Annotated in this window: 244 protein-coding genes and 6 pseudogenes (2 of these 250 cut by a window edge); 89 read left to right on the top strand and 161 right to left on the bottom strand. The window is 59.0% G+C overall.

Features of this window, described 5'->3' with window-relative positions:
• Positions 1–64, top strand: partial view of an SEC-C metal-binding domain-containing protein gene (locus tag A7J50_RS07280; protein WP_034137262.1) — the 3' end only. It extends 143 nt beyond the left edge of the window; 64 of the gene's 207 nt are visible here — the last part of the coding sequence; its start codon lies beyond the left edge, outside the window; the stop codon is at positions 62–64.
• 126 nt (positions 65–190) lie between these two features.
• Here A7J50_RS07280 and A7J50_RS31860 read toward each other — a convergent pair.
• Positions 191–338: pseudogene (locus A7J50_RS31860) on the bottom strand (ATP-binding protein); the annotation flags it as partial.
• 160 nt (positions 339–498) lie between these two features.
• Between A7J50_RS31860 and A7J50_RS07275 the strand changes: the two are divergent.
• The 11 genes from A7J50_RS07275 to pdeM all read left to right on the top strand — a co-directional run bounded on the left by A7J50_RS07275 (position 499) and on the right by pdeM (position 14,339).
• Positions 499–1,143, top strand: a complete 645-nt coding sequence (locus A7J50_RS07275; RefSeq protein ID WP_064451182.1) for a glutathione binding-like protein — start codon at positions 499–501, stop codon at positions 1,141–1,143.
• Positions 1,144–1,352: 209 nt separating this feature from the next.
• Positions 1,353–3,794, top strand: coding sequence for a penicillin acylase family protein (locus A7J50_RS07270; protein WP_064451181.1), 2,442 nt, complete (start codon positions 1,353–1,355; stop codon positions 3,792–3,794).
• Positions 3,795–3,995: 201 nt separating this feature from the next.
• Positions 3,996–5,000, top strand: a complete 1,005-nt coding sequence (locus A7J50_RS07265) for a ligase-associated DNA damage response exonuclease (protein WP_064451180.1) — start codon at positions 3,996–3,998, stop codon at positions 4,998–5,000.
• Complete coding sequence (locus tag A7J50_RS07260) at positions 4,997–6,631, top strand: ATP-dependent DNA ligase (RefSeq protein ID WP_064451179.1); 1,635 nt, start codon at positions 4,997–4,999, stop codon at positions 6,629–6,631. The genes A7J50_RS07265 and A7J50_RS07260 overlap by 4 nt, the downstream gene beginning before the upstream one ends.
• Positions 6,632–6,970: 339 nt before the next feature.
• Entirely contained in the window at positions 6,971–7,750 is a 780-nt protein-coding gene (locus tag A7J50_RS07255; RefSeq protein ID WP_017254762.1) for a transporter substrate-binding domain-containing protein, read from the top strand.
• Between the two features lie 59 nt (positions 7,751–7,809).
• The gene (locus A7J50_RS07250; protein ID WP_064451178.1) at positions 7,810–8,538 is read left to right on the top strand and encodes an ABC transporter permease; all 729 of its coding nucleotides are present in this window, start codon (positions 7,810–7,812) and stop codon (positions 8,536–8,538) included.
• A complete protein-coding gene (locus tag A7J50_RS07245) occupies positions 8,535–9,245 on the top strand; it encodes an ABC transporter permease (RefSeq protein ID WP_064451177.1) in 711 nt (236 codons plus the stop codon). Before A7J50_RS07250 ends, A7J50_RS07245 begins: the two co-directional genes overlap by 4 nt.
• A gap of 9 nt (positions 9,246–9,254) precedes the next feature.
• On the top strand, positions 9,255–10,373 hold the full coding sequence (locus tag A7J50_RS07240) for a succinylglutamate desuccinylase/aspartoacylase family protein (protein ID WP_064451176.1): 1,119 nt from the start codon (positions 9,255–9,257) through the stop codon (positions 10,371–10,373).
• Positions 10,374–10,386: 13 nt separating this feature from the next.
• Positions 10,387–11,151 carry an ABC transporter ATP-binding protein gene (locus tag A7J50_RS07235; protein ID WP_064451175.1) on the top strand — a complete coding sequence of 255 codons (765 nt, stop codon included), beginning with the start codon at positions 10,387–10,389 and terminating at the stop codon, positions 11,149–11,151.
• Positions 11,152–11,208: 57 nt separating this feature from the next.
• Positions 11,209–13,689 (top strand): ligase-associated DNA damage response DEXH box helicase, encoded by a 2,481-nt coding sequence (locus tag A7J50_RS07230; RefSeq protein ID WP_064451174.1) that lies wholly within the window; start codon positions 11,209–11,211, stop codon positions 13,687–13,689.
• Between the two features lie 14 nt (positions 13,690–13,703).
• Complete coding sequence (gene pdeM, locus A7J50_RS07225) at positions 13,704–14,339, top strand: ligase-associated DNA damage response endonuclease PdeM (RefSeq protein ID WP_064454871.1); 636 nt, start codon at positions 13,704–13,706, stop codon at positions 14,337–14,339.
• Positions 14,340–14,369: 30 nt separating this feature from the next.
• Here the strand turns inward: pdeM and A7J50_RS07220 are convergent, their stop codons facing one another.
• Together A7J50_RS07220 and dcd are read right to left on the bottom strand one after the other, a co-directional pair.
• Positions 14,370–14,570, bottom strand: coding sequence for a hypothetical protein (locus A7J50_RS07220; protein WP_027604457.1), 201 nt, complete (start codon positions 14,568–14,570; stop codon positions 14,370–14,372).
• A 107-nt stretch (positions 14,571–14,677) separates the two neighbouring features.
• A complete protein-coding gene (gene dcd, locus A7J50_RS07215) occupies positions 14,678–15,244 on the bottom strand; it encodes a dCTP deaminase (RefSeq protein WP_017137166.1) in 567 nt (188 codons plus the stop codon).
• Positions 15,245–15,633: 389 nt separating this feature from the next.
• Between dcd and A7J50_RS07210 the strand changes: the two genes are divergently transcribed.
• Positions 15,634–15,843 (top strand): cold-shock protein, encoded by a 210-nt coding sequence (locus A7J50_RS07210; RefSeq protein ID WP_002554837.1) that lies wholly within the window; start codon positions 15,634–15,636, stop codon positions 15,841–15,843.
• Positions 15,844–16,077: 234 nt separating this feature from the next.
• Here A7J50_RS07210 and rpoS read toward each other — a convergent pair whose 3' ends face one another.
• The 8 genes from rpoS to A7J50_RS07175 all read right to left on the bottom strand — a co-directional run bounded on the left by rpoS (position 16,078) and on the right by A7J50_RS07175 (position 23,285).
• Positions 16,078–17,088, bottom strand: coding sequence for an RNA polymerase sigma factor RpoS (gene rpoS, locus A7J50_RS07205; RefSeq protein ID WP_064451173.1), 1,011 nt, complete (start codon positions 17,086–17,088; stop codon positions 16,078–16,080).
• A gap of 106 nt (positions 17,089–17,194) precedes the next feature.
• Entirely contained in the window at positions 17,195–18,031 is an 837-nt protein-coding gene (locus A7J50_RS30465) for a peptidoglycan DD-metalloendopeptidase family protein (protein ID WP_082895841.1), read from the bottom strand.
• Positions 18,032–18,240: 209 nt separating this feature from the next.
• Entirely contained in the window at positions 18,241–18,876 is a 636-nt protein-coding gene (locus A7J50_RS07200; RefSeq protein ID WP_010176736.1) for a protein-L-isoaspartate(D-aspartate) O-methyltransferase, read from the bottom strand.
• A 41-nt stretch (positions 18,877–18,917) separates the two neighbouring features.
• Complete coding sequence (surE, locus tag A7J50_RS07195) at positions 18,918–19,667, bottom strand: 5'/3'-nucleotidase SurE (protein WP_064451172.1); 750 nt, start codon at positions 19,665–19,667, stop codon at positions 18,918–18,920.
• Entirely contained in the window at positions 19,655–20,713 is a 1,059-nt protein-coding gene (truD, locus tag A7J50_RS07190; protein ID WP_064451171.1) for a tRNA pseudouridine(13) synthase TruD, read from the bottom strand. Before truD ends, surE begins: the two co-directional genes overlap by 13 nt.
• A complete protein-coding gene (gene ispF, locus A7J50_RS07185) occupies positions 20,710–21,183 on the bottom strand; it encodes a 2-C-methyl-D-erythritol 2,4-cyclodiphosphate synthase (protein ID WP_064451170.1) in 474 nt (157 codons plus the stop codon). Before ispF ends, truD begins: the two co-directional genes overlap by 4 nt.
• A 54-nt stretch (positions 21,184–21,237) precedes the next feature.
• Positions 21,238–22,083 carry an S-formylglutathione hydrolase gene (fghA, locus tag A7J50_RS07180; protein ID WP_064454870.1) on the bottom strand — a complete coding sequence of 282 codons (846 nt, stop codon included), beginning with the start codon at positions 22,081–22,083 and terminating at the stop codon, positions 21,238–21,240.
• A gap of 89 nt (positions 22,084–22,172) precedes the next feature.
• The gene (locus A7J50_RS07175) at positions 22,173–23,285 is read right to left on the bottom strand and encodes an S-(hydroxymethyl)glutathione dehydrogenase/class III alcohol dehydrogenase (RefSeq protein ID WP_064451169.1); all 1,113 of its coding nucleotides are present in this window, start codon (positions 23,283–23,285) and stop codon (positions 22,173–22,175) included.
• Positions 23,286–23,394: 109 nt separating this feature from the next.
• On the opposite strand from A7J50_RS07175, the gene A7J50_RS07170 reads away from it, so the two are divergent.
• Positions 23,395–24,291 (top strand): LysR substrate-binding domain-containing protein, encoded by an 897-nt coding sequence (locus A7J50_RS07170; RefSeq protein WP_064451168.1) that lies wholly within the window; start codon positions 23,395–23,397, stop codon positions 24,289–24,291.
• A gap of 111 nt (positions 24,292–24,402) precedes the next feature.
• Here A7J50_RS07170 and ispD read toward each other — a convergent pair whose 3' ends face one another.
• From ispD to rpsB, 23 genes are all read right to left on the bottom strand, one after another.
• The gene (ispD, locus tag A7J50_RS07165) at positions 24,403–25,110 is read right to left on the bottom strand and encodes a 2-C-methyl-D-erythritol 4-phosphate cytidylyltransferase (protein ID WP_064451167.1); all 708 of its coding nucleotides are present in this window, start codon (positions 25,108–25,110) and stop codon (positions 24,403–24,405) included.
• Positions 25,107–25,385: a cell division protein FtsB gene (ftsB, locus tag A7J50_RS07160; protein ID WP_058412406.1), complete on the bottom strand. Its 279-nt coding sequence runs from the start codon at positions 25,383–25,385 to the stop codon at positions 25,107–25,109. Before ftsB ends, ispD begins: the two co-directional genes overlap by 4 nt.
• Before the next feature lie 171 nt (positions 25,386–25,556).
• Positions 25,557–26,846 carry a phosphopyruvate hydratase gene (gene eno / locus A7J50_RS07155; RefSeq protein ID WP_064451166.1) on the bottom strand — a complete coding sequence of 430 codons (1,290 nt, stop codon included), beginning with the start codon at positions 26,844–26,846 and terminating at the stop codon, positions 25,557–25,559.
• Positions 26,847–27,003: 157 nt separating this feature from the next.
• The gene (gene kdsA, locus A7J50_RS07150; protein WP_064451165.1) at positions 27,004–27,849 is read right to left on the bottom strand and encodes a 3-deoxy-8-phosphooctulonate synthase; all 846 of its coding nucleotides are present in this window, start codon (positions 27,847–27,849) and stop codon (positions 27,004–27,006) included.
• A 5-nt stretch (positions 27,850–27,854) separates the two neighbouring features.
• Positions 27,855–29,486: a CTP synthase gene (locus A7J50_RS07145; protein ID WP_064451164.1), complete on the bottom strand. Its 1,632-nt coding sequence runs from the start codon at positions 29,484–29,486 to the stop codon at positions 27,855–27,857.
• A gap of 273 nt (positions 29,487–29,759) precedes the next feature.
• Positions 29,760–31,079, bottom strand: coding sequence for a tRNA lysidine(34) synthetase TilS (gene tilS / locus A7J50_RS07140; protein ID WP_064451163.1), 1,320 nt, complete (start codon positions 31,077–31,079; stop codon positions 29,760–29,762).
• A gap of 207 nt (positions 31,080–31,286) precedes the next feature.
• Positions 31,287–32,234, bottom strand: coding sequence for an acetyl-CoA carboxylase carboxyltransferase subunit alpha (locus A7J50_RS07135; protein WP_064451162.1), 948 nt, complete (start codon positions 32,232–32,234; stop codon positions 31,287–31,289).
• 129 nt (positions 32,235–32,363) lie between these two features.
• A complete protein-coding gene (dnaE, locus tag A7J50_RS07130; protein WP_064451161.1) occupies positions 32,364–35,885 on the bottom strand; it encodes a DNA polymerase III subunit alpha in 3,522 nt (1,173 codons plus the stop codon).
• Between the two features lie 113 nt (positions 35,886–35,998).
• Positions 35,999–36,631 carry a ribonuclease HII gene (gene rnhB / locus A7J50_RS07125; protein ID WP_064451160.1) on the bottom strand — a complete coding sequence of 211 codons (633 nt, stop codon included), beginning with the start codon at positions 36,629–36,631 and terminating at the stop codon, positions 35,999–36,001.
• Positions 36,628–37,767: a lipid-A-disaccharide synthase gene (lpxB, locus tag A7J50_RS07120; protein WP_064451159.1), complete on the bottom strand. Its 1,140-nt coding sequence runs from the start codon at positions 37,765–37,767 to the stop codon at positions 36,628–36,630. Before lpxB ends, rnhB begins: the two co-directional genes overlap by 4 nt.
• Before the next feature lie 2 nt (positions 37,768–37,769).
• Entirely contained in the window at positions 37,770–38,546 is a 777-nt protein-coding gene (gene lpxA / locus A7J50_RS07115) for an acyl-ACP--UDP-N-acetylglucosamine O-acyltransferase (RefSeq protein ID WP_053254744.1), read from the bottom strand.
• Entirely contained in the window at positions 38,543–38,983 is a 441-nt protein-coding gene (gene fabZ, locus A7J50_RS07110; protein ID WP_003172281.1) for a 3-hydroxyacyl-ACP dehydratase FabZ, read from the bottom strand. Before fabZ ends, lpxA begins: the two co-directional genes overlap by 4 nt.
• A 111-nt stretch (positions 38,984–39,094) precedes the next feature.
• Positions 39,095–40,150, bottom strand: coding sequence for a UDP-3-O-(3-hydroxymyristoyl)glucosamine N-acyltransferase (lpxD, locus tag A7J50_RS07105; protein WP_064451158.1), 1,056 nt, complete (start codon positions 40,148–40,150; stop codon positions 39,095–39,097).
• Between the two features lie 3 nt (positions 40,151–40,153).
• Entirely contained in the window at positions 40,154–40,657 is a 504-nt protein-coding gene (locus A7J50_RS07100; RefSeq protein WP_003189173.1) for an OmpH family outer membrane protein, read from the bottom strand.
• A gap of 45 nt (positions 40,658–40,702) precedes the next feature.
• Positions 40,703–43,090 carry an outer membrane protein assembly factor BamA gene (bamA, locus tag A7J50_RS07095; RefSeq protein WP_064451157.1) on the bottom strand — a complete coding sequence of 796 codons (2,388 nt, stop codon included), beginning with the start codon at positions 43,088–43,090 and terminating at the stop codon, positions 40,703–40,705.
• Positions 43,091–43,164: 74 nt separating this feature from the next.
• Positions 43,165–44,517 (bottom strand): sigma E protease regulator RseP, encoded by a 1,353-nt coding sequence (rseP, locus tag A7J50_RS07090; protein WP_064451156.1) that lies wholly within the window; start codon positions 44,515–44,517, stop codon positions 43,165–43,167.
• A gap of 53 nt (positions 44,518–44,570) precedes the next feature.
• On the bottom strand, positions 44,571–45,761 hold the full coding sequence (gene ispC / locus A7J50_RS07085; RefSeq protein WP_064451155.1) for a 1-deoxy-D-xylulose-5-phosphate reductoisomerase: 1,191 nt from the start codon (positions 45,759–45,761) through the stop codon (positions 44,571–44,573).
• On the bottom strand, positions 45,758–46,567 hold the full coding sequence (locus A7J50_RS07080; RefSeq protein WP_064451154.1) for a phosphatidate cytidylyltransferase: 810 nt from the start codon (positions 46,565–46,567) through the stop codon (positions 45,758–45,760). The genes ispC and A7J50_RS07080 overlap by 4 nt, the downstream gene beginning before the upstream one ends.
• On the bottom strand, positions 46,568–47,323 hold the full coding sequence (uppS, locus tag A7J50_RS07075; protein WP_064451153.1) for a polyprenyl diphosphate synthase: 756 nt from the start codon (positions 47,321–47,323) through the stop codon (positions 46,568–46,570).
• A gap of 17 nt (positions 47,324–47,340) precedes the next feature.
• Complete coding sequence (gene frr / locus A7J50_RS07070; RefSeq protein WP_064451152.1) at positions 47,341–47,898, bottom strand: ribosome recycling factor; 558 nt, start codon at positions 47,896–47,898, stop codon at positions 47,341–47,343.
• A complete protein-coding gene (gene pyrH, locus A7J50_RS07065; RefSeq protein ID WP_003172271.1) occupies positions 47,895–48,638 on the bottom strand; it encodes a UMP kinase in 744 nt (247 codons plus the stop codon). Before pyrH ends, frr begins: the two co-directional genes overlap by 4 nt.
• Positions 48,639–48,849: 211 nt before the next feature.
• Positions 48,850–49,713: a translation elongation factor Ts gene (gene tsf / locus A7J50_RS07060; protein ID WP_058412423.1), complete on the bottom strand. Its 864-nt coding sequence runs from the start codon at positions 49,711–49,713 to the stop codon at positions 48,850–48,852.
• A gap of 202 nt (positions 49,714–49,915) precedes the next feature.
• The gene (gene rpsB, locus A7J50_RS07055) at positions 49,916–50,653 is read right to left on the bottom strand and encodes a 30S ribosomal protein S2 (RefSeq protein WP_003219330.1); all 738 of its coding nucleotides are present in this window, start codon (positions 50,651–50,653) and stop codon (positions 49,916–49,918) included.
• A 385-nt stretch (positions 50,654–51,038) separates the two neighbouring features.
• Between rpsB and map the strand changes: the two genes are divergently transcribed.
• The 4 genes from map (at position 51,039) to A7J50_RS07035 (ending at position 56,858) form a co-directional block, all read left to right on the top strand.
• The gene (map, locus tag A7J50_RS07050) at positions 51,039–51,821 is read left to right on the top strand and encodes a type I methionyl aminopeptidase (protein WP_053254735.1); all 783 of its coding nucleotides are present in this window, start codon (positions 51,039–51,041) and stop codon (positions 51,819–51,821) included.
• Between the two features lie 65 nt (positions 51,822–51,886).
• Complete coding sequence (locus A7J50_RS07045; protein WP_064451151.1) at positions 51,887–54,589, top strand: [protein-PII] uridylyltransferase; 2,703 nt, start codon at positions 51,887–51,889, stop codon at positions 54,587–54,589.
• A gap of 178 nt (positions 54,590–54,767) precedes the next feature.
• On the top strand, positions 54,768–55,967 hold the full coding sequence (gene dapC, locus A7J50_RS07040; protein WP_064451150.1) for a succinyldiaminopimelate transaminase: 1,200 nt from the start codon (positions 54,768–54,770) through the stop codon (positions 55,965–55,967).
• 126 nt (positions 55,968–56,093) lie between these two features.
• Positions 56,094–56,858, top strand: coding sequence for a M12 family metallopeptidase (locus tag A7J50_RS07035; protein ID WP_064451149.1), 765 nt, complete (start codon positions 56,094–56,096; stop codon positions 56,856–56,858).
• 1 nt (position 56,859) lies between these two features.
• On the opposite strand, the pseudogene A7J50_RS31855 reads toward A7J50_RS07035, so the two are convergent.
• Positions 56,860–57,075 (bottom strand): annotated as a pseudogene (locus tag A7J50_RS31855) (Na+/H+ antiporter); the annotation flags it as partial.
• On the opposite strand from A7J50_RS31855, the pseudogene A7J50_RS07030 reads away from it, so the two are divergent.
• A pseudogene (locus A7J50_RS07030) lies at positions 57,055–57,300 on the top strand (succinyldiaminopimelate transaminase); the annotation flags it as partial. The pseudogenes A7J50_RS31855 and A7J50_RS07030 overlap by 21 nt on opposite strands.
• A gap of 158 nt (positions 57,301–57,458) precedes the next feature.
• Positions 57,459–58,169, top strand: coding sequence for a M12 family metallopeptidase (locus A7J50_RS07025; RefSeq protein WP_167353679.1), 711 nt, complete (start codon positions 57,459–57,461; stop codon positions 58,167–58,169).
• A 71-nt stretch (positions 58,170–58,240) separates the two neighbouring features.
• On the opposite strand, the gene A7J50_RS07020 is transcribed toward A7J50_RS07025, so the two are convergent.
• On the bottom strand, positions 58,241–59,884 hold the full coding sequence (locus A7J50_RS07020) for a Na+/H+ antiporter (protein ID WP_064451147.1): 1,644 nt from the start codon (positions 59,882–59,884) through the stop codon (positions 58,241–58,243).
• 502 nt (positions 59,885–60,386) lie between these two features.
• Between A7J50_RS07020 and A7J50_RS07015 the strand changes: the two genes are divergently transcribed.
• The gene (locus tag A7J50_RS07015) at positions 60,387–60,743 is read left to right on the top strand and encodes a hypothetical protein (RefSeq protein WP_064451146.1); all 357 of its coding nucleotides are present in this window, start codon (positions 60,387–60,389) and stop codon (positions 60,741–60,743) included.
• Here A7J50_RS07015 and A7J50_RS07010 read toward each other — a convergent pair.
• The 9 genes from A7J50_RS07010 to A7J50_RS06970 form a co-directional block, all read right to left on the bottom strand.
• Positions 60,724–61,230 carry a lysis system i-spanin subunit Rz gene (locus tag A7J50_RS07010; RefSeq protein ID WP_064451145.1) on the bottom strand — a complete coding sequence of 169 codons (507 nt, stop codon included), beginning with the start codon at positions 61,228–61,230 and terminating at the stop codon, positions 60,724–60,726. The two genes, A7J50_RS07015 and A7J50_RS07010, sit on opposite strands and share 20 nt — an antisense overlap.
• Complete coding sequence (locus A7J50_RS07005; protein WP_082895839.1) at positions 61,227–61,655, bottom strand: structural protein; 429 nt, start codon at positions 61,653–61,655, stop codon at positions 61,227–61,229. The genes A7J50_RS07010 and A7J50_RS07005 overlap by 4 nt, the downstream gene beginning before the upstream one ends.
• 57 nt (positions 61,656–61,712) lie before the next feature.
• Positions 61,713–62,081, bottom strand: a complete 369-nt coding sequence (locus A7J50_RS07000) for a hypothetical protein (RefSeq protein ID WP_064451144.1) — start codon at positions 62,079–62,081, stop codon at positions 61,713–61,715.
• Between the two features lie 2 nt (positions 62,082–62,083).
• Positions 62,084–62,569 carry a pyocin knob domain-containing protein gene (locus A7J50_RS06995; RefSeq protein WP_064451143.1) on the bottom strand — a complete coding sequence of 162 codons (486 nt, stop codon included), beginning with the start codon at positions 62,567–62,569 and terminating at the stop codon, positions 62,084–62,086.
• A gap of 79 nt (positions 62,570–62,648) precedes the next feature.
• Positions 62,649–63,287: a hypothetical protein gene (locus tag A7J50_RS06990; RefSeq protein WP_064451142.1), complete on the bottom strand. Its 639-nt coding sequence runs from the start codon at positions 63,285–63,287 to the stop codon at positions 62,649–62,651.
• 346 nt (positions 63,288–63,633) lie between these two features.
• The gene (gene gpJ / locus A7J50_RS06985; protein WP_064451141.1) at positions 63,634–67,563 is read right to left on the bottom strand and encodes a TipJ family phage tail tip protein; all 3,930 of its coding nucleotides are present in this window, start codon (positions 67,561–67,563) and stop codon (positions 63,634–63,636) included.
• Between the two features lie 59 nt (positions 67,564–67,622).
• Complete coding sequence (locus A7J50_RS06980; protein ID WP_064451140.1) at positions 67,623–68,210, bottom strand: tail assembly protein; 588 nt, start codon at positions 68,208–68,210, stop codon at positions 67,623–67,625.
• 416 nt (positions 68,211–68,626) lie between these two features.
• Positions 68,627–69,217, bottom strand: a complete 591-nt coding sequence (locus tag A7J50_RS06975; protein ID WP_064451139.1) for a hypothetical protein — start codon at positions 69,215–69,217, stop codon at positions 68,627–68,629.
• A 146-nt stretch (positions 69,218–69,363) separates the two neighbouring features.
• A complete protein-coding gene (locus A7J50_RS06970) occupies positions 69,364–69,600 on the bottom strand; it encodes a hypothetical protein (RefSeq protein ID WP_064451138.1) in 237 nt (78 codons plus the stop codon).
• A 334-nt stretch (positions 69,601–69,934) separates the two neighbouring features.
• Here A7J50_RS06970 and A7J50_RS06965 point away from each other — a divergent pair, with 334 nt between their 5' ends.
• Together A7J50_RS06965 and A7J50_RS31850 are read left to right on the top strand one after the other, a co-directional pair.
• Positions 69,935–70,495: a fasciclin domain-containing protein gene (locus A7J50_RS06965; RefSeq protein WP_064451137.1), complete on the top strand. Its 561-nt coding sequence runs from the start codon at positions 69,935–69,937 to the stop codon at positions 70,493–70,495.
• Between the two features lie 197 nt (positions 70,496–70,692).
• Positions 70,693–70,923, top strand: a pseudogene (locus A7J50_RS31850) (hypothetical protein); the annotation flags it as partial.
• Here A7J50_RS31850 and A7J50_RS06960 read toward each other — a convergent pair.
• On the bottom strand, positions 70,913–71,176 hold the full coding sequence (locus A7J50_RS06960; protein WP_064451136.1) for a hypothetical protein: 264 nt from the start codon (positions 71,174–71,176) through the stop codon (positions 70,913–70,915). The pseudogene A7J50_RS31850 and the gene A7J50_RS06960 sit on opposite strands and share 11 nt — an antisense overlap.
• A 122-nt stretch (positions 71,177–71,298) precedes the next feature.
• Here A7J50_RS06960 and A7J50_RS06955 point away from each other — a divergent pair, with 122 nt between their 5' ends.
• On the top strand, positions 71,299–71,574 hold the full coding sequence (locus A7J50_RS06955) for a hypothetical protein (RefSeq protein ID WP_064451135.1): 276 nt from the start codon (positions 71,299–71,301) through the stop codon (positions 71,572–71,574).
• Positions 71,575–71,775: 201 nt separating this feature from the next.
• Here the strand turns inward: A7J50_RS06955 and A7J50_RS06950 are convergent, their stop codons facing one another.
• From A7J50_RS06950 to A7J50_RS06885, 14 genes are all read right to left on the bottom strand, one after another.
• Positions 71,776–72,540 (bottom strand): C40 family peptidase, encoded by a 765-nt coding sequence (locus A7J50_RS06950; RefSeq protein ID WP_064451134.1) that lies wholly within the window; start codon positions 72,538–72,540, stop codon positions 71,776–71,778.
• Between the two features lie 2 nt (positions 72,541–72,542).
• Positions 72,543–73,295 (bottom strand): phage minor tail protein L, encoded by a 753-nt coding sequence (locus A7J50_RS06945; protein ID WP_064451133.1) that lies wholly within the window; start codon positions 73,293–73,295, stop codon positions 72,543–72,545.
• A 9-nt stretch (positions 73,296–73,304) separates the two neighbouring features.
• The gene (locus tag A7J50_RS06940) at positions 73,305–73,643 is read right to left on the bottom strand and encodes a phage tail protein (protein ID WP_010567892.1); all 339 of its coding nucleotides are present in this window, start codon (positions 73,641–73,643) and stop codon (positions 73,305–73,307) included.
• On the bottom strand, positions 73,643–76,717 hold the full coding sequence (locus tag A7J50_RS06935) for a phage tail tape measure protein (protein ID WP_064451132.1): 3,075 nt from the start codon (positions 76,715–76,717) through the stop codon (positions 73,643–73,645). The genes A7J50_RS06940 and A7J50_RS06935 overlap by 1 nt, the downstream gene beginning before the upstream one ends.
• A gap of 27 nt (positions 76,718–76,744) precedes the next feature.
• The gene (locus A7J50_RS06930; RefSeq protein ID WP_064451131.1) at positions 76,745–77,017 is read right to left on the bottom strand and encodes a DUF1799 domain-containing protein; all 273 of its coding nucleotides are present in this window, start codon (positions 77,015–77,017) and stop codon (positions 76,745–76,747) included.
• A gap of 47 nt (positions 77,018–77,064) precedes the next feature.
• Positions 77,065–77,445 (bottom strand): phage tail assembly chaperone, encoded by a 381-nt coding sequence (locus A7J50_RS06925; RefSeq protein WP_064451130.1) that lies wholly within the window; start codon positions 77,443–77,445, stop codon positions 77,065–77,067.
• 3 nt (positions 77,446–77,448) lie between these two features.
• Positions 77,449–78,105 carry a phage tail protein gene (locus tag A7J50_RS06920; protein WP_064451129.1) on the bottom strand — a complete coding sequence of 219 codons (657 nt, stop codon included), beginning with the start codon at positions 78,103–78,105 and terminating at the stop codon, positions 77,449–77,451.
• 72 nt (positions 78,106–78,177) lie between these two features.
• Positions 78,178–78,594: a phage tail terminator-like protein gene (locus A7J50_RS06915; protein WP_064451128.1), complete on the bottom strand. Its 417-nt coding sequence runs from the start codon at positions 78,592–78,594 to the stop codon at positions 78,178–78,180.
• Positions 78,591–79,187 carry a hypothetical protein gene (locus tag A7J50_RS06910; protein WP_064451127.1) on the bottom strand — a complete coding sequence of 199 codons (597 nt, stop codon included), beginning with the start codon at positions 79,185–79,187 and terminating at the stop codon, positions 78,591–78,593. Before A7J50_RS06910 ends, A7J50_RS06915 begins: the two co-directional genes overlap by 4 nt.
• Before the next feature lies 1 nt (position 79,188).
• A complete protein-coding gene (locus tag A7J50_RS06905; protein WP_064451126.1) occupies positions 79,189–79,581 on the bottom strand; it encodes a hypothetical protein in 393 nt (130 codons plus the stop codon).
• Positions 79,582–79,583: 2 nt separating this feature from the next.
• Entirely contained in the window at positions 79,584–79,961 is a 378-nt protein-coding gene (locus A7J50_RS06900) for a hypothetical protein (protein ID WP_064451125.1), read from the bottom strand.
• A gap of 10 nt (positions 79,962–79,971) precedes the next feature.
• Positions 79,972–80,277 (bottom strand): HeH/LEM domain-containing protein, encoded by a 306-nt coding sequence (locus tag A7J50_RS06895; RefSeq protein ID WP_064451124.1) that lies wholly within the window; start codon positions 80,275–80,277, stop codon positions 79,972–79,974.
• Between the two features lie 55 nt (positions 80,278–80,332).
• The gene (locus tag A7J50_RS06890) at positions 80,333–81,310 is read right to left on the bottom strand and encodes a major capsid protein (protein WP_064451123.1); all 978 of its coding nucleotides are present in this window, start codon (positions 81,308–81,310) and stop codon (positions 80,333–80,335) included.
• Positions 81,311–81,313: 3 nt separating this feature from the next.
• Positions 81,314–82,051 (bottom strand): hypothetical protein, encoded by a 738-nt coding sequence (locus tag A7J50_RS06885; protein ID WP_064454867.1) that lies wholly within the window; start codon positions 82,049–82,051, stop codon positions 81,314–81,316.
• A gap of 127 nt (positions 82,052–82,178) precedes the next feature.
• On the opposite strand from A7J50_RS06885, the gene A7J50_RS06880 reads away from it, so the two are divergent.
• On the top strand, positions 82,179–82,670 hold the full coding sequence (locus tag A7J50_RS06880; protein WP_064451122.1) for a hypothetical protein: 492 nt from the start codon (positions 82,179–82,181) through the stop codon (positions 82,668–82,670).
• Here A7J50_RS06880 and A7J50_RS06875 read toward each other — a convergent pair.
• The 26 genes from A7J50_RS06875 to A7J50_RS06750 form a co-directional block, all read right to left on the bottom strand.
• Complete coding sequence (locus tag A7J50_RS06875; RefSeq protein WP_064451121.1) at positions 82,642–83,139, bottom strand: DnaT-like ssDNA-binding protein; 498 nt, start codon at positions 83,137–83,139, stop codon at positions 82,642–82,644. The two genes, A7J50_RS06880 and A7J50_RS06875, sit on opposite strands and share 29 nt — an antisense overlap.
• Positions 83,140–83,147: 8 nt before the next feature.
• Positions 83,148–84,242 carry a minor capsid protein gene (locus tag A7J50_RS06870; RefSeq protein ID WP_064451120.1) on the bottom strand — a complete coding sequence of 365 codons (1,095 nt, stop codon included), beginning with the start codon at positions 84,240–84,242 and terminating at the stop codon, positions 83,148–83,150.
• The gene (locus tag A7J50_RS06865; RefSeq protein ID WP_064451119.1) at positions 84,178–85,638 is read right to left on the bottom strand and encodes a DUF4055 domain-containing protein; all 1,461 of its coding nucleotides are present in this window, start codon (positions 85,636–85,638) and stop codon (positions 84,178–84,180) included. Before A7J50_RS06865 ends, A7J50_RS06870 begins: the two co-directional genes overlap by 65 nt.
• Complete coding sequence (locus A7J50_RS06860) at positions 85,638–86,975, bottom strand: terminase large subunit domain-containing protein (protein ID WP_064451118.1); 1,338 nt, start codon at positions 86,973–86,975, stop codon at positions 85,638–85,640. Before A7J50_RS06860 ends, A7J50_RS06865 begins: the two co-directional genes overlap by 1 nt.
• Positions 86,972–87,715 (bottom strand): terminase small subunit, encoded by a 744-nt coding sequence (locus A7J50_RS06855; RefSeq protein ID WP_064451117.1) that lies wholly within the window; start codon positions 87,713–87,715, stop codon positions 86,972–86,974. The genes A7J50_RS06860 and A7J50_RS06855 overlap by 4 nt, the downstream gene beginning before the upstream one ends.
• Before the next feature lie 41 nt (positions 87,716–87,756).
• Positions 87,757–88,008, bottom strand: coding sequence for a hypothetical protein (locus tag A7J50_RS06850; protein WP_064451116.1), 252 nt, complete (start codon positions 88,006–88,008; stop codon positions 87,757–87,759).
• Positions 88,005–88,193: a hypothetical protein gene (locus A7J50_RS06845; protein ID WP_064451115.1), complete on the bottom strand. Its 189-nt coding sequence runs from the start codon at positions 88,191–88,193 to the stop codon at positions 88,005–88,007. The genes A7J50_RS06850 and A7J50_RS06845 overlap by 4 nt, the downstream gene beginning before the upstream one ends.
• On the bottom strand, positions 88,190–88,381 hold the full coding sequence (locus A7J50_RS06840) for a hypothetical protein (RefSeq protein WP_064451114.1): 192 nt from the start codon (positions 88,379–88,381) through the stop codon (positions 88,190–88,192). Before A7J50_RS06840 ends, A7J50_RS06845 begins: the two co-directional genes overlap by 4 nt.
• Positions 88,378–88,593 (bottom strand): hypothetical protein, encoded by a 216-nt coding sequence (locus A7J50_RS06835; RefSeq protein ID WP_064451113.1) that lies wholly within the window; start codon positions 88,591–88,593, stop codon positions 88,378–88,380. Before A7J50_RS06835 ends, A7J50_RS06840 begins: the two co-directional genes overlap by 4 nt.
• Before the next feature lie 368 nt (positions 88,594–88,961).
• Positions 88,962–89,147: a hypothetical protein gene (locus tag A7J50_RS06830; protein WP_064451112.1), complete on the bottom strand. Its 186-nt coding sequence runs from the start codon at positions 89,145–89,147 to the stop codon at positions 88,962–88,964.
• The gene (locus A7J50_RS06825) at positions 89,119–89,496 is read right to left on the bottom strand and encodes a hypothetical protein (RefSeq protein ID WP_064451111.1); all 378 of its coding nucleotides are present in this window, start codon (positions 89,494–89,496) and stop codon (positions 89,119–89,121) included. Before A7J50_RS06825 ends, A7J50_RS06830 begins: the two co-directional genes overlap by 29 nt.
• The gene (locus A7J50_RS06820; protein WP_064451110.1) at positions 89,493–89,816 is read right to left on the bottom strand and encodes a phage holin, lambda family; all 324 of its coding nucleotides are present in this window, start codon (positions 89,814–89,816) and stop codon (positions 89,493–89,495) included. Before A7J50_RS06820 ends, A7J50_RS06825 begins: the two co-directional genes overlap by 4 nt.
• Positions 89,817–90,012: 196 nt before the next feature.
• Positions 90,013–90,306 (bottom strand): hypothetical protein, encoded by a 294-nt coding sequence (locus A7J50_RS06815; protein ID WP_064451109.1) that lies wholly within the window; start codon positions 90,304–90,306, stop codon positions 90,013–90,015.
• A gap of 147 nt (positions 90,307–90,453) precedes the next feature.
• A complete protein-coding gene (locus tag A7J50_RS06810) occupies positions 90,454–91,035 on the bottom strand; it encodes a hypothetical protein (RefSeq protein WP_064451108.1) in 582 nt (193 codons plus the stop codon).
• On the bottom strand, positions 91,032–91,352 hold the full coding sequence (locus A7J50_RS06805) for a hypothetical protein (RefSeq protein WP_064451107.1): 321 nt from the start codon (positions 91,350–91,352) through the stop codon (positions 91,032–91,034). Before A7J50_RS06805 ends, A7J50_RS06810 begins: the two co-directional genes overlap by 4 nt.
• Complete coding sequence (locus A7J50_RS06800) at positions 91,349–91,963, bottom strand: recombination protein NinG (RefSeq protein WP_064451106.1); 615 nt, start codon at positions 91,961–91,963, stop codon at positions 91,349–91,351. The genes A7J50_RS06805 and A7J50_RS06800 overlap by 4 nt, the downstream gene beginning before the upstream one ends.
• Entirely contained in the window at positions 91,960–92,202 is a 243-nt protein-coding gene (locus A7J50_RS06795; RefSeq protein ID WP_064451105.1) for a hypothetical protein, read from the bottom strand. Before A7J50_RS06795 ends, A7J50_RS06800 begins: the two co-directional genes overlap by 4 nt.
• Positions 92,186–92,506, bottom strand: a complete 321-nt coding sequence (locus tag A7J50_RS06790) for a hypothetical protein (RefSeq protein WP_064451104.1) — start codon at positions 92,504–92,506, stop codon at positions 92,186–92,188. The genes A7J50_RS06795 and A7J50_RS06790 overlap by 17 nt, the downstream gene beginning before the upstream one ends.
• Positions 92,503–93,018 (bottom strand): hypothetical protein, encoded by a 516-nt coding sequence (locus A7J50_RS06785; protein WP_064451103.1) that lies wholly within the window; start codon positions 93,016–93,018, stop codon positions 92,503–92,505. The genes A7J50_RS06790 and A7J50_RS06785 overlap by 4 nt, the downstream gene beginning before the upstream one ends.
• Complete coding sequence (locus A7J50_RS06780) at positions 93,011–93,256, bottom strand: hypothetical protein (protein ID WP_064451102.1); 246 nt, start codon at positions 93,254–93,256, stop codon at positions 93,011–93,013. Before A7J50_RS06780 ends, A7J50_RS06785 begins: the two co-directional genes overlap by 8 nt.
• Positions 93,253–93,726, bottom strand: a complete 474-nt coding sequence (locus A7J50_RS31355) for a hypothetical protein (RefSeq protein ID WP_156526260.1) — start codon at positions 93,724–93,726, stop codon at positions 93,253–93,255. The genes A7J50_RS06780 and A7J50_RS31355 overlap by 4 nt, the downstream gene beginning before the upstream one ends.
• Entirely contained in the window at positions 93,723–93,995 is a 273-nt protein-coding gene (locus tag A7J50_RS06770; protein WP_064451101.1) for a hypothetical protein, read from the bottom strand. Before A7J50_RS06770 ends, A7J50_RS31355 begins: the two co-directional genes overlap by 4 nt.
• Position 93,996: 1 nt before the next feature.
• A complete protein-coding gene (locus A7J50_RS06765) occupies positions 93,997–94,803 on the bottom strand; it encodes an ATP-binding protein (RefSeq protein ID WP_064451100.1) in 807 nt (268 codons plus the stop codon).
• Positions 94,793–95,650 (bottom strand): replication protein, encoded by an 858-nt coding sequence (locus A7J50_RS06760; protein WP_082895835.1) that lies wholly within the window; start codon positions 95,648–95,650, stop codon positions 94,793–94,795. Before A7J50_RS06760 ends, A7J50_RS06765 begins: the two co-directional genes overlap by 11 nt.
• 66 nt (positions 95,651–95,716) lie before the next feature.
• The gene (locus tag A7J50_RS06755) at positions 95,717–96,334 is read right to left on the bottom strand and encodes a hypothetical protein (RefSeq protein ID WP_064451098.1); all 618 of its coding nucleotides are present in this window, start codon (positions 96,332–96,334) and stop codon (positions 95,717–95,719) included.
• Between the two features lie 50 nt (positions 96,335–96,384).
• Positions 96,385–96,639 (bottom strand): transcriptional regulator, encoded by a 255-nt coding sequence (locus tag A7J50_RS06750; protein ID WP_064451097.1) that lies wholly within the window; start codon positions 96,637–96,639, stop codon positions 96,385–96,387.
• Positions 96,640–96,734: 95 nt separating this feature from the next.
• Here A7J50_RS06750 and A7J50_RS06745 point away from each other — a divergent pair, with 95 nt between their 5' ends.
• The 7 genes from A7J50_RS06745 to A7J50_RS06715 all read left to right on the top strand — a co-directional run bounded on the left by A7J50_RS06745 (position 96,735) and on the right by A7J50_RS06715 (position 100,717).
• Positions 96,735–97,589 (top strand): S24 family peptidase, encoded by an 855-nt coding sequence (locus A7J50_RS06745; RefSeq protein WP_064451096.1) that lies wholly within the window; start codon positions 96,735–96,737, stop codon positions 97,587–97,589.
• Between the two features lie 94 nt (positions 97,590–97,683).
• Entirely contained in the window at positions 97,684–97,872 is a 189-nt protein-coding gene (locus A7J50_RS06740; RefSeq protein WP_064451095.1) for a hypothetical protein, read from the top strand.
• 2 nt (positions 97,873–97,874) lie between these two features.
• Entirely contained in the window at positions 97,875–98,111 is a 237-nt protein-coding gene (locus A7J50_RS06735) for a hypothetical protein (RefSeq protein ID WP_064451094.1), read from the top strand.
• Positions 98,112–98,198: 87 nt separating this feature from the next.
• Positions 98,199–98,495 (top strand): type II toxin-antitoxin system RelE/ParE family toxin, encoded by a 297-nt coding sequence (locus A7J50_RS06730; RefSeq protein ID WP_064451093.1) that lies wholly within the window; start codon positions 98,199–98,201, stop codon positions 98,493–98,495.
• A 16-nt stretch (positions 98,496–98,511) separates the two neighbouring features.
• Complete coding sequence (locus A7J50_RS06725; RefSeq protein WP_064451092.1) at positions 98,512–99,630, top strand: HigA family addiction module antitoxin; 1,119 nt, start codon at positions 98,512–98,514, stop codon at positions 99,628–99,630.
• Positions 99,631–99,640: 10 nt separating this feature from the next.
• Entirely contained in the window at positions 99,641–100,126 is a 486-nt protein-coding gene (locus tag A7J50_RS06720; protein ID WP_064451091.1) for a hypothetical protein, read from the top strand.
• Positions 100,127–100,246: 120 nt separating this feature from the next.
• Positions 100,247–100,717, top strand: a complete 471-nt coding sequence (locus A7J50_RS06715) for a hypothetical protein (RefSeq protein WP_064451090.1) — start codon at positions 100,247–100,249, stop codon at positions 100,715–100,717.
• Between the two features lie 52 nt (positions 100,718–100,769).
• Here A7J50_RS06715 and A7J50_RS06710 read toward each other — a convergent pair whose 3' ends face one another.
• Positions 100,770–101,081 carry a DUF1654 domain-containing protein gene (locus A7J50_RS06710; protein ID WP_064451089.1) on the bottom strand — a complete coding sequence of 104 codons (312 nt, stop codon included), beginning with the start codon at positions 101,079–101,081 and terminating at the stop codon, positions 100,770–100,772.
• A gap of 410 nt (positions 101,082–101,491) precedes the next feature.
• Here A7J50_RS06710 and A7J50_RS06705 point away from each other — a divergent pair, with 410 nt between their 5' ends.
• From A7J50_RS06705 to A7J50_RS06645, 15 genes are all read left to right on the top strand, one after another.
• Positions 101,492–101,764: a hypothetical protein gene (locus A7J50_RS06705; RefSeq protein ID WP_064451088.1), complete on the top strand. Its 273-nt coding sequence runs from the start codon at positions 101,492–101,494 to the stop codon at positions 101,762–101,764.
• A gap of 63 nt (positions 101,765–101,827) precedes the next feature.
• Positions 101,828–101,998: a hypothetical protein gene (locus A7J50_RS31350; RefSeq protein WP_156526259.1), complete on the top strand. Its 171-nt coding sequence runs from the start codon at positions 101,828–101,830 to the stop codon at positions 101,996–101,998.
• A gap of 67 nt (positions 101,999–102,065) precedes the next feature.
• Positions 102,066–102,329, top strand: a complete 264-nt coding sequence (locus A7J50_RS06700) for a hypothetical protein (RefSeq protein WP_003175055.1) — start codon at positions 102,066–102,068, stop codon at positions 102,327–102,329.
• A 463-nt stretch (positions 102,330–102,792) separates the two neighbouring features.
• Positions 102,793–103,152: a hypothetical protein gene (locus tag A7J50_RS06695; RefSeq protein ID WP_064451087.1), complete on the top strand. Its 360-nt coding sequence runs from the start codon at positions 102,793–102,795 to the stop codon at positions 103,150–103,152.
• 103 nt (positions 103,153–103,255) lie between these two features.
• A complete protein-coding gene (locus tag A7J50_RS06690) occupies positions 103,256–103,507 on the top strand; it encodes a hypothetical protein (RefSeq protein ID WP_156526258.1) in 252 nt (83 codons plus the stop codon).
• Between the two features lie 28 nt (positions 103,508–103,535).
• Entirely contained in the window at positions 103,536–103,847 is a 312-nt protein-coding gene (locus A7J50_RS06685; RefSeq protein ID WP_064451085.1) for a hypothetical protein, read from the top strand.
• Positions 103,848–103,868: 21 nt separating this feature from the next.
• Complete coding sequence (locus A7J50_RS06680; protein WP_064451084.1) at positions 103,869–104,111, top strand: DUF551 domain-containing protein; 243 nt, start codon at positions 103,869–103,871, stop codon at positions 104,109–104,111.
• A 19-nt stretch (positions 104,112–104,130) separates the two neighbouring features.
• Positions 104,131–104,379: a hypothetical protein gene (locus tag A7J50_RS06675; RefSeq protein ID WP_064451083.1), complete on the top strand. Its 249-nt coding sequence runs from the start codon at positions 104,131–104,133 to the stop codon at positions 104,377–104,379.
• Entirely contained in the window at positions 104,376–104,594 is a 219-nt protein-coding gene (locus A7J50_RS06670) for a hypothetical protein (protein WP_064451082.1), read from the top strand. The genes A7J50_RS06675 and A7J50_RS06670 overlap by 4 nt, the downstream gene beginning before the upstream one ends.
• 53 nt (positions 104,595–104,647) lie before the next feature.
• Positions 104,648–105,142, top strand: a complete 495-nt coding sequence (locus A7J50_RS06665; protein WP_064451081.1) for a hypothetical protein — start codon at positions 104,648–104,650, stop codon at positions 105,140–105,142.
• Complete coding sequence (locus A7J50_RS31345) at positions 105,139–105,279, top strand: hypothetical protein (RefSeq protein WP_156526257.1); 141 nt, start codon at positions 105,139–105,141, stop codon at positions 105,277–105,279. Before A7J50_RS06665 ends, A7J50_RS31345 begins: the two co-directional genes overlap by 4 nt.
• Positions 105,280–105,289: 10 nt before the next feature.
• Complete coding sequence (locus tag A7J50_RS06660) at positions 105,290–106,156, top strand: ATP-binding protein (protein WP_064451080.1); 867 nt, start codon at positions 105,290–105,292, stop codon at positions 106,154–106,156.
• Positions 106,153–106,824 carry a 3'-5' exonuclease gene (locus tag A7J50_RS06655; RefSeq protein ID WP_064451079.1) on the top strand — a complete coding sequence of 224 codons (672 nt, stop codon included), beginning with the start codon at positions 106,153–106,155 and terminating at the stop codon, positions 106,822–106,824. The genes A7J50_RS06660 and A7J50_RS06655 overlap by 4 nt, the downstream gene beginning before the upstream one ends.
• A gap of 63 nt (positions 106,825–106,887) precedes the next feature.
• Positions 106,888–107,076: a hypothetical protein gene (locus tag A7J50_RS31845; RefSeq protein WP_237140912.1), complete on the top strand. Its 189-nt coding sequence runs from the start codon at positions 106,888–106,890 to the stop codon at positions 107,074–107,076.
• Positions 107,073–107,543, top strand: a complete 471-nt coding sequence (locus tag A7J50_RS06645; protein ID WP_064451078.1) for a hypothetical protein — start codon at positions 107,073–107,075, stop codon at positions 107,541–107,543. The genes A7J50_RS31845 and A7J50_RS06645 overlap by 4 nt, the downstream gene beginning before the upstream one ends.
• A gap of 24 nt (positions 107,544–107,567) precedes the next feature.
• Here the strand turns inward: A7J50_RS06645 and A7J50_RS06640 are convergent, their stop codons facing one another.
• A complete protein-coding gene (locus tag A7J50_RS06640) occupies positions 107,568–108,200 on the bottom strand; it encodes a hypothetical protein (protein ID WP_064451077.1) in 633 nt (210 codons plus the stop codon).
• 164 nt (positions 108,201–108,364) lie between these two features.
• Between A7J50_RS06640 and A7J50_RS06635 the strand changes: the two genes are divergently transcribed.
• From A7J50_RS06635 to A7J50_RS06590, 9 genes are all read left to right on the top strand, one after another.
• The gene (locus A7J50_RS06635) at positions 108,365–108,688 is read left to right on the top strand and encodes a hypothetical protein (protein ID WP_064451076.1); all 324 of its coding nucleotides are present in this window, start codon (positions 108,365–108,367) and stop codon (positions 108,686–108,688) included.
• Between the two features lie 57 nt (positions 108,689–108,745).
• A complete protein-coding gene (locus A7J50_RS06630) occupies positions 108,746–109,357 on the top strand; it encodes a DUF1566 domain-containing protein (protein ID WP_064451075.1) in 612 nt (203 codons plus the stop codon).
• A gap of 79 nt (positions 109,358–109,436) precedes the next feature.
• Positions 109,437–110,057 carry a DUF1566 domain-containing protein gene (locus tag A7J50_RS06625; RefSeq protein WP_064451074.1) on the top strand — a complete coding sequence of 207 codons (621 nt, stop codon included), beginning with the start codon at positions 109,437–109,439 and terminating at the stop codon, positions 110,055–110,057.
• Between the two features lie 59 nt (positions 110,058–110,116).
• Positions 110,117–110,473, top strand: a complete 357-nt coding sequence (locus A7J50_RS06620) for a four helix bundle protein (RefSeq protein WP_032903920.1) — start codon at positions 110,117–110,119, stop codon at positions 110,471–110,473.
• Between the two features lie 212 nt (positions 110,474–110,685).
• Positions 110,686–111,846, top strand: a complete 1,161-nt coding sequence (locus tag A7J50_RS06615; protein ID WP_064451073.1) for an RNA-directed DNA polymerase — start codon at positions 110,686–110,688, stop codon at positions 111,844–111,846.
• 44 nt (positions 111,847–111,890) lie between these two features.
• Positions 111,891–112,562 carry a hypothetical protein gene (locus tag A7J50_RS06610; protein ID WP_064451072.1) on the top strand — a complete coding sequence of 224 codons (672 nt, stop codon included), beginning with the start codon at positions 111,891–111,893 and terminating at the stop codon, positions 112,560–112,562.
• Positions 112,559–113,197, top strand: a complete 639-nt coding sequence (locus A7J50_RS06605) for a hypothetical protein (protein WP_064451071.1) — start codon at positions 112,559–112,561, stop codon at positions 113,195–113,197. The genes A7J50_RS06610 and A7J50_RS06605 overlap by 4 nt, the downstream gene beginning before the upstream one ends.
• 525 nt (positions 113,198–113,722) lie before the next feature.
• Positions 113,723–114,037: a hypothetical protein gene (locus tag A7J50_RS06595; protein WP_064451069.1), complete on the top strand. Its 315-nt coding sequence runs from the start codon at positions 113,723–113,725 to the stop codon at positions 114,035–114,037.
• Complete coding sequence (locus A7J50_RS06590; RefSeq protein WP_064451068.1) at positions 114,034–114,744, top strand: hypothetical protein; 711 nt, start codon at positions 114,034–114,036, stop codon at positions 114,742–114,744. Before A7J50_RS06595 ends, A7J50_RS06590 begins: the two co-directional genes overlap by 4 nt.
• A gap of 64 nt (positions 114,745–114,808) precedes the next feature.
• On the opposite strand, the gene A7J50_RS31835 is transcribed toward A7J50_RS06590, so the two are convergent.
• The gene (locus tag A7J50_RS31835) at positions 114,809–115,129 is read right to left on the bottom strand and encodes a hypothetical protein (protein WP_064454866.1); all 321 of its coding nucleotides are present in this window, start codon (positions 115,127–115,129) and stop codon (positions 114,809–114,811) included.
• A gap of 161 nt (positions 115,130–115,290) precedes the next feature.
• On the opposite strand from A7J50_RS31835, the gene A7J50_RS06580 reads away from it, so the two are divergent.
• The 7 genes from A7J50_RS06580 (at position 115,291) to A7J50_RS06550 (ending at position 120,068) form a co-directional block, all read left to right on the top strand.
• Positions 115,291–115,539 carry a hypothetical protein gene (locus A7J50_RS06580; protein WP_064451067.1) on the top strand — a complete coding sequence of 83 codons (249 nt, stop codon included), beginning with the start codon at positions 115,291–115,293 and terminating at the stop codon, positions 115,537–115,539.
• Between the two features lie 38 nt (positions 115,540–115,577).
• Complete coding sequence (locus tag A7J50_RS06575) at positions 115,578–115,820, top strand: excisionase (protein ID WP_064451066.1); 243 nt, start codon at positions 115,578–115,580, stop codon at positions 115,818–115,820.
• Entirely contained in the window at positions 115,801–116,904 is a 1,104-nt protein-coding gene (locus A7J50_RS06570; protein ID WP_064451065.1) for a phage integrase Arm DNA-binding domain-containing protein, read from the top strand. Before A7J50_RS06575 ends, A7J50_RS06570 begins: the two co-directional genes overlap by 20 nt.
• Positions 116,905–116,954: 50 nt before the next feature.
• Positions 116,955–117,317, top strand: a complete 363-nt coding sequence (locus A7J50_RS06565) for an ArsC family reductase (protein WP_064451064.1) — start codon at positions 116,955–116,957, stop codon at positions 117,315–117,317.
• 31 nt (positions 117,318–117,348) lie between these two features.
• Positions 117,349–118,383 carry a 2,3,4,5-tetrahydropyridine-2,6-dicarboxylate N-succinyltransferase gene (dapD, locus tag A7J50_RS06560; protein WP_064451063.1) on the top strand — a complete coding sequence of 345 codons (1,035 nt, stop codon included), beginning with the start codon at positions 117,349–117,351 and terminating at the stop codon, positions 118,381–118,383.
• 69 nt (positions 118,384–118,452) lie between these two features.
• On the top strand, positions 118,453–119,658 hold the full coding sequence (locus A7J50_RS06555; RefSeq protein ID WP_064451062.1) for an aminotransferase class V-fold PLP-dependent enzyme: 1,206 nt from the start codon (positions 118,453–118,455) through the stop codon (positions 119,656–119,658).
• Complete coding sequence (locus A7J50_RS06550) at positions 119,655–120,068, top strand: SufE family protein (protein ID WP_064451061.1); 414 nt, start codon at positions 119,655–119,657, stop codon at positions 120,066–120,068. Before A7J50_RS06555 ends, A7J50_RS06550 begins: the two co-directional genes overlap by 4 nt.
• A 117-nt stretch (positions 120,069–120,185) precedes the next feature.
• Here A7J50_RS06550 and tcdA read toward each other — a convergent pair whose 3' ends face one another.
• Positions 120,186–120,995: a tRNA cyclic N6-threonylcarbamoyladenosine(37) synthase TcdA gene (gene tcdA / locus A7J50_RS06545; protein WP_053254726.1), complete on the bottom strand. Its 810-nt coding sequence runs from the start codon at positions 120,993–120,995 to the stop codon at positions 120,186–120,188.
• A gap of 217 nt (positions 120,996–121,212) precedes the next feature.
• On the opposite strand from tcdA, the gene A7J50_RS06540 reads away from it, so the two are divergent.
• The 4 genes from A7J50_RS06540 (at position 121,213) to A7J50_RS06525 (ending at position 126,452) form a co-directional block, all read left to right on the top strand.
• Positions 121,213–123,804 (top strand): glycosyltransferase, encoded by a 2,592-nt coding sequence (locus A7J50_RS06540; RefSeq protein ID WP_064451059.1) that lies wholly within the window; start codon positions 121,213–121,215, stop codon positions 123,802–123,804.
• Positions 123,805–124,059: 255 nt separating this feature from the next.
• Complete coding sequence (dapE, locus tag A7J50_RS06535; RefSeq protein WP_064451058.1) at positions 124,060–125,211, top strand: succinyl-diaminopimelate desuccinylase; 1,152 nt, start codon at positions 124,060–124,062, stop codon at positions 125,209–125,211.
• Positions 125,211–126,020, top strand: a complete 810-nt coding sequence (locus A7J50_RS06530; protein ID WP_064451057.1) for a putative RNA methyltransferase — start codon at positions 125,211–125,213, stop codon at positions 126,018–126,020. The genes dapE and A7J50_RS06530 overlap by 1 nt, the downstream gene beginning before the upstream one ends.
• Positions 126,021–126,074: 54 nt before the next feature.
• Positions 126,075–126,452, top strand: a complete 378-nt coding sequence (locus A7J50_RS06525; protein WP_064451056.1) for a hypothetical protein — start codon at positions 126,075–126,077, stop codon at positions 126,450–126,452.
• Positions 126,453–126,522: 70 nt separating this feature from the next.
• On the opposite strand, the gene A7J50_RS06520 is transcribed toward A7J50_RS06525, so the two are convergent.
• Positions 126,523–126,732 carry a cold-shock protein gene (locus A7J50_RS06520; RefSeq protein WP_032891681.1) on the bottom strand — a complete coding sequence of 70 codons (210 nt, stop codon included), beginning with the start codon at positions 126,730–126,732 and terminating at the stop codon, positions 126,523–126,525.
• Positions 126,733–126,914: 182 nt separating this feature from the next.
• On the opposite strand from A7J50_RS06520, the gene plsB reads away from it, so the two are divergent.
• From plsB to A7J50_RS06505, 3 genes are read left to right on the top strand one after another with little or no spacing between them, the layout of a single operon-like run.
• The gene (plsB, locus tag A7J50_RS06515; protein ID WP_064451055.1) at positions 126,915–129,434 is read left to right on the top strand and encodes a glycerol-3-phosphate 1-O-acyltransferase PlsB; all 2,520 of its coding nucleotides are present in this window, start codon (positions 126,915–126,917) and stop codon (positions 129,432–129,434) included.
• A 51-nt stretch (positions 129,435–129,485) separates the two neighbouring features.
• Entirely contained in the window at positions 129,486–129,887 is a 402-nt protein-coding gene (locus tag A7J50_RS06510; protein ID WP_064451054.1) for a YbaY family lipoprotein, read from the top strand.
• A gap of 39 nt (positions 129,888–129,926) precedes the next feature.
• Entirely contained in the window at positions 129,927–130,616 is a 690-nt protein-coding gene (locus A7J50_RS06505; protein WP_064451053.1) for a DUF4197 domain-containing protein, read from the top strand.
• 482 nt (positions 130,617–131,098) lie between these two features.
• On the opposite strand, the gene A7J50_RS06500 is transcribed toward A7J50_RS06505, so the two are convergent.
• Genes A7J50_RS06500 through A7J50_RS06490 form a run of 3 tightly spaced genes read right to left on the bottom strand, consistent with a single transcriptional unit; the run spans position 131,099 to position 135,867 of the window.
• Positions 131,099–131,692 carry a LysE family translocator gene (locus A7J50_RS06500; RefSeq protein ID WP_064451052.1) on the bottom strand — a complete coding sequence of 198 codons (594 nt, stop codon included), beginning with the start codon at positions 131,690–131,692 and terminating at the stop codon, positions 131,099–131,101.
• Between the two features lie 2 nt (positions 131,693–131,694).
• Positions 131,695–134,760 carry an efflux RND transporter permease subunit gene (locus A7J50_RS06495; RefSeq protein ID WP_064451051.1) on the bottom strand — a complete coding sequence of 1,022 codons (3,066 nt, stop codon included), beginning with the start codon at positions 134,758–134,760 and terminating at the stop codon, positions 131,695–131,697.
• A gap of 6 nt (positions 134,761–134,766) precedes the next feature.
• Complete coding sequence (locus A7J50_RS06490) at positions 134,767–135,867, bottom strand: efflux RND transporter periplasmic adaptor subunit (RefSeq protein WP_064451050.1); 1,101 nt, start codon at positions 135,865–135,867, stop codon at positions 134,767–134,769.
• 93 nt (positions 135,868–135,960) lie between these two features.
• Between A7J50_RS06490 and A7J50_RS06485 the strand changes: the two genes are divergently transcribed.
• Positions 135,961–136,596, top strand: a complete 636-nt coding sequence (locus A7J50_RS06485; protein ID WP_064451049.1) for a TetR/AcrR family transcriptional regulator — start codon at positions 135,961–135,963, stop codon at positions 136,594–136,596.
• Positions 136,597–137,096: 500 nt separating this feature from the next.
• On the opposite strand, the gene A7J50_RS06480 is transcribed toward A7J50_RS06485, so the two are convergent.
• Positions 137,097–137,879: a class I SAM-dependent methyltransferase gene (locus tag A7J50_RS06480; protein ID WP_064451048.1), complete on the bottom strand. Its 783-nt coding sequence runs from the start codon at positions 137,877–137,879 to the stop codon at positions 137,097–137,099.
• Positions 137,880–137,975: 96 nt separating this feature from the next.
• Here A7J50_RS06480 and A7J50_RS06475 point away from each other — a divergent pair, with 96 nt between their 5' ends.
• The gene (locus A7J50_RS06475) at positions 137,976–138,596 is read left to right on the top strand and encodes a hypothetical protein (RefSeq protein WP_064451047.1); all 621 of its coding nucleotides are present in this window, start codon (positions 137,976–137,978) and stop codon (positions 138,594–138,596) included.
• Positions 138,597–138,599: 3 nt separating this feature from the next.
• Here A7J50_RS06475 and A7J50_RS06470 read toward each other — a convergent pair whose 3' ends face one another.
• The 7 genes from A7J50_RS06470 to ppc form a co-directional block, all read right to left on the bottom strand.
• Entirely contained in the window at positions 138,600–139,298 is a 699-nt protein-coding gene (locus A7J50_RS06470; RefSeq protein WP_064451046.1) for an extensin family protein, read from the bottom strand.
• Between the two features lie 3 nt (positions 139,299–139,301).
• Entirely contained in the window at positions 139,302–140,129 is an 828-nt protein-coding gene (locus A7J50_RS06465) for an isocitrate lyase/PEP mutase family protein (protein ID WP_064451045.1), read from the bottom strand.
• Between the two features lie 27 nt (positions 140,130–140,156).
• Positions 140,157–141,017, bottom strand: coding sequence for a DUF72 domain-containing protein (locus tag A7J50_RS06460; RefSeq protein ID WP_064451044.1), 861 nt, complete (start codon positions 141,015–141,017; stop codon positions 140,157–140,159).
• Positions 141,017–141,319, bottom strand: a complete 303-nt coding sequence (locus A7J50_RS06455; RefSeq protein WP_064451043.1) for a hypothetical protein — start codon at positions 141,317–141,319, stop codon at positions 141,017–141,019. The genes A7J50_RS06460 and A7J50_RS06455 overlap by 1 nt, the downstream gene beginning before the upstream one ends.
• A gap of 160 nt (positions 141,320–141,479) precedes the next feature.
• The gene (gene tsaB / locus A7J50_RS06450) at positions 141,480–142,166 is read right to left on the bottom strand and encodes a tRNA (adenosine(37)-N6)-threonylcarbamoyltransferase complex dimerization subunit type 1 TsaB (RefSeq protein ID WP_064451042.1); all 687 of its coding nucleotides are present in this window, start codon (positions 142,164–142,166) and stop codon (positions 141,480–141,482) included.
• Positions 142,167–142,256: 90 nt separating this feature from the next.
• On the bottom strand, positions 142,257–142,904 hold the full coding sequence (adk, locus tag A7J50_RS06445; protein ID WP_034118422.1) for an adenylate kinase: 648 nt from the start codon (positions 142,902–142,904) through the stop codon (positions 142,257–142,259).
• Positions 142,905–143,199: 295 nt separating this feature from the next.
• Positions 143,200–145,845 (bottom strand): phosphoenolpyruvate carboxylase, encoded by a 2,646-nt coding sequence (ppc, locus tag A7J50_RS06440; RefSeq protein WP_064451041.1) that lies wholly within the window; start codon positions 145,843–145,845, stop codon positions 143,200–143,202.
• Positions 145,846–146,030: 185 nt separating this feature from the next.
• Here ppc and A7J50_RS06435 point away from each other — a divergent pair, with 185 nt between their 5' ends.
• From A7J50_RS06435 to A7J50_RS06425, 3 genes are all read left to right on the top strand, one after another.
• Positions 146,031–146,375, top strand: a complete 345-nt coding sequence (locus A7J50_RS06435; protein WP_064451040.1) for a hypothetical protein — start codon at positions 146,031–146,033, stop codon at positions 146,373–146,375.
• A 283-nt stretch (positions 146,376–146,658) separates the two neighbouring features.
• Positions 146,659–147,084, top strand: a complete 426-nt coding sequence (locus tag A7J50_RS06430) for a DUF4398 domain-containing protein (protein ID WP_064451039.1) — start codon at positions 146,659–146,661, stop codon at positions 147,082–147,084.
• Positions 147,085–147,139: 55 nt separating this feature from the next.
• Positions 147,140–147,925, top strand: a complete 786-nt coding sequence (locus A7J50_RS06425) for an OmpA family protein (protein ID WP_053254704.1) — start codon at positions 147,140–147,142, stop codon at positions 147,923–147,925.
• A 317-nt stretch (positions 147,926–148,242) separates the two neighbouring features.
• Here A7J50_RS06425 and A7J50_RS06420 read toward each other — a convergent pair whose 3' ends face one another.
• From A7J50_RS06420 to A7J50_RS06345, 15 genes are all read right to left on the bottom strand, one after another.
• Positions 148,243–148,569: a hypothetical protein gene (locus A7J50_RS06420; RefSeq protein WP_064451038.1), complete on the bottom strand. Its 327-nt coding sequence runs from the start codon at positions 148,567–148,569 to the stop codon at positions 148,243–148,245.
• Positions 148,566–149,471, bottom strand: coding sequence for an alpha/beta hydrolase (locus A7J50_RS06415; RefSeq protein WP_064451037.1), 906 nt, complete (start codon positions 149,469–149,471; stop codon positions 148,566–148,568). The genes A7J50_RS06420 and A7J50_RS06415 overlap by 4 nt, the downstream gene beginning before the upstream one ends.
• A gap of 82 nt (positions 149,472–149,553) precedes the next feature.
• Positions 149,554–150,831 carry a flavohemoglobin expression-modulating QEGLA motif protein gene (locus A7J50_RS06410; RefSeq protein WP_064451036.1) on the bottom strand — a complete coding sequence of 426 codons (1,278 nt, stop codon included), beginning with the start codon at positions 150,829–150,831 and terminating at the stop codon, positions 149,554–149,556.
• A gap of 21 nt (positions 150,832–150,852) precedes the next feature.
• Positions 150,853–151,413, bottom strand: a complete 561-nt coding sequence (locus A7J50_RS06405) for a hypothetical protein (RefSeq protein ID WP_064451035.1) — start codon at positions 151,411–151,413, stop codon at positions 150,853–150,855.
• A gap of 148 nt (positions 151,414–151,561) precedes the next feature.
• The gene (locus tag A7J50_RS06400; protein WP_064451034.1) at positions 151,562–152,278 is read right to left on the bottom strand and encodes a TetR/AcrR family transcriptional regulator; all 717 of its coding nucleotides are present in this window, start codon (positions 152,276–152,278) and stop codon (positions 151,562–151,564) included.
• A 159-nt stretch (positions 152,279–152,437) separates the two neighbouring features.
• Positions 152,438–153,940: a lysine--tRNA ligase gene (gene lysS / locus A7J50_RS06395; protein WP_064451033.1), complete on the bottom strand. Its 1,503-nt coding sequence runs from the start codon at positions 153,938–153,940 to the stop codon at positions 152,438–152,440.
• Positions 153,941–154,035: 95 nt separating this feature from the next.
• Positions 154,036–155,131 (bottom strand): peptide chain release factor 2 gene (prfB, locus tag A7J50_RS06390; RefSeq protein WP_096236834.1). Its coding sequence is split into 2 segments (ribosomal slippage): positions 154,036–155,058 and positions 155,060–155,131, totalling 1,095 coding nucleotides; the frame shifts between segments, so codons are not numbered across the junction.
• 235 nt (positions 155,132–155,366) lie between these two features.
• Entirely contained in the window at positions 155,367–156,368 is a 1,002-nt protein-coding gene (locus A7J50_RS06380; RefSeq protein WP_064451032.1) for a diguanylate cyclase, read from the bottom strand.
• A gap of 49 nt (positions 156,369–156,417) precedes the next feature.
• Positions 156,418–157,428 carry a chemotaxis response regulator protein-glutamate methylesterase gene (locus tag A7J50_RS06375; protein ID WP_064451031.1) on the bottom strand — a complete coding sequence of 337 codons (1,011 nt, stop codon included), beginning with the start codon at positions 157,426–157,428 and terminating at the stop codon, positions 156,418–156,420.
• Positions 157,425–159,704, bottom strand: a complete 2,280-nt coding sequence (locus A7J50_RS06370) for a hybrid sensor histidine kinase/response regulator (RefSeq protein WP_064451030.1) — start codon at positions 159,702–159,704, stop codon at positions 157,425–157,427. The genes A7J50_RS06375 and A7J50_RS06370 overlap by 4 nt, the downstream gene beginning before the upstream one ends.
• Positions 159,701–160,402: a chemotaxis protein CheW gene (locus A7J50_RS06365; protein WP_064451029.1), complete on the bottom strand. Its 702-nt coding sequence runs from the start codon at positions 160,400–160,402 to the stop codon at positions 159,701–159,703. The genes A7J50_RS06370 and A7J50_RS06365 overlap by 4 nt, the downstream gene beginning before the upstream one ends.
• A complete protein-coding gene (locus A7J50_RS06360; protein ID WP_064451028.1) occupies positions 160,399–161,658 on the bottom strand; it encodes a CheR family methyltransferase in 1,260 nt (419 codons plus the stop codon). The genes A7J50_RS06365 and A7J50_RS06360 overlap by 4 nt, the downstream gene beginning before the upstream one ends.
• Complete coding sequence (locus tag A7J50_RS06355; protein WP_064451027.1) at positions 161,655–162,167, bottom strand: chemotaxis protein CheW; 513 nt, start codon at positions 162,165–162,167, stop codon at positions 161,655–161,657. Before A7J50_RS06355 ends, A7J50_RS06360 begins: the two co-directional genes overlap by 4 nt.
• On the bottom strand, positions 162,167–163,789 hold the full coding sequence (locus A7J50_RS06350) for a methyl-accepting chemotaxis protein (protein WP_064451026.1): 1,623 nt from the start codon (positions 163,787–163,789) through the stop codon (positions 162,167–162,169). The genes A7J50_RS06355 and A7J50_RS06350 overlap by 1 nt, the downstream gene beginning before the upstream one ends.
• A gap of 149 nt (positions 163,790–163,938) precedes the next feature.
• The gene (locus A7J50_RS06345; protein WP_064451025.1) at positions 163,939–164,649 is read right to left on the bottom strand and encodes a tellurite resistance TerB family protein; all 711 of its coding nucleotides are present in this window, start codon (positions 164,647–164,649) and stop codon (positions 163,939–163,941) included.
• 332 nt (positions 164,650–164,981) lie between these two features.
• Here A7J50_RS06345 and A7J50_RS06340 point away from each other — a divergent pair, with 332 nt between their 5' ends.
• Positions 164,982–166,607, top strand: a complete 1,626-nt coding sequence (locus tag A7J50_RS06340; RefSeq protein ID WP_064451024.1) for a glucan biosynthesis protein D — start codon at positions 164,982–164,984, stop codon at positions 166,605–166,607.
• Between the two features lie 46 nt (positions 166,608–166,653).
• On the opposite strand, the gene A7J50_RS06335 is transcribed toward A7J50_RS06340, so the two are convergent.
• The 3 genes from A7J50_RS06335 to A7J50_RS06325 form a co-directional block, all read right to left on the bottom strand.
• Positions 166,654–166,839 carry a hypothetical protein gene (locus tag A7J50_RS06335; RefSeq protein WP_064451023.1) on the bottom strand — a complete coding sequence of 62 codons (186 nt, stop codon included), beginning with the start codon at positions 166,837–166,839 and terminating at the stop codon, positions 166,654–166,656.
• 436 nt (positions 166,840–167,275) lie between these two features.
• Positions 167,276–168,382: an NADH:flavin oxidoreductase/NADH oxidase gene (locus A7J50_RS06330; RefSeq protein WP_064451022.1), complete on the bottom strand. Its 1,107-nt coding sequence runs from the start codon at positions 168,380–168,382 to the stop codon at positions 167,276–167,278.
• A gap of 126 nt (positions 168,383–168,508) precedes the next feature.
• Entirely contained in the window at positions 168,509–170,410 is a 1,902-nt protein-coding gene (locus A7J50_RS06325; protein ID WP_064451021.1) for a potassium transporter Kup, read from the bottom strand.
• A gap of 421 nt (positions 170,411–170,831) precedes the next feature.
• Between A7J50_RS06325 and A7J50_RS30435 the strand changes: the two genes are divergently transcribed.
• The 4 genes from A7J50_RS30435 to A7J50_RS06305 all read left to right on the top strand — a co-directional run bounded on the left by A7J50_RS30435 (position 170,832) and on the right by A7J50_RS06305 (position 174,358).
• Complete coding sequence (locus A7J50_RS30435; protein ID WP_237140892.1) at positions 170,832–171,146, top strand: type II toxin-antitoxin system RelE/ParE family toxin; 315 nt, start codon at positions 170,832–170,834, stop codon at positions 171,144–171,146.
• Positions 171,143–171,478 carry an addiction module antidote protein gene (locus A7J50_RS06315; RefSeq protein ID WP_064451019.1) on the top strand — a complete coding sequence of 112 codons (336 nt, stop codon included), beginning with the start codon at positions 171,143–171,145 and terminating at the stop codon, positions 171,476–171,478. Before A7J50_RS30435 ends, A7J50_RS06315 begins: the two co-directional genes overlap by 4 nt.
• 479 nt (positions 171,479–171,957) lie before the next feature.
• Positions 171,958–172,749 (top strand): DUF3800 domain-containing protein, encoded by a 792-nt coding sequence (locus tag A7J50_RS06310; RefSeq protein ID WP_064451018.1) that lies wholly within the window; start codon positions 171,958–171,960, stop codon positions 172,747–172,749.
• 538 nt (positions 172,750–173,287) lie between these two features.
• Positions 173,288–174,358 (top strand): PIN domain-containing protein, encoded by a 1,071-nt coding sequence (locus tag A7J50_RS06305; protein ID WP_064451017.1) that lies wholly within the window; start codon positions 173,288–173,290, stop codon positions 174,356–174,358.
• 884 nt (positions 174,359–175,242) lie between these two features.
• Here A7J50_RS06305 and A7J50_RS06300 read toward each other — a convergent pair.
• Together A7J50_RS06300 and A7J50_RS06295 are read right to left on the bottom strand one after the other, a co-directional pair.
• A complete protein-coding gene (locus A7J50_RS06300; RefSeq protein WP_064451016.1) occupies positions 175,243–176,214 on the bottom strand; it encodes a hypothetical protein in 972 nt (323 codons plus the stop codon).
• A pseudogene (locus A7J50_RS06295) lies at positions 176,187–176,662 on the bottom strand (hypothetical protein); the annotation flags it as partial. The pseudogene A7J50_RS06295 and the gene A7J50_RS06300, both read right to left, overlap by 28 nt.
• A gap of 172 nt (positions 176,663–176,834) precedes the next feature.
• Between A7J50_RS06295 and rimO the strand changes: the two are divergent.
• From rimO to tsaA, 5 genes are all read left to right on the top strand, one after another.
• The gene (gene rimO, locus A7J50_RS06290; RefSeq protein ID WP_064451015.1) at positions 176,835–178,175 is read left to right on the top strand and encodes a 30S ribosomal protein S12 methylthiotransferase RimO; all 1,341 of its coding nucleotides are present in this window, start codon (positions 176,835–176,837) and stop codon (positions 178,173–178,175) included.
• Positions 178,176–178,278: 103 nt separating this feature from the next.
• Entirely contained in the window at positions 178,279–178,746 is a 468-nt protein-coding gene (locus tag A7J50_RS06285) for a GNAT family N-acetyltransferase (RefSeq protein ID WP_064451014.1), read from the top strand.
• A 211-nt stretch (positions 178,747–178,957) separates the two neighbouring features.
• Positions 178,958–179,668, top strand: coding sequence for an rRNA pseudouridine synthase (locus A7J50_RS06280; protein WP_064451013.1), 711 nt, complete (start codon positions 178,958–178,960; stop codon positions 179,666–179,668).
• A 67-nt stretch (positions 179,669–179,735) separates the two neighbouring features.
• On the top strand, positions 179,736–180,197 hold the full coding sequence (locus A7J50_RS06275; protein ID WP_053254682.1) for a DUF1456 family protein: 462 nt from the start codon (positions 179,736–179,738) through the stop codon (positions 180,195–180,197).
• A 3-nt stretch (positions 180,198–180,200) separates the two neighbouring features.
• Positions 180,201–180,896 carry a tRNA (N6-threonylcarbamoyladenosine(37)-N6)-methyltransferase TrmO gene (gene tsaA / locus A7J50_RS06270; protein WP_064451012.1) on the top strand — a complete coding sequence of 232 codons (696 nt, stop codon included), beginning with the start codon at positions 180,201–180,203 and terminating at the stop codon, positions 180,894–180,896.
• 149 nt (positions 180,897–181,045) lie between these two features.
• Here the strand turns inward: tsaA and fpr are convergent, their stop codons facing one another.
• Positions 181,046–181,825: a ferredoxin-NADP reductase gene (gene fpr / locus A7J50_RS06265; RefSeq protein WP_017529767.1), complete on the bottom strand. Its 780-nt coding sequence runs from the start codon at positions 181,823–181,825 to the stop codon at positions 181,046–181,048.
• Positions 181,826–181,949: 124 nt separating this feature from the next.
• On the opposite strand from fpr, the gene A7J50_RS06260 reads away from it, so the two are divergent.
• On the top strand, positions 181,950–182,876 hold the full coding sequence (locus A7J50_RS06260) for a LysR family transcriptional regulator (RefSeq protein WP_042944277.1): 927 nt from the start codon (positions 181,950–181,952) through the stop codon (positions 182,874–182,876).
• 3 nt (positions 182,877–182,879) lie between these two features.
• Here A7J50_RS06260 and A7J50_RS06255 read toward each other — a convergent pair whose 3' ends face one another.
• The 3 genes from A7J50_RS06255 to A7J50_RS06245 all read right to left on the bottom strand — a co-directional run bounded on the left by A7J50_RS06255 (position 182,880) and on the right by A7J50_RS06245 (position 184,940).
• Positions 182,880–183,242, bottom strand: coding sequence for a diacylglycerol kinase (locus tag A7J50_RS06255; protein WP_053254680.1), 363 nt, complete (start codon positions 183,240–183,242; stop codon positions 182,880–182,882).
• A gap of 75 nt (positions 183,243–183,317) precedes the next feature.
• Positions 183,318–183,968, bottom strand: a complete 651-nt coding sequence (gene erdR, locus A7J50_RS06250; protein WP_053137423.1) for a response regulator transcription factor ErdR — start codon at positions 183,966–183,968, stop codon at positions 183,318–183,320.
• Between the two features lie 252 nt (positions 183,969–184,220).
• Complete coding sequence (locus A7J50_RS06245) at positions 184,221–184,940, bottom strand: tRNA-uridine aminocarboxypropyltransferase (protein WP_064451011.1); 720 nt, start codon at positions 184,938–184,940, stop codon at positions 184,221–184,223.
• Between the two features lie 199 nt (positions 184,941–185,139).
• Here A7J50_RS06245 and A7J50_RS06240 point away from each other — a divergent pair, with 199 nt between their 5' ends.
• Positions 185,140–185,580, top strand: a complete 441-nt coding sequence (locus A7J50_RS06240) for a PA3611 family quorum-sensing-regulated virulence factor (protein WP_053254678.1) — start codon at positions 185,140–185,142, stop codon at positions 185,578–185,580.
• Between the two features lie 378 nt (positions 185,581–185,958).
• Positions 185,959–187,071, top strand: coding sequence for a TIGR00730 family Rossman fold protein (locus A7J50_RS06235; RefSeq protein WP_064451010.1), 1,113 nt, complete (start codon positions 185,959–185,961; stop codon positions 187,069–187,071).
• 193 nt (positions 187,072–187,264) lie between these two features.
• Here the strand turns inward: A7J50_RS06235 and recX are convergent, their stop codons facing one another.
• The 23 genes and pseudogenes from recX to A7J50_RS06135 all read right to left on the bottom strand — a co-directional run bounded on the left by recX (position 187,265) and on the right by A7J50_RS06135 (position 203,287).
• Entirely contained in the window at positions 187,265–187,732 is a 468-nt protein-coding gene (gene recX / locus A7J50_RS06230; RefSeq protein WP_064451009.1) for a recombination regulator RecX, read from the bottom strand.
• An 8-nt stretch (positions 187,733–187,740) separates the two neighbouring features.
• Complete coding sequence (gene recA / locus A7J50_RS06225; RefSeq protein WP_048720087.1) at positions 187,741–188,799, bottom strand: recombinase RecA; 1,059 nt, start codon at positions 188,797–188,799, stop codon at positions 187,741–187,743.
• 83 nt (positions 188,800–188,882) lie between these two features.
• Positions 188,883–189,383, bottom strand: a complete 501-nt coding sequence (locus A7J50_RS06220) for a CinA family protein (protein WP_064451008.1) — start codon at positions 189,381–189,383, stop codon at positions 188,883–188,885.
• A gap of 30 nt (positions 189,384–189,413) precedes the next feature.
• A pseudogene (locus tag A7J50_RS31830) lies at positions 189,414–189,635 on the bottom strand (hypothetical protein); the annotation flags it as partial.
• A 76-nt stretch (positions 189,636–189,711) separates the two neighbouring features.
• Positions 189,712–190,284: a glycoside hydrolase family 19 protein gene (locus A7J50_RS06215; protein WP_064451007.1), complete on the bottom strand. Its 573-nt coding sequence runs from the start codon at positions 190,282–190,284 to the stop codon at positions 189,712–189,714.
• Between the two features lie 22 nt (positions 190,285–190,306).
• Positions 190,307–191,317 (bottom strand): contractile injection system protein, VgrG/Pvc8 family, encoded by a 1,011-nt coding sequence (locus A7J50_RS06210; protein WP_064451006.1) that lies wholly within the window; start codon positions 191,315–191,317, stop codon positions 190,307–190,309.
• A gap of 9 nt (positions 191,318–191,326) precedes the next feature.
• Positions 191,327–191,539, bottom strand: a complete 213-nt coding sequence (locus A7J50_RS06205) for a tail protein X (protein WP_064451005.1) — start codon at positions 191,537–191,539, stop codon at positions 191,327–191,329.
• The gene (locus A7J50_RS06200; RefSeq protein WP_064451004.1) at positions 191,532–191,915 is read right to left on the bottom strand and encodes a phage tail protein; all 384 of its coding nucleotides are present in this window, start codon (positions 191,913–191,915) and stop codon (positions 191,532–191,534) included. The genes A7J50_RS06205 and A7J50_RS06200 overlap by 8 nt, the downstream gene beginning before the upstream one ends.
• Entirely contained in the window at positions 191,915–193,774 is a 1,860-nt protein-coding gene (locus A7J50_RS31555) for a hypothetical protein (protein ID WP_064451003.1), read from the bottom strand. Before A7J50_RS31555 ends, A7J50_RS06200 begins: the two co-directional genes overlap by 1 nt.
• Before the next feature lie 127 nt (positions 193,775–193,901).
• The gene (locus A7J50_RS06190) at positions 193,902–194,474 is read right to left on the bottom strand and encodes a phage tail assembly protein (protein WP_064451002.1); all 573 of its coding nucleotides are present in this window, start codon (positions 194,472–194,474) and stop codon (positions 193,902–193,904) included.
• A 182-nt stretch (positions 194,475–194,656) separates the two neighbouring features.
• Entirely contained in the window at positions 194,657–195,163 is a 507-nt protein-coding gene (locus A7J50_RS06185; protein ID WP_064451001.1) for a phage major tail tube protein, read from the bottom strand.
• Entirely contained in the window at positions 195,163–196,329 is a 1,167-nt protein-coding gene (locus A7J50_RS06180; RefSeq protein WP_064451000.1) for a hypothetical protein, read from the bottom strand. Before A7J50_RS06180 ends, A7J50_RS06185 begins: the two co-directional genes overlap by 1 nt.
• Positions 196,330–196,331: 2 nt before the next feature.
• Entirely contained in the window at positions 196,332–196,505 is a 174-nt protein-coding gene (locus A7J50_RS31550) for a hypothetical protein (RefSeq protein WP_167353678.1), read from the bottom strand.
• 86 nt (positions 196,506–196,591) lie between these two features.
• Positions 196,592–197,026: a tail fiber assembly protein gene (locus A7J50_RS06175; RefSeq protein ID WP_064450999.1), complete on the bottom strand. Its 435-nt coding sequence runs from the start codon at positions 197,024–197,026 to the stop codon at positions 196,592–196,594.
• 1 nt (position 197,027) lies between these two features.
• Complete coding sequence (locus tag A7J50_RS30425) at positions 197,028–198,485, bottom strand: phage tail protein (protein WP_082895834.1); 1,458 nt, start codon at positions 198,483–198,485, stop codon at positions 197,028–197,030.
• Positions 198,486–199,115: a phage tail protein I gene (locus A7J50_RS06165; RefSeq protein ID WP_064450998.1), complete on the bottom strand. Its 630-nt coding sequence runs from the start codon at positions 199,113–199,115 to the stop codon at positions 198,486–198,488.
• Positions 199,112–200,107, bottom strand: coding sequence for a baseplate J/gp47 family protein (locus A7J50_RS06160; RefSeq protein WP_064450997.1), 996 nt, complete (start codon positions 200,105–200,107; stop codon positions 199,112–199,114). Before A7J50_RS06160 ends, A7J50_RS06165 begins: the two co-directional genes overlap by 4 nt.
• On the bottom strand, positions 200,104–200,436 hold the full coding sequence (locus A7J50_RS06155) for a hypothetical protein (RefSeq protein WP_064450996.1): 333 nt from the start codon (positions 200,434–200,436) through the stop codon (positions 200,104–200,106). The genes A7J50_RS06160 and A7J50_RS06155 overlap by 4 nt, the downstream gene beginning before the upstream one ends.
• 9 nt (positions 200,437–200,445) lie before the next feature.
• Complete coding sequence (locus A7J50_RS06150) at positions 200,446–201,057, bottom strand: phage baseplate assembly protein V (protein WP_064450995.1); 612 nt, start codon at positions 201,055–201,057, stop codon at positions 200,446–200,448.
• Between the two features lie 3 nt (positions 201,058–201,060).
• Positions 201,061–201,576, bottom strand: a complete 516-nt coding sequence (locus A7J50_RS06145) for a hypothetical protein (RefSeq protein ID WP_064450994.1) — start codon at positions 201,574–201,576, stop codon at positions 201,061–201,063.
• A gap of 23 nt (positions 201,577–201,599) precedes the next feature.
• A complete protein-coding gene (locus A7J50_RS06140; protein ID WP_064450993.1) occupies positions 201,600–201,938 on the bottom strand; it encodes a phage holin family protein in 339 nt (112 codons plus the stop codon).
• Between the two features lie 309 nt (positions 201,939–202,247).
• Positions 202,248–202,403: a hypothetical protein gene (locus tag A7J50_RS31335; RefSeq protein ID WP_156526256.1), complete on the bottom strand. Its 156-nt coding sequence runs from the start codon at positions 202,401–202,403 to the stop codon at positions 202,248–202,250.
• 149 nt (positions 202,404–202,552) lie between these two features.
• Positions 202,553–203,287, bottom strand: a complete 735-nt coding sequence (locus A7J50_RS06135; RefSeq protein ID WP_082895833.1) for a LexA family transcriptional regulator — start codon at positions 203,285–203,287, stop codon at positions 202,553–202,555.
• 459 nt (positions 203,288–203,746) lie between these two features.
• Between A7J50_RS06135 and A7J50_RS06130 the strand changes: the two genes are divergently transcribed.
• Positions 203,747–204,841 (top strand): acyltransferase family protein, encoded by a 1,095-nt coding sequence (locus tag A7J50_RS06130; protein ID WP_064450991.1) that lies wholly within the window; start codon positions 203,747–203,749, stop codon positions 204,839–204,841.
• A 528-nt stretch (positions 204,842–205,369) separates the two neighbouring features.
• Here the strand turns inward: A7J50_RS06130 and A7J50_RS06125 are convergent.
• The 12 genes from A7J50_RS06125 to A7J50_RS06075 all read right to left on the bottom strand — a co-directional run.
• On the bottom strand, positions 205,370–206,137 hold the full coding sequence (locus tag A7J50_RS06125) for a DNA adenine methylase (RefSeq protein WP_064450990.1): 768 nt from the start codon (positions 206,135–206,137) through the stop codon (positions 205,370–205,372).
• Positions 206,138–206,200: 63 nt separating this feature from the next.
• Positions 206,201–206,719: a lysis system i-spanin subunit Rz gene (locus A7J50_RS06120; RefSeq protein ID WP_064450989.1), complete on the bottom strand. Its 519-nt coding sequence runs from the start codon at positions 206,717–206,719 to the stop codon at positions 206,201–206,203.
• Complete coding sequence (locus tag A7J50_RS06115) at positions 206,716–207,249, bottom strand: glycoside hydrolase family 19 protein (protein WP_064450988.1); 534 nt, start codon at positions 207,247–207,249, stop codon at positions 206,716–206,718. Before A7J50_RS06115 ends, A7J50_RS06120 begins: the two co-directional genes overlap by 4 nt.
• 59 nt (positions 207,250–207,308) lie before the next feature.
• Entirely contained in the window at positions 207,309–207,695 is a 387-nt protein-coding gene (locus tag A7J50_RS06110; protein ID WP_064450987.1) for a hypothetical protein, read from the bottom strand.
• Between the two features lie 2 nt (positions 207,696–207,697).
• The gene (locus A7J50_RS06105; RefSeq protein ID WP_064450986.1) at positions 207,698–208,183 is read right to left on the bottom strand and encodes a pyocin knob domain-containing protein; all 486 of its coding nucleotides are present in this window, start codon (positions 208,181–208,183) and stop codon (positions 207,698–207,700) included.
• Positions 208,184–208,261: 78 nt separating this feature from the next.
• Positions 208,262–208,900, bottom strand: coding sequence for a hypothetical protein (locus A7J50_RS31330; RefSeq protein ID WP_156526255.1), 639 nt, complete (start codon positions 208,898–208,900; stop codon positions 208,262–208,264).
• 349 nt (positions 208,901–209,249) lie between these two features.
• A complete protein-coding gene (gpJ, locus tag A7J50_RS06100; protein ID WP_064450985.1) occupies positions 209,250–213,242 on the bottom strand; it encodes a TipJ family phage tail tip protein in 3,993 nt (1,330 codons plus the stop codon).
• A 53-nt stretch (positions 213,243–213,295) separates the two neighbouring features.
• A complete protein-coding gene (locus A7J50_RS06095; protein ID WP_064450984.1) occupies positions 213,296–213,883 on the bottom strand; it encodes a tail assembly protein in 588 nt (195 codons plus the stop codon).
• On the bottom strand, positions 213,880–214,662 hold the full coding sequence (locus A7J50_RS06090) for a C40 family peptidase (protein WP_064450983.1): 783 nt from the start codon (positions 214,660–214,662) through the stop codon (positions 213,880–213,882). Before A7J50_RS06090 ends, A7J50_RS06095 begins: the two co-directional genes overlap by 4 nt.
• A gap of 2 nt (positions 214,663–214,664) precedes the next feature.
• Entirely contained in the window at positions 214,665–215,369 is a 705-nt protein-coding gene (locus tag A7J50_RS06085; RefSeq protein WP_010564202.1) for a phage minor tail protein L, read from the bottom strand.
• 54 nt (positions 215,370–215,423) lie between these two features.
• Entirely contained in the window at positions 215,424–215,768 is a 345-nt protein-coding gene (locus A7J50_RS06080) for a phage tail protein (RefSeq protein WP_064450982.1), read from the bottom strand.
• Positions 215,768–218,400: the 3' portion of a phage tail tape measure protein gene (locus tag A7J50_RS06075; protein ID WP_064450981.1), read on the bottom strand. 379 nt of this gene lie beyond the right edge of the window; 2,633 of the gene's 3,012 nt are visible here — the last part of the coding sequence; its start codon lies beyond the right edge, outside the window — the gene reads right to left on this strand; its stop codon occupies positions 215,768–215,770. The genes A7J50_RS06080 and A7J50_RS06075 overlap by 1 nt, the downstream gene beginning before the upstream one ends.

Genomic DNA, 218,400 nt, shown 5'->3' with positions numbered 1-218,400 from the left:
TGGTCGCAACGATCCTTGCCCATGCGGCAGCGAGAAGAAATTCAAGAAGTGCCACGGCGCCTGATGCCCTGATTGCAGTCAGTGGGGGAGCTGGCTTGCCTGCGATGGCGATCTGACAGATAACGATGTGTCAGCTGAACCACCGCTATCGCAGGCAAGCCAGCGCCCACATTTGTCCTGTGTTGCCAACTCAGGATTTGCGCCACAACCGCAACACCACCTCTAATCCCCCGCCTTCGCGAACTCAACCGCCCTTCATGCGCCCGAGCAATGGCGTGCGCAATGCTCAACCCCAGCCCATACCCGCCCGTCTCGGCATTGCGTGAGCCTTCCACTTGCCGAGGTGTATGGCGTGCAGGGTGCTCACAACAGTCGTTGCAGATGCTGGTGGACGGCGCGGTGTGAAATGCTTCTAACGGTAGACCTAAATGTTTCATTGAATTTTTGCGCCTCGAACATCACCTATACCTACAGGCATTCGCTCATTTGGAGAGCTTCATGATCGACCTGTATTACTGGACTACCCCCAACGGTCACAAAGTATCGCTGTTCCTGGAAGAAGCCGGCCTGCCCTACAAGGTGCACCCGATCAACATTGGCCAGGGCGACCAGTTCAAGCCGGACTTCCTGAAGATTGCTCCCAACAACCGCATTCCGGCCATCGTCGATCAGAACCCGACCGACGGCGGCGCGCCGATTTCGCTGTTTGAATCCGGCGCTATCCTGCTGTACCTCGCGGAAAAAACCGGCCAGTTCATTCCAAAAGACCTGCGCGGTCGCCAGGAAGCGCTGCAATGGCTGTTCTGGCAAATGGGTGGGCTGGGGCCGATGGCCGGGCAGAACCATCACTTCAGCCAGTTCGCGCCAGAGAAAATCCCCTACGCGATTAAACGCTATGTAGATGAAACCGCGCGTCTGTACGGCGTGCTGGACCGGCGTCTGGCGGACCGTCCGTTCGTGGCGGGCGAGGCGTACAGCATTGCTGACATGGCGATTTACCCGTGGATTGTTTCCCACAAATGGCAGAGCCAGCGTCTGGAGGATTTCCCCCATGTTCATCGCTGGTTCAACCGCATCAAAGAGCGGCCGGCGACGGTTCGGGCGTATGAACTGGTACAGAAAGTGAATCCGCCGAAATCCTGATTCAAAGTCTTGCTCGGTCAAAATGTGGGAGCAGGCTTGCTCGCGAATGCGGTGGTTCAGTCAGACCTTCATAGACTGACACACCGCATTCGCGAGCAAGCCCGCTCCCACATTTGATTTGCGCAAGACCCAAACTCCTGCTTGCGTCGTTTCGCCGCGCTCACTAACGTAGCGCCTTTAATGACGCTACCCCCCGCAGGAGCTTTGCCATGGCCTCGCCAGCCCTCTCACATTTTCTTCCCCGGTTCGGCGTTGCCGCGGCAGTAGCCAGTGCATTAAGCCTGGCCGGTTGCCAGATCCAGAGCACCCAGGACACCCTGCCTCCCGTTGCCGGCGTGCAGCCGATCAAAGGCCTGGCACAGAATGTTTCGGTGCGCCGCAATGCCCAGGGCATGCCGCTGATCGAAAGCAACACCTTCCATGACGCGCTGTTCAGCCTTGGTTATGTGCACGCCAGCGATCGGATCACGCAGATGGTCACCTTGCGCCTGCTGGCTCAGGGCCGTCTGGCGGAAATGTCCGGGCCAGAGGTGCTGGATGTCGACCGCTTCATGCGCGCCGTTAACCTGAAAAAAAGCGCCGGCGAGCTGTATAACGCCTCGTCACCGCGCCTCAAGCGCTTCTTTGAAGTGTATGCCCGTGGCGTCAACGCCTACCTGTTCCGCTACCGCGACAAGCTGCCGCCGGACCTGGCCCAGACGGGCTACAAGCCTGAGTACTGGAAGCCGGAAGATTCGGCGCTGCTGTTCTGCCTGCTGAATTTCAGCGAGTCGAGCAACCTGCAGGAGGAGTTGTCATCGCTGGTGCTCGCGCAAAAAGTCGGTGTCGACAAACTCGCCTGGCTCACCCCAAGCGCGCCGGATGAACCGATCCCACTGGCCGAAACCGACAAGCTCAAAGGCGTGAACCTCAGCCAGATCACCGGCCTGGCCGGGTTGGAAAGCGTCGGTCAGCAACTGAGCAGCTTGAATGCTCTGGCCGTCACCACGTCAAGCAACTGGGCCATTGGCCCGCAACGCAGCCGCAGCGGCAAAAGCTTGCTGGCCAGCGACCTCGCGGCCCAGCCACAAGCACCGTCGCCGTGGAACTACGTGCAGATTCGCGCGCCGAAATACCAGGCGGTCGGCGCCTCGATTGCCGGGCTGCCGACCCTGCTGTCGGGCTTCAACGGCAAAGTGGCGTGGAGCATGAGTGCGGTCAAAGGCGATACCCAGGACCTGTTCCTGGAGAAGGTCAAGCGCCAGGGCAGCGCGTTGTACTACGAGAACAACGGCAAATGGCTGCCGGCCGCCGTGCGTAATGAAACCTACCTCGCCAAGGGCCAGCGGCCGATTCGCGAAGTGGTGTACGAAACCCGCCACGGCGCCCTGCTCAACAGCAGCCAGGCCCTGACCAGCGGTTTCGGCCTGGCCCTGCAAACCGCCGATTTCAAGGATGACAAGAGCCTGGATGCGTTCTTCGACCTGTCCCGCGCACAAAGTGCCGGCAAGGCTTCGGATGCGACCCGGGAAATCCGCGCCATCGCACTGAACATGATTTTCGCCGACGCCAGCAGCATTGGCTGGCAAGTCACCGGCCGCTTCCCCAACCGCCGCGAAGGCGAAGGCCTGCTGCCCTCGCCGGGCTGGGACGCGCGTTTTGACTGGGACGGTTACGCCGACGCGATGCTGCACCCGTACGATCAAGACCCGGCCCAAGGCTGGATCGGCACCGCCAACCAACGCACCGCGCCACGCGGCTATGGCATGCAGCTATCCAACTCTTGGGATGCACCGGAGCGCAGCGAGCGTCTGGCGCAACTGGCCAACGCCGGCAAGCATGATACCCGCAGCATGATCGCCATGCAGTACGACCAGACCACCTTATTCGCCGCCAAGCTCAAGACCATGTTCCAGGCGCCGGGTATGGCCCAGCCGCTGAAACAGGCAATCGATGCATTGCCGGCGGCCGAAGCGGCCAAGGCACGCGAGGCGCTGAATCGCCTGATGGCCTTTGATGGCCGTCTGGCGCCGACTTCCGCCGACGCGGCGATCTACGAGCTGTTCCTGCAGGAAAGCACCAAACAGATCTTCCTCGACGAACTTGGCCCGGAAAACAGCGCCAGCTGGAAAGCCTTTATCAGCAACGCCAACGTGTCCTACTCCGCCAACGCAGACCACCTGCTGGGCCGCGAAGACAGCCCGTTCTGGGATGACGTGCGCACCGCGCAAAAAGAAGACAAGCCGGCGATCCTTGCCCGCAGCCTCGCCGCCGCAATCAGCGCCGGCGACAGCCAACTCGGTGGCGATCACAAGGCCTGGCAGTGGGGCAAGTTGCACAGCACCACCTGGAAAAACACCAGCGGCCAAGTGATTCGTGGCCCATTCGCCAGTGGCGGCGACCACAACACCTTGAACCCGGCGCCTTACAGCTGGGGCCAAGACTTCGCGACGACCCAAGTGCCGGCGCTGCGCATGATCATCGACTTCGGCCAGGCCGAACCGATGATGGGCCAGGGCGGCATCGGCCAGTCCGGCAACCCGGCCAGCCCGAACTATGCGAACGGCATCGACCCGTCGCTCAAGGCGCAATACCTGAGCTTCCCGATGCAGCCGCAGAACTTTGACAAGGTGTATGGGAAGACCCGGTTGACCCTGACGCCTGGCAAGTAACCCGGTTTCTTACTGAAGAAACCGGATCAAAAATGTGGGAGCGGGCTTGCTCGCGAATGCGGTCGATCAGTCACTGAATAGTTGGCTGAACCACCGCATTCGCGAGCAAGCCCGCTCCCACATTGACCTTATGCATTCCGATAGAACTTCTCGCCCCACCGTCCCCTCATACCTGATAAGCCCATCGCCCCCGGCACGCCCATGGACCTTGTCATCGCCCGGCCCGAAGGCCTCTACTGCCCCGCCGGAGATTTTTACATCGACCCCTGGCGGCCGGTGGAGCGCTCGGTCATCACTCACGCCCACGGCGATCACGCCCGCACGGGCAACCAGCACTATCTGGCGGCCGCGCCCGGCGAAGGCATTCTGCGCTCGCGGTTGGGCCAGGACATCAACCTGCAAACCCTGGCCTATGGTGAAAAACTCGTACACCACGGCGTCACGTTGAGCTTTCACCCCGCCGGGCATGTGCTCGGTTCAGCCCAGGTGCGCCTGGAATACCAGGGCGAAGTCTGGGTGGCATCCGGTGACTACAAGGTCGAACCCGACGGCACGTGTGCCCCCTTCGAGCCGGTGCGTTGCCACACCTTTATCACCGAATCCACGTTTGGCCTGCCGATCTACCGTTGGCAGCCCCAGGCGCAGATTTTCGCCGGGATCAATGCCTGGTGGCAGGCCAATATCGCCGCCGGCAAGGCCAGCGTGCTGTTCTGTTATTCCTTCGGCAAAGCCCAGCGCATCCTGCATGGCATCGATGCCAGCATCGGCCCGATCCTCAGCCACGGTGCGGTCGAACCGTTGAACCGCGTGTACCGCGAGGCCGGGGTCTACATCCCCGAAACCCTTTACGCCGGCGACTTTAAAAAAACCGACCCGCTGCTGCGCCAAGCCTTGATCATTGCGCCACCTTCCGCCGGAGGCAGCAGCTGGATACGCCGCTTCGGCGACTACAGTGACGCGTTCGCCAGTGGCTGGATGCGCCTGCGCGGCACCCGGCGACGGCGCGGTGTGGACCGGGGCTTTGTGCTGTCGGACCACGCCGATTGGCCCGGCCTGTTGTGGGCCATCGAACAAACCGGCGCCGAACGGGTGATGGTCACCCACGGCTCCGTAGGCGTATTGGTGCGCCACCTGCGCGAAAAAGGCCTGGACGCCCAGGGCTTCACCACCGAATACGGTGATGATGAAGAAGAGGCCACGGCATGAAAGCGTTCGCCGAGTTGTACGCCAACCTCGACGCCACCACTTCCAGCAACGCCAAGCTCGCCGCGCTGCAAACCTACTTCCGCCAAGCACCGCCACAGGATGCTGCGTGGGCGGTGTACTTCCTGTCCGGCGGGCGGCCTCGTCAACTGGTCCCCACGCGCCTGCTGCGGGACATGGCCACCGAAGCGTCGGGCATCGAACCCTGGTTATTCGAGGAGAGTTACCAGTCAGTCGGCGACCTGGCGGAGACCATTTCCCTGCTGTTACCGGAATCGACCTACACCTCGGAAGACGGTCTGGCGGTATGGCTGGAAGAAAAGCTCCTGCCCCTGCGCGGTCTGCCACCACTGGAACTGGCCGAACGCCTGCCCGCGTTGTGGGCGCAGCTGGATCAACCCAGCCTGATGGTGTGCATCAAATTAATCACCGGCAGTTTTCGCGTGGGCGTGTCTAAATTGCTGGTCACCCGCGCCCTTGCCGCCATGGCCGACCTCGACAGCAAACGGGTGGCCCAGCGCTTGGTGGGCTACACCGACCTGTCTAACCGTCCGACAGCCGAAGGTTACCTTAAGCTGATCGCCGCCGAATCGTGCGACGAACATGCGCAACGCGGCGGACAGCCTTATCCCTTTTTCCTCGCCCATGGGTTGGCACAACCGGTGGAGCAATTCGACGCCCTGCTCGGCCCGCCCGCCGACTGGCAGGTGGAATGGAAATGGGATGGCATCCGCGCGCAGCTGGTCAAGCGTGAGGGTCGCCTATGGGTCTGGTCTCGGGGTGAAGAGCTGGTCACCGAGCGATTCCCTGAACTGCACAGCCTGGTGAGTGGCCTGCCGGATGGCACCGTGATCGACGGCGAAATCGTGGTGTGGAAGGACGCAGTGCAACCTTTCGCACTGCTGCAACAGCGCATTGGCCGTAAAACCTTGAGCAAGAAAATCCTCGAGGAGGCACCGGTCGCTGTATTGGCCTACGACCTGCTGGAGTATCAGGGCGAAGATTGGCGCAGCCACACCCAGGCCGAGCGCCGCGCCCAGCTTGAGCACGTTATTGCCCAGTGCAACCAACCGGTACTGCTGCCATCGCCGCTGCTGACCGGTAACAGCTGGGCGGACCTCGCCCGACAACGTGAGAGCTCTCGCCGCCTCGGCGTGGAAGGCATGATGCTCAAGGCGCGTGATGGCCTCTACGGCGTAGGCCGCACCAAGGACATGGGCGTGTGGTGGAAATGGAAAGTCGACCCGTTCAGCGTCGACGCCGTGTTGATTTACGCCCAGCGCGGCCATGGCCGACGTGCCAGCCTGTATAGCGACTACACCTTTGCGGTGTGGGACGGACCGCCCGGAACTGAACGCACGCTGGTGCCCTTCGCCAAGGCGTATTCAGGCCTGACCGACGAAGAAATGCGCAAGGTCGACGCCATCGTGCGCAAAACCACGGTGGAAAAATTCGGCCCGGTCAGCAGTGTGACGCCGAGCATGGTGTTTGAGCTGGGGTTCGAAGGGATCGCCCTGTCCAAGCGGCACAAAAGCGGGATTGCAGTGCGGTTTCCCAGGATGCTGCGCTGGCGCCAGGATAAGGCGGTGGATGAGGCCGACAATCTGGGAACGCTGCAGGACTTACTGGCCTGACTCTTCTTCACCAACACCATCAATCATCGTGGGAGCCGGGCTTGCCTGCGATGGCAGTGGGTCAACTGAAGAGGATTTAGCTGACCCACCGCCATCGCAGGCAAGCCTGCTCCGACATTTTTATCCTCGGACGCCTCGAAATGGTGCACTGAAAAATCAATGCCCGTTTTCGGGCATCTCCTACACTCAGAACTCCCTCGTCCTTCCTTTTAAAACGATCATTCGGAACGACATTCGGAACTATGGTGCAGAAATTGCTACTTGTGATCCGTCTGACACCGTTCAGTAACAGTCATAAACGCGCCACAAGCGCTTATCTTGGTTTCCAGGGATTACATAATGAAAAAAGCATTGCTGACCCTTTCTGCACTGGCTCTGTGCATGGCTGCTGGTGTTGCTACAGCCAAGGAATACAAGGAATTGCGTTTTGGTGTCGATCCTTCCTATGCGCCGTTCGAATCCAAGGCCGCTGACGGCAGCCTGGTAGGCTTCGATATCGACCTAGGCAATGCGATCTGCGCCGAGCTGAAGGTCAAGTGCAAGTGGGTCGAAAGTGACTTTGACGGCATGATTCCAGGCCTCAACGCCAACAAGTTCGACGGCGTGATTTCCTCGATGACCGTGACCGAAGCCCGTGAAAAGGCGATCGACTTCTCCAGCGAGCTGTTCTCCGGCCCGACTTCGTTGGTGTTCAAGAAAGGCGCGAACTACTCCACCCCTGAGTCGCTCAAGGGCAAATCCGTGGGTTACGAGCAAGGCACCATCCAGGAAGCCTACGCCAAGGCCGTACTGGATAAAGCCGGTGTAACCACCAAGGCTTACGCCAACCAGGACCAGGTGTACGCCGACCTGACTTCCGGCCGTCTCGACGCTTCGGTGCAGGACATGCTGCAAGCCGAACTGGGCTTTTTGAAGTCGCCAGCGGGCGCTGACTACGAAGTCAGCAAGGCCATCGACGACCCACTGCTGCCAGCCAAAACTGCGGTCGGTATCAAAAAAGGTAACAAAGACCTCAAGGCCCTGCTCGATAAAGGTATCAAAGCGTTACACGATGATGGCACCTACGCCACCATCCAGAAGAAACACTTCGGCGATCTGAACCTGTACAGCGGTAAATAACACCCCGGCGCCCACCTGTTTCAGGTGGGCGCTTTTTTATCGCCATAGGTCCTGAATTCATGTTTGAAGATCTTTTGCAAACCCTGGGGCTGAGTGCCTTCAGTTTGAAGGGGTTCGGCCCGCTGTTGCTGCAAGGTACGTGGATGACCGTGAAACTGTCGGTCGCCTCCCTGGCCGTCAGCGTCCTGCTGGGCCTGATCGGCGCCAGCGCGAAACTGTCCAGCGTCAGCCTGATCCGCATCCCCGCCCAGCTCTACACCACCTTGATTCGCGGCGTGCCCGACCTGGTGCTGATGTTGCTGATTTTCTACAGCCTGCAAATCTGGCTGACCGGTTTTACTGACTTCATGGAATGGGACTACATCGAAATTGACCCATTCAGCGCCGGGGTTATCACCCTGGGCTTCATCTACGGTGCCTATTTCACCGAGACCTTTCGCGGCGCAATCCTCGCGGTGCCACGTGGCCAGCTCGAAGCGGCGACTGCCTATGGGCTTACTCGCGGGCAGCGGTTCCGCTTCGTGACCTTCCCGCAGATGATGCGCTTTGCCTTGCCGGGCATTAACAACAACTGGTGCGTGATGCTCAAGGCCACGGCGCTGGTGTCGATCATCGGCCTGGCGGACCTGGTCAAGGCCGCCCAGGATGCGGGCAAGAGCACCTATCAACTGTTCTATTTCCTGGTGCTCGCCGCGCTGATTTATCTGTTGATCACCAGCGCATCCAACGTCGTCCTTCGCTGGCTTGAGCGCCGCTACTCCGCTGGGTCCCGGGAGGCCGTGCGATGATCGAACTTCTGCAGCAATACTGGCGCCCTTTCCTTTATAGCGACGGCCAGCACATCACCGGGCTGGCGATGACCATGTGGCTGCTCAGCGCATCGCTGGTCTTTGGTTTTCTGGTGTCGATCCCGCTGTCCATCGCCCGCGTGTCGCGCAAACGCTCTATTCGCTGGCCGGTGCAGTTCTACACCTACCTGTTTCGTGGCACGCCGCTCTATATCCAACTGCTGATCTGCTACACCGGGATCTACAGCATTGCCGCAGTGCGGGCACAGCCGGTGCTGGATGCGTTCTTTCGCGATGCGATGAACTGCACCATCCTGGCGTTCGCACTCAACACCTGCGCCTACACCACCGAGATTTTCGCCGGGTCGATCCGCAGCATGGCCCACGGTGAAGTCGAAGCGGCCAAGGCCTATGGCCTGAGCGGCTGGAAGCTGTATGCCTATGTGATCATGCCGTCGGCCCTGCGCCGCTCATTGCCGTACTACAGCAATGAAGTGATCCTGATGCTGCACTCGACCACGGTGGCCTTTACCGCGACGGTGCCGGACATTCTCAAGGTTGCCCGGGACGCAAACTCGGCCACCTACATGACCTTTCAATCATTCGGTATCGCTGCGCTGATCTACCTGACCGTAACCTTCGCCCTGGTCGGTCTGTTTCGTTTGGCAGAGCGCCGCTGGCTGGCCTTCCTCGGGCCGAGCGACTAAGGAGCATTCATGCGTCATCAGGTACACGAACTGATCGCGCCGGTGCCAGGTACGGCGCGGCAGATTCACAGTTTCCACTTCGGCCCGGAACAGGCTGAAGGCAAGGTCTACATCCAGTCATCGCTGCATGCCGATGAACTGCCGGGCATGCTGGTGGCCTGGCACCTCAAGGCGTGCCTGGCGAAACTGGCGGCGGCCGGGCGTTTGCGCAGCGAAATCGTGCTGGTGCCCATCGCTAACCCGGTGGGCCTGGAACAGGTGTTGATGGACATTCCACTGGGTCGCTACGAGCTGGAAAGCGGGCAGAACTTCAATCGCCTGTTTGTCGACCTCAGCGACGAGGTTGGTAATCAGGTCGAAGACCTGCTGGGAGAGGATCCCAAGCACAACGTCGAACTCATTCGCGACGCACTGAGCCTGGCCCTTGCGGCGCACACCGCCGAAACCCAGTTGCAATCCCAACGCCTGGTGCTGCAACGCCTGGCCTGCGACGCTGACATGGTGCTGGACCTGCATTGCGACTTCGAAGCCGTGGCGCACCTGTACACCACACCCGACGCCTGGCCGCAGGTGGAGCCATTGGCACGCTATATCGGCTCGGAAGCCAACTTGCTCGCCACCGATTCCGGCGGACAGTCTTTTGATGAGTGTTTCACCCTGGTGTGGTGGCAGTTGCAGCAGCGCTTCGGCGAGCGCTTCCCGATCCCCATGGGCAGCTTTTCGGTGACCGTCGAACTGCGCGGCCAAGGCGACGTCAACCACGGCCTGGCCAGCCTCGATTGCCAGGCGATCATCGACTATTTGATTCACTTCGGCGCCATTGCCGGCGAAGCAGCGCCATTGCCCGACCTGCCCTACCCGGCCACCCCGCTGGCGGGTGTCGAGCCGGTTACTACGCCTGTCGGCGGCTTGCTGGTGTTCTGCGCCCTGCCCGGTGAATACCTGGAGGCTGGGCAACTGATCGCTGAAATCATCGACCCTATTACTGACCGCGTAACGCCCGTGCACTGCAAAAACGCCGGCCTGCTTTACGCCCGTTCGCTGCGGCGCATGGCCACTGCCGGGATGGTGATCAGCCATGTCGCAGGCCATGAGGCCTACCGCAGCGGCTACCTACTTTCGCCTTGAGGATGCACGCCCCATGTACAAATTGACCGTTGAAGGCCTGCATAAAAGCTATGGCGACAATGAAGTGCTCAAAGGTGTTTCGCTCAAGGCCAAGACCGGTGACGTGATCAGCCTGATCGGCGCCAGTGGCTCGGGCAAAAGCACCTTTTTGCGCTGCATCAACTTTCTGGAAACCCCCAACGACGGCGCGATGACCCTCGACGGCCAGCAGATCCGCATGGTCAGCGACCGCCACGGCATGCGCGTGGCCGACGACGCCGAACTGCAACGCCTGCGCACACGGCTGGCGATGGTGTTCCAGCATTTCAACTTGTGGAGCCACATGAGCGTGCTGGAAAACATCACCATGGCCCCGCGCCGGGTGCTGGGTTGCAGCAAGAAGGACGCCGAAGACCGCGCCCGTCGCTACCTGGACAAGGTGGGTTTGCCGGCGCGCGTGGCCGATCAATACCCGGCGTTCCTGTCCGGTGGCCAGCAGCAACGTGTGGCCATCGCCCGCGCTCTGGCCATGGAACCTGAGGTGATGCTGTTCGACGAACCCACCTCGGCCCTCGACCCGGAGCTCGTGGGTGAAGTGCTTAAAGTGATTCAGGGGCTGGCCGAGGAAGGCCGCACCATGATCATGGTCACCCACGAAATGAGCTTTGCCCGCAAGGTGTCGAGCCAGGTGCTGTTCCTGCACAAGGGCCTGGTGGAAGAGCAAGGCACGCCCGAGGATGTGCTGGGCAACCCGAAGAGTGAGCGCCTGCAGCAGTTTTTGAGCGGTAATTTGAAGTAAACCTTTGCGGCGCCTGGAGGGTCTTTGAAAGAGAACCTCCAGAGCGTCAGCCGCCCTATGGCAAAACCCGTCGACTTCGCAAAACAATGGTTTGCCGCCAAGGGCTGGAAGCCGTTCGCCTTTCAAAAGGCCGTATGGGCAGCGGTCAAAGAGGGCCAATCGGGGTTGCTGCATGCCAGCACCGGCGCGGGTAAAACCTATGCACTGTGGTTTGCCGCCCTCAATCGTTTCGCCATCACTCGCCCGCCCACCACCGGCAAACGCAAAGCGCCTGCTGAGCCGCTCACGGTGTTGTGGATCACGCCCATGCGCGCATTGGCCGCCGACACTGCACGCGCCCTGGAAGCGCCGCTTGCGGCCTTGCAGATTCCCTGGAGCGTCGGCCTGCGCACCGGCGACACCAGCAGCAGCGAACGCGCACGTCAGACTCGTCGCCAGCCCACCGCGCTGGTCACCACACCGGAAAGCCTTACGTTGATGCTGGCCCGTGCCGACAGTGAGACGAGCCTGGCGCACCTGCGCATGGTGATCGTGGATGAGTGGCATGAACTGATCGGCAATAAACGCGGCGTACAACTGCAACTGGCGTTGGCGCGTTTGCGGCGCTGGCATCCGGAACTCGTGGTGTGGGGGATTTCGGCAACGCTGGGTAATCAGGCCCACGCATTGGAGGTCCTGGTCCCACAAGGCGGCGGCATCAATGTGCAGGGGCAAACGGCGAAAGAGCTGAAGGTCGACACCCTCTTGCCGCCCATCGCTGAGCGTTTCCCCTGGGCCGGGCATATCGGTTTGAAAATGTTGCCGCAGGTCGTGGCCGAAGTGGATACCAGCAGCAGTTGCCTGGTGTTTACCAATACGCGGGCGCAGTCGGAGATTTGGTACCAGGCGTTGCTGGAAGCGCGTCCGGATTGGGCCGGCGTGATTGCCCTGCACCATGGCTCGCTGTCCCGGGAGACGCGTGACTGGGTGGAACGGGCCTTGAAGGACGGCCAGCTCAAAGCGGTGGTGTGTACTTCCAGCCTGGACCTGGGCGTGGATTTCCTGCCGGTTGAGCGGGTGCTGCAGATCGGCTCGGCCAAAGGTGTGGCGCGCTTGATGCAGCGCGCCGGGCGCTCGGGGCATGCGCCGGGACGGCCGTCACGGGTGACGCTGGTGCCAACCCACAGCCTCGAACTGGTGGAAGCCGCCGCCGCCCAGGATGCGATTGCCCAGCGGCGCATCGAAGCCCGAGAATCGCCTTACAAACCTTTGGATGTGCTCGTACAACACTTGGTGAGCATGGCCCTAGGCGGTGGTTTTACCCCCCAGGCGCTGCTGGCGGAGGTGCGCGGTGCCTGGGCGTATCGCGACCTCACAGACGCTGATTGGGCCTGGGCGCTGGGGTTTGTGCGCCATGGTGGCCTGTCACTGACTGCCTACCCGGATTATCGCCGTGTGGAGCCCGACGAACAGGGTATCTGGCGTGTCCCGGATGCCCGCCTGGCGCGCCGTCACCGCATGAGCGTGGGCACTATCGTCAGCGACGCGAGTATTCAGCTGAAATTCTGGAGCAAGGGCGGTGGCGGCAAGAACCTGGGCAGTGTCGAGGAAGGCTTTATCGCCCGGCTCAAACCCGGTGATGGTTTTCTGTTTGCCGGGCGTTTGCTGGAGCTGGTGCGGGTGGAAAACATGACCGCCTATGTGCGACGCAGCACCGCGAAAAAAGCTGCCGTGCCGCGCTGGAATGGCGGGCGCATGCCGCTCTCCAATGAGTTGGCCCAAGCGGTGGTTGAGCGTTTTGATGCCGCCGCGCACGGGCGTTATGACGGCCCGGAGATGCGGGCGGTGCAACCGTTACTGCAAACCCAGTTGCGCTGGTCGGGCCTGCCAACGCGCGAGCACTTACTGGCCGAAGCCCTGAAATCGCGGGAGGGCTGGCACCTGTTTCTCTACCCGTTTGCGGGGCGCCAGGTGCATCTGGGGGTGGCGAGTTTGTTGGCGTGGCGGGTCAGCCAACTGCAGCCGGTGACCTTTTCGATTGCCGTGAATGATTACGGGCTGGAACTGTTGAGTGCCACGCCGGTGGATTGGCCTCGTTTACTGAACGAGGCGCTGCTGAGTCCGGCGAACTTGTTGTTGGATGTAGCGGCCAGCCTAAACGCGGGTGAACTGGCCCTGCGCCGCTTTCGCGAAATCGCACGCATCGCCGGGCTGGTGTTTGCCGGCTACCCCGGCGCGCCGAAAAGCACCCGTCAGGTGCAGGCGTCCAGCGGCTTGTTCTATGAAGTGTTCAAGCAATATGACCCGCAGAATCTGCTGCTGGCCCAGGCCGGGGAAGAAGTCCTGCGGGACGAGTTGGATATTCGTCGCCTGGAAGACACTCTGCGCCATCTGGTGGCGCTGAAGCTGGACCTGCATGTGATCGAACGGCCTACACCGTTGGCCTTCCCACTGCTGGTTGAGCGGATGCGCGAAAGTATGAGTTCGGAAAAGCTGTCCGAGCGCATTGCGCGGATGGTCAGGGACCTGGAAAAAGTCGCGGATAACGGGGAGCGCTAAGGGTGTACTCAGTGATGCTTGAGGGTGAGGACGTGTGGTTGCTGGCTGAGAAGGCGCTGTACTGGCCTGCTCGCCAGTGCCTGCTGATTGCCGATGCGCATTTTGGCAAAGCGTCGGCCTATCGCAGCCTGGGGCAGCCGGTGCCACAGGGCACCACCTCGGAAAACCTTCAACGCCTGGACCGGCTGTTGTCGGCCTTGCCCTGCGAGCAAGTGATCTTTCTCGGGGACTTCCTGCACGGCCCCGGCTCTCACGCCAGCGGCACCCTGAGCGCCTTGAGAGCCTGGCGAGCGTGCAATCGCGACCTGAGCCTGACCTTGATTCGTGGCAATCACGATAAACGCGCAGGCGACCCGCCTGCCGACTTGAGGATTGAGGTGGTTCCCGAGCCGCTGCTGATGGGGCCGTTTGCGTTGCAGCATGAGCCGGACGCCCACGCCAGCCACCATGTACTGGCGGGGCATGTGCATCCGATGTATCGGTTGCGTGGCAAAGGCCGCCAGAGTCTACGGCTGCCGTGCTTTCAGATCGGCTCGCGTATCAGCTTGCTGCCGGCGTTTGGCGCCTTTACAGGTGGCTTTGCAGTGGAACAGAGCATGGATCAACAGATCTTTGTGATCGGCGATGAGGACGTCTGGCCGGTGCGCTGACGTGCCGGCCATGTCCCTTGCCCTGACGAATCAGGCGACAGGCGCGGGTGGCGGCTCATCCGGAAGCGTCGGCTCACCGGGCTCGGTGGGCTGCTGGGGCCAATCTTCGTCTGGTTGACCAGGGATGCCGCCCGCATACGCAGGGTCGGCCATCAGGGACCAGGCCAAAACACCAATCTGGTTGGGTTCAAGCCGGGCGAGTTCAGCGCTGATACGCGGGTCAATCTTCATAAAGTACTCCTCAAGCGTGGCTCGGTGCGTTTTGCACGCACCGAGGCAGTACACCCAATAGAGTCAATTCCCGCGGACTAATTCCCTTTACGTGTAAGACCTTTCGATCAAGCGCGTGGGAGAGTAACGCCACGCTGGCCCTGATACTTGCCGGCGCGGTCTTTATAGGACACTTCACAGGCTTCGTCGGACTGCAGGAACAGCATCTGCGCCACGCCTTCGTTGGCGTAGATCTTGGCTGGCAACGTGGTGGTATTGGAAAACTCCAGGGTCACATGGCCTTCCCACTCTGGCTCAAGCGGCGTCACGTTAACGATGATGCCGCAGCGCGCGTAGGTGCTTTTACCCAGGCAGATGGTGAGCACGTCACGGGGAATACGGAAGAATTCCACGGTGCGCGCCAGGGCAAAGGAGTTTGGCGGAATGATGCACACGTCACTCTTGACGTCGACGAAGCTCTTTTCGTCGAAGTTTTTCGGATCGACGATGGCGGAGTTGATGTTGGTGAACACCTTGAATTCATCGGCGCAGCGTACGTCGTAGCCGTAGCTGGATACACCGTAGGAAATCACGGGAGCCGCGCCTTCGCCACGGATCTGGCGTTCAACGAAGGGTTCGATCATGCCGTGCTCTTGCGCCATGCGGCGAATCCACTTGTCCGATTTGATGCTCATGGCGGGTGTCCTGAATAGCGAGGTGGAAAAATTCTGTTGGGCATCTTACCGGGGCCAGCCGTGGGGTTCAAAGGGCGTGGGTTTTTTCTTGATGAATGCACTGCCTGCTATAGGGCACAGCCCGTCGGGCCGGGGCCCGCGCTGCAGCGATTGATGACTGTAAATACCACCGCCAGTCACGAAAATAGAGAAACCTTCGGAAATACCATTGGCACGTTCCTGAAAAAGGGTTAAGGTGGCGCCACTGTGCTGCTTGTGTCACTGAGAATCTCTACACGATATGTTGAATTTCGATCCAACCATCTCCAAGAATTTTTCCTGCTCTTTGCACTCAGTCTCGGCCAGGGCTTTTCCTGAGTCGCAGTTAACTTTGTCCAAGGAGATACACCATGTCTAATCGCCAAACTGGTACCGTTAAGTGGTTCAACGATGAAAAAGGCTTCGGCTTCATCACTCCACAATCCGGTGACGACCTGTTCGTTCACTTCAAAGCTATCCAATCCGACGGCTTCAAAAGCCTGAAAGAAGGCCAACAGGTTTCTTTCATCGCTACCCGCGGTCAGAAAGGCATGCAAGCTGAAGAAGTTCAAGTTATCTAACTTGTACTGACTTAGTCGAAAAAACCCCGCCCTTAAAAGCGGGGTTTTTTTATGCCTGGAATTTGGCTCTAGGCCAATAGAATTCCGGGCACAAAAAAATGTGGGAGTGAGCTTTATGTGGGAGCTGGCTTGCCTGCGATAGCATCTACTCGGTGTAACTGATGAACCGAGGTGATGCTATCGCAGGCAAGCCAGCTCCCACACAAGCCTACTCCCACATTTCGTATGGCGTCGTTATTGGAACAGCGACTCACTCGACAAGCCATTCTTCTCGAGGATCTCACGCAAGCGCTTGAGGCCCTCTACCTGGATCTGCCGCACCCGCTCACGGGTCAGGCCAATTTCCAGGCCTACATCCTCCAAGGTGCTGCTCTCATGGCCACGCAGGCCGAAGCGGCGAATCACCACTTCACGCTGCTTATCCGTGAGTTCAGACAGCCATTGGTCAATGCTTTGGGAAAGATCATCGTCCTGCAACAGCTCGCAAGGATCCGTCGGGCGATCATCCGTCAGGGTGTCCAGCAGGGTTTTATCCGAATCCGGACCCAGCGAGACGTCGACCGAAGATACACGCTCATTCAAGCCAAGCATGCGCTTGACCTCCCCCACCGGTTTTTCCAGCAGGTTGGCGATTTCTTCAGGCGAAGGTTCATGATCGAGTTTTTGTGTGAGCTCACGCGCCGCCCGCAGGTAGACGTTGAGCTCTTTGACCACATGGATCGGCAACCGAATCGTACGGGTCTGATTCATGATCGCCCGTTCGATGGTCTGGCGGATCCACCAGGTGGCATAAGTTGAAAAGCGGAAGCCCCGCTCAGGGTCGAACTTCTCCACCGCCCGGATCAAGCCCAGGTTGCCCTCTTCGATCAGGTCCAACAGGGACAGACCACGATTGACATAACGCCGGGCGATTTTCACCACCAGCCGCAGGTTACTTTCAATCATGCGCTTGCGCCCAGCCGGATCACCCTTTTGCGACAAGCGCGCAAAATGGACTTCTTCTTCGGGAGTCAGCAGAGGGGAAAAGCCGATCTCATTGAGGTACAACTGCGTTGCGTCGAGCGCCCGCGTGTAGTCAATGTACTTGTGTTGCTTTAACGCGGTGGCGTTCTTGGATTTGGTGCGAACTGAAGGTGTAGCAGACCCTTCATCATTCGACATCGATTCCTTATCGGTGAGTATCTCCATTTCAAGGAGAACCTCATCGTCGATGTCAAACTCCGGCGCTTCTTTACTGAGAGCCATTGTTATAGTCCTTTGGTGAGTTCGACCTCAAGCTCGAGCGACGCCTATATCCTTGGCAACGCTGGAGCCTGTTCCTTCTACGCGAGGGAACAGGCTGTGCAACACATCAACGACGGGGTAGGAATTGCAGCGGATCTACAGGTTTCCCTTGGCGGCGAATCTCAAAGTGCAGTTTCACCCGGTCTGTACCAGTTGACCCCATTTCGGCAATTGTCTGTCCGACTTTGACCTGCTGCCCCTCCCGAACCAACAGCCTACGGTTGTGACCGTAAGCACTGACGTAGGTATCGCTGTGTTTGATGATGACCAGTTCGCCGTAGCCCCGTAAACCACTCCCGGCGTAAACCACTGTCCCATCAGACGCAGCTAAAACAGGCTGTCCCAAATCCCCGGCGATATCAATGCCTTTATTCAAACTACCGTTTGAAGAGAATTTTCCAATCAATACACCGTTTGAAGGCCATCCCCAACCGGTCGGAGCAGGCCCTGCAGGCGGCAACGGCGCGGGTGCCGGCTTGCTCGCAACCGTAGACGTGGCGGCGCCTGCAGGCCGTGTGATGATGGTCGTCCTGCTCGAAGACGACGGCGAAGATCCGGAATTTGTCACAACTGCCGTAGGCGTTGAACCCGTGCGCCCATCGAAGCGGATGGTTTGCCCCGGATGTATCGTATAGGGCACAGGAATATTGTTACGCGCTGCGAGCGCCTTGTAATCCCACCCATAACGGAAGGCGATCGAGAACATCGTGTCCCCCTTTCGCACTACATATTGCCCGGTGGTGACCGTCGGCTTTTGCGGCACGGCACTGTTTCGGTCGACAACCCGAGCGCTGCTGGATGGGGAGCTTGAGCAACCCGCCAACAAGGAACTCAAGACAAGGCCAAGCACCAGTCGCTGAAAGCTTGTTTTACTCATACGCTGCGCAAGACCTGTGAGACTCACCCGCCGCTCCCTTTGTGGTGGCTGAACATGAACGCCTGTATCAGGCTTGAAATATGACGCAAGTATAACTGGGCATTGGCTTTTTACCGGCACACGACTGAAACGAAAAATTCATCATGTTTAATCACGGTTTCCAATCATGTTGACTCTATAAGCCCCGCTGTAAGACACATCCCCACCCACAGAATTCACTGTTTGCGAATAAATGATCAGGCCAGCGGGCCATTGAGCAACGGTACGAAGCGCACAGCGCCCAGCACATGCCGGGAAAAGCCTTCTTCCTCCCGGATAATGAGCATCAATTGTTGCACTTCGCCGGAGCCCACCGGGATGACCAACCGCCCGCCAGGCGCCAGTTGATCGAGCAACGCTTGCGGTACGTCAGTCGCGACGGCCGTGACGATAATGCCGTTATAAGGCGCCAGCGCAGGCCAACCTTCCCAACCATCGCCCCAACGGAACACCACGTTGCGCAGGTTGAGCTCCACCAGGCGCTCCTTGGCGCGATCCTGCAGGACCTTGATGCGCTCCACCGAGAACACCCGTTCCACCAGTTGCGACAGCACCGCAGTCTGGTAACCCGAACCGGTGCCGATCTCCAGCACCTTGTCCAACGGCCCAGCCGCCAGCAGCAGTTCACTCATGCGCGCGACCATATAAGGCTGCGAGATGGTCTGGTTGTGGCCAATCGGCAACGCGGTGTCTTCATAGGCGCGATGGGCCAGGGCCTCATCGACAAACAGGTGCCGCGGCGTGCGCCGGATGACTTCCAGCACCTGGGCGTTGGACAGGCCTTCTTCGTACAGGCGCTGGATCAAACGCTCGCGGGTACGCTGGGAGGTCATCCCGATGCCACGACGCAACAGGTCGTCTTGTTCACGCGCCATCAACGCAGCCCCTCGAGCCAGCCATCCAGACTACTGAAGGCATCACTGAAGGTGCGATCAAGCTGCAACGGGGTAATCGAAACATAACCTTGCATCACCGCATGAAAGTCCGTGCCCGGCCCACCGTCCTCGGCGTCACCCGCTGCGGCGATCCAATAGCCTTCCTTGCCACGCGGATCGACCACTTTCAACGGCGCCGCCGCCCGGGCGCGATGGCCCAGGCGCGTCAGCTGGATGCCGCGAATATGGTCGAGGGGCAAATTGGGAATATTGACGTTGAGCACCGTACGCGGCGGCAAGTCCAGCGAACAGTGGGCTTCCACCAGCTTGCGCGCGAAGTACGCCGCCGTCGCCAGGTTATCCAATTGCCGTGAGGCAAACGAAAAGGCGAACGAGGTGCGGCCCAGGAATCGCCCCTCAAGGGCTGCCGCCACGGTACCGGAATACAACACGTCATCGCCCAGGTTGGCGCCGAGGTTGATGCCCGATACCACCAGGTCGGGCTCCTGCTCCAACAAACTGTTGATTGCCAGGTGCACGCAATCGGTGGGAGTGCCGTTCACACTGATAAAGCCATTAGCCAGAACGTGCGGGTGCAACGGACGGTCGAGCGTCAGCGAACTGCTGGCGCCGCTCTTGTCCTGGTCCGGGGCAACCACCACGCACTCGGCGTAATCTTCCAGCGCTGCATAAAGCGCGGCAAGACCGGGTGCGGTGGCACCGTCATCGTTTGATATCAGAATACGCATGGGTTGTCCGTCGGCCCCACCGACACCAGATCAACAAGCTCGCGCACCAACACAGTGGCGAAGCATCCGGCCGGCAGGACGAATTCCAATTGCAGAATGTCAGGTCCGGGATAATGCCACGTCAACCCGCCAATGGGCAGTCGAAGAATGCGACGTTCCTGGCTCATACCGGCATTCACCAGCCAATCGCGCAGCTCGGCTTCGCTGGCGGCGACCGCCTGTTCCAGCGCATGGGTTGCACCGGTCGCCGGCGAATCACCCTCGCCCCACTGCGGCCCGGTCGGGTGCAGGTCCAGAATCGCCAGGCGTGGGTCGCTGCATTCAGCCTCCCCCGCCGGGAAAAAACTGCGGCTGTCGGTAAACGCCAACAGGTCGCCCACCTGGGCACGCTGCCAGGAGCCGTCGGCGACACGCGCGGCCAACACTTTGTTGAACAGAAAGCTACGCGCGGTGGACAGCAACCGCGAACGCACATTGCGCTGTTCAGGCAAGGCCTTGCGCGCCGCCCATGCACGGGCGTCCACCACGTTGCCACCGTTGTGGCCAAAGCGCTGGGTGCCGAAATAATTAGGAATGCCGTGCTGGGCAATCAGCTGCAAACGCGCGTCGATAGCGGCGGTGTCCCCGACCAACTGGGTGAGGCGCAGGGTAAAGCCGTTGGCCGCATGCGCACCGCGTTGCAGCTTGCGCTTGTGGCGGGCGCTTTTAAGGATCTTGAGGGTGTCGTTTTCCGCACCGCTCATGTCCGGGTCGGCCTTGCCTGGCAGTTGCACGCTGAACCACTGGCGGGTCAACGCCTGGCGGTCCTTGAGCCCGGCATAGCTGACGGTGCGCAACGGCACGCCAGCGGCCTTGGCGATTCGCCGTGCAGCTTCTTCGGTATTCAGGCCACGCTTTTCAACCCACAGCCACAGGTGCTCACCGTCGCAGGTCAGCGGGATATCGAGCACTTCGTCGACCTGGAAATCTTCCGCCGTAGCCTTCAGGACCGCGCTGCCCAGCGCCTCGCCATAGGCCCGCGGGCCCAACAGTTCCAAGTCATTCATGCGCGCAGCAACAAGGCGACGGAGTGCACCGCGATGCCCTCTTCACGACCGGTAAACCCGAGCTTTTCGGTGGTGGTGGCTTTCACGTTCACTTGATCCAATTCAATTTGCAGGTCCGCGGCAATCAGTGCGCGCATCGACTCAATGTGGGGCGCCATTTTCGGCGCCTGGGCCACGATGGTGTTATCGACGTTGCCGACTTTCCAACCCTTGGCGTGGATCAGGCCGACCACATGGCGCAGCAACACACGGCTGTCCGCGCCCTTGAAGGAAGGGTCGGTGTCCGGAAAGTGTTTGCCGATATCACCCAACGCGGCCGCGCCGAGCAAAGCATCGCTCAAGGCATGCAGCACAACGTCGCCGTCGGAATGAGCCAGCAACCCATGGTGGTGTGCAATGCGCACGCCGCCCAGGGTGATGAAATCGCCTTCAGCGAAACGGTGCACATCGTAGCCGTGGCCAATACGCATAAAAAAACGCCCCGATTTAATTCAGGGCGTGATTCTACCTACTTTTGCCTCACATTAACCGAGCAAAGCACGACCATGGTGTCGCAAATGGTCTTCGATGAAGCTGGCGATAAAGAAGTAGCTGTGGTCATAACCCGGCTGCAGGCGCAGTTCGAGTGGATGGTTGGCCGCCTTGGCCGCCTGTTGCAAAGCTTCAGGCTTGAGTTGCACAGCCAGGAAATCATCGCGATCACCCTGGTCGACCAACAGTGGCAGCTTTTCCGAGGCTTCGCTGATCAGTACGCAGGCATCCCACTCGCGCCATTTCGAGCGTTCTTCGCCCAAATAACGGGAAAAGGCTTTCTGGCCCCATGGGCAGTCCATCGGGTTGTTGATCGGCGAAAATGCCGACACCGATTGGTAACGTCCAGGGTTGCGCAGGGCACACACCAACGCACCATGGCCGCCCATTGAATGACCGCTGATGCCGCGCTTATCCGACGCAGGGAAATGCGCTTCAACCAACGCCGGCAATTCCTGCACCACGTAGTCATGCATCCGATAGTGCTTGGCCCAAGGTTCCTGGGTGGCATTCAGGTAGAAACCCGCACCCAGGCCGAAATCCCACGCGTTATCCGGGTCGCCCGGTACACCTGGCCCGCGGGGGCTGGTGTCCGGCGCGACGATGATCAACCCCAGTTCGGCGGCCATCCGATGGGCGCCGGCCTTCTGCATGAAGTTCTCGTCGGTGCAGGTCAACCCGGACAGCCAATACAGCACCGGTAACGTGCCACCCTGCTCCGCTTGCGGCGGCAGGTAGACGGCAAACGTCATATCGCAACCGAGCACGTGGGAGCTGTGTTTGTAGCGTTTATGCCAGCCGCCAAAACTCTTCTGGCAGGAGATATTTTCCAGGGTCATGGGAATGCTCCCAGCGGCAAGCGGCAAGCTATAAGCTGCAAGTGGGCGTACGCCTTCTTGCAGCGTGAAGCTTGCAACTTGCAGCTGCATCAAAAGTGGATGACGGTACGAATGCTCTTGCCTTCATGCATCAGATCAAACGCTTTGTTGATGTCTTCCAGGCCCATGGTGTGGGTGATGAACGTTTCCAGCGGGATCTCGCCGGTCTGGGCCATTTCCACGTAGCTTGGCAATTCAGTACGACCGCGCACGCCGCCGAACGCCGAACCGCGCCAGACGCGACCGGTCACCAGTTGGAATGGGCGAGTGGCGATTTCCTGGCCGGCACCCGCAACGCCGATGATCACCGACTCGCCCCAACCCTTGTGGCAGCACTCCAGAGCGGCACGCATCAGTTGCACATTGCCGATGCACTCGAAGGAAAAGTCCACGCCGCCGTCGGTCAAGTCGACAATCACGTCCTGAATTGGGCGGTCGTAGTCTTTCGGGTTGATGCAATCGGTGGCGCCGAGTTGCTTGGCGATTTCGAACTTGGCCGGGTTGATGTCGATGGCGATGATGCGACCCGCCTTGGCTTTGACCGCACCGATGACCGCCGACAGGCCGATGCCGCCCAGACCGAAGATCGCCACGGTGTCACCCGGCTTGACCTTGGCCGTGTTGATCACCGCACCGATGCCGGTGGTGACGCCGCAGCCCAGCAGGCAGACTTTTTCCAGCGGCGCTTCTTTAGGGATTTTGGCGACGGAAATTTCCGGCAGCACGGTGTACTCGGAGAACGTCGAGGTACCCATGTAGTGGAAAATCGGCTGACCCTTGTAGGAGAAGCGCGTGGTGCCATCGGGCATCAGGCCTTTGCCTTGGGTGGAGCGGATGGCCTGGCACAAGTTGGTCTTGCCCGACAGGCAGAATTTGCACTTCCCGCACTCCGGGGTGTAAAGCGGGATCACGTGGTCGCCGACAGCGACCGAGGTCACGCCCTCGCCGATCGCTTCAACCACCGCACCGCCTTCATGGCCAAGGATCGACGGGAAGATGCCTTCCGGGTCGGCGCCCGACAAGGTGTAGGCATCGGTATGGCACACGCCGGACGCGACCACCCGCAGCAGCACCTCGCCAGCCTTGGGCATGGCGACATCCACTTCAACGATCTCAAGGGGCTTTTTCGCTTCGAAGGCTACGGCAGCGCGGGACTTGATCATCCGGGTTTCTCCAGGGAGTTAAAAACTGAGGCAGTGAGTGTAAAACATGGCTGAGTGATTAATAATCCAGGCAAAAGCAAAACTTTATTGCTGTACAGGGATAATCAACATGCTGGAAAACCGCTGGGAAGGCATCGATGAGTTCGTCGCCGTGGCCGAATGCAGCCAATTCACAGCGGCGGCCGAGCGGCTGGGGGTTTCGTCGTCGCACATCAGCCGGCAAGTGGCGCGCCTGGAAGAACGGCTGCAAACGCGGTTGCTGTATCGAAGCACGCGCAAGGTGACCCTGACCGAAGCCGGCCAGACCTTCCTGCAGCACTGCCAGCGCTTGCAGGACGGTCGCGAAGAAGCCTTGCGCGCCGTGGGCGACCTCACCAGCGAACCCAAGGGCATGTTGCGCATGACCTGTGCGGTGGCGTACGGCGAGCGCTTTATCGTGCCGTTGGTCACTCGATTCATGGGGCTCTATCCGCAATTGCGCGTGGACATCGAGCTGAGCAATCGCCAGTTGGATTTGGTGCATGAAGGCCTGGACCTGGCGATCCGGCTGGGTCGCCTGCAAGACTCGCGCATGGTAGCCAGTCGCCTGGCCCCTCGACGTATGTACCTGTGCGCGTCGCCGTCCTACCTGGCTCGGTATGGTCGGCCACATAGTTTGTCGGAATTAAGTCGGCATAACTGCCTGATTGGTAGCTCGGACATTTGGCAACTGGCGCAGGACGGGCGCGAATTTTCCCAGCGGGTGCAAGGCAACTGGCGCTGCAACAGTGGGCAAGCGGTACTGGATGCCGCATTGCAAGGCGTAGGGTTATGCCAGTTGCCGGACTATTACGTGCTGGAGCATCTGCACAGTGGTGCGCTGGTGTCGTTACTGGAAGCGAATCAGCCGCCGAACACGGCGGTGTGGGCGTTGTATCCGCAGCAACGGCATTTGTCGCCGAAGGTCAGGAAGCTGGTGGATTTTTTGAAGGAGGGGTTGGCTGAACGGCCGGAGTACAGCGCGTAATTTAGGGCGACTGTTCGGGCCTCATCGCGGGCAAGCCCGACTCCCACAGGGAATTGCATTTCAACTGTGGGAGCTGGCTTGCCTGCGATGAAGTCGACGCGGTGTCACTGACTATCTGCGGTTTGCCCACCGCAACCTGAGCCACTCCAGGTCTTCGGGACGAGTGACCTTGATGTTGTCCGCGCGCCCTTCGATCAGGCGTGGTGCCTGGCCCGACCATTCCATGGCCGAGGCTTCGTCGGTGATCACTGCATCTGCGACCAGGCTGTCGGCCAAGGCACGGTGCAAGGCGCCCAGGCGGAACATCTGCGGCGTGTACGCCTGCCAGATCAGGCTGCGATCCACGGTTTCCACCACGCGGCCGTGCTTGTCGACACGCTTGAGGGTGTCGCGCGCCGGTACGGCGAGCAAGCCGCCGACCGGATCATCCGCGAGTTCCGCCAACAGCTTGTCGAGGTCATCACGGCTCAGGTTAGGGCGCGCGGCATCGTGCACCAGCACCCAGTCGTCATCGCTGGCGCCGAGTGCATTGAGTTGCAACAACGCATTGAGTACTGAACCCGAGCGCTCGTCGCCGCCGTCCGCGCGCACAATGCGAGAGTCGTTGGCACTCGACAGGCTTGGCCAATAGGGGTCATCTACCGCAAGACTGATCACCAGCCCCTTGAGGCCAGGATGATCGAGAAAACAGCCGAGGCTGTGTTCGAGAATAGTGCGCCCGCCCAGTTGCAAGTACTGCTTGGGACGGTCCGCGGCCATACGGGCACCGACGCCCGCGGCAGGAATCACGGCCCAGAAGGCCGGTAAAGACTGATTCATTGGGCCAACTGGTAGAGGGTTTCGCCCTCCTTGACCATGCCCAATTCATGACGAGCCCGCTCTTCAACGGTCTCCGTACCTTTTTTCAGCTCAAGCACTTCGGCATCGAGGACGCGATTGCGCTCCAGCAGGATTTCGTTTTCGGCGTGCTGATCGGCAATTTGCTGGGTCAGCTCTTTCACCTGCGCAAAGCTGCCATTACCGACCCATAGGCGGTACTGCAGGCCAGCCAGCAATAAGAGCAAGACGAGGAACAACCAATTGGGACTGCGCATCGAAATCCGGGTATCCAGTAAAAAAAGACAGCCATGCAAAACTTTTGAAGCAACTGATAGCACGAAGCCTGGATGAACCAGGCTTGTGCTTGATAGCCATCAGATTAGCGTCGAAATTCACTCTATCGAGATTTTTCCGACGCAACCCGTCGACTTTTTACCATTTAACACTCAGCCGCGAAACTCGCTGCGACCGTTGTACTTGGCTTTACCTGCCAGTTGCTCTTCGATACGCAGCAATTGGTTGTACTTGGAAACGCGGTCGGAACGGCACAGGGAACCGGTCTTGATCTGGCCGGCCGAGGTGCCCACTGCCAGGTCGGCAATGGTCGAATCTTCGGTTTCGCCGGAGCGGTGCGAGATCACGGCGGTGTAGCCCGCGGCCTTGGCCATCTGGATGGCTTCCAGGGTTTCGGTCAGGGTGCCGATCTGGTTGAACTTGATCAGGATCGAGTTGGCGATCTTCTTGTCGATGCCTTCTTTCAGGATCTTGGTGTTGGTCACGAACAGGTCATCGCCGACCAGTTGGATTTTCTCGCCGATCTTGTCGGTGAGGACTTTCCAGCCCGCCCAGTCAGACTCGTCCAGGCCATCTTCGATCGAGATGATCGGGTAGCGCTCGGTCAGGCCTTTGAGGTAGTCAGCAAACCCTTCGGAGGTGAACACATGGCCTTCGCCGGCCAGGTTGTATTTACCGTCCTCGTAGAACTCGCTCGCGGCGCAGTCCAGGGCCAGGGTCACGTCGGTGCCCAGCTTGTAGCCAGCGTTGGCCACGGCTTCGGAGATCACTTTCAGTGCATCTTCGTTGGACGCCAGGTTCGGTGCGAAACCCCCTTCGTCACCCACGGCGGTGCTCAGGCCACGGGCCTTCAACACAGCTTTGAGGTGATGGAAAATCTCGGTGCCCATGCGCAAGCCTTCGGAGAAGGTCTTGGCGCCAACCGGCTGCACCATGAATTCCTGGATGTCGACGTTGTTATCAGCGTGCTCGCCACCGTTGATGATGTTCATCATCGGCACCGGCATCGAGTACACACCCGGAGTGCCGTTCAAGTTGGCGATGTGGGCGTACAGCGGCAGGTCCTGATCCTGTGCGGCGGCCTTGGCAGCGGCCAGGGACACGGCGAGGATGGCGTTGGCGCCCAGGCTGCCTTTGTTTTCGGTGCCGTCGAGCTTGATCATCGCGTGGTCCAGGGCTTTCTGGTCCAGCGGGTCCTTGCCCAGCAACAGGTCACGGATCGGGCCGTTGATGTTGGCTACAGCCTTGAGTACACCTTTGCCCAGGTAACGGCTCTTGTCGCCATCACGCAGTTCCAGCGCTTCGCGCGAACCGGTAGAAGCACCGGACGGCGCGCAGGCGCTGCCGATGATGCCGTTATCGAGAAGCACGTCGGCTTCGACGGTGGGGTTGCCACGGGAGTCGAGAACTTCACGACCTTTGATGTCGACGATTTTTGCCATTGTTGTAAACACTCCAAAGTTGACGAAAACGACGCAGCTGAAGGAAATCTTTTGACCGACCGCAAGGGTGGAACAACGGGGCAGGCTTGCAGGCGACAAGGCTCAGGCCCGCAGGCCTGAGCGTAAAGCGAGGGAAAGTCTACCGGAGAAATGGCGCTTACGCGGTCTCTACCGTCGGAAAACTCTTGACCAGTTCGTCCAACTGCTTGAGCTGGGCCAGGAATGGCTCCAGCTTGTCCAGGCGCAGGGCGCAGGGACCGTCGCATTTGGCGTTGTCCGGGTCCGGGTGGGCTTCCAGGAACAGGCCCGCCAAAGACTGGCTGATGCCGGCCTTGGCCAGGTCCAGTACCTGGGCACGCCGCCCGCCAGCGGAATCGGCACGACCACCGGGCATTTGCAGCGCGTGGGTCACGTCGAAGAACACCGGGTATTCGAACTGCTTCATGATGCCGAAACCGAGCATATCCACCACGAGGTTGTTGTAGCCGAAGCTCGAACCACGCTCGCAGAGGATCAACTGGTCGTTACCCGCTTCCACGCACTTGCTCAGGATATGTTTCATTTCCTGAGGCGCGAGGAACTGGGCTTTCTTGATATTGATCACAGCGCCGGTCTTGGCCATGGCGACCACGAGGTCGGTCTGGCGCGACAGGAAGGCCGGCAGCTGGATGATGTCGCACACCTCGGCGACCACGGCAGCCTGTTCAGGCTCGTGGACGTCGGTGATGATCGGCACGCCGAAGGCTTGCTTGATGTCCTGGAAGATCCGCATGCCTTCTTCAAGGCCTGGGCCGCGATAGGAGGTCACGGACGAACGGTTGGCCTTGTCGAAGCTGGCCTTGAACACGTAAGGGATACCGAGTTTCTCGGTCACCTTGACGTACTCTTCACAGACCTGCATCGCCATGTCGCGGCTTTCCAGCACGTTCATGCCGCCGAACAGCACCATGGGCTTGTCGTTGGCAATCTCGATGTCGCCTACGCGAATGATCTTCTGGGCCATCAGGTTTACGCCTTCTTCTGATGTTGCGTCAGTGCTGCTTTAACGAAACCGGTGAACAACGGGTGACCGTCGCGCGGGGTCGAGGTGAACTCAGGGTGGAACTGGCACGCCACGAACCACGGATGATCCGGCGCCTCGACCACTTCAACCAGCTTGCCATCGCCGGAGCGACCAGAGACTTTCAGGCCGGCTTCTTTGATCTGCGGCAGCAGGTTGTTGTTCACTTCGTAGCGGTGACGGTGACGCTCGACGATCACATCCTTGCCGTAGCAATCGTGAACCAGCGAGCCCGGCTCGAGCAGGCAGTCTTGCGCGCCAAGGCGCATGGTGCCGCCCAGGTCGGAGCTTTCAGTACGGGTCTCAACGGCGCCGGTGGCATCTTCCCACTCGGTGATCAGACCTACGACCGGGTGGCCGCTGGCGTGATCGAACTCGGTGGAGTTGGCGTCTTTCCAGCCCAGCACGTTGCGGGCAAACTCGATAACGGCCACTTGCATGCCCAGGCAGATACCCAGGTACGGCACCTTGTTTTCACGCGCGTACTGCACAGCGGTGATCTTGCCTTCCACACCACGCAGGCCGAAACCGCCGGGAACGAGGATCGCGTCAACGCCTTCGAGCAGGGCGGTGCCCTGGTTCTCGATGTCTTCGGAATCGATGTAGCGCAGGTTGACCTTGGTACGGTTGCTGATACCGGCGTGGCTCATCGCTTCGATCAGCGACTTGTACGCGTCCAGCAGCTCCATGTACTTGCCGACCATGGCGATGGTGACTTCGTGCTCAGGGTTGAGCTTGGCATCAACCACAGCTTCCCACTCGGACAGGTCCGCGCCGTTGCACTGCAGGCCGAAACGCTCGACCACAAAATCATCCAGGCCTTGCGAATGCAGGATGCCCGGGATCTTGTAGATAGTGTCGGCGTCTTCCAGGGCAATCACCGCACGCTCTTCAACGTTGGTGAACTGCGCGATCTTGCGACGCGAGGAAATATCGATCGGGTGATCGGAGCGGCACACCAGCACGTCCGGCTGCAGGCCGATGGAACGCAGTTCCTTGACCGAGTGCTGGGTTGGCTTGGTTTTGGTTTCACCGGCGGTAGCGATGTACGGCACCAGCGTCAGGTGCATCAGCATCGCGCGCTTGGCGCCGACTTCGAAACGCAACTGGCGGATGGCTTCGAGGAACGGCTGGGATTCGATGTCACCTACGGTGCCACCGATCTCGACCATCGCCACGTCGGCATCGCCTGCACCCTTGATGATGCGGCGCTTGATTTCGTCGGTGATGTGCGGGATCACCTGGATGGTTGCACCCAGGTAGTCACCACGGCGCTCCTTGCGCAGCACGTGCTCGTAGACACGGCCGGTGGTGAAGTTGTTGTTCTGGGTCATGGTCGTGCGGATGAACCGCTCGTAGTGGCCCAGGTCCAGGTCGGTCTCGGCGCCGTCGTGTGTGACGAACACTTCACCGTGCTGGAACGGGCTCATGGTGCCCGGGTCAACGTTAATGTACGGGTCCAGCTTGAGCATGGTGACCTTAAGTCCCCGCGCCTCCAGGATGGCCGCCAATGAAGCGGAGGCAATGCCTTTCCCCAATGAAGAAACAACACCGCCCGTGACGAATATGTAGCGCGTCATGAAAAACCCTAGAAGTCTGCGTTAAAGCGGTCCGAGCCGCCGGGGAAAGCGAAGGAAGGCCGAAGCCCCCGATCACCTGCATTAATCACAGTGCACCTTTCAAAAAAACCGCCGCGTTGTGACAGACCAGCAATGAAACACCGGTACGTTGATCGCTACACATTTTTTGGAATCGCCCAGCAAAGACTGCTTGGTAATCGGCAACTGCTGCGATTCAGTCGAATCCACAGAAGTTGTATCAAGAAGGGAGCGTAGTCTACCGGAAAGGCTCTATCAGCTCAAACCTTGATCGCATCTCTGTGGCATCCAATGTAATTGCCAGTCGCCAGGCGATGTCACCCATAACCCCGCAAGGCTGGGGACGGCCAGCAATTGCTCGCCCTGATAGAGCAGCGGCAATCTGCCACGCATGAAGCCCGGCAGCCCGCATTCGTTAAGCAAACGCTTAAGGTCACGCCGGCCTCGGCCTGGCACGTCAATGATTTCGCCGCCCTGACGATAACGGATCACCAATGGGCCTGTTGGGGCCTTGCCGGCAAATCTCAGCTGGCCATTGCCAGGTAACTCTAGAGGGTTTTGCGGCTGCGACCAGCTCACTGACGTGTCGGAAAATTCCGACCACGCGGAAGGCAGCCACCAAATGCGCTCGCCACAACGATGCAGCTGGCCGTCGGCCAGGCACCACTGCGGTTGCGCGTCGCCCTTGGCGTCGCGCAGGGAATACCAGCTGGCCCAGTGATCGCTGTCGGGTAAACGAGTAAGAGGGTTCAGCCAGTGGCGCAGGGCATTGCGCTGACGGGCATCGGAAAGCTCGCGTAACGGCGCAAGGGCCAACGACGGCAAGGACAACCAGGGAAATGACGAGGGTTGGTCGGCGGCTTGCAGGTCCATCAATGCCAATTCGTCCAGCAGGCCTTGGGCTTCGCTGAGGTGTTCGGCGGTGCGGGCCAGGCTTGCGACCGCTTGAGGCCAACGCTCCGCCAGCACCGGGACAACACGATGGCGCAGGTAATTGCGGGAAAACCGGGAATCGGCGTTGGAAGGGTCTTCGATCCACGTCAACTGGTGTTGCTGGGCGTAGGCCTCCAACTCAGCACGCGAGGCATCCAGCAAGGGTCGCACCAAGTGTCCATCCGCCAACGGGCGATGCACGGGCATTGCGGCCAACCCTCGCACGCCGGCCCCGCGCAGCAGACGAAACAAGAGGGTTTCAGCCTGATCGTCGCGGTGCTGGCCGGTGAGCAACACTTCCCCCGCCCCGGCTACCTCGGTAAACGCCTGATAACGCGCATCACGCGCCGCTCGCTCAAGGCTGGCGCCCGATTGCACTTGCACGCGCATTACCCGCAAGGGCACGCCCAAGCCGTCACATACCGTTTGGCAATGGCCGGGCCAGGCGTCGGCGGCAGCTTGCAAGCCATGGTGGACATGGATGGCGTTGAGCGGTGGAAGGGTTTCGGTGTTTGCCAGGGTGGCGAGAAGGTGCAGCAGGACGGTGGAGTCGAGTCCACCGGAGAACGCGATATGCCAGGCCGGGGCGTTGCGCCACGGGGCCAGGGTTTGCAGGAGTTTGGCGGGTAGAGTTGGGGTCATCAAAAATACCGGCGCAGAACTGGAATACGGTAGCCAAGCATACACAAAGCAAATGTGGGAGCGGGCTTGTGTGGGAGCCGGGCTTGCCCGCGATGCAGGCAACTCGGGTTATTTGTTACACCGAGTTGATGCTATCGCAGGCAAGCCAGCCCCCACACAAGCCCGCTCCCACATTAGTACTGCATTGTCTGCCAGATCAGTGTTTGATCAGAGACCGTAGCTCATCAGGCGCTCATAACGACGGGCCAGCAGCGCCTCGTTATCGAACTTCTTGAGCATCGCCAGTTGCGAGCCCAGTTCAGCGCGGATGGTCGCCGCAGCCGCAGCCGGGTCACGGTGAGCGCCGCCCAATGGCTCGGCGATGACTTTATCAACGATGCCCAAGCCTTTCAGGCGATCGGCAGTGATACCCATGGCTTCGGCAGCGTCCGGCGCTTTTTCGGCGGTTTTCCACAGGATCGAAGCGCAACCTTCCGGCGAGATCACCGCGTAGGTCGAATATTGCAGCATGTTCAACTGGTCGCAAACACCGATGGCCAGTGCACCGCCGGAACCACCTTCACCAATCACGGTGGCGATGATCGGGGTTTTCAGGCGGGCCATCACGCGCAGGTTCCAGGCGATCGCTTCGCTCTGGTTGCGCTCCTCGGCGTCGATACCTGGGTAGGCACCCGGGGTGTCGATGAAGGTCAGGATCGGCATTTTGAAACGCTCGGCCATTTCCATCAGGCGGCAGGCCTTGCGGTAGCCCTCAGGGCGCGGCATGCCGAAGTTGCGGCGTACCTTCTCGCGCACTTCGCGGCCTTTCTGGTGACCAATGACCATTACCGGCTGGTCGTCCAGGCGAGCAATACCGCCCACGATGGCCGCGTCGTCGGAGAAGTGGCGGTCGCCGTGCAGCTCGTCGAACTCGGTGAAGATGTGCTGAATGTAGTCCAGGGTGTAGGGACGGCGCGGGTGGCGAGCCAGACGCGCGATCTGCCAGCTGGTCAGCTTGCCGAAGATATCTTCGGTGAGCGTGCTGCTCTTGTCTTGCAGGCGAGCGATCTCATCGCCGATGTTCAGCGAATTGTCATTGCCGACCAGGCGCAGTTCTTCGATCTTGGCTTGCAGGTCAGCGATCGGCTGTTCGAAATCAAGAAAATTCGGGTTCATAAGCGTCCGTCTTGGGTCGACGGCCAAGGGGTGCCTGGCCAGCCGGTTGTCTATTCGCGCCCTACCTTAAGGGAGAGGCGCGTTTAGGTCGAGATTAAATGTTCAGTCGAGATCAGACGTATCTGACCGTCAACGGTATTGGAGGAAGACGTTGTCTCGCCCGAACTGGTCACGCAAAGCTTGAATCAAGCCATCAGCGGGATCAATTCGCCACGTCTCCCCAAACTGCAGCATGGCCTTGGCATCATTGCCGGTGTACTCCATGGTCACCGGGCACGCGCCGCGGTGGCGTTTGAGCAGGTCACCCAACCAGCGTAGCTGATCGCCTTTGAGGGCTTCGGTCTTGACCTTCAAACGCAGGCTTTCCGCCAAATTGGTACGCGCATCTTCCATGCTCATCACCCTTTTGATCCGCAGGCGCAGGCCACCGGAGAAGTCATCGTTGCTGACCTCCCCTTCCACCACCACCATGGCGTCGGTCTGCAGCAACGACTGGGCGGAGTGGAAGGCATCGGCAAACAGCGACGCCTCGATCCGGCCCGAGCGGTCATCAAGGGTGATAAAGCCCATCTTGTCGCCCTTCTTATTTTTCATCACCCGCAGGGCGATGATCATGCCGGCGACGGTCTGGGTGTCCCGTGCCGGTTTCAGGTCGATGATGCGCTGACGGGCGAAACGGCGGATTTCGCCTTCGTACTCGTCAATCGGGTGACCGGTGAGGTACAGGCCCAGGGTGTCTTTCTCGCCCTTGAGCCGTTCCTTGAGGGTCAGCTCCTTGGCCTTGCGGTGGTTGGCGTACACGTCCGCGTCTGCTTCGACGAACAACCCGCCAAACAGGTCGGCGTGGCCGCTGTCGTGAGTGCGGGCAGTCTGTTCGGCGGCCTTGATCGCTTCTTCCATGGCGGTCAGCAGCACCGCACGGTTGCGGTCGATGTTGGCCTGATAAGCCTTCGGCTCATCATGGAAGTACGGGCCGAGACGATCGAGTGCGCCGCTGCGGATCAAGCCATCGAGGGTGCGCTTGTTGATGCGTTTGAGGTCGACCCGCGCACAGAAATCGAACAGGTCCTTGAACGGCCCATCCTGGCGCGCCTCGGTGATTGCCTCCACCGGGCCTTCGCCCACACCTTTGATCGCGCCCAGGCCGTAGATGATGCGGCCTTCGTCGTTCACCGTGAACTTGAACTCCGAGGCGTTCACGTCCGGTGCGTCGAGGCGCAGCTTCATCGTGCGCACTTCCTCGATCAAGGTCACGACCTTGTCGGTGTTGTGCATATCCGCCGAGAGTACCGCGGCCATGAACGGCGCCGGGTAGTGGGCTTTCAGCCACGCGGTCTGGTACGAGACCAGGCCGTAGGCGGCGGAGTGGGATTTGTTGAAGCCATAACCGGCGAATTTTTCCACCAGGTCGAAAATGTTACCGGCGAGGTCGGCGTCGATATTGTTCGTGGCGCAACCTTCAATGAAACCGCCACGCTGCTTGGCCATTTCCTCGGGTTTTTTCTTACCCATGGCGCGACGCAGCATGTCCGCACCACCGAGGGTGTAACCGGCCATGACCTGGGCAATCTGCATCACCTGTTCCTGATACAGGATGATGCCGTAGGTCGGCGCCAGTACCGGCTTGAGGCCTTCGTACTGATAGTCGGAGTGCGGATACGCCAGCTCGGCGCGGCCGTGCTTACGGTTGATGAAGTCGTCCACCATGCCCGATTGCAGTGGGCCTGGACGGAACAGCGCCACCAGTGCGATCAAGTCTTCCAGGCAGTCGGGCTTGAGCTTTTTGATCAGCTCTTTCATGCCGCGCGACTCAAGCTGGAACACCGCCGTGGTTTCGGCTTTTTGCAGCAACTGGTAGGTAGGCTTGTCGTCCAGCGGGATAAACGCGATATCCAGCGGTTCTTCGTTAACCTTCGCGCGCTCGCGGTTAATCGTCTTGAGCGCCCAGTCGATGATGGTCAGGGTCCGCAGGCCAAGGAAGTCGAACTTCACCAGGCCGGCCGCCTCCACGTCATCCTTGTCGAACTGGGTTACCAGGCCGCCGCCTTCTTCATCGCAATAGATCGGCGAAAAGTCGGTCAGCTTGGTCGGCGCGATGACCACACCACCGGCGTGTTTCCCGACGTTACGCACCACGCCTTCGAGTTTGCGTGCCATGTCCCAGATTTCAGCGGCTTCTTCATCGACCTTGATGAAGTCACGCAGGATTTCTTCCTGCTCGTAGGCTTTTTCCAGGGTCATGCCGACTTCGAACGGGATCATCTTCGACAGGCGATCCGCCAGGCCGTAGGACTTGCCCTGCACTCGAGCCACGTCTCGGATTACCGCTTTCGCCGCCATCGAACCGAAGGTGATGATCTGGCTTACAGCGTTGCGGCCGTATTTCTCAGCCACGTACTCAATGACACGGTCGCGACCGTCCATGCAGAAGTCGACGTCGAAGTCGGGCATGGAAACCCGCTCCGGGTTCAGGAACCGTTCGAACAGAAGGTCATATTCCAGCGGGTCGAGGTCGGTAATCTTTTGCACATAGGCCACCAGCGAACCAGCACCCGACCCCCGGCCTGGGCCAACCGGCACGCCGTTGCTTTTGGCCCACTGGATAAAGTCCATAACGATCAGGAAGTAACCGGGGAAGCCCATCTGGATGATGATATCCAGCTCGAAATTCAGCCGATCAACATAGACCTGGCGCTTGGCGTCGTAGTCTTCGGTGGTGTCCTTGGGCAACAGAACGGATAGACGTTCCTCCAGGCCATCGAACGACACCTTGCGGAAGTACTCATCGATGGTCATGCCATCGGGAATCGGAAAGTTGGGCAGGAAGTGCTTGCCCAGCTTCACTTCGATGTTGCAGCGCTTGGCGATCTCGACGGAGTTTTCCAGGGCTTCGGGCAGGTCGCTGAACAACTCGGCCATCTCGTCGGCGCTTTTGAGGTATTGCTCCTCGCTGTAGTTCTTCGAACGACGCGGGTCATCCAGAGCCCGGCCTTCGCCGATGCACACGCGGGTTTCGTGGGCCTCGAAATCTTCTTTCTTGATAAAACGCACATCGTTGGTTGCGACCAGCGGCGCGCCCAGCTTGTCAGCCAGGGCCACGGCAGCGTGCAGGTGCTCTTCATCATTGGGGCGATTGGTGCGCTGGACTTCCAGATAGAAGCGGTCCGGGAACACCTGCATCCACTCGCGGGCCAGCACCTCGGCTTCCTGCGGGTTGCCGCCCAGCAACGCGATACCGATCTCACCCTCTTTGGCTGCCGAGAGCATGATCACGCCCTCGCTCGCTTCGGCCACCCACTCGCGCTCGATAATGATCGAGCCGTTACGTTGGCCGTCGATAAAGCCGCGGGAAATCAGTTCAGTGAGGTTGCGATAACCCACGCCGTTCATCGCCAGCAGGCTGATGCGGCTCAGGGGGTTATCCGGGTCTTTGTTGGACAGCCACAGGTCGGCGCCGCAAATGGGCTTGATGCCGGCGCCCATGGCGTTCTTGTAGAACTTGACCAGGGAACACATGTTGTTCTGATCGGTAACCGCGACCGCAGGCATATTCATGCCCACCAGGGTTTTGACCAGGGGTTTGATCCGTACCAGGCCGTCGACCAGGGAGTATTCAGTGTGCAGGCGTAGGTGAACGAATGAAGCCGGCATAGTGATCCTGTCTTAAACGTAGAAACAACAAAGCCCGGAAATCCGGCATTTAAAGCTACTGCGCTTTAAAGGCCGGATTGTACCGGGCCTTGGCAAAAACATCAGCCTCGCGACTAAACCTCGCTGAGGCTTTCCCGCGCCTCGTAAGCCAGGCGAACCGGGGCGAACGAGCGCCGATGGATCGGCGTCGGGCCCAGACGAGCCAGGGCTTCCAGATGAACGGGGGTCGGGTAGCCTTTATGGCCTCCGATACCGTAGCCGGGGTAGATCAATTCGAAAGCAGCCATTTCACGGTCACGGCTGACCTTGGCCAGGATCGACGCGGCGGCGATGGCCGGCACCTTGCTGTCACCCTTGACCACGGCTTCTGACGGCATCGTCAATTTAGGGCAGCGGTTGCCATCGATCATCGCCAGTTTAGGGGTGATGTGCAGGCCTTCCACCGCGCGCTGCATGGCCAGCATGGTCGCATGGAGAATATTCAACTCGTCGATCTCTTCGACTTCGGCACGGGCGATATGCCAGCTCAGGGCTTTTTCGCAAATCTCGTCGTAGAGCTTTTCACGGCGCGCCTCGGTGAGTTTTTTCGAGTCGTTGAGGCCGAGGATCGGGCGGTTCGGGTCGAGAATCACCGCTGCCGTCACGACGGCGCCACACAGCGGGCCGCGCCCTACTTCGTCAACACCGGCGACCAGCGCGTGAGCTTCGGCGACCAGGCTGAAGTCCAGGCCCATTTGCGTTGTCATAAAGCGTCCTGTTTTTGGCCGATCAAGGTCAATACGGCGTCAGCCGCCTGGTTCGACGCGTCACGGCGCAAAGTGCGGTGGATATCGTCAAACCCACGGGTCTGCTCTTCACCGCCGTCGATCAACGGCAGTAGCGTTTGCGCCAGCGCTTCAGGCGTTGCATCGTCCTGCAACAACTCAGGCACCAGCAAGCGCTGGGCCAGCAAGTTGGGCAAGGAAATGTAAGGGCTTTTGACCATGCGCTTCAGAATCCAGAACGTCAGCGGCGCCAGACGATAGGCCACGACCATTGGGCGCTTGTACAGCAGCGCCTCCAGGGTCGCTGTGCCCGAGGCGATCAGTACCGCATCACAGGCTGCGAGGGCCAGGTGCGACTTGCCGTCGAGCAAGGTCAACGGCAGATTGCGCCCCTCAAGCAGCGTCTCGATTTGTGCACGCCGTTGCGGGCTCGCGCACGGCAAGACGAAGCGAATACCAGGCTTCATGGATTGAAGGCGTTCGGCCGCATCGAAAAACACGCTGGCCAGGCGACCGACTTCGCCACCTCGACTGCCCGGCATCAGCGCTACGAGCGGGCCGTCGGGCAAGCCCAGTTCGGCACGCGCGGCAGCGCGGTCCGCTTGCAACGGAATGGTGTCGGCCAGCGTGTGCCCGACAAACCGCACCGGCACGCCCTTCTCTTCGTAGAACCTGGCCTCGAATGGCAACAAGGTCAGCATCAAGTCGCAGCCTTCACGGATCTTCAGCACGCGCTTCTGACGCCACGCCCACACGGACGGGCTGACGTAATGCACGGTCTTGATACCGGCCTGACGCAACTTGAGTTCGATATTGAGGGTGAAGTCCGGCGCGTCGATTCCGATAAAAACGTCAGGCCTTTCTTCGATCAGTGTCTGAATCAGTAGCTTACGCCGCGCCAACAGCTCACGCAGACGGCCTAATACTTCCACCAGCCCCATGACCGAGAGGCGCTCCATGGGAAAGTAGGAAGTCAGACCTTCGGCCTGCATGAGTGGGCCACCCACGCCAATGAACTCCACCGCAGGATGCTGGGCCTTGAGGGCCCGCATCAGGCCTGCGCCCAGAATATCGCCGGAAGCTTCACCGGCCACCAGCGCGATACGCAGATTAGCCATGATCAGCGGGTGATGCCGCGGGTCGATGCCTGGATAGAGTCGCGGAACACCGCGACTTCCGGGAACAACGCTGCCGGCTCGGTCAGTTCGGTCAGAGCCTGCTCGACCGTCAACCCTTGGCGGTAAACCACCTTGTAGGCACGGCGCAGGGCGTGAATAGCGTCCTCGCTGAAACCGCGACGGCGCATGCCTTCGAAGTTCATGCTGCGGGCTTCGGCAGGGTTGCCGAAGACCGTGACGAATGCAGGAACGTCCTTGCCGATCGCCGTCCCCATGCCGGAAAAGCTGTGGGCGCCGATATGGCAATACTGATGCACCAGGGTGAAACCGGACAGGATCGCCCAATCGTCAACGTGCACATGGCCAGCCAGTGCAGTGTTGTTAACCAGGATGCAATGGTTGCCGATCACACTGTCATGGCCGATGTGCGCATAGGCCATGATCAGGTTGTGGTCACCCAAGGTGGTTTCGGCACGATCCTGCACGGTGCCACGGTGAATGGTCACGCCTTCACGGATGATGTTGTGATCACCGATTACCAGGCGTGTTTCTTCACCCTTGTACTTCATGTCCGGGGTGTCTTCGCCTACCGAGGAAAACTGGTAGATGCGATTGTGTTTGCCAATGCGGGTCGGACCTTTGAGGATCACGTGTGGCCCGATGACAGTCCCCTCGCCGATTTCAACACCTGCGCCGACGATCGACCAGGGGCCGACCTCAACGTCGGCGGCCAGAACGGCCGACGGATCGATGATTGCGCGAGGGTCAATCAAACTCATAGTTTGCGTTCCGCACAGATGATCTCAGCGGAGCACACCGGCTTGCCGTCCACCGAGGCCTGGCACTCGAACTTCCAGATCTGGCGTTTGCAACTGATGAACTTGGCTTCCAGGATCAACTGGTCACCCGGCGTGACCGGGTTACGGAAGCGCAGCTTGTCGGAGCCCACGAAATAGTAAAGCGTGCCATCGGCAGGCTTGAGGTCGAGCATTTTGAAACCAAGGATACCGGCAGCCTGGGCCATCGCTTCGATGATCAGCACGCCCGGCATAATTGGATGCGCAGGGAAGTGACCATTGAAGAACGGTTCGTTGATGCTGACATTCTTGTAGGCACGAATGCGCTTTTCCTCGACATTGAGGTCCACTACACGATCCACCAGCAGGAACGGGTAACGGTGAGGCAGGTATTCGCGAATCTCGTTGATGTCCATCATTTCGGGGGGAAGCCTGTAATAAAGATTGGGGGCGGGCGGACTAAACGCACGCCCCGCTAGCAAATCAAGGAGGCAGTCTAGCGGCTGTGCACACTTGATATGGAAATGGTATCAGCCTTCTGATGAAGCATTACCGCCAGGGGTCACGTCCCCAACACGCTTTTCCAGCTGTTTGAGGCGGCGAGCCATGTCGTCAAGTTGCCTCAAGCGCGCTGCACTCTTGCGCCATTCAGCCGCAGGCTGCATGGCCGTACCGGAAGAGTAGGCGCCAGGCTCGGTAATCGAGTGGGTCACCATGGTCATGCCGGTAATGAAGACGTTGTCGCAAATATCGATATGCCCCACCAGCCCAACGCCACCGGCGAGCATGCAATGCTTGCCGATCTTGGTGCTGCCGGAAATCCCGACGCATGCCGCCATGGCGGTGTGATCGCCAATCTGCACGTTGTGGGCGATCTGGATCTGGTTATCGAGCTTCACGCCGTTACCTATCACGGTATCGGCCAAGGCCCCACGGTCCACCGCGGTGTTGACGCCAATTTCCACGTCATCGCCGATCAGTACGCCGCCGACCTGGGCAATCTTGTGCCAGACACCTTTGGAATTGGCAAAACCAAACCCTTCACCACCGATCACTGCACCCGACTGAATCACCACCCGCTCACCAATACGCACGTCGTGGTAAAGCGTAACGCGAGGGGCCAGCCAACCATCGGCACCAATTTCACAGCGCGCGCCGATAAAGCAATGAGCGCCCACCGTGACACCCGCAGCAATACGCGCACCGCTCTCAATCACTGCAAAGGCGCCAATGCTGGCCGCAGGATCGACCTGGGCATCGTCAGCAATCACCGCTGAAGGATGAACACCGACGGCAGCTTTAGGCTTTGGATCGAACAGGTGCGATGCCCGGGCATACGCCAGGTAAGGGTCGGGAACCACCAGCGCATCCCCGGCAAACCCCTCGGCATCGGCAGCCTTCAGCAGCACGGCTGCTGCTTGGCTGTCGACCAGGTATTTACGGTATTGGGGATTTGCGAGGAAGCTCAACTGAGCTGGGCCAGCCTCCTGCAAGGTGGCTAGCCCAGTGATTTCTTTCTCCTTGGAGCCACGCAAGGTGGCCCCAAGGAACTCGGCCAACTCGCCGAGTTTGATAGTCGCGGTCATGGCTTACTTCAGCTGGTTCATGCGCTCGATCACCTGACGGGTGATGTCGTATTGAGGCTTGACGTCAATCACGGCGCCGCGCTCGAACACCAGGTCAAAGGCACCTTTCTTGATGACTTCTTCCACTGCGCTGTCGAGCTTCGGCTTGAGCTGCTTGAGCATTTCACGGTCAGCAACGGCTTTGGCTTCGTTCAGCTCCTTGGACTGGAACTGGTAGTCACGGGCCTTTTGCTTGAACTCAAGCTCCAGACGCTCACGCTCGCCTTGCTGCATCTTGTCGCCACCCGCTACCAAACGGTCCTGGATGCCCTTGGCGCTGCTTTCCAGAGTCTTGAGCTTGGTCAGTTGCGGACCGAACTTTTTCTCGGCATCCACGGCGTATCGCTTGGCGGCGTCGGATTCCAGCAGAGCCATCTGATAGTTCAGAACGGCGATTTTCATTTCGGCGAAGGCCGGTGTGGTTACCAGCACAGTGGCCAGCAGAACCAATTGAGTCAACTTACGCACGATGTACTCCTACAGAATCCGTTGTCGTTATCTTGGGTCAGACGCTTAAAACGTCTGGCCGAGGGAGAATTGGAAAATCTGGGTTTCAGCGTTATCCGGCTTCTTGATCGGCATGGCCAGAGCAAAGCTCAATGGGCCAAGCGCGGTCACCCAAGTGACACCCACACCTACGGAGCTGGCGAGGTTGCTCAGGCTGATGTCGTTGCACTCAGTCTGCGACTTCACGCCACTCGGGTTGGTGATCTGCTGGCACTTGGAGTCGAACACGTTACCCACGTCCCAGAAGAGCGAGGTCCGCAACGAACGCTGATCCTTGACGAACGGCAGCGGGAACAGAAGCTCCGCACCACCCTGGATCAGCACGTTACCACCGAATGCCAGAGGGTCGTTGTTGGAGTCAACGGTAGTGCCTTGGTTACCGGTTACCGATTGACCACGGCTCGGCGTACCACGTGGGCCCAGGGTACTGTCCTTGAAACCACGAACCGAGTTGAAACCGCCCGCATAGTAGTTCTCGTAGAACGGCAACCCACTGGTCGAACCATAACCATCGCCATAACCCAGCTCAGTGTGCAGGCGCATGGTGTAGTTATCGCTCAGCGGCTGGAACAACTGGCCACGGTAGTCGAGCTTGAAGAACGACAGGTCGCTGCCCGGCGTGGTGGCTTCTGCAGTCAGGCTTTGAGAATGACCACGGGTCGCCAGCACACCTTTGTTCAGGGTGGATTCCGACCAACCAACCGAAGCCTTGAAGTTCAGGAACTGATCACCTTCTCGGCGCACGAAGTCGAAGATCTCATCCGTGGTGTACACACCCGTCTTGATCTTGTCCTGCTGCGCGGTAAAGCCGAAGGTCAAGCGCGAAGTCTCGCTGATCGGGTAACCGATATTGACACCGGCACCGAGGCTGTCGATCGCATAGCTTGCAACGTCAACGTTGAGGTCTTTGTAGTCGGTGGTGCGGTAGAAGGCGTTGTAGCCCAGGCTCACACCATCAGCTGTCCAGTAGGGGTCGACATAACCGAAGTTATAGCGGCTCTGGTATTCGCTTCGGGTCAGGCCAATGGAGACCTTGTTACCGGTACCGAGGAAGTTGTTCTGGGTAATCGAACCACCGAGGATAAGGCCGGCACTCTGTGCGAAACCTACGCTGGCGGTGATCGAGCCCGACGCCTGCTCTTCAACGGCGTAGTTCACGTCAACCTGGTCATCCACACCCGGTACTGCCGGGGTTTCGACGTTGACTTCCTTGAAGAAGCCCAGGCGTTCAAGACGGGTCTTGGACTGGTCGATCAGGTAAGTCGACGCCCAGCCACCTTCCATCTGGCGCATTTCACGACGCAGCACTTCGTCCGCAGACTTGGTGTTGCCACGGAAGTTGATGCGGTTCACGTAGGCACGCTTGCCCGGGTCGACAACGAAGGTGATGTCCACTGTGTGGTCATCATCGTGCGGGGTAGGCACGCCGTTGACGTTGGCGAAGGTGTAGCCTTCGTTACCCAGACGACGGGTGATCAGCTCGGAGGTCGTGGTCATCAGCTTGCGCGAGAAAACCTGGTCTTTCTGCACCAGCAACAGGGACTTGACCTGGTCTTCCGGTACTTTCAGGTCGCCGCTGAGCTTCACGTCACGAACGGTGTACTTCTCACCTTCGTTGACGTTGACGGTGATGTAGACGTGCTTTTTATCCGGGGTGATGGACACCTGGGTCGAAGCGATATCCATGTTGATATAGCCACGGTCCAGATAGTAGGAACGCAGACGCTCCAGGTCACCGGATAGCTTTTCACGGGCATACTTGTCATCGTTCTTGAAGAACGACAACCAGTTGGTGGTCTTGAGCTCGAACAGGTCAATCAGGTCGTCGTCAGCGAACTTGGTGTTGCCCACCACGTTGATGTGCTGAATCGCCGCCACAGTGCCTTCGTTGATGTTGACCTTGAGGCCGACACGGTTACGAGGCTGCGGGATCACTTCAGTTTCCACGGTCGCTGAATAGCGGCCCTGGGCAACGTACTGGCGTTGAAGTTCGTTACGCACACCCTCAAGGGTGGCGCGCTGGAAGATCTCGCCCTCGGCCAGGCCGGATTGCTTGAGGCCCTTCATCAAGTCTTCAGTAGAGATCGCCTTGTTACCCTCGATCTGGATACTGGCGACGGAAGGTCGCTCAACGACAGTGATGACCAGGACGTTGCCTTCGCGACCCAGTTGGATATCTTGAAAGAACCCGGTTTTGAACAGCGCACGAGTGGATTCCACCAGGCGACGATCATCCGCCTGTTCCCCGACGTTCAACGGCAAGGCACCAAAGACGCTACCTGCGGAAACCCGCTGGAGGCCGTTGACGCGAATATCGGAGATAGTGAAGGACTCGGCGTGAACTTCGGCGATCATCAATACGGTGAGAACCGCAGTTAGCAGCAGACGTTTCATGAAGTCCTTTCTTATTCCAACTGGCAATAAACAAACTGCCGCAAAATGCGGCAGATTCGCAATTCAGCGAAGCGTTACAGTCGTCCCAGATCGTTGACCAGAGCTAACAACATCACCCCGACCACCAAACTGATACCGATCTGTATCCCCCAACCCTGCACCCGATCCGACAAGGGGCGACCACGCACCCACTCGACCAGATAAAACAACAGATGCCCCCCATCCAGTACTGGAATGGGCAGCAAATTCAGAACTCCAAGGCTAATACTCAGATAAGCCAGGAAATTCAGGAAATCCGCGACACCCGACTGGGCAGAAGCGCCCGCCACTTTAGCAATGGTTATCGGCCCACTCAAGTTTTTTACCGAGAGCTCGCCGAACAACATCTTCTTGAGCGATTCCAGGGTCAGCACACTCATGGTCCAAGTGCGTTTCGCACCCTCGCCAATCGCGGCCAACGGCCCGAAGCTGACCTCCCGTACCATCGAGGGCGGCCATTCGACACCTTTCACCCCAGCACCCAGATAACCCCCGGCTGCCTTGGCCTCCCCGCGAACCGACAAGGTCACAGGGACGTCGATTTGAGCACCATCGCGCTCAACTTTCAGCACAATTTTGGTATCAGGGCGTACACGCACCAGATCGACCACTTGCTGCCAGTCGCCCAGCGCCTGACCATCAAGCGCCAGCAGACGGTCGCCGGTTTTCAGACCTGCGGCTTGAGCCGGGCCTTTCGAATCGAGCTCGGCAAGCACCGGCGGCAACGCCGGACGCCATGGGCGAATCCCCAGGGACTTGATCGGGTCAGGCTCATCCGCACCCTTGAGCCAGTGGTCCAGCGCCAATTCACGGGGCGTTTCGGTGGTGGAATCCTGCTCGCGCACCACCACATTGATGGTGCCGCTTTCACCCATGCGGCGCACCAATTGCAAATTAACGGCGCCCCAGCCCGTGGTCGGCTCGCCATCAATGGAAACAATTTCCTGCCCAGCAACCAGGCCGGCCTTGGCCGCCATGCTGTCCGCCTCGACCGCACCAATCACCGGGCGTACCTGTTGGCTGCCCAACATGGCCAAGATCCAGAAGAACACCATCGCCAACAGAAAGTTGGCGATCGGGCCGGCTGCAACAATAGCGATACGCTGACGAACGGTCTTTCGATTGAAGGACTGGTCCACTTGATCTGCAGGCACTTCACCTTCGCGCTCGTCGAGCATCTTGACGTAGCCGCCAAGCGGAATGGCTGCAATCACGAACTCGGTGCCACGACGGTCGTGCCAACGCAGCAACGGCATGCCGAAACCGACGGAAAAGCGCAGTACCTTGACGCCGCAACGACGCGCCACCCAAAAGTGGCCGAATTCGTGGAAGGTAACCAGCACACCCAGAGCAACCAGGGTGCCGACAATCATGTAGAGCGCACTCATCTAATTTCTCCGCATTCCAATCCAGTACCTGAAGGCTAAAACCTGCCCACAGACTAACGCGCGTTGCGGTTCAACCATTGTCCGGCCAGGGTACGGGCCTTTGTATCCGCCTCGAACACTGCCCCTAAATCATTCACAGCCACTACCGGCTCAAGACTCAAAACGTCCTCGATGATACTCGCGATCTGCGGAAAACGGATGCGCCGGTCGAGAAACGCCGCCACAGCCACTTCGTTGGCCGCATTGAGCATGGCCGGCGCGCTGTTACCCGCCTCCGCCGCTTGCCGGGCCAAACGCAGGCATGGGAAGCGCTGCTCGTCCGGCGCTTCGAAGTCCAGGCGAGCAATGGCGAACAGATCCAACGGTGCAACACCGGAGTCAATCCGTTCCGGCCAGGCCAAAGCGTTGGCAATCGGCGTACGCATGTCGGGATTACCCAACTGCGCCAACACGGAACCGTCGACGTAGTCGACCAGGGAATGAATCACACTTTGCGGGTGGATTACCACCTCGACCTGATCAGGCTGCGCATCGAACAACCAGCAAGCCTCGATCAACTCCAGGCCTTTGTTCATCATGCTCGCCGAATCCACGGAGATCTTGCGCCCCATGGACCAGTTCGGGTGGGCGCAGGCCTGGTCAGGCGACACATGTTCAAGATCAGCCAGCGGAGTTTGACGGAACGGACCACCGGAAGCCGTAAGAAGAATCCGCCGCACGCCTACCTGGCTCAAGCCACGGGCAAAATCACCGGGCATGCACTGGAAAATCGCGTTGTGCTCACTGTCGAGAGGCAGCAACACCGCGCCGCTCTTGCGTACCGCCTGCATAAAGAGTGTGCCGGACATGACCAGCGCTTCTTTATTGGCCAGCAAAATCTTCTTGCCAGCATCCACTGCCGCCAGTGTCGGACGCAAACCCGCCGCCCCGACAATGGCTGCCACTACCGTATCCACCTCGGCGTCGGACGACACCTGGCACAAGCCCTCCTCGCCCACCAACACTTGTGTGGCAAGGCCGGCGGCCCGCAGATCGTCCTGCAAGCCTCGCGCGGCAGTTGCTTCAGGCACTACCGCGAAACGCGGCGCATGGCGCACACACAGGGCCAGCAACTCGCTCAACCGCGTAAAGCCGGTCAGGGCAAAGACTTGATAGCGGTCAGGATGTCGCGCGATCACATCCAGCGTACTCAGCCCGACCGAACCGGTCGCGCCAAGCACGGTCACCTGCTGCAGGCGGCTCACGAAGCAGTCATCCACAACAGCACGGCAAAAATCGGAATCGCCGCGGTGAGACTGTCAATACGGTCCAGCACGCCGCCATGGCCCGGCAGCAGATTGCTGCTGTCCTTGATCCCGGCCTGACGCTTGAACATGCTTTCCGTAAGGTCGCCGACCACCGAAATAAACACCACGATTGCTGTACCCAACAACGCCAGGAATATCTCGCTCAGCGACCAGTCACGTACAACACCGACTACCAGCGTGATCAGCAACGTCAACGCCAAGCCGCCGTAAACGCCTTCCCAGCTCTTGCCTGGGCTGACGGCGGGCGCCAGCTTGCGTTTGCCGAAGGCACGGCCGGAGAAATAGGCACCAATATCGGCACCCCACACCAACACCATCACCGCCATGATCAACCAGTTGCCCATCGGCGAATTCTTGATTTCCACCAACCCTTGCCAGGCCGGCAGCAGAATCAACAAGCCAATCACCAGCTTGCTGGCAACACTGGACCACTGCCCACTGGTGCGCGGATAGGTCAACACAAGGAAGGTCGCAAGCGCCCACCACAATACCGCCGCCCCCAATACCCAAGGCACGACGATGCTCGACAGGGTATGCATCAGGAACAGCAGCAGCGCCACAACCGCGGCGTATGCCACACGCGGCAACTGTGCGTTGAAGCCCGCCAGGCGCGCCCATTCCCAGGCACCCAGGGTCACCACCAGGCCGATAAACAGCGCAAAGCTGGAACCGTCGAGCAGGAAAAAACCGCACAGGGCAATCGGCAGCAGGATCAATGCTGTGATGATTCGTTGTTTAAGCATTTAAACCCGGGCTCCAGCTTCGATCTGCTCGCTCGTTTTACCGAAGCGACGCTGACGGGAAGCGAAATCGGCCAGCGCATTACGCATGGCATCGTGTTTGAAGTCCGGCCAGAACAGGTCGGAGAAGTACAGCTCGGTATAGGCCAGCTGCCACAGCAGGAAATTGCTGATGCGGTGCTCGCCGCCGGTACGGATGCACAAGTCTGGCAGCGGCAAGTCGCCGGTTACCAGGCAGGTTTGCAACAGTTCGGGCGTAATGTCGTCAGGCCGCAGATGCCCGGCCTGCACTTCGCGGGCAAGGCGCTGTGCAGCCTGAGCGATATCCCACTGGCCACCGTAGTTGGCTGCAATCTGCAATACAAAACGGTTGCTGCCCGCGGTGATGGCCTCGGCTTCGCGCATGGCCGCTTGCAGTTCCGGATGGAACCGCGAGCGATCACCAATGATGCGCAGGCTGATGTTGTTGTCGTTGAGGCGCTTGGCCTCACGACGCAAGGCCTTGAAGAACAGGTCCATCAAGGCGCTGACTTCTTCGGCCGGCCGCTGCCAGTTCTCACTGGAGAAAGCAAACAGAGTCAACACTTCGACCTTGGCCTCGGCACACACCTCAATCACGGCGCGCACCGCATCGACACCCGCTTTATGCCCGGCAACACCCGGCATAAAGCGTTTTTTCGCCCAGCGATTATTCCCATCCATGATGATCGCGACATGGCGCGGCACCGCGGAGGGCACAGTCTGCTTGGTCTTTTCCATGAAGGCGTCCTGACCCCTTATACGGCCATCAGGTCCTTTTCTTTTTCTTCCGTGGCCTTGGTGATCTGGGCCTCGGCATCTTTGGTCAGCTTATCGATATCGGCGACGGCACGACGCTCTTCGTCTTCGCTGATTTCCTTGTCCTTGACCAGCTTCTTCAGGTCGCCCAAAGCATCACGACGGATGTTACGCACTGCAACCCGCGCATCTTCAGCCGCACTGCGTGCCTGCTTGGTGAAGCCCTTGCGGGTTTCTTCGGTCAGGGCAGGCATGGAGATCAGCAACAACTCGCCCAGGTTGGTCGGGTTGAGGTTCAGGCCAGCGCTCTGAATCGCTTTGTCGACAGCGCCGAGCATGTTGCGCTCGAAGGCCACGACTTGCAGGGTGCGCGAGTCTTTAACGGTGATGTTGGCCACCTGGGTGATAGAGGTGTCAGTACCGTAGTACGGCACCATCACACTACCCAAGATGCTTGGGTGGGCCTTGCCGGTACGAATCTGACCAAATGCATGGGCCAGAGACTCCAGGGATTTGTGCATACGCTCTTGAGCGTCTTTCTTGATTTCGTTGATCATTGTTGGCCTTCCTCGATCAGAGTCCCTTCCGCGCCGCCGTGTACGATGTTCAGCAGGGCGCCGGGCTTGTTCATGTTAAATACGCGCAGCGGCATCTTGTGGTCGCGGCACAGGCAAATAGCCGTCAGGTCCATCACGCCCAGCTTGCGATCCAGCACTTCATCGTAGGTCAGATGATCGAACTTCTCGGCATGCGGGTCTTTGAATGGGTCTGCGGTGTATACGCCATCCACCTTGGTGGCCTTGAGCACTACGTCAGCATCGATTTCGATGGCGCGCAGGCAAGCAGCCGAATCCGTGGTGAAGAACGGGTTGCCGGTACCGGCAGCAAAGATCACTACTTCTTTAGCGTTCAGGTGGCGCATGGCTTTGCGGCGATCATAGTGATCGGTCACGCCGACCATGGAAATAGCCGACATCACGATTGCCGAGATATTGGCACGCTCCAGGGCGTCACGCATGGCCAGGGCGTTCATCACAGTGGCCAGCATGCCCATGTGGTCGCCGGTAACCCGATCCATACCCGCGGCACTCAGTGCCGCGCCGCGGAACAAGTTACCGCCGCCGATCACCAGGCCGACCTGGACACCGATGCCCACCAGCTGGCCGACTTCCAGTGCCATGCGGTCGAGTACCTTGGGATCGATCCCGAACTCTTCCGAGCCCATCAGGGCCTCGCCGCTAAGCTTGAGTAGAATGCGTTTATAGCGAGCCTGATAACCACTGCCCTGCTGAGCCATTGCGAATCTCTCCTGCGGCGTATTTTTTAAAAATTCTTGGCGAGCCGTTTACGGCTTGCGTTCACTCTAGCTGGACGCTATCACAGCGCCATCGGAACACGGCTTTGTAAGCCAGTTCCGATGGGAAACCAAATAAAATTGGCCTTCCCATTTGAAAAGAGGCTGCGCGCGTGAGCGGGCAGCCTCTTTCGGGCGACAGTTAAAAACTGTCTTATTGCTTGGCGGCAGCCAGCTGGGCAGCAACTTCTTCAGCGAAGTTGTCGACCGGCTTCTCGATGCCGTCGCCTACTTTGTAGTAGGTGAAGGAAACGATTTCAGCACCGGCTTTCTTGGCCAGTTCGCCAACCTTGATCTCAGGGTTCTTGACGAACGCCTGCTCAACCAGGCTCGCTTCAGCCAGGAACTTGCTGATACGGCCTTTGATCATGTTTTCAACGATGTTTTCCGGCTTGCCGGCGATCTTGTCAGCGTTGAGGCTCAGGAACACGGCTTTTTCGCGTTCGATTGCGTCAGCGGAGACTTCCGATGGCAGCAGGAATTCAGGATTGCTGGCCGCTACGTGCATAGCGATGTCTTTAGCCAGCTCAACGTCGCCGCCTTTCAGGGCAACCACAACGCCGATTTTGTTGCCGTGCAGGTAGCCACCAACCACATCACCTTCGATGCGAGCCAGGCGACGGATGTTGACGTTTTCGCCAACTTTACCAACCAGTACCAGGCGATCAGCTTCTTGAGCTTCGATCAACGGCTCGACGGTGGTCAGCTTGTCGTCGAATGCTTTCTTGACGCTGGCAGCAACGAATGCCTTGAAGTCGTCCTGCAGAGCCAGGAAGTCGGTCTGCGAGTTCACTTCCAGCAGAACTGCGGCTTTACCGTCTTCAACCAGAGCGATAGCGCCTTCAGCAGCGACGTTGCCTGCTTTCTTGGCAGCCTTGATGGCGCCGGAAGCACGCATGTCATCAATGGCTTTTTCGATGTCGCCGCCGGCCTTGGTCAAGGCCTTTTTGCAATCCATCATGCCTTCGCCGGTACGCTCACGCAGTTCTTTAACCAACGCTGCAGTAATCTCTGCCATTTCAAAATCCTCTTGGATAGGTTTTCAACCATTCCACCCGATCAAACGGGCGATCAATTCTTCCCGAATCTCCGTTGTAGGCCGCTGCACGTTACAGAGCAATGATGCGCTGCCACAAGTGGGCGCCAACAAATGGTTTTCGAGGTGGCAAAAAGGGGGCCAAGCCCCCTTTTTGCTTACTGAGTCAACGCCAGGGCGTCAATTACTCAGCTGCGGCTACCGGAGCTTCTTCAACGAACTGCTCGGTACCACCAGCAACGTGGTTGCGACCACGGATTACAGCGTCAGCCATCGAACCCATGTACAGCTGGATAGCGCGGATTGCGTCATCGTTGCCTGGGATGATGTAGTCAACGCCTTCCGGGCTGCTGTTGGTATCGACTACGCCGATAACAGGGATGCCCAGCTTGTTGGCTTCGGTGATCGCGATGCGCTCGTGATCAACGTCGATAACGAACAGTGCGTCAGGCAGACCGCCCATGTCCTTGATACCACCCAGGGAACGATCGAGCTTTTCCAGGTCGCGAGTGCGCATCAGCGCCTCTTTCTTGGTCAGCTTGGCGAAAGTACCGTCTTCGGCTTGCACTTCAAGGTCACGCAGACGCTTGATGGAAGCACGGATGGTTTTGAAGTTGGTCAGCATGCCGCCCAACCAGCGGTGATCGACGTACGGCGAACCGCAACGTGCTGCTTCTTCAGCAACGATCTTGCCAGCGGAACGCTTGGTGCCGACGAACAGAATCTTGTTTTTGCCCTGGGCCAGGCGCTCTACGAAAGTCAGAGCTTCGTTGAACATTGGCAGGGTTTTTTCAAGGTTGATGATGTGGATCTTGTTACGCGCGCCGAAAATGTACTTACCCATTTTCGGGTTCCAGTAACGGGTCTGGTGACCGAAGTGCACACCGGCCTTCAGCATATCGCGCATATTGACTTGGGACATGATAGTTCCTTAATAAGTCGGGTTTGGCCTCCACGTATCCCAATGACCAACCAGCGGCATTCGCCTCCGGCACCCAGGTCATCGTGTCGACACGTGTGTGGATTTAAGCTTTGCGGGGTATCCCCGGAAAGCGGCGCATTTTATACCACACGAAGGACGAAAACGAAACCCGCAATCACATTTGCCGTCTTCCGCTTTTGCGTAAGCCTTTGAATAGAGCCAATATGCCCCCACCTTATAGAGAGAAGCGATCGTCAGACGCTCATGATTTGCCGCGCGCGTCTGTTAGAATCACGTTTTTTGGGGCTTGTGCGAATTCTGTAACCTTTTGTCGCACGCCCGTAAACCGTATTGATTTCAGCGCGTCGCGCTAGAGAGAGCCTGTATGACCGTTACCTTGAAAACCGCCGAAGACATCGCCGGCATGCGCGTTGCCGGCAAACTGGCTGCCGACGTGCTGGAAATGATTGCCGAACACGTCAAGCCTGGCGTCACCACCGAAGCCCTGGACCGCATCTGCCACGACTATATAGTCGATGTGCAAAAAGCCATTCCTGCCCCGCTCAACTACAAGGGCTTTCCCAAGTCGATCTGCACCTCGATCAACCACGTGGTCTGCCATGGCATTCCGGGTGACAAGCCGTTGAAGGACGGCGACACCCTGAACATTGACGTCACCGTGATCAAGGATGGCTATCACGGCGACACCAGCCGCATGTTCCACGTAGGTACCGTGCCGGTCTGGGCCGAACGCCTGTCCCAGGTCACCCAGGAATGCATGTACAAGGCTATCGAGATCGTGAAACCCGGCTGCCGCCTGGGCGATATCGGTGAAGTGATCCAGAAGCACGCTGAAAAGAACGGTTTCTCGGTCGTCCGCGAATTCTGTGGCCACGGCATCGGCAAGGTGTTCCATGAAGAACCGCAGATCCTGCACTACGGCCGCGCCGGTACCGGCATGGAACTGAAAGCGGGCATGACCTTCACCATCGAGCCGATGATCAACCAGGGCAAGGCCGACACCAAGGTGCTGGGCGACGGCTGGACCGCTATCACCAAGGACCGCAAGCTCTCGGCCCAGTGGGAACACACCCTGCTGGTCACCGACACCGGCTACGAGATCTTCACCTTGCGCGCAGACGACACGATCCCACGCGTTTCGGCTTGAATTGTTGCCTCGGTTTTCCCCAGCAACCCTGTGACTGACTGATAGATAGAAAGGAAAGCCGATCGATGCCCCAGGTGGATCCCGAACTCTTCGACCGTGGCCAGTTCCAGGCCGAACTGGCACTGAAGGCAAGCCCCATTGCCGCCTTCAAGAAGGCTATCCGCCAGGCCCGCGAGGTGCTCGATGAGCGCTTTCGCAGCGGCCGGGACATTCGTCGGCTGATCGAGGACCGCGCCTGGTTCGTCGACAACATCCTGCAAAAAGCCTGGGAGCAGTTCAGCTGGAGTGAAGACGCCGATATCGCCCTGGTGGCGGTCGGCGGCTATGGTCGCGGCGAACTGCACCCCTACTCCGACATCGACCTGCTGATCCTGCTGGACAGCGCCGATCATGAGATCTTTCGCGATTCCATCGAGCGTTTTCTGACGCTGCTGTGGGATATCGGCCTGGAAGTCGGCCAAAGCGTACGCTCGGTGGACGAATGCGCCGAAGAGGCTCGCGCCGACCTGACGGTTATCACCAACCTGATGGAAAGCCGCACCGTCGCAGGCCCCGAGCGCCTGCGCCAGCGCATGCTGGAAGTTACCAGCACCGCCCACATGTGGCCGAGCAAGGACTTCTTCCTGGCCAAGCGTGCCGAGCAGAAAGCCCGGCACCACAAATACAACGACACCGAATACAACCTGGAGCCCAACGTCAAAGGCTCACCGGGCGGGCTGCGGGATATCCAGACGATCCTGTGGGTTGCGCGTCGCCAATACGGCACCCTGAACCTGCGCGCGCTCGCCGGTGAAGGCTTCCTGGTAGAAAGCGAAAACGCACTGCTGGCGTCGTCCCAGGAGTTCCTGTGGAAGGTGCGCTACGCCCTGCACATGCTCGCCGGGCGCTCCGAAGACCGCTTGCTGTTCGACCATCAGCGCTCCATCGCTACCCTGCTCGGGTTTGAAGGCGAAGATGCAAAAACCAGCATCGAAAGCTTCATGCAGCAGTATTACCGGGTGGTCATGAGCATTGCCCAGCTTAGCGACCTGATCATCCAGCACTTCGAAGAGGTGATCCTGGCCCCCGAAGACGAAGCACCGCCGCAGCCGATCAACTCTCGCTTCCAGTTGCACGACGGCTACATCGAGGCGCGCAACGACAACGTGTTCCGTCGCACGCCGTTCGCCATGCTGGAAATCTTCGTGCTGATGGCCCAGCAGCCAGAAATCAAAGGCGTACGTGCCGATACCATCCGCCTGCTGCGGGAAAACCGTCACCTGATCGACGACGACTTTCGCAACGACATTCGCAACACCAGCCTGTTTATCGAGCTGTTCAAATGCAAGATCGGCATCCACCGCAACCTGCGGCGGATGAACCGTTACGGCATCCTCGGGCGTTACCTGCCGGAGTTCGGCTTTATCGTCGGGCAGATGCAGCACGACCTGTTCCACATCTACACCGTGGATGCTCACACCCTGAACCTGATCAAACACCTGCGTAAGTTGCAGTACACCCAGGTGTCAGAGAAATTCCCGCTGGCCAGTAAGCTGATGGCCAAGCTACCCAAGCCCGAGCTGATTTACCTGGCCGGCCTGTACCACGACATCGGCAAAGGCCGTCATGGTGACCACTCGGAGATCGGCGCGGTGGATGCCGAGGCGTTCTGCCAGCGCCATCAACTGCCACTGTGGGACAGCCGCCTGATCGTCTGGCTGGTGCAGAACCACTTGGTGATGTCGACGACCGCGCAACGCAAGGACTTGTCCGACCCGCAGGTGATCCACGATTTCGCCGGAATCGTCGGCGATGAAACCCGTCTCGACTATCTCTATGTGCTGACCGTCTCCGACATCAACGCCACCAACCCGACCCTGTGGAACTCCTGGCGCGCCAGCCTGCTGCGCCAGCTCTACACCGAGACCAAGCGCGCACTGCGCCGTGGCCTGGAAAACCCGGTGGACCGCGAAGAGCAGATCCGCCGCACCCAAAGCGCGGCCCTGGATATCCTCGTGCGCGGCGGCAATGACCCGGATGATGTCGAGCAGCTGTGGTCGCAGCTGGGTGACGATTACTTCCTGCGTCATACCGCAGGTGATGTGGCCTGGCACAGTGACGCAATCCTGCAGCAGCCGGCCGATGGCGGCCCGCTGGTGCTGATCAAGGAAACCACCCAGCGCGAATTCGAGGGCGGCACGCAGATCTTCATCTACGCGCCCGACCAGCACGACTTCTTCGCCGTGACGGTGGCCGCCATGGACCAGCTCAACTTGAACATCCATGACGCTCGGGTCATCACCTCGAGCAGCCAGTTCACCCTCGACACCTACATCGTGCTTGATACCGAAGGCGACTCGATCGGCGACAACCCGGTGCGCGTGAAAAAGATCCGCGAAGGCCTCACCGAAGCCCTGCGCAACCCGGACGACTACCCGACCATCATCCAGCGCCGGGTGCCGCGCCAGCTCAAGCACTTCGCCTTTGCGCCCCAGGTGACCATTTCCAACGACGCCCAGCGCCCAGTGACGGTGCTGGAACTCAGCGCACCGGATCGCCCAGGCTTGCTGGCGCGAATCGGGGGGATCTTCCTGGAGTTCGACCTGTCGTTGCAAAACGCCAAGATCGCGACCCTCGGCGAGCGCGTGGAAGACGTGTTCTTCATTACCGATGCCGACAACCAGCCATTGTCCGACCCGGAGCTGTGCCGGCGTTTACAGGAAGCTATCGTGCAGCAATTGAGCGTGACCCAGGAACCCGGTGTCGAGCTGTCCAGACTGACAATATGAACACTCAATTTCACTGTATGGGCGGGCTTGTGTGGGAGCGGGCTTGCTCGCGAATGCGGTGGTTCAGTCGACATCTACAGTGACTGACATCCCGCTTTCGCGAGCAAGCCCGCTCCCACATTTGAATTGCTTTGCCTGACAGACCGCATGCTTTCAACCGAATTTGACGAGATTTGCGATGAACAACGCCCTGAACCAACTGCAGCCCTACCCGTTCGAGAAACTGCGCGCCCTGCTCGGTAGCGTCACGCCGAACCCGAGCAAACGTCCGATCGCACTGTCCATCGGCGAACCTAAGCACAAATCCCCGGCATTCGTGGCCGAAGCGCTGAGCAACAACCTCGACCAGATGGCCGTATACCCGACCACCCTGGGCATCCCGGCGCTGCGCGAGGCCATCGGCGCCTGGTGCGAACGCCGCTTCAACGTGCCCAACGGCTGGCTGGACCCGGCGCGCAATATCCTGCCGGTCAACGGCACCCGCGAGGCACTGTTTGCCTTCACCCAAACCGTGGTCAATCGCGGTGAAGATGCGCTGGTGGTGAGCCCGAACCCTTTCTATCAGATCTACGAAGGCGCGGCGTTCCTGGCCGGGGCCAAGCCGCACTACCTGCCGTGCCTTGACGCCAACGGCTTCAACCCGGATTTCGACGCCGTGTCGCCGGACGTCTGGAAACGCTGCCAGATCCTGTTCCTGTGCTCCCCGGGCAACCCGACCGGCGCGCTGATCCCGGTAGAAACACTGAAAAAACTCATCGCCCTGGCCGACGAGTACGACTTCGTGATCGCCGCCGACGAGTGCTACAGCGAGCTGTACTTCGACGAACAAACCCCGCCGCCGGGCCTGCTGAGCGCCTGCGTCGAACTGGGCCGCCAGGACTTCAAGCGCTGCGTGGTGTTCCACAGCCTGTCCAAGCGCTCCAACCTGCCGGGCCTGCGCTCCGGTTTTGTCGCCGGCGACGCCGACATCCTCAAGGCTTTCCTGCTGTACCGCACCTACCACGGCTGCGCGATGCCAGTGCAAACGCAGCTGGCAAGCATTGCCGCCTGGCAGGACGAAGCGCACGTGCAGGCCAACCGTGACCTGTACCGGGAAAAGTTCGACGCTGTACTGGCGATTCTCAAGCCGGTAATGGATGTACAAAACCCGGACGGCGGTTTCTACCTGTGGCCGAATATCGAAGGTGATGACGCGGCGTTTTGCCGGGACTTGTTCGTGGAAGAACACGTGACCGTCGTGCCGGGCTCGTACCTGTCGCGTGAAGTCGATGGTTTCAACCCAGGCGCAGGGCGCGTGCGCATGGCACTGGTTGCGCCACTGGCCGAGTGTGTAGAAGCCGCCGAACGGATTCGCGACTTTATCCAGCGCCGCGGTTGATACACGTGCCGCCTCCGCACCGTGGAGGCGGCCACTACAGACTCATCCGGTAAACCAAAATCTGGAACAGAAACCCGTAAAAGCCCCACCCAAGCTGATCTGACTTAAACGCTTCGGTGAAAACCCATGACGCTTCCTATCCTGCCCCATTTCGCCCCTGCCTATGCGCTGCACGACACTGCTGCCGACCCCATCGAAACCCCGCACCCCGCCCTCATCAGAAATAAACGCGGCGTAGCCGACCCCGACAAAACATGGCCTCAACATTCAGTCTTGAACATTTCTTTGTTGAACATGACGCAAGAACAAAAGAAGTGGGTAAAGCACAACATTAATCAGTGGGCTCCCCACACCAATCTCTATTTCAAATTTGTTGATACCCCCAACGGCGACATCAGAATCATCGCGAACAATGACACCAGCAACGCATGGTCAAAGATTGGTACCGATGCCAAAAAGGTAGCGCAGCCGACGCCCACGATGAGCATTGGCTTTAAAGGGGCGCCGGCGAATATCGCGGCCAGGGTCCAGCATGAGTTCGGCCACGCCCTGGGTTTGAAACATGAACACCAGCACCCTGATCAACCATTGGAATTCAATAATCAAACCATTTACGACGATTATGAATCGTGGGGGAAATTCCAATGGCAAGCCGATCACAACATCATCCAGAAACTCCCGCACGATAAAGTAAAGGTCTCGCCCTATGATAAGACCTCCATCATGCACTACGGATTTCCTGCCTCATGGCTCAGCAACGGCAACCCCATCCCTTCCAGCACACACCTGTCTGAAGGCGATAAGCGCTTCATACAGTCACTCTACCCAACGGATAATTCATTTTTCGGAAAGCTCCTCAACACCTCGATACGGGCGATGATCAACGCCTGAATTATTTAATACTGCCCAAGTTCGCCTCACTCATATCCAAGTCCGCCAACACCTCACGCAGTACATCATCACCAATCTGGTGATGACGGCTCAAGCTGTACAACTCCAAGCGCTGCGCGCGCAGGGCCTTGAGCCGCAATTTGCGCTCCAACTGGTCCATCTGCTGCGCCAGCGCCTGGGCTTCGGCGGAGTCGTTGAACAGTTCGACGCCGTGCTGGCGATTCTAAAGCCGGTACTGGATGTGCAAAACCCGGACGGAGGCTACCTGTGGCCGAAAGTGAATGGCGACGATGCAGCGTTCTGCCTGGACTTGTTCGTTGAAGAACACGTGACCGTGGTGCCAGGTTCATACCTGTCGCGAGAAGTGGACGGTTTTAACTCAGGCGCCGGGCGCGTGGAGGCGGCCGAGCGGATTTGCGCGTTTATCACACGCAACCGATAACGCAGCACACGCCTGCACTCTGCAATGGGGTGCAGCCAGACAACCACCTTGGCGAGGGCTTTCAGTCGCTGCCAATGGAACTAAATATTTTGAATCAACCAACAAGGAAAGCCGTAATTGAATTGACCCTTTTACTGACTACGCCCCAGGTGAAATTGATGATCAACAAGCCCGTGCTCACTGCATACACACCCTCCGCATTTCCGATTTCCGACATAGAACCACCGGCATCAATCAGGCATACACGCGGCATCGCAAGCACGCGAGACTTATGGCCACAGCACTCGACCATTACCATCTCACTGTTCGACATGCCGGAAAAAGCAAAAGACTACGTAAAGAAAAATATAAACCTTTGGCAGCCGCATACAAATCTGAAATTCAAGTTCATTGAAACCAATGACGGTGATATTAGAATATCCGGAAAAAAAGATGGGACTGACAGTCATTCAGCCGTGGGCACGCAAGCACAACGACTTCCAAAAGACTCACCCACGATGCACATTGACCTAGAACAAACGGCCGACATGTTGAACCAAACAATACGCCATGAATTTGGTCATGCACTGGGGCTGGAGCATGAACACCAACATCCGGACCACACTATAAACTGGGACAAAGACAGGTGGTACGAAGAGGGTGTGAAACTTGGACTTTCAAAAGCAGAAATTGATCATAACGTTCTAAACCCCTTTGACCCCGACCTCACGACCCGTTCCGCGTACGACCCAAAATCAATCATGCACTATAAAACGCCAGCATGGGTCACCACGGATGGATATGAAGTCCCCTTTAACGAAGAACTATCAGAAGGCGATAAAGCATTCATGATGTCTATTTACCCACCTGAAAAGTCGGCAACAGCCTAATCCGTAATTCGCTGCTCCCCACTTGCAAGGCGGCGCCCTCCGGTCTGCTTCGGCAACGGCGCAGCCCTCCGCTACTTCTGCATACCAAGACTCGCTTCGCTCATATCCAGGTCCGCCAACACCTCACGCAGTACATCATCACCAATCTGGTGATGACGGCTCAAGCTGTACAACTCCAAGCGCTGCGCGCGCAGGGCCTTGAGCCGCAATTTGCGCTCCAACTGGTCCATCTGCTGCGCCAGCGCCTGGGCTTCGGCGGAGTCGTTGAACACTTCCAATTGATGGCGATATTCCGACATTAGCCGCGCCTTGAGCTCAGCGGCCAGCGCGGCCTGGGCGGCGTCCGGGGTTTCGGTTTCTGCAGGCTCCTCGGCTTCAAGGGCATGGATTGCGGCCACGGCGGTCTTTTTCCACGCCTCGCGCACTTCGTTGTGGCGCTTTTCATCGGGGCTCTGTTCGATGCCGCGCAACAGCAACGGCAAGGCGATACAGGCGGCGACCAGCGATAGCAGAATCACGCCGGCAGCGATGAAAATCAGCAGGTCACGCTCGGGAAAGTCCTGCCCCGGCGCCAGCAGCAAAGGCACCGACATCACACCCGCCAGGGTCACCGCCCCGCGCACACCACCGACGGTCAGCAGCCAGCAGGAACGGGCGGTAGGCACCAGGGTCAGCTCGCTTTTCCCACGTAATCGACGCAGCAGGCCTGACAGTCGCCAGATGCTCTGCACCCAGATAAAACGCAGCACCACCAGCACCAGGAAGATCGCCACGACCTCCATGCAACGATACAACAAGGCGGGCCACAGCGTCGGCTCATGGCTGACCACGGCCTTGATGATGTCCGGCAGTTGCAGGCCCAACAGCAGGAAAATCAGCCCATTGAACGCAAACTCCAGCAGCGACCAGACGCTGCGATTGAGCAAGCGCGTGCTGGTCTGGCGTGGCAACAGATCGAGCCAGCTTTGCATCATGCCCGCCGCCACTGCGGAGAGAATGCCCGAGGCGCCCAGGCGCTCAGCCAATACATACGCGGCAAACGGCAGCAGCAACATGAACACCACGTGAGTGGCCGGGTCGTCCCAGCCACGCGCGATCATCCATGTACGTAGCCGGCCGACCAGCCAGCTCAGCGCTACACCCACCGCCAGGCCACCCACGGCAACCAGCACGAAGGTCAGGCTGGCATCCGCCAGGGAGAACACGCCGGTCAATGCCGCCGCGAGGGCGAACTTGAAGGTCACCAGGCCCGAGGCATCATTCATCAACGCTTCGCCCTGAAGCATGTGCATCAGCGGCTTGGGCAAACGATTTTGGGCAATGGCCGACACCGCCACAGCATCCGTCGGTGATAAAACAGCTGCGAGGGCGAAGGCCACTGGCAACGGGATCGTAGGCAAAATCCAATGAATGAAGTAGCCAGCGCCGACCACGGTGAACAGCACCAACCCCACCGCCAACGTCAGAATCGGGCCGCGCAATCGCCACAACTCGCGCTTGGGCATGCGCCAGCCATCGGAGAACAACAAGGGCGGCAAGAAAAGAAACAGGAACAGTTCGGGGTCCAGCGCCACATGCAGCCCCAACGTAGGCCAGGCCAACAAGGCGCCCGCAGCGATCTGCACCAAGGGTAAAGGCAGAGGGATCACACGCCCGACAAGACGCGAAACACTGACCAGCATCAGTAGGATAAGAACGGTATAAGCGGTTTGCATCACGCGGGTTTCCCGGACAATCGACTTGCAACGACACACATCAGGCAACAACTGGCCGTTGAAGTGCCATATTACCCGGCTATGTTACCTGCCTGTGCTGCGCGCTGGCCTTTGCACAAAAGTCGCACGATGCTGACCAGCGGCACCCAAATGCTCCAGGCATGGCATAATCCGTGACCTTTCGTTTTCCATTGGCCCAAAGGGGGGCAATTCCTTGACCGTTTCAAGCAAAACGTTGCACCTTTTCGGCATCAAAGCCTGGGATGCGGCATAAGAAACGCTCAAGGCCTTTAATATCAAGGCCTTGACCCATAAAACGACATCAAAAAATACCCACTTTTGCGACTCTTCTGAACCCAATAAACATTGGTCCAAACGGTTGCGTTTTGGGGAAGATTTTCCCAAGACAAATACCGCCGCGGCGTCCTGCCGACGAACACCACTCCCAAATCTAAAGCGCCTCGATTACTGTATGCGCATACAGCATTCGGATTTACCCACCATGCACATCGACGAAGACACCTCTGCGTGGCTTGGCTGCCCTACGCCCCTGGAAATGTACAAACACCAGTGCGCCTTGCTCGAGGACGAACTCATCCAGACCCAGGCGATGCTGAGAAAGGCGCGGGCAAACGTCGCCGGCCTGGTTCAGATGAACGACCTGCTCGCCACCGGCAAGGCATCAGCCGAGGCCGCACTCAGGCAAGCACTTGAGCGCGCCTCAGATATGAATGATGAATCCCCTGACAATGTGAGCTTCCGACCCATCGATCTGGTTGCCGGTCAGCGCGACCACCTGCTTAGGGAGAATCAGCGGCTACACGACGAACTCAGGAAAGTTACCGAGCCACAGCCCTGACGTACGCCTGGCACGCCCGCAGCGCGATTACGGCGTTATCCCCGTCGTCGGTGATGGCGATAATTCTTTGAGCATGCGCTGGGTCAAGTTGGGCTCGGCGGGCTGCATGAACCACGCTGGCGGCGCCGGGGGCGGCAGGCACGTTGCAGCCACTAGCTGAATCGGTCGCGTCGAGAAGGACTGACAGCCGCACATCAGCAGTGGCAAGGCGATCGCGCAAAACGGCCTGATTACGTTGGGCATCGGAGAGTTCTCGAGTGTGTTGTTGGTCCTGGGCTGCGAGCAGATGCTCGGTGGCCAGGCGCTTGTCCTGCTCGGCCGTCTGCTGACGCCAGGCCTCAACGGTGATTGAGTCCAGGGCTTTCTGGTGTGCGGCGCCTTGTTCGGCGAGCCGCTCCCCCATGCGCCAGTCCTGAACCTGCCAGGTGCCGGCGGCGCTCATTGCCATGGCCAGCAGGATCGCGGCCAGGATCTGCCCGGGCGTCATGTCAGCGCCCGCCGCACGCCTTCCGCAAGCACTGCGTCAGGGTATGAATAACCAGCGTTTTCGTGGTGAATGATCGCCTTGACGAAGCCAGCCATCACCGCCTGCTGGGTCAGGTCGACCTCGGCACCTGGCTTGGTGCCGGTGTTCGCCTCAACGGCGCGCACATAGGCGGCGGTGTCGTTCTCCACCGAGGGTGCCCAGCGGCCGATGATGGACTTCACCGTCTTCAGGCCATGCTTGCGCTGGTAGGTAAGCAGCACCTTGCCCAGTGCACGGATGCCGTTCTCAGGCGTATCGAAACGGGCGAAGCGTGGTCTCGGTACGCCGACCTCCATACCAAGCTGACCTTCCCACTGGTTGGCCGGGCTGTAATCGATGTTGCCGGGGTTTCGGTTGCGCACCCCGCGGGGTTCGGTGATCGGCATACTTTTCTCCAGGCGAAAAAAAACCGCTCAATGGCGGCCGTGGTTTTCGGGCGTCTATCAGGTTTCAGGAGTGACGGGGTCTTCCTCCGCTTGAGTTATCTGCGGCATCTCCACTACCGGCGTGTCGGGCACCAGGATGTGCAGCGTGATCATGTGCTTCAGGTCGTACGGTTTGTCGTCCCTGGTCACCGTCACCGTTAGCACGCCCTCCTCAAACTGAATATCCACGTCTGCGCGGCTGTCGATCTGGTTCACCGTGTAGCCCCATCCATCATCGGCCGGCGGGAACGGAACCATGCCCATGCATCCAGTGACCTGGTATACCCCCGCTGATTTTCGCGAAGAAGCCACCACGCCCGCGCCGGCGGTCACAAAGTCATAGGTCGCGCCAGTAGCGCCGAGTACGTTGATTGCTGCTCTTGCCATGGTCAGATCGCCTTCAAGGTGCCATCAGCGGCACGAGTGGTGTTGCCGGTGTTGTAGGTCATCCGCCAGGCCTGCCACGTCCCGGAAAGTTTGGCTCTGGTATGCAAAGAGCCATCTGTTTGCGACCTAAACTCCTGGATGGTGTAACCGTCACTGACAGGTAGCGAGAAAAGCCAACCAAAACGGTGACCTGTTGGTGCGTTGTAACCATTGTTGATGTAGCAGTACCCAAACGATGTGAGTACGTCCAACCCGTAATCATTGAAAACTGGCATAACGCCAAATCCGTAGTCTCCAACCTTGAGTACTCTGCCTGATGTTATGTCAGAGATGCCCACGGTCAAAGTTGCGTTAGACGCAGTTCCAAGCAGAGCCTGGCGCGCATACAGTTCCGCCGAATTGTCGTTGTTCTTTTGGCTAGCGGTGCGAAATGTATCACCCCCTTGGCCGGTAGGCGCTACGCCTAGGTTAATAATCGATCTTGCCATAAATCCCTCCGCAACATAAAAGCTGACCCTTGCGAATTCAGCTACCTAAAAACTCAAATACCGAAACCAAACCCCAACTTCAAGTTATTGGTTTAGCGAACAATAAGGTCAGAAATAACCCATTAGTCCTAAAGTCGCCAATATTCTGGAGTGATATGACCATCCTGCTATTTTGGTAGTCCCAGCCACATGTAAGCTTTGACCACGTATCACCGCCTGGGATATCCATGGCAACGTTATTGATCATCATGTAATCGCCGGACCTAAAGTCAACCGGCGTTGTAAATATGTAGGTGTACCGCCCTGGCGACGGATTGGTAAGAGATAGCAGCGTCCAGTTCGCAGCTACTAGGGTGAACTGCGCGCACGGCGTACCGCTATCAAACAGAAGCTTTGATCCGCCATCCCACAGCCGCATTCCGTAGGTTTCCGTTTCCTTTGATGCGTAGGCTGCCAGAAAGTATGTCCCTGGCGAGTTTGCCGGGTGAGAGTTTGAGAACCCAGTCCAGTTGCCAGGTGTCCCTATAAGCCTCACATACTGGAATGATGCGGTGTTGTCGGGCCGCACAAAGATGAGTGGGGGCTCGTCAGACGTGATCGGGTACGGAAAGAATGCCCCGGCGTTATACCTTGCTGAATAAAGAATAACCAGCCTGGAAAACTCCGAGTCCAAAGTAACCACGTCGGATGTGTTTGTGAACTTTAGACCGTATGTCATCTGTATCTCATTACCAAGAGTCGCTGAGTCCCTACGCCGAAAGCGGCTGACGCTGGGATGGCCCTGTTTGTAAACCAGACGATAACCCCGCCCTGCACAACCTGCGCGTCGAACATTGAGTTCCTTGCATCCTGCCCACTCGGGTCTCCCGTGAACGATATGTTTGGTACGCATACCGCCGTGTATCTTTCCGGGGTTACCTCCGGGATTGATATAGAGACGTTCCGTGTCGAGTTCGGGCGTTCAGGGTTTCTTGTCACCAGGGTCGAATAAACAACCCTAACCGTGAAAGAGTTTTCATCAAGCTGGAGGGCTCCATTAGCCCCCCAAATCCTAATTCCTGTCGTCATTCGCTTAGGTCCCCTATCTGAACTCTCTTAACTCCATTCACATCCCAGAAACGTAGAGACCTATTTGTCATCATTGAGCGGCCTTGCCCAGGAACTACGCCATTCATTTCGAACGTGCCATCAAAGAACAGCTTCCACCCGCTGACTCCAGCAACGTAGTTGTTCGACTGTATGTAGTTACCGATCTTGGCGTTTGTAATCGTGCCGTCCTGAATAAAAGCAGACTTGATGTAGGTCTCCGTACCGTTCACGGCGAATGGCACGCTGGACCCTGCCGCGCCTAGTGCACCGTTGTATATTGCAAATTGATCAGCCTGGATAACGAAGCGCGAGATAGCACTGCCGTTCACACCTGACTCGATACCAAAACCGATACCAGCCGAGTACGGAATGCCGTTTACATCCAGCTTGTAACGGAGCGAGTACGTGCCGCTGACCTTCCCGTCAACGCTCTGATTGATACTTGCCTGCTGCTGGAACTGCTGTGTATGGCCACCTACAGTTGTTTGCAGGTTCTGCGTTGCTGTCGCGTTTGCTTCATTCGAATCGGTCAGCGTTTTAAGCGATGTCTGAACGGCAGAGCTGTTGCTGTTGAAGTCAGTGCGCAGAGTGCCAATGGACTGGGCATTGGTTTTCGTGGCATCTGATACAACAGCGATCTGCTGATTGACTGTCGCCTTGTTGCCCTCAAAATCTGTACGCAAAACCGAGGTCTGTGCAGCTTGAGCAGTCTGGCCGTTCACTAACGCTGTAGTGGTCTGCTCGTAGGTCGCGTAGTTTTTGTTTACCTGAGCCTCCACTGTGTCTGTGCGCTTGGCCTGGGCATAGTCGCCATCGGTAACAGCGGACTGGATAGACCATACGCCTGCATAGCCCTGAGTGCTGCCAGCCAGGTCATTATCAGAACCAGCCATCGGGGCGTTAATTTCAGCGTAAACGCCGTCAATCCGCTCAGTCTGCGCGGTCAGCTTGTTATCAACGTTGGTTACTCGCTGATTCACCTGGGTGACGTTATTTGCCGTAGCCGCCAGGCCAGTTGCCGGGTCATTTACCTTTGTCTGGAGCTGGGTGAGCTGGTCCTGGGTGGCAATCACCTCCCCGTCGACTACCGTGATTTTCTGGTCAAGGTTATTAACCCGTATTGCCAAAGCGTTTGCATCAGTGAGGATGTCGCCCACGTCTTTCCAGTTTGCACTGGGCGGCTGGGAGCCAGTGTTAGCGGCTAGGGCCTGATACAGCTTGTTTCCCTGACGAACGATGTCACCCTTCGCGTAGGCCTTCGCGGCGTCCCACAAGAGCGCGTCCACATAAGGCTTGATTTGCGCCTCAAGATCCTTTCTTAACTGCGCATTTCGAGCGTTTACGGACCCCGGCCCATTGCCGTCGATCAGGTTGATGCGTCCGTTTAGAGCTGGAGCCAGCGATGATTCGTCGATCTGCCCCTTGATCTGCTCAAGGATCGGCCCAGCGTCCGAAATGGACTGGCCCATCACACCATTCACGACAGGGAAGAACGGCCCGATGTTGCCGGTTCGATCCACCAGGCGCGCCCAGAAGAACAGAGTTGCGCCTGACTTCAACTGCTGCATGCGGTAGTCGGCCTGCGGATACGCCAGGTCGGCCAGCTTGCTTGCGGCCGGCAGACTGTTCGCCGGGCCATACCACAGCTCGGTGCGTTGGGTGTCCTCGGCGCCAGCAGGGAAGCCCCACTTGATGCTGATCCCGAAGAGCTCGCCGGTGGCGCGCAGGAACGCCACTGCCGGCGGCAGGCCGGTTTTGCCTTGCAGATTGGTCAGGTTGGAGCTCTTCCAGATCGACGATATCTCGAAGGCGCTCACCGAGCGCACCCGCGCAAGGTAGGCACCCGAGTAGATGCCAGTGACGTCGACGCTGGTCGATCCGGTGCGTTGCACCTTGATCCAGTTGCCGCTGTCCTTGCGCCACTCCACGTCGTACGCGACGGCGCCGGTGACGGCGGGCCACGAGATGTTCATGGTGCTGATCGCGATACCCTGATTTACGGCGTAGCTCGATGTCAGGGTGACGCTGGCCGGCGCCGGAACCACGGTGATTGGGATAACGCTGATCGGCCGCTCTTCCAGCCGAGCGCCGGTGTCGATGTGCGCGAACTTGCTCGGGTCGTACTGCACGGCCGAGATTTCAAACACGCCAGGCTCTGGCCGGGAAACGCTGGTCACCCGGTACAGCGGGATAGCCAGGTCGTCAGCGTCGAGAGCCCACACCAGTTCCCGCTCAGGTGCCACGGAGTACGCCGTGGTGACCGTGACCTGGCGACCACTGACCAGTTGCACGGTGCGCCCCTCGCACTTGCCGTCGGGCAGGTTGAGGATCAGACGGTCACCGGGCTTGGCCTGGGTGTCACGGTCCAGGGTGATGACTTTGCCGTTCACCGCCGAAATACGCCCGCCCACCGGCCGGCCAGCGAGCAGTTCGTCAGCAATCGGGATTACGTAGCCCGGCAACGGAATACGCCCATCGAGGCCGACCTTGAAGGTGACGGCCCGGTCCTTGGAGTTGGTGAGCAGAGCCCACTTACCGCGGCGCTGGGCCTCGGATTCACGCGTGCAGCCAATCGCGCTGATCTCCAGCGGGTTGTCGCCGTAACGCCGCTGCAGCTTCTGGTCGGTCACCGCCGTGACGTCGGTGTCGTAGTTGTTCAGCGGGTTGTCGTAACTGATCAGCGCCCGCGTATAGCGGGTACGCTCCGACGCACTGGAATAGGTGAATTTGCCATCGAGCACGTTTGCCCGGGTATAGGCGAAGTCGAAGTCCGTGGCGCGCGGCATATCCGAAAGGGTGAACACCTGGCCCTGAGCCCAGTAGGTCATGCCCCGGTAGATCGCCGAGATGTCACGCAGCAGAGACCAAGCGTCAGCCTTGCTCTGCAGGTTCATGTTGCAGATGAAACGCGGCTCCTGGCCACCCTTTCCATCCGGCACCAGTTGGTCGCAATACTGCGAGATGCGGTAAAGCTCCCACTTGTCGACCATCCACGGTTTGATGCGACGCCCAAGGCCGAAGCGGTCGGCGGTGGTGATGTCGTAGGTCATCCAGACCGCGTTGTCGGTCCAGGCCTGCTTAAACGTGCCATCCCAAACGCCCGAGTAGGTGCGCGATACCGGGTCATAGTTGCTGGGCACCTGCATCTTCTTCAGCTTGGTCTCGACGGTAACGGCAGGGATACTGCGGAACTGCTCGGCTGAAAACTCAATGTAGAGCAGCGCCGTGTTCGGGTAGCGGATCTTGGCGTCGATCACCTCTGTGAAGCCGGCGATCTGCATCGTGTCGGAGATTTTGTTGTTGTTCTGGTTGGGTGTCAGCCGCGTGATACGCATCAGCCAACCAGTGGCTGCCTTGGGTAAATCGATCCGGCGGGTGCGCTCGTAAAGGCTGGTGGTCTTTCCCGACACGGCCTCATTCAGAACCTCCCGATAAGCGCCGCCATCAGTAGCCAACTCGACCTTGTAGCCGATCGCGTAACCGTTGATGTTGCCACTGGCATCCACCGACTGGAGCGCCGGCCAGGCGAAGCGAATGCGCACAGCGGAGAGTTGGGTGTTGCTGATTGCCCGAACCCACGGAGTGCCGCTGCGCAGTTCGGTGCTGATGGTGGTTTCGTTCTCGACCGATGGAATTCCCTGGATATACGACTGATCCACAGCCCCGGTGCGCCACTCCCACTTCACGTTCGGGAAGTTCATGTTGCCCTGAGGGTCTTGCAGCGGCGTGTTGTCGAGGTAGATGTCCTTTGCGGTCGGCACACCTTCGAACTCGCCTTCGCCCACCGCGATGAGAATTTTGGCGATGGCAACGGAGCGAAGGCTATCCGGGGCTTCCGTTGGCGTCTTTGGTTTCTCTTCGCCGCCCTTGGCGCCGTGGATATCGATAATGCGTGCTGCGCCCATACTTTTCTCCAGGCAATAAAAAACCGCCTCTTGGGCGGCGGCGGTGTTGCGGATGACAGCTACATTTGGTCTTCGGCGTAGATAGCGGCGCTGATAATCGCCCCGCCCACCCGCCGCTTGCCGTAGCACAGCGGTACAGGATTGCCGGAGGCCGTGGTGTTCTTGGCGCTGCCGAAAGCATAGCCGGGTGTGTTTTCTGGCGCGGCGCTTGTCTTGAGGCCCCCGGCCTGGGGGCTGAGCATTTGAATTACGCCGCCGGCAACAAGACCTATGCCGGCCGGCGCCAGATACGGCGCGGTAACCGGGAATACATACGAAATAGCGAGCAGGACTACACCAACAATCGTCTGGAGAATCCCCGCTCGCTTGCTACCGGTAATCACTGGGGCAATGCGGATGTCTCCTTCTCCGCCAAAAGATAGCTCGCCCTCTCCAATATTCTTTTTCCCCCTGAACACAGCAAACTCAATACCTCGCGACTTCGCATTCGACAAGAAACGCTCAAAGCCAGGAATCTGCACGCAAAGAGCCTTGATCGCCTCCGCTGTCGTTCTTACCGACAGCCTGAATGAGCGACCGAACTGGCGTAGTTGGCCGAAAAGCAGGATGGTTGTGAGTGGCTGGTATTCGATTGCGAGCGCTGCCATAGTTTTCTCCGGACATGAAAAAGCCGCCCTTGGGCGGCTTAATTTGGTTGTTCCTTACAGGCAGTCGCGAACCGCCTTTTCAATTGCTGATCGACCGTAACCAGGAGCCCAGGACAATCGCTGATACAACGCAACACTGCTTCCACTTGAGGATCGGTTAACCTCAAGAAGCTCCTCAGCGGTCGAGTCGGTAGCAACGATTAGTCTATAGCCAGTCGCGGTTTCCGTCATCGTGGCGCCTGAGCGAGCATCCTGCCATTTCGGCATTACGCAGAGGGCATATTGCTTCGGCGCTTTACTCGATGAAGCGGTGATGGTCGCCTTTCCCGACTTGAGATCGCCTGGTGTTGTGCATCCTGCCAGCACAGCCAGGGCAAGTGCCCCTACGAATAATCTCATGTCCCCCCCTCGCCGGCTCACTGGTAAGCGCCGTAGACATAGCGATTATTTGATGGCTCATGCTTTTCGTAAACGTCCTTCCAGTCATTCGCGTAAGAAGGAAAGCTCGCTATTTTCGTGATTCGCCAGCCACTCTGCGCATCTTTTCTCTCAAGCAGATATTGAAAAGGCTCTCCCGCCTCCTTGGCTTTTTTATCATCGGAATCAAGCACCGCTCCATCCTCGGGAGGGGTTGAGTTCTTTATGCGAGCAGTCACCAGCGCGCGGGTCTCCGATTGGACCTCGACCTTAGTGATTTGCCGATCAAAACTCATAGGCTTCTCGCCGCAATCGCCCCGGCCAATCAGCTCGCCAGTAGACAACTGAGAGAGCTTGTCGAAGTAAGCCGTAGCTAACTTCTGATTGTTTTTGCAAATTTCCACTCGAACCTGAGCTGCAGCATCCTTAACCATCCACCACGATTTTACCGTCGCGTCAGGCGAGTTGCTGGCTGTTTCGATTCCGCTTACCGCGCTAATAGATTTTGCAAGCCCGTCATCGGAAGCTCCTTTCTCAAAGCAGCCCGACAACGCCAAAGAAATCACACCCAGAACCATCAAACGCTTCATGCGCACCCTCCTTGTTAGTGGAGGCAATCTAGCATTATCTGACGGAAGCGCCAAAGCCCCGTATGGGCGGGGTTCTTCGGGTTCGCGTGGGGCTGGCAGCTGTCCGGGCATCCAGCGTGGATGGAATGCGATCGACTGAGCTTTTCTCACTCCCAGCCAAGATCCTTATATGAGGTCTTGTCATGCTCAGGAAATTCGGTCGTGTAATCTCCCCAGTCCATGTACGAATAGTATTTGCTCATTGCTTCAAAGTAACTGGAGGCTTCGACCTGCCAAGTGAGTATTGATTCGGGTTCAAGAAGGTCCCGTGCACCTTCGCCGTGAGGGCCAGCAAGACAAAATGTCTGACACCCGTCGGGCTCAAGCCAGAGTTCATGATTCATTGAACGCTTGTTTCCCTCTTTGGTTTGTCGGGACTGTAGCACTGACGGGATAGATGCAAAAAGCACAGAGGGAGGTCTGGGCTTCTTCACACTGCACTTTGTGGCAACGCAGACGGTCTATTCCGAAGGACTGTTTCAACCAACAGCAGGCCTTCAGCACCCACGAAATTACGCACGATGTAGGCGTAGGACCACTACGCATAGCCACCCTTGGAATTAAGCGTGAAGCCTACCTACATAAACTCACAAATGTGTCTACGCTCTCAGAGGCGCTTCATAGCCCCGCATGTTCAGGACCCTCATTCAGAGGGAATTAATGCCAAGGAGATACATCATGCATGCCTTTTACAAAAATATTGCTGCAGCAACCTGCTTCGCGATTCTGTCTGTAACAGCAACGCTCAGTTTTGCCGATGACACGGTCATGGTTGGCGGAGCAGCAATGTATCCCAGCAAAACCATTGTGGAAAACGCGGCCAACTCAAAGGATCACACCACACTCGTTGCAGCAGTTAAGGCGGCGGGACTAGTTGATACTCTCAACAGCAAAGGTCCGTTCACCGTCTTCGCACCTACCAACGAAGCCTTCGCCAAGCTGCCAGCGGGCACCGTTGATACTCTCGTGAAACCTGAGCATAAAGCCGATCTGACGAAAATCCTCACCTATCACGTGGTACCTGGCACCCATACTTCTAAAGAGCTGATGGCCGAAGCCAAGAAGAACGACGGCACCGTTGTATTGAAAACCGTCCAGGGCGAATCGCTGAATATCAAGCTGCATGATGGCAAGCTTTGGGTCGTAGATGCCAAAGGCGGTAAAGCTAGTATCAGCATTGCAGACGTGATGCAGTCCAACGGCGTGATCCACGTTGTGGACTCGGTCTTGATGCCTTAACGCTCTTCAAGCCCGGCACGCGCAAAGCTTGCCGGGTATTGGAGTCAGCATAGACACTTCGGATACCGCAATTTCAAGGTACAGAAATGTCGTAGCCACTGCTCCACGCGAACGTAAAACCGGCTGTACGAATCCTCAGTAACGCCCCTCATCCTTCTGATAGTAGCCTCAGGCCTTCACGCAACCAAGGATCGGCCATGTCAATCAGAAGCCTCGCGAAAAACCTTCCAGCAGACCCGGACAACAAAGGGTGCGTACTCGGCTGGGCAGTGCTCAGTGATGCCCTTGAGCCTTGGCACCTGGTAGACGTCTACGCCAGCAAGGCAATTGCCCAGGCTGAGGCTGCACGGCTGAATAACGGATACATCGTCGAGTACGGCTCTCATAGGCTTGGCACGGACGAGTTCATTGGCGGGCTTACACCGCCGAGGTGGCCGGAGGCCTTTCGGCCGCAAACTGGATCTGCCCGGGGCCCGATTCAAGCTTTGCAATGAGCCCAGGCTTTCCAGTGTAGGCACGGCGGTAACCATCCTTGCTCTGGCACTTGCCGGAGAATTTCACGCGGTCGATCTCGACACCGCCATCCAGAATGGCGACTTCGGCTTCAGCACCGCAGACACCACCGTCGGTAACGCCGAAGAGGTCGTAAATGGTCAGCATGTAGCGCTGGCTTGGCTGCATACAGCCCTCCTGCTGCCGGGTGGGCAGCGAGAAATGAATTAAAGGATTTCCCAGTCCTTCGCCTGCAAGCCCAAGGACTGGGATAGCGCCAATTTCGGCGCGGACAACGCAAGGAAAGTGAAATGCATCCAGGACAAACCATATTCCCGTACGTGCTGATTACCAACGATCCTGCGGTCATCGCTAAGGCAGCGGACATTTCTGTGAACGGTGTCGCTGAGGCGAGAGGCATAGTCACCTTCATGACGACTCTAGGCTTCGAGGACACAATGTCCGCACTAAACGCTGATGGCGGTGAAGTAGGCTTGATCCAGGCTTATGACTCGCAGTTCAAAGGCGCTGCCGGCGATATCGTTCGTCTTTTTACCGGCTTAACTCGGGCGACTCCGCCCGCTTGACCATAAAATTTTCCCGCCAATAATTTCTATTTTGGCGCCCTCTGCCATCCTGTACGGGCCGCTGAGTGCATATTCAGCGCGCCCATCCTGCACATCTACTTCGACCGGCTCGCGTTCAGGGTTAGTGAAACCTTGGCGCCAAGCGATTACCGGGCTGAACTGATCACTCTTTTGCATACCCACTCCTACGGCCATGCCGCGTCATGTTGGTTGTTTTGCATCTTTGTGCCTGAGGATCAGGCGCGTTCTGTCATACCAAGGGCCGCCGTAGACGATAATCTCGGATGGTCTGCCGTACAGGTGGTGCAACAGGAACGGGCCTGGACCGAACGCGCCCGACTCTTCTCCTGGTAGCGCCGGATCAGCGCCCAGGTAAATCCCGGCATGGTTGGGGTGAACCGTCCGGCCAACCTGCATAACGATCATGTCGCCGCGCTGCGGCCGGTCGACGCGCACAAAGCCAGCGGCCTCGTAGTTCGCCTCGTATAGGCTCGCGCTTTCAGCACTCTCCCACCAGCCGTCAGTGCGCTGGAAGGCCTGGAACTCAATCTCCCACTCCCGTTGATACCAATCAGCGCAAACCTGCCAGCAGTCCCAGGCGCCGTGAACAAACGGTCGCTTGAGCAGCGGCGTGCTGCCGGTTGGTGTGATCGTGCGCAAGTCGCTCTCGGGCCACGACAGGATATGCCAGGGCAAGGCCGTGGCCTCGCACATGGCCAGGTCGTGCGGTGACGGCCTGCTGGTGGCGTCCGGATGCGAGTGAACGATCCCGATCACCTCGCCCAAATCTTCCGCAGTGGCGTAATCCTCGGGATCAAGCCGAAACTCTTCGTTCGGCTCCGTGGCGATATTTCGGCACGGGAAGTACTTCTGCGCCCGCCCGACGATCAGCAGCAGACCGCAGCACTCTTTCGGGTACTGGGCTGCGGCGTGCGCCTGGATCGCGGCGATGATGTGTTTGCGCATGGTCAGCTCCTCGCGATCAAGCTGACGGCGGGGAATCCACCGAAACTGAGCTCGTTGTTCTCGCCAAAGCGCAACTTGCAGGACGACAGGCAGCCTTTGCACTGATCCTTGGCAGGGTCATCCGTGGGGTTGTCCTCGTCATCGAACATCGCTGTCCCCGTATAGTTACAGTCAGGGCCTCTGTACCCCCCCGTCATGGCCCAGTGACAGAAGGTAGTCATCTGGCGCCCAGGCAGTCCGTGGTTATCGATCTCGCCCGGAGAGGAGAGGTCCCAGACCACAGCTTCACTGTCCTCGCTGGTTTTCTGGTCGATGTACCAGATCTCCAGCACTTCCTGGGTCGGGTCTGCGGTCGGGTTGCCGTCGGGGAAGTTGGCCGCATCCAGGTACTGGGCCAGGGTCTCGCGAACCGTCAGCTTGAACTTGAGCATGTCCTCGAAGGCCAGGCACAGCGCCGTGACTCGCCCGTTCACGTTACCGGCGGCGAATGTCGGCCGTGAGGCAGTGCCGTCGCTACTCGAGGAAATCCCCTCAATCTGCACCGGCCAGGCCGCGTACTCCTCTCCCTGCCACCAGATCGACTTCGCCGGCAGATCCTCTTCCAAATGCTCGTAGGCCAGCAGCTCTTCAGGTGTGTGCGGAATGGCATGCCCGTGGAAGCGCAGGTAATCCGCGCCGTACTCAGTCCCGTCAATTTCAAACAGGCGAATCTCGCCACCGGGCTCCAGCTTCTGGATGTCCGTGATCAGTGCCATTGATAGGCCTCAGGGATGAAAGGTTTGCTTGAAGGTCGCGGTGATGGCGTAGACCTGACCGCCACGGTGAACCGGTTTGTAGCCGTTGCACTTGTAAAGGCCAAGCTCGCCCAAGGGCGGCTCCCATAGAAAACCCTTGGCGCCCTTGTGCCGATCGAGGAAGGCCTTGATTTCCAGAACGCGAGCTTTGGCGCCGGTGAACGTGAGCGGCCAGGATTGGGACTGGTTATTGAGGCCGTCTTCGACCGACTGCTCGTATCCATCGCCGAACTGCTTGGTCCGGACGCGCTGGGTCACATCACCCTCCGCGCCCTTCTCCGTTGCCCAGGTGAATCGTTCGATTGCCATCAGCGCCCCTTGATTGCTTTGTTGATGACGCCGCCCTGGCCCATGTCCTTGTTGCGTAGCTGCTGATACTTCTGCTCAACAAAAGCCGCCAGCTCCTTGCCAAACATGTCGTAGCCAGGCGCGTCGGCGGAGGACGATGCGTTGCCATCCCCGTCGATATGAACCTCGACATTGATCTGTGTTGCTCCGGCCCCGCCACCGCCCATGGCCATAACGCCGAGCTTGCCGCTGGACGTTCGGGTCAGCGGCATGATCGCCTCCGGACCGGCCTCACCAGCGATACCCATGTTGCCGTTTGCCATGCCAAACGAGGTTGGCTTGCTGACGATGGTGTTGGTGAACGCGCCGCCGTCGGCGAACATCTGCACGCCGCCCGACCAGGCGCCGCCCATGGCTTGCGGGAAGTAGCTGCCGGAGTAGCCCCCCGCTGAAGCGCCAAGGTTGGAAGATGCAGCGCCAGCAGATCCGGCCGCCAGTCCGTTGCCGCCGGCGGCACTGCCGCCGAAGTAACTCGCCGCCGCACCCACCAGGCTGCCCAGTAAAGCGGAACTGGCCTGACGTGTCGCAATGCGCGCCATGTCCGCCAAAATCGACTTGGTGAAGTCCGCGAACGACGCTTTGCCTGTAACGGCGAAGTTGACCAGCGAATCCTCCATGGAGCTGAAGGCGTTGCCGAACAGGCTTTTCGTCTGGCCGGCAATGTTCCGCGCCGAATCCAAGTAATTGTCCCAAGCTGCCGTCGCGCCCTTCGTCCAATCGCCCTGGGCGGCTTCCACATCCGCGTAGTTCTGCCGGATCTGGTCAGTCGCCGCCTTGTTCGCATCGGCGAGCGCCTGGGATTTACGCTTGAACTCTTCCTCCGACATGTTCCGCGACGGGTCGGACTTCTGGTTGGCCAACTCCAGGGACTGCTGAGCAAACCGGTCTTGCTGGCTGTTCAGTTCGCCGCTGAGCGCGTTTTGGCGATCACCCTGACCCACGCCGAGAACCGCGCGCTGGCCGGCAAGCTCCAGAGCTCGCTGTTGCTGCCCCAGCGCCTGCACGTAAGTGCTGATCGCGCGTTCTTGTTTGGCCAGGCGCCCGGTCTCGTTGGTCGCCAGAACTTCAAGCTGGCTATCAGTGTCCTTCTGCGCTTTGACCATCCCTGCACGCGCGTCAGCGATCTTCTGGTCGAGCTGGATACTTTGCGCGGCAGTGGTGGACTTCTTGCCCTTGGCGGCCTCCAGAGCGGATATCTCGGCCTCGTAGGCTGCCGTTACCTGGTCGCGCTCATTACCGATCAGGGCTTGGCGCCGCAACAGGTAGTCTGCCTCTGAAATAAGCCCAGCCTTTTGCGCTGCGTCCAACTGCTTTTGGTAGTTTTTGTAGTCGGTAGCGATGGCCGCGAGGTTGTTCTTCGCGTCATTGAAGCCGGTCAGATCCACGCTGCCGGCAGCAACCGCGGGGTCTTTGTTCTTGTCTTTAATGTTTTGGATCGTCTTAGCCACATAATCTGGCTGGACGAGCGGACTGTCCGGGTTTGCTTTGCGGAGATTCTCGACTGATCGCTGGTAATCTTTGATCAGCTTATTGCGCTTCTCGGCATTGGTCAGGTTTGAATCGCTGATTGCCTTGAGCTTCTGCTCGGCCTCAATCCCTTCCTGCTGAACACGCACCTGATCCTCTTGGGCTTTGGTTCGCTGACCGCCAACAAAGACCATAAGCTGGAGCTGATACAGCTCCTTCTCAGAAGCGGCGAGTTTCTTTTTGGCGTCAGTGTCATCCGGGTCAGCTTTGAGCACGCTTCGAGCATAAGCCGCGCTTTGGGTAAGTTCAGCGATCCTTTTGGCCGGCCCTTCATCGCGACCAATATTTTTTATCGCGTCGAGGGACTTCTTGGCCTCATCCGTGATGCCTTTCCACGCCCTTTCGATAGTGCCGAGATTCTGAGTGATCTCCCCAGCCCTGCCCTTTACGGTGTCGGCGTAAGTGTCGGTCAAGAGCTTCGCTGCACCAATGGTGTCGCCCTGCTCCTTAAGCGCAACAATCTGTGAATAAACCGAGGCGGTCAGGAAGTGATACTGATCATTCAGAGACTTCGCAGCAGCAACTGGGTCCTCAGCAATCTTGACGAACTCCGCTACCGTCGCGTCTACAGACTTCCCCGTCGCTTTCTCCATCGCCAAGGCGGCTTCTGAAATTTCAACGAAGCTCGCGCCCGCAATCTTTCCGTTACCCGCCAGAGTCGCCAGCACTTCTGCAGCTTGGCCAGTAGTGCCCACCGTCGCACTGATCTGCCGCGCCATATCGCTCAGTTGACCGGCACTCACCCCTGCGTAGTTGCCCGTAAGGATCAGTGATTTGTTGTAATTGTCCTGCTCTTCGCTGCCTTTGTAGTACGCATATGCAAGTCCGCCAACAGCGGCTGTCGCCAAAGCAATCGGACCCAGAATGGCGAGCAATCCAGCGGCGCCTGCTCCAGCTCCAGCACCCAGCTGAGCAACAGCACGCACGCCGCTACCCCAGTCGCCCGAGGACAGCGCATTACCCAACTGAACAACGTTTTCCTGAGCTTGCCGGGTGCCAAGGCGAAGCTTGTCGAAACCGGTATTGGTTTTTTCGAGCTTTGCGTAATCCTTATCGATATTGCTCAGAGCCTTGTTGTAATCCTCTTGGCTTAGGCGCCCAGCATCCAGATGTTTACCGAGCTGCTCAACCTGGGTGTCCAGCTTTGCCAGCGCTGCACGGGCCGGGTCAACCGCTCCAAGCAGGCTATTCAGCGCCTTCTGCTCGTCCATCGCAGACCTGGCCAAGGCCACCTGCTGCTTGTCGAGCTGAGCGGAGATTTTCGCTGCCTCGGCCTCGCCATAGGCGCCGGTCTTGGTCAGCTTGGCGAGAGCGTCACGCTGCTTTGCCAGGTCCTGGGTGGTTTTAGCGCTGGTAGACAGCGACTTTTCCAGCGCCTGCATTTCGTTCATCAGCGAAACGGCAGACTGCTCGGCACGGCCGCCAGCCTTCGCCATCTCATCGAAACTTGTTTTCGCCTCGATTGCATCGGCCGAGTCGATCTTGACGCCGAGTTCTGCAATGTTCATCGACTCACCTTGAATAAGTGCCCGTGGTTACGGGCTGTTTTCCCTTTCCTCCGCCATGACGCGCAGGGCTTCGCCTTCCAGCACCTGAAGGTCAGGGAAGATTTCAGCGAGTTTCTTTTTCTTGATTCCGAGGAGCCCGGCCACGTCGCGGATGCAGTTGTAATCGAGGCCGATCGCGCCGCCGGCGCCCGCCCTCCACTGAGTCGACATCCGGTTGAACAGGAAGAACGCCGGCCAGTTGCAGGGCCATACCTCGGTCACCTCTTCAAGGTCACCCGGGGAAAGCCCAAACAGCCCCATCAGTTCAGCAGGTGCCGCCGGCGCATAGAGTGCACGGGCGGCGTCTGTCAGTTTCCCAGGCGGGCCTGGCTGAATGCGTTCTGGTAGGCGTTCACAACTGCCTCAGCAGCGCCCTGGCAGGACTTCACCAATGCCAGGATGCTCTTATCGTCGAACTTGTCATCGAAGCCCCAGCCGACCACCAGGTCCTTGATCTGCTGCGCTTGCTGCTCAGTGTCAGCGGCTACGATTTCGGAAAGCGTAGGCTTATCGCCGAGGGCGGTCTGTGCCTCGTCGCGCTTCAGGGTCCATTCATCGAACAAGGCGGCAAGCCCTGGACGATCCCGATACTTAAAGGTGAACTCGATTTTCTCGGGCTCGCCCCCAACGATGGGGATCGACACGAAGGCCTTGAACGTCGGGTTTTGGGCGATTCTGATCTTTGCCATGGGTTATGCCACCGCAGTCAGGTAACGGGTCGGTTCGCCCTGCAGCGCCAGGTTCACGGTCCGGGTCAGCAAGTTGCTGCGAGACACAGTCGGCTGGTTGGAGAACGAGGTGAAGGCGCCGTAGAACAGCGTGTCGTTGCCCGGCAGGTTCAGGCGCGCGGCCTGAATGGTCTGACTGGCATCCGCCGCACGCAGAATGGCGTTGAACGCCTGGCCCGGGTCGTCAGCAATGGTAAGTGCCAAGCTCGCGGCAGCCTTGTCAGTCGGCATCTGGCGACCCTGTTTGTCTTCCAGAAACACCACATCCAGGTAGTTCTGGGTTCCGCCTGCGAAAGCCACATCGGTGATTTGCGGAATCTGTACCCAGGTCAGAACCTTTTTCAACGACCCGATGCCAGAGCCTGTCGGGTAAACCTGCAGGTCCGTGGTGTCGATACCTTCAAGGGTGATGGCGGCGGCAGTGGCAGCTTTCACGCGCACAACGCGGTTGCCCAGGCGAGTCCAGCCAGAGGTGACAATCACGATATCGCCAGCAGCCAGCGTACCGCCAGTTACGGTGGCCACGGCCTCGGCCGCATTGCTCAGCGCCGTAAATGGGATGTCCGGGCCATAGGTGGCACCGTGCTGGAAGGTGCCGCCGTCCGGAATTTTGTAGCCCATGGGTATTTCCTCTTTGCAGATGTGAAAAAACCCGCTCAATGGCGGGTTCGTGGGTTTGCCCAATGGGCGGGATCAGTTGGTGTCGGCTCGGTACAAAAACGAGACCGGGACGGTGTAGGTGGAGTCGCCGGTGATGCCGGGGCCCTGGTCGACCGGCGACATCGTCACCGCGGTGACCGGGCCCTTCGTGTCCCTGGCGTACAGCGGGAACAGATCGGTCAGCTCAGTTGCTATAGGGTTCGTCTTGGTCTTTCCCGTGCCCGCCGGTGCGATGATGCTTGCCTGGAATACGCCGGTGAACAGTCGGTGATCGCCACCGAGCGTATTGCTCGCGGTATCGCCCGGGATAGTGAAGGCTCGCAGGTAGGTCTCGCCCTCCGCCGGCGTGTAGGCCGTGTTCTCGAACACGATCTTCAGCTTCTCCGACCTGGCAGCGCTCCAGGCGATCAGCTTTGCCTCGTAGATCGAAGCGATGATTGCGTGACTCATACCTGGTTGTTCCTGATGGCCTCCAACACAATCTGCTGGAAGCGAGCCACGGTTACCCGGACCATTCCAGATGGCGCTTGGCTTGAGTGTCCAAATTCCAATGGAATTGCATAGGGCAAGTTGTTGATGATGTAGGCCATCTGGCCGGCGGTGAAATCGCTCATCGCGGCCACCAGTGCGGCAGTGGTTTCGGCGCCGCTCGGGTCTACCTCGTCGAAGGTGACGCTCTCGACCACGCCCAGCGAAATGTGCCAGTTCGCACGGAACCGGCCGCCGATGTAGCCTTCGGGCGCCTTGATGTCCATGCCGTCGTTGAGCTTGCGGCCCTTCTTGAGCCTGCCACCCTTCGTGAGGTTTTCCGGGTCACTGCGCAGCGCGCTATTGTGGTCGTCGACGGCCTTGTTGTACTGGTTCGCCGCTGCGTTCTGCGCCCAAATCTCCGGGTTACCCACGGGAGACATGCGGATCAGGCTGCTGCCGACTTCGATGATGATCTCGCGCACACTGGCGTCGATGGCTTCACTGGTCTGCGCGGCGAACTCAGCCAGGCTCAGGGCGAAGCTACCGGACTGTCCGGCGCTTTTACTTGCCATGTCACTTCCTCAACTGAGCTGTCCACGTTGCATCAGCGGGGTCCGCAGACACGTTCATCACCCGCAATCCATTGACGATATCGCCAATGGCCGGGGCAGCCGGTACCACCGTCGGAACGCCGGCCTCCGACATGAAAAGCTCGTTTTGCAGCACCAGCAGCTTCTTGTCGGTCGTCTGGATGAGGGAGCCGTCGATTTCCTTGGACAGGTAGCTGCCCAGAACACCGCGCCCCGTGTAAGTGACGGTGGTATCCGGCGTTTCGCCACCCAGGTCGGGGTCATATTCGCCCGCAATCTTGCGCACGCCCGTCACGGGCTTAACCGCGTCGGCCAGCCCATCAGGGTCGTCGAACGACTCGGCTAATTCAGCCTGGATCTCTTCGCGCATGCCCACGGTCAGATCCTCTTCAGCATCATCACGCCGGAGCGCTTGATCCACGGCTCCAGCAAGGACAGGGCGAAGTTCACGCCAGCCGACTGATCGATAGAGCCTGCCACGTAGGTTTTGCTCACCGATGTGCCGGACTGAGCCGAGACCGTCTTGCTCTGCACTTCCTTCTGCGTTGCCGTGTACAGCTTGCCCGCCGCCGCCTCTTTGGCGACCTGGGCGCCGGCTGTTTTGATCTCGGCAGGAACCGGATCGGGAACAGCCCGCTTAATCTTGGCTGTGAGCCAGGCGTTGGCCATGGTCACAGCAAGGACCGGATCACCGGTGCCGGCCCAGTCAGGACCGAGCTGGGCGTCAACATCGGCGACGGTGATGAAATCGGTCATGTGCTTGTCCTTATTCCGCTGGCACCAGGCCCTGCAGGTCTTCTTTCTTGGCGGACGGGTCGAAGGCAATGCCCTTCTCGGTCAGCCATTCTTTCAGCTCGGGGACCTTCATTTTCAGAGGGTCGGTTTCTTTGCTCTCTGGCTCCTTGCCGTCGGAAACCTTGATGCCGGCGGCCTGGTAAGCATCGAAGATATCCGGTACATCGCCATCGACCACCACCTCGGTAGCGGACCCGATGACACCGAAGAATTCGCTCAGCAGCCGGTAGCACACGCCGCGCTCTTTGCCCGGCTTGTCCGTGTAGATCACTTTCATAAATCACCTCAAAAGCATCCCGGCGCCATACGGGCGCCAGGCTGTGTGGGCCGAATTACGGCGTGGTGGTACCGCTGATGACAGCGGCGAACGGAACCTGCTTGCGGCTGAACACGCGCTTCCAGTTCGCAGCGGCGGCGTATTGCGTGGAGGTCGGGCTGAGGTTCTGAGCCTCGGAACCCTTCCAGCTGAAGCCGGCAGGCTGGAGGATGTAGGTCTTCCGCTCCCACAGCACTTCGGCACCACCACCGTTACCACCGCCTGGTTTACGCTCCAGTTCTACCGGCACCTTCGGCGTGCCTTCGCCGTAGCCGAAAGCGCCCTGGCCGAAGAACACAGACAGGTACTTGCCCGCGCCATACACCAGGGCATCATCCATGAACACTGGCTTGCCGAGGTAGGTGGCCAGGATGATCTTGCCGTCAGAGTCACGCAGGTACTCGATGAGGTCTTGCTTGACCATCTGGTTCATCACCACCGAGTGCACGCCGATCGCGCCGAACTGGTCGGCCGCATCACCAGCGGTGAACGCAGCGTCCTGGAAGGCGTTCGCACTGATGGTTGCGCCCGCGTCAATGACCATGTCACCACCGTTGTTCGCGATGTTCGAGGCGATGATGCCGCGAGACGCGCCCAGGGTGTAACGCTGCCACTGGCGGGTCCAGTAGGTGCCGAAGCGGTTGCGGATCTGCTGCTGAGGCTCGCTGTTCGCCAGTTCAGCGGTCAGGTCAGCCACTCCGTAGCCTTTGTTGAGGTACAGAACCCGGGCACGCATGCTGTCCTGGGTAACCTTGCCGACTTCGCCCTGGTCGTTCGGGTCGTCGTTGCTGATGTTCGGCGCTTCATCAGCATTCAGGTCCTGCCAGTAGCTGATCTCGGCGGTGCCTTGGCTGCCGGAGGCGATCGCGTCCAGTACCGGGGAGCGAGTCACGATGCCCGACTCGTACACAGCGGTCTTTTCCGGGCTATTAACCGGTGCCAGGGAGGCGTAGTAATCGCCGACGAAGATGTCGGTCAGTTGGGTAGTTGCCATGGATTAGGTTCCTTTGGTGGCCTGGATTTTCTTGAAGAGCTCAGGGTTGTCACGGGCGATCGCAGCGCGCTCGGTTTCCGTGTACTCGCCCCACTTTTTCGTGGCCTTGCCACCTTGATCGCCGGTCGGACCGGCACCCTGAGCCCTTGGCCACAGGTGTGTTGCTGTTTCACGCAGAGATTCCGCCCATTCGAACGGCGACAGCGGGGTTTTCCCGTCCTTCCCGTAAACGACCTCGCCGTCACGGTCGGTGGCAATCGCCTCGCCGTCTTCACTGAGTTTGAAAGTGCCCCGGGCGCGCAGGATGATGTCCTCGGCGGCCTCGGGGAGCGCGCCGGCCTTGATGGCAGCAGCACGGATGGAATCGGCCAGCACCTTGTCGCTGTACTTGTCAGCAAAGGCCTCAGCCTTGTCGGCGCGAGCCTTCTCGGCGGCCAACTTGGTGTCGTAGTCGGTGCGCAGGCGCTCGGTACGGCGGGTGATGACTTCGTCCAGCTTGCCCTCGGCAATCAGCTTGGTTTCCTCATCCTGGCCAACCTTAGTCAGCAGGCCCTTAACAGCTGCGATGTCCAGGCCTTCGAACTGGGTCTTGAAGCCGTCCAGTTCCGTTTTAGTGGTCCGTAGCGAGCCAAGCAGCTCGGTGTTTTTGTTCTTGAGGCCCAGGGTCGCAGCCTCGACATCTGCAGCAATGGCGGTCTGAACTGCCGGGTCTTCAAGATCAATCTGGTTTTCGTCTGCCACTTGGTGCACCCCTTGGGTTTGGTCGGCCCGCTTTGCAGGCATAAAAAAACCCCGGCATGGCCGAGGCTTGGAATTTGCTAATGTTCTATCCTGATGGATAAACACTCACATGAATAAAGGATCAAAAATGAGCGAAGGAAAATTCACTCTACCTCAGGAAGACTTCGCCAGATGCTTCATCAATGGTTGGATTGTCGACGGTCGTGACGGTGGACTTATCGTCGGAAGGCGGCACCTTGAGGGCCACATCCTTATGTTTCAGCCCGCTGGGGAGCTTGGTGAGTTTGAGCAGTTCGGCTTTGTTGAGGGTGGAGAGTATTTGATGAGCAAAGACGCTACTGAACTCCACTTCGACCGGCTCCTAGAAATCAACTCCGACAAATCGCCCTGCGACATGGATATTGTGTATTCCGCTGATAGCCAAATCATCAACACCAGAGCCGAACCGCATGACAAGTTTCTAATCGTACATCGTCAGTTCATCATCAACAGAGAGGCGACGAAGCGTCACTTCAAAGAGTTACAGGAACTGAATCTGCCAAATCGACACTATCGTGGGCGAGTCCTCACCGATGAGACGATCGAACTCATTACAACTCCCGGCTTCGTACAATACTGAGCCCGCGCATGACCAGGTAATCCGCGAACTGCGTCCTGCTCGGCGCATAGGGCGGCGGTCGCATTCGCAAACCGGGCGTATCGCGATTGAGCCGAGTGCGCCGACCATTGGGCTCATTGCAATGCGTCGGCTCTTCGATCTGGAATCCCTGCTCGGCGGCGTACAGCTCGACCGCCAGCCGTACCTGTCCCCACTCAAGCTCAAAGGGCACGAACGTCTCGGATAGCGTCTGGTATTCGATCTTGCAGTCACGCCGGGGCCAGGCCATTGCCTGCTCAGGATTGGCCTTGCGACCCTTCCACTGGCGACCGTTGATGTCGGCCGCGGCGCGCAGCAGCAGTTCGACCTGGTCAGCCTCTGCTTCAGGTATCCGGAACCCGTAGTAGTCGCGGTAGAAGGTCAGCTTCTCCAACGGCACGAAGCTATTCGCGTCTGGCCTGCCCTTCCCATCCTCAACAATGATCTGCATGTGCTATCTCAACCTGGTTGAGCGCCGAGTGTAACGCCTGCTCGGGTGAACATGTCAGGCTCTGCATCCTTCAGCTGCGCCAGGGTCAGCGGCTTGAACGACTTGTCGAGCTGCAGCTTGGCAAACTTCTCCGGATTCAGCCCGCCATCGCGGAACAACTTGCCCCGGACCGGCCCAAGAGCATGGTCTTGGAAGCTCGCCGGTTGCGTTGCCAGCCACTCGTAATAATTCAGGCCGGCGTCGACCTGTGCCCCGCCGTTATCGCCCACCGAAGCGCGCGTAGCGTCCTTAGCGAACATCTCCGAAAGCCTGGTGGTCGGAACCGTGGTTGAGCGGCACTTGATGTGCGCCGGTGGCAGCGGACCTTTGCCCAGATCGAAACGCATCCCATCCAGGCCCTTGCATTGCTGCGAGGTCTTTCGGTCGAGCGTCGACACCCAGCGATATCCCAGCACCACGTCACTGTTGGCCTTCAGCGTCTCCATTCGTGCCGTGGTGGCTACGTGCTGGATTGCCGTCTGCACCACGGCGGCAGCATTGCGGTTGCTCACCGCCAGGACGCCGTCCGTGAAGTTCTGCGCCGCGGTACCGCGAATCGCCTGGATGATCTGGGCGTTGGTCTGGCCCTGGCCGAAGCCGAGCCGGATGGTGTTCGTGACGCGCATCGTCTCGGTCCGCGTCCAGCCACTGACGAAGCTCTTCAGCAGCTTCCCACCGTCGATGCCCTTCACCTGCAGCGGATAGGAGAACACCGCCGCGCGGATCACCGTGTTGGTCGGCACCACCGCGTCGATGGAGAGCGCGTTGCTCAGGCTTTTGGCCTCAAAGCTCGACTCATACAGCGCGATGTCGACCAGATCGGCCTGCACCAGGTCACCGTAGGCCTTGTAGATCTCCAGCAGCTTGCCGTCCACCCGGGCTAGGAATTGCTCAAGGCGGTCCCGGCTGTAGGTGGTCAGCTCCTTGCGAGTGAGTTGCTCCCGCACCAGCTTGTCGATCTGGCGCAGGTACTTCTCGAACTTCTTGACCTCGCCGGCCTTAAGTCGCTCCAGCATTACCGAGTGGCGGGTCGTCTGCTCCAGCAGTTGGCTGTCCGCCTGCATCAGGTTTGTCGATGGCATCGTCTTTGTCCAAGTTGATGCCGGCCGAATCGCGCTCATCGCTGATCAGGTCGGCTTCGTCTTCATATGGGCGGTCCGGCAGCTTGCCGGTGGTGAGGTACTGCCAGTAGGTATCGGCGCTGATCGTGCCGGCCATCACGCCCTTGAGCAGCTCGGCGAGCACCTGGGCGTCGACCAAAGGTGTTACGAATTCGGGATTCACCTTGAACTTGACCTGTTTAGGGTCGTATCCCTTCCACTCGGCGGCGTATCGCAAGCCCTGCTCCACCGCCTCGGCCACTGTGATGACGATGCTGTGCAGCGTGGCGTGCTGATCGTTCTGGCGTGTTTTGCGCGCCTCGCCCGACTCGGTGCCGGCTACATCCATGACCTTGGCACCGGCCTCAAGCGCCGCGTTCTTCTGGTCATCCATGGCTTTGCGGTTGGCTTCAATGCCGGTGCCCTTGAATTCAAGGTATTCAGCCTTTCCGTTCGGCCCAAGATCCCAGGCAGCGGATGGACCGGTTACGCTCAGCTCCACCGACTCATCCAAACCCGACACCCACGGCTGCGGATGACTGGTCTGATGCAGAGAGCTGAAATAGTCAGCACTGATCTGATAGGACTTCAACGCGGCCCGCGCCATGGTGAGCAGTGGCACCTCGTCTACGTCCGGTGAATTGTCAGTCGAGCCGCAGTAGATGACGGGCAAATAGGACAGGCCTTTGACGAGACGGTTGTCGGTACCTGTGGTGCCCAGCGGGCGTTCGTCGTCGACCAGCTCGCCAGCCTCGTTGCGCACGGCCGTGTAGCAGACCTCGCCCAGCATGAAGAACTCACGAAATACCGTGTCACAGTCATGGCTGTAGCGATCGCCGCCCTTCTTGCGGAACTCGCGAAACACCGAAAGGACCAGGTCCTGCCGCCCACCTTGATCAGCCGTGTCCCAGTTGATCGCGTTGCGCGTCGCGTAGGTGGAAAAATACGGCTCGCCGCTATCGTCGATGTTCACCACCAGTGGCACCCGGCCGTGCGAGATAGCCTGGCGCACCATGCGGAAGAACAACTGCTTCAGGCCGAAGCCGTCTGCCGTCGCGTTGTCTTCCAGCCCCTTCAGTCCGCCGGGCAGCTCGATCTCCGGAATCAACCGGGAAACCAGGCCCATCATCGACCGCAGCGAGTCGCGCACCCAGTGTTCGTACTGGGCCCGGTTCGTGTAGTTCTCGTAGAGGTACTTGTTGCCGGCGCCGTCGAGTTTTTCAGCCTCGACCATACCGCTCGGCTTGGGCAGGTTGCGCTCGTTGCGCTTAACGGCGCACTCACCCTCGAGCGCGTCGTCCATCATCTCCCACTCGGCGATGTGCGCGTCGTAGTCGGGGTTTGTAGATTGCACTGGCATCAGGCCAAGCCTCCAATTCGGCGTGTTCCGCCTGTGCGTTTGATGCACGGCCACTCAACGTCGATGCAATAGCCAATCGCCGTGGTGATGTGCTGGTAGTCGTTTTTCTGGTCTTCTTGGAAGGTCGAGCCCATCTGAAGCTGAACCGTACTCAAGCCCTTGTGGCACCAGGGCGCGGTAACTGGGTTGATGAACAAGCTGGTTTCGCCTGAGGCGGTCAGGATCTTCGCCCGGACGGCGTTCTGCCGATCCTTGATAGATGGGTGCGCCGGCTTGACCTTGCGCGTGTACGTCCAGCCATTGGCCTTGAGTACGCCTTCAATGTCGGTGTAGTCGGATGCGTGACCGTGCTTCTCGCCCGCCTTGCCCGCCGGGTCACCGTAGATCAGCACATGCTTGTTCTTGTGATCCTTGAACTTGTCCACGAACTCCGCAGCCGACTGCTTCGATACCGCGCTGATCAGCACGATCTCATCGAGCAGATAGAGGTCTTTGCCTTCGTTGCGCCGTACACCTATCGCGGATGATAGGGGCGTGAAGTTCTGGTCGTGCATCCACATCAGCTGCTCATGCGGCTCAATGGCTGCATTAGTAGTGTTCGCCTTGCTGTAGTCCTCGTAGATCCGGCCAGATGCCGTTTCGAAAGAGGCTTCAAATTCCTGCTTGAACTGCTTGGCCGACATGGCCCGCTTCATTGCGTCCATTACATCAGCCGGAAGAATCTCGGCCGACTTCCAGTGGAACACCCGGAAGTTCGGGTCGTTGCCCGACTCCGCCTGCATGCACAGGTCGTAATAGTGGTTCAGGCCGTCAGGTACACCGAGCAACCAGCACCAGGCCCGGTAATCCGGCATGGTTGGGTTGACGGTGTTCAGCGCCGGGAGAATGTTTGCCTCCCATGCGTCCGGCTTGATGTCGGCGAATTCGTCAATTCCCCCGCCAGTCCACGGGATGCCCTCGATCCGCTGTGGCTTGTCCAGTCCGATGACGTGTATCTCGCTACCGTTGTCCAGGTAGATGATCAGGTCCGACTCAGAAGGCCGGCGACTGTGCATGCAGCAGAGCGTGAAGGCCTTCAGGTCATCCCAGAAGATCTTCTTGGCCTGGGCGTGCGTCGGCGCAGCGGCAAAGTACATCCCGGTGTAGGCCGATGCCTGCTTCACAAGGAAGCGCTTGAACCGTTCGGTCTTACCGCTACGGCGACCAGCAGGTACCAAGGGGAAGCGAATTCCGTCCGATACGGCGGCAACCAATGCGAGCTGTACAGGATGATCCTTGAGTGGGTACCAGCGAGACAACTGCCGATCCAACATCAGGTTGCCGGTGTTGGTGATCATGACGGTAGTCTCGCAATCAGATCAGCCAGTAGCTGGGCGTTGGAGTTGCCGCCGCCCTTCTCTATCAGCTTGAGTTCTGCGCGGCGCTTCTCGACCTCAAGGCGCTTCAGCTCCTCATCAAGTGGCGAGGCAGACTTGTCAGAGAACATCCCCAGGTGCTTGGCCACCTTGTCGAGCGCAGCCAGCTGATCGTGCATTTTGATCTCGAAGCCTTCCTTGGTCTGCTTCACGCCTGCATACAGTGCCAATGCTGCTTGGCTTACATGGCGCGAGTCATGAGCATGGACAGATCCAAACCCCTCCCCTCTGCATTTTGGGCACTTGGGGTGCGGCCGTATCGTTGGGTCAAACCCAAATCCCCCGTCTTCCGACACATCTTCAGGGTCGGCTTTATCAGATACTGCCTTGAGCAGTTCCTCTTCATCCTTCCACTGGTACTGATGGTCAATACCGAAGCAATGGCGGCAACACCCACGACGATACTCGATCAGCTCATTGGGATTAGCGGTAGCGATCATCCATAGACGCTCAAGCACCATTTCCTGAGTGATGGCAGCCTTCTGGCCTCTTGCAGTCATGCGATCTTCGATAACGGATTGAACATTAGGTTTTCTAAGGTTCTCTGCTGCAATGACTGCTGCCGTCTTCTTGCTGTAACCCGCACGAATAGCGGCCTGCGTTGCATTCAGGTCTTTCAGGTACTCGTCGACGAAGCGCTGCTGTTTTGCTGTCAGCGCCATAGGGATTCCTTGAGACTTTGGTGCCTCGCACGTTTAGGTTGTCAGTTGTCTGTATCGAGCAGCACATCAATCAGCTTCTGCTCACCCAGGCGCATGGCACCGAGGCATTGCAGGTCGTCGCACTTAGGGCCGAGGCCGAACACGGTCACCTCTCCCTTCGCGCCGATCAGCGTCAAGGCGCCCACCGTGCATTCGGGATGCGTGCCAGCGTCGAGGTCATCGGCGATCTTGCGAAGCGTCTTGGCGGCATCGCGCCAGTCCTCCCGCTTGATCTCCAGAACCTTGACGGTCATTTGGTCACCTGCTGCAGCCACTCTTCAATGATCCGCTTCACCACGGGCTCAGTGAGAATTGAGGAAGGTTGGTCGCCGTCGATCACCGATTGCACCAGGGCGTGCGGAATTACGTGGGCGCCATCGCTAGCTACCACCATCAGGTGCGGGCGTTGGTCGGCGATGTCATGGACGCTTGCAGTCATTGCGTCACCATCTGGTGTGTCTGTGCGTGTGCGTGACCGTGGAGCAATCCAACGATCATGCCTTGAGGCAGTCCGGCAGCCTTGGCAGCGTCCACGGCTTCGGCAATGGCCTTGTCGAGAGCGCTTACCGCAGCGTTGATGTTTGGGCTCATTGGCAGCGCGTGCCGCAGGCGGGTGACGTTGCTCACGTGTTGTGCCCTTCCAGCGGCTGAGCAAAGGTGAACTCCAAGCCGTCATTGGGGTAGTAAGTGGAGTAGGTGGCATTCTGGAGGGTCACGCCATCGACCAGTACTTCGGCAGCAGCATCACCATACTTGGCGATCAGTGCAGCCTTCAGGTCATCCGCAGACAAGGTGAGCCGGATGTCGTTGAAGTGAATCAGCTGTTTCTTGATGCTCATGGCGAAACCTCATACTGGAATGCCCGATCAGCAGGAATGGCCGTAACAAACCGGCACCGGTGAGCATCGAACCCTTCCCGGGTCGCAATGGTGCGCTCATACCGGGAGTTCGTCTTGCCAGTGAACCGCTCACGGTGAACGACCACACCCTCACGCAGGAACTCGACTTCAGCCGATCCCAAGAGCTTTGTTACGATTACTTTCATAGCGTCACACGAAGCTAAAGGCCGCCACTGACAGGACGATGATCACAAGCGCGATCCCGCCGAACAGGGTGACAGTCTTGGAGGAGTTGGTATTCGAAGCCATGGCGATGCCCTCGGCGCATTCCGCGCCACAATTTTGGAATTACGAAAACGTGGCGCGGATTACTTGCTCTGGCTGCGGACGATCTGCGCATCAACCTGGTCAGCGCAGGTGTCCAACAGCCGAACCGCCTTGTCTTTCAGCTCCCACACGTCGCCATTGAGGCGAAGGTCTTCATCGCTGTCGTCGATGCGCTCGCATGGGATCAGCTCAGGGGCTTCAATCCTTATGGCCTGGGTCTTTGTCACCACCGCCGGCTTTGCCGCGCAGGCCGTCAGGAAGAGGCTGAGCAGCCCAGTCACGAACAGGCTTGCTGTTGCGCTTGAGGTTTTCAAAGTTCTTCTCCGCCTTCTCGGCTTTGTCCTGGCTGACCTTGAGGCGCTTTGCCAGGTCTGCCTGGTATTCAGCATTACGCTTTGCTTCAGCGCGCAGCGTAGTGATGGTCGCCTGGCTTTCGAGGTTGGCGTCGACCGCCTTCTTCTTCTCGCCAGCTTCGAAGGCCACCTCTCCACGCAGTGCGACGACGCGTGACTGCTGAATGCCGATGAGCAGCAGGCCGACCAGGGCGATGATGATTGCAGCAGCAAAGGCCCTCATGCTGCATCCGCCTTGCGACCGAGGAAGCGGGTCACCATCTCGCGAATAGCAGTTACGCCGAGGAACCCAATAGTCCCTCCAGCAGCAACCGACAGGCTGGGCGGCCAGGTCATCCACTCAATCACGCTGGACGCAACAAGGCTCAGCGATCCGCAGATCAGCGATTCGAACAGGATCCGACGCTTACTGGTTTCCTTCGCGTCATACATGACTCGAAGCAACGATACGGTGATGGCCATGATTGCGCCCTGCCAGAGCGGATTGCTCAACGCCAACCAGATCTTGGCCCAGGTGTCTGGCTTATCAGGCATGGTAGGCATCCGGGTTGCTCCCTCACGGGGAGATTGATAAATCCGGCTCCAGCAGCACTCCCAGCCATAGCAATGGGTGTGGTGGGGCCGAAATGGTTGGACTTGATACATCCGGGAAAGCATCCACTTGGGTAGCGGCTTTCCTCGGAGGTACAAAAAAGCCCGGCGCATATGTCCGGGCTTTTTCTATTGCTTTCAGGCGTATTCAGAAGGGGGTCATGCCGACGCCATCAGGGGCAGGCTTGGCCGAGGCCATCACGAAGTGGTTGCTGGATGCGCGCAGGTTGGAGGCCAAACTTTCATCAGTGGTCTGGCTGCCCGTTCGCCACATGGCGAGGGTCAGTTCCAGACGCTGCATGGCGACACCTTGCGGCTCGGCGTGAGCGGTCAGATAGTGCGCGGTGCGGTAGGCGATCGGCTCGGCGAATGCCGACAGGGAGAAACAGGACAGGCAGGCGGCGAGCGCCAGGCCCAGGTAAGCGGACATTCGCTTCATCATTCGGCATTCCTTTCGGTGGGTTTCTTTGGGCAATAAAAAACCCGGCGCGGTGGCCGGGTTTTCTTGGATCATTGAGTAAGTTGCCGAAGGCAAAACTCTAAAAGTGGCGAAATCATGCCATGAGCCGCACGGGAACGCAATAGGCCCTCATGCGGCCTCGCGCATTTCGTAAATTACCGCTGCTACGGGGCTCAATGCGCGGCGGTCCAAATCCTCGCAGCACTCGAAGATCAGCTGCAGCACGCCACCCCAGTCCCGCTCCCAATTGCACGACTCCAGACGCACACCGTAGAACTGCCACATCCACGCCCGGAACTTCTCGGGGTTGGCCAGCGCGTCTTCGTTGGCCGACTGGCCGCCCTGGTGCATGTGCTGATACCGACGCAGAGCGCCCTTCACCACAAACTCCAGTTTCTCCCGCTTGGCGGCCGTCATCCGTGGCGACCGGTTTTGCACCATCAGAAACACGACCTCTTCCGCTGCCTCACGGATGTCGTCACTTTGCTCGGCGGCGTACATGAAGTCGCCGAATACGCGGATCTGCGGATGCAGCCTGGCAATGGCCGACTGGATGTGCCCCGCCAGTGCGCCATGCACCGCGTGGTTCGCCGTTGGACCGCGCTCGGTGTTCTGCACTACCACGCCAAGCTGCACAACGTCAGAGGTCTGGCCGGGAGCAGGGTTGTACTTGCAGTCATGCCACGCCTGGCGCGCTGAGTTGATTTTCATGCCGCCACCTCCGGCTTGCGAAATGCCATTGTCAAAATGAAGAACGTAGTCATGAAGCTTGCTGCGGCCAGAACCGTGTGATCGGTGGCAATCATCGCGTACAGACTGAAAGCTGAACTCGGCAAGCTGATCCAGAGCCGAGAACGCACCTCGGCAGCAGCCTCTTCTTTGACGGCGCCACAAAGCAAAGCCAGCCAAGCGATACCGGTCATCACGCACATGACGTAGAAGGCGAATTGGTGAAGCGACTCAACTCCCGACAAAAGAGCCGCACTGAACGAAACACTGATTAGCGTGGAAATAAGCTTTTTGATCATGCTGCAGCCCTCTTCAGCTCTCTGGTCTTTGCCCGGTATTCGGCGGTCATCGCCTTCAACTCGTCCACGGTGTACTTCTTGGCCTCATGAGGGCCTTCCAGCCACTCGACGGCCTCGGCGCCAACCTTCTTGATCAACCCCGGCCGATACCCCAGCAGATTCCCGGACTTGCCCATGTTGCAGTTGCGATTGCATTGAAGATTTACGTTGAGGGGCTCAAAGCGAAGCTCGGGCGCCGCCGCTGTCGTCCTGTAGTGGCCCGCGCAGTACTGAACGTCTGCCGTCGTGCCGCAACTGATGCAGGGCTGTCCCGCGTCACGCGCCCTGATCCAGGCGTTGAAGGCATGCTGGGTGTCCTTGAGATGATCCGCCCTGCTCTTCAGCTTCTCCTTGCGAACCTTGATGTCCCGGCGCCCTACTTCGGCCAAGGCCTTCCCGGCGATCGCCCGCCCCTTCTCCGACTGACCATGAGCAATGGCGCACTCGATCTCGCCGCACACTATCTGGCCATTGCGCGCGGGCACGAACATCACCCGACACTCTGGGCAGCGCTTGCGGCGCGGACCGCACGATGTGAGCGGGGTTTTGCGCTGTAGTGGGGTGCGCTTCATGCCGAAACCTCGACCAGACGATTATCGAAGGAGGTTTCACCGACTTCATGCCGATACCCGAACTTCAATTCAAACGCCTCGATATCCAGATCACAAAGGCATTCGTCCGAATCCATGGCGGTATCGCTGATTGTTGGCAGATCCCGAACAGCACACCCGACAGCATCAGCAAGGCCGCCAGCGTTATGCACTTCGGCAGCGTTGTCATGGAGCGGGGTCACTTCAAACCAGATGCACATCAGACACCTCCTTGGCTTTCTGCTGCTCGGGGGTGAAGTCGCCGCGCAGGGGCATCAAATGATCCGGATTGGCGATAGCCCACCCATCGCTACCGCACCACGACACCAAGCCATCACCAACAACAACCCATGCGTTGCCAACATCGCCGTTTTGAATTCGGCAATTATCATTCGGGTCGCGCCATGTGCTGATTTGCTCGGGCTCCAGAAGCTCAACCAGCTCGCACACCCTGCCGATGTTATTGGTCAGCGTGTGAGCACCCACAATCAGTGCCAGGTCGCCCGGCTTGAAGTTATGGCTCATGCGGCCTCCTTGAATGCTTCGAACTCAGCCATTTCGGTCAGGCGCTCTTCAGTGAGCGTCGGCCAGTCATGCAGCACCAGGTACGCGCAGCACTGGCGCCAAAAATCTTGGAATGTCTCCTCCCCCATCGAGTCGTAGGACAGGCTGCGGGGTGTCTTGCGGGTGAGTTGGCCCAGGCCAGGGATGTCGAATGCTTCCTCGTCGCAGTACACGCCCGACTCCAGTTGCAGGGCCTTGATCGCGTCGTGGGACTGCTTGCCGGAGAACCGGTCGATGTTCTGACTGAGAACCCGGCCCAGACCGTGGACCAAACCGTTGAATCTTGGGTTGCGCGGCTGCTTGAGGTCGGCGCGGATCTTCGCGTTCATCTTGAATTCACGCTCGCGGAGGATCGATCGGTCAGCATCGGAGGACGGCACAAATGCGGCGACCTCCTTGCCGGTGGCTGGATCGACCAGACGGCGCAGCACCAGGTACACGGGCATTGGGCGAGGCCTGGCTGGCTTAGTCATGGCGCCCACCTGTGTTGATCTGTGCCATTGGCGTGATGCCTGGGATCATGTTTGCCCGACGGATCAGGACATTTGCTCGCTGATGCGGCACACCAGTCGCATCAGACACGCCATTGCGGTGGCCGTGCATGTACGCGGCGTTGCGGCGCTGTGGCAACAGCCCGTCCTTGCCGCGCATGTAGCCCTGGACCATTTCCCAGTCAGCTTCGGTGTAGCTCTCTGGCTTGGCGTAGGTCATGACTGCTCCCCCTTGCCCTTGGCGGCGAGCAGGTCGTCGCACTTCTTCACGACTGAATCCAGGCTGGCTTGGCGCAACGGACGGTAGGTCGCCATGCACTGGCGGTGCTCGTCAGCCTCGGTGTTCGCTGAGTCGCGCAGGGTTTCGAACAGCTCTAGCGGGCATGAAACCATCGGCTGTGCGGCATCACAGTTCTGGCAAACACCGCCATTGGCATCCATGAACCCGGCGCCGTAGCTGTTCGCTGCATGGCCATCACCACAGGCGCACCATATGATTTCTTTGCTGGGCGCAAGCTTGAGCAGCGCCTCGTTCTCGGCCAGCAGCTCAAGCGCAACCTCGCCCACGGTCTTCTCGCCCAGGAATTCATCCAGCGCCTCGGTGTTTCGCTTCCAGTCGGCGCAGTCGGCACGGAATGACGCTGCTTCGGCCCAGAGCAGTTTCTGAAGTTGTTGCTTGTCGATGGTCATGTCCGCTGCTCCGCTGCTTCTGCGATCAATGCCATGCGCTCCGACTTCCGTGCCTGGAGCCACGCCTCTGACGTTCGATCCTCAGCGCTGCCCTTGTCGACCCACTCCCAAACCGGGCGGCCGTTGCTGACCATGTAGGCCCGGTACATGGTGCTGTACTGCTGCTGGCGGATTTGCTGGACGCCACGGCCCTTCAGGAAGCGCTCGTCGCCGGCCTGCGGTTTTGGTTTGGCTGGTGCGGTGCTGTAACGAATGCTGGTAACCGCCATGTCAAAAACCCTCCTTGCCGCGCTGCGATTCCCACTCGAACGGGATCACAATCACGCCGCCCTCCCGAAGCCTGTCTGCGCAGCGTTCTCCGATAGCGTTGGCCAATGCCTTAGCGTCGAGATTTGAAACGATGATGGTGGGACGCAGTTCTTCGTAGCGGCCGTTGATGATGGCGAACAAGGTCGTCAGCTCGAAGTCGCTGGGCTTCTCCTTGCTCACGCCTATCTCATCGAGGATCAGCAGCGATGGGCTGATGAGGCTCGTGAGGATCTGGCTTTCGCTCTTGTCGCCCGTGTGGTCGTAGGTTGCGCGGATGGCCTGGAGTACCGAGCCGATCGTGCGGTACACAGCCGTGTCGCTCGACTTGGCCATGATCTCGTTGGCGATCGCCACGGACAGGTGCGTCTTGCCGGTACCGGGCTTGCCCAGCAGCAACAGGCAGCGGCCGGCGGCGGCGATCTGCTTGAACTCGGCGGCGTACCCGATGCAGGTCTTCAGCGCCTTCTGCTGCTCGGGCGTATCGGCGATGTACCCGGAAAACGTCTTGCCGGCGAAACGCTTGGGGATCAGCGCGGCGCCCAGCTTTTCCGCCATGCGCATACGCAATGCCTGGGCTTCCTGGGCCTCTTTGCGTGCGGTTTCTTCCTCGTTGCGGATGCGGCTGCACTCTGGACACCCGGTCTTGAACTCCCGGCCGAAGATCACGTTCACCTGCTGCGGGAACTGGCCGTGGTCTTCACACACTCCTGTGGTTTGCTGGGGTGCTGGGGCAGTGCTGGGCATCGAAACGGTGTTGTCAGAACGCATAGGACCCGTCCTCCCGCTCAATCAAGCCGGACTTGTAATCACGCTCAGCGAAACCGGTGTGGCGCGACTGAGTGGCAGGTGCCGGTGCGGATTCCGCCAGGCGCTTGATCACCCAGGACGCCTTGAATCCCTGCCATCCAGAATTCAGCGCTTCGGTGATTGCGTCCTCGGCGGTGATCCCTGCCTCGGCGCACTTGGCCAGCTCAGTGTTCACGGTTGACCAGACGGTGGCGGTCACTGCGGCGCGCTTTGCCTTGCGCTGAGTCAGCCAGTCGGCCAGCAGTTGCTCAGGGACATTGTGCGGGTTGTCGGCCAGCAACTGGGCCATGCCGAACGGAGCCTTGCGATCAGGCTTCGCCGGTTCGGGTTTTGGTTGGGGCGGATTAATCTCTTTCGAAGAAAGAGTTAATAGGGGTTCTTTCTTTGTATAAAGAAGGGAAGTTGCCGTTTTGGTCTCACTCGCATCAGGTCTCAGTGAGACGATTTGGGCTGAGTGAGACGTTTTGGTCTCAGTGAGATTGGATGGTTTTTCTTCGTAAAAGGACCATTCACGGGTAGGCGAAATGCCAATCTCACCACGGCTACCACCGACGCGGTAAATGATCTTGCGCTCGAGCAGATGGCTGATTGCCTTCGAGGTAACGTCACGGCGCATGTTGGTCAGCCTGCCCAGTTCATCAGCAGTCAGGCGGCGAGTCTCAAGTTGAAAGCCGATCGTTTGGCGGGCAATAGCCATCACAACGCGAAGCTCTCTGGCCGGCAGATCGACTGTCGACAGAGACTCCATCAAATTGTTGTCCATTCGGGTGAACCCCCGAGGGTTGTGTATCGGAACAATGTTTGGCATGATTTCTCTCGCTAACCGCTGTAGAAGAAGCCACCCTCGTCCGGTGGCTTTTTTTGTGTTTGAAATTCAGGCGATGGATTTCAGTGCAGGTTTGCCGTTGAGCAACTGCTCAGCGCGGCGCCCCAGCTCCCCCGCCTTCGCCTCAACCTGACGGCACTGCTTGGCGAACGCTGGCAAGTGCGGCAAGTCCTGCTCGCACATCACTTGGTCGTCAAAGACTTCGCTGCCGGTGTCGATCACATCGCCGAGCGCACGGATCAGCGCGCCGAAGCTTTTGTTGGCGCATTGGTCGCTGGTCATCTGACGGGCGCCGGTCAAGCCGTGGCGGCTCGCCAGCTCGTTCAGGCAGTGGTCGCGGAATTCAGGCTCAAGGGCGTTGACCCACGACTCTTCCAGCCAGGACGGCATTTCCTGATCGCCGGAAAGCCAGCGCTGAACACGCTTGAGCCAGCGGCCGGTAGCCTTAATGAACTCGCCCACGTCGTTCAGGCGAGCCAGCTCTTCGAAGTCCGGGACTTTCGCGTCTTTGATCTTCGCGGCGGGCACGGTCAAGTAGATCTCACGGCTCAGCGCCTGGGCGAAATCATCCTGGCTCAGGCTGGTGCGAGCGATCTGGTTTGCAGCGTGGGCGACCAGCACCTGATCACGGGTTTGTACGGTGTGTCTGGAACTGGACGTTTGCATAGGGACTGCTCTCTTCTAATCTGGCTTCAATGGAGCGGCGGACGGGGATGTCAGGCAGCGGACTGCTGCGAAGCCTCAACAGAGGCCGGAGCGATCTGGCCCCACGGAAACGATGGGCAAAGGTCGGTGCGGTTTACGACGCCACCGGTCAACGCTTCGATTTGAACTGCGCGCTTTGCTGGTACCGGGCGCTCACCGGAGCACCACTGATTAACGGTGGGTGCAGTGACCTGCAGCAGGCGCGCCATTTCCACCTGACTACCCAGCAAGCGAGATGCTTCTTTGGCCGCTTCTGCTGATTTCATGAGTTCTCTCCTGGAGATTTGTGTCGAATATAAGGCATTACCTTATCACGGGCAAGCCATTGCCTAACCAACTGCGCAATAGGCTTAATTAGGCAATGCTTACCGGACCGGAATTAGGCGCAGCCATTGAAGCTGCGCGGATCGCCAAGGGCGTATCGAAAAAAGAACTCGCAGACGACTTCTCCGTGAAGCCTCCGTCGATACAGGGCTGGGTGAAAAACGGCAGGATCGACAAGTCGAAGCTGATGGACGTGATCGCCTATTTCTCCGATGTCGTTGGTCCTGAGCACTGGGGTCTGCGTCCAGGCTTTTCATATGAAAATATTGGAGACGGCGCCAGAACTGGCGTTTTAGTTGCGGAGCCAGAGCCTGCTTCGACCGTCGTCGAGAAGTTCCGAGCAATGCTTGCTGGGAAGCGTCTTGGCGAAGACAAGCTAATGAGGCTTCTGGCTATTGCGGAAGATGACGCTCTGGGCGAGCCAATGGGCGGATTGGTGCATGACGCCTACCGGCCTGGAAAGGTCGGCGACGAAGTATGGATTGCTCACTACGACGTGCGCGGAGCTCTGGGCGGCGGTGAAATCGCTCATGACTTCCCTGAGATGCTCCAGGACGTGCGCGTCAGCCCTTCCCAGCTCCGTGCAATGGGCGTCGAGTTCAAAGAGCACTTCCATCTGAAGATGATCACCGGCTGGGGCCAGTCCATGACGCCTACCATCAAGCATGGCGATCCACTGCTGGTCGATGTCAGCATCAAAGAGTTCGTTGGCGACGGGATCTACTTCTTCTCTTACCAAGGCTTTCAGTACATCAAGCGCCTGCAAATGAAGGGCAAGGACAAATTCAAGATGCTGTCGGACAATCGGAAGCACAAGGCCGAGGATATCTTTCTTGATGAAACGTACATCCAGGCACGTGTTCTGCTCGTCTGGAATGCCAACCTGGTGTGACCCGTGCCCCTTACCAAACCCAACCAGCAGCTGCGCCGCGACCTAGCGATACTGGGTTAAACGCTGAAAACCGGACCTGTACAGGAGGTAAGCCATGGGTCACTCCGCTGATTATCAAACCAAGCTACATATCGAACAGCTTGAGCAAGTGGTCCAGACGCTTTTGGACCAGGGCAAAAAATTCAGAGAGGGTGGGCTTGGTGAGTTGGCGGACACGGCCGAGGACCAGGCTGCGCAACTGAAACGCGTCATAGCTGATCTCAGAAAGCTGATGGAGAAGTAGGTATGCCCCTAACCAGGCCCAACCAACAGCTACGCCGCGACCTGAAAGAGGCTGCGGCCTTACTCAAGTGGTCAGGCGTCGATCTGATACAGGCCGCTGTTCGATTGTCCGAGGCTGGGCAGGAGGCCGAAGCTGGCGAGCTGCTGAAGATTGCAGCGAGCTACCAGGATGCAGAGGACAAGCTGGCGGGGTATGCGGAAGAGGTGAAGGCGGGAAGGATTGTGCGGGGGGAAGGATGAGCCAGCTTGAACAAATAAAACACCATCTTTACACTAGGTGTAATGACGTCACTTGACGAGATTTGCACCTTGATCTAGAGTAGCGCCATGGACGTTGAATTTGACGATGATGACCTGGATAGGCTTGAGGTCGAGGCCCGATTCACAGCAGGTCATTCACAGGATGTGGTCCGCGCCTACCGAAGGCGTATGCAGCAAATCCGAGGGTTTAGTGATGAGAGAGATCTCTATGCTCTGAAGTCCCTGCATTGTGAAAAATTGAAAGGAAGCAGAGAAGGCCAGCATTCGATAAGACTAAATTTACAGTGGCGTCTAATTCTGGAAATCAGAGGAAATCACCCCTGCAAAGTCATCGGAATCGTTGAAATAGCCGACTATCACTGACAGGAGAATTATTATTATGAGCGCACGCGTGCCTGCTGAAGTGTTTCCGCCAGGAGATTTCCTGCGGGAGGAGCTGGAAGCGCGAGAGTGGAGTCAGCAAGAGCTTGCAGACATACTGGACCGCCCGCCGCGCCTTATTAGTGAGTTGATCGCTGGGAAGCGAGCCGTAACGCCTGAAACTGCGAAAGGGCTTGCCGAAGCTTTCGGAACGTCTGCTGAATATTGGATGAGCTTAGAGAGTCAGTACCAGCTGTCTAAAGTTAAGACAGAGAACAGCAGCGTCGCTAGAAAGGCGAATTTGTATAGTAAGTTCCCGGTACGGGAAATGCTGAGGCGGGGCTGGATTCAAGCAAGTGAAAATCTTGATGTTCTTGAGCAAAGGTTTTGTGACTTTTTCAACATTCCTACGCTACAAGACAATCCAAATCTGACCCACTACGCAAAGAAAACGGATGTAGCTTTAGATGTTAACGCTCTTCAGCTTGCATGGCTCTTCCGTGTCAGGCTTATGGCTGATAGGCAGATCATCACGACTTATAAAAGAGAAAAGCTGCTAGCCGCCGTAGAAAGCTTGAGAACTCTCCTGCTCTCCGCTGAAGAAGCTAGACATGCCCCGAGAATTTTAGCGGAGGCAGGTGTTCGACTCGTGTTTGTCGAGGCGATATCGGGCTCTAAAATTGACGGCGCCTGCTTTTGGTTATCAGACGACAAACCGGTGATCGGCATGACCTTGCGTTATGACCGGATAGATAACTTTTGGTTTGTATTGCGCCACGAGATTGAACACGTTCTGAGGGAGGACGGGCGGCACTCAAGCATGCCGATTGTTGACCTAGATTTAGGGTCTTCTGATGGCGAACTGGAAGAGTGTGAAAAGCTTGCCAATGAGGCTGCGCAAGAATTTTGCGTTCCTACTAAGCAGCTAAATGATTTTGTGTCTCGTGTACAACCGTACTTTTCAGAGCAGAAAATCACATTGTTTGCTCAAAGAATTAAGGTGCACCCTGGAATAGTTGTCGGTCAGCTTCAAAGAAAGCTCGATCGCCATGACTTCCTAAGAAAGCATCAAGTTAAAGTAAGGGGTTTCGTCCTACCGTCAGCTGACGCTGATGGCTGGGGATCGCTTTCAAGCTGATGGAGTATTTATGACTGCTTATTCCAACCAGATAAAACTGTATCTCGAAAGATACAAAAAAGAAGTCGGTGATGATGGCTTGATTGATGCCCACGCCATTGCGGCATGGGCTTATAAAAATGGCCTGCATAAGCCGAATACTAAAACCATTATCGACGCAATTGCTTCAGATATCTCTCAAGCTTTTCGCGAAGAATACAGAACCAACAAGAATGGTCAGCGCTACCGGGCAAAGCATGCCGTCAGATCAAAGAAAGGGAATAAAACACTTTCGCTCTGGGCTGACATAGATGATGAGCAGGCACCTCGCGAGCACTTCGTCAGATCCTTCGCTCAACGCAGACAGCAAATTGTCGGCGATTGCTATCAGTTGAAAACTGACGTAGATGTCTACAATATGAAGGATCGCGCCCAAGAGCCGATCCAAATTGTTCTCGACTTCACGTACGACGTCGAGGAGCTACAGCTTCCTTTCCAGGACAACGCTGCAGCTTAAAGGAAGCCCGGCCCAGCGCCGGGCTTCTTGTATCTGCCCTCCCCGATCTGAATCCGTAGCCCGCCAATGGTGGCTGTACGCCACGAATGGTAGGATTGGCGAAATTTACAGGAGTTTTCTATGCGCGCACTGTCTGTCGTCTTCGCGGCTGCCCTTTTCTTGCCATCAATCGCTTTTGCAGGTCAGCTCACCGAGAAAGTCGATCGCTTTAACGGCTCAAAGCAAGTTGCATGGGAGTCGTTCTCCGATCCAGGCCGTGGATACTCTTTCAACGTATACGCACACTATGCTGACGCAAAGGACGCCAAGCCGTATGGATACTACGCGCTGCTGGTCCCGCCCTTTGGTGCCAGCTCATTCAGCGACTGTCACCACAATCAGTGGCTGGTCGATGGCAAGCCGGCGCGCAACCTCAATGGCATTTACGAATCCATGGGCGGCTCACAAACCTTCAGGCTGGAGCTCCAGAGAGCAGACCTTGAATCGATTGCCTCGGCAAGTTCTGTGGAATTCAAGATCTGCAATTCTGAAGGTTCGATCAGCGCTTCAGATCTGGCTGGAGTCAAGAAGCTGGTCGAATCTACAAGGTAGCCCCAAGCCAAGAGCCGACTAGCCCGCCTCTGAGCGGGCTTTTTTGTGCCTATCAGAAAGGCGCCACCTCTTCCTCCAGATCAAGCTCCGGCTCGCCCTTCCCTGCCGATTCGACTTCCTGCTGCTCCCATCTGACCGTCACGCTTCCGTCGTCATTGAGCGTCAACTCAAGCTCGTCCGTCTCCGCGATCACGCTGAGCACCTCTTCCCACTCCCGATCCCCGTCCGTGTCCAGGCGATGAATCGTCACCTCCCGCCGCTCCTGGGCGATCGGGTGATTGATCATTGATGAGACGCGCAGCCCCAGGCGCGCCATGCCGCTCATTTCCTGTCGTGCTGCCGGTACCGCCTGCTTCTTTGCCATGAAATACCCTCCCGGTTAAATGCTGTATATCCATACAGCTTAGGCAAAGCTTATATCAGCCCCGATCTGAATGTCACCACTAAAAGCGGAATAACCAGCAGGAGAAATTTCTTTAAATAATTAGGCATTACCTATTTACAGATGATTAGGCATTAGCTTATCTTTGCTCCGTCGAGTCACCCAACAGGGACTCGCCAGGGCCTAACAAGACCCACCGCTCTTTAAACCTGCCAAGCAACACTCCGCCCTACGCCTCGGCAACAGCCCGGCAATAAGCCTGGGGGAGATAACGAAGCACAGCGATGCTCCCCTGCTCGACTTATCGGCAGGCTGGTTTGCTGGGAACACCCACAGATTTACTGATGCCGCTTCTATGAGGCGGCATTGTTGAATTCAGCGGAGGCAAGACGATGAGCGTTAAAGATGTTGTAGATAGCCAGATCCAGAATGCGCGTATCTGCCGAAGCCGGTACGTAACCATGAGTGAGGTCGGCTGGTTGGTAGGAGGCATAGTTTTCTCGCTGAAGCACTCGATGAGCGTAATCAGCGACCCCGCTCAATTCTCCCAACAGGCATGCGCCTACGTGCAAGAGCTTGAGAATGCCGGCCAGCAAGAGGCTGCAGTCAAGGTTTCCGCCTGGATAGATCAGCTACCACAGCGGCACGATCTGTTCGCAGCATGACGGACCTTTTCACTGATGCCCATCCAGAGCGGTGGGCATTGGAAATCAACGGAGAGCAAGACAATGAGCAGACCCCACTACTTGTTCGAACTGGATGATCCGGAGGCGACTGATGCGGATTACGAGGCCGGAACAGGCCCAGGCAAATACAAGGTTTTTGGATGGCGCGGCGAGGTGATCGACGTAGTTGAAACGCTGGACGAAGCGGAAGCGCTCGTTGCCGCGAATCGCTGAGTAACGCGGACCTTTTCACTGATGCACCTGGTGACGGGTGCAGCGGGAAAACAACCGGAGCATGACCATGCGAATCAACGTGTATAGCCAGGAGCTGACCAGTGAAGTGGTCGAGATCCAGAAGCTTTCAAATACCGGCCTGACCTACAGCGCCGTCCAGATGATCCTGCACAGCAGCGAGCGCCTGCACCATCCGCCAGAAGACGATGACCGCAGCGCCGTGACCTTCTGGCTGCCGAAGTCGCGCAAGCGCCGCATGGAGCTGGCCGACACCTTCCGCCGAATGGCCTTGGCGGTTGAACTGGCACCGCTGGAAACCGGCCTCGACTGAACAACCAGCGCCACGACAGCCTGTCGTTAACTGCCCGATCCTCTCTATGAGAGCGCATTGGAGTGTGATCTGGTACTCGCATATTTCGTCGGGACGACTGCGAGTTAAACGGCAGCGAAAATGTAACGCCAGATCACACCCCGATGCGAATCAATAGGTGGCCACTGCCTTCCCAGTGAGCGAACAACAGGAGATACGGCCATGAAGTAGATCAACGATTCACCCGCGTGGCGTAGCAAGCCTGAAGGCTTCGCCAAACACCCTAACAGGCAGCGGAAAGCAGGGCCGACGATGTCACCGCGCATCAGCCAGGGAGCTGGCAGGCCCAACCCAAACGAAGATGAACACCGCAGGCGAGTCCGAGGGCATAGCTGGCCAGACTCGATACATCCCGGGCAGTGCCGGGCGCCTGCACCCTTCCCCACCTCTACCCGTCAGCACTCCTCCCGAATGGTGGAAATCCATGAAGCGCTCAGAATTCAGAGTCGAGCTGATGAAAGTCATGCCCGGCTATAGCTGGACCGTTCATAAAGGCAAAGATTCGGACACTGTTTTCATCGCGACCGGCATTCAAAGCAGCGGCTCTAACCGCCTTTCGACTCTGCACGTAGAGCGGCGCGAGGATGATCGCGGCATCAGCTATCAAGCTAAAAGCGCAGGCTACGGCACGCGGGCTCCATGGCTGCATACCGCAAGCGATGCGACTCTCGCCCGCGCTCTTCGCTCCCTACAAGAGCATTACGAGCGCATCGCCAGACAGTACAACGCCCACGCCATTGACCTGCAGACGGGCCGCAAAACGGTATCAGTGCCCGCCGCCTAAACGAATTCAATTTATCCGTCAGCACTCCTCCCCCGCGCCCATCGGCAACCAGCGGGAGGAATGAGTGTTGACGAATACAGGTGAACCAAAAGAGGAATTAGCGATGAAAGCTGGAAATCGCATCCGAGTATCGACGTACATCATGGGCTACGAGTCCGGATTCGAAGACTTCACGGTCGAGGAATTCCGCTACTGCCTGGGCATCTTCAAATCCGATCAACACCGCACCGCAGGCAACTTCACGCCGCTGTGTGAACTGTACGAGCGCGGCCCCGAATCCGAAAACGACTACATCCCGAACTACGGGAGCTACGTCACTAACCTTGTTCAAGGCTGGTCCGATCTGCCCGCCTAACCGGGTGAACCAACGAATGGAGAGAGTCATGGAAACTAAGCACACGCCGGGGCCATGGCGAATCGGCACGCCCGGCCCGAATGGTTGCTACACCGTGGGCACCAAGCGCGGCCTGATGACGGCGATGGTTGCTCACAGCATCAATGAGCCGGATCAAGCCGAGCAGGCCAACGCAGACGCCAAGCTGATCGCCGCCGCGCCGGATCTGCTGGCAGCCGCAATAAAGGTTTTGAACGGACTGAACGAGCGAATCGACTCGGCGACCGAGAACCGAACGGCCACTCCAATTTTCGATGGCATTGCCGATCTGCACGACGCAATCAACAAAGCCACCGCCTAACCCCAAACACTGGAGGTCGCCATGAGCGATTGGATCAGGGTTGAGGACATGCTCCCGGAGAACAACACCCACGTACTGGTTTCGTGTGTTGGTGGGAATGTCGATATTTCCTTCTTCTGCCTGAACCGTGAGTTTCTGCGTGGCACCGGCAATAGCTATTCGAGAAGTAGCCTGGGCAAGCCATCAGGATTCTTCCAGATCAGCCACCAGTACGGCTACCAAATCACCCACTGGCAGCCACGGCCAGCACCAGCAACCGAATAACGCCACCCTGGAGGCGACCATGCACCCTGACATCCAAATGCGCCGCGACATCGTCGACGGCCTGCATCAGCGTTCCCGTCTCGCCACCATTGAGCTGTATCGGCTAATTGGTCGGCCTGAGCCAGTGGTCACCTTCCGGATGATGGTGAAGCCGGCGGGCCGCGACTTCTTCCATGTGGTGGATAGCCAGACCAATAAGGTCATGGGGTTCCATCGCAACCACAACGAAGCCTGCGCCCTCGCCCGGAGCCTGGAGAGCTCCCGGTGAGCCTCCAGCAGCGTGACCACGACACCGCTGTCTGCTGGATCAATGCGGAGCTTGCAGAGCTTGGCAGGGACGTAGGAAAGCCAAACGCGAGCGCAGCAGCGCGCTCAGCGATAACCCTGGCCTTCCTTCTGCGCGCCATCAGCGACACCGAGCAGCGGGAATTTCAAGCGCGTATTGACGACATCTACAAGTCCTCTCGCGCAACTGCTGCCTAACCCCATCCCCAAACATCGCCCGCGGCTACTTCTGGCGCCGTGATGGAGGCTCTATGTCTCAAGAAAGTGAATCACCCCTGTCGGCTGCCGATCTGCGGACGATTGCCCACGCCGCGCCCACCGCCAAGATCGAACGCGAAGAACTTGATGCTGCCCACCGCCAGGCTGAGCGGGAGCGCGTTGAGCGCCTTGGCGGTTCTGCAGAACTGGTGCTGGACCTGGAAGCCCGGCTCGCCACCGCCATCGATGACCGCAAGCGCGCACAGGTCGAGGCGAACTATGCCAAGAAGAAGTTGGAGCAGGTTTTCGAGTCTGTCAGCACCGCAGTGGGCCGGGATGTTCGCCAGCTCAGCGTCGTGCACCTCGGCATGGCATTGACGGCCAATCAATCGAAGTTGGTCACGCTGGCCGGCTACATCGACAAAGCGCGGACGCTGGATGACTTGGTGGTGCTCAAGCGAGTAGCCAGCAACCTGGGTGTGATTCAGCCGCAGACCATGGCGCAGTCGGCCCAGCTGATGGGCCTGAGCCACCGGAGGGCTGTATGAGCCCTGCAATGGCTGCCCAGTTCGACTGGATGAACGAGGGAGCCTTCTCACCGGAGCGATTCAGCGGTGACGAGCGCAAAGAATACGAAGAAGCCGCCCGCCGCATCCAGCGGCAGTGGGACAACCAACCAAACTGAGGAAACTCAAATGTTCAAGAAAGCCGAACGCAAGCAGGCCAAGCTACGGCTGGCACTTGCTGGGCCGTCTGGATCTGGCAAAACATATTCCGCGCTGCTCATGGCTAAAGGGCTTGGCGGATCAATCGCGGTAATCGATACAGAGCAAGGTAGCGCATCCCTGTACTCAGACATCGCCGACTTCGATGTGCTTGAGCTGCAGGCACCGTTCACGCCTGAGCGTTACGTAGAGGCCATCACCGCCGCAGAGGCTGCCGGTTACAACGTTTTGATCATCGACAGCTATTCGCACGAATGGACTGGCCCGGGCGGATGCCTTGAAGCGAACGAAGCGCTGGCTCACCAGAAATTCCGTGGCAACACCTGGGCAGCCTGGAACGAAACGACGCCTCGACACCGGCAACTCACCAACAAAATTCTAACCAGCTCACTGCACGTCATCTGCACCATGCGCAGCAAGACAGAAACAGTCCAGGGCGAGGGCAAGAAGATCGTCAAGCTTGGGATGAAGTCAGAGCAGCGCGACGGCACTGACTACGAGTTCACAGTTGTCCTTGATCTGACTCACGACGCGCACACCGCCTTGGCCAGCAAGGATCGGACAAAGCTGTTCGAGCAGCCTGAACTTATCGACGAGAGCACTGGGAGCAAACTTCTTGCCTGGCTCAATTCCGGTGTAAGCCCGGAAGCGCGCGCCAAGGAACTGCTCGTTGATGCGATAGCAGACATCGCCGGCGCATCTGACATGGTCGCGCTTCAATCGGCATTCAATGCGGCCAAGGCGATCGCCATCGGCTTTGATCACCTGGTTTCTCAGGTGGTCGCCGCCAAAGATAAGCGCAAATTAGAACTCAACCCCCAAGGGCAAACAGCATGACCGCATACATCTTCGACAGCGAAACAACTGGTCTCAACGATCCGCACCTAATTGAGGCGGCATGGCTCCAGCTGGAGAGCATCAGCAGCCTCGCGGTTACAGCTGACTTCCTCCAGCGCTACAAGCCTGGCAAGCCGATCGAGTTGAGTGCTCTGGCAACCAGCCACATCCTTGACGAAGAGCTTGCTGGCTTCCATCCGCATACCGACTTCAACTTGCCGAACGATGTTGAATACCTGATCGGGCACAACGTGGACTACGACTGGCACGTCATCGGGGAACCGGACGTCAAGCGCATCTGCACACGGGCACTGAGCTCAAAGCTCTGGCCAGACGCCGACAGCCACACCCAGTCCGCAATGATCTACCTGCACTACCGCGCCGAAGCGACGGGCCTGCTCCGCAACGCCCACGCAGCGCTGGATGACGTGAAGAATTGTCGGCTGCTGCTGGTGAAAATTCTCGACCAACTCGCTGCCGAGCTTGGGCGTCCGGTTAGCGACTGGGAAGAGCTTTGGAATATTTCTGAGGATGCGCGCATCCCCACAGTCATCGGCTTCGGCAAGCACAAAGGCACCGCCTTTGCTGACCTGCCCAGCGACTACCGGCGCTGGCTCCTGAATCAGTCAGACCTTGACCCATTCGTTCGGAAGGCGCTAATGCGCTGAGGGTGAATCATGATCAGCAACCACCTAAGCCTGGTAGAGCAACACCGCCAGGACGCTTAATCGATATCGGAGCGCACTGCGGAGTTCTTGGCCGCAGGCGGGACAGTCGCGCAGTTGCCAAGCCCGCCACGCAAACCGCTGCCACCGCCCCGCTCCACCAAGATCGATCCCGAAACCATCCTCAAGCGCCGCAAGCCGCCCATTACTCGGGCCGAGCGTGAAGCGCTGCGCAAACTCGCGGAGGCATTATGAGCAAGCGCAAGCCGCACAACCTCAAAGCCCGCATTGACCGGTCCTGCCGGTCGCTGCTGGCCTCCAACCACGTCGCGGTGGTGAACATCGACCCCAGCGGCCGCCAGGGCATGATCAATTGCAAGTCGCTCAAGAACATCGCACCGGGGAAGATCGGCCAGGCCGTCTGCGGCATTCCCCACCGGTGGACGATCTACCTCAGCGCCCTCTGCATCGACGCCCGCGGCGACCGCTACAGCAAGTCGGTGGAGGTGGCGCCCGATGGCGTCTACCTCTCCGACCACCTGGAAGACGTGATCGAGCATTGCTACAAGAAGCTGCGCGACGAGGCCAATCAAAGCCAGATGGTGGCTTCGGGCTGGATCGCCATTCCCGAAGCGATGTCCCTGGACGAGGCGCACGCCGCGCGGATCTTCGAAGCTGTCGGCGCTTGGCGCCAGGTGAAGGTCGATTCATGCGCCGCATAGCCCATATCAAAGCGATGTAGCAGTTCATTTGTCCAGATTCAGTACATGGTGCATCCGTAAGCCAATTATTTCCCGCAACCAAGCAGTGTGAAACTCCATTTCCTCCAGAGAAGTACCCTCAGCCAATCGATATTCAAGCTCTTTGTCCCTCGGCCCCTGACACACGACGCTAAAATAGCCATGACGGTCATAACTGGCTAACACGTAAGGGCTGATACAAATAATGTCGCTAAATGGCACCTGCACCTCGGTGGGCTTACGACCGCGACGGGTGACCGTGAGGGTAAGCAGTTGCTGGTTTTCGTCGAACGTGAAGGCCAGCACTCTAGCAGCAGAGGAAATCCACGCGAAGACCAGCCCCATGAGCACAACAGAACCACACAGGAACTGGATGAGCGACGACGTTGTGAGGCTAGACCCATCGCTGCTCGGTTCACCTGGTATCGCTTCGAACCCGAGAAGGAGCAAAATCGTCAGCACTAAGCCCGGCAACAACCAAAGCACCAGAAAGCTGAAACCCAAAATGGCCGCACCCGTGCTGCCAACGGTCAGTAAGTCCGGGTCGCGATGCCAAATAGGGGGGTGGGCGGCTGGGCTTTCAGTGCTTGACGCGACTTGAGGCGTTGCGACGCGGTGAGATGGACTTTGACGATTCATCTAGCAGGCTCCAGGGGTGCTGCGTAGACATTACCATTACTGCCAGACAGCCTGGCCCAGAGGCATCAGGCTTTTTCACGCCCTCCCCCAGCCCCCAAAAGCAAACACCATGCAATCAGGGCGCTAACGCATGGGCGTATATACCGGAATTGAAGAGGTAGGCCATGGCAAAGACTGTGCAGGAGCGCTCGGCAAAAACTGCCAGGAAGCGCGTGGTGAATGCCGAAGAGGAATTGCGGCTCAGGGTTCGACCAGGCACCCGCCAGGCGCTGGCCGATCTGATGGAGTGGTCAGGCATTACTGAGCAGGGCGAGGCGATGACGCTGATGATTCATCGTCTTCATGACCTTGGCTCAAAGTCCAAAGCGCTACTCGAACCGCCGCGCCACGAATTCGAGATATCCGAAAACGTGGCGCGGGAATTCCGCAATAAAAGCCTTCTCGCCATCCAGAAAGACCCGGGCGACGAGATCATCGAACCCGCATAACACACCCTACTCGCTGCATCCGGCCACCGGAGGGCGGCGCCTGACTGAGGTAACCGCATGAAAACCGAAATGATCACCCTGAAACACGGCGACGTGTCTATCAAGATGCCATCAAGTGCTCTGGCAAAACTGGCGATTGCCAGCTTTTTCGCCCAGGTGCTTCCGCCGGCGGCGAACGTTCAACCGGTAGCGCCTTCCACTATCCCGGAGATCGGCCAACCGTGGCCGGGCCAGGGCGGACTCAACGGCGGTTTCGTTCACGCCCGCGGTGAAGTGCCGGCGCACTACCTGATCATCGCGGCCAAGGACGTTGGCGATCACAAGTGGGGCGGTCGTGGCGTTGAGGTCAAAGGACTGAGCAAGACTGACGGCTACACCAACACCCAGGTGCTGATCGGCAACGATGACGAGCGAAAGTACCCGGCGGCGGATGCCTGCGCCGAACACCAGGCCGATGGTCACCGCGACTTCTACCTGCCCGCCGCTGCCGAACTGTACCAGGGCTGGCTGAACTGTCCCAAGGTGTTCGCCCAGGACTGCTATTACTGGTCATCGTCGCAGCGCTCAGCCAACTACGCATTCTTCATGTTCTTCGCTGATGGCGATCAGTACTACTACGGCAAGTTCCACGAGCTCCGTGTCCGCCCCGTCCGCAGATTCTTTATTTAATCCTTCATCCATTCGTTCTTGATCCGGCACACCAGGGCGCACAGCGCCTTTTTTGTTGCCTTCGAAAAGAGGAAGCACCATGTCCGCAGTTGAGAAAGCAGCACCAGCAGTAACCACTCCGGCAATCGGCCAGTCCTACGGCGGCGGTTTCGTCACCGGCATCACCCACGACCCGGTAACTGGCAAGCGCTCCTTGCACATCACCGCCGGCGCAGCGCATGAGTTGCTCGGCAAGTGGGGCGAGTACGGCGAGAAGATCGAAGGCGCCGATAGCTTCACCGACAGCCTGGCCAACACCCAAGCCATGGCAGCAGCAGGCAGTGATCTGGCAGCGAAGGTGCTAGCCCTGAACATCGAAGGCTTCACCGACTGGGCGATCCCGGCTCGCGATGTGCAGGAGCTGCAGTACCGCCACTTCAAGCCGACCACCGAAGAGAACTGGGAAAACTCGCGCAACGGTGACAACCCACATAGCGAGCCGGTGGGTCAGCTGTACAGTGCGGAAGGCCCGCTGCAAACCGTGCACACCGCCTTCCAAGAAAGTGGCGCCGAAGCCTTCCGCGACACCTGGTACTGGTCGAGTTCGCAGCGCTCAGCCGACAGCGCATTCTACATGTACTTCGATGATGGCCTTCAGACCAACTACTACAAGGGCCTCGTGCTCCGTGTCCGCCCCGTCCGCAGTGAATTTATCGATTAATTCGCTTATTTAATCCGGCCGCGTGCGGCCGGTTGCTTTGCTTATGGAGCTGTACCGCAATGGGAATGCACACCGATCTGTCGATCTACCGGGCGGCCATGGGTCTTTTGCACATGGCGACCATCCTGACTAGAAATATCCCGCGAGACCTCAAACAATCGCTGGGTAAGCGAGTGATCGACGAATGCATCGAGGTTGTGATGCTGATCGCCCGTGCAAACGCAACCCAGGACAAACGACCACACCTGACCTTGTTGGTCGAGAGGGTTCAAGTGGTCGAGTTCCTGATGCGCCTATTCAAGGACAGCCGATTCATCAGTGTCGAACAGCATGCTAAGGCGATAGAGGTAACAGCCTCCGTCGGCAAGCAGGCCAATGCCTGGAAACGCTCTACCCCAACCGCGCCCGCTACCTGAAGGTTACGGCTTTCTGGTCTGTGCGAATTGAATCTGGTCGTGCCGCTGACCTGATAGGTCACCGCCATGCGCACAAGGGATACCGCCGGTCTAAAGCGTCCGCGTAGGTCCTGCGCAGTTTCCTTGCTGATCGGCTATGCCTTCGGCTCGGCGACGTAGATAGCACGATAGGTCGCAGCGCTCAGCCAACAACGCATTCAACATGAACTTCGATGATGGCAATCAGAACAACAACGACAAGAACAACGAGCTCCGTGTCCGCCCCGTCCGCAGATTCGACTTTTGGCCCCTACCCGTTTCAGGATCTGGTCCAGGCCTATTACGACTGCCGACGCACCAAGCGCAACAGCGACAGTGCGCTGGCTTTCGAGATCGACCTGGAGCGGAACCTGATCCAACTACACGACGACCTGGTAGCCGGCACATACCGGCCAGGCCGGTCTATTTGTTTCGTGGTCACCCGACCGAAAGCCCGGGAAGTATGGGCGGCAGCCTTTCGGGACCGCGTCGTCCACCACCTCATGTACAACCATGTGGCACCGCGCTTCTACGCCTGCTTCATAGCGGACAGTTGCGCATGCATTCCAGGGCGCGGCACGCTGTACGCGGCCAAGCGTCTTGAATCGAAGATCCGGAGCGCCAGCGAGAACTGGTCGAAGCCCTGCTGGTATCTAAAGTTGGATTTGGCCAATTTCTTTGTCGCCATCGACAAGGCGGTGCTTCGCAAGCAACTAGAAGCGAGGATCACCGAACGATGGTGGCTGGCCCTGGCCACGCAGATCCTGATGCATGACCCGCGTGAGGATTACGAGACGCGCAGCCCGGCGCACCTGTTCAACCGGGTACCACAGCACAAGCGTCTGGTAGCGCAGCCCGCGCGCCTCGGCCTGCCGATCGGCAACCTGTCATCGCAGTTCTTCGCCAACGTCTACCTCGACGCCCTGGACCAGTTCGCCAAGCACACGCTGGGCGCCAAGCACTACATCCGCTACGTCGATGACTTCGTGTTCCTGCATGAATCGCCGCAGCAGCTAAACCAGTGGCTGGCAGAGGTCGAAGCGTTCCTGCCAAGGCTCGGCGCCAAGCTGAACCCCACAAAGACGATCCTGCAACCCGTGGATCGTGGCGTGGACTTCGTTGGCCACGTCATCAAGCCATGGCGACGCACCACCCGCAAGCGATCCCTGGCCCAGGCACTGAAGCGCACCGCCGCGGCGCCAGCCGAGGATCTGCGCCAGACAGCCAACAGCTATTTCGGGCTACTCAGCCAGGCAAGCCACAGTCATAGCGACCGAGCAGCACTTGCTCGCGTCGTGCTGAAGCGCGGCAACATCGTCAACGCGGCGATGACCAAAACCTTCCAGAAGAAGTAACTCCCCCACTGCACCGCCCGGGCGTGGCCCGGCAAGGACTCCCCATGCCTACAGAAAACCAAATCACCGCGCCGCTGCAGGTTGAGCGCTCCACAGTCACGAAGCTGGTGATCACCGGTGCGCCACGCCTAGACCCGATCACCGTGTTCCTCGAGGACTTCGGCCGGCGCGACTGCCCGATTGAGGCGAACCCGAACTACCAGACCGCTCAGGGCAAGATCACCATCAACTGCTGGGACAACAGCTGGAACGCTTACTGGGGCGGTATGGGCCCGCGCACCGTCGCGGAGTTTGTCGCCGACTGCGGCTGGGACTACGTCCTGAATTGCTTGGATCGCGGCATCAGTTCCACGGTGTTCAGTGGTGACGCGCTTCACGCCCTCGCCAAGAAGTGCATCGTCCAGCGCCGGCGGCAACAGACCGGCCGCCACGATTGGGAGTTGGGCGAGCTGAGCAAAGAGGAAGCCCGCGAGCTCTGGCAGGACATCGACGTTCTGCGCAGCATCGAGAGTCCGAGTGAATGCTGGCATCAAAGCGCGCTGCTGACCGAGTTGTTCGGCGATGAGTGGCACTACCCGCTAGACGGAAAGGCCGTCGAAGAGAACCACAAATTCACGTACCTGCGGCGGGTTGTCGAGGCCGTCCAAGCAGCGCTTCGTCAAGAACAGCAGCCGGTTGTGAATGCCCATGATCTGGTATCGATGGAGGCTGTATGACCGAAGTTATGCGCTACGACCTGGACAGGGACACTGACGAAATATGCGCGGACATGGTGCCGGCCGACGGTGGGCGGTACGTGGAGTCGACCGACTTCGACCGGGTCACAGCCGAGCGTGACGGCCTGCAACTGCTGCTCAACCAGCGCGACGAACAGGTCGAAAGCCTGGAGCAGCAGCGCGAGGCGGAATTGCGCAACGGGCAGGATATGCAACAGCGCCTGACCGCAGCGGATGAGCGCTGGGACGAGTTGGTCAGTGCGGTACGGTCAATCAACCGCAGCCCGCACTATATGGTCAAAGCGATTGACGACGACCAACCGCAGTACAGGCAGCGCAAGGAATGGATTGATTGGGTGCTTGAGCTTTGCGATGCAGCGCCTACATCCACTGAGCGATCCAACAAGGACTACGCCATCGAGCACGCCGAGTACATGGCCAAGTCAGCCGATGACGTGTTGGGGAAGTTCCAGGCATACGGCCTGGCCCTTCTGGCCGTCGATGAAGGCGGCGACGACGGTGAGGGCGAGTTGCTCGAGAATATCGACTCAGCTCGCGGTGACCTGCAAGAGTCACTGGTAGATCTGCGCAGCATGGTTTACGAGTTTCGCAAGCGCAGTGCCAAAACCCGGTAGGAGAACATCCGTACTCCACCCGCAAAACATGTAGCCCCTGCCCCTTCAAAGTCAGCCGTCATCGCTCTTTCGTGACTGCCTTGAACCTGCCCTTGGCAAACTCTCTGATTTTCTGCTCGTAATTGATCGGGTGCCTATCGGAGCCTTTAACCTGGCCCTATCGAGGCCCCTGGCGAGAGCGTTTGTCATGGTTTCTCCGGGCAATGAATCAGGCGCGTCCTCAAGAAGCATCATTCCATTAGCTCCGTAAACGCCAATGAATAACTCCGTTCTTCCAAGAAGCGACATGCGGACTTGGACGTTTAGCAGGGTGCCATCGGTCTGTCGCTCATCCACGGATCGAGTGTGAATTGCGGGGTCAGCCCAGCCCCAGAAAACCTTGCCTCTGTTCTTCATGTGAGCCGCTCTGAAATTAATGCGGCAATTATGGGACTTGTACGAATGTGAACGAAACACAAAGCAACAAATATTTATTCCTACCCCTCCCCCTTCAAAGTCAGCCGCTATAGCGGCAAGGACGAAGTCATGCCTGAAGAAAAGTTGATTGAACCCGCCGAAGTCGTGCGCGATGAGCACGGTTACTGGTATCACCCCGACATTCCGGATTTTGATGAGGACGCCGAAGCATGGAAGGCGTGGCTGGCCGTCCAGGGATTAACGGCGGTCGGATGGCACATGGATTCTGACTTGGACTCACACCCCTACTGGGAAGATGGCGAGGCTCATTGCCTCGGCTGGGAGCCAGAAACGCCACAAGCATACAACTGGTTTCTGCTCGGAATTTTCGACACGGATGACGGCCCGTATGTGCAATGGGCGACCCGCGAGGTGCAGCTATGACCGCGATCAAAGAACGCCCCATCCTGTTCTCGGCGCCGATGGTGCGCGCCATTCTGGAAGGTCGTAAGACGGTCACGCGGCGGGCAGTGAAAGGTTTCCAAATCCCTGCCGAGGACACCGCCATTCCGATTGGCGATCGTCAGCGTTGGAGCGCAATAGGCCAGCGAGACCCGCGCTATGGCTTCTGCGTATTTGGATCGACCGAAGCAGAGTGCGCAAAGGAACTGGAAGTGTACGCACCTTGCCCCTACGGCAAGCCAGGCGACCGGCTGTGGGTGCGCGAGACATTCATCGATCTGCGCGGTACCGGCGTTGAGCACCGACCAGACCCGGACGGCCCCCTCCAGCGCTACGCCTACGCTGCCGACTGCCGCCCTGGGTCACACAGCGACGAGGCAAGGAAAGACTTCGGCCTGAAGTACAAACCCAGCATTCACATGCCGCGTGCCGCCTCCCGCATCCTGCTGGAGATCACCGACGTGCGCGTCGAGCGGTTGCAGGACATCAGCGACGAGCAGGCCAAGGCCGAAGGCGTGCGCCTCTACACCGATCATGCTGAGCTGGGTGATTGGTGGCACGTCGAGGGGATCGAGACCTACAGCGCTGACCCGCTAAAATCGTTTGAGCTGCTCTGGTCATCCGTCGGCGGCAACTGGAATGCCAACCCGTGGGTCTGGGTGGTCGAGTTCAAGCGGGTGACGCCATGATCGCCACCCTATGGTTCGCCTACGTCTTCATCTACAAGAATCAACGTTGAACGACTGAAATACCTCAAACGTTGCGGTAGATGCCAAGGCGAGCAGTGGAAGGGAGGGGAGACAGTTTCGTCGCTGTAAGCATCATTGCTCGCGCCACACCGAAAGCAAGGGCTACGGTCATGGTCTCCCCTGGGCGCGCTTTGTAGTACTCCTCAAAAAGCATCCCCCCACTTCCGCTATAAGCGCCCACAAACAATTGAACAGCTCCCTCTCGAGAGGTGCGCACTTGAACGTCGATCTGCCCCCCATCTGGTAGCAAGCCATCGTGACATCGGGTGTGAAGCTCGCTATCTGACCAATCCCAAAACACCCGCCTTCGTTGCTTTGAAAACATGATGTCGATCCGCATTTGAGAGTTCGTCACTTTTACTCTCTTTTCAAGCGGAGAAGTGACCCATATCAATGTTATTGAACTTTCCGCGATCTTAGCGGTATCGATCAACCTTTCAAACACTCACTACATGCCTGCCGGTGAGCGGCGGGCGAGGTATTCGTATGCCCGAATTAACGTACGAACAAAAACTAGTCGATTACGCGACAGCGCCGAAAGCCACCGCGGGAATCATCAGCCAGATCGAAAACGGCAATTTCGTCAATCACTGGTGCGGAAAGCTGCGCGGGAAGTTTGTGCAAATCGGTCCGACCTGGAAGGCATCCACAAAGCTGCAGGCCACGGAGTCCGCTCGGCAGTTCCGAGCGCAGTGCCTGGCAGAAGCGAAGGCCAAAGGCCTGCTCCCCTCCTAACCCACCTTCTGCCGCCCAGCGCGGCGCGGAGCATCATCATGGCAAAGGTCACCCTGGATGAATGGGCGGCGGCCGAGTTCAAGACGCCGCCGAGCCCCAACACCCTACGCAAATGGGCGCGAGAAGGCCGGATAGCCCCGCTACCGGTCAAGCACGGGCGCAACTACTATGTAGAGTCCAACGCCCACTACCAAGAACCTGATCAGCAGCCTGCAAGGATTGTCGGCGGCAGCCTGATCAGCAGAATAGAGAGAGCACGCAATGGCGCCCAGGCCGCGTAACACCGGGTCAAAGGATCTTCCGCCCAATCTCTACCGCAAGACCGACGCCCGCAACGGCGTCACTTATTACACTTACCGCGACCCAATCAGTGGTCGCGTGTTCGGCCTGGGCAAGGATAAGGAGGCGGCCATTCGCGAGGCCGTCAGCGCCAACCACGCAGATGCCATCAAGCCAACGCTCGCTGAGCGCATCAGTACCCCGGCGCCAGCGCCAGGCAAATTGTTCTCGGAATGGCTGGACGAATACCGCGAGCTGTTCGCCGAGCGGAAGTTGTCCGCCAGCAGCAATAAAAACGTGGGTATGCGGTTAAACCGCCTGACGGCAGTATTCGGTTCTAAGGGGATTAAGGACATCACGACGATGGATGTGGCCGATTACCTGACGGTCATGGCCAAAGAGGGAAAGGCGCAGATGGCCAGGGCAATGCGTTCGCTGTTGCGAGACGTGTTCGCTGAGGCGCAGGCGCGGGGGTGGGCAGACGCCAACCCGGTCGAGGTGACCAAGGCGGCGCGGGTGAACATCAAGCGCGAGCGGCTGACGCTTGAACTGTGGAAGGCGATCTACGAGGAAGCCAGGAAGCCGTGGCTTCGCAGGGCAATGGAACTGGCGGTGCTGACTGGCCAGCGCCGGGACGATATAGCCTCGATGCTGTTCAAGGACGTGCACGATGGCTTCCTGCATGTCGTTCAGTCCAAGACCGGCGCCAGGCTGCGCATCAGCACCGAGCTTCGCCTTGAGTCGGTCGGGCTTGATCTGTCTACCGTAATTAAACAATGCCGCGACCGCGTTCTGTCACAACACCTGGTGCACCATGCGCAAGCATCGGGCCGAGCAAAGGCTGGCCAGCCGCTGGTGCTGGACACGCTGAGCTCTGCCTTTGCCGAAGCTCGCGACAAAGCGGGCCTGAAGCTGGGGATAACTTTTGGCCGCCAGCCACCGTCCTTTCACGAGCAGCGATCCCTCGCCGCACGACTTCACGAACTCGAAGGCCGTGATGCACAGAAACTGCTCGGTCACCGTTCGGCCACAATGACGGATCTGTACCGCGACAGTCGAGGCGCTGAGTGGATCGACGTGGCATAATCCACGGCTGCGTTTTAGGGCGATATTGGGGAAGTTTTGGGGAAGAATTTATGCCCAATGAAATCAATCACTTACAGCTTTACGGCATCAAAGCCTGCGACACCATGAAAAAGGCCCGCACCTGGCTCGATGAGCACGCTGTGAGCTATGAGTTCCACGACTACAAAACGGCCGGTATCGACCGCGAACACTTGACCCAATGGTGCAACGAGCACGGTTGGCAGGTGGTTTTGAACCGTGCGGGCACCACCTTTCGCAAACTCGAAGACGAACGCAAAGCCGATCTCGATCAGTCGAAAGCCATTGAATTGATGCTCGCACAACCCTCGATGATCAAGCGCCCGGTGCTTGATCTCGGTGACAGAACCCTGATTGGCTTCAAGCCAGATAGTTATTCGGCAGCCCTCAAGTAGGCCAGCCTTCCATTTTTGTAGAGGTAACAGCATGTCCAATTCCCTGTTCAGCCTGGGCTTCGGCGTCGGCACTCAGAACCGCCAAGGTGCTTGGCTGGAAGTGTTTTACGCACAACCGCTGCTCAACCCGTCGGCCGAAATCATCGCTGCCATCGCACCGATCCTGGGTTACACCGAAGGTAACCAGGCCATCACGTTCACTGTCTCCCAGGCCCTGCAACTGGCCGACGCACTCAAAGGCGTCGACACAGCCCAAGCCGCCCTGCTGAGCCGCCTGGCTGAAAGCCACACTCCGCTGGTCGCCACCTTGCTGGCCGAAGACGCCGCACTGACCTCCACGCCTGAGGCCTACCTCAAGCTGCACCTGCTGTCCCATCGCCTGGTCAAGCCGCACGGCCTGAGCCTGGCGGGCGTGTTCCCGCAACTGCCGAACGTGGCATGGACCAGCCAGGGCGCGATCGACATCAATGAGCTGGCCGAGCGCCAACTGGAAGCCCGCCTGCGTGGCGAGCTGCTGGAAGTGTTCTCGGTGGACAAGTTCCCGAAAATGACCGACTACGTGGTCCCGGCCGGCGTGCGTATCGCTGACGCTGCGCGTATCCGCCTGGGCGCCTACGTGGGCGAAGGCACCACCGTGATGCACGAAGGTTTCGTCAACTTCAACGCCGGTACCGAAGGCCCGGGCATGATCGAAGGCCGTGTATCGGCTGGCGTCTTCGTCGGCAAAGGTTCGGACCTGGGCGGCGGTTGCTCCACCATGGGCACCCTATCGGGCGGCGGCAACATTGTGATCAAGGTAGGCGAAGGCTGCCTGATCGGCGCCAACGCCGGTATCGGCATCCCGCTGGGCGACCGCAACACTGTGGAATCGGGCCTGTACGTAACCGCCGGGACCAAGGTTGCACTGCTGGACGAGCAGAACCAACTGGTCAAAGTGGTCAAGGCGCGCGAGCTGGCCGGTCAACCTGACCTGCTGTTCCGCCGTAATTCCGAGACCGGTGCCGTGGAGTGCAAAACCCACAAATCGGCCATCGAACTGAACGAAGCGCTGCACGCTCACAACTAAGCAGCCACTCGATGCCACTAGCGGGCCGCGCCTTCGGGTCGCGGCTCGCTTATACGAGTCTTGAACACCATGCTTGTGCCCTCTCCCTGGCGCGCCGATTTCCCGGCCATCGCCACCCTGCAACGGCAAGACCAGACCTACCTGGATAACGCCGCGACCACGCAAAAACCCCAAGCCCTGCTGGACGCCATCAGCCATTACTACGCTAACGGCGCAGCCAATGTGCACCGTGCCCAGCATTTGCCCGGCGCCCATGCGACCCAGGCCTTTGAAGACAGTCGCAGCAAGGTCGCGCAGTGGTTGAACGCAGGTGACAGCGGGCAAATCATCTTTACCCACGGCGCAACCTCTGCGCTGAACCTCCTGGCTTATGGCCTGGAGCATTTATTCAATGCGGGCGATGAGATTGTCATCAGCGCCCTGGAACACCACGCCAACCTGCTGCCCTGGCAGCAATTGGCCAAACGTCGCGCACTCACGCTGGTGGTATTGCCGCTGGGTGATGACGGTGTAATCGATCTGCAAGCCGCCGCCGAATTGATCGGCCCGCGCACTCGCGTGCTGGCGGTGAGCCAATTGTCCAACGTGCTTGGCGCCTGGCAACCGCTGGAGGCCTTGCTGGCGCTCGCCAAGGCCCACGGCGCACTGACCGTGGTCGATGGCGCCCAGGGCATCGTCCATGGTCGTCACGATGTGCAGGCCCTGGGTTGCGACTTTTATGTATTTTCCAGCCACAAACTCTACGGCCCGGACGGCGTCGGCGTGCTGTATGGGCGCAACGAAGCCCTGCATCACCTGCGTCACTGGCAGTTTGGTGGCGAGATGGTGCAACAGGCGGACTACCAAAGCGCCAGCTTCCGCCCTGCCCCACTGGGGTTCGAAGCCGGCACGCCGCCGATTGCCGGCGTGATTGGCCTGGGCGCTACGCTGGATTACCTGAGTTCGCTGGATCAGCCGGCAGTGGTCGCCCATGAAGCCGCGCTGCACGACTACCTGCTGCGCGGGTTGAAGGCACGCAATGGCATCCGCGTCTTGGGCTCGCCGCAGGTAGCTTTGGCCAGTTTTGTGGTGGAAGGCGTGCATAACGCCGACCTTGCGCACCTGCTGACCGAGCAAGGCATAGCCGTACGTGCCGGGCACCATTGCGCCATGCCGCTGCTCAAGGCGATGCACTTATCCGGAGCGATTCGCGTGTCCCTGGCGCTGTACAACGATTCGGATGACCTGGAGCGCTTCTTTGAAGCGCTGGACCAGGCGCTGGATATGTTGCGATGAGCTTGCCGGTGGAGGCCGTCAGCGCGCTTGAGTCGTTTCAAGCCGTAGGCAGCTGGGAGCAACGCGCCCGGATGCTGATGCAATGGGGCGAGCGCTTGCCGGCTTTGGCGGATGCGGACAAGGTCGACGCCAACCTCGTGCAGGGCTGCGAAAGCCTGGTGTGGTTGGTCGGCCACTTGCAGGCCGGTCACTGGCAGTTTGCCGCGAGCAGCGAGGCGCGGATGATTCGTGGGTTGGTGGCGTTGCTGCTGGCGCGGGTCAATGGGCTGTCGGCGGCCGAGTTGCAGGCGGTCGACCTGCCTGACTGGTTTGCACAGTTGGGGCTGTCGCGACAGTTGTCGCCGTCGCGCAGTAATGGCTTGAATGCCGTTCTGCAGCGGATGCGGGAATTAAGCCGTACACAGAACTAAATGTGGGAGCTGGCTTGCCTGCGATTGCATCAGCGCGCCCCCCCCCTGAAAGACCGAGGTGCCTGCATCGCAGGCAAGCCAGCTCCCACATTTTAGAATTGCGCAGGGCAACGAGAGTCAGGTGGGCTTGACCCGCTCGGACGGCCTGCGCACCCCGGCCACAATCTTGTCGACTGCCTTGGTCGCCGCCACCATGCCGAAGGTGGCCGTCACCATCATCACCGCGCCAAACCCACCGGCGCAGTCCAGCTTCACGCCGTCACCGACAAAACTTTTCTGCAAACAGATGCTGCCGTCCGGCTTGGGATAGCGCAGCTGCTCGGTGGAAAACACGCAGGGCACGCTGTAATGGCGGGTCACGGTGCGGGAGAAACCGTAATCGCGGCGCAGCGTGGAGCGCACTTTCGACGCCAACGGGTCGTTGAAGGTACGGTTCAAGTCGCAGACCTGGATCAGCGTCGGGTCGATCTGCCCGCCCGCGCCGCCGGTGGTGATGATCTGGATCTTGCGGCGCTTGCACCAGGCAATCAGCGCCGCCTTGGCGTTGACGGCGTCGATGCAGTCGATCACGCAATCGATATTCGGGGTGATGTACTCGGCCATGGTGTCGCGCGTGACGAAGTCCGCCACCGCATGCACCGTGCAGTCCGGGTTGATGCCGCGCAGGCGCTCGGCCATCACTTCGACCTTGGGCTTGCCCACGGTGCTGTCCAGCGCGTGCAACTGGCGGTTGCTGTTGCTGACGCAGACATCGTCCAGGTCAAACAGCGAAATCTCGCCCACCCCGCAGCGGGCAATGGCTTCCGCCGCCCAGGACCCTACGCCGCCGACGCCGACGATCGCCACATGGGCCGCTTTCAAGCGTTCCAGGCCTTCAATGCCATACAAGCGGGCGACGCCTGCAAACCGCGGATCTTCTGTGCTCATGACCATTACCCCAAAAACCGGCGCGCATTATGGACTACGCAGCGACAAGTTCGAAGCGACAAGCTACAAGTAAAGAACTTAGAGGGTGTTTCGCTGACTAACGTCCGGCTTTTCTCTGTCTGCTATACGCTCAGGGACGGGCCGGTGTAGGATGCGCGCCGTTCGGCGTAGGCCGACACCTCTTTTCGTTCCACACCCTTTGGAACCCGAAATCGCTATGTCATCGCGTAAATTTGGACTCAACCTGGTGGTGGTGCTGGCAATTGCCGCGCTGTTCACCGGTTTCTGGGCGCTGATCAACCGCCCGGTCACTGCCCCCAACTGGCCCGAACAGATCTCCGGGTTTTCCTACTCGCCGTTCCAGCAAGGCCAGTTCCCGCAGAAAGACCAGTACCCAAGCGACGAAGAAATGCGTCGCGACCTCGAGATCATGAGCAAGCTGACGGACAACATCCGTACCTACTCGGTCGACGGCACCCTGGGGGATATCCCCAAGCTGGCCGAAGAGTTCGGTCTGCGCGTGACCCTGGGTATCTGGATCAGCCCGGACCTTGAACGTAACGAACGCGAAATCCAGCGCGCCATCGAACTGGCCAACAGTTCGCGCAGCGTCGTGCGGGTGGTGGTCGGTAACGAAGCGTTGTTCCGTGAAGAAATTACCCCGCAAGCGCTGATCGTGTTGCTCGATCGCGTGCGCGGCGCCGTGAAAGTACCGGTGACAACGTCCGAGCAATGGCACATCTGGGAAAAGAACCCGCAACTGGCCAAGCACGTCGACCTGATTGCCGCGCACATCCTGCCGTTCTGGGAATTTATTCCGATGGACAAGGCCGGCCAGTACGTACTCGACCGCGCCAGGGACCTGAAGAAATTGTTCCCGAAAAAACCACTGCTGCTGTCGGAGGTTGGCTGGCCGAGCAACGGGCGCATGCGTGGGGGTAATGAAACGTCCCCGGCAGACCAGGCGATTTACCTGCGCACGCTGGTGAACAAGCTGAACCGCCAGGGCTACAACTACTTCGTGATCGAGGCCTTCGACCAGCCGTGGAAAGTCAGCGACGAAGGTTCAGCCGGTGCTTACTGGGGTGTGTACAACGCCGCGCGCCAGCAGAAATTCAACTTTGAAGGCCCTGTGGTCGCGATCCCGCAATGGCGCGTGCTGGCCATCGGCTCGGTGGTGCTCGCGCTGCTGTCGCTGACCTTGCTGATGATCGACGGCTCGGCCCTGCGCCAGCGTGGCCGGACCTTCCTGACCTTTATCGCCTTCCTGTGCGGGTCGGTGCTGGTGTGGATCGGCTACGACTACAGCCAGCAATACAGCACCTGGTTCAGTGTGACTGTCGGGATCTTGCTGGCACTCGGCGCGCTGGGCGTGTTTATCGTGTTGCTGACCGAAGCCCACGAATTGGCGGAAGCGGTATGGACTCACAAACGCCGGCGTGAATTCCTGCCGGTCGAAGGGGATTCGGACTACCGCCCGAAAGTGTCGATCCATGTGCCGTGCTACAACGAGCCGCCGGAGATGGTCAAACAGACCCTCGACGCCCTGGCCGCCCTGGATTACCCGGACTACGAAGTCCTGATCATCGACAACAACACCAAGGACCCAGCCGTTTGGGAACCGGTGCGCGATTATTGCGAAACCCTCGGGCCGCGCTTCAAGTTCTTCCACGTTTCGCCCCTGGCCGGTTTCAAGGGCGGCGCGCTGAACTACTTGATCCCGCATACCGCCAAGGATGCCGAAGTGATTGCGGTGATCGACTCGGACTACTGCGTGTCGCCGAACTGGCTCAAGCACATGGTGCCGCACTTCGCCGACCCGAAAATTGCCGTGGTGCAGTCGCCGCAGGATTACCGCGACCAGAACGAAAGCACCTTCAAGAAGCTCTGCTACGCGGAATACAAAGGCTTCTTCCATATCGGCATGGTCACCCGTAACGACCGTGACGCGATCATCCAGCACGGCACCATGACCATGACCCGTCGCTCGGTGCTCGAAGAACTCGGCTGGGCCGACTGGTGCATCTGTGAAGACGCCGAACTGGGCCTGCGCGTATTCGAGAAAGGTCTGTCGGCGGCGTATTACCACGACAGCTACGGTAAAGGCCTGATGCCGGACACCTTTATCGACTTCAAGAAACAGCGTTTCCGCTGGGCCTACGGGGCGATTCAGATCATCAAGCGTCACACCGCCAGCCTCTTGCGCGGTAAGGGCACCGAGCTGACCCGTGGCCAGCGCTACCACTTCCTCGCGGGCTGGTTGCCGTGGGTGGCGGACGGCATGAACATCTTCTTCACCGTCGGCGCCTTGTTGTGGTCCGCGGCGATGATCATCGTGCCGACCCGTGTCGATCCGCCGCTGCTGATTTTCGCGATTCCACCCTTGGCGCTGTTCGTGTTCAAGGTGGGCAAGATCGTCTTCCTGTACCGCCGTGCAGTCGGTGTGAACCTCAAGGACGCGTTCTGCGCGGCCCTGGCCGGGTTGGCGTTGTCTCACACCATCGCCAAGGCGGTGCTGTATGGTTTCTTCACCACCAGTATTCCGTTCTTTCGTACACCGAAAAACGCGGATAACCACGGCTTCTGGGTAGCCATTTCCGAAGCCCGCGAAGAAATGTTCATCATGCTGCTGTTGTGGGGCGCGGCGCTGGGGATCTACCTGGTGCAGGGCCTGCCGAGCAATGACATTCGCTTCTGGGTGGTAATGCTGCTGGTGCAATCGCTGCCGTACGTGGCGGCGTTGATCATGGCGTTCCTCTCGTCGCTGCCAAAACCGGCGCCGAAGGGTGAGCCGGCAACGGCAGAGTAAAAACTTGCGCAATGCACTAAACGGCGGCCTCTGGCCGCCGTTTTGCTATAAGATAACGGCCGTTTTGTGAGACTTGGCCCAGCCCTGCTTTCTGTGGGAGCTGGCTTGCCTGCGATGCAGACGCCGCGGTCTGGCAGGTACACCGCGGCGATGCTATCGCAGGCAAGCCAGCTCCCACATTGAACCTGCGCCGTTTCAAGATCTGTATTCCACATTCGTCCTGCGCGCCCCTTACACGCTTCCCGGAGTTTCCCCATGACGGCCCATGCCGACCTTTCGCCGACCCTTCAACTCGCTATCGACCTGATCCGTCGCCCGTCGGTCACACCGATCGACGCCGACTGCCAGAAGCTGATGATGCAGCGCCTGGGCGACGCCGGTTTCAAGCTTGAGCCAATGCGCATCGAGGACGTGGACAACTTCTGGGCCACCCACGGCAACCATGAAGGCCCGGTGCTGTGCTTTGCCGGCCACACCGACGTGGTCCCGACCGGCCCGGTGCAGGCCTGGCAGAACGACCCGTTCGACGCGTTGATCGACGAAGACGGCATGCTTTGCGGCCGTGGTGCGGCAGACATGAAAGGCAGCCTGGCGGCAATGCTGGTGGCATCCGAGCGTTTCGTTACCGACTACCCGGACCACAATGGCTCGGTAGCCTTCCTGATCACCAGCGATGAAGAAGGCCCGGCGCACCATGGCACCAAGGCTGTGATCGAGCGGCTGGCGGCACGCAAGGAGCGCCTGGACTGGTGCATCGTCGGCGAACCGTCGAGCACGACCCTGGTGGGCGATGTGGTCAAGAACGGCCGTCGTGGCTCTCTCGGCGCCACCCTGACCGTGCGCGGTGTACAAGGCCACGTGGCGTATCCACACCTGGCGAAGAACCCGATCCACCTGGCCGCACCGGCCCTGGCCGAATTGGCCGCCGAGCATTGGGACGACGGCAATACCTTCTTCCCGCCGACCAGCTTCCAGATTTCCAACCTCAACTCCGGCACCGGCGCCACCAACGTGATCCCCGGTGACCTGACGGCGGTGTTCAATTTCCGCTTTTCCACTGAATCCACCGTGGAAGGCTTGCAACAGCGCGTTGCGGCGATCCTCGACAAACATGGCCTGGACTGGCACGTAGAGTGGGCGCTGTCAGGCCTGCCGTTCCTCACCGAACCGGGCGCGTTGCTGGATGCGGTATCGGCCAGCATCAAGGCAATTACCGGCCGCGAGACCAAGGCTTCCACCAGCGGCGGTACGTCCGACGGGCGTTTCATCGCCACGCTGGGCACCCAAGTGGTCGAGCTGGGCCCGGTCAACGCGACGATCCACCAGGTCAACGAACGTATCCTGGCCAGCGACCTCGACGTGCTGACCGAAATCTATTACCAAACCCTGATCAAGTTGCTCGCCTGATGCTCGCTTGCCCCATTTGCAGCGCACCGCTCAACGCGGTGGACAATGGCGTGGCGTGCCCGGTCGGGCACCGTTTCGACCGTGCGCGCCAGGGTTACCTGAACCTGTTGCCGGTGCAGCACAAGAACAGCCGCGACCCGGGCGATAACCTGGCCATGGTCGAAGCACGCCGCGACTTCCTCAACGCCGGGCACTACGCCCCGGTGGCCAAGCGCCTGGCCGAACTGGCCGCCGAGCGTGCGCCACAGCGTTGGGTGGACATCGGCTGTGGCGAGGGTTACTACACCGCGCAACTCGCCGAAGCCCTGCCCGATGCCGACGGCTACGCGCTGGATATCTCCAAGGAAGCCGTCAAGCGCGCGTGCAAACGCAACCCGGCGCTGACCTGGTTGATCGCCAGCATGGCCCGCGTGCCGTTGGCCGATGCCAGCTGCCAGTTCCTCGCCAGCGTGTTCAGCCCATTGGACTGGCAGGAGGCCAAACGCCTGCTCAGCCCCGGTGGCGGCTTGATGAAGGTTGGCCCGACCGCGGGCCACCTGATGGAACTGCGCGAGCGCCTGTACGACGAAGTGCGTGAATACACCGACGACAAGCATTTGGCCCTGGTGCCGGACGGCATGAGCCTGGCCCACAGCGAAACCCTGGCGTTCACCCTGAGCCTGGCCGAACCCAAAGACCGCGCCAACCTGCTGGCGATGACGCCCCACGGCTGGCGCGCGAGTGCCGAGCGCCGCGCCGAAGTGATTGAGGCCGCCGAGCCGCTGCAGGTCACTGTGTCGATGCGCTACGATTATTTCGTGCTTCAATAACCGACTTTTAAGCATCCGCGAATGGATTTTCGAATCCCGCAACGAGGAACATCCATGCGCCAACCTGATATCGAGATTTACCTGAAGGACGCCGACGTCGACTACAAGGCCATTGCCGCCTGGCTGGGCGCCGCCCTGGGCCCGTGCACCGACTGGGTCCAGAGAGGCCAGACCTACAAGTGCAAGGCCGGCAGCGTGCCGGTCACCTGGCTGCCAAAAGCCGTCGGCAAATGGAACAGCCTGTACCTGGAAAGCGACCAGACCCCGTGGGACGACGACATCGCCTGCGCCCGCGCTGCGTTTGCCGCGCTGAACGTCGAAGTGCGTTGCGCGCCCGGTACCTGGGTTGAGGAAGAAGGCGAGGAAAGCGCTGACACCTGGATTCGCATCAGCGTGGACGGTGAAGAGCAGATCACCTGGAAAACGGCTTAAGAGCAGCTACAAGCCTCAAGCCTCAAGCAAAACCGCTTGCAGCTTGAGGCTTGTCACTTGCGGCTCGGCCTTACAGGCCGACCACATCCTCCGCCTGCAACCCCTTCTCGCCGGTCACCACGGCGTACTCCACCTGCTGGCCTTCGGCCAATGAACGGTGGCCATCACCGCGAATGGCGCGGTAGTGCACAAACACATCCTTGCCGTCCTCACGCTGAATAAAGCCATAGCCTTTTGCATCGTTGAACCACTTCACATTGCCGGTTTCGCGCGTTGCCATCTGTCTTACTCCCACATGCATTTTTATTGTTGAGTCGTTCGCATTGAACTGCCGAGTATAAGACAGGCTCAAAAACGATCAACTCAAGTTTACATCGCCGCTTTTTTGCCGATTTTCGGCGAATACGGCACACTACCCACCCGAGCGCCTGCTCGGTTTTTTCCACTTGAAGCAGCACGCCTATGACCCGCTCCCCGTTCCGCCGTCTGGTGTTTGGCACCTTGCGCCGACTGTTGTACCTCTGGGTTCGCTCCGAGACGATCAACCAGTCGTCCCTAACCCTTAACCTCGACCGCAGCCGGCCGGTGTTCTACGTCCTGCAATCGCCCTCCCTCACCGAATTGGCCGTGGTCGATACCGAGTGCACCAAGGCCGGCCTGCCGCGCCCGGTGCTGCCGGTATCGGTAGGCCCGCTGATCGAACCCGCCGCATTCTTCTACCTCACGCCGGAGCCGGACTGGCTTGGCCGCCAGGACAAGCGCGGCGCGCCGCCGACCCTGACCCGGCTGGTCAACACCCTGACCGAACACGCCGAAGAGAATGCACAAATCATTCCCGTCAGCGTGTTCTGGGGGCAGTCGCCCGAGAGCGAGTCCAGCCCATGGAAACTGCTGTTTGCCGACAGCTGGGCCGTCACCGGCCGTCTACGCCGGCTGTTGAGCATCCTGATCCTGGGTCGCAAGACCCGCGTACAATTCTCCGCGCCTATCAACCTGCGTGAATTGATCGAGCACAATAAAGGTCACGAACGCACCGTGCGGATGGCCCAGCGCATCCTGCGTGTGCACTTTCGTAACCTGAAGACCGCCGTGATCGGTCCTGACCTGTCCCACCGCCGCAATTTGGTGAAGGGCCTGGTCAATATGCCGCTGGTGCGCCAAGCCATCAGTGAAGAGGCCGAACGCGAAAAAATCACCCCGGAAAAAGCCAAGGCCCAAGCCCTGCGCTACGGCAACGAGATCGCCTCGGACTACACCTACACCGCGATCCGCTTTCTCGAAGTGGTACTGAGCTGGTTCTGGAACAAGATCTACGACGGCATCAAGGTCAATAACATCGAGGGTGTGCAAAAGGTTGCCCAGGGTTATGAGGTGATCTACGTGCCTTGCCACCGTAGCCATATCGACTACCTGCTGCTCTCGTACCTGCTGTTCAAGAATGGCCTGACCCCGCCGCACATCGCCGCCGGCATCAACCTGAACATGCCGGTGATCGGCAGCCTGCTGCGCCGTGGCGGTGCGTTTTTCATGCGCCGCACCTTCAAGGGCAACCCGCTGTATACCTCGGTGTTCAACGAATACCTGCACACGCTGTTCACCAAGGGTTTCCCGGTGGAGTACTTCGTGGAAGGCGGGCGCTCGCGCACCGGGCGCATGCTGCAACCGAAAACCGGAATGCTGGCAATCACCCTGCGCAGCTTCCTGCGCTCTTCGCGCATGCCGATCGTGTTTGTGCCGGTGTATATCGGCTATGAGCGTGTGCTGGAAGGCCGCACTTACCTCGGCGAGCTGCGTGGCGCGAGCAAGAAGAAAGAATCGATCTTTGATATTTTCAAAGTGGTCGGCGCGCTCAAGCAGCGCTTTGGCCAAGTCGCGGTCAATTTCGGCGAACCGATCAAGCTGGCCGAGTTCCTCGACACCGAGCAACCTGACTGGCGCAGCCAGGAGCTGGGGCCGAACTACAAACCCGCCTGGCTCAACGAAACCACCAACCGCCTCGGTGAGCAGGTGGCGCGCCACTTGAACGAAGCCGCCGCAGTCAACCCGGTGAACCTGGTGGCGCTGGCGCTACTGTCCACCACCCGCCTGGCCCTGGACGAACAGGCCATGGCGCGTCAGTTGGACCTGTACCTCGCGCTGCTGCGCCGCGTGCCGTACTCGCCGCATACCACGTTGCCGGAAGGCGATGGCATGGCGTTGATCAAGCACGTCAAGGACATGGACCTGTTGTCCGAGCAAAGTGACGCCCTGGGCAAGATCCTGTACCTGGACGAGCAGAATGCCGTCCTGATGACCTATTACCGCAACAACGTACTGCACATCTTCGCCCTGCCCGCACTGCTGGCAAGCTTCTTCCAAAGCAGTTCGCGGATGAGTCGCGAACAAATCCTGCGTTACACCCGCGCGCTCTATCCATACCTGCAATCGGAGTTGTTTATCCGCTGGTCGCTGGAGGAGTTGGACGCGGTGGTCGACCAGTGGCTTGAGGCGTTTGTCGAGCAAGGCCTGCTGCGCTTCGAAAACGACGTCTACCTGCGCCCGGCCCCCAGTTCGCGGCACTTTGTGCTGCTGACGCTGCTGTCCAAGAGCATCGCCCAGACCCTGCAACGCTTCTACATGGCGATCTCGCTGCTGCTCAACAGCGGCCAGAACAGCATCAGCGCCGAGGAGCTGGAAGACCTGTGCACGATCATGGCCCAGCGCCTGTCGATCCTGCATGGCCTCAATGCCCCGGAGTTTTTCGACAAGAGCCTTTTCCGACATTTCATCCAGACTTTGCTGGAGCAAGATGTGCTGCGCCGCGATGAAGCCGGCAAGTTGAGCTACCACGACCTGCTCGGTGAACTGGCTGAAGGCGCAGCGAAGCGCGTGCTGCCAGCCGATATTCGCCTGTCGATCCGGCAGGTGGCGTTGCATCGCGTTGATGGCGCAGCCGAGGCGCCAGTCGAACCTGAGCCGGTCAAACCTGAAGAAAGCCGCTAGATTGAATGAGGCGTCGGGCGGATTCCGGCGCCGTTGAAAAGGAGCTGTACCATGAAAAAGATCATCCTCCTCGGCCTGACCGCCCTGCTCGGAGCCTGCCAATCCATGAACCCCGCCGCCAAAGCCAGCCTCGACGGCGAAGTGTTCTACCTGCAACGCATTGCCCTGCCGCCCGCCGCCACCTTGAGCGTCAGCCTGCAGGACGTGTCCTTGATGGACGCCCCGGCCGTGACCCTCGCCGAACAGAAAGGCCCGGTAAAAGGCCAGGTGCCACTGCCGTTTCACCTGAGCTACGACCCGGCCCACATCAAGCCAGGGCACACTTACTCGGTGAGCGCTCGCATCGAGCTGGATGGCAAGCTACTGTTTATCACCACCGAACGGCACGCTGTGCAGCTTAATGGTCAAGACCCACAACCGCTGCGCCTGCGGGTGGATGCGGTCGCACACTGATATTTTCCAGAACATAAGCCCGATCAAAAGGAAGCGCCCATGCTCCGTAACTCCCTTCGCCTCACAGCCCTGTGCGCCGGCCTGCTGCTTGGCGCCAACGCCATGGCGCTGTCACTTGGCAGCCTGTCCCAGAGCGACGCCAGCGGCGGCCTCAAGGACGCACTGACCCAGGGCGCACAGATCGCCGTGAAACAACTGGGCGTACCCGGTGGTTTCAGCAACAACCCGGAAGTGAAAATCGGTCTGCCAGGCAAGCTCGGCAAAGTGGCCGACAAGCTGAAGATGTTCGGCATGGGTGATCAAGTCACACAGCTGGAAACCAGCATGAACAAGGCGGCTGAAACTGCCGTGACCCAGGCGCAACCGATTCTGGTCAATGCGGTAAAAAACATGAGCGTGACCGACGCCAAGGGCATCCTCACCGGTGGCCAGGACTCGGCGACTCAATACCTGAACAAAAGCAGCCGCGAAGAGATCCGCGCCAAGTTCCTGCCGATCGTCAAGGCCGCCACCGACAAGGTTGGCGTGGCACAGCAGTACAACGCCCTGGCGGGCAAGGCCGCGGCATTTGGCGCGGTTGATGCCAAAAGTGCCAACGTCGAAAGCTACGTGACCGAACAGGCGCTGGACGGCTTGTTCAAAATGATTGCGCAGCAGGAAGAAACCATTCGCAAGAACCCGGCGGCTGCGGCCACCAGCCTGGCGAAGAAGGTGTTTGGCGCGCTGTAATATCTCAGAGTCACCCTTCACTCTTCTGCGCCCAGGTGGCTCCTGACACACCTGGGCGCAGTTGTCTTGCGCTAGCGAAACAGCGGATACAAAGGCCTGTAGGGCACTGGCTGCTCACAGATCGGGTATGGCTGTGGGTGCGGTTTACCGTGGCTCGGCTTGGCGGATTGGGTATGCCCTACAACTGGCTGGGCGGAATAAGGGCGGCGAGGCCCGGGCTGTCCATACACCGGTCTCTTCGCCCTGGTGGTCTCAACCTGTTTGCAAGGCAAATGATTGCCCACCAATGCCCCGAAAAACGCCTCTTTGAAAGCAGCAATCGCAGTACAAAACGACATATGACACTCCATAAACTCATTGAATCAGGCCCGACCGCCAACAGGCGAAGTCGAAACCCGTGCCTGTCCGTCAGGCAATGCTGAGTGGAGTGAAAAAGGCGAACGTTCCACAGCCGCCGATGCCTGTTTGCATCAGCATGTAAATCAATGAATGACCGAACTCGCCAGCCGCCCGATCATGATCGTTGCAAAACAGCCGATGGCCACGGATGTCGCGCGGTTGATCTTCAACGGCGTGAGCCACGTCTTCTGAATGCCTTCAAAGCGGCTGCCCAGCACGATCCACGCAGCCCCTACCGGTATCACCACCAACGCAAGGGTGGTCATGAACCCTATATAGCCTTGCAGCGAAGCAAAGGCGCTGGCCGGTGCGATAAACGAAACGATCAGCAGGCCTTTGGGGTTCATCACGGTGAGCCAGAAAAAATACAGGCCGGAAAAACCATCCCCGGTCGCAGTGATAGCACTGCTTTTGCGCTGCCACAGCTTGAACGAGACATACAACAAGTAGCAGGCCGCCGCCAGTTGCGTGATGTTCAACATCCCTGGCGAATAGGCCGCGAGATAAAGCAACGCCACGCCCCACACCGACACCTGTAACAAGTAGGCCAGGCATTCGATAAAGACCAGCGTCCACGAAGCCCGATACCCGAACAACACCCCCGCACGGAACAGCAGGGTGTTGGTCGGGCCTGGGGCGAGCAACAACAACATCAGGGCTGAAACGGTGGCCAGCATGATTACGCGACGTCCTTCCTCACTCGGAACCACGCAGCATACAGGGCTGGCAAGAACAATAGGGTCAACGCCGTCGCCACAATCAATCCTCCCATGATCGCCACCGCCATCGGCCCAAAGAACACGCTGCGTGACAGCGGAATCATCGCCAGCACCGCCGCCAGGGCTGTCAGCACAATCGGGCGGAAGCGTCGGACGGTGGCTTCAATGATCGCCTGCCATGGCGCCAATCCAGCCTTGATGTCCTGTTCGATCTGGTCCACCAGGATCACCGAGTTGCGCATGATCATCCCCGACAAGGCGATGGTCCCCAACATGGCGACGAAGCCGAAGGGCTGGCGGAATACCAGCAGGAACAAGGTCACCCCGATCAAGCCCAGCGGTGCCGTCAGAAACACCATCGCAGTGCGTGAGAAACTGCGCAGTTGCAGCATCAGCAGAGTCAGCACCACCACAATGAACAGAGGCACACCGGCCTTGACCGAGTTCTGGCCACGGGCGGAATCCTCGACGGTGCCGCCGACTTCGAGCAAGTAGCCGTCCGGCAGTTCTGCACGCACGCCTGCGAGTGTTGGCAGTATCTGCTGCACCAGCGTCGCCGGTTGTTCCTTGCCGTAGATGTCGGCGCGCACGGTGACAGTCGGCAGGCGGTTACGATGCCAGATAATGCCCTCTTCGAAGCCGTATTCGAGGGTGGCAATCTGCGACAGCGCCACGCTTTTGCCATTGTCGGTCGGCACCGCCAGGCTCGGCAGCAACGACAACTCAGTGCGCTCATGCACGGTGCCGCGCAGGAGGATTTCGATCAACTCGTTGTCCTCGCGAAATTGGCTGACGGTGGAACCGGTCAGTGAACTCTGCAGGAATTTCGACAGGTTGGCGGTGCTTACGCCAAGGGCACGGGCGCGGTCCTGGTCGATACTGAGGTAGACAACTTTGCTCGGTTCTTCCCAGTCCAGGTGCACGTTAACCACATGGGTATTTTCGCGCACCCTTGCCGCCACTTTGCGGGCCAAGGCGCGGACTTCTTCGATGTGTTCGCCGGTCACACGAAACTGCACCGGATAGCCCACGGGCGGGCCGTTCTCCAGGCGCGTGACCCGCGAGCGCAGTTCGGGGAATTGCTCGTTAAGGGTTTCGATCAGCCAGGTGCGCAGGCTTTCGCGCTCTTCGATGGTTTTGGCCAGCACCACAAATTGCGCGAAGCTTGCAGCCGGCAGTTGCTGGTCCAGGGGCAGATAGAAACGCGGCGAACCGGTGCCGACGTAGGCCACATAGTTTTCGATGCCTGCATGCTCCTTGAGCAAGGCTTCCAGGCGTTTGACCTGGTCGGCAGTGTTGCTCAGGGAAGCGCCTTCCGCCAGTTTCAGGTCAACCATCAACTCCAGGCGACCGGAAGCGGGAAAGAACTGTTGCGGCACAAATCGGAACAGCGCCACCGAGCCGATAAACAGCAGCAGGGTCAGGACAATTACTGTCTTGCGTCGACGCACACACCATTCAACCAAACGTCTTACGCGCTGGTAGAACGGCGTACCGTAAGGATCGGGGCCATCGGTGCCGTGTTTGGCCGCGTGAATTTTCGCCAGGTCCGGCAGGAGTTTCTCTCCCAGGTACGGCACAAACACCACCGCGGCGACCCACGAGGCCAGCAGAGCAATGGTCACCACCTGGAATATCGAACGGGTGTATTCGCCGGTGCTCGATTGTGCGGTGGCAATCGGCAGGAAGCCCGCCGCCGTGATCAACGTGCCAGTCAGCATGGGGAACGCGGTGCTGGTCCAGGCAAAGCTGGCGGCCTTGATCCGGTCGTAACCCTGCTCCATTTTGATCGCCATCATTTCCACGGCGATGATGGCGTCGTCGACCAGCAACCCCAAGGCCAGCACCAACGCACCGAGGGAGATTTTGTGCAGGCCGATACCGAGGTAATACATGGTTGCAAAGGTCATCGCCAGCACCAGCGGAATCGCCAGGGCCACGACCATACCGGTGCGCACCCCAAGTGAGAAAAAGCTCACCAGCAAGACGATGGCCAACGCCTCGGCCAATACTTGGACGAATTCACCGACGCTGGTTTTCACTGCCGCCGGCTGGTCCGACACCTTGCGCAGTTCCATGCCAGCCGGAAGGTTCTTCTGCAGGCGTGCGAATTCGCCTTCGAGGGCCTTGCCCAATACCAGAATGTCGCCGCCATCACGCATGGCCACGGCCAGGCCGATGGCGTCCGCGCCCATATAACGCATGCGCGGTGCCGGTGGGTCGTTGAAGCCACGGTGGATGTCGGCCACGTCTCCAATGCGGAACGTGCGGTCACCCACGCGAATCGGGAAACTGCGGATCTCATCCACAGTTTTGAAGTTGCCTGACACGCGCAGTTGCACACGTTCGGTCGGGGTTTCAAAGAAGCCGGCCGTAGACACGGCGTTCTGCTCCTGCAATGCCTGCTGCACTGCCGCCAGGGGCAGGCCGAGGGTGGCCAGTTTGAGGTTGGACAGCTCGATCCAGATTTTCTCGTCCTGCAGCCCAAGCAGCTCGACCTTGCCCACATCCGGCACACGCTGCAGTTGAATCTGGATGCGATCGGCGTAGTCCTTGAGCACGGCGTAGTCGAAGCCATCGCCGGTCAGCGCGTAGATATTGCCGAAGGTGGTGCCGAACTCATCGTTGAAAAACGGCCCCTGGATGTCCGGCGGCAAGGTCTGGCGAATGTCACTGATCTTCTTGCGCACCTGGTACCACAGGTCCGGAATCTGCGCGGAGTGCATCGAGTCGCGGGCCACAAAGGTGACTTGCGACTCACCGGGCCGCGAGAAGGAAACGATGCGCTCGTAGTCGCCAGTCTCCATGAGTTTTTTCTCGATACGCTCGGTGACCTGGCGCGAGACTTCCTGGGCGGTGGCCCCGGGCCAATTGGTCTTGATGACCATGGCCTTGAACGTGAACGGTGGGTCTTCGCTTTGCCCCAGCTTGGTGTAGGACAGAGTGCCGACCACAGCCAGCAGGATCATCAGGAACAGTACGATCTGGCGATTACGCAACGCCCATTCGGAAAGATTGAAACCCATCGGGGACTACTCCTTGGCCGCCAGATTCACAACTCGGTTGGAGCGATCCACCGGGCGCACTTGCTGGCCCTCATGAAGCACATGCACGCCCGCTGCAATCACCCAGTCGGTGGGGGCCAAGCCTTCGAGGACCGGCACGGTTTTCTCGCCAAAGGCGCCAATGCGCACCGGTGTGCGTTTCAGCGTGTTGTCAGGTTGCACACGCCAAACGAAGGACGCGCCGTTCTCCGCACTCAGGGCAGACAGCGGTACCGACAGAGGAATTACGCCGTCAGCCTGTATGAAAACTCGGGCACTCTGGCCCAGTTCGGCCGGGACTTTGCCACCCGTGAAGGCGACGCGAGCAGCGAATGTGCGCGATTTAGGATCGGCTGCGGGCGACAACTCACGGATGCGCCCGGTAAAGCGTTGGTCTGGCTGGCTCCACAACTCCACCGACACCGGCTGGCCGATCTTGAACCGGCCGAAGCCTTGCTCGGGCAGGCTGATCAGCACTTCGCGCTCACCATCGGTGGCCAGGGTGAACACGGTTTGGCCGGCGGACACCACTTGGCCGACTTCCACCGCGCGCTTGGCGACGACACCCTCCTGTGGGGCGCGCAGCACCGCATAGCCAGCCTGGTTGCTCGATACATCGAATTCGGCCTTTATCTGCTTCAGGCGCGCTTCACCGGATCGGTAAAGGTTTTCGGAATTGTCGTACTGCGAGCGGCTGACCATCTGACGGTCCATCAGGGTCTTGTAGCGGTCACGCTCGGCGCGCACCAGGCTCAGGTTGGCCTCAGCGGCGGCAACCTGGGCACGCGTGGCTTCCAGTTGCAGGCGCACATCCTGCGGGTCGAGCTCTGCCAGCGGCTGGTTAGCCTTGACCCGCTCGCCCTCCTCCACCAGCCGCTTGCTGACTTTACCGCCAATACGAAAGGCCAGGTCCGGTTCATAACGGGCACGTACTTCACCCGGGTAGCTGTCCATTGCCTGAGCGGAAGGCTGCGGTTGCACCACCATCGCCGGGCGGACAGTGGTTTGGGCCGCTTCTTCATGGCCGCAGGCGGCCAATAGGAAGACCAGGCTGACAGGCAACGCAAGAGGCAAGAAAGTGCTGCGCATGCTGAAGGACCTTTCGCAAATGGAGCTAGGAATAATTATACTGGCCGGTATGTTATTAATACCAAACTCGCCAGTCCAGTATTAAAGGTGAAAATGTCCGACAATCGAGTGAACACCAATAGCCCCGGGCGTCCCAAGGACATGGCAAAACGCCAGGCAATTCTCGAAGCAGCTAAAATTCTGTTTTTGAGCAATGGCTACGCCAGCACCAGCATGGATGCCGTGGCCCTGGAGGCCGGCGTATCAAAACTGACGGTCTACAGCCACTTCACCGACAAAGAGACCTTGTTCACCGCCGCCGTCGTGGCCAAGTGCGAGGAGCAATTGCCGGTGATGTACTTCGAATTGCCCGAAGGCATGCCGGTGGAGACTGTGTTGTTGAACATCGCGCGGGGGTTCCATCGGCTGATCAACAGCGAGGAGTCGGTGAACCTGCATCGCCTGATGATGACCACCGGCAATCAGGACGTGAAACTCTCGCAGATTTTCTTCGAAGCCGGTCCCATGCGCATGCTGCAGGGCATGGAGCGCCTGCTCAGCCGGATCGACCAGAGCGGCGCCCTGAGCATCGACAAACCGTTGACGGCGGCCGAGCATTTCTTTTGCCTGCTCAAGGGCACGGCGAATTTCTGCTTGCTGTATGGCTGCGGCGGGCCACTGAATGAGGAAGCCGCCGAAGCCCATGTGCAGGAAGTGGTGGGGTTGTTTATGCGGGCCTATAGGGCCTGAAGTCTTGTGCCGCCCGTACTGGCGCTATCGCAGGCAAGCCAGCTCCCACAGAAAAGCAGCCCTGTTTTTGATCTGCTTTTGCCCTGCTTTCGCTTCTACCACTCAGGTCGGCTTTCAGGCCGCCGTGCTCTGCTTTTGATCTGCTGTTGATCTTGATCTGACAGGCCCCGTTAACCACGATGGCCGAACGCAGGCTTGAATCCGTGGGTAACCCGGCAGGACGCCGGGTTAGCCGCACTGGGCCAGGGATGGCCCATTGCGGCGGCCCACGGATTCAAGCCGGAGTGCGGGCATGCCGAGCCCAGGCGAGGCACCGAGTGGTGGGGCAAAGCGTTTTTTGGTTACTTTTTTAGGCGCTTTGTAAAAAAGTGACCCGCCGTAAGGGCGGAACCCTAAGCCGCCGTTACCGCAGCAACGGATATGTACTCAATCTACCTAACCCCCTCACAGACTTAAAGCGACACAAAGAGTTGCGTAGATACCTATCCGCGATGAGGCCCTCAAGGCTTGAGTGCTTTCTTAGGATAGATGTCATACCGGCTCGATTTACCATCCAGCGCATGGCTCGGCTTCGGCCCTTCAATGCACGGCGCTTTGCGCGGACGCTTGACCACCACGCGGTGGCTGGCCAACGCCAAGGCGGCGGCCAGCAAGGCGGGTGCATCCGGGTCATCGCCTACCAGTGGCCGGAACAGGCGCATTTCCTTCTTCACCAGGGCGGTTTTCTCACGATGAGGGAACATCGGGTCCAGGTAGATCACCTGCGGCGGTTCGCCTTCCCAATTGAGCATCACATCGATGGAATTGCCCTTGAGCAGCTTCATGCGCGCCACAATGGGCGCCACTTCAAAATCACCCGCGCCGCGTGCCAGACCGTCTTCGAGCAGAGCGCCAATCAGTGGCTGACGCTCGATCAGGCTCATCTCGCAGCCCAGGCTGGCCAGCACGAACGCGTCCTTGCCCAAACCTGCCGTGGCATCCAGCACGCGCGGGCGCACACCCTGAGCAACGCCGACCGCCTTGGCGATCATCTGCCCGCTGCCACCGCCGTATAAACGCCGGTGAGCTGCGCCGCCTTCGACAAAGTCCACGCGCACCGGCCCCGGTGCGTCAGGCCCAAGCTGTTGGAGCTGCAGGCCATGCTCCCCGACTTGCAGGGAAAAGTCCGCCTCATCCAGGTGCAACGGCAGGCCCAGCAACGAAGCCCACTGCTCGGCACGCGCCGTAAAACCTTCGGCCAAGGCCTCGACCCGAATGCGGCTGGCCGCTGGTTGTTCGTTCATCAATCGCTACGCTCAAAAATATTAAGGATCGGCAAATAGCGGCCGATAAAAACAACAGTCAGGTATTTTGCCAGAGCTGAGCGTCGACCGAGAAAAATGTCAGACATTCTTCCCCCAACTATCGGTGTATTGCCGACCCACAACCACTACGGCCTGCGTAATACTCAAGCGCTGGCCGGCGTGAGTCATGTGTGGCAGGACTTCTTCGCCCGTGCGTTGGCCGAACAGCTCGGCGATACGCCGGACGCACTCGCCGCCAAGGCACCGGCACCGAGAGACCCGGCGGTAGAACCCAGCGAAGGCGCCGACCTGTTGTCGCAGATCCTCACCCAGCGTGAGTGCGATGTGAAGGACACCGAGATCGCCCCACCGGAGCCGCTGTTCCTGCCCATCGCCGAATTTGAAACCGAGTTGCTGCCACCGCCCCCCGCGCCGTTCCCGGCAGAAGAAATCGTCGCCCTACAGCGCCAGCAGAATTTTGAAAGCGGTTGGGTACGCCCGATTGTTCTGAACGCTGGTCAACCAAAGCCTGCGCCAGGCCCGGCACCGGAACCACAGCCCTTGCACCTGCCGATTGCCGAGTTCGAACTGGACTTGCTGCCACCACCCGCCACGCCGTACCCGACCGAAGCACTGGAAGCGCAACAGAAAGCGCTGGACTTCGATTACAACTGGGCGCGTCCACTGATCCTCAACAACCTGCGCCTCGCCGCATAAGCCTCAGCGGCACACCCACCAGGGCCCCATGTCCAGATGGAAGTGGTTGCGATGAGCAGCGTTGTAGTCCGGGCTCAACACCACGTTGAAATCGGCGCAGGCCCCCTCTCGCACCTGCCGCAAAAAACGCGCGCCATCGCCTTCCCCCGGCCAGTCTTTGAGCACACTGATGCTGCGTCCATCCGCCAGGCGGAAGCCGGCAATATCCAGGGCATTGGCCGAGGCATGTTGACTGAGCCGCCCGTCTGCGCGGTTATACAGGTTGCGACAGGCAAAGCTGCCCAAGTGATCGACCCGCGTCACCGCCTGGCCAAATACCGCCTGGGCCGCCGGTTGCAGGCTATGGCGCTCGAACAAGGCAAACGCCACGGCCAGCGGGCAGCTGGCGAGAAAGCTGCTGCTCAAGGCCACGTCGGCGCCTTGCACACGCAAGACGTTGCGCAATGGGCACGCGGCGTCAGCGGGGCTGTCTGCCTGACGGATGACGCGCAAACCAGACGTTTTCAACACCTCGTCGCACAGCGCCGGATCATCCTGCAGCCGCCCGAGCTTGAACCGCGTCAACACGTTCGGGCTGGCGCGCACATCCAGCGGCGCCCAGGGATTCCATTCATTGGGCAACGGCACCCAGCCTCGCCACACACCCAGTGCACACACACCCGCCAGCAACAGCAGCGCACCGACCACTTTAAAAAAGCGCACGGCTTAACCCTTGAAGAATTGGTTGGCCTGGCTGAACGGCATCTTGCGCTCGGTGAAGGTAAAGGTGCCCAACGCATACACCTCCTGCGCAGCTCGGTAAAACTCGCCATACGCCGCCAACGCCATGGCCGAACCGACACTGATGCGCCTCACGCCCATCTCGCTCAACTGCGCCACGCTGAGGTTCAAGCCGCCGGACATCAACACGTTCACCGGCTTGGGCGCGACGGCCTTGACCACTGCCAGTATTTCTTCGGCGCTGCGTAGCCCTGGGGCATACAGCACGTCGGCACCGGCTTCGGCGTAGGCCTGCAAGCGGCGGATGGTGTCAGGCAAATCCAGGCGGCCATGCAGGAGGTTTTCCGCGCGGGCTGTCAGCGTGAACGGGAATGGCAGACTGCGGGCAGCAGCAACCGCGGCTTCCACGCGCTCGACGGACAGATCAAAGGGATAGATTGGATCGATGGCAATGCCCGTGGCGTCTTCGATGGAGCCACCGACGATCCCGGTGGCGGCTGCGCGCAGGATGGTTTGGGCACACCCTTCGGGCGTATCGCTGAAGCCGTTTTCCAGATCAGCCGCCACCGGCAGCGCGGTCGCCCGGACAATCGCAGAAGCATTACCCAACGTATCCTCCAGCGACAACGCGCCTTCCGCATCCGGCCGCCCCAGGCTGAACGCATAGCCCGCACTGGTGGTGGCCAACGCTTCAAAGCCGAGGCTGGCAAGCATGATGGCGGAGCCGGCATCCCACGGGTTGGGCATCACGAACGCACGATCACGCTCGTGCAAGGCCTTGAAGGTTTCGGCGCGAAGGGTTTGGGCATCCATGACTCACTCCTGGCGTAAAAAGGAGCCCTAGAGTAACCCCAGTTGCTCCGCTTCGGGTTCTCGATGCAAGGTCGCCAGCGGCGGCAGGCCCGGCAAACGGGCCATCAGTTTTTCATGAAACCGCAGCGCCAGTTGCGCAGCCAGCCGGTTATCCGAGGTGTGCAGGAATACGTAGGGCGTGCGCCCCTCTTCGATCCAGCCGGCGATTTTTTCCACCCACGGCAGCAAAAACGGGTCGTTGGCCTCAAGCTCCGGATGGCCGATGAAACGCACCTGGGGAAACTGGGTCAGCGCCGCCGGGCGCGGGGGCACCTTGGGCTTTTTCGATTGGGCGTGCAGCACGGCGGCCGAGGTGGACGTGCAACTGAACAAGGCCCTGGGGTCGAGGCAGATCCGCTCGACACCACGGTCACGTAACAAGCGGTTGAGCGTGCGTTCGGCATCGCCCTTGGCGAAGAATTCCGGGTGGCGTACTTCCACCGCCAACGGGCGTTCCAGGCCATCAATAAAACCGGCGAGCTCGCCGAGGCGTTGCGGCGAAAAGCTCGCCGACAGTTGCAGCCACAATGGCGAAACACGCGCCCCCAATGGGCTCATCAGGCCGACAAAACTTTCCGCCGCCGGCAACTGTTCGCGCAAGTCGCCTCCGTGGCTGATGTCGCCCGGAAATTTGGCAGTGAAGCGAAAATCTTCAGGCATGATTTCAGCCCAGCGCTGCACCGTGGCGGCCGAGGGGCGAGCATAAAAAGTGGTGTTGCCTTCAACGGCGTTGAAGACTTGGGAGTACAGCGCGAGATAATCGCTGGAGCGCGCGTCGGCCGGGTACAGGTACTCGCGCCAGGCGTTTTCACTCCAGGACGGGCAACCAATAAAGTAAGGCTGGCGCATCAGATGTGGATGTCGAGACCCAGCACTTCCATATCCCATTCGACAAAGCCGGCGGTGGTCAGGTAGCTGGCCAGGGCGGTGGCGACGCTTTTGCTCATGGAACGGTGGAACACCATGTCTTGCTGACGGGCGGGAAGACCACTGAGACGCGCGCCGGCAGAACCCTGGGCGCTGGACTGGGCGTCGGACTGGACCTCAATGAAGTCCGGCGAATCCTCGACGGAATCGTCTACCGTCACGTTCGCCTTACGTGGCTTACGCTTGAGGGGGTAGGACTGTGAGGAAAAGCCGTCTATACGCATACATGCAGACTCGGTATCAATGATGGCAATTTAGCGGCACTTTCCGTTGTGCGCAAATGCTCTGGTGATAACTAGAACACATAATTTGTAAAAGGTTTACAAACCCGGTCAAATTCTGACGATTGGCGAAAATCGCCACAAAAATCTCGCTTTTTTGGCGTCAAATAATCCCGCGCTCAGCCTTGGTTTGCGCCACTTTATCGCGCAGATAAACCGGTGCAGCCTGATCGGCGGGAATCGCTTCGCCACGCTCGAAAGCGAAGCGTGCCAGGGTCAGCAGGTCTTCGGCATGCGGCAACATAGTGGCGTCCTGGCCGACCAGTTGCACATTGATGCGTTCGCCATAACCCCAGCCGGTACCGGCACCGAACCAGTCACCGCTAGCATCCACGGGCAACGCGCTGACTTGCGGCGGCTGCACGGCTTCCACGCCCACCAGGCGCATTTCGCCGGCCGTCTCGCGGTAGCAACCCCAATAGACTTCATCCATCCGTGCATCAATGGCCGCCGCCACTTGCGAGGCGCCGTGCTCACGCAGCGCACGCTGGGCCAGCACCGCGAGGTTGGAGACTGGCAATACCGGGCGCTCCAACGCAAACGCCAGGCCCTGCACCACGCCAATGGCAATGCGCACGCCGGTAAACGCGCCGGGGCCACGGCCAAAGGCAATGGCATCCACCGCAGCAAGGGTGGTGCCGGCGTCTTCCAGCAATTGCTTGATCATCGGCAACAGCTTCTGCGCGTGCAGGCGCGGGATCACCTCGTAGTGGCTCGTTACCTTGCCATCGTGCAGCAAGGCAACAGAGCAAGCTTCAGTCGCGGTGTCCAGGGCCAGCAGGGTGCTCATCGGTGTAGGTGTCCAAATCGGAAAAAAGTGCGCCAGTATAAACAACAACGGCCCGCAAGCGGGCCGTTGTGCATGCAGCTGATCGTTTGATCAGCTCAGCGCTTGCAGCACCTTGGCGGTGATGGCTTCTACCGAACCCACGCCAGGAATGTGGCTGTACTTCGGCTTGCCCTGTGCAGCGGACAGTTTCTGGTAGAAGTCCACCAGTGGCTTGGTCTGGGAGTGGTAGACCGACAGACGATGGCGCACGGTTTCTTCGGTGTCATCCTTACGCTGTACCAGGTCTTCGCCGGTAACATCGTCCTTGCCTTCAACCTTCGGCGGGTTGTAGACGGTGTGGTACACGCGGCCCGAGGCCTCGTGAACACGACGACCGGCGATACGCTGGACGATTTCTTCGTCTTCAACCGCGATTTCAACCACGGCATCCAACTCAACGCCAGCCTTCACCAGGGCTTCAGCCTGGGGAATGGTGCGTGGGAAGCCGTCGAACAGGAAACCGTTCTTGCAGTCGTCCTGGCTGATGCGTTCCTTGACCAGGTTGATGATCAGGTCATCGGAAACCAGGCCGCCGCTGTCCATCACGCTTTTTGCGATCAGGCCCAGCTCGGTGCCGGCCTTGACGGCCGCGCGCAGCATGTCGCCGGTGGAGATTTGTGGAATGCCGAATTTTTCAGTGATGAACTTTGCCTGAGTACCTTTACCGGCCCCGGGAGCTCCCAGCAGAATGACGCGCATCGATGTGCTCCTCAATTTTTTATAGAGATGACGCTCGGATTCGCCGCGTGGGGCCAATCTCGTAAAAATGTGGCTCGTGGAAATATCGGCCCAAGCCGATCAAAACCCCAAAGGCTGATCAAGATACACAGCGGGCCCTATCCATACAAGCCGCCGAAAGTCGGAGTAACCCGCGCAGCGCATGCGTCATAGCCAAGGTGTGCCTGAGTGCAACCCTGCCCCATAAACGCCAACCGCCCCTTTCAGGGCGGCCGTCATTGTTTATCCGCAAGTCGTTGAGAACACGCAAGAAACCTTAACCGGTGTTGCGCAATCCGGCGGCAATACCCGCCACGGACACCAGCAGCGCCTGTTCCAGAGGGCTATCCTGCGCCGCCTCCTGCTGACGCGAGCGCGCCAGCAACTCGGCCTGCAACAGGTGCAGCGGGTCGAGGTAGGTGTTACGCAAACGGATAAACTCCAGGGTGTCCGGACTGTGGGCCAGCAGTTGCGACTGGCCAGTCAGGCCAAGGACCACACTGCACGCCTGCGACAATAGGTCGCGTAAGTGCGCACCCAATGGCAGAAGGTCAGGCTGCACCAGACGCTCGTCATATAAACGCGCTATGTCGGCATCGGCCTTGGCCAGCACCATTTCCAGCATATCGATGCGGGTGCGAAAGAACGGCCATTGCTCGCGCATCTGCCCCAGCAACTCGCCCTCGCCGCGCTCCAGCGCCTTGCTTAATGCAGCTTCCCAGCCAAGCCAGGCGGGTAGCATCAGGCGGGTTTGGGTCCAACCGAAAATCCACGGAATCGCCCGCAGGCTTTCGATACCGCCCGCACGCCGCTTGGCCGGGCGACTGCCCAACGGCAAACGGCCCAACTCCTGCTCCGGCGTGGACTGGCGGAAGTACTCGACGAACTGGGGATTTTCGCGCACGACGGCGCGGTAAGCGCTGACACCGTCTGCCGCCAATTCGTCCATCAAATGGCGCCAGGCCGGCTCGGGCGGCGGCGGTGGCAACAGCGTGGCTTCCAGCACCGCGGCCAGGTACAGATTGAGGTTCTGCTCGGCGATGTCCGGCAGGCCGAACTTGAAGCGGATCATTTCGCCTTGTTCGGTGGTGCGAAAACGCCCCGCTACCGAGCCCGGCGGTTGCGACAGGATCGCCGCGTGAGCTGGCCCACCACCCCGGCCAACAGTGCCGCCACGACCGTGGAACAACAGTAATTCCACCTGCTGCTCACGGCAGATATCCACCAAACGTTCCTGCGCCCGGTACTGCGCCCAGGCGGCAGCCGTGGTGCCGGCGTCCTTGGCTGAGTCCGAGTAGCCGATCATCACTTCCTGCGGCCCATGCAAGCGCGCGCGATAGCCCGGCAATTGCAGCAGACACTCCATCACCGGCCCGGCGTTATCCAGGTCGGCCAGGGTTTCGAACAGCGGGACCACGCGCATCGGTCGTTGTACGCCCGACTCTTTAAGCAGCAGTTGCACCGCCAGCACGTCCGAGGCGGCGCCCGCCATCGAGATCACATACGAGCCGAGAGACGCGGCCGGTGCGGCGGCGATTTCCTTGCAGGTATTCAACACTTCGGCGGTGTCCGCCGACGGTTTGAAATAGCCCGGCAGCAGCGGTCGACGATTGCTCAGCTCCTTGGTCAGGAAGCTGATACGCGCCTCTTCATCCCAGTCTTCATAGCGACCGAGGCCCAGGTAATCGGTGATTTCGGTCATCGCCGCCGAGTGGCGACTGGAATCCTGGCGCACATCCAGCCGCACCAGGAACAAGCCGAAGGTCACGGCGCGGCGCAGGCAATCGAGCAGCGGGCCATCAGCGATTACACCCATGCCGCACTCGTGAAGCGACTGGTAGCACAGCTCCAGCGGGTCGAGCAGGTCGCGGTTGTTCTGCAGTACCTCGGCGGGTGCCGGGGTGTTGGCGGTCAATGCGGTGTGCGCCCATTGCCGCGTGGCACGCAGACGTTCACGCAATTGCTTGAGCAAGGCGCGATACGGCTCGACGCTATCGCCGACCTTGGCTTGCAACGCCGGGCTGGCCTGTTGCATCGACAGCTCGGACGCCAGGTGATCGATATCACGCAAATACAAATCCGCCGCCATCCAGCGCGCCAGCAACAGCACTTCGCGGGTGACCGGCGCGGTGACATTCGGGTTGCCATCACGGTCCCCGCCCATCCACGAGGCAAACCGAATCGGCGCGGCCTCCAGTGGCAAGTGCAGGCCGGTGGCCGCGTGCAAGGCGTGGTCAGCCTTGCGCAAATAATTCGGGATGGCCTGCCACAACGAATGCTCAATCACCGCAAAGCCCCACTTGGCTTCATCCACCGGGGTGGGCCGCACGCGGCGGATTTCTTCGGTGTGCCAGGCTTCGGCGATCAACCGCTGCAACCGTTCGCGGATCTGCTCGCGCTCGGCCGTGGTGAGATCGCGGTGATCCTGCAGCGCCAGTTGCGCGGCGATCGCATCGTATTTCTGGATCAGGGTGCGGCGCGCCACTTCAGTCGGGTGGGCGGTGAGGACCAATTCAATCTCCAACCGCGCCAACTGGCGGGCCAGGGATTCGTTGCTGTGACCTTCGCTTTGCAGGCGGGCCAGCAGCTCCGGCAATACACGGGACTCGAACGGTGCCGGTTGCGACTCATCGCGCCGGTGGATCAACTGGTACTGCTCGGCGATGTTGGCCAGGTTGAGGAACTGGTTAAAGGCTCGCGCCACGGGCAACAGTTCGCTTTCCTGCAGTTGGTTCAAGCTGGCGCTGAGTTCCTCGCCGGCGGTTTGCTCGGATACGCTGCCACGGCGGTCGGCCTTGGCGCCTTTACGGATCTGCTCGATCTTGTCGAGGAAATCATCGCCGTATTGCTCTCGAATGGTGTTGCCCAACAGTTCACCCAGCAGGTGAACATCCTCACGCAAGCGTGCATCGATATCACTCATCAGCCAATCTCCAGCCAGAAATCCGGGACGCGCAGGCCTTCCAGAGTGCCGCTCGCATCGGTTTCTGACAAGACACTTTAAACCTTGCCGGTTACAGCTAGTCTCAACAGTGAGTCGTCGCGTTTATCCACGCAGGCGGCTGGACACTCATCACCGCCTGCCATCGCGGGCTTATTGAGGTTGCCATGAAAATTCGAGAACTGGCCCAGCATTGGGAAGAGACCGCCAAGGGTCGCCTGACCAAAACCGAGTACGCGATCCATCTGGACATGGAGTCCGCCGCCCGGCTGGCCGCCATTGCCGAGATGTACCCCAAGCGCCACCCCGAAGAACTGCTCGGTGAGCTGATCGGCGCCGCCCTTGAAGAGCTGGAAGCCAGCTTTCCCTACATCAAGGGCCAGCACGTGGTCGCCACCGATGAAGAGGGGGACCCGCTGTACGAAGACGTCGGCCCTACTCCACGCTTTCTCACGCTGTCGCGGCGCTATCTGCATGATTTATCAGCCGGCGCGGACGAACAGAAGCACTGATAAACATCCGTTAAACCCATCCAACCCCAGGTATTCCGGGCCTCACAGAGGCTCGGCGTACCTTCGCGCGCAGCAAAAGTTCAAACTTTTAAACGCTGACCAAACAGTCAGATATTTTTTTAGGCAAATCGCCATCTTCTCTGAACTTTTGAAAAAAGCATCAGGTCACAGCCAGTAAGCCATCACTTGGAACGGCCGTTTGAAAAGGCACTACGAGCTTTACCGCCGGGGCCTCGACCGCTGACCAACGAAGTGGATTTTGATGTTTTTGAGGAGTTATCCAATGGAGTTGAAGACGATGAAGACCAGCACTGCCAAATCCTCGTTTAACCACCTGCGCGGGCTTAAATTGGCCGCGCTGGCAATCGGCACCAGCTTCGTACTGGCGGGCTGCGCCGGTAACCCACCGACCGAGCAATACGCCGTGACCCAATCTGCGGTGAACAGCGCCGTCAGCGCCGGTGGCACCGAGTACGCCGCCGTAGAAATGAAGTCGGCTCAGGACAAGCTCAAAGAAGCTGAAATCGCCATGCACGACAAAAACTACGACAAGGCCCGTCAACTGGCCGAACAAGCCGAGTGGGACGCCCGCGTCGCTGAGCGTAAAGCCCAGGCTGCCAAGGCAGACCAGGCTGTGAAGGACTCCCAGAAGGCTGTTCAGGAGCTGCGTCAGGAAGGCATGCGCCCGGCTGTTATCAAACAGCAATAAGCCGCCGCCACTGATTGCATTGCACCCGATATCGAATTGAAAGGACGACACGACTATGCGTAAACAACTGATGATCCCTGCCCTGCTGGCGATGAGCGTTGCTCTGGCGGCCTGCTCCACCCCGCCAAACGCGAACCTGGAAAACGCACGGACCAACTTCTCGGCCCTGCAAGCCAACCCGAATGCCACCAAGGTAGCGGCGCTGGAAACCAAGGACGCTCAGGATTGGCTGGACAAGGCTGACAAGGCCTACCGTGACAAGGAAGACCAGAAGAAAGTCGACCAACTGGCCTACCTGACCAACCAGCGCGTTGAAGTGGCGAAAGACACCATCGCACTGCGCCAGTCCGAAGCCCAGCTGAAAAACGCCGGTGACGAACGTGCCCGCGCCCTGCTGCAAGCCCGTGACGCGCAGATCAAGCAACTGCAAGACAGCTTGAACGCCAAGCAGACTGATCGCGGCACCCTGGTGACGTTCGGTGACGTGCTGTTCGCCACCAACAAGTCCGACCTGAAATCCAGCGGCCTGGTGAACATCACCAAGCTGGCGCAGTTCCTGCGTGATAACCCGGACCGTAAAGTGATCGTCGAAGGCTACACCGACAGCACCGGCTCCGACTCGTACAACCAGAGCCTGTCCGAGCGTCGTGCGGCCTCTGTACAGCGTGCACTGGCTCAACAGGGCGTGGATATCTCGCGCATCGTGACCCAGGGTTACGGCAAGGAATACCCGGTTGCCGACAACGGCAGCGTCTCGGGCCGTGCCATGAACCGCCGCGTTGAAGTGACCATCTCCAACGACAACCAGCCAGTGAAGCCACGTTCGTCGATGGCGAACTGATTGATTGAAGCTGGATAAAAAAACCCACCTTACGGTGGGTTTTTTTTGGACTATCCGAAGGTGATGGGGCCCTCCGAATCGTCCGCATGCGTTACCTTTTTTGCGTCATAGGTGTTCTCCGACAGCCGCTCCATCAGTTGCCTGAGCGTATGGGCCTGTGCATCTTGCCGCGTCAGCGACTCATGCCCACGGGCCATGTCCAGCATGTTGCGTATTGCACCAATATTTATGACCACCTTGCCCGCCCCGTTTGCGTAAGTTACATCGCCTTCTGTGGCGTGTGACGCAAGACGGTTCCAGATATTTCCGTGATGGGGCTATTCCTGCAGTTGCGGAGTTTCCTGCCCCATGCAACGCACCGCTTGTTTCTTGTTGTTGACCAGCACGCCACTCAAGCCTTTCTGCTCGGTATCGAACATCACCAGCACGCCATCAACGCATTGCGCCACTTGTGCGGCCGGGGTCAGGGAAATTTTATAGTCCTCGCCCGGTACGGTCTTGAGCAGGGTGAAGTCGCTGAGCAGCAATGCATCTTCCGGCTTGGCGAAGTGCAGGTAGCCGTAGAACCACAGGCAACCGACGGTACCGATGATGGTGCCGATACCGGTGAGGATCAGCGGGATCATATTGCGTTCTTCGCTCATTGCGGGCTCTCTGATGAGTCAACTTTAGGAACAGGATAATTCGGAATTTCACCCAGGCGGCGCAGGCCGTTGAAGTGCTGCGGGTCGTCCAGATAACGCAGCATCACGGTTTGCCAGGTCTTGTCGGCAAAGGTCTGCACATGGCCACCGCGGGTCAACTGCAACACCCTGGGCGGCGGCGCGGCCTGATACAGGCGAATGCCGTTGGCCACCGGCACAATCGGATCATCCAGGCTATGGAACAGCAGTTTCGGTACGCCGGTCAGTTGGGGCATGGTGTTGATCGCACTGTCGGCGTCCGGCACCAGCCAGGACAGAGGCACCTGAAACGGCCATGTTAACCAGGACGTGCTGAGGGCGAATTGTCCTACGTCACGATAACTGGCAGGCACGCCGTCCAGCACCAGCGCCTTGAGTTTGGGCTGACGCTCCGGGTGCGCCGCCAGGTAATGCACCGCCAGCGCGCCTCCCAGGCTTTGGCCTAACACAATCAGCGGTTGGCCCTGGGTTTCGGGGGCCTTGTCGAGCCACTTAAACGCTGCATCGATGTCTTGATAGATCGCCGGCAACGACGGCTTGCCTTGCGACAGCCCATAACCGCGATAGTCCAGCAGCAGCACTTGATAGCCCTGCTCCGGCAACCACCAACTGCCGCCCAGGTGCCAGGCGAGGTTGCCGCCGTTGCCGTGCAAGTGCAGCACCGTGCCTTTGACGGGCACCCCGGGTTTGGCCGGCAGCCACCAGGCATGAAGCTTCACGCCATCGGCGGTGGTCAGGGTGACATCGCGGTATTGCAGGTGGGCTTTTTCCGGCGTGAACGGCAGCCCGGGCTCAGGGTAGAACAGCAGCGAGCTGCAGCCGTTCAATGTGAATAGCAGGCAAAGAATGCCGAGGATTCTCATCCGTTGAAGCCTCGCGATTTGGCCGCGATCTGCAGCCTTGTGGAGATCCAAATTTTTTAATCGGTTTCGTCAGTTAAATTGCCTAAAGGATATTCGAGTAATCCGCTTCGATCCGATCCAGGCTCAAGTGGTTGAGGAAGTTGGAGAAACACATCCACGCCGCCAGTGCGTTCATGTCGCGAAACTGCTCGGGCAGGTACTTGGGCGGCACCACCAGGCCTTCATCGACCAGTTGGCGCAAGGTACGCATGTCTTCCAGCGTGGTCTTGCCGCAGAACAACAGCGGCACTTGTTCCAGCTTGCCTTTGCGCACGGCCAGCTGAATGTAGTTATAGACCATGATAAAGCCCTTGAGATAGGACAAATCCTTGGTAAACGGCAGGCCGGTCGGCGTCGAGCCACGGAACACCCGGCTGGCGTTGCCGTAGCTTTCGGCCATTTCAAAACCTTGCTCGCGGAAGAATTCGAACACCTGCAGGAAGTCAGCGCCCTCCTCCACCATATGGATGGCGCGGGTGCGGTTGGTCAGTTTGCGCAGGCGGCTGGGGTAGGACGCGAAGGTGATGATTTCCATCAGAATCGCCAGGCCTTCCTGGGTTACGGTGGAAGACGGCGGCCCCTTGGACAGGAACGTGCAGATCGGCTGATTTTGGCCATTGAGCGTGGTGCCGACGTGCACCAGGCCTTCATGCACTTCCAGCGCGCGCACATCACGTTCGTTGAACATCGCGTCGGCGCGGATCTTGATGTAGTCGGCGCCGGCCGCCGCGTCGGCGACGATCCCGTCGGACTCGAACACGCGAATGGTTTCTTCCGCCTCGCCAAATACCTTGTTCAGGCGGGTTTGCAACATCGCCACGGCATCTTTGGCGGTGAGGGTCTTGGCCTCGTCCTTGAGGTCGCCACGGCCGTCGATGTTATTGAGGTAGTCGGAGAGCATCAGGCCGAGGTCAGCCAGGGTCGGGTCGCCGGCGTGGAAGGCATCGGAGGCGGCGCCGTAGAGTTCCTGGGAGATCAGGCCGAAGTCCTCGGTGCCGCGCGCTTCGAGCATGCGCACCACCATGCGGTACTCCTTGCACATCCGCCGCATGATCTGCCCGACCGGGTTGAATTGGCCAAGCTGGCGGGTGATGTCGCGCTCGATGTTCTGGAACTCAAGCTTGACCGCGCTGGAGTCGAACGACAGCGGCCGGTTCAGGTAATAATCGCGGTCCACGGCGGGCAAAGCCTTGCCCTTGGCCTTGAGGAATCCCTGGCGAATGTTCTCGTCCCACTTCACGGCGTCGAGCACGCGAATCGGTGTTTGCGCCAGCACTATGCGATCGGACAAGGTGCGTATCGTCTGCTGGTAATCGTCCACCCGGTGCTTCCTCTTTAAACGTTATTTGCCCGCACGCTGGTAGCGCACGGCTTCAACGAACACATCGGCATTGGCCGGGTTATCCAGGTAGGCAAACACCTGGTCCAGCGGGCTGTCCACCAACACGCCGGCGCCTTCGACGGTGTCCACAGTGCTGCCGTGTAAAGCCTGCTGGCCTATGGCTTGATGGATTTGCTCGAGGTCGAGGTTGTAGACCACCAATTCAGGCTTTTCGTCGCTTTCGCCTTCAAAATCGAAGCCAGCCAAAATGAAGTGCCCGCCGAGTTTGTCCGGCAACGGCGCCGACAAATACCAACGGTTGCCATGGCGCGAAACCGTAAACAGATACTCATCGCGCTGGCCCGGCTTGGCTTTAGGGTAGCTCACCGCTTTGTAACGATGCTTACCGACGCGGGTAATCTTCAGGTTGAGCGGCTCGCCCCAGGCATTTTTGCTCGACCAGTGGCCGAGCAAGGCATCCGGTGCTGCTTCTTTGGCTGGCAGCGGGTCCTTGAACGTCACCAGGCAACCGCTGAGCAACAGGAACGACAAGGCGATTAGTGCGACACGCCAGGCTTTCATCAAATACCCCACTGAATGGTTTGCATGGCACCTACCGATGTGGGAGTTGGCTTGCCTGCGATACAGGCAACACGGTCATTCAAGCACACACCGCGGTGATGCTATCGCAGGCAAGCCAGCTCCCACATAAAGCAGATCCCACATTTAGCTAGACCGAGGCCAACACCAAATGCATGTAACGCTTGAGAATCTCAAGCATCTCTTCACCGGTCAGAGGCTCTGGGCCGCCAAGCAGGCCCTGATATTCCATCCGACCGATTATCGCCGTCAACACTTTGGCATCCTGTTGCGGCTCACGGGAACCCAATACCTGGAAAAACTGCCCGGTGCCCTGCAACAGAATCTGCTGATGAGAACGCACCAGTTCCGCCAGACGCGGGTTAAGCAAGGCTTCCTGGCGAAAGGCCTGTTCGGCCATCAGGTGTTCACGGCGGTTGTTCAGTTGGCGCATGACGTAATCAGCGGTCAGCTTTGCAATGTCATCGGCCAGTTGCGAGCGTGACGCCTGGCTGCCATCGCCATAGGCGACCATCTCGCGCAGCAGGCCTTCGTTGCGCACCCACAGTTTGCCCATGAAGGCCGCGCTGCGCTCGACGTACTGGGCGAAGGTATCGGTGAGCAAGTCATCGATGTCCTTGAAGTAGTAGGTGGTGGCCGACAATGGCACGCCGGCTTCCGACGCCACCGCGCGATGGCGCACGGCCCGCACGCCGTCACGCACGACGATGCGCATGGCCGCATCGAGAATGTCTTGCCTGCGTTGCTCGCTGCCCCGGCGACTGGCCTTGCGGCCTTGGTACTGGACGCTTTCAGCCACGGCAGCAGCAATGCCGGCGGCACCTTCTTGAGCCATTACGCGGTTCACGGCAGATCTTCCTTTAAAAGGTGACGCGGAGCGTCACGGGCAGCATTCCCAAGCAGACGGGTCGTCGTGGGAACGAACACCTGGCGCCGTTCTATTGACGGCTAAATACACCCCATAAAAAAGCCGCCTTATAAAAGGCGGCTTCGGATTTCGCTAGGGTTACGCTTGTGGCCGCATGTGCGGGAACAAGATCACGTCGCGGATCGACGGCGAGTTGGTCAACAACATCACCAACCGGTCGATACCGATACCTTCACCGGCAGTCGGTGGCATGCCGTACTCCAGCGCGCGGACGAAGTCGGCGTCGTAGTGCATGGCTTCGTCGTCGCCGGCGTCCTTGTCGGCCACCTGCGCCATGAAGCGCTCGGCCTGGTCTTCCGCGTCGTTAAGCTCGGAGTAGGCGTTGGCGATTTCGCGGCCGCCGATGAACAGCTCGAAACGGTCGGTAACGTTCGGGTTGTCGTCGTTGCGACGGGCCAGCGGCGACACTTCGAACGGGTACTGGGTAATAAAGTGCGGCTGCTCCAGCTTGTGCTCCACCAGTTCTTCGAAAATCATCACCTGCAGTTTGCCCAGGCCTTCAAAGCCCAGCACCTTGGCGCCGGCTTTCTTGGCGATGGCGCGGGCCTTGTCGATGTCGGTCAGGTCGTCAGCGGTCAACTCTGGGTTGTACTTGAGGATCGAGTCGAACACCGAGAGGCGTACAAACGGCTCGCCGAAGTGGAACACCTTGTCGCCGTAAGGCACGTCGGTGCTGCCCAGCACCAGCTGTGCCAGTTCGCGGAACAGTTCTTCGGTCAGGTCCATGTTGTCTTCGTAGTCGGCGTACGCCTGGTAGAACTCCAACATGGTGAATTCAGGGTTGTGACGCGTCGAAACGCCTTCGTTACGGAAGTTGCGGTTGATCTCGAAGACTTTTTCGAAGCCGCCGACAACAAGGCGCTTGAGGTAAAGCTCAGGCGCGATACGCAGGAACATTTCCAGGTCCAGCGCGTTGTGGTGGGTTTCGAACGGTTTGGCTGCGGCACCACCCGGGATGGTTTGCAGCATCGGGGTTTCCACTTCCAGGAAGTCACGTTGCATCAGGAAGCTGCGGATGTGGGCGATGACCTGCGAACGCACGCGGAAGGTCTGGCGCACGTCTTCGTTGACGATCAGGTCAACGTAGCGCTGGCGATAGCGCTGCTCGGTATCGGTCAGGCCGTGGTGCTTGTCCGGCAGAGGGCGCAGCGACTTGGTCAACAGGCGCACACTGGTCATCTCAACGTACAGGTCGCCCTTGCCGGAACGGGCCAGGGTGCCTTCGGCCGCGATGATGTCGCCCATGTCCCAGGTTTTCACCGAGGCCAGGGTTTCTTCCGAAAGGGTCTTGCGGTTGACGTAGACCTGAATACGCCCGGTCATGTCCTGGATCACCATGAACGAGCCACGGTTGAGCATGATGCGACCTGCCACCTTGACCGGGATCGCCGCTTCCGCCAGCTCTTCCTTGGTCTTGTCCGCGTATTGCTTCTGCAAGGCATCGCAGTAGTTGTCGCGGCGGAAGTCGTTGGGGAAGGCGTTACCCTTGGCGCGCTCGGCAGCAAGCTTTTCCTTGCGCAGGGCGATCAGGGAGTTTTCTTCCTGTTGCAGGGCTTGCGGGTCGAGTTGTTGGTCGCTCATGTCTTTTGAAATTCCATCACAGGTACGTTTTCCCCAGCCTTCGGCAGGGGATCGCCGGGCAAGGACTAAGTGTCCCCCCGGCTCCTACAGTCTTTTTACAGGCCTGATTTCAGGCTGGCTTCCAGGTATTCGTCGATATCGCCGTCGAGCACCTTGTCGCAGTCGCTGCGTTCGATGTTAGTGCGCAGATCCTTGATCCGCGACGCATCGAGCACATAAGAACGGATCTGGTGACCCCAGCCGATATCCGACTTGGTGTCTTCCAGCGCCTGCGAAGCCGCGTTGCGCTTCTGCATTTCCTGCTCGTACAACTTGGCCCGCAGCATTTTCATGGCGGTGTCCTTGTTCGCGTGCTGGGAACGTTCGTTCTGGCAGCTGACCACGGTGTTGGTCGGTACGTGGGTAATACGTACGGCCGAGTCGGTGGTGTTTACGTGCTGACCACCGGCGCCGGAGGAGCGGTAGGTGTCGATTCGCAGGTCGGCCGGGTTGATCTCGATTTCCACTTTGTCGTCGATCTCTGGGGAGACGAACACCGCGGAGAACGAAGTGTGGCGACGGTTGCCGGAGTCGAACGGGCTCTTGCGCACCAGGCGATGCACGCCAATCTCGGTACGCAGCCAGCCAAAGGCGTATTCACCCTTGATGTGCACGGTCGCGCCTTTGATACCGGCGACTTCACCGGCTGACAGCTCCATGATGGTTGCGTCGAAACCGCGCTTGTCAGCCCAGCGCAGGTACATGCGCAGCAGGATGTTGGCCCAGTCCTGGGCCTCGGTGCCGCCGGAACCGGCCTGGATATCCAGGTAGGCGTTGTTCGGGTCCATTTCGTGGCTGAACATGCGGCGGAATTCAAGCTTGGCGAGGTTTTCCTCGAGACGGGCCAGCTCGGCGACGACATCGCCCACTGCGCCTTCGTCGTTTTCTTCGACGGCCATGTCCAGCAGGTCACGGCAATCGCCCAGACCGGTGTTCAATTCGTCGAGGGTGTCGACGATCTGCGCCAGCGCAGCGCGCTCGCGGCCCAGTTCCTGGGCGTATTCAGGTTTGTTCCAGACAGCCGGATCTTCAAGCTCGCGATTGACTTCGGTCAGACGCTCATGCTTTTGATCGTAGTCAAAGATACCCCCGAATAGTTTCGGAGCGCTCGGACAGGTCCTTGATGGTGTTAAGGATCGGGTTGATTTCCATGGCGGGCAGCACTCGTTGGCGAACTTTTGAAAGCCGACGAGTATAACGACAAAGAGACGCGAACGGCAGCCCGCTTGGCGAAAAGGCGGGTCTGCATCCGATCTCAAGAACAATGAAGATCCAAATGTGGGAGCGGGCTTGCTCGCGAATGCGGTGGGTCAGTCACTGATTCATTACCTGACATACCGCATTCGCGAGCAAGCCCGCTCCCACAAGGGATTAGCGTTGTACCGAATTATTCGATACCCACCTGGTTACGCCCATTATGCTTGGCCGTATACAAACCCTTGTCCGCTGCCATGATCAGCAGCCGGCAATCGCTGCTCTGCTGCGGGGTCATGGTCGACAGGCCGATGCTGATGGTCAGGCTCGAGCCTTCAGCTGGTGCAATATGCGGGATTTTCAGCGCGGCTACTGCCATGCGCAGCTTTTCCGCCACCAGGCGCGCACCACCCGGCGAGGTGTTCGGCAACACCAGGGCGAACTCTTCACCCCCGTAACGCGCCGGCAGGTCCGAAGGACGGCTACTGGCTTCACGGATGGCGGCGGCGACTTTGCGCAGGGCTTCGTCACCTTCAACATGGCCAAAGCTGTCGTTGAAGGTCTTGAAGAAGTCGACGTCGATCATCAGCAGTGACAGCTGAGTCTGGTCACGCATGGCGCGGCGCCATTCCAATTCCAGGTATTCGTCAAAGTGGCGGCGGTTGGACAGCCCGGTCAGACCGTCGGAGTTCATCAACCGTTGCAGCACCAGATTGGTGTCCAGCAACTGCTGCTGGCTGACCCGCAGCGCACGGTAGGCCGCATCCCGCTGCAACAACGTCATGTAGGAGCGCGAGTGATAGCGAATGCGCGCCACCAGCTCGATATTGTCCGGCAGCTTGACCAGGTAATCATTGGCCCCGGCCGAGAACGCCGCGCTTTTGATCAACGGCTCTTCCTTGGTCGAGAGCACGATGATCGGAATGTTCGCCGTGGCCGGGTGGTTGCGGTATTCGCGCACCAGCGTCAGGCCGTCGAGGCCCGGCATGACCAGGTCTTGCAGAATGACGGTTGGCTTAATGCGGATGGCCTGGGCAATCGCCTGATGCGGATCGGCGCAAAAGTGGAAATCGATGTTTTCTTCATGGGCGAGCCCACGCCGCACCGCTTCGCCGATCATGGCCTGGTCGTCGACCAGCAACACCATGGCAGCATTTTCGTCGGTCTTGATGTCGTCGATCTGTAAATCACTCATGTGCAGTCACCTGAATTACTACCTGCAAGCCAGCAGCGGGAGATACTGATCATTTTGCAAATACCTCCAGCAATCGGGGTGCAATTCTATCCAGTGGGCGAATTTCAACAGCAGCATCAATCGCCGCCGCCGCTTTGGGCATGCCATACACCGCCGAGCTTTGTTGATCCTGGGCGATGGTCAAATATCCTTGTTCACGCAACAACTTGAGCCCCTGGGCGCCGTCGCGGCCCATGCCGGTGAGTAATACGCCGACGGCATCGCCGTTCCAGTGGCTGGCGACGCTCTCGAAAAACACGTCGATGGACGGCCGGTAGATCTCGTTCACCGGCTCTGCGGTATAGGCTAACGTGCCATTTTTCAACAGGCGAATGTGGTGATTGGTGCCGGCCAGCAACACCGTTCCAGCTTGTGGCGGCTCGCCTTCACGGGCCAGGCGCACCGGCAGCCCGGAGGCGCTGCTCAGCCACTCCGCCATGCCGGCGGCAAACACCTGGTCCACATGCTGCACCAGCACGATGGCCGCCGGAAAGTCTCGGGGCAAACCCTTGAGCAGGATTTCCAGGGCAGCCGGCCCGCCTGCCGACGACCCGATCGCCACCAGGCTGCGGCGTTTGCCGGTGGAGCGCTGGGGCGCGGTTTCGGCGCGTACGCGGCTGCCACTCTGGCCGACCAGCCAGCCAATGTTGAGGATCTTGCGCAGCAAAGGCGCCGCCGCATCCTTGGGATTGCCCACGCCCAGCGCCGGTGTATCCACCACGTCCAGCGCGCCATGGCCCATGGCTTCAAACACTCGGCTGACATTGGCCTGACGGTCCACGGTGACGATCAAGATCGGGCACGGGGTTTCGGCCATGATCTGCCGCGTGGCTTCTACGCCGTCCATCACCGGCATGATCAAGTCCATCAGGATCAGGTCCGGCGTCAGTTCGGCGCAACGCTGTACGGCTTCAAGGCCATTGTTGGCCACCCACACCACTTGGTGCGCGGGTTCAAGACTCAAGGCGCGCCGCAAGGCTTCCAACGCCAGGGGCATGTCATTGACGATCGCGATCCTCATGCCCGGGCGCCTCCAATCAGTTCCATCACGGCGTCCAGCAAGGCGTCGTCATGGAAACTGGCTTTAGCTAGATAATAGTCGGCGCCGGCGTCCAGTCCACGACGCCGGTCTTCTTCGCGATCCTTGTACGAGACCACCATCACCGGCAACGATTGCAGGCGACTATCACGGCGCAAGAGTGTGACCAATTCGATCCCGTCCATACGAGGCATATCAATGTCAGTGATCAGCAAGTCGAAGTCTTCGGAACGCAGCGCGTTCCAGCCGTCCATGCCATCGACCGCTACGGCCACTTCATAACCACGATTAAGTAATAATTTGCGTTGCAGCTCTCGCACAGTGAGCGAGTCGTCCACCACCAGCACCCGTTTACGCGGTGCTTCGGCAGCCTGTTGGCTGCGCCGGGCGATACGTTCCAGGCGGCCGGTGTTGAGCAATTTATCCACCGAACGCAGCATGTCTTCGACGTCGACGATCAACACCACCGAGCCGTCATCCAGCAAGGCCCCGGCGGAGATGTCCTGGACTTTGCCCAGGCGATCATCCAGCGGCAACACCACCAGGGTGCGCTCGCCGATAAAGCGTTCCACCGCAATGCCATACACCGCATCGCGCTCGCGGATCACCACTACCTTCAAGGTTTCTTCATTACTCTGCCCCGGCGGGCGCTGCAACAACTGGCTGGCGGCAACCAGGCCGACATGCCGGCCTTCGTGCCAGAAATGCTGACGGCCTTCCAGTTGCACGATGTCATCGGGCGCCAGGTCGCACATGCGTTCGATGTGGGCCAGTGGGAATGCGTAGGCTTCTTCACCGACCTCCACCACCAGGCTGCGCACCACCGACAGAGTCAACGGCACCTCCAGATGGAAGCGACTGCCCTGCCCCGCCGTCTGCTCCAGCACCACCGCGCCGCGCAGTTGGCGAACCATATGCTGCACCGCGTCCAGGCCGACGCCACGCCCGGATACTTCGGTGACCTTGTCGCGCAGGCTGAACCCTGGCAGGAACAGGAACGTCAGCAGTTCCTCTTCGCTCAAGCGCAGGGCAGTTTCCAAAGGTGACAGGTGCCGGTCGACGATGGTGCCGCGCAGGCGCTCAAGGTCGACGCCATTGCCGTCGTCACTCAGCTCCAGCACCAGCAGGCCCGCCTGGTGGGAGGCTCGCAGGCGAATCAAGCCTTCAGCAGGTTTACCGGCGAGCATGCGCTGCTCGGGCATTTCGATACCGTGGTCGACAGCATTGCGCAGCAAGTGGGTGAGCGGCGCTTCGAGCTTTTCCAGCACGTCGCGGTCGACCTGGGTCTTTTCGCCCTCGATCTCCAGGCGCACCTGCTTGCCCAGGCTGCGGCCAAGGTCGCGGACCATGCGCACCTGCCCGGCGAGTACATCGGCAAACGGCCGCATGCGGCAGGCCAACGCCGTGTCGTAAAGCACCTGGGCGCGCTGCCCGGCCTGCCAGCCGAACTCATCCAGCTCGGCAGTTTTTTCCGCCAGCAGGGCCTGGGCTTCGCTTAAAAGACGGCGGGTGTCGGCCAGGGCCTCCTGAGCTTCAAGGCTTAAATCCAGAGCCTTGAGTTGGCCATCCAGCGTGTCCAACGCACGCACACTGTTGCTTTGAATGCGTTTGAGGCGCTGCATGCTGGCCAGGTAAGGCTTGAGTCGTTGGGTTTCCACCAGCGATTTGCTGGACAGGTCCAACAGGCTGTTCAAGCGCTCGGCGGTCACCCGCAGCACGCGCTCGCCGCCTTCGGTCATGGGTTTGTTCTGGCGCGGCGCAGAAGGCGTGGCCGACGCCGCAGGCTCGAGCTCCGGTGGCAGCTCTTCGAGGATAGGCGCGGGTGCCGGCTTGGGCGTTGGCGCAGGTTCAACCCTGGCAATCGGCTGCGACGGATCGAGCAGGCGCTCCATCAGGGCCACATAGGCCTCGATATCTGCGGGGCCCACGTCGTTGCCGGGCGTGGCGATACGCATCAGCAGATCGGTACCTTGCAGTAACGCATCGATATGTTCGGGTTGCAGGTACAGGCGGTTTTCCTGGGCGCTGACCAGGCAATCCTCCATGACGTGAGCCACGCTGACCCCGGCGTCCACGCCGACAATCCGCGCGGCGCCCTTGAGCGAATGCGCGGCGCGCATGCAGGCTTCCAGCTGATCGGCCTGGGTCGGGTTGCGCTCCAGGGCCAGCAAACCGGCGTTCAATACCTGGGTCTGCGCATCGGCTTCCAGGCTGAACAGTTCCAGCAGCGAGGCATCGCGCATCTGGTCGGGGGTCATGTGAGGCTCCGGGTCACGGCGGACAGCAATTGCGCCTCATCCAGCCACCGCAGGCTGCGGCCTTTCCACTGCAGCACACCCTGGGTGAAACGCGCACTGGCCTGGGTGCCGGAGGCCGACGCCGCCTTCAAGGTACGTTCGTCGATGGCATGAATGCCGTCGACTTCATCCACCGGCACCACCACCGGGCCGTCCTGTGCGGCAATAATCAACATGCGCGGCATGATACGCCCGCCGGTTGCACCATGGCTGGTGGGGTCCAGCCCCAGCAACTCCACCAGCGATAAACACGCCACCAGCGCGCCGCGTACATTGGCCACACCGAGCAATGCGCGGGAACGCTGATGTGGCAGCGAATGTATCGCTTGCAGCGGCGCCACCTCCACCAGGCAACGGGTTGCAATACCCAGCCATTCTTCGCCGAGGCGGAACATCAACAGGGATCGAGTGACGACATCACTCGCGACTTCAACGACCGCCTGCGGGCGTTGGTCCTCCTGCTGCAAGGCGTAACGGTCGAGCAAACGCGTGGCGGCGGCGGAGTACACCGAGCAGTTGCGGCAGTGGATATGCTCGGCCAGCAACGGGCAGGACTTGTCGCCATGGATGCCGATACGGTTCCAGCAGTCGTCGATGGCCTGGGTGTCGGCCAGGGTCAGGTCCAGGCCTGCGGTATTGAGTGCGTCAGGGCTACTCATCGTTTGGACTCACTGTCAGCTCGCTCGCTACGGGCGGCACGCGCCTGCAACCGGCGCGCCCCCGCGCTGTCGCCCTGGGACTCGAGCAACGCGGCCAGGTGCATCAGGGCCTGCGGGTGCTGCGGTTCCAGGTACAAGGCTTTTCGATAATACCCCTGGGCTTCCAGGGCGCTGCCGGCCACATCGCTGAGCAGCCCCAGCCAGTAAAACACTTGGGCGGCCGGCGGATGGTTACTCAAATACTGTTCACAGGCGGCGCGCGCTTCAACGCTTTTACCTTCGTTGGCCAGGGTAGCGATCCGGCTGAGCAAGTCGCCGGTATCAGTGTGTGGCGCCTTGATCGGCACCACCTGAGCACTCACCGTGCTGAACGGTCGCGGCTTGGGTGGAATCGGCGCTGCGCTGCGCTGTGGCACCGGCGCAGGCATCGGTACGAAGACCGGCTCAGGCTTGACCGGCTCGACATGCCGGCTGAACGCAAAGGATTGCGGTACGCCTATCGAGCGCATGCCATGGCGCCCCAGCAGGCTGCCTTCGGCCGGGCCGATAAACAGCACGCCGTCCACGTGGGTCAGGGCCTTGAGCACGTCGAACACTTGCTTCTGGGTCGGCTGGTCAAAGTAGATCAGCAGGTTGCGACAGAACACAAAATCGTAGCTCGGCTCATTGGCCAGCAGCGCAGGGTCGAGCAGGTTGCCGACTTGCAGGCGGACTTGTTCACGCACCCGGTCGGCGATGCGATAACCGTCGACCTCTTCCGTGAAATGGCGCTCACGAAACTCGATATCGCTGCCGCGAAAAGAATTCTTGCCATACACCCCACGTTTGGCGCGCTCCACCGACAGCGGGCTGACATCCATGCCCTGCACCTTGAATTGGTGCGGCGCAAGCCCGGCATCCAGTAACGCCATGGCAATCGAATACGGCTCTTCGCCGGTGGAACACGGCAAGCTGAGAATGCGCAGGGCACGCATGTGCTTGATCTCGGCCAGGCGTGCCTTGGCCAAGCGGGCCAGGGTGGCAAAGGATTCGGGGTAACGGAAAAACCAGGTCTCGGGGACGATCACCGCTTCGATCAGCGCCTGCTGCTCATCATGGGAGCTTTGCAGGTGCTGCCAGTAAGCCTCGGCGGTCTGCGCCTGCACGGCCTGGCTACGTTGACGCACCGCGCGCTCGATAATCGCCTCACCCACCGAGGCGACATCCAGGCCAATGCGCTCCTTCAAGAAGGCAAAGAACCGCGGGTCGTTGCTCATAGGCTCAGCTCGGCGGAAAACAGCAAGGTGCGCACAGGCTCGGTGAGCAGTTCGTTGACGCCAATCCACTGCATCAAGCCCAAGGCATCTTCACGCACCAGCCCCAGATAAGGCGCCTCGCGGTTGTCCAGCCCATAAGGCTGGAACTCCTCAAGCCCGCAACGCAGGGTGTCGGTGGCTTGTTCGAGGATCAGCCCCAGCCAGCGCGCCTGGACCCACGGCTGCGGCTGGTAATTGACCAGCACCAGGCGCGTGCTGGTGCGGGCCTTTGCCGGCGTACCGAAGGTCAAGGCACACAGATCGATGACAGGCACCAACGCCCCACGATGAGCAAAGATCCCCGCCACCCACAGCGGCGCGTGGGCAATCGGTTTGAGCGGCAGGCGTGGCAGCACCTCGGCCACTTCCGTGGCCCTCAGCGCGTAGCGTTCACCGCCGATGTGGAACACCAGGAACAACGCTTTTTTCGCTGCCGGGACGGCACCGCGTTTAGCCGCGAGGTCGCTCATCAGACTTTGAAACGCGAGACGCCGCTGCGCAGACCGACCGCAACCTGGCTCAGTTCATCAATGGCAAAGCTGGCCTGGCGCAGGGACTCCACGGTCTGGCTGCTGGCATCGCCCAATTGCACCAGCGCGTGATTAATTTGCTCGGCACCGGTGGCCTGGGCCTGCATGCCTTCGTTGACCATCAACACCCGCGGCGCCAGGGCCTGCACCTGATGGATGATCTGCGACAGTTGCTCGCCCACTTGCTGCACTTCGAACATCCCGCGCCGGACTTCTTCGGAGAACTTGTCCATGCCCATCACGCCCGCCGACACTGCCGACTGGATCTCGCGCACCATCTGCTCGATGTCATAAGTAGCCACGGCGGTCTGGTCGGCCAGGCGCCGCACTTCAGTGGCCACCACGGCAAAACCGCGACCGTATTCACCGGCCTTCTCGGCCTCGATGGCGGCATTGAGCGACAGCAGGTTGGTCTGGTCGGCCACCTTGACGATGGTCACCACCACCTGGTTGATGTTGCCGGCCTTCTCATTGAGGATCGCCAGCTTGGCGTTGACCAGGTCGGCGGCGCCCATCACCGAATGCATGGTTTCTTCCATGCGCGCCAGGCCTTGCTGGCCGGAACCGGCGGCGACCGATGCCTGGTCGGCGGCTGTCGAAACTTCGGTCATGGTGCGGACCAGGTCCTTGGACGTGGCGGCGATCTCGCGTGAAGTCGCGCCGATCTCGGTGGTAGTTGCCGCTGTTTCGGTGGCGGTGGCCTGTTGCTGCTTGGAGGTCGCGGCGATCTCGGTGACCGAGGTGGTCACCTGTACCGACGAACGCTGCGCCTGGGACACCAGGGCCGTCAGCTCGGTCATCATGTCGTTGAAGCCGGTTTCCACGGCGCCGAATTCGTCCTTGCGATCCAGGTTCAGGCGTTTGCTCAGGTCGCCGTCGCGCATGGTGCCCAGGATCGCCACGATGCGTTGCATCGGCGCCATGATCGCGCGCATCAACAGCAGGCCACACAGGCCGGCGGCGAGGATGGCCAAGAGCAACGACACGAGCATGCTGACCTTGGCGGCTGCTACCGCGTCATCAATGGCAGTGGTCGCACGGTCGGCGACATCTTTGTTTTCGGTGATGATGTCGTTGAGTTTCAATCGCCCTGCTGTCCATGCAGGCGTCAGGTTGGTATTGAACTCTTTGCGCGCGGCGACCAGATCATTGCGCGCCAGGCTCTCGAGCACCGTGGCCAGGCTCTTGTTGTAGGCCTGGTGCAGGGATTCGAATTTATTGAACTCGGCCTGGTCATCGCGACCGTTGATGGTTTGCTGGTAGTTGGCCATCTGTGTCTGGATGCGCCCTTCGAAGGCTTTGAAGTCAGCCTTGTCGGCGTCGGTCAGGCCCTTGTCGTCACGCAGACCAAGCAACGCCAAGGTTTGCAGGTAACTGTCGACCCACGCGCTGCGGATCATCGAACTGAGATAAACCCCCGGCACTGCGTCATCACGGACCGCAGTCTCGCCAGCCTCAATCTTCAACAACCGTGAATAAGAGACCACAACCATTAACAACATGATGGCGATAATGACCGCAAAGCTAGCCAAGATCCGTTGGCGCAAGGTCCAGTTCTTCACAGTAATTCCTCGAAGGGCCATTCAAATGCGGGGAGTATAGCTGAGCGCAAGCCCTCATTAATCAATGGGTTTTGATGCACCGCACACAGAACGCAAAAACACCCCTAACCGCTGCTTCGGCCGGGGTGTTTGATAACGCTGGATGAGCGTCAAAGGGTGGCTTGGCGCACCTGTTTTTCCAGCTCGGCCTTTAGACCGGGCTCGAGTTTCAACTGGCGCGCCAACTCATCCAGATAGGCCTTTTCCATGAAGTTTTCTTCGTCAACCAGCATCACGCTGGCAACGTACATCTCGGCGGCCATTTCCGGGGTGCCGGCTGCGCGGGCCACGTCGGCGGGGTCGAGGGGTTTATTCAGCTCGGCATGCAGCCAGGTTTGCAGCTCGCGGTCGTTATCCAGCTTGGTGAATTCGCCCTCGATCAACGCGCGTTCACGCTCGTCCACATGCCCGTCAGCCTTGGCCGCCGCGACCAAGGCTTTAAGAATGCCCTGGCTGTGTTGCTCGACCTGGGCCGGTGGCAGGCGGTCGATGGTTTGCGGTTCGCCTTGAGGCGCGCCGGCCTGCTGCGCCTGCCAATTGCCGTAAGCCTTATAGGCAATCACGCCCAATGCCGCCAGGCCACCGTAGGTGAGGGCCTTGCCGCCAAATTTACGGGCCTTCTTATTACCCAGCAGCAAACCCATGGCACCGGCCGCCAGGGCCCCGCCACCCGCACCGCCGAGCAAACTGCCCAGCCCGCCACTGCCGAGCAGCCCGCCGAGTGCACCTTTGTCGTCCGATTTACGCTGGCCGCCAGCCTTGTTTTGCAACATGTCCTGGCCCGATTTGAGCAGTTGGTCGAGCAATCCACGGGTATTCATTCGCAGCCTCCAGACACTTGGGTTCGTAGGACCAATAGGCCCCCAGCGTAAAACTAAGTGCCAAAAAGCCGCGATCTAGAGTGCTTCCAGATGTAACGCCGCCAGCCTGGCTGCCAGACCCTCAACTCCGCACGCACACGTAGAAACAACTTGTTTCACACGCAACGCCATTACCTCGCCATCAAGCAATTTTCCTTATCCATCGAACCGCTTAAGCTATCCGGCGTCTGTTTATAGTCCGTTGCGTTTGGCCGAAGGCATGTCCGAACCGTTATTTCTGATCCAGCACGTGCCAGGAACGGCGCGGGATTTGCTCACGACAGGTTGTCTCTATGCACCGCAGGAATTTGCTCAAAGCATCCATGGCCATTGCGGCTTATACCGGTTTGTCGGCCTCTGGCCTGCTGGCCGCGCAGGCCTGGGCCGGGAACCGTGCCGCCGATGGCAAGGCCGTGGCGTTTGATTTTGAAACGCTTAAAGCCCAGGCCAAGCAGCTCGCCGGCACCGCGTATAAAGACACCAAACAGGTGCTGCCGCCGACGCTGGCGACCATGACCCCGCAGAATTTCAATGCCATCGGCTATGACGGCAACCACTCGCTGTGGAAGGAACTGAACGGCCAGCTCGACGTGCAATTCTTCCACGTCGGCATGGGCTTCAAGACGCCGGTGCGCATGCACAGCGTCGACCCCAAGACCCGCGAAGCGCGCGAGGTGCATTTCCGCCCGTCGCTGTTCAACTATGCAAAGACCACGGTCGACACCCAGCAGCTGACTGGCGACCTGGGTTTCTCCGGTTTCAAGCTGTTCAAGGCGCCGGAACTGGATCGCCATGACGTGTTGTCTTTCCTCGGCGCCAGCTACTTCCGCGCGGTGGATTCCACCGGCCAGTACGGCCTTTCGGCACGCGGCCTGGCAATTGATACCTACGCGAAAAAACGCGAAGAATTCCCCGACTTCACGCAATTCTGGTTCGAAACCCCGGCCAAGGACGCCACGCGTTTTGTGGTCTACGCCCTGCTCGACTCGCCGAGCGCCACCGGCGCCTACCGCTTCGACATCGACTGCCAGGCCAACCAGGTGGTGATGGCCATCGACGCAAATATCAATGCGCGCACCACGATTGAACAGTTGGGCATCGCGCCGATGACCAGCATGTTCAGCTGCGGCACCCACGAGCGCCGTATGTGCGACACCCTCCACCCGCAAATCCACGATTCGGATCGGCTGGCGATGTGGCGCGGCAACGGCGAATGGATCTGCCGCCCGTTGAACAACCCGGAAAAGTTGCAATTCAACGCGTTCGCCGACACCGACCCGAAAGGCTTCGGCCTGGTGCAGACCGACCATGAGTTCGCCAGCTACCAGGACACCGTGGATTGGTACAGCAAGCGCCCAAGCCTGTGGGTAGAACCGACCACCGCCTGGGGCGAAGGCTCGATCGACCTGCTGGAAATCCCCACCACCGGCGAAACCCTGGATAACATCGTGGCCTTCTGGACCCCGAAAAAACCCGTGGCCGCCGGCGACTCGCTCAACTATGGCTACAAGCTGTACTGGAGCGCACTGCCGCCGGTAAGCACCCCGCTGGCGCAAGTTGACGCCACCCGCTCAGGCATGGGCGGCTTTACCGAGGGCTGGGCACCGGGCGAGCACTACCCCGAAGTATGGGCACGCCGGTTTGCTGTGGACTTCAAAGGTGGCGGCCTGGACCGACTGCCCGCCGGCACCGGGATTGAGCCGGTGGTGACCTGTTCCCACGGCGAAGTGAAAGATTTCAGCGTGCTGGTGCTCGACAACATCAAGGGCTATCGCATTCTGTTCGACTGGTACCCGACCAGCGACAGCGTGGAGCCAGTGGAATTACGCCTGTTTATCCGCACGCAGGACCGCACGTTGAGTGAAACCTGGCTGTATCAGTACTTCCCGCCTGCGCCAGACAAGCGCAAGTACACCTGATACAACGCGTTCCCACGCACGCGTGGGAACGCTTCCCTCCTGCGGTTCAGAACCGCGACACGCTCTTCATTGCCCCGATCAAATACCGCATCGCCATTTGATCGCTTTCGGTCAACGCCCGATATTGCGCCAGCAGCTCCCTTTCATCCGAACTCAACCTTCGACCCCGCAAGGCTATCCGGCGACTCAGAAAAGACGCCACCGCACTCGCTACGCCATAGGATTTGGTCATGGACCGTTACTCCTGATTTCAGTCAAATACTTCGGGTGCCCATCTCCCAACTCCCTTGAGGCGCGATACCTTCGGGGACAAGCCGGCTGACTCCCTGGGCCAGAAATCAGACTTACCCTAAGCGTAGAAACAATCTCGTCACGTGTGGGATTTTTTTAGAGCATTCACTTAAAAAATTCTTCGGTAACAAAGACCTACAACCCTTTCTCACACAGAGGTCGGTTCAGGTGGATGTCGTGGGGCTCTTGCGCATACAGGTCGGGGTCCGCTCCATGCGGGCGACGGTTGCCTACAACGGGATATCGCTCTGGGCTAACGTAAGATCCCGCCGCATGATTGCCGCTGATTTCCAGCGACCAAGGATCGGGCTTGCGGGACCTGCGAGCACAAAAAAACCCACCGGTTCAGGGTGGGTTTGTATGAAACAGGCGCAGGATCAGTCCCTCAAATCAGACTCATGAATCGGCTGATCGCGATGGGTCGCCCGTTGGTATTGCGCTGGCCAAATCGCCTTGCGCCCGCCCAGGTCGTCGTCGGCATGCAGCGGCCAATACGGATCACGCAACAACTCACGGGCCAGGAAGATAATGTCGGCCTGGCAGGTGCGCAGGATATGCTCGGCCTGGGCTGGTTCGGTGATCATGCCGACCGTGCCGGTCGCGATACCCGACTCTTTACGCACACGCTCGGCAAAGCGCGTCTGGTAACCGGGGCCTACCGGGATTTCGGCATTGGCGGCAGTGCCACCGGAGGATACGTCGATCAGGTCCACGCCGAGGTCTTTGAGGCGGCGCGCCAGTTCCACGGTTTCATCAGGGTTCCAGCCGTCTTCAACCCAATCAGTGGCCGATACGCGTACAAACAGCGGCAGCTCTTGAGGCCAGACCTCGCGCACAGCCTTGGTCACTTCCAGCACCAGGCGGATGCGATTTTCAAACGAACCACCGTATTGGTCCTGACGCTGGTTGCTGATCGGCGACAGGAATTGGTGCAGTAGATAACCGTGCGCGGCATGGATTTCCACCACTTCAAAACCGGCGGTCAACGCACGCTTGGCGGCGGCCACAAAGTCGCCAATCACGCTCTGGATCTGCCCTTCGTCCAATGCTTTGGGCTGGGTGTGATTCGGGTCAAAGGCAATCGGCGATGGGCCTACCGGCACCCAACCGCCGTCTTCCGGCTTGACGCTGCCATGCTTGCCGATCCATGGCCGATGAGTGCTGGCCTTGCGCCCCGCATGGGCCAATTGAATGCCCGCGACCGCGCCTTGGGCGGCAATAAAGCGCGTGATGCGTTGCAACGGCTCGATCTGTGCGTCGTTCCACAAGCCCAGGTCCTGGGCGGTGATGCGGCCATCGGCGGTCACGGCGGTGGCTTCGGTGAAAATCAGCCCGGCGCCGCCGACGGCGCGACTGCCCAGGTGCACCAGGTGCCAGTCATTGGCCAGGCCATCGTCGGATGAATACTGGCACATCGGCGAGACGGCAATCCGGTTGAGCAGGGTCAATTGGCGGAGGGTGTAGGGTTCGAGCAGCTGACTCATGACGCACCTCTTCTGGGTTCTGTGGGCACTCTTCAAACAGTGCTTAGAGCCTAGTCGACAACGGTAGCTTGCACAGGGTTCAGAAGGAAAACGGGAGCCGATTGCCGGCTCCCGTGTTGCAGTGGCTTACATTTCGACCTGGGTGCCCAGCTCGATCACCCGGTTTACCGGGAGCTTGAAGAAGCGCAGGTTGCCGTTGGCGTTCTTCAACATGAACGCGAACAAACTTTCACGCCATCGGGCCATGCCCTTGATGCGCGAGGCAATCACCGTTTCGCGGCTGAGGAAGTACGTGGTGCGCATCGGGCTGAAATCCAGATCGTCCAGATGGCACAGCTTCAGCGCTTCGGGCACGTCCGGCTCGTCGGTAAAACCGAAGTGCAGGATTACGCGGAAGAACCCTTCCCCGTAGGCATCCACCTCGAACCGCCGTGAGGTAGGTACGCGCGGAATATCTTCGTAGACCACTGTCAGCATCACCACCTGCTCATGCAACACCTGGTTATGCAGCAGGTTGTGCAACAGCGCGTGAGGCACGGCGTCGGTCCGCGCGGTGAGGAACACCGCCGTGCCCTGCACGCGATGGGGCGGCTGCACGCGGATACTGCTGATAAAGATCGGCAACGGCAGGCCGCCTTCGTCGAGGCGGTCCATCAGCAGTTCCTTGCCGCGCTTCCAGGTGGTCATCAGGATAAACAGCACAATCCCCGCCAGCACCGGGAAGGCACCGCCCTGGACGATCTTCGGCACGTTGGCGGCGAAGAACAGGCCGTCCACCAACAGGAAGCCGATCAACACCGGAATCGCCAGCACCGGTGGCCACTTCCAGAGCAGCAGCATCACCGCCGACACCAGGATGCTGGTAATCAACATGGTGCCGGTCACTGCCACGCCGTAGGCGGAGGCCAGGGCATTGGAGGATTCGAAGCCGAGCACCAGCAGGATCACGCCGACCATCAGCGACCAGTTCACCGCACCGATGTAGATCTGACCTTGCTCGGCGCTGGAGGTGTGCTGGATGTGCATGCGCGGGATGTAACCCAACTGGATCGCCTGACGCGTCAGGGAGAACGCGCCGGAAATCACCGCCTGGGATGCAATCACGGTGGCCAGGGTCGACAGCGCGACCAACGGCACCAGCGCCCATTCCGGCGCGAGCAAGTAGAACGGGTTGCGCGCCGCCTCGGGGTTTTCCAGCAGCAACGCGCCCTGGCCGAAGTAGTTGAGCACCAGCGCCGGTAGCACCAGTGCGAACCAGGCACGAGCGATCGGCTTGCGGCCGAAGTGGCCCATGTCGGCATACAGCGCTTCGGCACCGGTCAAGGCCAGCACAACGGCGCCAAGAATCGCCACGCCCATGCCCGGATGGGACACAAAGAAACGCACGCCCCACACGGGGTTCAGCGCGTTGAGCACCTCGGGATGTTGCAGGATGCCGTGCACGCCGAGGCCGCCCAACACCAGGAACCACACCACCATCACCGGCCCGAACAGCTTGCCGATACGGTCAGTGCCGTGTTTCTGGATCAGGAACAGCCCCACCAGTACCACCAGCGACAGCGGCACCACCCAACGTTCAATCCCATCAAAGGCCAGTTCCAGGCCCTCGACCGCCGACAATACCGAGATCGCCGGGGTAATCATGCTGTCGCCATAAAACAGCGCCGCACCGATCAGGCCGAGGATCACCAGCACCGAGCGTAACTTGGGGTACGGCGACGCCGCCCGCCGCGCCAGCGCCGTCAGGGCCATGATGCCACCCTCGCCCTGGTTGTCCGCGCGCAGGATAAACAGCACGTACTTGATCGACACGACCCACACCAGCGACCAGAAAATCAGCGCCAGAATGCCGAAGACCCCGTCATGATTGACCTGAACCCCGTAACCACCTGTAAACACTTCTTTAAGGGTATAGAGCGGGCTGGTACCGATATCGCCGTAAACCACCCCGACTGCCGCCACCAACATGCCAATCGGCTTTGCATTGGAATGCTCGGCACCTGCTGCCTGACTATTTGCCTGACCCATCAACCACTCCTGCCCTTTGACCTGAGGTCTTATATAAACAACGCGCCTAAGCTGACCGTAGCATGCGCTGTTTTACTTCTCGTAACAGACGTTTTATTGACCCCGAGGTTTTACCCGCGTGCAACGGCGCGAAGCATAGCGCAGCACTCGTCGCATTTCCCTGCTCAAGTGGTTCTGGTGTCGTTTTCTGCAGCCGTTAATAAAGGTCACGGCACTTTGGAGCCTTTTTGCCTGCATTGATCACATTACGGCGGACCGTTTATTTTTGGCCTGGCTCATTAGTGCTGCCTAAGCGGCGTAAGCCGGGACTCCCCAGCTGGCTTAGCTGATCAATAAATCGTGCCCCTGCATGGCGCGCGCAGCCGATATATAAACTCAATCATCGGCCTGTCTCTTTTAAGGTACATTTCTCATGTGAGAAGTGAAACACGTACTGTCAGTCAATGGCGTGGATATCTACCAGGCTTGGCTGGACACCGTGCAAGACACGCGTTCAAAAGCAAGAATCACAACCAGAGTGGACCGAGCATCACTTGGTCACTTTGGCCTTGCCGAGCCGGTGGGAGATGGAGTTTTTGAGATGAAGCTCGACTTCGGACCTGGCTTTCGCGTGTATTACGCAATTCAGGACCGGAAAATAGTTTTCCTGCTGGGCGGTGGCTCAAAGGCCAGACAGCAGAACGACATTGATCAGGCCAAGGCTCTCTGGAAATCTTACAAGGTGCAGCAAAAATGACCATTCGTACTCGTTCTCATGAAGATAGCGTTCTTGAAATGCTCCGAGACGACGAAGCGTTCGCCCTCGAATATCTTTCTGTCGCGCTTGAGGAAATCGATGAAGCGGGTGGTGAGGACGCCTTCCTTGTCGCTATCCGTCGCATAGCGGAAGCTCGTGGCGGAATGCTCAGTTTGTCGCAGAACACGGGGCTTAATAGAGCAAATCTGTACAGATCCATCGCCGTCGGCGGTGACCCAAAGCTCTCCACCCTCCTGAAAGTGCTTCAAGCGTTAGGTGTAGGCATGTCTAAAGTTGTATCGCACCGCACAGAGCACGACGCCCGGGCTTAAGTGCAGGGTAAGGGCTATGCGAATTAGCCAATACAGCACTCGTCGCATTTCCCTGCATAAAGCTGGTCAAGTGCGTTGCCCGTCGCTAGAATTGCGCACTTTTTGATCAGAGGCGCGCTAAGCGCCCGTCCGCTGCCCTGCCCTTCTGGGCGGCGGCGTCATTCAATACCGAGGTTAGACATGTCCACCACCATCGCAAAAGCCAACCCAAAGGTCGGCTTTGTATCCCTGGGTTGCCCACACGCTAGCTAAAATATACAAATTGTTGTTCCGTTAAAGGGAACGTTTTGGTTGACATAGGGCGAGAATATGACTATTTTTCGTCTCAAGTCGGCAGCCCTGCCTTAGCGGTGCGTGAAGGAGCTCCTTCGCTGGCTTACCTAATTCGTAAAACCTATGCCTACATGCATAGGTCATCAGACAAAAGTCGAGCAGATGCTCGACTTTTTTTTTGGCTCTTTTTGGATGAGGATGACTGGATGCACCTTCTATATGTTGACGAATCAGGCACGCCAAGCGACCCGAGCCAGAGCTTTTTCATCCTCGCGGGCGTGTCCATCTTTGAACGTCAAACTCACTGGGTTGAAACCCAGATGAACGAGATCGCCGCAAGGTTCTCCCCTGAAGACCCCTACGCGATTGAGCTCCACGGTTCGCCGATGAGATCTGGCAAGAGCGAATGGCGGCCTTTCCCGATGGCCGACCGGATTCAAGCTATCAAAGACTGTCTCAGCATCATCGCCAACTCTAAAGGCAAATATCGCTTGTTCGCTTCGGTAGTCGAACGTGGAGCGCATGGGGCAGACGATCCGATCAAATCTTGTTTTGAACAGGTCGCATCGAGGTTTGACAAATACCTCCAACGATTCAATACGCAGGGCAAACCTGAGAGAGGGATCGCAATTTTTGACACCTCCCACACAGAAAAAAGCATCCAGAACCTTGCGAGAACATTCAAGTACGATGGGCACTCATTCGGTAAGCTCAGAAACTTTGCTGAGGTACCACTGTTTCTGGACTCCAAAGCGTCAAGGATGATCCAGTTGGTCGACCTGGTTGCATTTGCGATTTTTCGACACTATCAAGCTGACGATTCGCAATACTTCGACATCATCAAAAAAAGCTTCGACAGCGTGGGCGGCACCATGCATGGCCTTCATGTCCGTAGAGCGTCCCAAAATGTAGGTGTCGCGGTACAGATCGCGACCACAACGATCGTGACACCCGAGGCTGTGCTGGCGGTCGAAGAGATAGCAATCAACAACAGTTGACCCCGCACGGTAGGGTAAGACTGTGCAAAGTTAAGCGAGCGCTGGAAGACTCGCAAAACGAGCCGCAACTTGGCGTCCAGCATTCGAATCGAAACTACCCATCGCGACCTAGTGAGCATTACGAGGAGCGCTGCAGATTTTGAAATCGCTCGCTTCGGAAGTTTTCCAACCGTTCACCCAAGCGGGCTGGGGGTCTGCAGAGCTGTCCCCCTGCCCTGCTCTGCTGCCACGAGGTGTAAAGGCATTACATTCCTCTTCCAGACTTTGCACTCAGTGCAATGACCATTCTCCCGCTAAAGCCCACAGCTGCCCTGGGCTGAGCCCCCCATTGCACCACACTCCACCTTTGCACTTTTTTGCGACGAGAAGCCCGTCGGCGGGAGGGGGATAAGTGCTTTCTTGTGTCATTTTTTCTTATTCGCCGGACTTCCCGAATCGATAAGTAATAGGCACACGTCTTGCGATAACATCAAATGATGTCGATAAGCATTGGGCATCGAAAACCAGGTTCGGTTGAAGATAGGGCGGGGGAATACGTATGGAGCAGGAAGTCAGAATAGATAAGGACGTAGGGAGCCAGATCTTCATTATGATCGATACCTGTGTCTGGCTAGATCTCGCTAAGGACTACCGGCAGCGAGCTACGATCGCGGCATTGCAGGAATTGATTAACTTCGAAATTGTAGTGCTACTACTGCCACAGCAAGTGATAGACGAATTCGATCGAAATAAAGACCGCATCATCAAGGAAAGTGGACAGAGCTTAACGAGTACCTTTCGACGAGTTCGGGATGCAGTGAGTCAATTTGGCAAGCCGGAAGGGCTGGAAGAGGCGTTGATTCAGCTCAGTGACATAGACCATAGGGTCGGCATGCTTGGAGAGGCGGTAAACGAATCCATTGGTCGCATCGAAAAAATTTTTGCAGGAGCAAGGAAGATACAAACAAATGACGCTACTTTGCGAGCGGCAGCCATGCGAGCAGTAGAAAAACGTGCTCCGTTTCACAAGCCAAAAAACAGCATGGGGGATGCCATTCTGATCGAGCTATATGCCGCAGCCTTGATAGATGAAAAAAAAGGCGCGGGAAACCAGTTTGTCTTCGTCACCCATAACAAACACGATTTCAGCTCCGGTACAGGCGACGACCGCATACCTCACCCAGACATAGCCGATTTTTTCAACGGGACTCATTCCACTTACTCCATAAACCTGAACTCATACCTCAACGAAATAGCCCCGAAATGGGTCGAGCTTCAATTAATGAACGAGTATCAAGACGAGCCAAGGCTGCTGTCAGAACTGCTTAAGGTTGAGGAGAGATTGACGAGTCAAGTCTGGTACAACCGCCATCGAGGGCGATGTATTGAGGTCGAGGAAGCACGCCTAAAGGTTCTCCCAGAAGCACAATACTCAAGGTCACCGTACAAGCAAGACGAAATACTGGATACCATCTGGAATGGCGCTCTAGCAGCAGCAAAGCGCGTGGAAGAGGAAGTAGGGCTGGACGATCTCGGCCCTTGGAATGACTTCGAATGGGGGATGATCAACGGTAAATTGAGCGCCATCAGATGGATGCTCGGCTACGAATGGGACATGCTCGACACTTAAGAGTGCTCGGGGTGCCGCAGTGGGAAGCAGGACAAAAACGAGGGCCGATTGGCCCCCGCGCACCACTTATACCTGTTGAATAACTCGGAGCAAACGGACGAACCAATAGGCCGTCTGAAGCAACCGAATCAACTCTTCAGGGAAAAGCTTTTGGATAAATCTTTTCATAGAGGTAGTCCTTCGAATTGGCGAAACCTGCGCATTCTTAACGATTAGCAGCAGAGCCTCCCACTCACTTGGGACGGAGCCTCAATAAATTATTACCGATATCGGTAATAACTATTCCTCTAACTAAGTCACACTCTACGTCATAACTACTGTCGTTTCGTGACCTATTCGAGCTTGACGGGTCCGTCACACGGCCATACCCTTTGAGATGCGAGTAACAAAGTAGTACGGCGCGGAGTGGTTAATTCAGATGCTACCACGGTTTTTTCCGAAGGGAATCCACTGAAATGCGTCTACACAGAGCCCACCACGTGTGGGCTCTGTCGTATCTGACCACCCGCGCTCGCAGTTACTGAGGTTGGGTGCACCACGAAGCTAGGTTTTTCGCGGGGTTCACCGTGCTAACACTTTTTTGCGTATTTTTTAAGATAACTGAAATAGGATCATTGATCCTAATTACGAACCGACGAACGGTAGACCAAACTAGCCGCTTACGGCTAGAGTGCAAGCCAACGCAAGTAAGTGCTTGTAGCCGCAACATCGGAAAGTTGTTTTTACGAACATAAAAACGCTGTTAAAACGAATACAAAAACAGCTGCTAAAAAACGCATCGCTTTTTGACGACGAAGTCGAACGTGTTTTTGGACGTATAAAACGAAGGGTGAATTGCCGAGGGTTTCCCCCCTATTTTCTTAGCGCGAATTCTGATAGCGAAGTCAAAGCGTAATCGGATCCATCGCCGCTGATAGCGCCGTAGCCTTCGCCGCATAGCTGGTGAATGCCGAAGCATTACCTGGTGGCGGCGTGGGCCCATGTGTATGGCTGGCCAGTTGAGTGTTCATCTGATGCACCAGGTCAAGCAAATCGCACAGCACCTGCAGCACGTTCACACCCTCGGATCCCAACCAGGTCTTGGGCGCGACCAGTCGCTGACTGACCGCCGCCACACTTTCACGCAGCCCCTGAATCCTTTCCTCCATGTCGCCACCTACCGTGGCGTTGTGCTTCTGCCCCACCACCAGGTTCAGATCCCGCCCGGTCGCTTGGTGCAGGTCATCCACCGCCGCCAGGCTCGCCGATCCACCCGACAGCAGCTTGAGCGCGCCCAGGGCCTCAATCGTCTTGATGCCCCCAACCGACTCGGTTGAATGGTCGTCCACGGTCCTGATGTGGCTCTGGAACCGTTCGGTGTTGCCCATCGCCTCTACTTCCCGCTCGATCGCCTTGTCGAGGATCTTGCCGTCGGTTTGGCGCAGCCAATTGCCGTCGGCGTCGACACGCTGCTGGCAGGCCTCGCTGTGCTGCCACACCTGGTCACCTTTCGGGACGCGGGGCATACTCAGGCCGTGGGGCAGAATGGTTTGGATATAGGGCTTGTGCGGCAGGCCGTACGCGGAGCACACCACAACCTGTGTGCCTTCCTGGGGGAATGCGTAGATGCCCATTTCCTCGCCACCGGTGGGCAGCGGCAACGGCACGCCGGCAAGGATCGGCAGCTTGGTGTCTGGCTCGCCATCCGGCCCCAGCACCTCGATGTCGACGGCATAGCGCGGCCGGAAATCGTCACAGATGCCGGCGCCGGCCGGGGCGTCGGCTACGGCGACAACACGGGCAAAGCGTGGCAGGTGGTAACCGCCGGTAAGTTCGGGAAATTGTCGTTCTACGCTGCGGCGGATTGCGTCGTCCATCGGATGGCCATCTGATTGTCGATGAGCGCCACACTGGTGATGCGCTCGCCGTGGTTGATCGTTGCGCCTGGTCGCAACCCGGGAAGGGCCGCAATCATCGCGCTTTGGTTGCCCTGGTAGTCGTCGAACAGTTCCACCGGCAGCTGCAGCGCCGAGCGAACGCCAAAAAAGCTGTCTGCCCAACTGCCCACGAATACTTCCCCGTCACCCTGCTGCAGCCAGATGAAGTCGAGAATGCTGAAAACTATGGCAAGACTGTCCAACCCTTGATATCCAGCGACAGGGCTCTAAAAGAACGGCGCTTTGACGCCTACATAGGGCTGATCAGACACGCGAAAGCGTAAACCAGTACGATGGCTGATCTCTGCCAGGACGGCACGCAGGTCGACGTGGCGCGGTTCAGCGGTAGCGGCCTTGCAAATATTGGGGCCAGCTCGCGGCAGAACGGCATCTGCTGGCGGCTGGTAGCGGTGCAGCACTCGTCGCATTTCCCTGCATAAAGCTGGTCAAGTGCGTTGCCCGTCGCTAGAATTGCGCACTTTTTGATCAGAGGCGCGCTAAGCGCCCGTCCGCTGCCCTGCCCTTCTGGGCGGCGGCGTCATTCAATACCGAGGTTAGACATGTCCACCACCATCGCAAAAGCCAACCCAAAGGTCGGCTTTGTATCCCTGGGTTGCCCGAAGGCTCTCGTTGACTCCGAGCGCATCCTCACGCAACTGCGTATGGAAGGCTATGACGTCGTGTCCACTTATCAGGACGCCGACGTGGTGGTGGTCAACACCTGCGGTTTCATCGACTCGGCGAAGGCTGAGTCGCTGGAAGTGATCGGCGAAGCGATCAAGGAAAACGGCAAGGTCATCGTGACCGGCTGCATGGGCGTGGAAGAGGGCAATATCCGCAAGGTGCACCCAAGCGTGCTGGCCGTGACCGGTCCGCAACAGTACGAGCAAGTGGTCAACGCCGTGCACCAGGTGGTGCCGCCTCGCCAGGACCACAACCCGCTGATCGACCTGGTGCCGCCGCAAGGCATCAAGCTGACGCCGCGCCACTATGCGTACCTGAAGATTTCCGAAGGCTGCAACCACAGCTGCAGCTTCTGCATCATCCCGTCGATGCGCGGCAAGCTGGTCAGCCGCCCGGTCGGTGACGTGCTCGACGAAGCCCAGCGCCTGGTCAAATCCGGCGTCAAAGAGCTGTTGGTGATCTCCCAGGACACCAGCGCCTACGGCGTCGATGTGAAATACCGCACCGGTTTCTGGAATGGCGCGCCGGTGAAAACCCGCATGACCGAACTCTGCGAAGCCTTGAGCAGCCTGGGCGTGTGGGTACGCCTGCACTACGTTTACCCGTACCCGCATGTGGACGAGCTGATCCCGCTGATGGCCGCCGGCAAGATCCTGCCGTACCTGGACATCCCGTTCCAGCACGCCAGCCCGAAAATCCTCAAGGCCATGAAACGCCCGGCCTTCGAAGACAAGACCCTGGCGCGCATCAAGAACTGGCGCGAGATCTGCCCTGAGCTGATCATCCGCTCCACGTTCATCGTCGGCTTCCCTGGCGAGACCGAAGAAGACTTCCAGTACCTGCTGGACTGGCTGACCGAGGCCCAACTCGACCGCGTCGGTTGCTTCCAGTACTCGCCGGTGGAAGGCGCTCCAGCCAACCTGCTGGACGCTGCCATCGTTCCAGACGACGTCAAGCAAGACCGTTGGGAGCGCTTCATGGCCCATCAACAGGCCATCAGCTCGGCACGCCTGCAACTGCGTATCGGCAAAGAAATCGAAGTGCTGATTGATGAAGTCGACGAGCAAGGCGCCGTTGGCCGTTGCTTCTTCGATGCGCCGGAAATCGACGGTAACGTGTTTATCGACGATGCCAGCGGCCTGAAGCCGGGCGACAAGGTCTGGTGCACGGTGACGGACGCCGATGAATACGACCTGTGGGCTGAAAAGCGCGATTAAGGCTGTAAAAAATTGAAAAAGCCCCGCTTCTGAACAAGATGCGGGGCTTTTTTAGGTCTATCGTTTGCCCATCGACGCCGATCATCGGCAAGGGGCAGCGGGCATGCGTCAGCATTCGGTTATCCACACACCTAAAATCAGCGACTTCGCGCAATTGGCGCAGATCTGGGAAGCGTCCGTGCGCGCGACCCACGACTTCTTGCCGGACAGCTACATCGTGCTGCTTAAGGAACTGGTGCTGACACGTTACCTGGACGCCGTCATGCTGATCTGCACCAAAGACGCGCGCCAGCGTATTACCGGGTTTGCCGGGGTGGCCGCGGGTAAAGTCGAGATGCTGTTTATCGACCCACAGCACCGCGGCCAGGGCCTCGGCCGGCAACTGCTGCGCTATGCGATCGAGCACATGAACGCCGATGCACTGGACGTCAACGAACAGAACCCACAAGCCCTGGGCTTTTACTTCAAGCAGGGGTTCGAGGTAATCGGACGCGCGGAGCATGATGGCCTGGGCCAACCGTACCCGTTGCTGCACATGCGTTTGCGCCAACAGCAACGGCGCAGTGGCTGACGAAACACAGTGCCAATGTGGGAGCGGGCTTGCTCGCGAATGCGGTGTGTCAGTCAAAGATGTGCTAGCTGATCCACCGCATTCGCGAGCAAGCCCGCTCCCACATTTTGAACCGTGTACCAACCAATAAAGCCACTACGCTGAAATGGGGCCGGGATTAACCGCGCCCACACAGGTACAATAGCCGCCCCCTTTTGCTACGGCCCTTGTCATGACTGACCCCATACGCCTTTCCAAACGCCTTATTGAACTGGTCGGTTGCTCCCGTCGGGAGGCTGAGCTGTTTATCGAAGGCGGCTGGGTCTCGGTGGACGGCGAAGTGATTGACGAGCCACAGTTCAAGATCACCACCCAGAAGGTCGAGCTCGATCCAGAGGCCAAGGCCACTGTGCCGGAGCCGGTGACCATTCTGTTGCACGCGCCGGTAGGTATGGATGCCGAAACGGCGATGGCCTCGATCAGCGCCGAGACCCTGTCCGAAGAACACCGCTTCAGCAAACGCCCGCTCAAAGGCCACTTTCTGCGCCTGACCGCCAGTGCCGACCTGCAAGCCAAGGCCAGCGGCCTGTTGGTGTTCACCCAGGACTGGAAGATTCTGCGCAAGTTGACCGCCGATGCCGCCAAGATCGAGCAGGAATACGTGGTGGAAGTCGAAGGCGACATGGTTGCTCATGGCCTCAATCGCCTGAACCACGGCCTGACCTACAAAGGCAAAGAGCTGCCGGCCGTAAAAGCCAGCTGGCAGAACGAAAACCGCCTGCGCTTTGCGATGAAAAACCCGCAACCGGGCGTCATCGCTCTGTTCTGCGAAGCCGTTGGCTTGAAAGTCATCGCCATCCGCCGTATTCGCATTGGCGGCGTGTCCATTGGCAAAGTGCCAGTAGGCCAATGGCGTTACCTGTCCGGCAAAGAGAAGTTCTAAGCCGCACCCCTTTCTTGACACCGCCTGACTGGGCGGTGCCCTCAGTTGAATACCAGGATTGCCCACCATGATTCACAACGACGTACTGCGCAGCGTGCGCTACATGCTCGACATCAGCGACAACAAGATGGTCGAGATCATCAAACTCGGCGGCATGGACGTGACCAAGGAAGACCTGCTGACCTACCTCAAGAAAGATGAGGAAGAAGGTTTTGTATTCTGCCCGGACGACGTCATGGCTCACTTCCTGGATGGCCTGGTGATTTTCAAGCGCGGCAAGGACGAAACGCGTCCGCCGCAGCCGATTGAAACCCCGGTGACCAACAACATCATCCTGAAGAAGCTGCGCGTCGCCTTCGAACTGAAAGAAGACGACATGCACGCCATCCTCAAGGCTGCCGAATTCCCGGTGTCCAAACCTGAGCTCAGCGCGCTGTTCCGCAAGTTCGGCCACACCAACTACCGCACCTGCGGCGACCAGTTGCTGCGTAACTTCCTCAAGGGCCTGACCCTGCGGGTTCGTGCGTAAGCCATGAGTTACCAGGTCTCGCCCGTCGGCTTCGTGCGCTCCTGTTTCAAGGAGAAGTTCGCCATCCCGCGCCAGCCGCAACTGGCGCCGGCCGCCCGTGGCGTGCTGGAGCTGGTGGCGCCGTTCGACCAGGGTGAGGCGGTGCAGGGCCTGGAACAGGTCAGCCATGTCTGGTTGCTGTTTCTGTTCCACCAGGCTCTGGAAGACAAGCCTCGGCTCAAAGTGCGCCCGCCACGCCTGGGCGGCAACACGTCCATGGGTGTATTTGCCACCCGCGCGACCCATCGTCCCAACGGCATTGGCCAGTCAGTGGTCAAGCTGGACAAGGTCGAACCGGGGCGGTTGTGGATTTCCGGGATTGATTTGCTGGATGGCACGCCAGTGCTGGATATCAAGCCGTATGTGCCGTATGCCGACATTATCGACAGCGCCACCAACAGCATCGCGAGCAGCGCGCCGCAGCTGATTCCGGTGCAGTGGCTGAAGACCGCCCTGCTCCAGGCACAAGGCCACGCTCAGCGCCTTGACGAGCCGTTGGTGGCGTTGATCGAGCAATGTCTGGCACAGGACCCACGGCCGGCGTATCAGACGCCGGGGCCTGAGCGTGAATACGGGGCACAGTTCTGGGATGTGGATGTGCGCTGGCACTATCCGGAGGCGGGCGTGATCTGTGTGCTGGAAGTGGTTCCAGCCAAATAAGCGCCGAAAACAAATGTGGGAGCAGCTTGTGTGGGAGCTGGCTTGCCGGCGATGCAGACACCTCGGTCGTTCAGTTGAACCGAGGTAATGCTATCGCAGGCAAGCCAGCTCCCACAAAAGCCAGCTCCCACATTCATTTGGATCGGTGATTACTTCTCGACGAACGCGCGTTCGATCAAGTAGTCACCCGGCTCACGCATACGCGGCGAAACCTTCAGGCCGAAGCTGTTCAGCACTTCGCTGGTCTCGTCCAACATGCTTGGGCTGCCGCACAGCATGGCACGGTCGTCCTCGGGGTTGATCGGAGGCAGGCCGATGTCGCGGAACAGCTTGCCGCTGCGCATCAGGTCGGTCAGGCGGCCTTCGTTTTCGAACGGCTCGCGGGTCACCGTCGGGTAGTAGATCAACTTGTCACGCAGCGCCTCGCCGAAGAACTCGTTCTGCGGCAGGTGTTCGGTGATGAATTCGCGGTAGGCGACTTCGTTGACGTAACGCACGCCGTGGCACAGGATCACTTTTTCGAAACGCTCGTAGGTCTCCGGGTCCTGGATCACGCTCATGAATGGAGCGAGGCCAGTACCGGTGCTGAGCAGATACAGGTGTTTGCCCGGCTTCAAATCGTCAAGCACCAGGGTGCCTGTCGGTTTTTTGCTGATGATGATCTCGTCGCCTTCCTTCAAGTGCTGCAATTGTGAAGTCAGCGGGCCATCCGGCACTTTGATGCTGAAGAACTCCAGATGCTCTTCCCAGTTCGGACTGGCAATGGAGTAAGCGCGCATGAGCGGGCGGCCGTTGGGCTGTTGCAGGCCGATCATCACGAACTGACCGTTCTCGAAGCGCAGGCCCGGATCGCGGGTGCACTTGAAGCTGAACAGAGTGTCGTTCCAGTGATGAACACTGAGGACACGCTCGTGGTTCATGTTGCTCATGTACGGGGAACTCCTGGAAATGGGTCTGCGCCAATGTTTGGATGCGCAATTGCACAGCATTCTAATGGCGGCGACAATATCTGTTAACTGGATTATTAAGATAAGGGTTATCGGTTATATAGATATGCGATTTACTCTACGTCAACTGCAAGTTTTCGTCGCCGTCGCCCAGCAGGAAAGCGTCTCACGCGCTGCTGGCCTTCTGGCCTTATCTCAATCCGCCGCCAGCACGTCGATTACCGAGTTGGAGCGTCAATCCAGCTGCCAATTATTCGACCGCGCGGGCAAACGGCTGAGCCTCAACGCCCTTGGCCACCAGCTATTGCCCCAGGCCGTGGCGCTGCTGGACCAGGCCAAGGAGATCGAAGACCTGCTCAACGGCAAGTCCGGCTTCGGCTCCCTGGCGGTCGGCGCCACCCTGACCATCGGCAATTACCTGGCCACCCTGCTGATCGGCAGCTTCATGCAGCAGCACCCCGAGAGCCAGGTGAAGCTGCATGTGCAGAACACTGCGAATATCGTGCACCAGGTCGCGCACTACGAAATTGACCTGGGTCTAATCGAAGGCGACTGCAGCCACCCGGACATCGAGGTGCAAACCTGGGTCGAAGATGAGCTGGTGGTGTTTTGTGCGCCCCAGCATCATTTGGCCAAACGCGGCGTGGCGACCATGGAAGAGCTGACCCATGAAGCGTGGATCCTGCGCGAACAAGGTTCAGGCACACGCCTGACGTTTGACCAGGCCATGCGCCATCACCGCAGCGCGCTGAATATCCGCCTGGAACTGGAACACACCGAGGCGATCAAGCGTGCGGTGGAATCGGGATTGGGGATTGGCTGCATTTCCCGGCTGGCACTGCGCGATGCGTTCCGCCGTGGCAGTTTGGTGCCGGTGGAAACCCCGGACCTGGACCTGGCCCGGCAGTTCTACTTCATCTGGCATAAACAGAAATACCAGACCTCGGCGATGCGCGAGTTTCTGGAGCTGTGCCGCGCTTTCACCGCCGGGGTTCAGCGCAGCGACGAGATCGTGCTGCCGAGCATTGCCTGATCCTCAGATCAGAATCACGGCCCACACCAGGGTGATCATGGTCAGTGCCACGAATTGCGCGGCGCTGCCCATGTCCTTGGCGTTTTTCGACAAAGGGTGACGGTCGAGCGAGATGCGGTCGATCGCCGCTTCTACGGCTGAGTTGAGCAGCTCGACGATCAACGCCAGCAGGCACACCGCGATCAGCAAAGCGCGCTCGACCCGGCTGACGTGCAGGAAAAAGCTCAACGGGATCAGGATGACATTCAGCAACACCAACTGACGGAATGCCGCCTCGCCGGTGAAAGCCGCGCGCAGGCCATCCAGAGAATAGCTCCCTGCGTTGAAGATACGTTTGATACCGGTTTGACCCTTGAAAGGCGACATAGATGTAGGCAACTGAACCAAAGAAGTGGGGAAACTAGATGACACAAAGTCAAAAAAGCGTGAATCGCTAACCGCTTAATGCTGCGAAATTGACTCAAGTTGTTGCAAGAGCAGCGCCGCCTGGGTTCGCGTACGCACCCCCAATTTGCGGAAGATCGCCGTGACATGGGCCTTGATGGTCGCTTCCGACACGCTGAGCTCATAAGCAATCTGCTTGTTCAGCAAACCTTCGCAGACCATGGTCAATACCCGGAATTGCTGGGGCGTCAGGCTCGCGAGGCCATCGCGCGCGGCCTTGGCTTCGTCGGACACATTGATTTCTTCGAACGCTTGCGGTGGCCAGGACACATCGCCGTCCAACACCTTGCGAACGGCGTTCTGGATATCCTCCATGGCACTCGACTTGGGAATAAAGCCGCTGGCGCCAAACTCCTTGGAGCGCACCACCACGTCGGCGTCTTCCTGGGCCGATACCATCACCACCGGAATTTGCGGGTATTGCCCGCGCAACAGCACCAGCCCCGAGAAACCGTAGGCACCTGGCATGTTGAGGTCGAGCAGCACGAGGTCCCAATCGGACTTTTCGGTGAGGCGGGCTTCCAGCTCGGCAATGCTGGCCACCTCAACCAGGCGCACGTCCGGACCAAGGCCCAGGGTAACGGCCTGATGCAGCGCACTGCGAAACAGCGGATGGTCATCGGCTATCAGGATTTCGTATGTGGCCATTGATTAAATGATCCTGTTTTTTATGGGAGCCCTGATGGGTTCAGGGTTCGCCAGTACACAAGGCGACGGCCAGGCAGCCATCGCCACAGGGCACGTTCAACGTCAAAAACACCTGAAACGACGCTGAAAATTCACGCTCACGCCCCAATCGGCGCCCAGCATGCCCAGCGGAGCCTGGAGGGTCAAGCACTACGCCCGTGGGCATTTTAGCCAGTTGAGGATTTACGGTGCCATCATGCAAACGTCGTCTGGTTATAGCACCGGGATATAGGGTGCAAGACGAGTATGGACGCTATCCGTCGAGTCCAGGGATAAGTTGAACTTGGCTGCCAGGTAATGGGTGCTGAAGACGTCGAGGTAAGCGTCGAGCACTTCGGCGGCGGCCAGGTCATCAGCCAGTTCCAGGCACAGCGCCGCCACTTCGGCGGTGCAGAAGTGATCATCACGCTTGGAACGACGCAGTTTGTAGCGAGACAACTGCTCGGGCGCCAGGCTCAGTACGGGCAGGTGTTCCAGGTAGGGGCTTTTGCGGAACATCTTGCGCGCTTCGCTCCAGGTACCGTCCAGCAGGACGAACAGCGGGCGCTTGCCCTCCTCAACCGTCACTTCGCTGACAACCCGCTCAGGCACCACGAATTCACCCGGAAACACGATGTAGGGCTGCCACTGCGGGTCGACCAACAGCGTCAGCAATTCGGGATCAACCTCCGTGCGCGACCAGGCAAACGCAGTGGTGTCGGCGATTACATCGGCGATCAGCCAGCCAGTGTTACTGGGTTTCATCGGCTCGACATCGTGCATCAGCAGGCACATCGCAGACCGAGCCTGCACCGTCGGGCGCCAGGCGCACAGGCAGTACTCGGGAATCACCCGGCAACCGGGGCACCGCTCGGCGCGCGAGCCTCGGTTGAGAAACGGCCTGACGGCACGCGCCAGGCGCTGGGTACGCAAGCGGGAGACGGCGTGGCTCATCGGATGCGCCGCGTAGCAGGGGAAATCGACACTGAGGGAACTCGAGGCAGGCTTTAATTGGCGGCAGTTTACCAGAGCCACTGACACTTCTCAGCGATACGCCTGGCTGTAGTGGCAAGCGGTCACCTATAATTGCGCGCCACTGAACGCACAGCGCAGTGGCTGGTCTATGCACCAGTAACCGAATCAGGAGAGTTTCATGCTGCGTTCCATGCTGCGCCTTGTTGCCCCATCCGTCGCCCTTGCGCTGGTTCTGCCCATGGGCGCCCACGCGGCCTCGCTGCTGGAGGCCCAAATGAACAGGAAGCTGCAAAGCGTCGCGGCAGAAAGCAACAAGGACCTGCCCCGGGAAATTGATGAAAAGACCCTGGAAGTGGCCTACACCGTTGAAGGCATGCAACTGATCGATCACCTCAGTGTGCAACCTGATCGTGCCGAACAGATGCGCGCCAACCCGAAGGCCGTGTACTTCCAGTTGGGCCAAAGCGTGTGCCTGAACAAGGGTTACCGCGAGTTGATGGCCAAAGGCGCAGTGATGCGCTATGAAATCACCGAGAACAAGACCAACCGCCCTGTGGCATCGGTCAAGTTTGTGGAAGCGGATTGCCCGGCACCCGCTGCTGCGAAGAAGAAAAAGTAACTGTTACTCGATGATCGCGCGCGGCTGTCCAGCAGCGCGCACCTCCCCCGCGTCACTTGCCAGCCGGCAACTAAACTGCTTGATGAGTGACCAATAAGCGGTTGCCAGCCAAGGGTTTTTCGGCTCATGATCAAGTCATCCCGGTAGCCCCTCCACAGCGTTTCCCACGCCGTTCTGTAATATTTTCAGGGCAAAAGAGGGTTGCCCGCCTGCGACTTGCAGTGCAAAGGTTTCTAAATCACAAGGAACATACAGAGCCCGCTTTGCCCCTTGGCGAACACCGTGCAATGCCTTGGGCATGCAGCGACACATGCAGTGTCGCGGTCCCGGACGAATATCTCGCCGATGGCCCAGGTTCTGTGAAGAAGGAGAAGTTGAATGCCTTACGAATCGAATGACCACCTGCTCCGTCATTTTGACGAAAACGGGGCGGACCTCACGCAGCAGGTCGACGCACAACTCCAGTTGATCGCCCCCAACAGCCCGAATATTCCCCTTTATCGCGACATGATCCTCACCGTCCTGCGCATGGCCCAGGATGACCGCAACCGTTGGAATGCAAAAATCACGCTGCAGGCGATTCGCGAGCTGGATAACGCCTTCCGTGTGCTGGAACAGTTCAAGGACCGCCGCAAGGTCACGGTGTTTGGCTCGGCGCGCACGCCGGTCGAAAGCCCGCTGTACGCCTTGGCCAGGGAAGTCGGCACGCTGCTGGCGCAATCCGACCTGATGGTGATCACGGGCGGCGGTGGCGGCATCATGGCGGCTGCCCACGAGGGTGCGGGCCTGGAACACAGCCTGGGGTTCAACATCAACCTGCCGTTTGAACAGCACGCCAACCCGACCATTGATGGCACCGAGAACCTGCTGTCTTTCCACTTCTTCTTTACCCGCAAGCTGTTCTTCGTCAAGGAAGCCGACGCGTTGGTGCTGTGCCCGGGCGGTTTTGGCACGCTGGATGAAGCACTCGAAGTGCTGACCCTGATCCAGACCGGCAAGAGCCCGCTGGTGCCGGTAGTATTGCTGGATGCCCCAGGCGGTGGTTTCTGGCAAGGCGCACTGGACTTCATTCGTAGCCAGCTGGAAGCCAATCGCTATATCCTGCCCACCGACCTAAAGCTGGTCCGCCTGGTGCACAGCGCTGAAGAAGCGGTAGAAGAGATAAACCAGTTCTATGCCAACTTCCATTCCACGCGCTGGTTGAAGCGTGAGTTTGTAGTGCGCATGAATCATCCACTCAGTGACCGTGCACTCGCCCACTTGCAGAGCGAGTTTGCCAGCCTGCGGCTAAGTGGTGAGTTCCAGCAGCTTGCTTACACAGGCGAGGAACATGATGAACCAAGGTTCAGCCATTTGACGCGGCTGGTGTTCAACTTCAATGGTCGTGATCAGGGCCGATTGCGGGAGTTGGTGGATTACATCAACTTGCCGGAAAACTGGGCACAGGCTCAGGGGAAGACGCAGCAGCGAGTAACGCCAGAGCCTGCGTGATTTTCAAGGCAAAAAAAAAGGCCCACTATTTTCATAGTGGGCCTTTTTTTTTAAGCAGGATCTACAGGTGGAGCAGATTCGATGTGGGAGCCGGCTTGCCTGCGATGGCATCACTGCGATCCTACGGGCATACCGAAATGCCCACATCGCAGGTAAGCCAGCTCCCACACTTTAAAGTTCAGCAGCTCAGCACTTAGTCATCCATGTCGCGGCCGCTCAGTAAGCGGCTGATCATCTCCATCGAAAACCCGCGATAGCTCAGGAAGCGCCCTTGCTTCGCACGCTCCCTGGCATCAATCGGTAGATGCCCTGAAAACTTGCGGCGCCAGGTATCTTCCAATTGCGACTGCCAACTGATACCGCACTCACGCAGGGCGAGGTCGATATCGGCACGTTGCAGGCCACGCTGGCTCAACTCTTCACGAATTCGCGCTGGGCCGTAGCCGGAGCGCGCGCGGTAGGAGACAAAGCTTTCAAGGTAACGGGCTTCCGACAGCAGCCCCTCTTCCGTCAAGCGGTCGAGGGCGCTTTCGATCATCTCGGGCTCTGCGCCTCGCTGACGCAGTTTACGCGTCAGCTCGACTCGACCATGCTCGCGGCGAGCGAGCAGGTCCATCGCAATGCGCCGAACGGCGACGAGTGTATCGAGTACAACAGTCATCGTTTGCTTCAGATGTCAGTGTCGGCTTCTTCTACTTCTTCAACCGGCTCGCGGTTGGCAGCAGCTTTCACGTCGGGTGCTGGGGTCAGCAGCTTGTCGCGAATCTGCTTCTCAAGCGTGGCAGCGATATCCGGGTTGTCCGCCAGGAACTTGGCCGAGTTGGCCTTGCCCTGACCGATCTTGCTGCCGTTATAGGCATACCAGGCACCGGACTTCTCGACGAAACCGTGCAGCACACCCAGGTCGATCATCTCGCCGTTCAGGTAGATACCCTTACCGTAGAGAATCTGGAACTCAGCCTGACGGAATGGCGGGGCCACCTTGTTCTTCACCACTTTAACGCGGGTTTCGCTACCCACTACCTCGTCGCCTTCCTTCACCGCGCCAGTACGGCGGATATCCAGACGGACCGAAGCGTAGAACTTCAACGCGTTACCACCGGTGGTGGTTTCCGGGCTGCCGAACATCACGCCGATCTTCATACGGATCTGGTTGATGAAGATCACCAGGCAGTTGGCGTTCTTGATGTTACCGGTGATTTTACGCAGCGCCTGGGACATCAGGCGGGCTTGCAGGCCCACGTGCATGTCGCCCATTTCGCCTTCGATTTCAGCTTTCGGCACCAGGGCTGCCACGGAGTCGACCACGATCACGTCGATGGCGTTGGAGCGCACCAGCATGTCGGTGATTTCCAGGGCTTGTTCACCGGTGTCCGGCTGGGAAACCAGCAGGTCGTCAACGTTGACGCCCAGCTTGCCGGCGTACTCAGGGTCGAGGGCGTGCTCGGCATCGACGAACGCGCAGGTGGCGCCCATTTTTTGAGCCTGGGCAATCACCGACAGGGTCAGGGTGGTTTTACCGGAAGATTCAGGACCGTAGATTTCAACGATACGGCCTTTTGGCAGGCCGCCAATGCCGAGCGCGATGTCCAGACCCAGAGAGCCAGTGGAAATAGCCGGGATCGCCTGACGGTCGTGATCGCCCATACGCATTACGGCACCCTTGCCGAATTGACGTTCGATCTGACCCAGGGCCGCAGCCAAGGCTTTCTTCTTGTTGTCGTCCATTAAAGTCCTCACGTAATCAATAAGGCCTGACGGCCAACACCTGTATAAGTAGACAGTATTGTTCCACAAAGATCCGGGATCGCCTACCCCTGATTTTCGATTTCTACTGCAGCTCGTCGCAACAAGCCCTCCAGGGCGGCCTTTACCGTTTGTCGGCGAACCTCGTCACGGTTGCCGGGGAAGTGCGCAAGCTCAGCGCTCACGTCCTCGCCAACACCAAACGCCAGCCATACGGTGCCCACTGGCTTGTCCGGCGAACCGCCGTCCGGCCCCGCGACACCGCTGACCGCCACGGCGAAGCGCGACAGGCTTTTTTCCTGCGCGCCCCTGACCATCGCCTCCACCACTTCCTGGCTGACGGCGCCGACTTTGCGGAACAACGCTTCCGGCACACCCAACTGCCGGGTCTTCTGTCGATTGGAGTACGTGACATACCCGGCCTCGAACCAGGCCGAACTGCCCGGAATCCGCGTGATCGCTTCCGCAATACCGCCGCCAGTGCAGGACTCGGCCGTGGTGACGTGGGCATTGAGCACCTGCAAACGGCGACCCAGTTCAGCAGCCAGTTGAGTGATTTCCTTCACGGTCGTCTCCAGGAATGGGCGGGGGTTTGCCTACCCTACAGGAGCCCATCGGCCATGCAAGTTACAGAGTGCATCAAGAAACCAACGCCCGACGGCATGCACATAAGCCTGGCAGGCACGCAGGGCGATCAGGGCGTTATCACCGTCGTCGGTGATGCCGATAATTCGTTGAGCATGCGCCGGGTCAAGTCCGGCTCGCGGGGCTGCATGAACCACGCCGCCGGGGGTGGCGGCGGCTGGCACTGGGCAGCCGATTACCGTGCGAACCGCGCGCCATATCACCCAGCCTGTCCCCGTCACACCACCACCTTCAGCAGACAAACACCGATCAGACGACAACCCGCCAGGAAACACATAACGCCGCTTTCGCCCGCGCCCACAATTGCAAACGGTCCTCCAGTCCGTTGAGCCCGCCGTTTATGCGTCGGGTGATAGTGGTGAACCGGTCCTTGTCGGCGAGTTCATTCAAACCGTTGCGCTGCCAGAACCACGCAGCCGACTCACACGCCCACTGCGGTTGCTCCAGCAACTCGGGCTCGCGCAGCAAGCGATCATCACCAAACAGCGCCTGGCTGCAGGCCAGGTAGTTACGACGCCCGGTAATCTGGATCAGCCCCCTGCCCCGGTACTTCTGGCCGTCGCCATCTGCTTGAGGCGTGTTGCCCAGGCGCTCGGCCAAGGCACCGGTGTCATATTTGCCCAGGTACTGGTCGCTGCCCAGTTCACGCACGTAGCGCAGTTGGCCGGATTCGTGGCCGACCTGGGCGAGGAAGGCGGCGATGCGCTTCGCATTGTTTATCTCGTAGCGAACGAACGCCGCATTTAAAGGCGTCAAAAAAAAGCCCGCTCTAAGGCGGGCACCCGGCATCACGTCAAGCAGTTGGGGGAGTGTTATCACCATGGGTTTTACTCTTGAAAAGTGCCTATATCGATAACCCACACGCCGTAATCGAACTGCGATACCCCGTCACGGGGTCGCCGACATGCACCACCTGTTTGATCGACCATCGCCCCCGCATGTATGGCGGCCACGTCTCATCCAGCAGCAACAACCCTTCAGCCGCCAACAACGGATTGCCGGGACAATCGATCAACAATTTCAAGTCTTCACGCCCCACACGGCGCAGTTCGCCTTCGGCCACGGCGCGGGCTTCGGCTGCGTTCTGGTAGCGCTGACGCAAGGTTTTGAACGGCGCATTGCCCACCTGGACCACACGCTGCTTGCCAGCGGAGGCATCCCACCAACTGGCGCGGCAGCCCTCGTATTTCGCGCGGGACGTTTCGTCGAGCTTGGCAGTAATGAAGCTCTGTTCACCGGGGCGGTTGTCCTCCGTCACGGACAGCTTCACCTCCGGCAGTAGCTGACCGGAGAGCGAATTGACTCGGCCGGCTTCGGCCAACACATAGAGCTCGTTAAACGGTTTGGTGACCGCAGAGTAGATTCTGGCAAGGCGCGAAATGAACGCCATATCACTCTCGTTGGACTGGTCGATGTGCGGAATCGCAATACCCTCCAGCGCGGGTGCCACACGTGGTGAAAAGCCGTGAGGACTGACCAGCTGGCGAAACAGCGCGCCCAGCGTTGTCGGACCGTAACTGGCGGATCGACGCTGCCGATAACCCGTTGCATCCACCACACTGAAGGGCGCGGCTGTGGCCACGATCATCAAGCGCATGGGAAACAGCACCGGGGTACGTTGGGTGACGACAAACTCGCCTTTTTCCACCAACCCCGACTCCAGATAACCGGCACGCAAGCCGATCTTGCCACTCAGGGTGGGCAAACCTTCAAGGCCTTCAATATTAAGCGTCAGTTCCAGCCGATCCGCCTTAATGCCGGCAGCGTCAGTGTGGCTCCAGTGCATCAGCCGTTGATTAAGCAGCGCCGCATTGGCGCCATAAAACTCCACGATCGGTGTGAATCCCTGTGCCATGCAGCCTCCCTAATCCCAGGCCAGAACGGGCCGTACAGCAGCCGGCCGCGCTGGCAGTTCAGGCACGATCACCCACACGCCGGCCGGCAGTACCGGGCCGTATTCGGCCATCCCAGGGTTCAGGCGCCAAAGGGTTTCTTCCGCTGCATCATCGCAACGGCCCAACTCGCGGTAGAGCAACAGGTTGACCGAATCACCGGCAATACTTCGCACTCTACGCATTGACGAATTCCTCTAATTCCATGGTCCAGGCCATGAGCATGGCGGTGCCGTCGTCGATCACATAGCTCTGGGTTTCCGTCACCGAGTTTATCCGCCAAAGGCCCCAGTTACGGCCAATGCCATCGACCAGGGGCAATGGCGCCCGCGCATTTTGCAGCGCACGTAATTCGTCCAGCCGCTGCATACCGATGGCGTACATGGCCATGCCGCTGAACGTGAGTTTTTCCAGCTTCTGGCCGCTCTGGCGTGACTGGGACTTGCTGGCAATAATCGCCAGGTCACTCCAGCCGCCGTCGCTGGTACGTATCAGCGACGAATAGGCAAAGCCTCGGGATAAGCCAAAAACAAAGTCGCCGAGTACCATCTGTTGTCGCATCAATCACCTCCTGAAGGATCGGCCAGTGCCGCGTTGCGCCGGATCCCCAGGCTGTCGGTGACCATCGGCATGCATTGAAATTGCAGGGCCTGGATCACTTGGTTGACGACCTGCTGGGCATCGGCCGGGTTGACGCCGGTGATCTGGATGCTCGGGGCAATCGTGACTTGCACGTTGTCCGTGCGCGCGGCGTTGAGCTCCTTGCTCACCGCATTGGGCGCAGGCAGGCGATCACTTGAGCTGAACAATTTGTCACCGAGCCAGGCGCCCGCCTCACTGCCGAGCAAACCGCCGATTGCACCACCGACAGCCGTGCCGACACCGGGAAAAACCAGCGTGCCGATAGCGGCGCCGGCAGAAGCTCCGGCCCAGGCGCCACCCGCTGAGCTCAGGCCTGATCCGACAGCTTTAGCGTCGCCGTTGCGCACGCCTTGAACCACATCCATGGCAGTGTCCACGTACTTCAACGGGCCGAGGCGCCGGGCGGCGGACGACTCCAGTTTTCCCATCGCGCCCCACACGCCCGAAGCGGGCATTTTCAGTGAGCGCGCCGTTGGAGCGGGCAGATGCTCACGGCTGACGGGCTGCATGCGCGACGGGGTATTTGCACTTCCTTCAGCGGGCAACGGCACAAGTCCCCGCTCCAACGCTTCGATCAACCCAGGCCCTCTGCCTGTGGATGATTGAGATGAAGCAGTATTTTTCTTGCGCCTGTTTGTGCTGGCGGCGCGAGGCTGTAAACCTGGCGTCGCGGCCCCAGCATGGAAACCGACAGACTGCTGCTGGGGAAACCACTTCGAAAGACGTTCGCCCACGCCACGCAGCGATGCAACCCAACCACCGCCTTTTGCGGGGGAACGTCTTGTGGCGGCAGGTTTCGGTGCAGACGTTTGCTTCTTGGGTGTGTTTTGAGATTTTTTTGGGTTTGGCGACTTTTTGGGGTTTTCGGACTGTGGTTTTCGGGAGTTCTTTTTTCTGGAAGAGCCACCCGGTGCAGAACGGCTACTCGTGATGGGCTTTTCGGCCGCGGCTGAACAGCAGCAGGACTTTTCCTTTTCAAAGCCCTTGTCCTTGAACAACTTGCCAGCCCCACCGCCCAACTTACCCAGCGTCACATCGATAAGATTGCCGGTTACCCGGGTTTTGATCGTCTCCCCCAAGCCCGAGAAAAACCCGGTAAACACCGGCGAAACCACCGGCAAAATGACCGCCTCCGCCGTTTTAACCGTCTTGGCCATAACCGGCGATTCACTGGCCAAATCATTGGCCGTATTCATCACGCCAGTCTTCACTTGCAGCCATGTTGGCTCGAGCAATACCGACACGGGCTCCAGCGTCTTGGAAAGGCGTTTTTCGCTGGCACTGGACTCCTCGCGCAGAACCGTTGTCGACTTTTCCGAAGTCGCCGTCGCATCAAACGAACGGTGGGCATTCGCGTACCGAAGTGCTGCGACCGGGTCGAGAACCTGCCCGCTGCCCACCGTCATTGCTTCCCGAGTAATGCGCCGGTCCTCAGACCGGGTCGATTTAAACTCGGCAACCTTGGTTGTGTCGGTGTGTACCTGTGTGTTCACCAATGGCGCATCAGCCGCCTTCAGCGAAGACAACGACGTTGCAAGCGAATCCACGTTTTCGCGCAATACGCCCAAAGACTGTGCGAATTCATTAAGTTTCAAGCCGGCATTGGCCAGTTCCAGCACCATCCCGGATAACGGTTCCAGCGCCTTTATGTCGACGGTTTTTTCTGGCCCGAGCGCACCTGAGCTGAGGATATCGGCATCATTTGCGCCGTCTGCACTACCGAAAATGTCACGGCCATCCTTGGCCATTGCATTCGCGAGCGAATACTTGTCCTGCATCCCGCTTACTCCTGTTTAACGCCAAGGCGAGTGATCGCAATGTCGTAGCGGCGCAATGCTTTGCCGGCGTCCCAGTCGAGGATCTCCGCCTCATTGACCGAGTAGATCAGCGGCACCACATCGAGGATTACTTCGATGTCGCGCTGCGAAAGAAGTCCGCCGGTTGATTTAAAAAATCGTCAATGCGCTCCTGCAGTTCCGTCCAGTCGGGTACGGTCAGGCCGGCGAGATCGGGGATCATCAAACCGGTGCAGTGAGCGGTGATGAACTCGGCGCGCTCTTTGTTGGTGGCGAGTTTTTTCATCACTTTGGTAGCGCGCAGGGCGGGCATTTCAAGGGGCAGTTCGGTCAGGCTGCGACCAGCCGCGTCGAGGGGCAACAGCAGTTGGACCGATTGGTCATGGGTCGCTTCTTCGCGCTCATCCAGGAAGAACGATGCTGGGCGCGTCGACATTTCATGCACGTACTGAGCGATGCTCACGTAGTCCGGGCGCTTGAGCTGGTCGAGCTCTTTTTCCGACAGGCCGGTGGCAAGTTTCGCCAGTTCAAAAAACTGGTCGTCCTCGTCATCACCGGCCCGGGCCAGCGCGGCTTTTTGCGCGGCGTAGAACAGCGGTTTGAGCTGAACCTGCTGGATCGTCGCGCCGGTATCGGCGGTGATCGGAGACAGCAGACTGTGCAGCGGTGGCATCCAGGCCATGGGGCAATTCCTTGTAGAGCGTTGTTGAAAAGCAGCGCAGATCTAAAGCTGAGCGCGGTCAATGTGGGAGCTGGCTTGCCTGCGATGGCATCAACTCGGTACACCAGGTACACCGAGTCGCCTGCATCGCGGGCAAGCCCGGCTCCCACATTGACGGTGCCCATTTCAGAGCACGGTCGCCCTTAAGGCATGAGTACCGCTCGGCGCGCATCGCCAAGAATATCGACGCCGTTGAGCACAAATTTCTGGGTGCGCACGTCGATGTCGATCACCGGAATGCCGTTTTCCAGACGGTTGTAAGTGCGGCAGGACAATTCCAGGGTGGTGGTGACCTTCTCGCCCATCTTCAGCTTCGCCTCGACCAGAGATTTGAGCTTGCCGCCGACCGTGTGGTAGGTGAAGTAAGTCTTGCCGTCCTGGTCCTGACCGGCTTCGCGCACGTTCAGCAGGATGTCGTCGCCCAGGCGCACGCCCAGGGCCAGCATGATTTCCGGGCCAGCGCCTTGCAGTACCAGCGTGGCACCGAGCACCTTGCCGCTCTTGGCCATTTCTTCGGCAATAAAGCGCCCGCCGGACATGGGCTCCATCTCGAATTCAATCTTCGGCGGATCGAACTCTTCCACCGTCGCGGACAACGGCAGGCCTTGAAGGGTGGCCGCAATGGCCTGTCTTACACGGTTGGTAAACATTAGAGAACGTCCTCCAGGAACTGCTCGATGATTTCATCGCGGGCATTGAGTTGATAAATCATGTGTTCGTTCGGCGCGTAGCGGCCGTAGTCGATGACGATGAACCAGGTGCCATTCTTGTACTTCTCGACACTGTTCAATTCCGGGTGCAGGTACACGCTGCCGCCGGGGATGGTTTCGTCGGCAACCAGGGTTTGCAGCCAGTCGTTGATGCGCTTGACCTCCTGGTCCATGAAGGACTTGGTGAGGTTCTTGGCCATGGCTTTTTGGCCGGCCTTGACCAACTTGCGGCTGATCGCATCTTCCAGGCCCACGTAGCTGATGAACTTGCCGGTGATGGAGCGGTTACCCAGCAGCGAAAAACCGCCAAGAATGGTGCGCGCGTAATAGCTCACGCCATAACGGTTGAGCAGGTCGCCTTCGGTGGAAGTGTCGAGGATGTTGTACTCGACCACGCGGGAAACGTCCTCGGCGAACGTCACCTGGTTACCTGGGCTTTCCCACTGCTTGACCTTGGCCAGCGCGGCGATGGCCAGCGAGGATGGCGACAGGAACACGTTTTTCTTCGCCGCCTTGGAATACACCGACGGCATGTTGTGCACCAGCAGGCAACGGTCGAAACCGAGGTCGGCACCGCCCAGTTCGCCGCTGTAAGTCACTTGGTCAGCGACCGAAACATCCTTGCCATCCAACACCACACGGGCCTTGATGCGCTTGCCGAAGGAGGCGAACTCACCCGCCACAGCCTTGGTGCCGGTGAAACCCGGGGCGCCGATGATGGTCAGGTCTTCAGGGACGCTGCTCAAGGCAGCCAGGCCCAGCTTGCGGCCGGTGGTCGGCTCGTTGCCGCCGATCACATTGTTGATCGTATCGGCCGGGGTTGCGCCCTCCTCCACGATGACCACATAGACCGGCACCTTCACCACTTTGAGGATTTGGTACACCGCCTGAAACAACGTGCCCGACTCGGCGCCGGTCGGGTCCAGCAGCGCCTGGGTGGTGAAGCTGTTGATGCGGAACGGCGCGTTTTTAGGGATCGACGCGTGGGCATTCGGCGCAGTGCCAATCAGGCCGATGACGTTATCGCCAAGGCCACCCATGGCCTCCGGGGATTCAGTGGCATTCACGGTGATGCCGTTGTGCTCGAAGTTCAAAACCTCAGCCATGGTTAGTCAGCCTTCTTGGGGGTGAAGTTGAGGACGCTGGTCAGTTCCAGGCGGCCAGCGGTGCGTAGAGCGGATGCTTCGACGTCGAGCAGTTCCAGCTCCTCGCCGACGGTGGACCAATGGCCACCTCCGGTGGGGAATGGGATGAGGACGGTGTAGGTTTGGCGGTTGGCCATAGGTGGATCTCCGGGCATAAAAAAAACCGCAGCGCGGTTTTTTGTTGGGGGAATAGAAAGGAAATTGCCCTGTTAGCACAGGGCGCTTATTGGCTCTGAGTTAAAAACCAAATGGGGCCGAACGGACGGTGGTCAAACAATGGAAAGTGCTCACTTTCCGGCCAGGAGCGCAGCAGACGTCGGTACGTCTGGAGTTCGTTATATTGCTCGGTCGACAAGGTGCTTTTCAAACCGGCCTCCAACTCATCGCGATGCCGTGCTATCACGCCATCGGTTTCTTTAAGCTGTGTATCACGCCAGGCACGCTCATTGATTTCCTGGACCTCGATAGAGGCCGCGAGTTGATCAACAAGAATGGGATACCCAGCGCTATCCGCGGCAATTCGTTTTTGCTTGGACTGCCCTTCAAAAAGCTCAGCGTAAGCATTGACTGAGATTTCAACGGCGCCCTCAGGCACCTCAGAACCTCGCTCGGCCAGCACATCAAAGCCGAGTGTCTTTTCATAAAAATAGATATTCATCTCACTTCCCCCAAACCCGAATGCGCCCCATGATTCCAGGCGCGACTGAAGGGCCGGCCTGCGTCACGTTTCTTACACGAGCAGCAGCAGTCGACAAAGTGCTTGCAGGTGCATCAAACGCCCAAACAGTCACCGTGCTGAGTCCCCAGCCGCTTGGATTTGCCTCGTTGGCGATACCACCGAGAACCGCCGTCGGAAACTGAATCGGCAGTGACACAAGCATGACCCCATTAGCATCAGAGCCTCCGGTGACCCACTGCTCGATCAGACCATTGGGATGTTTTATGTAACCGGAAGCAGCCAAAAGCGCCGTACCGCTGCCACCGAAAGACAACCAGCCCGTTCCCGTGTTAACAAACTCGGACGAAACACCCGCCACCAACTTTATTGATGGGCTTCCGAATACGTCGCTGTTGGAACCACCAAACTGTGAATTAGGCGTAGTCACCGTGATGTAGGCGGCACTCGCGGCTGCCTGGATAATCAACCTAGCGCCTGCAGGGTGAAGAAGCGGATCCGGCAGCGCTAGCACGATGCCCGTTGTCAGCCCTCTGATGTAAAATCCGATGTCCATGGCTGTTAGCGCAGCACTCTGCGAGTAGTCCACATACCCGCGCATGCTGCCCATGGCGGACAGAGGTGTGAAACCTTGAGTAATGTTCTGAAAAACCAGCGCCGTGGCCCCCAGGACAATCACTCCATCCGTGACCAGCTGCCAAATCGTATCGCCAAGCGTCGCACCCTGCTCAACCGACACCGTCATCGCCGATGTCACCTTAGCGTTGGAGTCAGCATCTTTAGCCCGAACCCACGCCGCATTTGACACAACATAAAGCCCGTTGTCTTTCGCAGCAGTCTGGTTTTTGACGAGAACCCGATCACCCGCAACTACGGCAACACCATCAATGGTTTGTGCCGCACTCAGGGAGATATTTGCCGTGGTCGCCACGCGCACCGATTGTTTCGCATCCAGCTTGGCCAACTCATCCGCCACATAACCGGTCACCCAAGCCCGCGTCGCCTTGACCACCGTGTCATCAATCAACAACGTCACCAGCGACGCATTACTGGTCTCGAAAATCGAGCGGATATAAAACTCTTTTCCCGAACCGGACGTCGCCAACACCGGCTTGAACGACTCCGGGTATTTAACGATAGCGTACAGAACCCCGGTGTCCGTCCAAAGCCCGGCTTCGCGTACGTACCAGCCGCCAACCTCGGGTGGAATCGTCACCTCAGCCAGCAACCAGCTCGGGTTTTTCTCATCCTGAAACAGCGCATTCAACGTCCCGCGCCACACTTCTCGCTTTAGCGCTTTTGCAGTGGCGTCGGGGTTGTAGACCGCGCCATTGCCATCACCGACCGAAATCTGCGCGAGTTTGATCGGTACGCCGGCAGCCTTGCAGGCAGTTTCATAAGCAATCCCTGCATTGGTTAGCAGGGTATAAAAATCGGCCATTTAGGACCCCTGTGGATAAATAGTGGCGGTTTCGACGGTGTAATGCCCGGCAGCCATAAAGGCCATGCCAGACACTTCGAGTCCCGCGATAACAATGGGATAAATAGTGGTCAGCTCACCGCAGACAGTCGCAACACCAATGGAATGGCTGCCAAAGGCGCTCAAACCCACCGTGACAGTGAAAACATCGCGCTCGCTTTTGGCTTCCGCCAGGCGCCGGTCCAGTCGTGCATCGATTTCTTCGCTGTAAGGCAGCTCGGAGAAAGCCCTGATCGCAAAGCTGTATGGTTTGCCCTGCGGTGACTGTTCGTACCAGGCCCGCACTTCGGGGATCAGTTGCAGACCTTTGGCCGCGTTCTCAAGCGCTTTACGCGTGCCCGCCTGCCGAGCTGTTGGCCAAGCAAGTTTTACGGTCGCGCGCTTTTCAGCCTCGACGGCGGTAGCGCTCCACTCGTTCACGCCTCGGTCAGCCGCCAGATACGGCAAAAACTCGGCAGGTGTTTGCGTCGGGTCCATCAACTCGGGAAAAGGCAGGGTGATTCGCTCAAGTAATTGGCCGAAGCCTTGATCCAACGCCTTTTCCAGCGGCGAACTATTGGCCGGCAACAAACTCACTTTAGGCTCACTCATAGCGTATGCACCTCCACTTCAACCCCCGTGCAATACGGCGCCTGAAATGCGGTGCAGATGATCGGCGCCAGGGGTTCGAGGATTTGCAGTTGCGCAGCCCCCGCACTGTGAATCGCATAGTCAATCCAGCTCGGGTCCACCCGCCCTTCCAGGCGATGACAGGACTGTGCGTAGTCCTGCAGCAGTTTCTGCGCGGCGACTTGCGTCAGCCCCGAATCCGGGCCGGCGTTGATCTTTGCGACCACGCGGATTTTGTAAGGCAAAATTTGCGCGCCTTGTACGCTGACCAGGTCGGTCTCCGGTCGTACATCCGGCCGTGCGAAATGGCGACGCACGCCGTCCAGCAAATCGGCGGATGGTGTTCCGTCGGCTTCCCGCGAAAGCACAGTGACCATGACTTCGCCGGGGGCAGTGCGTCGGCCGTTGCCATCCTTGATCTGTGCCGCATAACCGTCCGGATCAAAGGTGTAGCTGACGGTCACCACGCCCGGCGTCGCGCTCTGCACTTTCACCGACGGCCGCTCGCCCAGCGTGAACACCTCACGGCGGTACTGCATGCGCGAGCCCGCCGCCGGCGCATGCGGCGCCAGGTAATAACGCAGGCGAGCGTCGTCGTCGCTTTCCAATGTTGGCGGCACAGGCGGGAAAGCCGCCGGGTCGCCGGGGTCGAGCACTTGGCGTTCCAGGCCCATGTCGGCCAAGCGTGCATCCAGGTTGCTGCCGGTGGCCCACCACGCCAGCATCTGCTTGATGCGTGCATTGTATTTGCGCTCGTGGGTTTGCAGCCTTACGCAAAAGGCTTCCAGGGCCAGGGTCAGCAACTCGCTCTCGTTGTCGAGGCTGACCTTGAGTTTGGCCGCGCTTTGCGGTGCTCGGGCGGCGACGTAATCAACGACAAACGCCTTGAATTCGGCCAGCAACGGCTCGAACTCATCCACCGCGATGATGGCCGGTTCCGCCAGTTGGTTCTGGCCGGGGATCAGCATGCTCATGTCACGACCTCAAAGGTTTGTTGGCGGTTTTTCCAGGTGCCGGCGAAACGCAAGAGCAGGCCGGCGCCTTGGCGGGTGGCGACGATGACCTGGGGTTGAAAGTCGCCGATGCCGTTCTGGGTGTTGTAGAACGCTTGCGCGGCGTGGCTTTGGGCGAGGATCAGCAGGTCATCGCCGAGGTTTTGGCCGAGCAGCTGCGGGATCATCGAGCCGTACAGTGGGCGTTTCTGCCGAGTGCCCACGGGGGTGGTGAGCGCGCGGGTGGCGCGCTGCACAAATTGCAGCCAGTCATCGACGGCTGCCCCGGTGTTTCGATCGATTCCGATCATGGGATGTCCTTATCGAGGGCTGATGACGCGTCCCTGGTGATCCACCACCGGGCCACTGAAATGCGCGCCGCCGGCGTCCAGCACCAGGCGGGTGCCGCCGATTTGCAGGGCGATGCCCTGGGCGCTCATGGTCAGGCTGGCGGCGCCGACGTTGACGTCGACCTGTTCGCGGGTGCCGCTGAATGTGGTGGGACCGTTGACCCAGTTGAAGGTGTGGCTGGCGTCGTCGTAGTCGCTTTGGGTGCCATCCTGATGGCGCCGTCGGGTCAGCGATGCAACGCTGGAGACCGGCGGAAAAAGACTACTGTTGAGCCCGAACAAGGCTACGGACTGCGCACCACCTTCCCCGCCGCCGTAGTTCAGCAACAAGCATTGTTCACCCACGGACGGGATGCGGGTTTCGGTCTGCGCTCCCGCGCTGGGGTTGAAAAAGCGGATGGCCGGCGTGAGCAAGTCGCCGTGGCTGACCTTGCAGGTATTGCTCCCGGGGTCGACCTCCTGACAGGTGCCGATCCGACAAAAACTCTCGGCGCGTCGATACAGGTCTTCGAGTTGGGCTTCCATCTCTGCCAAGCGTTCGATGATCGGCCCCAGTTGCATGCGTAACAGCGCGTCAAACATGGGCTACTCCACCAACGGTTTGTATTGGGCGGGATCGTCGATGTTCCACACTTCCCAAGTGCGGGCAAACAGCGGTCGGCCTGTGGGATCGTTGAGTAACGCCGGCCCCAAGTAGAGTGTCTGGGTGAAAGAAACGGTCCAGGTGTCGTAGTCCGTTTCTGCAGTGGCCTGCACAGATGGCGCAGCGACAATATTGGTCGGCAAATCACACTGCACCTGCGGCAGGTTCCAGCAGTTATCCAGCACCAGGTCCATGAGCTGGCTGGCCAGGTCGCAGGCATCAAACGGCAATGCACCCGGCGCGACCGTGGCTTTGAGCGAAATCACCAGAGCATGGGCCTTGCGCCCTTCGCGAGAGCGAATGCCCGGGCCGTTGCCCTCGACCGTGATCAACACGCCGGTTTTTTCACCAGAGCCCTGAAAGTCCTGGTGATTGCCGACTTTCAAGTCCGGGAAAGCCGCGCGCAGTGCGTCGCCAATGGCTTGGGGCAGTTGGGATGGCTTTTCGATAAGCATCATTTTAAGTAGCGTCCTTGCAACGGTTACTGCGGGTCCTGGCGGGAGCCTTCGTTGACCCCGATGCGCTTGGCTGCCCAGCGCTCATAAAGGCCGATGGCCACGTCGGCGCCGGCCATAGCGGTGAGGCAACCAATGGCCCCGGCGGTCCACAGCGACATGCCGGCGGCGTAACACAGCATCAGCGCTGAAACCCCGCAGACCATGCACGCCCCGGACCTGAGGGCCAGGCGCCGGATCAGCGACCATCCACGCGCGCCCTCCTTGTCGGCGCGCCACATTTCGCCGGATACACCGCCGATCAAGGCCAGTGCAATCACCAGCCAGATAGGCATATCCGCTAACGCTTGCTGCTCGTTTGTCATGTCACGCCTCCTGGCTGAGCATTACCGGCGGGGTACCGGTTTGTGGGGTAAATCCATTTATAGGTAAGCATTCCAAAAAGCCCGGTTGCCCAGGCTTTTCAGTAATGCGGTCCAGCTTCGGTCTTTCGGCGCTACTGGCGCGGTACGGACCTGTCCTCAATGTTTTTCCGACCACGATCCCTGTCTGTCGGATAACTGCTTCTGGTGCTTTACGCTGCACACCCGGGTCAGTTGCCAACCCTCTGAACCGTTATTAGGCCGGTTCATCGCTGCCTGTTTTTTGCTTCCTGTTCCAGAAGCAGGTTGAAACTAAAGAGCGTCGGCATCCTTGCCGGGGTTGCCTGGCATCCCTGCCATCGCTTCGATGGCGTCCTTGCCGATGTTGCGTGCCTTCCTTGTCTTCCTTGGCAGCATCCTTGCCGCCTCCACCACCTTGTTGGCTGGCTTGAGATGGAGAATATGCATGTATGCATATACAGTCAATGCACAAATGCATTTATTTTCCGCAAGGAAATGCACGAATGCATTTAAAGCCTTATGGGCGAAGGGTTTGCCGATTTTTTACAGCCGAAAAAAAGCCCGCTCGATGGCGGGCTTTGTCTTACGCAAGGAGGTTAACGGGCGTACATGCCCCACCAGAACACATGACCGAGGATGCTGATTTGCTCATCCTGGATATCCTGGAAGCTGTAGTCCTCGTCGGGGTGCTCATCACGGTTGAAACTGCGCAGACGAATGCCGGTAGGCAGGCGGTAGAGCTGTTTCACGCGCAGTTGGCCATTGTGATTGATGGCATACAAGTCGCCATCAACGATATCGCCAATGCCGCTCTTGCCCGCATTGACACCCACCGTCGCGCCATCGCGCAGCACCGGCAACATGCTGTTGCCGCGCACCGTTACACACTTGGCCTGGTCGAACTGCACACCGTTATGCCGCAGGCTGCGCTTGCCGAACCGCAGGCTGGCCTTCTCGCTTTCCTCGATGACGAATCTTCCTGATCCAGCAGCCAATTCAACCTCGCGCAGAAAGGGGATCGACACCTCGTCATCATTAACGGGCGTGTCGTCGTCCCACAGGCTTATGTCCTTGAGTTCCGAATGCATCGGGTCGCGCCCGTCATCGCGCAAAGCGCCCACGGCTGCACGCCCACGCAAGTGGTCGGTGCTGACACGGAAGTACTCGGCGATGCGGGAGATGTGCTTGTCCGACGGATCAACGATCTTGCCGCTGAGGATCCGGGACAACGTAGATTGAGGCACGCCGGTACGCCGGTGAAGCTCCGTGGGGGAGATCCGGTCGCGGTCCAGCAGCTCTCTTAAGACGATAGAAACGTTGCGTTTTTGCATAACGGGGATAATGGCGGGAGATTTGGGGGTTGGCAAATGCTAATTTGCATATTTAATGCATTACCAGTGAATAGTTTAAGTGTTGATAGGTGAAACCGCCCCAGTCCAACAGCGGACCCTCTGTGCGAGCGATGGCAATTGGGTCGGCTGCCATCATGCTCGTTGAGATTGGGCCAGGCAGTTTCAGGCTGACGCTTGGCGAGCCCATCAATCCGCCCCCTTAAAACAGCGCGACGACCTGCGCCCACATCATGATCACCAGCGCGCATCCACGGAATAATCGGTGTAGACAAAAAAGCACGACAGCAGGTGTATGGATAAACAGTTAACAGCGCACGCCTTGAATGATGCGTGGCATTGGATATTCCGCTACACTTTCGCCACTTTAAATGAAGCCTGTGAACCGCTTGCACACTCCGCGCTCATTATTTAGCACGCCACAAGGAAGCACATTTAACAATGGTACATAGAGCGATTTCCAATAAGTTTTTACAAATTGACGCTCTAGATGGATTGCGGGGTTTGGCGGCATTGATAGTTGTGCTTAGCCACACCAGCAACCTCAATATGTTCTTTATCCCCTCTTGGGATTTCAGAGGCATCGGAAAATCTGGGGTCTTTCTTTTTTTCTTGCTCAGCTCTTTTCTGCTCACACGGCAAATCATTACAACCAGCAATAAGATATTCACGTTTGAATTCATGTCGAATTACTGGCAGAGAAGATTTTTCAGAATCTATCCTCTCTACACCTTCTACTTATTACTGGCGCTGGCGACCACTTGGGCATCCGTAGAGTATTTTGGCGTCGGCTACGGGCAACCCTTTAACCTTGACCTTTACGGGCTGTTCAACCAGCTCATACTTACCGAATCCCGAGGCCTCACGTGGAGCATCGCGGTAGAGTTCAAGTTTTACTTCGTGCTGCCCTTGCTCGCCGGAATTTTTCTGGTCGTCAGACGCAAGGGGCTCATTGCGTGCGCAGCCCTCTACGTCTGCCTGATACTGCTTTCCCAGTATATTTCGCCAGAAAGCGAATCCTTGCTTAACGACCCACGATTCATCCCTTATCTGCCGATATTTATTACGGGGATTTTCGTCGCTTTTCTACAGGAAGCACTGCAGGACAAGGCATGGTTTCCAAGACTCTGCCAATACATCGGTTATATAGGCGTCGTGGCCGTGATAATTATGACACCCACCGTTTACTCACTTATTGCAGCGCCTGTAGAAAGTGATTACTTCCACAAAGACTTCATTCTGTACGCTGCCGTTTGGTCACTGGTACTACTGGCGTCCGTCAATCATGACGGGCTATTAAAAAAAGCACTCTCCACGCGCCCACTAAGAACGCTCGGAACACTTAGCTTCAGCATTTACCTGTTCCATCCTATCTTTATTATTGGCGCTCTTTATTACAACATGGGCAGCGTTGTCGCGGCATGGTTTGTTCTGTTGGCCTCGTTAGCGACGGCCTACCTCACCTTCCGTTATATAGAGCAACCCTCCTCCAGATTGAAACTTCAGAAAACCAACTTTAAGTTTTCACGCTCCTGACAAAGCGACCCTTTTGAGCGCTCAGTGACCTCGGCGACAGGGCCGCAGAGTTAAAACTCCGGCGCTGTTGTACTATTTATTCCCCGGTAGATATTGTTTTGGCATGTTCCTGACAGCCATCCCTCAACAGCGTGACCAGTCTCTCCGAGCGCCCCACCCTACCCGCTTGCGACCTACGAACCCCCGACCTCGCGTGTTAACCTTGCCGCCATCGCAAAAACTGCTGGGCCAAGCGTGCCCTTTGCCCCATCACTTTCAACGAATTTGCCTACTACCCAATGAGTAAAAACACGTCCGATCTGTCCTCCCACACGCCGATGATGCAGCAGTATGGGCTTGAGGAGTGCATAAGCCACGAACTGCGCGGCTTACAGGGATTCATTGTCTAAAACTGGTCAGCGAGATAGCGCCTGTTTAGCCCAATGAAACCGGGATAGGACGAGGTAGTTTTAGACAGCTTTTTGAGTGTTGCGCGCCACGTTTTACGATCTCTGAAAACGTGGCGCGGATCTTTGCGCTATCGACCATTTACCAGTTCATGATCGCCAACTCACCGGTGACCGCCGCCTTCCCCTGCCGCGGGTTGGCTGTGCTGTAGCGGATATCCATCGACTCAAAGCGGAACCCTTCAAACACCCGGCGGATATCTGGGTGGTCATTGATGCTGACCATCACCTTGCCCTGGCAGTTGCGCATGAAGTCGGCCATTCGCTCGTACTCCCCAAATCCAAACTCACCGCCATAGCCTGCGGTCTGCCAGTAAGGCGGGTCCATATAATGAAAGGTGTGAGGCCGATCGTACTTCTCTGCACACTTCAGCCAGGGCAGCTTCTCCACGAATGTCCCCGACAGGCGCTGCCAGGCTTCGGACAAGTTCTCCTCAATCCGCAAAAGGTTAATCGGCCGGGCTGTTGTGGCGGTGCCGAAGGTCTGCCCTGTGGCTTTCGCCCCGAAGGCATGCTGTTGCAGGTAGAAGAAGCGAGCAGCCCGCTGAATGTCAGTGAGCGTTTCCGGCACCGCCATCTTCTGCCACTCGAAGATCTGGCGGGAGCTGAGCGCCCACTTGAACTGCCGCACGAACTCCTCGAGGTGGTGCTGGACCACGCGGTATAGGTTCACCAGTTCACCATTTAGGTCGTTGAGCACCTCGACCTTGGCGGGCTGCTCTCGCTTGAAGTAAAGCGCGGCGCCGCCGGCAAACTCTTCGACGTAGCACTCATGTTCAGGGAACAGGGCCAGCAGGCGTTTCGACAGCCGGCGCTTGCCGCCCATCCATGGAACGATTGGGTTTGTCATCATTGCAATCCTTTGCAAGTTGGTTTTTTGGGTGATGTTGATTTTCGCGCCCGCGAATGTAGGTCAGCGCGCAATAGCCCTGACGTATGCCTGGCACGCACGCAGCGCGATCACGGCGCTATCCCCATCGCTGGTGATGGCGACAATTCTTTGAGCATGCGCTGGGTCAAGTTGGGCACGACGGGCTGCATGAACCACGCCGGCGGCGCCGGGGGTGGCAGGCACGTCGCAGCCACTGGCTGAATCCGTGGCGTCGAGAAGGACTGACAGCCGCACATCAGCAGTGGCAAGGCGATCGCGCAGAGCAGCTTGCTTGCGTTGTTCATTGGAAAGCTCCAGGGAGTGTTGTTGGTCAGCGGCGGCCGCTCTCTGTTCTGCGGCCAGGCGCTTGTCCTGCTCAGTTCTGGCCTGGGCGGCGGCGGCATTGCTGATCGCCGCCAGGTCGTCCTTGTGCAGGCCGGCCTGCTCGGCAAGCTTCTCGCCCATCCGCCAGTCCTGTACCTGCCAGGTGACGCCGGCTGTACCGGCCATCAACACCAGGACCAGCAACACCAGACCGGCCAGCTTCTGCATCGGCGTCATCCCAGCACCTTCAGCGCCCTGTCGTACAGCGCCTGACGCTCGGCTTGGCCGGTGAGCCCGCCATTGATGCGCCGAGTGATCTTCGCGAAGTCCTTCTGGTCTGCCAGGGTGTTCAACCCGCGCGTCGACCAGAACCACGCGGCAGACATCGCGGCGTGCTGTGGCTGCTCGAGCAATTCCGGCTTATTGATCAGGTCCAGGCCCAATGCTTCACCGCACGCCGCGTAGTTCGCCCGTCCGGTGATCTGGATCAGGCCCCGGCCACGGAACTTGGAACCATCCCCCTTCACGGTGTTGCCCAGATCGGCACGACCTTCGTACGTGAGCTGCTGCGCCGTGGGCCCCCAGATCTCGCGCACGTAGCGCAGTTGGCCAGACTCATGCCCGACCTGGGCGATGAAGGCTGCGACGCGCAAGCGCGTGACGATTCCATACTTGGCCATGGCCGTATTCAGCACAGGAACAAAAACGCCGGCTTGGCGGCCGGCGTTCGGGAGGATCTGCAGCAGTTGCTGCTCGGTGATCGGCATAGCTTTTCTCCAGGCGAAAAAAAACCGCTCTAGGCGGCATCGTTTGAACGACGAAGTAATTAGGATTCGGCATCCTCTACCGGCGGCTCAGGCTCTTCCACAGATTCGGGAATCTCAATGGGTGGCATCGGTACAACGGGCGCATCCGGCACCAGGATGTGCAGCGTGATCATGTGCTTTAGGTCATACGGTTTGTCGTCCTTGGTCACCACCACCGTCAGCACGCCTTCCTCGAACTGAATGTCCACGTCTGCCCGGCTGTCGATCTGGTTAACCGTGTAGCCCCATCCATCATCGACCGGAGGGAACGGAACCATGCCCAGGCATCCAGTGATCTGGTACACCCCCGCCGATTTTCGCGAAGACGCGATAACGCCTGCGCCAGCGGTCACAAAGTCATAGGTCGCGCCAGTAGCGCCGAGTACGTTGATTGCTGCTCTTGCCATGGTCAGATCGCCTTCAGTGTGCCATCGGCGGCACGAGTGGTATTTCCAGTGTTGTAAGTCATCCGCCAGGCCTGCCACGTCCCAGAAAGCTTGGCCCTGGTATGCACAGAGCCATCCGTTTGCGACCTGAACTCCTGAATGGCGTAACCGTCACTGACAGGTAGCGAGAAAAGCCAGCCAAAACGGTGACCTGTTGGTGCGTTGTAACCATTGTTGATGTAGCAGTACCCGAAAGATGTAAGTACGTCCAACCCGTAATCATTGAAAACTGGCATAACGCCAAAACCATAGTCTCCAACCTTGAGTACTCTCCCTGATGTTATGTCAGAGTTACCTACCGTCAAAGTTGCGTTAGACGCCGTCCCAAGCAGAGCCTGGCGCGCATACAGCTCCGCCGAGTTGTCGTTGTTCTTTTGGCTGGCGGTGCGAAATGTATCGCCGCCTTGGCCGGTAGGCGCTACGCCAAGGTTAATAATCGATCTTGCCATAAATCCCTCCTAAACATAAAAGCTGCAATTGCAAATCCAGCTATATAAAAACCAAAACCTTAAAAAGGAAACTTATCATCAAGTTATTGACTTGGCGAAGAATAGCGGCAAAAACAACGCATCAGTCCTGAAATCGCCAATATTCTGAAGAGTGACTAATATTCTATTGTTTTGGTAGTCTATACCACAAGAAAGCTTAGACCATGAGTCTTGACCTGGGAGGTCCGCCGCTAGGTTGTTTATCATCATGTACTCCCCTGAAGAAAGATTTATAGGTGAAGCAAAAACATAAGTCCACCTACCGGGTGAGGGATTAGTCAATGACAACAAAGACCAATTATCAAGCACAGTTGTAAACTGCGCACACGGCGTACCATTATCGAACAATAATTTTTGATTACCGTCCCACAGCCTCATGCCGTAGCTTGCTGTCGGCTTGGACTCATAAGCCGCGAGAAAATAAGTTCCAGGTGCGTTAGCGGGATGAGCATTTGAAAACCCCGTCCAATTTCCTGGACTGCCGATAATTCGCACGTATTGGAATGTAGACGGAGAATCCGGCCTAACAAAAATAAGCGGTGGCTCTTGAGAGGTAATGGGATTGGGAAAAAATGCACCTGCATTATATCGAGCAGAATACAGAATAACCAACCTCGAATATTCCGTATCCAATGTGACAACGTCAGCATTGTTGGTGAACTGAAGCCCATAGGCCATTATCGATACCTCATAACCAAGAGCCTTTGCGTCCCAACTCCGAAAGCACTGGATGAAGGCATATTTCTATTGGTAAACCATACCCTAACCCCGCCATCCAATACTTGAGCATCAAATTGCGTGTTGCGTGCATCTTGCCCACTGGTGTCTCCAGTGAACGATATGTTGGGAACACACACCGCCTTGTATTGCTGTGGATTAACTTCAGGAATACTTATGAAAATACTACGGGTTGCATTTGGACGCTCTACGTTTCTCGTTACCAATGTGGAATAAACCACCCGAACTGTGAACGCGGTCTCGTCCAATTGCAGATTCCCCGCCGCCCCCCATATCCTTATCCCAGAACTCATTCGCTCAAGTCCCCTATCTGAACTCTCTTAACTCCATTCACATCCCAGAAACGTAGAGACCTATTTGTCATCATTGAGCGGCCTTGCCCAGGAACTACGCCATTCATTTCGAACGTGCCATCAAAGAACAGCTTCCACCCGCTGACTCCAGCAACGTAGTTGTTCGACTGTATGTAGTTACCGATCTTGGCGTTTGTAATCGTGCCGTCCTGAATAAAAGCAGACTTGATGTAGGTCTCCGTACCGTTCACGGCGAATGGCACGCTGGACCCTGCCGCGCCTAGTGCACCGTTGTATATTGCAAATTGATCAGCCTGGATAACGAAGCGCGAGATAGCACTGCCGTTCACACCTGACTCGATACCAAAACCGATACCAGCCGAGTACGGAATGCCGTTTACATCCAGCTTGTAACGGAGCGAGTACGTGCCGCTGACCTTCCCGTCAACGCTCTGATTGATACTTGCCTGCTGCTGGAACTGCTGTGTATGGCCACCTACAGTTGTTTGCAGGTTCTGCGTTGCTGTCGCGTTTGCTTCATTCGAATCGGTCAGCGTTTTAAGCGATGTCTGAACGGCAGAGCTGTTGCTGTTGAAGTCGGTGCGCAGAGTGCCAATGGACTGGGCATTGGTTTTCGTGGCATCTGATACAACGGCGATCTGCTGATTGACTGTCGCCTTGTTGCCCTCAAAATCTGTACGCAAAACCGAGGTCTGCGCAGCTTGAGCAGTCTGGCCGTTCACTAACGCTGTAGCGGTCTGCTCGTAGGTCGCGTAGTTTTTGTTTACCTGGGCCTCCACTGTGTCTGTGCGCTTGGCCTGAGCGTAGTCGCCATCGGTGACAGCGGACTGGATAGACCATACGCCTGCATAACCCTGAGTGCCGCCAGCCAGGTCATTATCAGAACCTGCCATCGGGGCGTTGATTTCAGCGTAAACACCGTCAATCCGCTCAGTCTGCGCGGTCAGCTTGTTATCAACGTTGGTTACTCGCTGATTCACCTGGGTGACGTTATTTGCCGTAGCCGCCAGGCCAGTTACCGGGTCATTTACCTTTGTCTGGAGCTGGGTGAGCTGGTCCTGAGTGGCAATCACCTTCCCGTCGACTACCGTGATTTTCTGGTCAAGGTTATCAACCCGTATTGCCAAAGCGTTTGCATCAGTGAGGATGTCGCCCACGTCCTTCCAGTTTGCGCTGGGCGGCTGGGAGCCAGTGTTAGCGGCCAGGGCCTGGTACAGCTTGTTCCCCTGACGAACGATGTCACCCTTGGCGTAGGCCTTCGCGGCGTCCCACAAGAGCGCGTCCACATATGGCTTAATTTGCGCCTCAAGATCCTTTCTTAACTGCGCATTTCGAGCGTTCACGGATCCCGGGCCATTGCCGTCGATCAGGTTGATGCGTCCGTTTAGAGCTGGAGCCAGCGATGATTCGTCGATCTGCCCCTTGATCTGCTCAAGGATCGGCCCAGCATCCGAAATGGACTGCCCCATCACACCATTCACGACAGGGAAGAACGGCCCGATGTTGCCGGTTCGATCCACCAGGCGCGCCCAGAAGAACAGAGTTGCGCCTGACTTCAACTGCTGCATGCGGTAGTCGGCCTGCGGATACGCCAGGTCGGCCAGCTTGCTTGCGGCCGGCAGACTGTTCGCCGGGCCATACCACAGCTCGGTGCGCTGGGTGTCCTCGGCGCCAGCAGGGAAGCCCCACTTGATGCTGATCCCGAAGAGCTCGCCGGTGGCGCGCAGGAACGCCACTGCCGGCGGCAGGCCGGTTTTGCCTTGCAGGTTGGTGAGCGCCGATGTAGTCGGGATTGAGGAAACGTTAAGCGCGCTGACAGCACGCACCCTGGCCATATACTGGCCGGAGTAAATCCCGCGCACGTCAATCATCTGTTCCGCGGTGCGCGGCAGTGTGATCCATTCGCGCGCGCCCCACTTCCATTCAACGTCGTAAGCCACTGCGCCCGGAGCTGCATCCCACGCAATGGACATGACCGTCACCGCGATACCCTGCTCAATGACCACGTTCTGGCTGAGCATGACGCGTGCGGGTGCGTCCTGGCTGCCCACAGGGATGCCTGTGATTGGCCGAATGTCCACCACTGCCCCGCCGTCGATAGCAGAGAATTTACTCGGGTCGTGCTGGATTACCTCAAGCTGAAACTGGTGCCACTCCGGCCGCGTAACATTGCGGACATAGAACTGCATCAGCTTCAGGTCTTCGTAGTCGAGAATCCAGCCGCACTCGGCCTGTGGCTGCTCGCTGAAGTCGGCCATTAAAGTGACCTCGCGGCCGGCAACCGACTTTACTACGCGCCCCTCTGACTTTCCGCTGGGCAGGTTAACCATCAGGCGGGCGCCCACCGGCACAACGGTGTCGCGGTCAAGCGTCACCACGCGGCCGGCGGCCGCAGCGATTCGCCCACCGTTGTTCCGACCAACCAGCATAGGATCGGCCACGGCAATGACCTGGCCAGGCTTCGGAATATCGCCATCCAGACCAACACGGAAAACGCCACCTTGGGTCTGCAGCTTCTCAGTGAGCGCCGCCCACTGCCCTGCACGCTGCGCCTGTCCGAGAGATGTGCACCCTATAGCACCAATGGTGGTGTCGCGCACGATGCCGCCCAGCTCAACCATGGCCTCGTCGTCGAACACCGGCTCCTTGTCCGTCTCAAAACCTTGGTCTGGGTTGTCCCAAGAGACCATGAACTGTGTGTGCCGGTCACGCGCGCGAGTGGCTTCGTACTTGATGGCGCCGCTGTTCAGGATCTGGGTTTGGTTGTAGGTGTAGACCGGATCGCCCGGCATATCGGCATTGACCACGATCTGGCTACCATCCCAGTAGGCCAGGCCATGAAAGATAGAGGCCAGATCCTGAAGCACGGCATAGGCTTCGGCCTGTTTTTGGAAGTAAAGGTTGCAGGTAAAGCGCGGCTCCTGGCCGCCCTTGCCATCCGGCACCATCTGGTCGCAGTACTGCGCGATGCGATAGAGCGACCAGCGATCAACCATTGTCGCGTCGATACGGTCGCCCAGACCGTAGTAAGGGTGCAGCACCAGGTCGTAGAAGATCCAAGCCGGATTATTGGTGTAGGCCTCTTTGAAGGTTCCATCCCAAATACCGTTGCTTGTGCCGGTACCCGAGGTCGCGTAAGTGCGGGTTTCGGGGTTGTAGTTGCTCGGCACACGAATGATGCGTCCGCGCATCAGCACAGCGATCTTGGCAATATCGCCGCCGAACGTCTGCGCGTCGTATTCGAGGCAGCCGACAGCCGTGAGTGGATACTCCTGGTCGCTGTCGACCACCTCGGCAATCGCCTTGACGATCATCTGGTCAACGACCAGGTCGGAGTTGGCATTCGGAGTCAGGCGGCGGACACGAATCGTCCAGCGGTTGCCGGCAGGCAATTCGAGGCGGTGCGCCCGCTCATACTCTGTGATGTTCTTACGATCTACGAACGATAGCAGCACCTCTACGTAAGGTCCGTTGTCGGTGGAGATGTCCACGGCGTAATCGATACGCACGCCATTGATGTTGCCGGAGGCGTCCTGACTGCGAAGGGTTGGCCAGCTCAGACGGATGCGCACAGCGTCGATCATCGAGTTGGTGATGCTGTGCAACCACGGAGTGCCGAAGACCAGCTCTTTCTTGACGTCGATCTCGTTACTGGATTCTTGTATGCCCTCGAGGCGCTGCTGATTCAGCTCGCCATTGCGGAACTGCCACTTGGCGCTGGGATAATTAATCGTGCCGTCCGGAGCCTGGATTGCAGTTCCGTTCAGCTTGACCGAGCGCAAGCCATCAACCGGCCCGACGATGGGGCCCCAGCTCCACAGGTAGGTGATTCGCGCGGTAGATATCGACGGCACGCTGTTTGAGGCGATGCTTGGCTGTTTCTGCTTCGCCTGGCCGCCCTTGCTACCGATCACCGCCCGACGCTTGCGAGGTGCTACGCGGCGCGCTTTCTTTTCTACTGCGCTCATGCGCCCTCCAGAATGCAAAAACCCGCCTAAGCGGGTTGGTTGTGTTTGCTGAATCAGCTGTTGTCTTGGGTGTAAATCCCGCCAGACTCAACCGCGCCGCCGATCTCGCGCTCGCCGTACAGCAGTGGGTAAGGGTTGCCTTGGGCGATCGTGGTGATCGCCCCGCCAAAGCCGTAGCTCGGGTTGTTGCCATCGTCGTTCTTGCCCTCGGCGTTGGCCTTGGTGGTTGGTGACAGCATTTGCACCACGCCGCCCAGGCCTACAGCGGCGCCGGCGGCAAGCAAGCCCATTCCTAGCGTCGAGGTGGTGCCACCGGTGAAGAGGCCCGCCACGATCAGCACCACGCCCAGCAGGGTTTGGAACATCCCCGCCTGCTTGCTCCCCTGCACGATCGGCTGAATTCGGATGTCGCCCTCGGTGCGCCCCACCAGTTCAAGCTCCTGCTCGCTGACGTTCCGCTCGTCGACGAACACTGCGAAGACCATGCCGCGCTCATGAGCTGTTCGCATGAACTTCTCAAAGCCCGGCTTCATCGCGCACAGCGCGGCGGTTGCGTCGTGAACGCCGTACAGATCGAGGTGGTATACCTTGCCGAACTTCTTGCCCAGCACGCCGCCGAGCTTGATGGTGCGCATCGTCATGGGCGGTAGTCCTTGTGCCGGAGAATGAGTTTGACGCGGTTGGCCATCGACCAACCGTAAATTTCGCGGGCCGCCAGACGCCCAGGCATGTGGTGGTAAATGAACGGACCAGAACCGCCAAGCTTCGGCGCCGGCTCGCTGGTGAGCGCAGGCTCGTCGCCCAGGTAGATCACCGCGTGATTGGGGAAGTAGCACTCACGGCCCGGCGTTGGAATTTGCAGCACCAGCATATCGCCGCGCTTCGCCTCGTTGACCTGGTAGAAACCGGTGGCCGCAAAGTTGTCCTCGTAGAGGCTTGGCCCGTCTTTCTGCTCCCACCACAGGTCGGCGCGCTCAAAGTTCGGCAGTTGCAGACCGGCCTCGCGTGCGTACCAGTCGCGGCACGCCGCCCAGCAGTCCAGCAGGCCATGGGAGAAGTCGCGGCCCAGCAGCGGCGCCTGGAAGCCAGAAGGCTTGAACCACTCAAACTCCCCGCCAGGCCAGCCGACAATGCCCCAGGGCAATTCGTGCAACTCGCAGCTGACGCGATCGGCCATGCTGGGCGCCGGCGCCTTGTCGGGATGGCTGTGGATGATCGCCAGCACCTCACCCCGATCTTCCGCCTGGCCCATGTCCTTGTGATCGATCTGGAAGTGTTCGCGCGGCGTGGTGGCCAGGTTCCCGCAGGGCACGTATTCGCGCCCGACAGCCGACTTGATCAGGACACCGCACGCCTCGACCGGATAGACACGCTCGGCGTGCGCGCGGATCTCGTCCTGCAATTTTTGATTGATGCGCATCGCTACCTCGAACTTGCGATAAGGCTCGCGCCCATGGACCCACCAAACCGGCGGGTATTGCCCCGAAGCTTGCAGCTGCTCCACCAGCCGCCGCAGCGGTCCAGCGCCGGGTTATCCGTAGGCTGGTTCTTTTTGTCGAACATCGCTGTGCCGGTGTAGGCACAGGCCTCCTGCCGGTACCCGCCACGGCAGGCCCACCGGCAGAGCTTGGTGATCTGCTGGGATGGAAGCATCTGCCCTTCCATATCCGTGGGACTGGACAGCGAGAACGTGACCGAGATGCTCGGCAGCGCCTCGGTCTTCTGCTCGATAAACCAGAGGTTCGTTTTCGATTGGTTGCTGGCTTCTGGGTTGCCGTCGGGGAAGTTGGCGGCATCCAGGAAGTGGCGGAAAGTCTCGATCACCTTCACCCGGGCGCCGGCCAGGTCGCGGAACTGGAAGCACAGGGCAGTGATCGCCCCGCGCACGCCGCCGAGTTCGTCGTCCACCTGCAGCGTCGGCGTGGCCGGGCGTCCATCCCCACGAATGTCGAAGCCCTTTGCCTCGATCTGGAGCGGAGAGTAGAGCTGCCCCTGCCAGATGATGTCGCCCTCATGGGCGTGGCCGTGGAATCGCCAGAGCAATCCGCCCAAGCGCGTAGCGTCCAGCTCGTAGAGCCTGATCTGGTTGCCCGGCTCAAGCTTTTGGATATCGGTGTTGTAATTCATAGGGCCCCAGAAACAAGAAACCCCGCACTTGGCGGGGTTTGGTGAGGTTTGCGGTTACGGCGTGAAGGTCTGCTTGAAGGTGAACGATAGCGTCCACAGGCCTGCGCCGAGTGGCTTAGATTTGTAACCCTTGCATCGATAACGCCCCGGGCTTCCACCCGGCGGCGTCCAGATGAACGCCTTGTACCCTTCGTGCCGGTCGATGAAATCTCGCACCTTCAGCAACTCCTCACCGGGAGCCATGACGCCAGAGTGCGTCAGGTTCCAGTTCTCGCTTTTGGTGTTGATGCCGATGCCGCCAGCCTGGGCATACCCATCGCCGAAATCGTTCTCCCATGTGCGCTGGTCAATCTCCCCGTCGCCGCCCAGTTGAACGCAGTAGCTGAATGTTTCCACCATCAGACTCGCCTCCAGAGCATGCCGCCCTGCCCCATTTCACCTTGAAGCACGCGCCGGATTTCCGAGACCAGACCCTGGCCCATCGCCTCGCCCTGCTTGCGAGCATCATCCCCGCTCATGCCGGGCTGAGCCTGCACACTAACTGGGGCGCTGATGTGAATACCTCCACCACCAACGCCACCAGAGTTTGCGCGCAGCTGATCAAGCGTCTTGTCCAGCTTGGCACTAGTCTCCGCCGTGGTTACCCGCTCGCCCTTTTGAAGCAGCCAGGTTCCCGTCTCCGGCACTGCGTCGATACCATCGTGCGCCATACCGGCGAGAGCGGCACTTGCCACGCCGGCCACCATAGGCGCCGTTGCAGCAGCAGCGGCAGCAGCAGCAGCCGGCGCAGCTGCGGGACCGACGATAGGAATTGCAGCGGTCGAGGCGAACGCTGCCAGGCTGGCCTGAAACGCAGTTGCCTGGGCGTTTGCCACCAACGTTGGGACCGCGCTCGCCTGGGTGGTCTTGCCCACCAGCAGTTGGACCGCCTGATACACCAGCCACTGAGCCGCCATGTCGGTGAGGGCTTGAAGCGTGGATTTCGCGAAGTTCGCCACCAAGTCGCCGAGCGCATCATCTGCTGACTCGGCGCCGCTGATCACATCAGACAGGAAGTTACTGAGCCCGCCCTTTGCGCTTCCAAGTATCGAGGAAGTAGCGTCAGCAGCCATTGCTGTGTAATCGGTTGCAGCGTCGACGTAGTTCTGCCATGCGTCACTGACGCCATCCATCCAGTTGGATTGAGCCTCATCTTGCTGGTTGTAGTAGTCCTGCTGGATGACCATGCGCTCGGCAAGGGCCTCATCGAGCAGAGCGGTTTCCTTGTCGTAGGTGTCCTTGGCGTCAGGATCGCCCAGCAGCTTGGCCTCCTTGTACTGTTTGTACATCTCGGCACGCTGCTTCGCGTAGTCCTGCTGGATCGCCAAGTCCTCCTTGAGGCGCCCTCTCAGTTTTTCCCCGGAACCTGCGCCAGCCAACTCCATGTCGAAGCCCTGCTTCACAATGGTGTTGCTGTCCTTGAGGTTGGCCGCCAGGGTCGCCAGCTTCAGGTCTTGCTCGTTCTGCTTTTTGAGCTTGACCTTCGAGTCGAGCTCGGCGGCCAGGTCCTTCAGCACCTTCTGCCGCTCGGCGCTGACGCCCTTTAACTTTCCGGTCTCCAACTCGAAGGCGAGCTTTGCGACTTCGCTGGCCTTGCCCTGCTTGCCGGTAGTTTCGTCGATTAGGGTGATCTGACGGCGGTAGTTTTCCTCAGCATCCACGCCACGCTTCGTCAGCGCCTCGGCCGCTGATTTTGCTGACGCCTTGGCTGACTCATCCGCTTTCTTTGTGGCCTCAGCTGCCTTTATCGCAGCGTCAGCGCGCTTTTGAGAGGCGACAAGCAAGTCACCCTCGCCCGCTTTAAGCCCTTCAACAAGACCAGCCTTGATGCGGGCTTGGAGTTTGTCCGCCTCGGTCTTCTTATCGGCCAGCAAGATCTGTTCGTCGATCTTTTTGGCCATCTCCGTGTAGACCTGTGAGGCCTGAGATACCGAAGCTGAAACGACAGGCTTATCAACGATCGCATTCAGTTCAACAATCTTTGCCTTAAGATCATCCACCGCGTCATTTACATCGACTGCGGCGCCTTTGGCCTGAACAAGATCGGCTTTCCATTTCTCCAGGCTCGGGCTTTGTGGAAACTTTTTTATGTTGTCGTTAAGCGTGAAGATTCTGGCATTGATCGCGTCAGCCGCCATCGTCGCGCTTTCGAGCTTCTTGGTGTAATCCGGTATTGCAGCGGCAGCCTGATCAACCTTCATTGTTGCAAACGAGGTATTCAGCTTTGCGATGCGCTCATCTAGAGCAGCTGACGCCTTATCTGCGTCACTGGCGCGTGTTGCAAAGTAGACAAGCGCACTACCGGCAAGCAATGCCACCCCAACAGGGCCGCCAAGCAGAGTCATTGCAGCGGAGGCTGCACGAGCGGAAGCACTCAAGGTCGCCAGGCCAGCCGCTGCAGCAGTGGAAACTCCGGCCATTCTTGCCAGGGTCGCCTGATAGCGGATTGTGTCAGCCTGCACCAAAACAAATGATGCCGCAGTACTCACGGCAGCAGATGCCAATCTGACAGACAAAACACCCGCCAACACAATGGCCGCTTTCGCGGTGGAATCCATTGCGGTTTTTGCCTCCGGCGAGGCAAGCGCGTCATTAAGGGTGTTTACAGCTCCCTTTGCACTATCGAGGCTACCTTCTCCGGTTAGCAATCCCGATATGGTGTTTTGCAGCGCGTCCAGCGAACCGCCGAAGGTGTCCCGAGCGGCTGCCGCCGCTCCTCCATAGGACTCTTCAAGCGACTTAAGAATTATCTGTTGCGCGCCAGCAACATCGCCTGTCGACTCAAGGGCGGTCGCTAACTTCTTTTGCTCTTCTGTAAACCGGAAACCCTGCTTGCTGAGGGAAGTGAGGCCCTGTGACGGGACATCCAAAGCCCGGCCAATTGTTTCGGCCGCATCTTTTACCGTGACCCCGGTTCGCGCAGCCATATCGGCGGCCGACTGGAGTGCGCGATTGAATTGGTTTCCAACTATGCCAGTGAACGCCAACAGCG

The sequence above is a fragment of the Pseudomonas antarctica genome, from assembly GCF_001647715.1.
Lineage (GTDB): Bacteria > Pseudomonadota > Gammaproteobacteria > Pseudomonadales > Pseudomonadaceae > Aquipseudomonas > Aquipseudomonas antarctica_A.
Note: the sequence above shows the minus strand (reverse complement) of the source record. Positions and strands in the feature narration are given on the sequence as shown.

What these genes read in the sequence shown, in the direction of transcription:
- A7J50_RS07275 (WP_064451182.1), top strand. Translation starts at nt 499, where the DNA reads ATGATCGACCTGTATTACTGGACTACCCCCAACGGTCACAAAGTATCG.
- A7J50_RS07270 (WP_064451181.1), top strand. Translation starts at nt 1,353, where the DNA reads ATGGCCTCGCCAGCCCTCTCACATTTTCTTCCCCGGTTCGGCGTTGCC.
- A7J50_RS07265 (WP_064451180.1), top strand. Translation starts at nt 3,996, where the DNA reads ATGGACCTTGTCATCGCCCGGCCCGAAGGCCTCTACTGCCCCGCCGGA.
- A7J50_RS07260 (WP_064451179.1), top strand. Translation starts at nt 4,997, where the DNA reads ATGAAAGCGTTCGCCGAGTTGTACGCCAACCTCGACGCCACCACTTCC.
- A7J50_RS07255 (WP_017254762.1), top strand. Translation starts at nt 6,971, where the DNA reads ATGAAAAAAGCATTGCTGACCCTTTCTGCACTGGCTCTGTGCATGGCT.
- A7J50_RS07250 (WP_064451178.1), top strand. Translation starts at nt 7,810, where the DNA reads ATGTTTGAAGATCTTTTGCAAACCCTGGGGCTGAGTGCCTTCAGTTTG.
- A7J50_RS07245 (WP_064451177.1), top strand. Translation starts at nt 8,535, where the DNA reads ATGATCGAACTTCTGCAGCAATACTGGCGCCCTTTCCTTTATAGCGAC.
- A7J50_RS07240 (WP_064451176.1), top strand. Translation starts at nt 9,255, where the DNA reads ATGCGTCATCAGGTACACGAACTGATCGCGCCGGTGCCAGGTACGGCG.
- A7J50_RS07235 (WP_064451175.1), top strand. Translation starts at nt 10,387, where the DNA reads ATGTACAAATTGACCGTTGAAGGCCTGCATAAAAGCTATGGCGACAAT.
- A7J50_RS07230 (WP_064451174.1), top strand. Translation starts at nt 11,209, where the DNA reads ATGGCAAAACCCGTCGACTTCGCAAAACAATGGTTTGCCGCCAAGGGC.
- pdeM (WP_064454871.1), top strand. Translation starts at nt 13,704, where the DNA reads ATGCTTGAGGGTGAGGACGTGTGGTTGCTGGCTGAGAAGGCGCTGTAC.
- A7J50_RS07220 (WP_027604457.1), bottom strand. Translation starts at nt 14,570, where the DNA reads ATGAAGATTGACCCGCGTATCAGCGCTGAACTCGCCCGGCTTGAACCC.
- dcd (WP_017137166.1), bottom strand. Translation starts at nt 15,244, where the DNA reads ATGAGCATCAAATCGGACAAGTGGATTCGCCGCATGGCGCAAGAGCAC.
- A7J50_RS07210 (WP_002554837.1), top strand. Translation starts at nt 15,634, where the DNA reads ATGTCTAATCGCCAAACTGGTACCGTTAAGTGGTTCAACGATGAAAAA.
- rpoS (WP_064451173.1), bottom strand. Translation starts at nt 17,088, where the DNA reads ATGGCTCTCAGTAAAGAAGCGCCGGAGTTTGACATCGACGATGAGGTT.
- A7J50_RS07200 (WP_010176736.1), bottom strand. Translation starts at nt 18,876, where the DNA reads ATGACCTCCCAGCGTACCCGCGAGCGTTTGATCCAGCGCCTGTACGAA.
- surE (WP_064451172.1), bottom strand. Translation starts at nt 19,667, where the DNA reads ATGCGTATTCTGATATCAAACGATGACGGTGCCACCGCACCCGGTCTT.
- truD (WP_064451171.1), bottom strand. Translation starts at nt 20,713, where the DNA reads ATGAATGACTTGGAACTGTTGGGCCCGCGGGCCTATGGCGAGGCGCTG.
- ispF (WP_064451170.1), bottom strand. Translation starts at nt 21,183, where the DNA reads ATGCGTATTGGCCACGGCTACGATGTGCACCGTTTCGCTGAAGGCGAT.
- fghA (WP_064454870.1), bottom strand. Translation starts at nt 22,083, where the DNA reads ATGACCCTGGAAAATATCTCCTGCCAGAAGAGTTTTGGCGGCTGGCAT.
- A7J50_RS07175 (WP_064451169.1), bottom strand. Translation starts at nt 23,285, where the DNA reads ATGATCAAGTCCCGCGCTGCCGTAGCCTTCGAAGCGAAAAAGCCCCTT.
- A7J50_RS07170 (WP_064451168.1), top strand. Translation starts at nt 23,395, where the DNA reads ATGCTGGAAAACCGCTGGGAAGGCATCGATGAGTTCGTCGCCGTGGCC.
- ispD (WP_064451167.1), bottom strand. Translation starts at nt 25,110, where the DNA reads ATGAATCAGTCTTTACCGGCCTTCTGGGCCGTGATTCCTGCCGCGGGC.
- ftsB (WP_058412406.1), bottom strand. Translation starts at nt 25,385, where the DNA reads ATGCGCAGTCCCAATTGGTTGTTCCTCGTCTTGCTCTTATTGCTGGCT.
- eno (WP_064451166.1), bottom strand. Translation starts at nt 26,846, where the DNA reads ATGGCAAAAATCGTCGACATCAAAGGTCGTGAAGTTCTCGACTCCCGT.
- kdsA (WP_064451165.1), bottom strand. Translation starts at nt 27,849, where the DNA reads ATGGCCCAGAAGATCATTCGCGTAGGCGACATCGAGATTGCCAACGAC.
- A7J50_RS07145 (WP_064451164.1), bottom strand. Translation starts at nt 29,486, where the DNA reads ATGACGCGCTACATATTCGTCACGGGCGGTGTTGTTTCTTCATTGGGG.
- tilS (WP_064451163.1), bottom strand. Translation starts at nt 31,079, where the DNA reads ATGACCCCAACTCTACCCGCCAAACTCCTGCAAACCCTGGCCCCGTGG.
- A7J50_RS07135 (WP_064451162.1), bottom strand. Translation starts at nt 32,234, where the DNA reads ATGAACCCGAATTTTCTTGATTTCGAACAGCCGATCGCTGACCTGCAA.
- dnaE (WP_064451161.1), bottom strand. Translation starts at nt 35,885, where the DNA reads ATGCCGGCTTCATTCGTTCACCTACGCCTGCACACTGAATACTCCCTG.
- rnhB (WP_064451160.1), bottom strand. Translation starts at nt 36,631, where the DNA reads ATGACAACGCAAATGGGCCTGGACTTCAGCCTGGTCGCCGAAGCTCAC.
- lpxB (WP_064451159.1), bottom strand. Translation starts at nt 37,767, where the DNA reads ATGGCTAATCTGCGTATCGCGCTGGTGGCCGGTGAAGCTTCCGGCGAT.
- lpxA (WP_053254744.1), bottom strand. Translation starts at nt 38,546, where the DNA reads ATGAGTTTGATTGACCCTCGCGCAATCATCGATCCGTCGGCCGTTCTG.
- fabZ (WP_003172281.1), bottom strand. Translation starts at nt 38,983, where the DNA reads ATGATGGACATCAACGAGATTCGCGAATACCTGCCTCACCGTTACCCG.
- lpxD (WP_064451158.1), bottom strand. Translation starts at nt 40,150, where the DNA reads ATGACCGCGACTATCAAACTCGGCGAGTTGGCCGAGTTCCTTGGGGCC.
- bamA (WP_064451157.1), bottom strand. Translation starts at nt 43,090, where the DNA reads ATGAAACGTCTGCTGCTAACTGCGGTTCTCACCGTATTGATGATCGCC.
- rseP (WP_064451156.1), bottom strand. Translation starts at nt 44,517, where the DNA reads ATGAGTGCGCTCTACATGATTGTCGGCACCCTGGTTGCTCTGGGTGTG.
- A7J50_RS07080 (WP_064451154.1), bottom strand. Translation starts at nt 46,567, where the DNA reads ATGCTTAAACAACGAATCATCACAGCATTGATCCTGCTGCCGATTGCC.
- uppS (WP_064451153.1), bottom strand. Translation starts at nt 47,323, where the DNA reads ATGGAAAAGACCAAGCAGACTGTGCCCTCCGCGGTGCCGCGCCATGTC.
- frr (WP_064451152.1), bottom strand. Translation starts at nt 47,898, where the DNA reads ATGATCAACGAAATCAAGAAAGACGCTCAAGAGCGTATGCACAAATCC.
- pyrH (WP_003172271.1), bottom strand. Translation starts at nt 48,638, where the DNA reads ATGGCTCAGCAGGGCAGTGGTTATCAGGCTCGCTATAAACGCATTCTA.
- tsf (WP_058412423.1), bottom strand. Translation starts at nt 49,713, where the DNA reads ATGGCAGAGATTACTGCAGCGTTGGTTAAAGAACTGCGTGAGCGTACC.
- rpsB (WP_003219330.1), bottom strand. Translation starts at nt 50,653, where the DNA reads ATGTCCCAAGTCAATATGCGCGATATGCTGAAGGCCGGTGTGCACTTC.
- map (WP_053254735.1), top strand. Translation starts at nt 51,039, where the DNA reads ATGACCGTTACCTTGAAAACCGCCGAAGACATCGCCGGCATGCGCGTT.
- A7J50_RS07045 (WP_064451151.1), top strand. Translation starts at nt 51,887, where the DNA reads ATGCCCCAGGTGGATCCCGAACTCTTCGACCGTGGCCAGTTCCAGGCC.
- dapC (WP_064451150.1), top strand. Translation starts at nt 54,768, where the DNA reads ATGAACAACGCCCTGAACCAACTGCAGCCCTACCCGTTCGAGAAACTG.
- A7J50_RS07035 (WP_064451149.1), top strand. Translation starts at nt 56,094, where the DNA reads ATGACGCTTCCTATCCTGCCCCATTTCGCCCCTGCCTATGCGCTGCAC.
- A7J50_RS07025 (WP_167353679.1), top strand. Translation starts at nt 57,459, where the DNA reads ATGATCAACAAGCCCGTGCTCACTGCATACACACCCTCCGCATTTCCG.
- A7J50_RS07020 (WP_064451147.1), bottom strand. Translation starts at nt 59,884, where the DNA reads ATGCAAACCGCTTATACCGTTCTTATCCTACTGATGCTGGTCAGTGTT.
- A7J50_RS07015 (WP_064451146.1), top strand. Translation starts at nt 60,387, where the DNA reads ATGCACATCGACGAAGACACCTCTGCGTGGCTTGGCTGCCCTACGCCC.
- A7J50_RS07010 (WP_064451145.1), bottom strand. Translation starts at nt 61,230, where the DNA reads ATGACGCCCGGGCAGATCCTGGCCGCGATCCTGCTGGCCATGGCAATG.
- A7J50_RS07005 (WP_082895839.1), bottom strand. Translation starts at nt 61,655, where the DNA reads ATGCCGATCACCGAACCCCGCGGGGTGCGCAACCGAAACCCCGGCAAC.
- A7J50_RS07000 (WP_064451144.1), bottom strand. Translation starts at nt 62,081, where the DNA reads ATGGCAAGAGCAGCAATCAACGTACTCGGCGCTACTGGCGCGACCTAT.
- A7J50_RS06995 (WP_064451143.1), bottom strand. Translation starts at nt 62,569, where the DNA reads ATGGCAAGATCGATTATTAACCTAGGCGTAGCGCCTACCGGCCAAGGG.
- A7J50_RS06990 (WP_064451142.1), bottom strand. Translation starts at nt 63,287, where the DNA reads ATGACATACGGTCTAAAGTTCACAAACACATCCGACGTGGTTACTTTG.
- gpJ (WP_064451141.1), bottom strand. Translation starts at nt 67,563, where the DNA reads ATGGGCGCAGCACGCATTATCGATATCCACGGCGCCAAGGGCGGCGAA.
- A7J50_RS06980 (WP_064451140.1), bottom strand. Translation starts at nt 68,210, where the DNA reads ATGGCAGCGCTCGCAATCGAATACCAGCCACTCACAACCATCCTGCTT.
- A7J50_RS06975 (WP_064451139.1), bottom strand. Translation starts at nt 69,217, where the DNA reads ATGAAGCGTTTGATGGTTCTGGGTGTGATTTCTTTGGCGTTGTCGGGC.
- A7J50_RS06970 (WP_064451138.1), bottom strand. Translation starts at nt 69,600, where the DNA reads ATGAATCATGAACTCTGGCTTGAGCCCGACGGGTGTCAGACATTTTGT.
- A7J50_RS06965 (WP_064451137.1), top strand. Translation starts at nt 69,935, where the DNA reads ATGCATGCCTTTTACAAAAATATTGCTGCAGCAACCTGCTTCGCGATT.
- A7J50_RS06960 (WP_064451136.1), bottom strand. Translation starts at nt 71,176, where the DNA reads ATGCAGCCAAGCCAGCGCTACATGCTGACCATTTACGACCTCTTCGGC.
- A7J50_RS06955 (WP_064451135.1), top strand. Translation starts at nt 71,299, where the DNA reads ATGCATCCAGGACAAACCATATTCCCGTACGTGCTGATTACCAACGAT.
- A7J50_RS06950 (WP_064451134.1), bottom strand. Translation starts at nt 72,540, where the DNA reads ATGCGCAAACACATCATCGCCGCGATCCAGGCGCACGCCGCAGCCCAG.
- A7J50_RS06945 (WP_064451133.1), bottom strand. Translation starts at nt 73,295, where the DNA reads ATGGCACTGATCACGGACATCCAGAAGCTGGAGCCCGGTGGCGAGATT.
- A7J50_RS06940 (WP_010567892.1), bottom strand. Translation starts at nt 73,643, where the DNA reads ATGGCAATCGAACGATTCACCTGGGCAACGGAGAAGGGCGCGGAGGGT.
- A7J50_RS06935 (WP_064451132.1), bottom strand. Translation starts at nt 76,717, where the DNA reads ATGAACATTGCAGAACTCGGCGTCAAGATCGACTCGGCCGATGCAATC.
- A7J50_RS06930 (WP_064451131.1), bottom strand. Translation starts at nt 77,017, where the DNA reads ATGGGGCTGTTTGGGCTTTCCCCGGGTGACCTTGAAGAGGTGACCGAG.
- A7J50_RS06925 (WP_064451130.1), bottom strand. Translation starts at nt 77,445, where the DNA reads ATGGCAAAGATCAGAATCGCCCAAAACCCGACGTTCAAGGCCTTCGTG.
- A7J50_RS06920 (WP_064451129.1), bottom strand. Translation starts at nt 78,105, where the DNA reads ATGGGCTACAAAATTCCGGACGGCGGCACCTTCCAGCACGGTGCCACC.
- A7J50_RS06915 (WP_064451128.1), bottom strand. Translation starts at nt 78,594, where the DNA reads ATGAGTCACGCAATCATCGCTTCGATCTACGAGGCAAAGCTGATCGCC.
- A7J50_RS06910 (WP_064451127.1), bottom strand. Translation starts at nt 79,187, where the DNA reads ATGGCAAGTAAAAGCGCCGGACAGTCCGGTAGCTTCGCCCTGAGCCTG.
- A7J50_RS06900 (WP_064451125.1), bottom strand. Translation starts at nt 79,961, where the DNA reads ATGACCGATTTCATCACCGTCGCCGATGTTGACGCCCAGCTCGGTCCT.
- A7J50_RS06895 (WP_064451124.1), bottom strand. Translation starts at nt 80,277, where the DNA reads ATGAAAGTGATCTACACGGACAAGCCGGGCAAAGAGCGCGGCGTGTGC.
- A7J50_RS06890 (WP_064451123.1), bottom strand. Translation starts at nt 81,310, where the DNA reads ATGGCAACTACCCAACTGACCGACATCTTCGTCGGCGATTACTACGCC.
- A7J50_RS06880 (WP_064451122.1), top strand. Translation starts at nt 82,179, where the DNA reads ATGAGCGAAGGAAAATTCACTCTACCTCAGGAAGACTTCGCCAGATGC.
- A7J50_RS06875 (WP_064451121.1), bottom strand. Translation starts at nt 83,139, where the DNA reads ATGCAGATCATTGTTGAGGATGGGAAGGGCAGGCCAGACGCGAATAGC.
- A7J50_RS06870 (WP_064451120.1), bottom strand. Translation starts at nt 84,242, where the DNA reads ATGCAGGCGGACAGCCAACTGCTGGAGCAGACGACCCGCCACTCGGTA.
- A7J50_RS06865 (WP_064451119.1), bottom strand. Translation starts at nt 85,638, where the DNA reads ATGCCAGTGCAATCTACAAACCCCGACTACGACGCGCACATCGCCGAG.
- A7J50_RS06860 (WP_064451118.1), bottom strand. Translation starts at nt 86,975, where the DNA reads ATGATCACCAACACCGGCAACCTGATGTTGGATCGGCAGTTGTCTCGC.
- A7J50_RS06855 (WP_064451117.1), bottom strand. Translation starts at nt 87,715, where the DNA reads ATGGCGCTGACAGCAAAACAGCAGCGCTTCGTCGACGAGTACCTGAAA.
- A7J50_RS06850 (WP_064451116.1), bottom strand. Translation starts at nt 88,008, where the DNA reads ATGACCGTCAAGGTTCTGGAGATCAAGCGGGAGGACTGGCGCGATGCC.
- A7J50_RS06845 (WP_064451115.1), bottom strand. Translation starts at nt 88,193, where the DNA reads ATGACTGCAAGCGTCCATGACATCGCCGACCAACGCCCGCACCTGATG.
- A7J50_RS06835 (WP_064451113.1), bottom strand. Translation starts at nt 88,593, where the DNA reads ATGAGCATCAAGAAACAGCTGATTCACTTCAACGACATCCGGCTCACC.
- A7J50_RS06825 (WP_064451111.1), bottom strand. Translation starts at nt 89,496, where the DNA reads ATGAGGGCCTTTGCTGCTGCAATCATCATCGCCCTGGTCGGCCTGCTG.
- A7J50_RS06820 (WP_064451110.1), bottom strand. Translation starts at nt 89,816, where the DNA reads ATGCCTACCATGCCTGATAAGCCAGACACCTGGGCCAAGATCTGGTTG.
- A7J50_RS06815 (WP_064451109.1), bottom strand. Translation starts at nt 90,306, where the DNA reads ATGATGAAGCGAATGTCCGCTTACCTGGGCCTGGCGCTCGCCGCCTGC.
- A7J50_RS06810 (WP_064451108.1), bottom strand. Translation starts at nt 91,035, where the DNA reads ATGAAAATCAACTCAGCGCGCCAGGCGTGGCATGACTGCAAGTACAAC.
- A7J50_RS06805 (WP_064451107.1), bottom strand. Translation starts at nt 91,352, where the DNA reads ATGATCAAAAAGCTTATTTCCACGCTAATCAGTGTTTCGTTCAGTGCG.
- A7J50_RS06800 (WP_064451106.1), bottom strand. Translation starts at nt 91,963, where the DNA reads ATGAAGCGCACCCCACTACAGCGCAAAACCCCGCTCACATCGTGCGGT.
- A7J50_RS06795 (WP_064451105.1), bottom strand. Translation starts at nt 92,202, where the DNA reads ATGTGCATCTGGTTTGAAGTGACCCCGCTCCATGACAACGCTGCCGAA.
- A7J50_RS06790 (WP_064451104.1), bottom strand. Translation starts at nt 92,506, where the DNA reads ATGAGCCATAACTTCAAGCCGGGCGACCTGGCACTGATTGTGGGTGCT.
- A7J50_RS06785 (WP_064451103.1), bottom strand. Translation starts at nt 93,018, where the DNA reads ATGACTAAGCCAGCCAGGCCTCGCCCAATGCCCGTGTACCTGGTGCTG.
- A7J50_RS06780 (WP_064451102.1), bottom strand. Translation starts at nt 93,256, where the DNA reads ATGACCTACGCCAAGCCAGAGAGCTACACCGAAGCTGACTGGGAAATG.
- A7J50_RS31355 (WP_156526260.1), bottom strand. Translation starts at nt 93,726, where the DNA reads ATGACCATCGACAAGCAACAACTTCAGAAACTGCTCTGGGCCGAAGCA.
- A7J50_RS06770 (WP_064451101.1), bottom strand. Translation starts at nt 93,995, where the DNA reads ATGGCGGTTACCAGCATTCGTTACAGCACCGCACCAGCCAAACCAAAA.
- A7J50_RS06765 (WP_064451100.1), bottom strand. Translation starts at nt 94,803, where the DNA reads ATGCGTTCTGACAACACCGTTTCGATGCCCAGCACTGCCCCAGCACCC.
- A7J50_RS06760 (WP_082895835.1), bottom strand. Translation starts at nt 95,650, where the DNA reads ATGCCAAACATTGTTCCGATACACAACCCTCGGGGGTTCACCCGAATG.
- A7J50_RS06755 (WP_064451098.1), bottom strand. Translation starts at nt 96,334, where the DNA reads ATGCAAACGTCCAGTTCCAGACACACCGTACAAACCCGTGATCAGGTG.
- A7J50_RS06750 (WP_064451097.1), bottom strand. Translation starts at nt 96,639, where the DNA reads ATGAAATCAGCAGAAGCGGCCAAAGAAGCATCTCGCTTGCTGGGTAGT.
- A7J50_RS06745 (WP_064451096.1), top strand. Translation starts at nt 96,735, where the DNA reads ATGCTTACCGGACCGGAATTAGGCGCAGCCATTGAAGCTGCGCGGATC.
- A7J50_RS06740 (WP_064451095.1), top strand. Translation starts at nt 97,684, where the DNA reads ATGGGTCACTCCGCTGATTATCAAACCAAGCTACATATCGAACAGCTT.
- A7J50_RS06735 (WP_064451094.1), top strand. Translation starts at nt 97,875, where the DNA reads ATGCCCCTAACCAGGCCCAACCAACAGCTACGCCGCGACCTGAAAGAG.
- A7J50_RS06730 (WP_064451093.1), top strand. Translation starts at nt 98,199, where the DNA reads ATGGACGTTGAATTTGACGATGATGACCTGGATAGGCTTGAGGTCGAG.
- A7J50_RS06725 (WP_064451092.1), top strand. Translation starts at nt 98,512, where the DNA reads ATGAGCGCACGCGTGCCTGCTGAAGTGTTTCCGCCAGGAGATTTCCTG.
- A7J50_RS06720 (WP_064451091.1), top strand. Translation starts at nt 99,641, where the DNA reads ATGACTGCTTATTCCAACCAGATAAAACTGTATCTCGAAAGATACAAA.
- A7J50_RS06715 (WP_064451090.1), top strand. Translation starts at nt 100,247, where the DNA reads ATGCGCGCACTGTCTGTCGTCTTCGCGGCTGCCCTTTTCTTGCCATCA.
- A7J50_RS06710 (WP_064451089.1), bottom strand. Translation starts at nt 101,081, where the DNA reads ATGGCAAAGAAGCAGGCGGTACCGGCAGCACGACAGGAAATGAGCGGC.
- A7J50_RS06705 (WP_064451088.1), top strand. Translation starts at nt 101,492, where the DNA reads ATGAGCGTTAAAGATGTTGTAGATAGCCAGATCCAGAATGCGCGTATC.
- A7J50_RS31350 (WP_156526259.1), top strand. Translation starts at nt 101,828, where the DNA reads ATGAGCAGACCCCACTACTTGTTCGAACTGGATGATCCGGAGGCGACT.
- A7J50_RS06700 (WP_003175055.1), top strand. Translation starts at nt 102,066, where the DNA reads ATGCGAATCAACGTGTATAGCCAGGAGCTGACCAGTGAAGTGGTCGAG.
- A7J50_RS06695 (WP_064451087.1), top strand. Translation starts at nt 102,793, where the DNA reads ATGAAGCGCTCAGAATTCAGAGTCGAGCTGATGAAAGTCATGCCCGGC.
- A7J50_RS06690 (WP_156526258.1), top strand. Translation starts at nt 103,256, where the DNA reads ATGAAAGCTGGAAATCGCATCCGAGTATCGACGTACATCATGGGCTAC.
- A7J50_RS06685 (WP_064451085.1), top strand. Translation starts at nt 103,536, where the DNA reads ATGGAAACTAAGCACACGCCGGGGCCATGGCGAATCGGCACGCCCGGC.
- A7J50_RS06680 (WP_064451084.1), top strand. Translation starts at nt 103,869, where the DNA reads ATGAGCGATTGGATCAGGGTTGAGGACATGCTCCCGGAGAACAACACC.
- A7J50_RS06675 (WP_064451083.1), top strand. Translation starts at nt 104,131, where the DNA reads ATGCACCCTGACATCCAAATGCGCCGCGACATCGTCGACGGCCTGCAT.
- A7J50_RS06665 (WP_064451081.1), top strand. Translation starts at nt 104,648, where the DNA reads ATGTCTCAAGAAAGTGAATCACCCCTGTCGGCTGCCGATCTGCGGACG.
- A7J50_RS31345 (WP_156526257.1), top strand. Translation starts at nt 105,139, where the DNA reads ATGAGCCCTGCAATGGCTGCCCAGTTCGACTGGATGAACGAGGGAGCC.
- A7J50_RS06660 (WP_064451080.1), top strand. Translation starts at nt 105,290, where the DNA reads ATGTTCAAGAAAGCCGAACGCAAGCAGGCCAAGCTACGGCTGGCACTT.
- A7J50_RS06655 (WP_064451079.1), top strand. Translation starts at nt 106,153, where the DNA reads ATGACCGCATACATCTTCGACAGCGAAACAACTGGTCTCAACGATCCG.
- A7J50_RS06645 (WP_064451078.1), top strand. Translation starts at nt 107,073, where the DNA reads ATGAGCAAGCGCAAGCCGCACAACCTCAAAGCCCGCATTGACCGGTCC.
- A7J50_RS06640 (WP_064451077.1), bottom strand. Translation starts at nt 108,200, where the DNA reads ATGAATCGTCAAAGTCCATCTCACCGCGTCGCAACGCCTCAAGTCGCG.
- A7J50_RS06635 (WP_064451076.1), top strand. Translation starts at nt 108,365, where the DNA reads ATGGCAAAGACTGTGCAGGAGCGCTCGGCAAAAACTGCCAGGAAGCGC.
- A7J50_RS06630 (WP_064451075.1), top strand. Translation starts at nt 108,746, where the DNA reads ATGAAAACCGAAATGATCACCCTGAAACACGGCGACGTGTCTATCAAG.
- A7J50_RS06625 (WP_064451074.1), top strand. Translation starts at nt 109,437, where the DNA reads ATGTCCGCAGTTGAGAAAGCAGCACCAGCAGTAACCACTCCGGCAATC.
- A7J50_RS06620 (WP_032903920.1), top strand. Translation starts at nt 110,117, where the DNA reads ATGGGAATGCACACCGATCTGTCGATCTACCGGGCGGCCATGGGTCTT.
- A7J50_RS06615 (WP_064451073.1), top strand. Translation starts at nt 110,686, where the DNA reads ATGATGGCAATCAGAACAACAACGACAAGAACAACGAGCTCCGTGTCC.
- A7J50_RS06610 (WP_064451072.1), top strand. Translation starts at nt 111,891, where the DNA reads ATGCCTACAGAAAACCAAATCACCGCGCCGCTGCAGGTTGAGCGCTCC.
- A7J50_RS06605 (WP_064451071.1), top strand. Translation starts at nt 112,559, where the DNA reads ATGACCGAAGTTATGCGCTACGACCTGGACAGGGACACTGACGAAATA.
- A7J50_RS06595 (WP_064451069.1), top strand. Translation starts at nt 113,723, where the DNA reads ATGCCTGAAGAAAAGTTGATTGAACCCGCCGAAGTCGTGCGCGATGAG.
- A7J50_RS06590 (WP_064451068.1), top strand. Translation starts at nt 114,034, where the DNA reads ATGACCGCGATCAAAGAACGCCCCATCCTGTTCTCGGCGCCGATGGTG.
- A7J50_RS31835 (WP_064454866.1), bottom strand. Translation starts at nt 115,129, where the DNA reads ATGTTTTCAAAGCAACGAAGGCGGGTGTTTTGGGATTGGTCAGATAGC.
- A7J50_RS06580 (WP_064451067.1), top strand. Translation starts at nt 115,291, where the DNA reads ATGCCCGAATTAACGTACGAACAAAAACTAGTCGATTACGCGACAGCG.
- A7J50_RS06575 (WP_064451066.1), top strand. Translation starts at nt 115,578, where the DNA reads ATGGCAAAGGTCACCCTGGATGAATGGGCGGCGGCCGAGTTCAAGACG.
- A7J50_RS06570 (WP_064451065.1), top strand. Translation starts at nt 115,801, where the DNA reads ATGGCGCCCAGGCCGCGTAACACCGGGTCAAAGGATCTTCCGCCCAAT.
- A7J50_RS06565 (WP_064451064.1), top strand. Translation starts at nt 116,955, where the DNA reads ATGCCCAATGAAATCAATCACTTACAGCTTTACGGCATCAAAGCCTGC.
- dapD (WP_064451063.1), top strand. Translation starts at nt 117,349, where the DNA reads ATGTCCAATTCCCTGTTCAGCCTGGGCTTCGGCGTCGGCACTCAGAAC.
- A7J50_RS06555 (WP_064451062.1), top strand. Translation starts at nt 118,453, where the DNA reads ATGCTTGTGCCCTCTCCCTGGCGCGCCGATTTCCCGGCCATCGCCACC.
- A7J50_RS06550 (WP_064451061.1), top strand. Translation starts at nt 119,655, where the DNA reads ATGAGCTTGCCGGTGGAGGCCGTCAGCGCGCTTGAGTCGTTTCAAGCC.
- tcdA (WP_053254726.1), bottom strand. Translation starts at nt 120,995, where the DNA reads ATGAGCACAGAAGATCCGCGGTTTGCAGGCGTCGCCCGCTTGTATGGC.
- A7J50_RS06540 (WP_064451059.1), top strand. Translation starts at nt 121,213, where the DNA reads ATGTCATCGCGTAAATTTGGACTCAACCTGGTGGTGGTGCTGGCAATT.
- dapE (WP_064451058.1), top strand. Translation starts at nt 124,060, where the DNA reads ATGACGGCCCATGCCGACCTTTCGCCGACCCTTCAACTCGCTATCGAC.
- A7J50_RS06530 (WP_064451057.1), top strand. Translation starts at nt 125,211, where the DNA reads ATGCTCGCTTGCCCCATTTGCAGCGCACCGCTCAACGCGGTGGACAAT.
- A7J50_RS06525 (WP_064451056.1), top strand. Translation starts at nt 126,075, where the DNA reads ATGCGCCAACCTGATATCGAGATTTACCTGAAGGACGCCGACGTCGAC.
- A7J50_RS06520 (WP_032891681.1), bottom strand. Translation starts at nt 126,732, where the DNA reads ATGGCAACGCGCGAAACCGGCAATGTGAAGTGGTTCAACGATGCAAAA.
- plsB (WP_064451055.1), top strand. Translation starts at nt 126,915, where the DNA reads ATGACCCGCTCCCCGTTCCGCCGTCTGGTGTTTGGCACCTTGCGCCGA.
- A7J50_RS06510 (WP_064451054.1), top strand. Translation starts at nt 129,486, where the DNA reads ATGAAAAAGATCATCCTCCTCGGCCTGACCGCCCTGCTCGGAGCCTGC.
- A7J50_RS06505 (WP_064451053.1), top strand. Translation starts at nt 129,927, where the DNA reads ATGCTCCGTAACTCCCTTCGCCTCACAGCCCTGTGCGCCGGCCTGCTG.
- A7J50_RS06500 (WP_064451052.1), bottom strand. Translation starts at nt 131,692, where the DNA reads ATGCTGGCCACCGTTTCAGCCCTGATGTTGTTGTTGCTCGCCCCAGGC.
- A7J50_RS06495 (WP_064451051.1), bottom strand. Translation starts at nt 134,760, where the DNA reads ATGGGTTTCAATCTTTCCGAATGGGCGTTGCGTAATCGCCAGATCGTA.
- A7J50_RS06490 (WP_064451050.1), bottom strand. Translation starts at nt 135,867, where the DNA reads ATGCGCAGCACTTTCTTGCCTCTTGCGTTGCCTGTCAGCCTGGTCTTC.
- A7J50_RS06485 (WP_064451049.1), top strand. Translation starts at nt 135,961, where the DNA reads ATGTCCGACAATCGAGTGAACACCAATAGCCCCGGGCGTCCCAAGGAC.
- A7J50_RS06480 (WP_064451048.1), bottom strand. Translation starts at nt 137,879, where the DNA reads ATGAACGAACAACCAGCGGCCAGCCGCATTCGGGTCGAGGCCTTGGCC.
- A7J50_RS06475 (WP_064451047.1), top strand. Translation starts at nt 137,976, where the DNA reads ATGTCAGACATTCTTCCCCCAACTATCGGTGTATTGCCGACCCACAAC.
- A7J50_RS06465 (WP_064451045.1), bottom strand. Translation starts at nt 140,129, where the DNA reads ATGGATGCCCAAACCCTTCGCGCCGAAACCTTCAAGGCCTTGCACGAG.
- A7J50_RS06460 (WP_064451044.1), bottom strand. Translation starts at nt 141,017, where the DNA reads ATGCGCCAGCCTTACTTTATTGGTTGCCCGTCCTGGAGTGAAAACGCC.
- A7J50_RS06455 (WP_064451043.1), bottom strand. Translation starts at nt 141,319, where the DNA reads ATGCGTATAGACGGCTTTTCCTCACAGTCCTACCCCCTCAAGCGTAAG.
- tsaB (WP_064451042.1), bottom strand. Translation starts at nt 142,166, where the DNA reads ATGAGCACCCTGCTGGCCCTGGACACCGCGACTGAAGCTTGCTCTGTT.
- adk (WP_034118422.1), bottom strand. Translation starts at nt 142,904, where the DNA reads ATGCGCGTCATTCTGCTGGGAGCTCCCGGGGCCGGTAAAGGTACTCAG.
- ppc (WP_064451041.1), bottom strand. Translation starts at nt 145,845, where the DNA reads ATGAGTGATATCGATGCACGCTTGCGTGAGGATGTTCACCTGCTGGGT.
- A7J50_RS06435 (WP_064451040.1), top strand. Translation starts at nt 146,031, where the DNA reads ATGAAAATTCGAGAACTGGCCCAGCATTGGGAAGAGACCGCCAAGGGT.
- A7J50_RS06430 (WP_064451039.1), top strand. Translation starts at nt 146,659, where the DNA reads ATGGAGTTGAAGACGATGAAGACCAGCACTGCCAAATCCTCGTTTAAC.
- A7J50_RS06425 (WP_053254704.1), top strand. Translation starts at nt 147,140, where the DNA reads ATGCGTAAACAACTGATGATCCCTGCCCTGCTGGCGATGAGCGTTGCT.
- A7J50_RS06420 (WP_064451038.1), bottom strand. Translation starts at nt 148,569, where the DNA reads ATGAGCGAAGAACGCAATATGATCCCGCTGATCCTCACCGGTATCGGC.
- A7J50_RS06415 (WP_064451037.1), bottom strand. Translation starts at nt 149,471, where the DNA reads ATGAGAATCCTCGGCATTCTTTGCCTGCTATTCACATTGAACGGCTGC.
- A7J50_RS06405 (WP_064451035.1), bottom strand. Translation starts at nt 151,413, where the DNA reads ATGAAAGCCTGGCGTGTCGCACTAATCGCCTTGTCGTTCCTGTTGCTC.
- lysS (WP_064451033.1), bottom strand. Translation starts at nt 153,940, where the DNA reads ATGAGCGACCAACAACTCGACCCGCAAGCCCTGCAACAGGAAGAAAAC.
- A7J50_RS06380 (WP_064451032.1), bottom strand. Translation starts at nt 156,368, where the DNA reads ATGAGTGATTTACAGATCGACGACATCAAGACCGACGAAAATGCTGCC.
- A7J50_RS06375 (WP_064451031.1), bottom strand. Translation starts at nt 157,428, where the DNA reads ATGAGGATCGCGATCGTCAATGACATGCCCCTGGCGTTGGAAGCCTTG.
- A7J50_RS06370 (WP_064451030.1), bottom strand. Translation starts at nt 159,704, where the DNA reads ATGACCCCCGACCAGATGCGCGATGCCTCGCTGCTGGAACTGTTCAGC.
- A7J50_RS06365 (WP_064451029.1), bottom strand. Translation starts at nt 160,402, where the DNA reads ATGAGTAGCCCTGACGCACTCAATACCGCAGGCCTGGACCTGACCCTG.
- A7J50_RS06360 (WP_064451028.1), bottom strand. Translation starts at nt 161,658, where the DNA reads ATGAGCAACGACCCGCGGTTCTTTGCCTTCTTGAAGGAGCGCATTGGC.
- A7J50_RS06355 (WP_064451027.1), bottom strand. Translation starts at nt 162,167, where the DNA reads ATGAGCGACCTCGCGGCTAAACGCGGTGCCGTCCCGGCAGCGAAAAAA.
- A7J50_RS06345 (WP_064451025.1), bottom strand. Translation starts at nt 164,649, where the DNA reads ATGAATACCCGTGGATTGCTCGACCAACTGCTCAAATCGGGCCAGGAC.
- A7J50_RS06340 (WP_064451024.1), top strand. Translation starts at nt 164,982, where the DNA reads ATGCACCGCAGGAATTTGCTCAAAGCATCCATGGCCATTGCGGCTTAT.
- A7J50_RS06335 (WP_064451023.1), bottom strand. Translation starts at nt 166,839, where the DNA reads ATGACCAAATCCTATGGCGTAGCGAGTGCGGTGGCGTCTTTTCTGAGT.
- A7J50_RS06330 (WP_064451022.1), bottom strand. Translation starts at nt 168,382, where the DNA reads ATGAGTCAGCTGCTCGAACCCTACACCCTCCGCCAATTGACCCTGCTC.
- A7J50_RS06325 (WP_064451021.1), bottom strand. Translation starts at nt 170,410, where the DNA reads ATGGGTCAGGCAAATAGTCAGGCAGCAGGTGCCGAGCATTCCAATGCA.
- A7J50_RS06315 (WP_064451019.1), top strand. Translation starts at nt 171,143, where the DNA reads ATGACCATTCGTACTCGTTCTCATGAAGATAGCGTTCTTGAAATGCTC.
- A7J50_RS06310 (WP_064451018.1), top strand. Translation starts at nt 171,958, where the DNA reads ATGCACCTTCTATATGTTGACGAATCAGGCACGCCAAGCGACCCGAGC.
- A7J50_RS06305 (WP_064451017.1), top strand. Translation starts at nt 173,288, where the DNA reads ATGGAGCAGGAAGTCAGAATAGATAAGGACGTAGGGAGCCAGATCTTC.
- A7J50_RS06300 (WP_064451016.1), bottom strand. Translation starts at nt 176,214, where the DNA reads ATGGACGACGCAATCCGCCGCAGCGTAGAACGACAATTTCCCGAACTT.
- rimO (WP_064451015.1), top strand. Translation starts at nt 176,835, where the DNA reads ATGTCCACCACCATCGCAAAAGCCAACCCAAAGGTCGGCTTTGTATCC.
- A7J50_RS06285 (WP_064451014.1), top strand. Translation starts at nt 178,279, where the DNA reads ATGCGTCAGCATTCGGTTATCCACACACCTAAAATCAGCGACTTCGCG.
- A7J50_RS06280 (WP_064451013.1), top strand. Translation starts at nt 178,958, where the DNA reads ATGACTGACCCCATACGCCTTTCCAAACGCCTTATTGAACTGGTCGGT.
- A7J50_RS06275 (WP_053254682.1), top strand. Translation starts at nt 179,736, where the DNA reads ATGATTCACAACGACGTACTGCGCAGCGTGCGCTACATGCTCGACATC.
- tsaA (WP_064451012.1), top strand. Translation starts at nt 180,201, where the DNA reads ATGAGTTACCAGGTCTCGCCCGTCGGCTTCGTGCGCTCCTGTTTCAAG.
- fpr (WP_017529767.1), bottom strand. Translation starts at nt 181,825, where the DNA reads ATGAGCAACATGAACCACGAGCGTGTCCTCAGTGTTCATCACTGGAAC.
- A7J50_RS06260 (WP_042944277.1), top strand. Translation starts at nt 181,950, where the DNA reads ATGCGATTTACTCTACGTCAACTGCAAGTTTTCGTCGCCGTCGCCCAG.
- A7J50_RS06255 (WP_053254680.1), bottom strand. Translation starts at nt 183,242, where the DNA reads ATGTCGCCTTTCAAGGGTCAAACCGGTATCAAACGTATCTTCAACGCA.
- erdR (WP_053137423.1), bottom strand. Translation starts at nt 183,968, where the DNA reads ATGGCCACATACGAAATCCTGATAGCCGATGACCATCCGCTGTTTCGC.
- A7J50_RS06245 (WP_064451011.1), bottom strand. Translation starts at nt 184,940, where the DNA reads ATGAGCCACGCCGTCTCCCGCTTGCGTACCCAGCGCCTGGCGCGTGCC.
- A7J50_RS06240 (WP_053254678.1), top strand. Translation starts at nt 185,140, where the DNA reads ATGCTGCGTTCCATGCTGCGCCTTGTTGCCCCATCCGTCGCCCTTGCG.
- A7J50_RS06235 (WP_064451010.1), top strand. Translation starts at nt 185,959, where the DNA reads ATGCCTTACGAATCGAATGACCACCTGCTCCGTCATTTTGACGAAAAC.
- recX (WP_064451009.1), bottom strand. Translation starts at nt 187,732, where the DNA reads ATGACTGTTGTACTCGATACACTCGTCGCCGTTCGGCGCATTGCGATG.
- recA (WP_048720087.1), bottom strand. Translation starts at nt 188,799, where the DNA reads ATGGACGACAACAAGAAGAAAGCCTTGGCTGCGGCCCTGGGTCAGATC.
- A7J50_RS06215 (WP_064451007.1), bottom strand. Translation starts at nt 190,284, where the DNA reads ATGGTGATAACACTCCCCCAACTGCTTGACGTGATGCCGGGTGCCCGC.
- A7J50_RS06210 (WP_064451006.1), bottom strand. Translation starts at nt 191,317, where the DNA reads ATGGCACAGGGATTCACACCGATCGTGGAGTTTTATGGCGCCAATGCG.
- A7J50_RS06205 (WP_064451005.1), bottom strand. Translation starts at nt 191,539, where the DNA reads ATGCGTAGAGTGCGAAGTATTGCCGGTGATTCGGTCAACCTGTTGCTC.
- A7J50_RS06200 (WP_064451004.1), bottom strand. Translation starts at nt 191,915, where the DNA reads ATGCGACAACAGATGGTACTCGGCGACTTTGTTTTTGGCTTATCCCGA.
- A7J50_RS31555 (WP_064451003.1), bottom strand. Translation starts at nt 193,774, where the DNA reads ATGCAGGACAAGTATTCGCTCGCGAATGCAATGGCCAAGGATGGCCGT.
- A7J50_RS06190 (WP_064451002.1), bottom strand. Translation starts at nt 194,474, where the DNA reads ATGGCCTGGATGCCACCGCTGCACAGTCTGCTGTCTCCGATCACCGCC.
- A7J50_RS06185 (WP_064451001.1), bottom strand. Translation starts at nt 195,163, where the DNA reads ATGTTTACCAACCGTGTAAGACAGGCCATTGCGGCCACCCTTCAAGGC.
- A7J50_RS06180 (WP_064451000.1), bottom strand. Translation starts at nt 196,329, where the DNA reads ATGGCTGAGGTTTTGAACTTCGAGCACAACGGCATCACCGTGAATGCC.
- A7J50_RS31550 (WP_167353678.1), bottom strand. Translation starts at nt 196,505, where the DNA reads ATGGCCAACCGCCAAACCTACACCGTCCTCATCCCATTCCCCACCGGA.
- A7J50_RS06175 (WP_064450999.1), bottom strand. Translation starts at nt 197,026, where the DNA reads ATGAATATCTATTTTTATGAAAAGACACTCGGCTTTGATGTGCTGGCC.
- A7J50_RS30425 (WP_082895834.1), bottom strand. Translation starts at nt 198,485, where the DNA reads ATGGCCGATTTTTATACCCTGCTAACCAATGCAGGGATTGCTTATGAA.
- A7J50_RS06165 (WP_064450998.1), bottom strand. Translation starts at nt 199,115, where the DNA reads ATGAGTGAGCCTAAAGTGAGTTTGTTGCCGGCCAATAGTTCGCCGCTG.
- A7J50_RS06160 (WP_064450997.1), bottom strand. Translation starts at nt 200,107, where the DNA reads ATGAGCATGCTGATCCCCGGCCAGAACCAACTGGCGGAACCGGCCATC.
- A7J50_RS06155 (WP_064450996.1), bottom strand. Translation starts at nt 200,436, where the DNA reads ATGATCGGAATCGATCGAAACACCGGGGCAGCCGTCGATGACTGGCTG.
- A7J50_RS06150 (WP_064450995.1), bottom strand. Translation starts at nt 201,057, where the DNA reads ATGTTTGACGCGCTGTTACGCATGCAACTGGGGCCGATCATCGAACGC.
- A7J50_RS06145 (WP_064450994.1), bottom strand. Translation starts at nt 201,576, where the DNA reads ATGATGCTTATCGAAAAGCCATCCCAACTGCCCCAAGCCATTGGCGAC.
- A7J50_RS06140 (WP_064450993.1), bottom strand. Translation starts at nt 201,938, where the DNA reads ATGACAAACGAGCAGCAAGCGTTAGCGGATATGCCTATCTGGCTGGTG.
- A7J50_RS31335 (WP_156526256.1), bottom strand. Translation starts at nt 202,403, where the DNA reads ATGCATATTCTCCATCTCAAGCCAGCCAACAAGGTGGTGGAGGCGGCA.
- A7J50_RS06135 (WP_082895833.1), bottom strand. Translation starts at nt 203,287, where the DNA reads ATGCAAAAACGCAACGTTTCTATCGTCTTAAGAGAGCTGCTGGACCGC.
- A7J50_RS06130 (WP_064450991.1), top strand. Translation starts at nt 203,747, where the DNA reads ATGGTACATAGAGCGATTTCCAATAAGTTTTTACAAATTGACGCTCTA.
- A7J50_RS06125 (WP_064450990.1), bottom strand. Translation starts at nt 206,137, where the DNA reads ATGACAAACCCAATCGTTCCATGGATGGGCGGCAAGCGCCGGCTGTCG.
- A7J50_RS06120 (WP_064450989.1), bottom strand. Translation starts at nt 206,719, where the DNA reads ATGACGCCGATGCAGAAGCTGGCCGGTCTGGTGTTGCTGGTCCTGGTG.
- A7J50_RS06115 (WP_064450988.1), bottom strand. Translation starts at nt 207,249, where the DNA reads ATGCCGATCACCGAGCAGCAACTGCTGCAGATCCTCCCGAACGCCGGC.
- A7J50_RS06110 (WP_064450987.1), bottom strand. Translation starts at nt 207,695, where the DNA reads ATGGCAAGAGCAGCAATCAACGTACTCGGCGCTACTGGCGCGACCTAT.
- A7J50_RS06105 (WP_064450986.1), bottom strand. Translation starts at nt 208,183, where the DNA reads ATGGCAAGATCGATTATTAACCTTGGCGTAGCGCCTACCGGCCAAGGC.
- A7J50_RS31330 (WP_156526255.1), bottom strand. Translation starts at nt 208,900, where the DNA reads ATGGCCTATGGGCTTCAGTTCACCAACAATGCTGACGTTGTCACATTG.
- gpJ (WP_064450985.1), bottom strand. Translation starts at nt 213,242, where the DNA reads ATGAGCGCAGTAGAAAAGAAAGCGCGCCGCGTAGCACCTCGCAAGCGT.
- A7J50_RS06095 (WP_064450984.1), bottom strand. Translation starts at nt 213,883, where the DNA reads ATGACGATGCGCACCATCAAGCTCGGCGGCGTGCTGGGCAAGAAGTTC.
- A7J50_RS06090 (WP_064450983.1), bottom strand. Translation starts at nt 214,662, where the DNA reads ATGCGCATCAATCAAAAATTGCAGGACGAGATCCGCGCGCACGCCGAG.
- A7J50_RS06085 (WP_010564202.1), bottom strand. Translation starts at nt 215,369, where the DNA reads ATGAATTACAACACCGATATCCAAAAGCTTGAGCCGGGCAACCAGATC.
- A7J50_RS06080 (WP_064450982.1), bottom strand. Translation starts at nt 215,768, where the DNA reads ATGGTGGAAACATTCAGCTACTGCGTTCAACTGGGCGGCGACGGGGAG.